Annotated in this window: 204 protein-coding genes, 7 pseudogenes and 2 other annotated features (1 of these 213 cut by a window edge); of the genes and pseudogenes, 43 read left to right on the top strand and 168 right to left on the bottom strand. The window is 47.9% G+C overall.

Annotated elements, in window-relative coordinates:
* Positions 1 to 965: the 3' end of a serine hydrolase domain-containing protein gene (locus BJP58_RS01040; protein ID WP_194542415.1), read on the top strand. It extends 1,081 nt beyond the left edge of the window; the window shows 965 of its 2,046 coding nt (coding positions 1,082-2,046); its start codon lies beyond the left edge, outside the window; its stop codon occupies positions 963 to 965.
* Between the two features lie 371 nt (positions 966 to 1,336).
* On the opposite strand, the gene BJP58_RS01035 is transcribed toward BJP58_RS01040, so the two are convergent.
* Entirely contained in the window at positions 1,337 to 2,302 is a 966-nt protein-coding gene (locus BJP58_RS01035; RefSeq protein WP_194542414.1) for a DUF4097 family beta strand repeat-containing protein, read from the bottom strand.
* Positions 2,303 to 2,500: 198 nt separating this feature from the next.
* Positions 2,501 to 3,316 (bottom strand): ZIP family metal transporter, encoded by an 816-nt coding sequence (locus BJP58_RS01030; protein ID WP_071221625.1) that lies wholly within the window; start codon positions 3,314 to 3,316, stop codon positions 2,501 to 2,503.
* A 332-nt stretch (positions 3,317 to 3,648) separates the two neighbouring features.
* Here BJP58_RS01030 and BJP58_RS01025 point away from each other — a divergent pair, with 332 nt between their 5' ends.
* Entirely contained in the window at positions 3,649 to 4,209 is a 561-nt protein-coding gene (locus tag BJP58_RS01025) for an NAD(P)H-dependent oxidoreductase (RefSeq protein ID WP_194542413.1), read from the top strand.
* A gap of 76 nt (positions 4,210 to 4,285) precedes the next feature.
* Here BJP58_RS01025 and BJP58_RS01020 read toward each other — a convergent pair whose 3' ends face one another.
* Together BJP58_RS01020 and BJP58_RS01015 are read right to left on the bottom strand one after the other, a co-directional pair.
* The gene (locus BJP58_RS01020) at positions 4,286 to 4,654 is read right to left on the bottom strand and encodes a winged helix-turn-helix transcriptional regulator (protein WP_194542412.1); all 369 of its coding nucleotides are present in this window, start codon (positions 4,652 to 4,654) and stop codon (positions 4,286 to 4,288) included.
* Positions 4,655 to 4,765: 111 nt separating this feature from the next.
* The gene (locus BJP58_RS01015) at positions 4,766 to 7,954 is read right to left on the bottom strand and encodes a bifunctional cytochrome P450/NADPH--P450 reductase (RefSeq protein WP_194542411.1); all 3,189 of its coding nucleotides are present in this window, start codon (positions 7,952 to 7,954) and stop codon (positions 4,766 to 4,768) included.
* Positions 7,955 to 8,343: 389 nt separating this feature from the next.
* On the opposite strand from BJP58_RS01015, the gene BJP58_RS01010 reads away from it, so the two are divergent.
* On the top strand, positions 8,344 to 8,835 hold the full coding sequence (locus BJP58_RS01010; RefSeq protein ID WP_194542410.1) for a DUF2798 domain-containing protein: 492 nt from the start codon (positions 8,344 to 8,346) through the stop codon (positions 8,833 to 8,835).
* A 117-nt stretch (positions 8,836 to 8,952) separates the two neighbouring features.
* Here BJP58_RS01010 and BJP58_RS01005 read toward each other — a convergent pair whose 3' ends face one another.
* Positions 8,953 to 10,080, bottom strand: a complete 1,128-nt coding sequence (locus tag BJP58_RS01005) for an NAD(P)/FAD-dependent oxidoreductase (RefSeq protein WP_194542409.1) — start codon at positions 10,078 to 10,080, stop codon at positions 8,953 to 8,955.
* A gap of 209 nt (positions 10,081 to 10,289) precedes the next feature.
* The gene (locus BJP58_RS01000) at positions 10,290 to 10,538 is read right to left on the bottom strand and encodes a VOC family protein (RefSeq protein ID WP_374198241.1); all 249 of its coding nucleotides are present in this window, start codon (positions 10,536 to 10,538) and stop codon (positions 10,290 to 10,292) included.
* Between the two features lie 279 nt (positions 10,539 to 10,817).
* Here BJP58_RS01000 and BJP58_RS00995 point away from each other — a divergent pair, with 279 nt between their 5' ends.
* The 7 genes and pseudogenes from BJP58_RS00995 to BJP58_RS00965 all read left to right on the top strand — a co-directional run bounded on the left by BJP58_RS00995 (position 10,818) and on the right by BJP58_RS00965 (position 19,386).
* Positions 10,818 to 12,278, top strand: coding sequence for an MDR family MFS transporter (locus tag BJP58_RS00995; protein ID WP_194542407.1), 1,461 nt, complete (start codon positions 10,818 to 10,820; stop codon positions 12,276 to 12,278).
* 52 nt (positions 12,279 to 12,330) lie between these two features.
* Positions 12,331 to 13,785, top strand: a complete 1,455-nt coding sequence (locus BJP58_RS00990; protein WP_194542406.1) for an alpha/beta hydrolase family protein — start codon at positions 12,331 to 12,333, stop codon at positions 13,783 to 13,785.
* A gap of 94 nt (positions 13,786 to 13,879) precedes the next feature.
* On the top strand, positions 13,880 to 14,767 hold the full coding sequence (locus tag BJP58_RS00985) for a TetR/AcrR family transcriptional regulator (protein ID WP_194542405.1): 888 nt from the start codon (positions 13,880 to 13,882) through the stop codon (positions 14,765 to 14,767).
* 452 nt (positions 14,768 to 15,219) lie between these two features.
* Positions 15,220 to 15,912 carry a DUF1796 family putative cysteine peptidase gene (locus BJP58_RS00980; protein ID WP_233354849.1) on the top strand — a complete coding sequence of 231 codons (693 nt, stop codon included), beginning with the start codon at positions 15,220 to 15,222 and terminating at the stop codon, positions 15,910 to 15,912.
* Positions 15,913 to 16,320: 408 nt separating this feature from the next.
* Positions 16,321 to 17,859 carry a right-handed parallel beta-helix repeat-containing protein gene (locus tag BJP58_RS00975; protein ID WP_194542403.1) on the top strand — a complete coding sequence of 513 codons (1,539 nt, stop codon included), beginning with the start codon at positions 16,321 to 16,323 and terminating at the stop codon, positions 17,857 to 17,859.
* Positions 17,860 to 18,342: 483 nt separating this feature from the next.
* Positions 18,343 to 18,740 (top strand): annotated as a pseudogene (mscL, locus tag BJP58_RS00970) (large conductance mechanosensitive channel protein MscL).
* A 193-nt stretch (positions 18,741 to 18,933) separates the two neighbouring features.
* A complete protein-coding gene (locus BJP58_RS00965; RefSeq protein ID WP_194542402.1) occupies positions 18,934 to 19,386 on the top strand; it encodes an OsmC family protein in 453 nt (150 codons plus the stop codon).
* A gap of 115 nt (positions 19,387 to 19,501) precedes the next feature.
* Here BJP58_RS00965 and BJP58_RS00960 read toward each other — a convergent pair whose 3' ends face one another.
* From BJP58_RS00960 to BJP58_RS00935, 6 genes and pseudogenes are all read right to left on the bottom strand, one after another.
* A complete protein-coding gene (locus BJP58_RS00960) occupies positions 19,502 to 20,299 on the bottom strand; it encodes a polysaccharide deacetylase family protein (protein ID WP_194542401.1) in 798 nt (265 codons plus the stop codon).
* A 90-nt stretch (positions 20,300 to 20,389) separates the two neighbouring features.
* Positions 20,390 to 20,938 carry a DinB family protein gene (locus BJP58_RS00955; protein WP_194542400.1) on the bottom strand — a complete coding sequence of 183 codons (549 nt, stop codon included), beginning with the start codon at positions 20,936 to 20,938 and terminating at the stop codon, positions 20,390 to 20,392.
* Positions 20,939 to 21,061: 123 nt separating this feature from the next.
* Positions 21,062 to 21,184 (bottom strand): annotated as a pseudogene (locus tag BJP58_RS00950) (IS200/IS605 family transposase); the annotation flags it as partial.
* Positions 21,185 to 21,261: 77 nt separating this feature from the next.
* Positions 21,262 to 21,726: a VOC family protein gene (locus BJP58_RS00945; RefSeq protein ID WP_194542399.1), complete on the bottom strand. Its 465-nt coding sequence runs from the start codon at positions 21,724 to 21,726 to the stop codon at positions 21,262 to 21,264.
* A 3-nt stretch (positions 21,727 to 21,729) separates the two neighbouring features.
* Positions 21,730 to 22,362 carry a nitroreductase family protein gene (locus BJP58_RS00940; protein ID WP_194542398.1) on the bottom strand — a complete coding sequence of 211 codons (633 nt, stop codon included), beginning with the start codon at positions 22,360 to 22,362 and terminating at the stop codon, positions 21,730 to 21,732.
* A 45-nt stretch (positions 22,363 to 22,407) separates the two neighbouring features.
* Positions 22,408 to 22,985, bottom strand: a pseudogene (locus tag BJP58_RS00935) (NAD(P)H oxidoreductase).
* 254 nt (positions 22,986 to 23,239) lie between these two features.
* On the opposite strand from BJP58_RS00935, the gene BJP58_RS00930 reads away from it, so the two are divergent.
* A complete protein-coding gene (locus BJP58_RS00930) occupies positions 23,240 to 23,830 on the top strand; it encodes a TetR/AcrR family transcriptional regulator (protein WP_194542397.1) in 591 nt (196 codons plus the stop codon).
* Here BJP58_RS00930 and BJP58_RS00925 read toward each other — a convergent pair.
* The 12 genes from BJP58_RS00925 to BJP58_RS00870 all read right to left on the bottom strand — a co-directional run bounded on the left by BJP58_RS00925 (position 23,820) and on the right by BJP58_RS00870 (position 37,122).
* Complete coding sequence (locus BJP58_RS00925) at positions 23,820 to 23,963, bottom strand: hypothetical protein (protein ID WP_194542396.1); 144 nt, start codon at positions 23,961 to 23,963, stop codon at positions 23,820 to 23,822. The genes BJP58_RS00930 and BJP58_RS00925 overlap by 11 nt on opposite strands.
* Positions 23,960 to 25,120, bottom strand: a complete 1,161-nt coding sequence (locus tag BJP58_RS00920; RefSeq protein WP_194542395.1) for an NAD(P)/FAD-dependent oxidoreductase — start codon at positions 25,118 to 25,120, stop codon at positions 23,960 to 23,962. The genes BJP58_RS00925 and BJP58_RS00920 overlap by 4 nt, the downstream gene beginning before the upstream one ends.
* A 58-nt stretch (positions 25,121 to 25,178) precedes the next feature.
* Positions 25,179 to 25,901, bottom strand: coding sequence for a methyltransferase domain-containing protein (locus BJP58_RS00915; protein WP_194542394.1), 723 nt, complete (start codon positions 25,899 to 25,901; stop codon positions 25,179 to 25,181).
* Entirely contained in the window at positions 25,888 to 27,045 is a 1,158-nt protein-coding gene (locus BJP58_RS00910) for a type III polyketide synthase (protein WP_194542393.1), read from the bottom strand. The genes BJP58_RS00915 and BJP58_RS00910 overlap by 14 nt, the downstream gene beginning before the upstream one ends.
* 263 nt (positions 27,046 to 27,308) lie before the next feature.
* On the bottom strand, positions 27,309 to 27,839 hold the full coding sequence (locus tag BJP58_RS00905) for a hypothetical protein (protein WP_233354848.1): 531 nt from the start codon (positions 27,837 to 27,839) through the stop codon (positions 27,309 to 27,311).
* 176 nt (positions 27,840 to 28,015) lie between these two features.
* Positions 28,016 to 29,302: a Gfo/Idh/MocA family protein gene (locus BJP58_RS00900; protein ID WP_194542392.1), complete on the bottom strand. Its 1,287-nt coding sequence runs from the start codon at positions 29,300 to 29,302 to the stop codon at positions 28,016 to 28,018.
* A gap of 27 nt (positions 29,303 to 29,329) precedes the next feature.
* Positions 29,330 to 30,217, bottom strand: a complete 888-nt coding sequence (locus BJP58_RS00895) for a carbohydrate ABC transporter permease (protein ID WP_194542391.1) — start codon at positions 30,215 to 30,217, stop codon at positions 29,330 to 29,332.
* A gap of 20 nt (positions 30,218 to 30,237) precedes the next feature.
* A complete protein-coding gene (locus tag BJP58_RS00890) occupies positions 30,238 to 31,128 on the bottom strand; it encodes an ABC transporter permease (RefSeq protein ID WP_071221825.1) in 891 nt (296 codons plus the stop codon).
* An 82-nt stretch (positions 31,129 to 31,210) separates the two neighbouring features.
* A complete protein-coding gene (locus tag BJP58_RS00885; RefSeq protein WP_194542390.1) occupies positions 31,211 to 32,935 on the bottom strand; it encodes an extracellular solute-binding protein in 1,725 nt (574 codons plus the stop codon).
* A gap of 120 nt (positions 32,936 to 33,055) precedes the next feature.
* On the bottom strand, positions 33,056 to 34,399 hold the full coding sequence (locus BJP58_RS00880) for a response regulator (protein ID WP_194542389.1): 1,344 nt from the start codon (positions 34,397 to 34,399) through the stop codon (positions 33,056 to 33,058).
* Positions 34,392 to 36,149, bottom strand: coding sequence for a sensor histidine kinase (locus BJP58_RS00875; RefSeq protein ID WP_194542388.1), 1,758 nt, complete (start codon positions 36,147 to 36,149; stop codon positions 34,392 to 34,394). The genes BJP58_RS00880 and BJP58_RS00875 overlap by 8 nt, the downstream gene beginning before the upstream one ends.
* A 190-nt stretch (positions 36,150 to 36,339) precedes the next feature.
* The gene (locus tag BJP58_RS00870) at positions 36,340 to 37,122 is read right to left on the bottom strand and encodes a phytanoyl-CoA dioxygenase family protein (RefSeq protein WP_194542387.1); all 783 of its coding nucleotides are present in this window, start codon (positions 37,120 to 37,122) and stop codon (positions 36,340 to 36,342) included.
* A 124-nt stretch (positions 37,123 to 37,246) separates the two neighbouring features.
* On the opposite strand from BJP58_RS00870, the gene BJP58_RS00865 reads away from it, so the two are divergent.
* On the top strand, positions 37,247 to 38,134 hold the full coding sequence (locus tag BJP58_RS00865) for an AraC family transcriptional regulator (protein WP_194542386.1): 888 nt from the start codon (positions 37,247 to 37,249) through the stop codon (positions 38,132 to 38,134).
* 79 nt (positions 38,135 to 38,213) lie between these two features.
* Here BJP58_RS00865 and BJP58_RS00860 read toward each other — a convergent pair whose 3' ends face one another.
* Positions 38,214 to 38,969, bottom strand: a complete 756-nt coding sequence (locus BJP58_RS00860) for a siderophore biosynthesis protein (RefSeq protein ID WP_194542385.1) — start codon at positions 38,967 to 38,969, stop codon at positions 38,214 to 38,216.
* A gap of 21 nt (positions 38,970 to 38,990) precedes the next feature.
* Positions 38,991 to 39,467: a hypothetical protein gene (locus tag BJP58_RS00855; protein WP_194542384.1), complete on the bottom strand. Its 477-nt coding sequence runs from the start codon at positions 39,465 to 39,467 to the stop codon at positions 38,991 to 38,993.
* 125 nt (positions 39,468 to 39,592) lie between these two features.
* Here BJP58_RS00855 and BJP58_RS00850 point away from each other — a divergent pair, with 125 nt between their 5' ends.
* On the top strand, positions 39,593 to 40,243 hold the full coding sequence (locus BJP58_RS00850) for a hypothetical protein (RefSeq protein ID WP_194542383.1): 651 nt from the start codon (positions 39,593 to 39,595) through the stop codon (positions 40,241 to 40,243).
* Between the two features lie 102 nt (positions 40,244 to 40,345).
* A complete protein-coding gene (locus BJP58_RS00845; RefSeq protein WP_194542382.1) occupies positions 40,346 to 40,831 on the top strand; it encodes a hypothetical protein in 486 nt (161 codons plus the stop codon).
* Between the two features lie 110 nt (positions 40,832 to 40,941).
* Here BJP58_RS00845 and BJP58_RS00840 read toward each other — a convergent pair whose 3' ends face one another.
* From BJP58_RS00840 to BJP58_RS00785, 12 genes and pseudogenes are all read right to left on the bottom strand, one after another.
* On the bottom strand, positions 40,942 to 41,391 hold the full coding sequence (locus tag BJP58_RS00840; RefSeq protein WP_194542381.1) for a DUF1569 domain-containing protein: 450 nt from the start codon (positions 41,389 to 41,391) through the stop codon (positions 40,942 to 40,944).
* Between the two features lie 92 nt (positions 41,392 to 41,483).
* A complete protein-coding gene (locus tag BJP58_RS00835; protein ID WP_233355099.1) occupies positions 41,484 to 41,747 on the bottom strand; it encodes a DUF4181 domain-containing protein in 264 nt (87 codons plus the stop codon).
* Between the two features lie 126 nt (positions 41,748 to 41,873).
* Positions 41,874 to 42,194 carry a hypothetical protein gene (locus tag BJP58_RS00830; protein WP_233354847.1) on the bottom strand — a complete coding sequence of 107 codons (321 nt, stop codon included), beginning with the start codon at positions 42,192 to 42,194 and terminating at the stop codon, positions 41,874 to 41,876.
* 378 nt (positions 42,195 to 42,572) lie between these two features.
* Positions 42,573 to 43,211 carry an RNA ligase family protein gene (locus BJP58_RS00825; protein WP_194542379.1) on the bottom strand — a complete coding sequence of 213 codons (639 nt, stop codon included), beginning with the start codon at positions 43,209 to 43,211 and terminating at the stop codon, positions 42,573 to 42,575.
* 14 nt (positions 43,212 to 43,225) lie between these two features.
* Entirely contained in the window at positions 43,226 to 44,185 is a 960-nt protein-coding gene (locus BJP58_RS00820) for an AAA family ATPase (RefSeq protein ID WP_194542378.1), read from the bottom strand.
* Positions 44,186 to 44,350: 165 nt separating this feature from the next.
* Positions 44,351 to 45,493, bottom strand: a complete 1,143-nt coding sequence (locus tag BJP58_RS00815; RefSeq protein WP_233354846.1) for a GntR family transcriptional regulator — start codon at positions 45,491 to 45,493, stop codon at positions 44,351 to 44,353.
* A 106-nt stretch (positions 45,494 to 45,599) separates the two neighbouring features.
* Positions 45,600 to 47,192, bottom strand: coding sequence for an ABC transporter substrate-binding protein (locus tag BJP58_RS00810; RefSeq protein WP_194542377.1), 1,593 nt, complete (start codon positions 47,190 to 47,192; stop codon positions 45,600 to 45,602).
* 63 nt (positions 47,193 to 47,255) lie between these two features.
* Positions 47,256 to 48,152 carry a carbohydrate ABC transporter permease gene (locus BJP58_RS00805; protein WP_194542376.1) on the bottom strand — a complete coding sequence of 299 codons (897 nt, stop codon included), beginning with the start codon at positions 48,150 to 48,152 and terminating at the stop codon, positions 47,256 to 47,258.
* Positions 48,153 to 48,189: 37 nt separating this feature from the next.
* On the bottom strand, positions 48,190 to 49,149 hold the full coding sequence (locus BJP58_RS00800; RefSeq protein WP_071221841.1) for an ABC transporter permease: 960 nt from the start codon (positions 49,147 to 49,149) through the stop codon (positions 48,190 to 48,192).
* Positions 49,150 to 49,559: 410 nt separating this feature from the next.
* Positions 49,560 to 52,802 (bottom strand): PQQ-binding-like beta-propeller repeat protein, encoded by a 3,243-nt coding sequence (locus BJP58_RS00795; protein ID WP_194542375.1) that lies wholly within the window; start codon positions 52,800 to 52,802, stop codon positions 49,560 to 49,562.
* 554 nt (positions 52,803 to 53,356) lie between these two features.
* A pseudogene (locus tag BJP58_RS00790) lies at positions 53,357 to 53,995 on the bottom strand (DMT family transporter); the annotation flags it as partial.
* An 87-nt stretch (positions 53,996 to 54,082) separates the two neighbouring features.
* Entirely contained in the window at positions 54,083 to 54,889 is an 807-nt protein-coding gene (locus BJP58_RS00785) for a helix-turn-helix domain-containing protein (protein WP_194542374.1), read from the bottom strand.
* Positions 54,890 to 55,031: 142 nt separating this feature from the next.
* Between BJP58_RS00785 and BJP58_RS00780 the strand changes: the two genes are divergently transcribed.
* Positions 55,032 to 55,838, top strand: a complete 807-nt coding sequence (locus BJP58_RS00780; RefSeq protein ID WP_194542373.1) for a phytanoyl-CoA dioxygenase family protein — start codon at positions 55,032 to 55,034, stop codon at positions 55,836 to 55,838.
* Between the two features lie 53 nt (positions 55,839 to 55,891).
* On the opposite strand, the gene BJP58_RS00775 is transcribed toward BJP58_RS00780, so the two are convergent.
* The 5 genes from BJP58_RS00775 to BJP58_RS00760 all read right to left on the bottom strand — a co-directional run bounded on the left by BJP58_RS00775 (position 55,892) and on the right by BJP58_RS00760 (position 59,096).
* Positions 55,892 to 56,431 carry a GrpB family protein gene (locus tag BJP58_RS00775; RefSeq protein ID WP_194542372.1) on the bottom strand — a complete coding sequence of 180 codons (540 nt, stop codon included), beginning with the start codon at positions 56,429 to 56,431 and terminating at the stop codon, positions 55,892 to 55,894.
* 185 nt (positions 56,432 to 56,616) lie between these two features.
* Positions 56,617 to 57,069, bottom strand: coding sequence for a zinc-binding dehydrogenase (locus tag BJP58_RS33410; protein WP_233354845.1), 453 nt, complete (start codon positions 57,067 to 57,069; stop codon positions 56,617 to 56,619).
* A complete protein-coding gene (locus BJP58_RS33405; RefSeq protein ID WP_233354844.1) occupies positions 57,053 to 57,412 on the bottom strand; it encodes an alcohol dehydrogenase catalytic domain-containing protein in 360 nt (119 codons plus the stop codon). Before BJP58_RS33405 ends, BJP58_RS33410 begins: the two co-directional genes overlap by 17 nt.
* Before the next feature lie 20 nt (positions 57,413 to 57,432).
* Positions 57,433 to 58,041, bottom strand: coding sequence for a TetR/AcrR family transcriptional regulator (locus tag BJP58_RS00765; protein WP_194542371.1), 609 nt, complete (start codon positions 58,039 to 58,041; stop codon positions 57,433 to 57,435).
* A 212-nt stretch (positions 58,042 to 58,253) separates the two neighbouring features.
* The gene (locus tag BJP58_RS00760; RefSeq protein ID WP_194542370.1) at positions 58,254 to 59,096 is read right to left on the bottom strand and encodes a hypothetical protein; all 843 of its coding nucleotides are present in this window, start codon (positions 59,094 to 59,096) and stop codon (positions 58,254 to 58,256) included.
* A gap of 92 nt (positions 59,097 to 59,188) precedes the next feature.
* On the opposite strand from BJP58_RS00760, the gene BJP58_RS00755 reads away from it, so the two are divergent.
* Complete coding sequence (locus BJP58_RS00755; RefSeq protein ID WP_194542369.1) at positions 59,189 to 59,536, top strand: hypothetical protein; 348 nt, start codon at positions 59,189 to 59,191, stop codon at positions 59,534 to 59,536.
* A gap of 194 nt (positions 59,537 to 59,730) precedes the next feature.
* Here the strand turns inward: BJP58_RS00755 and BJP58_RS00750 are convergent, their stop codons facing one another.
* From BJP58_RS00750 to BJP58_RS00665, 19 genes and pseudogenes are all read right to left on the bottom strand, one after another.
* Positions 59,731 to 60,855, bottom strand: coding sequence for a GerAB/ArcD/ProY family transporter (locus BJP58_RS00750; protein ID WP_194542368.1), 1,125 nt, complete (start codon positions 60,853 to 60,855; stop codon positions 59,731 to 59,733).
* 17 nt (positions 60,856 to 60,872) lie between these two features.
* Positions 60,873 to 61,112, bottom strand: a complete 240-nt coding sequence (locus tag BJP58_RS00745) for a hypothetical protein (protein ID WP_194542367.1) — start codon at positions 61,110 to 61,112, stop codon at positions 60,873 to 60,875.
* Between the two features lie 9 nt (positions 61,113 to 61,121).
* Complete coding sequence (locus tag BJP58_RS00740) at positions 61,122 to 62,330, bottom strand: Ger(x)C family spore germination protein (RefSeq protein WP_194544762.1); 1,209 nt, start codon at positions 62,328 to 62,330, stop codon at positions 61,122 to 61,124.
* Positions 62,331 to 62,365: 35 nt separating this feature from the next.
* A complete protein-coding gene (locus BJP58_RS00735) occupies positions 62,366 to 63,961 on the bottom strand; it encodes a spore germination protein (RefSeq protein ID WP_194542366.1) in 1,596 nt (531 codons plus the stop codon).
* Positions 63,962 to 64,236: 275 nt separating this feature from the next.
* The gene (locus BJP58_RS00730) at positions 64,237 to 64,752 is read right to left on the bottom strand and encodes a DUF3189 family protein (RefSeq protein WP_194544761.1); all 516 of its coding nucleotides are present in this window, start codon (positions 64,750 to 64,752) and stop codon (positions 64,237 to 64,239) included.
* A gap of 175 nt (positions 64,753 to 64,927) precedes the next feature.
* Positions 64,928 to 66,010, bottom strand: a complete 1,083-nt coding sequence (locus BJP58_RS00725) for a Gfo/Idh/MocA family protein (protein WP_194542365.1) — start codon at positions 66,008 to 66,010, stop codon at positions 64,928 to 64,930.
* A 317-nt stretch (positions 66,011 to 66,327) separates the two neighbouring features.
* Positions 66,328 to 67,305, bottom strand: coding sequence for an N-acetylglucosamine kinase (locus tag BJP58_RS00720; protein ID WP_194542364.1), 978 nt, complete (start codon positions 67,303 to 67,305; stop codon positions 66,328 to 66,330).
* 35 nt (positions 67,306 to 67,340) lie between these two features.
* The gene (locus BJP58_RS00715) at positions 67,341 to 68,123 is read right to left on the bottom strand and encodes an SDR family NAD(P)-dependent oxidoreductase (protein ID WP_194542363.1); all 783 of its coding nucleotides are present in this window, start codon (positions 68,121 to 68,123) and stop codon (positions 67,341 to 67,343) included.
* A 187-nt stretch (positions 68,124 to 68,310) separates the two neighbouring features.
* Positions 68,311 to 69,048 (bottom strand): trehalose operon repressor, encoded by a 738-nt coding sequence (treR, locus tag BJP58_RS00710; protein WP_194542362.1) that lies wholly within the window; start codon positions 69,046 to 69,048, stop codon positions 68,311 to 68,313.
* 62 nt (positions 69,049 to 69,110) lie between these two features.
* Positions 69,111 to 71,141 (bottom strand): PTS system trehalose-specific EIIBC component, encoded by a 2,031-nt coding sequence (gene treP, locus BJP58_RS00705; protein WP_194542361.1) that lies wholly within the window; start codon positions 71,139 to 71,141, stop codon positions 69,111 to 69,113.
* A gap of 25 nt (positions 71,142 to 71,166) precedes the next feature.
* Positions 71,167 to 72,882, bottom strand: a complete 1,716-nt coding sequence (treC, locus tag BJP58_RS00700; RefSeq protein ID WP_194542360.1) for an alpha,alpha-phosphotrehalase — start codon at positions 72,880 to 72,882, stop codon at positions 71,167 to 71,169.
* 292 nt (positions 72,883 to 73,174) lie between these two features.
* On the bottom strand, positions 73,175 to 74,656 hold the full coding sequence (locus BJP58_RS00695; protein ID WP_194542359.1) for an S-layer homology domain-containing protein: 1,482 nt from the start codon (positions 74,654 to 74,656) through the stop codon (positions 73,175 to 73,177).
* 132 nt (positions 74,657 to 74,788) lie between these two features.
* Entirely contained in the window at positions 74,789 to 75,484 is a 696-nt protein-coding gene (locus BJP58_RS00690; protein WP_194542358.1) for a response regulator transcription factor, read from the bottom strand.
* Between the two features lie 3 nt (positions 75,485 to 75,487).
* Positions 75,488 to 76,960, bottom strand: coding sequence for a sensor histidine kinase (locus BJP58_RS00685; protein WP_194542357.1), 1,473 nt, complete (start codon positions 76,958 to 76,960; stop codon positions 75,488 to 75,490).
* Between the two features lie 9 nt (positions 76,961 to 76,969).
* The gene (locus BJP58_RS00680) at positions 76,970 to 78,190 is read right to left on the bottom strand and encodes an amidohydrolase (RefSeq protein ID WP_194542356.1); all 1,221 of its coding nucleotides are present in this window, start codon (positions 78,188 to 78,190) and stop codon (positions 76,970 to 76,972) included.
* A 171-nt stretch (positions 78,191 to 78,361) separates the two neighbouring features.
* Positions 78,362 to 78,487 (bottom strand): annotated as a pseudogene (locus BJP58_RS33400) (SAM-dependent methyltransferase); the annotation flags it as partial.
* Positions 78,488 to 78,505: 18 nt separating this feature from the next.
* The gene (locus BJP58_RS00675; protein ID WP_194542355.1) at positions 78,506 to 79,102 is read right to left on the bottom strand and encodes a hypothetical protein; all 597 of its coding nucleotides are present in this window, start codon (positions 79,100 to 79,102) and stop codon (positions 78,506 to 78,508) included.
* 122 nt (positions 79,103 to 79,224) lie between these two features.
* Positions 79,225 to 80,199 carry a phosphotransferase enzyme family protein gene (locus tag BJP58_RS00670; RefSeq protein WP_194542354.1) on the bottom strand — a complete coding sequence of 325 codons (975 nt, stop codon included), beginning with the start codon at positions 80,197 to 80,199 and terminating at the stop codon, positions 79,225 to 79,227.
* 34 nt (positions 80,200 to 80,233) lie between these two features.
* Positions 80,234 to 80,797 (bottom strand): SMI1/KNR4 family protein, encoded by a 564-nt coding sequence (locus tag BJP58_RS00665; protein WP_194542353.1) that lies wholly within the window; start codon positions 80,795 to 80,797, stop codon positions 80,234 to 80,236.
* 175 nt (positions 80,798 to 80,972) lie between these two features.
* On the opposite strand from BJP58_RS00665, the gene BJP58_RS00660 reads away from it, so the two are divergent.
* On the top strand, positions 80,973 to 81,758 hold the full coding sequence (locus tag BJP58_RS00660) for a M15 family metallopeptidase (RefSeq protein WP_194542352.1): 786 nt from the start codon (positions 80,973 to 80,975) through the stop codon (positions 81,756 to 81,758).
* Between the two features lie 195 nt (positions 81,759 to 81,953).
* Positions 81,954 to 83,417 (top strand): 4-hydroxyphenylacetate 3-hydroxylase family protein, encoded by a 1,464-nt coding sequence (locus tag BJP58_RS00655; RefSeq protein WP_194542351.1) that lies wholly within the window; start codon positions 81,954 to 81,956, stop codon positions 83,415 to 83,417.
* Positions 83,418 to 83,498: 81 nt separating this feature from the next.
* On the opposite strand, the gene BJP58_RS00650 is transcribed toward BJP58_RS00655, so the two are convergent.
* Entirely contained in the window at positions 83,499 to 85,583 is a 2,085-nt protein-coding gene (locus BJP58_RS00650) for a DUF5054 domain-containing protein (RefSeq protein WP_194542350.1), read from the bottom strand.
* Between the two features lie 292 nt (positions 85,584 to 85,875).
* Between BJP58_RS00650 and BJP58_RS00645 the strand changes: the two genes are divergently transcribed.
* Both BJP58_RS00645 and BJP58_RS00640 read left to right on the top strand, forming a co-directional pair.
* Positions 85,876 to 86,748, top strand: a complete 873-nt coding sequence (locus tag BJP58_RS00645; protein WP_194542349.1) for a serine/threonine protein kinase — start codon at positions 85,876 to 85,878, stop codon at positions 86,746 to 86,748.
* A gap of 82 nt (positions 86,749 to 86,830) precedes the next feature.
* Entirely contained in the window at positions 86,831 to 87,040 is a 210-nt protein-coding gene (locus BJP58_RS00640; RefSeq protein ID WP_100539335.1) for a hypothetical protein, read from the top strand.
* Between the two features lie 100 nt (positions 87,041 to 87,140).
* Here BJP58_RS00640 and aac(2')-IIb read toward each other — a convergent pair whose 3' ends face one another.
* The 14 genes from aac(2')-IIb to BJP58_RS00570 form a co-directional block, all read right to left on the bottom strand.
* Entirely contained in the window at positions 87,141 to 87,863 is a 723-nt protein-coding gene (gene aac(2')-IIb / locus BJP58_RS00635) for a kasugamycin N-acetyltransferase AAC(2')-IIb (protein WP_233354843.1), read from the bottom strand.
* Between the two features lie 174 nt (positions 87,864 to 88,037).
* On the bottom strand, positions 88,038 to 89,414 hold the full coding sequence (gene nhaC, locus BJP58_RS00630) for a Na+/H+ antiporter NhaC (RefSeq protein WP_194542348.1): 1,377 nt from the start codon (positions 89,412 to 89,414) through the stop codon (positions 88,038 to 88,040).
* 230 nt (positions 89,415 to 89,644) lie between these two features.
* Positions 89,645 to 90,730, bottom strand: coding sequence for an aspartate-semialdehyde dehydrogenase (gene asd / locus BJP58_RS00625; protein ID WP_194542347.1), 1,086 nt, complete (start codon positions 90,728 to 90,730; stop codon positions 89,645 to 89,647).
* Between the two features lie 198 nt (positions 90,731 to 90,928).
* Positions 90,929 to 91,193, bottom strand: a binding site (T-box leader).
* Positions 91,194 to 91,305: 112 nt separating this feature from the next.
* Positions 91,306 to 91,809: a hypothetical protein gene (locus tag BJP58_RS00620; RefSeq protein WP_194542346.1), complete on the bottom strand. Its 504-nt coding sequence runs from the start codon at positions 91,807 to 91,809 to the stop codon at positions 91,306 to 91,308.
* A gap of 125 nt (positions 91,810 to 91,934) precedes the next feature.
* Complete coding sequence (locus BJP58_RS00615) at positions 91,935 to 92,585, bottom strand: phosphatase PAP2 family protein (RefSeq protein WP_194542345.1); 651 nt, start codon at positions 92,583 to 92,585, stop codon at positions 91,935 to 91,937.
* Between the two features lie 325 nt (positions 92,586 to 92,910).
* The gene (locus BJP58_RS00610) at positions 92,911 to 94,509 is read right to left on the bottom strand and encodes an amidohydrolase (RefSeq protein WP_194542344.1); all 1,599 of its coding nucleotides are present in this window, start codon (positions 94,507 to 94,509) and stop codon (positions 92,911 to 92,913) included.
* A 130-nt stretch (positions 94,510 to 94,639) separates the two neighbouring features.
* Positions 94,640 to 95,872: an RICIN domain-containing protein gene (locus BJP58_RS00605; protein WP_194544759.1), complete on the bottom strand. Its 1,233-nt coding sequence runs from the start codon at positions 95,870 to 95,872 to the stop codon at positions 94,640 to 94,642.
* Positions 95,873 to 96,308: 436 nt separating this feature from the next.
* Positions 96,309 to 96,737 (bottom strand): VOC family protein, encoded by a 429-nt coding sequence (locus BJP58_RS00600; protein WP_374198242.1) that lies wholly within the window; start codon positions 96,735 to 96,737, stop codon positions 96,309 to 96,311.
* Positions 96,738 to 96,830: 93 nt separating this feature from the next.
* Complete coding sequence (locus BJP58_RS00595; protein ID WP_194542342.1) at positions 96,831 to 98,168, bottom strand: AraC family transcriptional regulator; 1,338 nt, start codon at positions 98,166 to 98,168, stop codon at positions 96,831 to 96,833.
* A 124-nt stretch (positions 98,169 to 98,292) separates the two neighbouring features.
* Positions 98,293 to 98,697 carry an alpha/beta fold hydrolase gene (locus BJP58_RS00590; protein WP_194542341.1) on the bottom strand — a complete coding sequence of 135 codons (405 nt, stop codon included), beginning with the start codon at positions 98,695 to 98,697 and terminating at the stop codon, positions 98,293 to 98,295.
* A gap of 21 nt (positions 98,698 to 98,718) precedes the next feature.
* Entirely contained in the window at positions 98,719 to 101,103 is a 2,385-nt protein-coding gene (locus tag BJP58_RS00585) for a polyprenyl synthetase family protein (RefSeq protein WP_194542340.1), read from the bottom strand.
* A 93-nt stretch (positions 101,104 to 101,196) separates the two neighbouring features.
* Positions 101,197 to 101,982, bottom strand: a complete 786-nt coding sequence (locus BJP58_RS00580; protein WP_336245434.1) for an alpha/beta hydrolase — start codon at positions 101,980 to 101,982, stop codon at positions 101,197 to 101,199.
* Between the two features lie 122 nt (positions 101,983 to 102,104).
* Complete coding sequence (locus tag BJP58_RS00575; RefSeq protein WP_194542339.1) at positions 102,105 to 105,584, bottom strand: glycoside hydrolase family 2 TIM barrel-domain containing protein; 3,480 nt, start codon at positions 105,582 to 105,584, stop codon at positions 102,105 to 102,107.
* Between the two features lie 271 nt (positions 105,585 to 105,855).
* On the bottom strand, positions 105,856 to 106,269 hold the full coding sequence (locus BJP58_RS00570; protein ID WP_113058021.1) for a YugN-like family protein: 414 nt from the start codon (positions 106,267 to 106,269) through the stop codon (positions 105,856 to 105,858).
* Positions 106,270 to 106,762: 493 nt separating this feature from the next.
* Between BJP58_RS00570 and BJP58_RS00565 the strand changes: the two genes are divergently transcribed.
* Positions 106,763 to 108,553 carry a hypothetical protein gene (locus tag BJP58_RS00565; protein ID WP_194542338.1) on the top strand — a complete coding sequence of 597 codons (1,791 nt, stop codon included), beginning with the start codon at positions 106,763 to 106,765 and terminating at the stop codon, positions 108,551 to 108,553.
* Positions 108,554 to 108,734: 181 nt separating this feature from the next.
* On the opposite strand, the gene BJP58_RS00560 is transcribed toward BJP58_RS00565, so the two are convergent.
* From BJP58_RS00560 to BJP58_RS00530, 7 genes are all read right to left on the bottom strand, one after another.
* On the bottom strand, positions 108,735 to 109,085 hold the full coding sequence (locus BJP58_RS00560; protein WP_194542337.1) for a DUF2512 family protein: 351 nt from the start codon (positions 109,083 to 109,085) through the stop codon (positions 108,735 to 108,737).
* A 90-nt stretch (positions 109,086 to 109,175) separates the two neighbouring features.
* Positions 109,176 to 110,606, bottom strand: coding sequence for a sensor histidine kinase (locus BJP58_RS00555; RefSeq protein ID WP_194542336.1), 1,431 nt, complete (start codon positions 110,604 to 110,606; stop codon positions 109,176 to 109,178).
* A 3-nt stretch (positions 110,607 to 110,609) separates the two neighbouring features.
* Positions 110,610 to 111,317, bottom strand: a complete 708-nt coding sequence (locus BJP58_RS00550; RefSeq protein ID WP_199341195.1) for a response regulator transcription factor — start codon at positions 111,315 to 111,317, stop codon at positions 110,610 to 110,612.
* A gap of 91 nt (positions 111,318 to 111,408) precedes the next feature.
* Entirely contained in the window at positions 111,409 to 113,613 is a 2,205-nt protein-coding gene (locus BJP58_RS00545) for a M1 family metallopeptidase (RefSeq protein ID WP_194542334.1), read from the bottom strand.
* Between the two features lie 26 nt (positions 113,614 to 113,639).
* Positions 113,640 to 114,005 carry a YxeA family protein gene (locus BJP58_RS00540; RefSeq protein WP_194542333.1) on the bottom strand — a complete coding sequence of 122 codons (366 nt, stop codon included), beginning with the start codon at positions 114,003 to 114,005 and terminating at the stop codon, positions 113,640 to 113,642.
* Positions 114,006 to 114,027: 22 nt separating this feature from the next.
* Entirely contained in the window at positions 114,028 to 115,959 is a 1,932-nt protein-coding gene (locus BJP58_RS00535; protein ID WP_194544757.1) for an ABC transporter permease, read from the bottom strand.
* The gene (locus BJP58_RS00530) at positions 115,946 to 116,713 is read right to left on the bottom strand and encodes an ABC transporter ATP-binding protein (protein ID WP_194542332.1); all 768 of its coding nucleotides are present in this window, start codon (positions 116,711 to 116,713) and stop codon (positions 115,946 to 115,948) included. Before BJP58_RS00530 ends, BJP58_RS00535 begins: the two co-directional genes overlap by 14 nt.
* Positions 116,714 to 116,929: 216 nt before the next feature.
* Between BJP58_RS00530 and glsA the strand changes: the two genes are divergently transcribed.
* A complete protein-coding gene (gene glsA / locus BJP58_RS00525) occupies positions 116,930 to 117,871 on the top strand; it encodes a glutaminase A (protein ID WP_194542331.1) in 942 nt (313 codons plus the stop codon).
* Positions 117,872 to 117,996: 125 nt separating this feature from the next.
* Here glsA and BJP58_RS00520 read toward each other — a convergent pair whose 3' ends face one another.
* The 13 genes from BJP58_RS00520 to BJP58_RS00460 all read right to left on the bottom strand — a co-directional run bounded on the left by BJP58_RS00520 (position 117,997) and on the right by BJP58_RS00460 (position 135,884).
* A complete protein-coding gene (locus BJP58_RS00520; RefSeq protein WP_194542330.1) occupies positions 117,997 to 118,674 on the bottom strand; it encodes a serine/threonine protein kinase in 678 nt (225 codons plus the stop codon).
* Between the two features lie 151 nt (positions 118,675 to 118,825).
* Positions 118,826 to 122,554, bottom strand: coding sequence for a non-ribosomal peptide synthetase family protein (locus BJP58_RS00515; RefSeq protein WP_233354842.1), 3,729 nt, complete (start codon positions 122,552 to 122,554; stop codon positions 118,826 to 118,828).
* A 55-nt stretch (positions 122,555 to 122,609) separates the two neighbouring features.
* Positions 122,610 to 124,316, bottom strand: a complete 1,707-nt coding sequence (locus BJP58_RS00510; RefSeq protein WP_233354841.1) for a methyl-accepting chemotaxis protein — start codon at positions 124,314 to 124,316, stop codon at positions 122,610 to 122,612.
* Positions 124,317 to 124,880: 564 nt separating this feature from the next.
* Positions 124,881 to 125,213, bottom strand: coding sequence for a thioredoxin family protein (locus tag BJP58_RS00505; protein ID WP_194542327.1), 333 nt, complete (start codon positions 125,211 to 125,213; stop codon positions 124,881 to 124,883).
* A 38-nt stretch (positions 125,214 to 125,251) separates the two neighbouring features.
* Positions 125,252 to 125,590 (bottom strand): bacillithiol system redox-active protein YtxJ, encoded by a 339-nt coding sequence (ytxJ, locus tag BJP58_RS00500; protein WP_194542326.1) that lies wholly within the window; start codon positions 125,588 to 125,590, stop codon positions 125,252 to 125,254.
* Positions 125,591 to 125,842: 252 nt separating this feature from the next.
* Entirely contained in the window at positions 125,843 to 126,571 is a 729-nt protein-coding gene (locus tag BJP58_RS00495) for a class I SAM-dependent methyltransferase (RefSeq protein WP_194542325.1), read from the bottom strand.
* Positions 126,572 to 126,609: 38 nt separating this feature from the next.
* On the bottom strand, positions 126,610 to 127,497 hold the full coding sequence (locus BJP58_RS00490) for a YwqG family protein (protein WP_194542324.1): 888 nt from the start codon (positions 127,495 to 127,497) through the stop codon (positions 126,610 to 126,612).
* 166 nt (positions 127,498 to 127,663) lie between these two features.
* The gene (locus BJP58_RS00485; protein ID WP_194542323.1) at positions 127,664 to 128,803 is read right to left on the bottom strand and encodes a WD40 repeat domain-containing protein; all 1,140 of its coding nucleotides are present in this window, start codon (positions 128,801 to 128,803) and stop codon (positions 127,664 to 127,666) included.
* Positions 128,800 to 130,257 (bottom strand): sensor histidine kinase, encoded by a 1,458-nt coding sequence (locus BJP58_RS00480; protein ID WP_194542322.1) that lies wholly within the window; start codon positions 130,255 to 130,257, stop codon positions 128,800 to 128,802. The genes BJP58_RS00485 and BJP58_RS00480 overlap by 4 nt, the downstream gene beginning before the upstream one ends.
* A 3-nt stretch (positions 130,258 to 130,260) precedes the next feature.
* Entirely contained in the window at positions 130,261 to 130,959 is a 699-nt protein-coding gene (locus BJP58_RS00475) for a response regulator transcription factor (protein WP_194542321.1), read from the bottom strand.
* An 89-nt stretch (positions 130,960 to 131,048) separates the two neighbouring features.
* Positions 131,049 to 132,488, bottom strand: a complete 1,440-nt coding sequence (locus BJP58_RS00470; RefSeq protein ID WP_194542320.1) for an N-acetylmuramoyl-L-alanine amidase — start codon at positions 132,486 to 132,488, stop codon at positions 131,049 to 131,051.
* A gap of 328 nt (positions 132,489 to 132,816) precedes the next feature.
* Positions 132,817 to 135,105: a 5-methyltetrahydropteroyltriglutamate--homocysteine S-methyltransferase gene (gene metE / locus BJP58_RS00465; RefSeq protein WP_194542319.1), complete on the bottom strand. Its 2,289-nt coding sequence runs from the start codon at positions 135,103 to 135,105 to the stop codon at positions 132,817 to 132,819.
* Between the two features lie 200 nt (positions 135,106 to 135,305).
* Positions 135,306 to 135,884 (bottom strand): biliverdin-producing heme oxygenase, encoded by a 579-nt coding sequence (locus BJP58_RS00460; protein WP_194542318.1) that lies wholly within the window; start codon positions 135,882 to 135,884, stop codon positions 135,306 to 135,308.
* Positions 135,885 to 136,186: 302 nt separating this feature from the next.
* On the opposite strand from BJP58_RS00460, the gene BJP58_RS00455 reads away from it, so the two are divergent.
* Entirely contained in the window at positions 136,187 to 136,885 is a 699-nt protein-coding gene (locus tag BJP58_RS00455) for an aspartate/glutamate racemase family protein (protein WP_194542317.1), read from the top strand.
* 17 nt (positions 136,886 to 136,902) lie between these two features.
* Here BJP58_RS00455 and BJP58_RS00450 read toward each other — a convergent pair whose 3' ends face one another.
* From BJP58_RS00450 to BJP58_RS00355, 20 genes are all read right to left on the bottom strand, one after another.
* Positions 136,903 to 137,559 (bottom strand): GAP family protein, encoded by a 657-nt coding sequence (locus BJP58_RS00450; protein ID WP_194542316.1) that lies wholly within the window; start codon positions 137,557 to 137,559, stop codon positions 136,903 to 136,905.
* Positions 137,556 to 138,329, bottom strand: a complete 774-nt coding sequence (locus tag BJP58_RS00445) for a MerR family transcriptional regulator (RefSeq protein WP_194544756.1) — start codon at positions 138,327 to 138,329, stop codon at positions 137,556 to 137,558. The genes BJP58_RS00450 and BJP58_RS00445 overlap by 4 nt, the downstream gene beginning before the upstream one ends.
* A 160-nt stretch (positions 138,330 to 138,489) precedes the next feature.
* Positions 138,490 to 139,584, bottom strand: coding sequence for a GerAB/ArcD/ProY family transporter (locus BJP58_RS00440; protein ID WP_194542315.1), 1,095 nt, complete (start codon positions 139,582 to 139,584; stop codon positions 138,490 to 138,492).
* 21 nt (positions 139,585 to 139,605) lie between these two features.
* The gene (locus tag BJP58_RS00435; protein WP_194542314.1) at positions 139,606 to 139,827 is read right to left on the bottom strand and encodes a hypothetical protein; all 222 of its coding nucleotides are present in this window, start codon (positions 139,825 to 139,827) and stop codon (positions 139,606 to 139,608) included.
* The gene (locus BJP58_RS00430) at positions 139,824 to 141,032 is read right to left on the bottom strand and encodes a Ger(x)C family spore germination protein (RefSeq protein ID WP_194542313.1); all 1,209 of its coding nucleotides are present in this window, start codon (positions 141,030 to 141,032) and stop codon (positions 139,824 to 139,826) included. Before BJP58_RS00430 ends, BJP58_RS00435 begins: the two co-directional genes overlap by 4 nt.
* Positions 141,033 to 141,091: 59 nt before the next feature.
* A complete protein-coding gene (locus BJP58_RS00425) occupies positions 141,092 to 142,564 on the bottom strand; it encodes a spore germination protein (RefSeq protein ID WP_194542312.1) in 1,473 nt (490 codons plus the stop codon).
* A 222-nt stretch (positions 142,565 to 142,786) separates the two neighbouring features.
* Entirely contained in the window at positions 142,787 to 143,458 is a 672-nt protein-coding gene (locus tag BJP58_RS00420) for a bifunctional 2-keto-4-hydroxyglutarate aldolase/2-keto-3-deoxy-6-phosphogluconate aldolase (RefSeq protein ID WP_194542311.1), read from the bottom strand.
* A gap of 26 nt (positions 143,459 to 143,484) precedes the next feature.
* Positions 143,485 to 145,146 carry a hypothetical protein gene (locus BJP58_RS00415; RefSeq protein ID WP_194542310.1) on the bottom strand — a complete coding sequence of 554 codons (1,662 nt, stop codon included), beginning with the start codon at positions 145,144 to 145,146 and terminating at the stop codon, positions 143,485 to 143,487.
* A gap of 241 nt (positions 145,147 to 145,387) precedes the next feature.
* Entirely contained in the window at positions 145,388 to 147,247 is a 1,860-nt protein-coding gene (locus BJP58_RS00410) for a glycoside hydrolase family 35 protein (protein ID WP_194542309.1), read from the bottom strand.
* Between the two features lie 36 nt (positions 147,248 to 147,283).
* Positions 147,284 to 148,537, bottom strand: a complete 1,254-nt coding sequence (locus BJP58_RS00405) for an alpha-L-fucosidase (protein WP_194542308.1) — start codon at positions 148,535 to 148,537, stop codon at positions 147,284 to 147,286.
* A gap of 112 nt (positions 148,538 to 148,649) precedes the next feature.
* A complete protein-coding gene (locus BJP58_RS00400) occupies positions 148,650 to 150,032 on the bottom strand; it encodes an ABC transporter substrate-binding protein (RefSeq protein WP_194542307.1) in 1,383 nt (460 codons plus the stop codon).
* A gap of 150 nt (positions 150,033 to 150,182) precedes the next feature.
* Positions 150,183 to 151,019 carry a carbohydrate ABC transporter permease gene (locus BJP58_RS00395; RefSeq protein WP_442953960.1) on the bottom strand — a complete coding sequence of 279 codons (837 nt, stop codon included), beginning with the start codon at positions 151,017 to 151,019 and terminating at the stop codon, positions 150,183 to 150,185.
* Positions 151,020 to 151,037: 18 nt separating this feature from the next.
* On the bottom strand, positions 151,038 to 151,958 hold the full coding sequence (locus tag BJP58_RS00390; RefSeq protein ID WP_194542305.1) for a carbohydrate ABC transporter permease: 921 nt from the start codon (positions 151,956 to 151,958) through the stop codon (positions 151,038 to 151,040).
* A 304-nt stretch (positions 151,959 to 152,262) separates the two neighbouring features.
* On the bottom strand, positions 152,263 to 153,852 hold the full coding sequence (locus BJP58_RS00385) for a response regulator (protein ID WP_194542304.1): 1,590 nt from the start codon (positions 153,850 to 153,852) through the stop codon (positions 152,263 to 152,265).
* Positions 153,849 to 155,573, bottom strand: coding sequence for a cache domain-containing sensor histidine kinase (locus BJP58_RS00380; protein WP_194542303.1), 1,725 nt, complete (start codon positions 155,571 to 155,573; stop codon positions 153,849 to 153,851). The genes BJP58_RS00385 and BJP58_RS00380 overlap by 4 nt, the downstream gene beginning before the upstream one ends.
* 67 nt (positions 155,574 to 155,640) lie before the next feature.
* Positions 155,641 to 157,809, bottom strand: a complete 2,169-nt coding sequence (locus BJP58_RS00375) for an alginate lyase family protein (protein WP_194542302.1) — start codon at positions 157,807 to 157,809, stop codon at positions 155,641 to 155,643.
* Positions 157,799 to 158,920 carry a glycoside hydrolase family 88 protein gene (locus BJP58_RS00370; protein WP_194542301.1) on the bottom strand — a complete coding sequence of 374 codons (1,122 nt, stop codon included), beginning with the start codon at positions 158,918 to 158,920 and terminating at the stop codon, positions 157,799 to 157,801. The genes BJP58_RS00375 and BJP58_RS00370 overlap by 11 nt, the downstream gene beginning before the upstream one ends.
* A 221-nt stretch (positions 158,921 to 159,141) precedes the next feature.
* Positions 159,142 to 159,651, bottom strand: a complete 510-nt coding sequence (locus BJP58_RS00365; RefSeq protein ID WP_194542300.1) for a ClbS/DfsB family four-helix bundle protein — start codon at positions 159,649 to 159,651, stop codon at positions 159,142 to 159,144.
* Positions 159,652 to 159,757: 106 nt separating this feature from the next.
* Entirely contained in the window at positions 159,758 to 161,665 is a 1,908-nt protein-coding gene (gene thrS / locus BJP58_RS00360; protein WP_194542299.1) for a threonine--tRNA ligase, read from the bottom strand.
* A gap of 451 nt (positions 161,666 to 162,116) precedes the next feature.
* Positions 162,117 to 162,263 (bottom strand): hypothetical protein, encoded by a 147-nt coding sequence (locus tag BJP58_RS00355; protein ID WP_194542298.1) that lies wholly within the window; start codon positions 162,261 to 162,263, stop codon positions 162,117 to 162,119.
* 261 nt (positions 162,264 to 162,524) lie between these two features.
* Here BJP58_RS00355 and BJP58_RS00350 point away from each other — a divergent pair, with 261 nt between their 5' ends.
* Positions 162,525 to 163,217: a DUF421 domain-containing protein gene (locus tag BJP58_RS00350; protein WP_194542297.1), complete on the top strand. Its 693-nt coding sequence runs from the start codon at positions 162,525 to 162,527 to the stop codon at positions 163,215 to 163,217.
* Positions 163,218 to 163,285: 68 nt separating this feature from the next.
* Here the strand turns inward: BJP58_RS00350 and BJP58_RS00345 are convergent, their stop codons facing one another.
* Entirely contained in the window at positions 163,286 to 164,065 is a 780-nt protein-coding gene (locus tag BJP58_RS00345; RefSeq protein WP_194542296.1) for a GNAT family N-acetyltransferase, read from the bottom strand.
* A gap of 17 nt (positions 164,066 to 164,082) precedes the next feature.
* Positions 164,083 to 165,255 (bottom strand): GNAT family N-acetyltransferase, encoded by a 1,173-nt coding sequence (locus tag BJP58_RS00340; protein WP_194542295.1) that lies wholly within the window; start codon positions 165,253 to 165,255, stop codon positions 164,083 to 164,085.
* A gap of 315 nt (positions 165,256 to 165,570) precedes the next feature.
* Between BJP58_RS00340 and BJP58_RS00335 the strand changes: the two genes are divergently transcribed.
* Entirely contained in the window at positions 165,571 to 166,110 is a 540-nt protein-coding gene (locus tag BJP58_RS00335) for an NADPH-dependent FMN reductase (RefSeq protein ID WP_194542294.1), read from the top strand.
* 170 nt (positions 166,111 to 166,280) lie between these two features.
* Here the strand turns inward: BJP58_RS00335 and BJP58_RS00330 are convergent, their stop codons facing one another.
* Positions 166,281 to 166,970, bottom strand: coding sequence for an ArsR/SmtB family transcription factor (locus tag BJP58_RS00330; protein WP_194544755.1), 690 nt, complete (start codon positions 166,968 to 166,970; stop codon positions 166,281 to 166,283).
* 96 nt (positions 166,971 to 167,066) lie between these two features.
* On the opposite strand from BJP58_RS00330, the pseudogene BJP58_RS00325 reads away from it, so the two are divergent.
* Positions 167,067 to 167,686: pseudogene (locus BJP58_RS00325) on the top strand (flavin reductase family protein).
* 69 nt (positions 167,687 to 167,755) lie between these two features.
* Here the strand turns inward: BJP58_RS00325 and BJP58_RS00320 are convergent.
* The 3 genes from BJP58_RS00320 to BJP58_RS00310 form a co-directional block, all read right to left on the bottom strand.
* A complete protein-coding gene (locus BJP58_RS00320) occupies positions 167,756 to 168,955 on the bottom strand; it encodes a DUF4179 domain-containing protein (protein WP_194542293.1) in 1,200 nt (399 codons plus the stop codon).
* Positions 168,921 to 169,514 carry an RNA polymerase sigma factor gene (locus BJP58_RS00315; protein WP_194542292.1) on the bottom strand — a complete coding sequence of 198 codons (594 nt, stop codon included), beginning with the start codon at positions 169,512 to 169,514 and terminating at the stop codon, positions 168,921 to 168,923. Before BJP58_RS00315 ends, BJP58_RS00320 begins: the two co-directional genes overlap by 35 nt.
* A 157-nt stretch (positions 169,515 to 169,671) precedes the next feature.
* The gene (locus BJP58_RS00310; protein WP_194542291.1) at positions 169,672 to 170,541 is read right to left on the bottom strand and encodes a LysR family transcriptional regulator; all 870 of its coding nucleotides are present in this window, start codon (positions 170,539 to 170,541) and stop codon (positions 169,672 to 169,674) included.
* 126 nt (positions 170,542 to 170,667) lie between these two features.
* Between BJP58_RS00310 and BJP58_RS00305 the strand changes: the two genes are divergently transcribed.
* Both BJP58_RS00305 and BJP58_RS00300 read left to right on the top strand, forming a co-directional pair.
* Positions 170,668 to 171,582 carry a DMT family transporter gene (locus BJP58_RS00305; protein WP_194542290.1) on the top strand — a complete coding sequence of 305 codons (915 nt, stop codon included), beginning with the start codon at positions 170,668 to 170,670 and terminating at the stop codon, positions 171,580 to 171,582.
* 275 nt (positions 171,583 to 171,857) lie between these two features.
* Positions 171,858 to 172,688, top strand: a complete 831-nt coding sequence (locus BJP58_RS00300) for a TerC family protein (protein ID WP_194542289.1) — start codon at positions 171,858 to 171,860, stop codon at positions 172,686 to 172,688.
* 117 nt (positions 172,689 to 172,805) lie between these two features.
* On the opposite strand, the gene BJP58_RS00295 is transcribed toward BJP58_RS00300, so the two are convergent.
* The 3 genes from BJP58_RS00295 to BJP58_RS00285 form a co-directional block, all read right to left on the bottom strand.
* Positions 172,806 to 174,542, bottom strand: coding sequence for an ABC transporter ATP-binding protein (locus BJP58_RS00295; protein WP_194542288.1), 1,737 nt, complete (start codon positions 174,540 to 174,542; stop codon positions 172,806 to 172,808).
* A 238-nt stretch (positions 174,543 to 174,780) separates the two neighbouring features.
* Positions 174,781 to 175,692: an NAD(P)/FAD-dependent oxidoreductase gene (locus tag BJP58_RS00290; protein ID WP_194542287.1), complete on the bottom strand. Its 912-nt coding sequence runs from the start codon at positions 175,690 to 175,692 to the stop codon at positions 174,781 to 174,783.
* 193 nt (positions 175,693 to 175,885) lie between these two features.
* On the bottom strand, positions 175,886 to 176,869 hold the full coding sequence (locus tag BJP58_RS00285; protein WP_194542286.1) for a phosphotransferase family protein: 984 nt from the start codon (positions 176,867 to 176,869) through the stop codon (positions 175,886 to 175,888).
* A gap of 124 nt (positions 176,870 to 176,993) precedes the next feature.
* On the opposite strand from BJP58_RS00285, the gene BJP58_RS00280 reads away from it, so the two are divergent.
* The 4 genes from BJP58_RS00280 to BJP58_RS00265 all read left to right on the top strand — a co-directional run bounded on the left by BJP58_RS00280 (position 176,994) and on the right by BJP58_RS00265 (position 181,307).
* Entirely contained in the window at positions 176,994 to 177,734 is a 741-nt protein-coding gene (locus tag BJP58_RS00280; RefSeq protein WP_194542285.1) for a glycosyltransferase family 2 protein, read from the top strand.
* Positions 177,731 to 178,450 carry a glycosyltransferase family 2 protein gene (locus BJP58_RS00275; RefSeq protein WP_194542284.1) on the top strand — a complete coding sequence of 240 codons (720 nt, stop codon included), beginning with the start codon at positions 177,731 to 177,733 and terminating at the stop codon, positions 178,448 to 178,450. The genes BJP58_RS00280 and BJP58_RS00275 overlap by 4 nt, the downstream gene beginning before the upstream one ends.
* A gap of 364 nt (positions 178,451 to 178,814) precedes the next feature.
* The gene (locus BJP58_RS00270) at positions 178,815 to 180,074 is read left to right on the top strand and encodes a CYP152 family fatty-acid peroxygenase CypC (protein ID WP_194542283.1); all 1,260 of its coding nucleotides are present in this window, start codon (positions 178,815 to 178,817) and stop codon (positions 180,072 to 180,074) included.
* Between the two features lie 315 nt (positions 180,075 to 180,389).
* Positions 180,390 to 181,307 carry an aldo/keto reductase gene (locus tag BJP58_RS00265; RefSeq protein WP_194542282.1) on the top strand — a complete coding sequence of 306 codons (918 nt, stop codon included), beginning with the start codon at positions 180,390 to 180,392 and terminating at the stop codon, positions 181,305 to 181,307.
* A gap of 49 nt (positions 181,308 to 181,356) precedes the next feature.
* On the opposite strand, the gene BJP58_RS00260 is transcribed toward BJP58_RS00265, so the two are convergent.
* The 7 genes from BJP58_RS00260 to nirB form a co-directional block, all read right to left on the bottom strand.
* On the bottom strand, positions 181,357 to 182,688 hold the full coding sequence (locus BJP58_RS00260; RefSeq protein WP_194542281.1) for an MFS transporter: 1,332 nt from the start codon (positions 182,686 to 182,688) through the stop codon (positions 181,357 to 181,359).
* Positions 182,689 to 182,829: 141 nt separating this feature from the next.
* Complete coding sequence (locus BJP58_RS33830; protein ID WP_267907919.1) at positions 182,830 to 182,964, bottom strand: hypothetical protein; 135 nt, start codon at positions 182,962 to 182,964, stop codon at positions 182,830 to 182,832.
* Between the two features lie 108 nt (positions 182,965 to 183,072).
* On the bottom strand, positions 183,073 to 183,828 hold the full coding sequence (cobA, locus tag BJP58_RS00255; RefSeq protein WP_233354840.1) for a uroporphyrinogen-III C-methyltransferase: 756 nt from the start codon (positions 183,826 to 183,828) through the stop codon (positions 183,073 to 183,075).
* A gap of 8 nt (positions 183,829 to 183,836) precedes the next feature.
* Positions 183,837 to 184,319 (bottom strand): formate/nitrite transporter family protein, encoded by a 483-nt coding sequence (locus BJP58_RS34070; RefSeq protein WP_336245433.1) that lies wholly within the window; start codon positions 184,317 to 184,319, stop codon positions 183,837 to 183,839.
* Complete coding sequence (locus BJP58_RS34065) at positions 184,316 to 184,711, bottom strand: formate/nitrite transporter family protein (protein ID WP_336245432.1); 396 nt, start codon at positions 184,709 to 184,711, stop codon at positions 184,316 to 184,318. The genes BJP58_RS34070 and BJP58_RS34065 overlap by 4 nt, the downstream gene beginning before the upstream one ends.
* 81 nt (positions 184,712 to 184,792) lie before the next feature.
* Positions 184,793 to 185,113 (bottom strand): nitrite reductase small subunit NirD, encoded by a 321-nt coding sequence (nirD, locus tag BJP58_RS00245; protein WP_194542279.1) that lies wholly within the window; start codon positions 185,111 to 185,113, stop codon positions 184,793 to 184,795.
* A 13-nt stretch (positions 185,114 to 185,126) separates the two neighbouring features.
* Positions 185,127 to 187,559 (bottom strand): nitrite reductase large subunit NirB, encoded by a 2,433-nt coding sequence (gene nirB, locus BJP58_RS00240; protein WP_194542278.1) that lies wholly within the window; start codon positions 187,557 to 187,559, stop codon positions 185,127 to 185,129.
* Positions 187,560 to 187,911: 352 nt separating this feature from the next.
* Between nirB and BJP58_RS00235 the strand changes: the two genes are divergently transcribed.
* Both BJP58_RS00235 and BJP58_RS00230 read left to right on the top strand, forming a co-directional pair.
* Positions 187,912 to 188,535 carry an ANTAR domain-containing response regulator gene (locus BJP58_RS00235; RefSeq protein ID WP_194542277.1) on the top strand — a complete coding sequence of 208 codons (624 nt, stop codon included), beginning with the start codon at positions 187,912 to 187,914 and terminating at the stop codon, positions 188,533 to 188,535.
* A pseudogene (locus BJP58_RS00230) lies at positions 188,532 to 189,601 on the top strand (anthranilate phosphoribosyltransferase). Before BJP58_RS00235 ends, BJP58_RS00230 begins: the two are co-directional and overlap by 4 nt.
* 51 nt (positions 189,602 to 189,652) lie before the next feature.
* Here BJP58_RS00230 and BJP58_RS00225 read toward each other — a convergent pair.
* From BJP58_RS00225 to BJP58_RS00210, 4 genes are all read right to left on the bottom strand, one after another.
* Positions 189,653 to 189,766 carry a sporulation protein YjcZ gene (locus tag BJP58_RS00225; protein WP_194542276.1) on the bottom strand — a complete coding sequence of 38 codons (114 nt, stop codon included), beginning with the start codon at positions 189,764 to 189,766 and terminating at the stop codon, positions 189,653 to 189,655.
* 131 nt (positions 189,767 to 189,897) lie between these two features.
* Positions 189,898 to 190,689, bottom strand: coding sequence for a hypothetical protein (locus tag BJP58_RS00220; RefSeq protein WP_194542275.1), 792 nt, complete (start codon positions 190,687 to 190,689; stop codon positions 189,898 to 189,900).
* A gap of 117 nt (positions 190,690 to 190,806) precedes the next feature.
* Positions 190,807 to 191,772, bottom strand: a complete 966-nt coding sequence (locus BJP58_RS00215) for a superinfection exclusion B family protein (RefSeq protein ID WP_233354839.1) — start codon at positions 191,770 to 191,772, stop codon at positions 190,807 to 190,809.
* Positions 191,733 to 192,269, bottom strand: a complete 537-nt coding sequence (locus tag BJP58_RS00210) for an RNA polymerase sigma factor (RefSeq protein WP_233354838.1) — start codon at positions 192,267 to 192,269, stop codon at positions 191,733 to 191,735. The genes BJP58_RS00215 and BJP58_RS00210 overlap by 40 nt, the downstream gene beginning before the upstream one ends.
* A 379-nt stretch (positions 192,270 to 192,648) precedes the next feature.
* Here BJP58_RS00210 and BJP58_RS00205 point away from each other — a divergent pair, with 379 nt between their 5' ends.
* A complete protein-coding gene (locus BJP58_RS00205) occupies positions 192,649 to 193,086 on the top strand; it encodes an SgcJ/EcaC family oxidoreductase (RefSeq protein ID WP_194542273.1) in 438 nt (145 codons plus the stop codon).
* Between the two features lie 149 nt (positions 193,087 to 193,235).
* Here BJP58_RS00205 and BJP58_RS00200 read toward each other — a convergent pair whose 3' ends face one another.
* The 6 genes from BJP58_RS00200 to BJP58_RS00170 form a co-directional block, all read right to left on the bottom strand.
* Entirely contained in the window at positions 193,236 to 193,733 is a 498-nt protein-coding gene (locus tag BJP58_RS00200; RefSeq protein WP_194542272.1) for a hypothetical protein, read from the bottom strand.
* A 34-nt stretch (positions 193,734 to 193,767) separates the two neighbouring features.
* Positions 193,768 to 195,084, bottom strand: a complete 1,317-nt coding sequence (locus BJP58_RS33395) for a sigma-70 family RNA polymerase sigma factor (protein WP_233354837.1) — start codon at positions 195,082 to 195,084, stop codon at positions 193,768 to 193,770.
* Positions 195,085 to 195,233: 149 nt separating this feature from the next.
* Positions 195,234 to 195,494, bottom strand: a complete 261-nt coding sequence (locus BJP58_RS33390; RefSeq protein WP_233354836.1) for a hypothetical protein — start codon at positions 195,492 to 195,494, stop codon at positions 195,234 to 195,236.
* 190 nt (positions 195,495 to 195,684) lie between these two features.
* Positions 195,685 to 195,954 carry a hypothetical protein gene (locus tag BJP58_RS33385; RefSeq protein ID WP_233354835.1) on the bottom strand — a complete coding sequence of 90 codons (270 nt, stop codon included), beginning with the start codon at positions 195,952 to 195,954 and terminating at the stop codon, positions 195,685 to 195,687.
* A 173-nt stretch (positions 195,955 to 196,127) separates the two neighbouring features.
* The gene (locus tag BJP58_RS00175; protein WP_194542270.1) at positions 196,128 to 196,721 is read right to left on the bottom strand and encodes a DJ-1/PfpI family protein; all 594 of its coding nucleotides are present in this window, start codon (positions 196,719 to 196,721) and stop codon (positions 196,128 to 196,130) included.
* 183 nt (positions 196,722 to 196,904) lie between these two features.
* Positions 196,905 to 197,759: a manganese catalase family protein gene (locus BJP58_RS00170; protein ID WP_194544753.1), complete on the bottom strand. Its 855-nt coding sequence runs from the start codon at positions 197,757 to 197,759 to the stop codon at positions 196,905 to 196,907.
* Positions 197,760 to 197,946: 187 nt separating this feature from the next.
* On the opposite strand from BJP58_RS00170, the gene BJP58_RS00165 reads away from it, so the two are divergent.
* Entirely contained in the window at positions 197,947 to 198,459 is a 513-nt protein-coding gene (locus BJP58_RS00165) for a DUF3231 family protein (RefSeq protein ID WP_194542269.1), read from the top strand.
* Positions 198,460 to 198,551: 92 nt separating this feature from the next.
* Here BJP58_RS00165 and BJP58_RS00160 read toward each other — a convergent pair whose 3' ends face one another.
* Both BJP58_RS00160 and BJP58_RS00155 read right to left on the bottom strand, forming a co-directional pair.
* Complete coding sequence (locus BJP58_RS00160; protein ID WP_194542268.1) at positions 198,552 to 198,902, bottom strand: DUF2512 family protein; 351 nt, start codon at positions 198,900 to 198,902, stop codon at positions 198,552 to 198,554.
* Between the two features lie 45 nt (positions 198,903 to 198,947).
* Positions 198,948 to 199,952: a DMT family transporter gene (locus BJP58_RS00155; RefSeq protein WP_233354834.1), complete on the bottom strand. Its 1,005-nt coding sequence runs from the start codon at positions 199,950 to 199,952 to the stop codon at positions 198,948 to 198,950.
* 149 nt (positions 199,953 to 200,101) lie between these two features.
* On the opposite strand from BJP58_RS00155, the gene pdxR reads away from it, so the two are divergent.
* Positions 200,102 to 201,499 (top strand): MocR-like pyridoxine biosynthesis transcription factor PdxR, encoded by a 1,398-nt coding sequence (pdxR, locus tag BJP58_RS00150; RefSeq protein WP_194542266.1) that lies wholly within the window; start codon positions 200,102 to 200,104, stop codon positions 201,497 to 201,499.
* Positions 201,500 to 201,566: 67 nt separating this feature from the next.
* On the opposite strand, the gene BJP58_RS00145 is transcribed toward pdxR, so the two are convergent.
* On the bottom strand, positions 201,567 to 202,226 hold the full coding sequence (locus tag BJP58_RS00145) for an FMN-dependent NADH-azoreductase (RefSeq protein WP_194542265.1): 660 nt from the start codon (positions 202,224 to 202,226) through the stop codon (positions 201,567 to 201,569).
* Positions 202,227 to 202,366: 140 nt separating this feature from the next.
* On the opposite strand from BJP58_RS00145, the gene BJP58_RS00140 reads away from it, so the two are divergent.
* The 3 genes from BJP58_RS00140 to BJP58_RS00130 are packed head-to-tail and all read left to right on the top strand — an operon-like array spanning position 202,367 to position 205,872.
* Positions 202,367 to 203,701 (top strand): spore germination protein, encoded by a 1,335-nt coding sequence (locus BJP58_RS00140; protein WP_194542264.1) that lies wholly within the window; start codon positions 202,367 to 202,369, stop codon positions 203,699 to 203,701.
* On the top strand, positions 203,694 to 204,788 hold the full coding sequence (locus BJP58_RS00135) for a GerAB/ArcD/ProY family transporter (protein ID WP_194542263.1): 1,095 nt from the start codon (positions 203,694 to 203,696) through the stop codon (positions 204,786 to 204,788). Before BJP58_RS00140 ends, BJP58_RS00135 begins: the two co-directional genes overlap by 8 nt.
* Before the next feature lies 1 nt (position 204,789).
* Positions 204,790 to 205,872 (top strand): Ger(x)C family spore germination protein, encoded by a 1,083-nt coding sequence (locus BJP58_RS00130; RefSeq protein WP_194542262.1) that lies wholly within the window; start codon positions 204,790 to 204,792, stop codon positions 205,870 to 205,872.
* Between the two features lie 110 nt (positions 205,873 to 205,982).
* Here the strand turns inward: BJP58_RS00130 and BJP58_RS00125 are convergent, their stop codons facing one another.
* From BJP58_RS00125 to BJP58_RS00050, 16 genes are all read right to left on the bottom strand, one after another.
* Positions 205,983 to 206,129, bottom strand: coding sequence for a hypothetical protein (locus BJP58_RS00125; protein ID WP_233354833.1), 147 nt, complete (start codon positions 206,127 to 206,129; stop codon positions 205,983 to 205,985).
* A 13-nt stretch (positions 206,130 to 206,142) separates the two neighbouring features.
* Positions 206,143 to 206,448 carry a Dabb family protein gene (locus BJP58_RS00120; RefSeq protein ID WP_194542261.1) on the bottom strand — a complete coding sequence of 102 codons (306 nt, stop codon included), beginning with the start codon at positions 206,446 to 206,448 and terminating at the stop codon, positions 206,143 to 206,145.
* A gap of 206 nt (positions 206,449 to 206,654) precedes the next feature.
* Positions 206,655 to 208,259 (bottom strand): alkaline phosphatase family protein, encoded by a 1,605-nt coding sequence (locus BJP58_RS00115; protein WP_194542260.1) that lies wholly within the window; start codon positions 208,257 to 208,259, stop codon positions 206,655 to 206,657.
* Between the two features lie 129 nt (positions 208,260 to 208,388).
* A complete protein-coding gene (locus tag BJP58_RS00110; protein WP_194542259.1) occupies positions 208,389 to 209,600 on the bottom strand; it encodes a Bcr/CflA family efflux MFS transporter in 1,212 nt (403 codons plus the stop codon).
* Positions 209,601 to 209,735: 135 nt separating this feature from the next.
* The gene (locus tag BJP58_RS00105) at positions 209,736 to 210,953 is read right to left on the bottom strand and encodes an MFS transporter (protein ID WP_194542258.1); all 1,218 of its coding nucleotides are present in this window, start codon (positions 210,951 to 210,953) and stop codon (positions 209,736 to 209,738) included.
* A gap of 26 nt (positions 210,954 to 210,979) precedes the next feature.
* Positions 210,980 to 211,390, bottom strand: coding sequence for a hypothetical protein (locus tag BJP58_RS00100; RefSeq protein WP_194542257.1), 411 nt, complete (start codon positions 211,388 to 211,390; stop codon positions 210,980 to 210,982).
* 110 nt (positions 211,391 to 211,500) lie between these two features.
* Positions 211,501 to 214,008 (bottom strand): WG repeat-containing protein, encoded by a 2,508-nt coding sequence (locus tag BJP58_RS00095; protein WP_194542256.1) that lies wholly within the window; start codon positions 214,006 to 214,008, stop codon positions 211,501 to 211,503.
* Positions 214,009 to 214,183: 175 nt separating this feature from the next.
* Positions 214,184 to 214,645, bottom strand: coding sequence for a DUF2269 family protein (locus tag BJP58_RS00090; RefSeq protein WP_194542255.1), 462 nt, complete (start codon positions 214,643 to 214,645; stop codon positions 214,184 to 214,186).
* Positions 214,642 to 215,268, bottom strand: a complete 627-nt coding sequence (locus BJP58_RS00085; RefSeq protein WP_194542254.1) for a TetR/AcrR family transcriptional regulator — start codon at positions 215,266 to 215,268, stop codon at positions 214,642 to 214,644. Before BJP58_RS00085 ends, BJP58_RS00090 begins: the two co-directional genes overlap by 4 nt.
* 29 nt (positions 215,269 to 215,297) lie before the next feature.
* A complete protein-coding gene (locus tag BJP58_RS00080; protein ID WP_194542253.1) occupies positions 215,298 to 215,750 on the bottom strand; it encodes a DoxX family protein in 453 nt (150 codons plus the stop codon).
* A 194-nt stretch (positions 215,751 to 215,944) separates the two neighbouring features.
* The gene (locus BJP58_RS00075) at positions 215,945 to 217,192 is read right to left on the bottom strand and encodes an MDR family MFS transporter (protein WP_194542252.1); all 1,248 of its coding nucleotides are present in this window, start codon (positions 217,190 to 217,192) and stop codon (positions 215,945 to 215,947) included.
* A 272-nt stretch (positions 217,193 to 217,464) separates the two neighbouring features.
* Positions 217,465 to 217,869 carry an NUDIX hydrolase gene (locus BJP58_RS00070; RefSeq protein ID WP_194542251.1) on the bottom strand — a complete coding sequence of 135 codons (405 nt, stop codon included), beginning with the start codon at positions 217,867 to 217,869 and terminating at the stop codon, positions 217,465 to 217,467.
* Between the two features lie 33 nt (positions 217,870 to 217,902).
* Entirely contained in the window at positions 217,903 to 218,361 is a 459-nt protein-coding gene (locus BJP58_RS00065; RefSeq protein ID WP_194542250.1) for a DMT family transporter, read from the bottom strand.
* 40 nt (positions 218,362 to 218,401) lie between these two features.
* Positions 218,402 to 219,103 carry a Crp/Fnr family transcriptional regulator gene (locus BJP58_RS00060; protein ID WP_194542249.1) on the bottom strand — a complete coding sequence of 234 codons (702 nt, stop codon included), beginning with the start codon at positions 219,101 to 219,103 and terminating at the stop codon, positions 218,402 to 218,404.
* Positions 219,104 to 219,151: 48 nt separating this feature from the next.
* Positions 219,152 to 219,577, bottom strand: a complete 426-nt coding sequence (locus BJP58_RS00055; RefSeq protein ID WP_194542248.1) for a DMT family transporter — start codon at positions 219,575 to 219,577, stop codon at positions 219,152 to 219,154.
* A 216-nt stretch (positions 219,578 to 219,793) separates the two neighbouring features.
* Positions 219,794 to 220,714, bottom strand: coding sequence for a tetratricopeptide repeat protein (locus BJP58_RS00050; RefSeq protein WP_194542247.1), 921 nt, complete (start codon positions 220,712 to 220,714; stop codon positions 219,794 to 219,796).
* A gap of 219 nt (positions 220,715 to 220,933) precedes the next feature.
* Here BJP58_RS00050 and BJP58_RS00045 point away from each other — a divergent pair, with 219 nt between their 5' ends.
* Entirely contained in the window at positions 220,934 to 221,797 is an 864-nt protein-coding gene (locus BJP58_RS00045) for a pentapeptide repeat-containing protein (RefSeq protein WP_194544752.1), read from the top strand.
* Positions 221,798 to 221,943: 146 nt separating this feature from the next.
* Here the strand turns inward: BJP58_RS00045 and BJP58_RS00040 are convergent, their stop codons facing one another.
* The 4 genes from BJP58_RS00040 to BJP58_RS00025 form a co-directional block, all read right to left on the bottom strand.
* On the bottom strand, positions 221,944 to 223,626 hold the full coding sequence (locus BJP58_RS00040) for a glutamine--tRNA ligase/YqeY domain fusion protein (protein WP_194542246.1): 1,683 nt from the start codon (positions 223,624 to 223,626) through the stop codon (positions 221,944 to 221,946).
* A gap of 77 nt (positions 223,627 to 223,703) precedes the next feature.
* Positions 223,704 to 223,963: a binding site (T-box leader), on the bottom strand.
* A gap of 96 nt (positions 223,964 to 224,059) precedes the next feature.
* Entirely contained in the window at positions 224,060 to 224,548 is a 489-nt protein-coding gene (gene infC, locus BJP58_RS00035; protein WP_194542245.1) for a translation initiation factor IF-3, read from the bottom strand.
* Positions 224,549 to 224,581: 33 nt separating this feature from the next.
* Positions 224,582 to 225,325 carry a metallophosphoesterase family protein gene (locus tag BJP58_RS00030; RefSeq protein ID WP_336245473.1) on the bottom strand — a complete coding sequence of 248 codons (744 nt, stop codon included), beginning with the start codon at positions 225,323 to 225,325 and terminating at the stop codon, positions 224,582 to 224,584.
* A 28-nt stretch (positions 225,326 to 225,353) separates the two neighbouring features.
* Entirely contained in the window at positions 225,354 to 225,794 is a 441-nt protein-coding gene (locus BJP58_RS00025; protein WP_194542244.1) for a GNAT family N-acetyltransferase, read from the bottom strand.
* A 281-nt stretch (positions 225,795 to 226,075) separates the two neighbouring features.
* Between BJP58_RS00025 and BJP58_RS00020 the strand changes: the two genes are divergently transcribed.
* Positions 226,076 to 228,022 carry an elongation factor G gene (locus BJP58_RS00020; RefSeq protein ID WP_194542243.1) on the top strand — a complete coding sequence of 649 codons (1,947 nt, stop codon included), beginning with the start codon at positions 226,076 to 226,078 and terminating at the stop codon, positions 228,020 to 228,022.
* 185 nt (positions 228,023 to 228,207) lie between these two features.
* Here the strand turns inward: BJP58_RS00020 and BJP58_RS00015 are convergent, their stop codons facing one another.
* Positions 228,208 to 228,831: an MBL fold metallo-hydrolase gene (locus tag BJP58_RS00015; protein ID WP_194542242.1), complete on the bottom strand. Its 624-nt coding sequence runs from the start codon at positions 228,829 to 228,831 to the stop codon at positions 228,208 to 228,210.
* Between the two features lie 78 nt (positions 228,832 to 228,909).
* The gene (locus BJP58_RS00010; protein ID WP_194542241.1) at positions 228,910 to 229,467 is read right to left on the bottom strand and encodes a TetR/AcrR family transcriptional regulator; all 558 of its coding nucleotides are present in this window, start codon (positions 229,465 to 229,467) and stop codon (positions 228,910 to 228,912) included.
* 305 nt (positions 229,468 to 229,772) lie between these two features.
* On the opposite strand from BJP58_RS00010, the gene BJP58_RS00005 reads away from it, so the two are divergent.
* Positions 229,773 to 230,642 (top strand): cation diffusion facilitator family transporter, encoded by an 870-nt coding sequence (locus BJP58_RS00005; protein WP_194542240.1) that lies wholly within the window; start codon positions 229,773 to 229,775, stop codon positions 230,640 to 230,642.
* The last annotated feature ends 44 nt before the right edge of the window (positions 230,643 to 230,686 follow it).

Genomic DNA, 230,686 nt, shown 5'->3' with positions numbered 1-230,686 from the left:
ATTCCTGGCTTTGGCTCCTTCCCGACCAGAATGTCGGAGGCCTGATCGTTGTTAACAGTGACGCGAGCACATCGATCCGAGCCGAATTTTTCACCGCATTTATGGATCATTTTTATCCGAAGAAGCAGGTTCAGCCGAACGACTTCCCGCTTAATCAGGAGCAGCTCAAGAAATTCGAGGGCATGTTCAGAAGTTTGAGAACACCGATTATCGCCACACAGGTGAAGGCCGGCCAAGGTGAGTTGTTAGTCTCGGATGCATTGGGCGAACATAAACTCACGCCGGTCGGTCCGCTGCGATTCGTAGATGAGAACGGTACGCCTGCCGCCTTCAAGGAAGATGATAACGGCAATGTGGCGTATATGTATTATACGGCGATAGACAGCATGTCCGAAAAGCTCGCGGAGCCTGCTGCGTACAGCGACGTTCCGGAAGAGAATCCTTATGCCAAGGATATCTACTTCATGCAGTCCCTCAAGGCTTTTGACGAGAATGAGCAATCCACCTTCCGACCGAATGAACCGATTACGCGGGCAGAGTTTGTCAGTGTTATCAGCCGGCTGGCCGGGATGAAGCCTAGCGATAGCGCGAGTTCGTTTAAGGATATGCAAGGGCACCCTCTCGCTGGTTATGTGCAGAATGTCGCGGACATGGGAGGTGTCACCGGCACACCAGCCCAGAACTTTGAACCGGATCAGCCGATCACGCGCCAAGAGGCTGCTGCTATAATATGGCGTGTGGCCCAAAACGCGCTTGGCGCCAAGGCGGTTCCGGCCAAACTCAGCTCAAAACCGGCTGCATGGGCAGACGAAGCCGTACAGTTCATGGTCGGATCCGGGATGCATGGACCCGAGGTGACAACAGACGCAAACGGGGCCGCCGATTACCGGCCGTCCGACAAACTTCTGCGCAAGGAAGCTGCCGCCATCTATGCGAGACTGATTCAACAAGCCTTTGGTTTTTAATGAAAGAGACATCGAAGTTGGTCATACCCCTGCCAAGTTGACGCCAATAAAGTGACATCTGTAAGCTGCGACCGTTTCCCGGAACTCCAATGGGAAGCGGTCATTTAGCTTTTCTGAACAGTCTCCGTGAGTTTGCAGAGTTTACACTCCCCCGCACGAACGTAGATAATATCCCTGACCAGTTTTTTAGCGGCGTGTCCGACTGAAAGTTTCTTGTTAGCACGTCCTTTTTATTCCCATGAAAAAATCCCCTCAGCAGACAACATGTAAAGCCATCTTAACAGATGTCTCTTTTTCGTTGTCTGCCATGAGGGGAGAATATCAATTCGGGGTGTTTTCTCTTCAAATCGTCGATTCTATTGTGTTCAACTTTATTCCAGCTTGAAGTTTCCAGAGCCAGTGCGAACTTTCAGCGCTATGTCGCCATTGCCGAACGTCCCCTTCAGCCTGCCTTCGTCTTCGTCTTTTACCTCATACTGTATTCCGTCCCACTCGATTTTTCCTTCACCGGAGCTTCCTTGAAAATCAACTTCCAGGGAGGAAGGCTCTTGAGCCAAATCGATGTTTACGTTCCCGCTTCCGGCTCGGAGGTCGGTATTATGGATCAACCGCTCCGATTCCAGGTGTATGTTTCCAGAACCTGTCGTTCCTTGTACGGCCGACTCCCCGTCTTTCAGTTCAACATCGCCGCTTCCAGTCTGAAAGTTCAGCGTTGTGGCATGGTAGCGTTCCGCCTCTATAGTGCCGGATCCGGATTCCAACATAAAGGATTCGGCTTCAATCTCCATTGCCTCAATATCACCACTGCCGGTATACACCGTAAGTGAACCTGCATTTACTTCCTGAATATTGATATTCCCGCTGCCTGCCTTAACGGTGACAGCATCTCCACGCATATTTCCGATCTCGATATCGCCGCTTCCACTTTCAATTTGGGCCGCTGTCCATTGCTTTTCCGGTATTTCCACGGATAAAACGATATCCATAATATTCACACCAAACTCAATACCGTCAGGAACATCAACCCCGATTTCCAGCGTATCTCCGTTCGGCTCGACCTTCAATTTCACTTGGTCTGCATTTTTCGTGCTTACCTTTCCGTTCAACCGAACTTTAATCTCGTCTGCATTTCCTTTTGTGATTTCAATGTCGGAGCTTCCAGTTTGAATGGACAAATCCCGGTAATCATCAGCGGCGAATGTTTTCTCATCATTAATTTTCTTGGTCTTAAAGGAAAATCCGAATTGAACATCCGAAAAAATGTTCCTCGGGTTCATCGTAAAGAGCAACAGCAGTACGCCGGCCACTACGATCAATATACCTGTTTTCTTTTGCATAATGTGTTCCCATTCCTTCCGTCGTCCCTTTTTGTCTCTCTTCTGCCAAATCCTGAAGTCCTATTCAGTATAGCATCCATTTAGAGACTTGAGCATTGGTCCCGCGAATGAGACGAGAACCTCGACTTTAGTCCAGTATAGCTTAGCCGGGGTGAACGACAAAACAGCCAGTCCGCACCCGGCTGGCTGTTCTCGTCGCTATCCCAACGCCACATCAAGAATCATCATCAATACGAAACCGAACATTAAACTCATGGAAGCCAAATCCTTATTCCCTTTTTCTTGCGAACTTGGAATAACCTCTTCGGCTACAACGAAAATCATCGCACCGGCCGCGAAACTCAATGCGTAAGGGAGCATGGGTTCAATAAAGGCGACGGCTACCGCGCCGATTACCGCGGCAATGGGTTCCACCATACCCGAGAACTGTCCATAGAAGAAGCTTTTTCTCTGGGACATTCCGTCACCTCGTAAGGGCATGGAAACTGCAACGCCCTCCGGGAAGTTTTGAATACCGATGCCCAAGGCCAGCGTCAAAGCCCCTACCAGCGATGCTTCAGTCCCTCCATTGGCAAGCGCACCGAATGCGATCCCGACCGCTAACCCTTCCGGAATGTTGTGGAGGGTAATAGCGAGGACCAGCAGAGTACTCCGTTTTCTCACTTTGGGGTTATATCCTTCCGCTCCTCCAATCGGAGAATTGGGATGAAGATGGGGTAATACCTTATCGATTCCCCATATAAAAACTCCACCTAATAAAAATCCGAAGGCCGCCGGAAACCAGTTTCCAATCGCATTGCCTTCCGACATCTCGATGGCTGGAGCCAATAAGGACCAGTAACTGGCCGCAATCATGACACCGCCGGCAAAACCCAACATACTATCCAGCAGACGCTGGTTCAATGTTTTTGTAAAAAAAACAAGAGCCGCCCCTAACGCCGTCATTCCCCAAGTAAACAAGGTGGCTAGTAATGCTTGGATAATGGGATTGAATTTCATAAAAAAATCTACCATTAAACAAGAACTCCTTTATGAAAATAATATGATACCAGATAATATCTCCGAATATAGACCTTACATACATTTAACGGTTATTCAGAGGGTGATCTAGAAATTATGTACCCGTGAGAGTTCATTCTAATGCAGCCAGTGCAAATTATTATATATCATAATATGCGATGATGGTTGTCTTTTATTTTTCTGAAAACTCTACAATTTACAATCAACGATATCCTCCGCCAACACTCACCTTTTGGTAAGTACCTGTACTAAAAGTGCATACTTACATAATTGCAGTGCGCGCTTTATACTCAAGAATATCAATCATACTCAAGGAGGATACATCATTGAAAACACTTGTTATCGTTACACACCCAAACCTGGAAACATCCGTCATTAATAAGCGGTGGGTAGAAGAACTCCGACAATACCCGGAAAAATATACCGTACACGAATTGCATAGGGTTTATCCCGACGGAAACATTGATGTGCAACAAGAACAACAGCTTATTGAATCGCATAGCCATCTTGTTTTGCAGTTTCCGATCTATTGGTTTAATTGCCCGCCACTCCTCAAGAAATGGCTTGACGATGTTTTTGCTTATGGTTGGGCTTACGGTTCAAGAGGCGATAAATTAAAGAATCGGAAAGTGGCTTTAGCTGTATCCGCCGGCATCAAGAAAGAAGATTATCGGGAAGACGGAAGGTATCGCTACACGCTTGCCCAGATCCTAACTCCTTTTGAAACGACCTTCCTGTACTGCGACGCAGATTATCGTTCGTTCTTTGCCTACTATGGGCAAGAGGCTGCTCCTGGAGGCAACACGCCTGACATGGACCTATCGCCTCCTGATAACGCACTGGATATAAGTGCACGAGACTATTTGAAGTTCATAGACAACATGTGATAAATAAACCGAATGAAGCCGTTAAAAAAGAAGTATTTCCTTGTTCAGGAAATACTTCTTTGAATATAACAAAACCTCATGCTTCCAGTTGCACAGCTTCCAGAGCCGGCACACTGTTTTTCTCTCCCCACTCGCACATCATATGTAACACAGGAATGAGGGATAGTCCGCGTTCCGACAAGGTGTATTCGACTTTTGGAGGGACCTGGGGATATTCCGTGCGAACGATTAGCTCATCGGCCTCCAGCTCCTTTAACATGATGCTTAGCGTTTTAAAGGATATAGAACCAATGCTTCGCTTCAGCTCATTATGCCGCATCACCTTATTTTCAGACAGCCAGTACAAGATGATCATTTTATATTTACCGCCGATCAAGGATAACGTATAACCAAAGCCGGTGTCTTGAGGTTTCACGCCAGTCGGAACACAGGTTTCTTCGTGCATAAGTCACACTCTCCTTCGAATCTCTTCCATTACTCATGTACTGATCATCTTAACATAAAAACAGTACTGGATCGAAAGGAGATCTGTAGAACAAATTCGCTGGAATGACCCTCATCCTGCCCAGACGTCTTTTACATATTGTCCCGACGCCTCCAGCCCGGATAGCCAGGCGGCAGCCTCTTCTGCACTAACGCCATGTCTTTCCCGATAGGAAAGCATTAGTGTTTGCTCTACCTCCGGGGCCATCCGGGAACCGTCACCGCAAATGTACATTCGTGCTCCTGCCTCAAGCAGTGACAGCAATAACGCTCCGTCTTGTGTCATTAAATGCTGGACGTAGCATTTATCTACACCGTCTATCCTTGAAAAGGCTGTATGCAAGGTGACCAAGCCTTCTCTCTCCGCCTGCTCAAACTCCTCGCGGTAAAGATAGTCTTGCTCCGGATTCCGACAGCCGAAGTACAGATGCGCAGCACCCAGCTCCTGCCCAGCCTCCCGAAGCGCTTGTCTTGCCTGGATGAACCCCCTGAACGGAGCCACGCCCGTGCCTGGACCGATCATAATCATTGGCGTTGCCGGATCCTCAGGCAGCGCAAAGCCCGACTCCGGAGAACGAATGAACATCAGAACCTCTGCGCCCGTCTCCATCTGTTCCAAATAGTTGGAAGCCACGCCCCGGTATTCCCCTTGACCGCTCCAAGCACTGCCCCGAACGACACTGACCGTGATGCTTGCCGTATTCGGGCTAACCTTCGGGGAGCTGGCAATCGAATAATATCTCGGCTTCAATGGCGGCAGGAGCTCAAGAAACCGTTCAAACGGCAGCTCACAGGCTTCATACCGCTCCAGCAGGTCGAGCATGGTGATCCGTTTGGCCCGCACTTCAGCCTGATAGGTCGCTTCCGCAAGCAGTTCTTGAAGCTCTTTGGCATGCGGCGGGCATACCGTGTAAGCGGCCATCTCCCGAATCTGTGCTCTTGTGGCCGGCTCCTGCAGCTCCACGCTGCGGAACAGCAGGTCGTCCAGATGGACAGGAATGCCTGTCGGCAAATGCGCACCGCTTCTTCCTTCAGCAGACAAGATAAGATGTGCACTCGCGTCCAGTTTGAATCTTCGGAGCACTCGCTGAACCAGCGTCACCGGATTGACCGGAAGCACCCCCAGATGATCTCCTTCACGATAATCCGTTCCCGCGGGAAGCGAGATTTCGATATGCTGCGTGATCCTTCCACTATCCGCATGCTGCAGATTGCGGGTATGAGCAACGTGCCCGGTTACAGCCTGGTAGGTTTCAGCCAGAGGCACGGCGGCCGCTCCCTGCACGAACTGGACGGACAGGGCACTGCGCTTCGCCACATTGACGGACGTAAGAGGGAGTCCTAGCGATTGCATCAGATCCGGCCATAAATGCTCCGTCCATTCGTCGACTTCACGCTCAAAGTCTCCGCTGGCATCACTCTCACCACGCGTAAGCAGTCGCTTCGCCCCTTTGATTGCAAGCTGATCGTCTATCAAGCGCGGAATCCGCTGATAGGTGCTTGCCCAGTTGTGGTCTCCGCAGCCGAATACCGCATATCGCACACCCTCAATTTCTGATACATCGGCATCCTCCAGCCATTCCATAAATGCTTTGGCATTGGAAGGGGGCTGCCCGTTGTACGAGGCGGTTACAATGATGACGGCGCCTTCCTTCGGAAGCCTTCCGGCATAATCGTCCAGTGTGCCCACCTGGCTGTCGAACCCTTGGTGCTTCGCAGCATCCGCCACCTCTCGGGCAATTCCCTCTGCCGTGCCCAGATTGGACCCGTATAACGCGAGGAGCGGCGTATGATGAGCATTAGTCCCGGTTGTATCGGACAACGTGGCATATTCCCGCTTCTCCGAATCGTTTGCCCCCGTCTTGCCTCCTGCCGGAACCAACAGTGCAGCCCCGTCCTGACGGCTTCGAACTTGAATATGGAACTCTTCCGGCTTCAAAGTGAGTGTTTCCTTAACCTTTAACTCATAAGACTGGTTATCGATCAATTCAAAATATTTGAGCACCAGGCCAAGCACCAAGGTTGCCTCCTGCAGCGCAAACTGCTGCCCGATGCATGCGCGTTGTCCGTTGCCAAATGGTTTATACGCGTCATGCGGTACCTTGCTGGGATCTTCGAAGCGCTCCGGTCTGAACGTCTCCACGTCGTCTCCCCACACGCGGGAGTCCCTGTGCAGTCCCGGAATCAGGACCGTTACGCTGTCCCCCTTCTGAATCGGATAGGTTCCTCCGATTGCCGTATCTTCCTTCGCATATAACGAGAAGGCAGGCGCCGTTGGCCATAAACGCAGCGACTCGCTAAGAACCATGCGGACGTATTTGAGCTCCCGCACCTGGTTGTAAGTCGGCACGGGATCTTTCAGAATGCGGTCCACTTCGCTTACCGCTTTATGCAATTTATCCGGATTTTTCAGCAAATAATAAATAGCAAAGGCCAGCAATCCGCTTGTCGTCTCATGCCCCGCGATAAGAAAGGTAATCATCTGATAACGAATATTCTCTTGATCCAGGCGCTCGCCTGTGTCTGGATCGACGCCTTCCAGCATATGCGCGAGCAAATCCCCTTCTTCACCGCCATACTTCTTGCGATCTTGTATGAGCTCATCAACTAGCGAGAACATGTTCTGGACATCTTCCTGAAACTGCCGCTTCTTTTTAATCATAAACATGTCCTGTATGCCGAGACGGTGCAGCTGATTCATGCCTTCATCAAGGGCCCGCACCATGCTGTCGATAAACGGGTGATTGTCTTCCCGGTAGAAGCTGTTAAAGCGATAATTAAAACCACACAGGCCGATGGTATCCAGCGTCAGACGAGTCATGTCGGCAGGAACGTCCACAGATTCGTCAGGGTTGAGCCTAGCCCATTTCTGGATGAGCTGCATCGCGATATCAACCATTTTGGTATGGTAGCCTTGCATCGCACGCTGGCTAAAGCTGGAGAGCAGGATGTTATGTGCCTTTTTCCAGTTGGGCTCGTGTGTAGCGCTCGTAAACAATCCATCACCTGCAAAAGGACGGACATTCTGAAGCGGCGCCCAGATTCGTTTATCAAAACGCTTCTCATCACACGCGTCCTTGACATATTCGTGGCCGGAGACGTACAGCTCCCTGCGTCCACCCGGATATTGAAATTGAAATATCGGCCCAAGTTCCGAGGCGACCTTCACAAGCGATTGGACCGGAGCAGCGGAATCCAGCAGCGGCAGATTGCCGAGCGGTCCGTAAGTTTTAGGTTGAGGTACTTGCTTCATATGCGACATTGATCTCCCTCCATGATCCATAGTTTCTTTAGTATGCGTCCCTTTGACCGGACGGGTGAAATCGCATCCAATACTCATTGACCAATATCGTAATGCGGTCATTTTGCGATAAAAAAGGAGGATTGACGGCGGCTTCGTTAGTTTCCACTTCGCTTGGCTGTCTTATCCTAGCCTTTACCCTATCACGATATGAAGGTCACGCATATCAGCCGTAGGTCCTTTAGGACTATAAAACCAAATAAAGGATCTCCCACCCTGAAATGCAATGAAATTAGTCATTGTTGTACTTTGCAAAGGAATGTTTTCAGAAAATGTTCACAGAATTTTCACTTACGAGAGACTTTCTCCAATCTCTATAATGACAAAGGTAACTAGAAAGGATGATGAAATTGCCAGCAACAAAAAAAGAAAATTTTTATTTTGGTTTGATGATGTGTCTGGGGATGGTTATCATGATGACCTCCTACAATTTGTTCACAAACGGATTAATTGGGAACATATCGTTTATGGCCATACTCCTGCAATTGGTGTTGGGCTTCGTGATTGCCTTCTTATTGGAATCGTTTGTTGTCGGACCCATAGCAAAGAAAATTGTTTTTTCCTTATTGCGTAATAAATCCAGTAAAATCCTTATGATTGTGATGATGGCATTTTGTATGGTGATCGGCATGGTTACTTTTATGTCCATGTACGGGCTAGCTTCCTCCTATTATGCAAACCGGCTTGGAGGGGAATCACTGCTTGGAAGCTACTTCTCCATTTTCATTAAAAATTTCGTATTTGCGCTGCCGCTTCAACTTCTCATTGTAGGCCCGACCGTTCGCTTCCTGTTTGGCAGGTTGAAAGCAAAACGCGTGAACGAATCATTATCTGCCGTATAATCGATTGGAATACAATCTCTCTCAACAACAAAAGCCGCGATATTCGCGGCTTTCTTTATAGTGACTGAAGATGCCGCTCACCAATTGCATGCTCAGAATCGATTTAGCCGGCATGCTTCAACGCTCTTCGATCGCTGTACGAATATCATAAGCATCGATGTCGATATCCAGTGGTATTCCAAGAGCCAATTTCGCTAATTGACTACCGATAAAGGGGCCCATCGTCAATCCGGACGCGCCCAGTCCGTTTGCGGTTATAAGGCCTTCCCAGCCAGGGACAGCACCTATAACCGGAAGAAATCCGGGGGTAAACGGACGAAATCCGACACGGACCTCTTGAAACGTGCTGTCAGCTAGTCCCGGCGCCAAGGCCAATCCTTTATTCAGGATTTCCTGCATGCCGCCGGCTGTTATTCTCGTATCGTAGCCTTTGACTTCATTTTCGTGAGTCGCTCCGATCACAATCTTCTGGTTATCAAAAGAGAGTAAATATTGATCCGATGGCGGCATGACGACCGGCCAGGTGCCTGTATCTTGCCGGTCAGTCGCCTGCACATGCATGATTTGCGCTTTTTGAAAACGAACCTGAAAGTGAATGCCTAGTGGCTGAAGCAATTGATTAGCCCATGCACCAGCACAAACAATGACTTCATCTGCCTCAAATCTCCTTGCTCCGACAGCGGCTCCGGTTACGCGATTAGCTTGATATAACAATGCGGCATCCCCGTTTATAAGCTTGGCCCCGTTCCTCTGAGCGGACCGGATCAGCGCATCGCGCAGTGCACGACCATCGACATGGGCGGCGCCGCTAATGTGAACGGAATGATAGCCATCTCGAAGCAATGGGAAACGCTCATGGGTTTCTTCCTCATTCAGCCGGGTTATCTCACCGATTTCCGGAGCATCCGCTTTTCTGTTATGAGCCCGTTCCTCCATCTTGCGGATTTTATCCAAATCCTCGTGAATGCTAAGGGCCCCGACTTGTGCGTAGCCCGTTTCTGTCTCACCTTCGCTGATGAGTTCTCTCACTAAATCAGGGTAATAACGCGCGCCGGCCTTGGCTAATTGGTACCAAGCCTGATTCCGTCTTTGCGATAACCAGGGGCAGATGATGCCTGCCGCGGCATCCGTAGCCTGTCCTTTATCATGGCGGTCTATAATAAGCACTTCTGCTCCCATTTTGGCTAACTGATAAGCAGTCGATGCCCCAAGTATTCCCGATCCAATGACGATCACGTTCTTCATGCATGACATTCCCTTCCTTAAATCACTGTATCCATTATAGCGAATGCAGGGAAAAAGTATAACGCACATCATTTCAGCGGTCTAAATCAGGGGGCTAAAGCTTGTCAGCGGGAGCATTTCTTCCCTATAAAAGAACATGCAAAAAAAGCCGCCAAATAGGCGACTTCACATCCATGTGATCTATGGTTGTTCTTGCGGACCGGTTATTATTATTTTTCCATGACAGCAAAATAGTTTTCTTCATAGTCTGCAAAGTTGAACACTCTACCGGAAGGCATATTCACCACTTCGCCGACCGTGATATTGTGGTTGGTTAGATGGCTGTGCAGCGCATCGAAATCGTCCGTGATAAACATTAAAGAAGGTGTGCCCAAATGTAATCCTGGCGACATTTTGTACACCATAATTTGACCAACTTTGCTAATCATCGATTGGTACACTCCCTCGTATAAGTAAATTAAATGTCAAAAGCAGATTGCTTCCAAGACTTCCTTTTCTCTTCAAATCATAGCATGCCAGATGTACGTATATTTCTTATCAATTGCGAATTTGTTTTTGTATCGGAATATCCAAGTTAAAGGGTTTGCTTACACCTTCAAGGATAACGGTCGCATTGAGCTTGGGTGCCCGTTTGACACAAATTACGTTCATCGTTACTATTATAATGACCCAATGGTTTTTTCAAAAACTAAATAGTACAAATCTCGAAATTTTTAAAAGAAAGTAGGTTCACCATCATGTCAGATCCATCTGCAATTATTCGTAACACCTCAGAAGAAAGAGCTTTTGCAATTAAAGACATCCTTGCGCCATTGCTTGCCGTCATCATCGGCACCTTCATGGTCCTGTTGGACAGCACGGTTGTCAATGTCGCCGTACCTACGCTGGTTCAATATTTTGATAGCCCCCTGCAAACCATTCAATGGTCGATCGCCGCATACACGCTTGCATTGTCCGCAGTCATCCCTCTCGCGGGATGGCTGTCGGATAAATTTCAGCCCAAACGGGTGTTTCTCTTATCGATCGGAATGTTTACGATAGGATCCGTGTTATGTGCTTTTGCCCAGACAGCCGAGCAGCTCATCGCCTTTCGGGTTATTCAAGGCATGGGTGGCGGCATGGTATCGCCGATCGGGATGGCCATGGTATACCGTTTGGCACCTCCGGACAAAAGAGGTTCTATCATAGGAATGTTTGGAATTCCATTACTGCTTGCCCCAGCGCTCGGTCCCGTATTGTCCGGATGGCTGATTGAGTTTGTCAGCTGGCAATGGATCTTTCTGATCAATCTCCCCATTGGCATGATCGGACTATTCGTGGGCATCAAACATCTGCCTTCCTTTTCAGAAAAGGAAGCTCCGTCTCTGGACATTGTCGGCATGCTTCTTGGACCCGCAGCTTTTGCCATGATTACTTATGGAGTCAGTGAGGGAGGGGTAAGCTGGACTTCCGCCAAGACTTTATCCGGTCTTATCATTGGTGGGTTAGCACTTGTTCTTTTCATATGGTCTTGCTTTAGACAAGAACAGCCTTTGCTTGAGCTGCGTGCGTTCAGATCGGCTGATTTTACACGTGGCATCATCATCTCCTGGATCATGCAGGCAGCGATGTTCGGCTCCGTGCTACTATTCCCGCTGCTTCTTCAGCAGATTAGAGGTTTCACTCCGCTGACAACCGGGCTCATTCTGCTGCCGCAGGCAGTCGGTTCCATGATCTTTATGCCTCTGGCAGGAAAGCTTTTTGATAAGGTGGGCGCACGTCCCCCGCTTGTAGCCGGAATGACGCTGATGACAGCTGCGTTGTTCACGATGTCCTTTGTTCGAACCGATACCCCTTTACTACTCATCATGATCGTATTGTTCTTCATGGGCTCCGGCATGGGGTTATCGATGATGTCCTTGAATACGCATGTATTAAATGCAACCCCTAAGCACCTTGTAAGCCGGGTTACTCCGCTCACAAGTGCATCACAGCAGGTCATCGCCTCGTTTGCCGTAGCCGGCTTCACGGGATATTTATCTTCCCGGATGACATCAAGCCTGCCGAGTAACCCTGTTGGAGCCAACCCTATGGAGTCCCATGCTGCATCCTTTGCGGACACCTTTTTCCTGGCTGCCTGCATTGCTTGTGTAGGACTGGTTCTCAGCTTGTTTCTTAGAAAACCCAAACAAATAACCGAGGAATCTTCGTTCCATTGAACAGCAGACATCGAATAAACCACAATAACCGTTACACATAGGAGGAGCTTACTTGAGATTCGGAGAAATGGTTATCATACTATTCATTATCGCTTTGGCTATAGCTACGATTTGGGGACCAAAATCGAAGAAAAGCCGGCTGATCTACTCGTTAATAGCGCTATATATCGTTACGGTTGTGCAGATCATCGTTGAGGATTGCCGGTGGCAAATGATTCCTTGTTACGCGGCTTCCGTTATCCTGACGGTTGTCATCATTTTTAGAAAACCCGAAAAGAAACCGTCCAGTAAGAAGAGCAGGAGAAGATGGTTAGCCTGGTTATGGACCACGGTATTGTTCCTATACGCATCAGTCATGGTCGCACTGCCTCTCCTGCTCCCTGTATTCGCATTTCATCAACCTCAGGGACCCTATCCTGTGGGAACTGCGGTATACCACTTTATTGACAATGACCGGCCCGATGAGTACTCTGCCGATCCGAAGGATCACCGTGAGCTGATGGTACAGTTATGGTATCCTTCCGAGCCCGAAACGGGGGAAGAAGCCGAACCCTATATCCGCAATGTAACAGCGATTACACAAGGTCTCGAACAGGCCTTGTCCTTCCCAGCCTGGACGTTAAGCCATCTGGGTCTCGTGGAGACCCATGCCTACAGCAATGCCCCGCTGTCCTCCATGGAGCAGGAATATCCGATCTTGATTTTTTCACATGGCATGACGGGTTTCCGCAACCAGAATACCTTCCAGATCGAAGAGCTGGCCAGCCATGGATATATCGTGGTTGGAATCGACCATGCCTATGATGCGGCTGCAACCGTATTCCCGGACGGCCGGGAGGTTTTGATCAACAAGCACCAGCTTTCAGGTTTTGAAGCGCTTGACGAGCACATGACATTATGGACTCAGGATGTATCTTTTATTTTGAATCGGCTGGAACAATTGAATAGACAGGATGAACAGGACCGTTTTACCGGTCGTTTTGATCTGGAACGAATCGGCATGTTCGGTCATTCTTACGGCGGTGCGACTGCAGCCCAGATGCTGCTGAAGGATTCTCGTATCCAGGCTGCGATCAATATGGATGGGACCTTATATGGAGAACCTATGCCGAGCACGGGACTTAATAAGCCATATCTACAGATGAATGGTGAGAAGAGTATCGACAAGTCGATATTCGATAACTCGCTGGATCAAGCTATGGCGCAAAGCGGCCATACACGGGAGTATTACGAAGATTTTTGGGAGGAGACGGTAAGGCGTCGCATGAATGCTCTGCAGGGAGGCGGATACACGATGACGATTCCACATACTTCCCATATGAGTTATACGGATTTTCATCTGTTCTCTCCGCTGCTGCCTAACCCGGGAGAGGATCCAGAATCGGTTCATCACATCATAAACGAGGTAAGCGTTGCTTTCTTTGACCAGCATCTCAAGGGAATACGGCATAACGCCATGGATGAACTATCGAAGGAATATCCGGATATCGAGCTCGTTCAAGATTGAGGCATCTTTCTTGTGCCTGTGGATTAGCTCTGCAAAAAACGATATGATAGTGATCGAATCCGGTATATTTGTACATCGTTAAGGGGGCCGCGCTATGAGTTTGTTAAAAGAAAAAATATTGCAATCGGCTATTCGTTCCTTTGCCGAAAAAGGATACCAAGCGACTTCGATTCAAGATATCGCGGATGATTGCAGCATTGCTAAAGGCTCAATCTATAAATACTATGGTTCCAAAGAAGAGCTATACATCCGTATTCTGGAGAAACGACAGCAGGATATGATTGATGCCGTAGAACAGATCCGCAAAAAAGGGTTATCCCGCAGGGAAACATTTCTTGAAGAGATCGCTTATCAGTTCGATTTTTTCATCGAGCATGGATATTACATATCGCGTGATCATAACGAGCTCCCGCCGGCGAACAGTGACAAGATCGGTACCGTCATCCATCAGCTTCAATTGAATATGTTTCGTTATTACCAGGATATTTTACTCCGTCATTACGGGGATTCGATAGAGGAATGGAAATGGGATGCTACAGCCGTCTTTAACGGATTGATCCGCGAGTATACCTTTCATGTCTTGTTTGGATTCAAACCGCTCATTCAAAAGGAATTGGCTGTTTTCATTGCTGAGCGAATGGATGATCTCATGCTGGGATTGGAACAAGGTGCTCCCCGTCCCCTGCTCACCGATGAACTCATGAAGGAATATTCGATGGTTGATTTAGAGGCACTTACTCATACGCAAGAAATACGAAGAACGGCGTTGATGGATACGATTGAGTCGATTATCCCGGATATGTCCATCACGAACTCCAGAAAAAAAGACTTGTCTGAGGTAGCCGCGATGCTGCGGGAAGAGTTCACCGCTGAACGTCCACGTTCCTTTCTAATCCAAGCGCTGCTTAAGGATCTGTCTTCGGAGAATGAGCTGACTTTCTACACCAATCAACTGCAGCAGTTGATTCTAGAAAGTAATTGAGAGGATAACCAAGGAAGCCCTAGCCCTCTCTGTCTCTTCACATTGGAATCTGTCCGTGGAATCATTCAAAGAAAAGAAGCTGCTTGCTTTGCGGCTTCTTTTCTTTAGGTACGTATGTTGTTACATGTGTTCGACCTTCGCTTGATCCCCAATTCAATGCATCTCCCCGCATTCTGCTTGTTCTAACTCCAGTTCCCTGCACGTCCCCATCAGCATAATGCTTGTAATTGCAAATAAAATGATCATCACATTTCTCATCATATATCACCTTCTTATATGTTCATTAACCCCAGTCTAAACCATAATGAAAGATTCACTTATCGATTAACCTTTCTACAAGCTTACATTTTTGTAAGACACTCCGATCAAAACAAACAGTTCCCTACCTATAAATGTCCATACGTCCCGAAAAGAGGCTGAATACGATAATCATAGACGTATATGAGAGAGTGGTGACAAATGTGAAGCTGGTAGATGTGAAAGGCGCCTATGATGTGATCATCAGCTTGGGCAGCTGGTGCGGGCCATCGATCAATTTGCGGCAGCGTCAACTAAGACGCTTTTCTTTCCCGCTTGATTGGATGATAACGAACTCCATTTCGGATGTAACCCGGTTATTGAGCAACCGCTTCATCGGATTTATGGAACTTGAGCATATGCGGAAGATTGAAGGTACTTCAGCTCTTTTGGAGGATGGAATCGCCACGCCTGCTGAAGGGAGACCGTACCATGATGCTCATTTCATACTGGATACGCAATATGATATGATCTCCGTACATGACTTCCCGATTTGGCCCAATCAAGATTGGACGCAATCGTATGCTTCTTATAAAGAGAAGATAAATCTTCGCATTCACAGATTCTATGAAGTTCTAAACAACAGCCGATCCGTTTTGTTTATCAGGTGGGGGGAAGTGAATGCCCCGGAGGCTGCTCTGCTTCATGCCGTCTTATCCTCGTTCGTAGCCGGTACGTGTAATATACTTTTTCTACGAACCATGCATGATATTCAAAATGTGCAAGAATTGGATTGGGGGATCGAAGGCGTTTGCACCCTCCAGGTTCCCATCGACCGTCCTAATGATGAATCCATTTGGAATCACGCGATGGAAGGGCTTTATTTGACCGGCTACTGGAAGGACTAAGTAAACTGTAAGAGCTGCTGTTGGATATGACAACGAAACGCAAAAAAGCTGCCGTTAGTAAGCGGACAGCTTTTTTTGCTATTTTGGCTGTAGTGTTATGACAGAAGAATAGCTATTGAACGTGAAATGATTGTTTGTTGTTGCACTGTGACAATTGAGCTGATTAAAATACGGGCAGATCAAACGAGAATGCTAAAGGTAACATACGATCCTTGTAAGAATATAATATGAATATAGCCGTGCAAGAAGGTGTTCCCTTGTTCTAGTTTATTTTAAGTTTATTCAAATGAAACTAAGTGTATTAGCTTAAATACTCACGGCAGATGGGACCAACTTAATGTTGAAGGTCATGGGGTAGTGACTGATTAGTTTATCATAGAAGAAGGCATTCATTGAGGAGTGAAAAGTATGAAAGAAGATAACCCCTCCCCCCCTCCTTTAATTGAACACATTAAAGGACAAGTCAAAGACCTCGCAACAAACGTAAGGAGCGATGCTTCTGACTCCCTAACACACATTGATAACTCTATTGGTACAGGTAAAGAAATAATAATTCCAGAAGGTACATTTGTTATTAACAACGAAATAATAATTTCTCATCCAGTAATAGTTCGTGGACAAAAAGGCAATAAAATTGTCAATACAAATCAGAATGCAAATGGTGATGTGAAAATCAATTCTAATGATGTTACTATAGAAAGCATTAATCTTAGTGGAGGCTCAAATATACAGGGAATCTACATGAAGTCTATAAAAGGACTTAAGATCCAGCACAATAAGATTTCAACTAAAAAGAATGGACTACACATCGATTCATCTACAGTAGAAGATATCGATATATTTCACAATGATATTTCATCACAAGGTTTTGGAATTCTTACCAATCATAACTCTAGAAACGGAAAAAATCTAAATATAGCATTCAACAAGATATACTCAGCAACTGCGGATGCAATCGAACTAAACAACCCAACTTCTCTAAGCGAGTCGGAATCCGATTCATTCAAACAAGTGAAAATTATTGGGAACACACTTGTCGCTGACACTATTGGAAGTGGCCCAACAGCAGGTTTTGCCATTGGAATTGCTAATACAAGAGACGTAGTAGTTATTGGAAATATAACTGAAATCTCACGTAGAGAAGCACTCCATATCGAAGACAATCAAGAAAATGTTATTGTAATGGGAAATGTTTTTAATGGATGCTTTGGTGACGGTTCAAGGATATTGCCAATGACAGGTGCTCGATTGCCCATGGTTACAAACAACTTTTTCATTAAGCACGAAATGACAAAAACAGGTATAGGGTTATGGAGAGTATATGATAAAAACGGATGTTTGGATGTTAATGTCTCGAATAATTACTTTAAAGGTTTTAATATTGGATTGTGGTTAGATGGAAGTTCCTTTGCACAAGTAGAAGGAACAGTAATTGAAGACTGCAATGTTGCCATCAAAACTGGTGTTTCAACAAAAATTGTAGGCACCGTGATATCAAAAAATACACCTATTCTAATTCAAGGCTCATCAGGTAGTGTCATAGATGGTATTGTTTCGCTTTCAAAGCCTACTAAAGTTATAGAATTCATTGGAGCTACAGGTCAAACTGGAACTACCTTAAAAAGCCTAAGAGCCGTTACTGAGACAATAACCTCAAATCCAACTGCCTCTAACATCATTGAATTATTTCCTGTTGGAGATCTAATGAAGGGCAGACTACAAGTTACGAATGATGGTTCGAACAATCTAATGTTTGATTGCGATCTTTTATGGGACGGAAATGACCTAAAAATAACAAATATGATTCAAAAGGCTTCAGGAATCTTTGGTTCTACCATCAAGATACTGATCTCGAATAATCATGTTGCATTCTCTGTATATACAGCAAGCTCACAGTCCTTTATTTTCTCCTATACATTTGAGGGGACTTATTATAAAGAAACTTAGCCCCCCCGCCATCCAATCTTAATAGTCCACAGAAAAGACCGCATCAATATTGGTGCGGTCTTTTCTGTGAACCAAGAAACTACATGCTCTCAATGCCGAGTTGGCTCTCGTCAAGAAATCGAACGATTGAGCAAATCATCATCCCACCTAAACGCTTTGAATGAACTTTCCCCCACTTTCAATAATAGAGTCAGTGTGGTGAAATTCCTTTAGCAAGTTCATCTGCAATGTCGCTGTTCGTCCAGGAACAATAAGTGCACTTCTTATTGTTTAGGAGAGGAAATCGAAATCGTAGTAAATTCATAGCTACGAAAGAGCTTGCATGGATATAACCTCTTCTGAACCATACTTGAAGTTGGCGATATCCATTAAAAAAATACGACTTAACGATCTTGCGCATTCCACTAGTTGCTGATAGGATATTTCGAGTGGTAGATTAATGGCCGCCCCACACATTTTGGATTGAAAAGCAGGTGACGTATTATGAATTTATTAAAAGAATTTAAAACCTTTGCGCTTAAAGGTAACGTACTGGATTTAGCCATTGGGGTTATCATTGGTGCTGCTTTTGGCAAAATCGTATCTTCCTTGGTGAGTGATATCATTATGCCGGTTATTGGATTGATTCTTGGGGAGTGGATCTATCAGGACTAAAGGCGACAATCGGGGATGCAACCCTAACGTATGGAGTATTTCTTCAAACGGTCGTGGACTTCCTGATCGTCTCCTTCTCGATCTTCATGTTCATCCGTACACTTAACCGCTTCAAACGCAAGGAAGAAACGAAGGCGGAAGAGCCGCCGACTCCATCGAAGGAAGAACTGTTGTTGACAGAAATTCGCGATTTGCTGAAACAACAAAATAAGGCTTCCGAAAAATAATATGGAACTGATCTGGAGAGTGTGTTTTCGATACGAGAACACACTCTCTTTATCGTTTTATTCATATTTTATTGACAGATCATGTTAATTGAAATTATATTCCTTACTAAACCAAGTAAAGTAGTATGCATTTAAACGTAGAGACAGATCACCCACACGATTGGGCCTGTCCAGGAAAAGGGAGATCTGCTATATGCCAAGTGTCCAAACGTTCAAAGCAACTGCCCATTTGCAAGAAGGGGTCACGGTTATTACTAATGTAAGGCAGTTCGAATTCGTCATCGATGAGCCGAAAAGCCTTGGAGGTACGGATACCGGAATGAACCCCGTTGAAGCTCTGCTGGCCTCCCTGGGGGCATGCCAATCGATGGTGGCCCGTGTATATGCGCCAAAATTCGATGTTATCTTCAGGGTTGACGTAGAAGGAGATCTTGACCTGGACGGATTCTTTAACCGCTCTGACGTACGCCCAGGGTACTCTGATATTCGATACACCTTCTACATCAAAACCCCTTCGTCCGCCGATAAGGTTGAACAATTCGTTGAATTCCTGGAGCGTAAGTGCCCTGTAGGCGATACAATAGCGGCGCCGGTAAATTTGAAGTTAAATCGTATCGTCATCGAGAACGAAGTGATAAACTCTTAATTAATCTACATATTAAGGGCTGCCAGGTTGCAATAAGCAAAGTAGCAGCCCTTCATTTTACATCGTATTTCGAATCCCTCTTCTATGATATGCGGGTCGAGATCATGCGCACAGACTATAGCCGAGTGATTTGGCCCCCCTGTAGTTCTAGCGATTCGCCATCTACACTAATCCACACGGATTCGGCACTTGGGTTATGGATCATGCGGCAATCCGCCGAGAAACGAAGTTTACTCAAGGCATTGCAGTAAGCATATATCTCAGCATTCGTGGCATACCAGATATCATCACGTCCACCGATTATCTCCCCGAAGCGATCTACGAGATTCCAGTTGTGATCATTCTCAAACTCATAACTGTGTCCCCATACATATAGGATGGCCATCTTAGAATACATCTGCTGCATATGTACAAACTTCTCCGCATACTCCACCATTTCCTTATGGTGACAAGTCGGATGCCAACGAAGCCAATCATCCGGCTTATGAAATGCGCCATGACTGTTTACCGTCCGAGCATACTCAATACCGACACTCTTAAGTAGACCGACTACTTGATCATTATAGGTGCCGAAGGGATAGCTGATTCCCTTTACAGGGTAATGAACCAGAGCTTCCAGCGCTTTCCGGTCTTCCATAACCTGTTCAATCACTTGTTCCGGCGGCGTTTGTTCCAGGAAAGGATGATCCACGGTATGCGCAGATACCTCATGCCCCGAGTACAATGAATCCACTTCCGAGGCATCGATATACCCTTTCTTACCGAGCGTGCCGCTGTTCAAATGAAACGTGCCTCGAATTCCGTAATCGTTCAGCTTCTTGACCAATCTGCGATCATATTCGCGGCCATCATCAAAGCTGAGGGTCAAGGCTTTTCTGGTGCCATTCGGAAAACGATCATACTGTATACGCATTCAAGAACCTCCTATATCTAGTTAAGACGTCGATCCATTCCTCAAAGATCTGATCTCATTATACGATGTTGGCCCCCATGGATCCATGTATTATTGCTTGTGAACAGCATAAAGGAAACGGCAATAACCGATCTCGGCCGTATTTTTCATCAGTTCTAGATTTAGCCAGGCCGCCAATTCATGGAAAGGCTTATTCGTGAAAGGCCACAAAGTCCGTTCCGTTGAAAGGAACGAATCATCCGTCAAAGCTGAAATTTGACGTTTCCACTCGCAGCTCATTTCATGTATTTGATCTCTGGTCTCTTGGATGTTGCCCAGAGAAAGGATGTCTTCACGGACCAATGTCCAGTTGCCGAACGAATGATTCAGTACCATCGACCACCAGTATGTGATATGCCATGTCAGCCAAGAAATACTCGGCGGGCCAATTCCATACTCCTCGGATTCAGGCCATTCCGCCAGCCATATTCCAGATTCACGATAAACATGGAGCCCCTTGGAAGCCGGTCGCCAATGAAATTCCTCATCTTGAAGCCCCGTAAGATGCAAGTTGAGCATCTGCCAAGCGATTTGGAACTGAAAATCAAGAGTACTTCGAATAACACCCGTCGGGTTAGATGAATATTGTCCATCCTGCATACCATCCCCTCCATTCAATAATTAACGCAAACAATATTAGAATTTATCTATATAATTTGTAAACATAATAAAATAACGTTTGTATAGTGTCAACAAATCGTTCATACATAGACACAATATCCGTGGATCTTCGTACTTCTTTACACTCAGTTTATCAACCGCTTGGTCATGTGCTTTTTGTTCACGAATACATTTAGCGACTTTTGCTTCATTTAAGCCTACCGTGCTAACGTAGTATCCCTCCGCCTAGAATTTTTCCAGTTTGTCACAACAGAAAAAGCCGCATTCCATGCGGCTTTCAAAGTTGCTGCATTTACAGCAATTTAACGTTTCTCCTGTTCAAGCAACTCAATTAGCAGTTTCAATTGAGGAACCGTATCCATGTAGGCATAAGCGTAATCTGCCCCGGCATTTTCCCCTTTTTGCTGGATGGGGATTTGGTTGCGCTGCAGTATGCTGATTTTCTCCTTCATGCCATTTACATGAAAAGCGATATGATGAAAGCCTTCACCGTTCCGATCCAAACTTTCTCGCCATGTGCTCGGATGATGGTCCGGTTGGATCAACTCCAGCTGGATCGATCCCAGTTTGAAAAAAGATAGCTTTGCTCGCGCTTCCGTGGGCATGCCATTATACTCGGTTTTTTCGATATCGAATATATCCGACCAGAACCACCCGGGATTCTCTATGCCGAAGAAATCGGCATATGCCTGACTCGTTGCTTCAATGTCATTAACAACCAAGCCGATTTGAGCGATGACGTTAGTGTCTAAAATGTTCTTATCCATGTATCAAAACCGTTCACGGATAACTAACTGATCCAAGGGGAAGCGATTCGTTTGATGCGCCGGTTGTTCAGCATAACCTAAAGTTAACATTAACACCGGAATATAACGATCAGGAATATTTAATTCTTTCCTTAAAGCTTCTGCATCATATCCTCCCATTGGGCCTGAATCAATTCCATGCGCCTTAGCGGCTAACATAAGCTGCATTGCTGCAAAGGCTGCATTTCGAATAGCATCATGTGTCCCGGCATGTTCGTTGCTTTCGTAATAACTATCTATAGAGCTGACGATTTGATTTTTAACTTCCTCTGTCATGAAGCCTGCACGAACTGTTTCCCCATATACGATCTCAGCATTTTCATTCGCTTTCGTGTCACCGAGTACAATAATTACTGCCGAAGCGTCAACAACTTGTTGCTGATTATATGCGATAGGCAGTATACGACTTTTGTTTTCCGGATCCTGGATGGTAAGAAACTTCCAATGCTGAAGATTCCATGCTGAAGGAGCGGTGGCCGCTGCTTCTAAAATCTGATTCAGCGTCTCTTGAGGAATATCGACCCCTTGTTGATATTTACGAATACTGCTGCGTTGTTTCATAACATGGATAACATTGTTTTCTGCTACTGTCGTCATATTAATTACACCTCTTTTTAATGTTTGATAAACCGATTTTATCTTTCATTGATGTCCAAAGTTCCGGCCAAGCTCATAAGCTTGACTCAGCAACTTATGGTGATGTTCCGGGTTTGAATCCAAGGTATTGTACAAAATTTCTACTTTGGAGTTGGATATTCCCGCATAGTTGGAAGTTCCGATGTTCAGATGGTTAGCGAACAATGTGTCATACTCTCTCTTCTCAAAATGCTCTGCCGGGGCGCCAGCCAGACCAATCCATAACACCCGTTTATGATGTAGCTTACTTGAACCGTACGCGCGAAAGCATTATTCCATACGCGATCGATATACCCTTTTAGAATAGCTGGTACACAGTACCACCAAATCGAGATACATAAGCAAGATGCATCATGCTACTTCATCCGTTCCATTTCAGTTTCTACTTCCGACGAATAGACTTTATGGTCAGCAGACCAATCGAGCTCATCAGCCTCCCATAATACGGGGTTAAAATGGATGCGGTGTAAATCCAAAACTTCCGTTTTATGCCCTGAATCTGTAAGACCCTGTACAAAGTTCTCAGAAACCGCAAAGGTTAAAGATTTCGTTCTCGGATGGCTTACGACGGTTAGTATCTTCAAACGGGATTCAACCTCCTTTCTCTCGTAATTGTCATAATGACTGCAGCGCCGCTTACATTGGTTTGGACCTCGGCAACAAGCCTTCAGTCTATCCACCATAATGGAACAAAGTGGAAATCGCGGCTACTGACCAAATGTTAAATTATAACTTTACAAGTGTCAAGTAGAACTTGATAAAATTTCAGTTGAACTTGACTCCTGTTCATTTAGAATGTATCATTCATATTAACTAGCATGGGAACGGAGGTACTACAATGGGGGAAATTCGAAATGCCGAACGTACACGAAAGAATATTCTTGAGGCCGCAAGAAAAGAGTTTTTCGATAAGGGATATACAGGTGCGCGGATAGAAGTCATTGCAAAAAACGCTGATGTAAAAAAGCAACTGATTTATCATTATTTTAAGGGAAAAGAAGAACTATTAGTGGCTGTTCTAGATCAATTGAAAGTCGATACGCCGGATTGGGCTATCTTCCCTCCTAATCCAGTGGATATTGCGGAGCATCGGTTCCGAATTTTCAGTCAAACTAGAATGGATTTCTTAAGGTTCACCGCTTGGGAAGCTCTTGAAACACAGCCGCAACAAGCTGCAAGAAAACAAAGAAGAGAAGAAACTCTTCAATCCTACGTGGAAGATATCAAATTGAAGCAAGAAGCAGGTCTTATATCAGAGGATTTAGACCCCGAATTGCTAACGTTGGCAATCTCTGCTTTGACTACTTACCCACTTGTCTATGGGGATGTTACCAAGATGATAACGGGCCTCGAACCCGGCGACCCGCAGTTTCAAGAGAAATGGGCGAAGTTTCTCACAAAAATTAGTGAGCTAATATTTAGAAAATAAAAAAAGCAACCGATCCTTCTGATCGACTGCCTGCTTGTTCATATTTGTTAACGGATCTCATCGATTTCATCGAATAATGTACCTTAACGTTCTTCATGATCGTTGTATTCTGAAGCACCGTCTGTCGTCTCATCCATCCATCCATTCATACCCTATGCCCGTTTCGGATAACCGGGTAGCTTTTACGATATAGGACGCCAATCCTGGAATCATCCGGGCGATGCCTGGATAGAAGCGGTTGGTTTTGGCAAAAGCAAGGTTCTGAATTCTCCTTGCCCTTCTGAGAAGCTCCTTAAACGTACGATTAGCTTCAAGCGTATATTGGTCTCGCCATTGTTCGAAGTTTATTTCCCCATGTAAATATTTGTGTGTCCAGTCGGAGCATAGCCATGATGATCGCAGAGCAACCGACATCCCGTCTCCGCACAACGGCGGAAGCATCAACAACGCATCGCCGATATGCGGATATTCCGACCATGGATGCGGCGTATTGGATAAATGAAGCGGGGCAATCGATACCTGGGTTCCCGAAACAGGCTCCCCTTCAGCCATTCGTTCGGCTAACCTTCTGTTCGTACGTGAAGCGGCCCGTAGAATTTCCGGCACCGATTTGCCGCTGCCCTGCACTGATTTCAGGGTCAGCAACGCGGCTACATTGACCATCCCCTTTTCAATCGGCGAAATTCCGACATAACCCCCCTCGCAAAAATACAGCTCAACCCGAGCAGGGATCGTAATGCCGCTATAATGCGATTTTACACCAACATACACGGTGTCATCCCGATACGCCTCGGCAGATGCAACGCTACGTGGTCTTTTTGTACCGTACGCACCAATAACGGCCCTTGCCTCATATCGAACGGCCTCATTCCCTTGCCTTGCATCGACTTCATACCGATGATTATCCAGCTTCTGAATGTTGGTTACGGTTGTTCCCGTGACAATGTCCGCGCCCGCGCTCACTGCATTCTCATGCAGCAGGCGATCCAGTTCATAGCGGCTGATTCCGGTTGCTTGCCCCGGTAACGGAGCGTTAATCTCACCGCCGTGCGGCATTACGATTTTGGCGTGGTCCATGGAACTAGGCTCAACCGTTTCACGTAATTGGACCCCTAGATAGTCCAGCATCTCTTTGGTTTCTGGGGACATGAATTCACCACAGGTTTTATGGCGCGGAAAGGATTGCCGGTCCAGCAATATCGTACGATGTCCTTGTTTAGCAAGCTGTAGTGCACAGCTAGTGCCGGCTACTCCCGCTCCAATGACGATGACATCCGCTTGCTTTGACATATATGAACACCTGCCTCATAGCTTGCATGAAGAACATTCATTGCTAACGAGTAGAGGACTAGCAAGTCCCCTGTTTCGGGATAACAACGGAATAACGGAACATCGACTTCCATTTATAGGTCATGGTGTCGTGATTGAGCTGCTTTTTCAACTCTCTCCAATCCTTCCCTTTAAATCCCTTAGCAACCGATAACGGACCATCATGGCGGATATAACGATTGCGGGAAATGATACGCGTCGTAAGCCAGACTGCCGTATAAGGTACCGGATGCCGATGAATATCATTGATCACGACCCCGTAAATAGAAGCTCTGAGCATATGCATCACCATCTCCACCAGCTGCTTACCCTGGAAATGATGGATGAACTGGGAACCTGTCACAATATCAGCCGATGCATCAGGTAAATCTCTAACATCGGCGCGCCGAACTTGAATCCTCGGTTCGTTCGTAAACAAGCGCTTAGCCTCATCGCATGCTTCTTTTGTCATATCGACCAAGGTGATATTCAGCTTGATGCCCCTTTGATCCGACCATTGCAGCAGCTTCTGGTTTACATCGCCTGAACCTGCTCCTACGTCCATGATGCTAAGGGTACTCGGGCAGCCAATCGATTTCCAAAGCTTCTCCACGCCATCTAAGGTAGGACCAGGCGCTGCGAAGATTCGATTCAGTCGCCTTAAGTGCTTCAGCGCTTCGATCAACTCTTCCCCTCCCATGGAAAAGTCATCCATAAGCTCCTCTTCCTGCGCCCGGATGGATAATGTTCTAAAGAAGGACATGGTCCAGATCCTTGACCGATGACGTATATGCCTTCATGTAGGTAAATCGCATAAGCTCCGCGGTCAGGCCTGGGCCGAAGGCCATGGCTACCCCGTCGGTGGAAGTTTTGTTCAGCTCTTGCATCTCCTTACGCATCGCACTCAGCACAAACATAATGGTCACGGAGGAGAGATTCCCCGCTGTTCTTAAAATGTCCCTGCTGTACTTGGTTTGTTCATCGGTCAGGCCCATGACTTCTTGGACAGAATCCACGATGCCCCTTCCGCCAGGATGGATGGCCCACAATTCCGGGAGCTTATCTCCTTTCAGCAGAACACGTATTTCTTCCTCCAGGTGAGTACCGAGCAGCTTGGGAATACGCGGCGATAAAAAAAGATCAAAGCCTGTATTGCCTACCTCCCACGTCATATCCTCCGTTGAATCCGGGAGCACGACCGAATAACCCGAGCCGAGCTCCAAATAATGTTGATGATCCGTTTCCGGGTGACCGATAACACAAGAGGAGGCACCATCACCGAAAAACGAAGCAGCAAAAAGCGCTTCCCTCTCCTTGACCGGCTGAAAATGAAGGGTGCAAAGCTCCACGCACACAATCAGAACCTGTGAAGCCGGCGCTCCTCTGACAACATCCCTTGCCATTTGAATCGCTTTAAGGCCCGCAGCACATCCCTGAAATATCAACGGCAGACGATTGACGCGCGGAGAAAGCCCCAAATGGCGAATCAACAGCACATCCATGCCCGGCTGGTATTGGCCCGTGCAGCTGACCGTAATGAGATGCGTGATTCGATCCGGTGAGATACCGGCATCTTTCATTGCCTTCTCGGCTGCTTCTATGCCAAGCGGGAGGGCTTCCCGCTTGTATGTATCCATTCGTTCCTCGGTAGTCGGGATGTCCGATTCGTCATGGGAAGGCAGATAGCGGCATTCTTCCGATGAACCAAGGTAATTGGATTCACAAGTATAACGAGTTTCGACACCACAGGATCGAAATACTCTTCGAGCAAAGCGGGCCAGGTCGGGTTGATCCTGCAGCGTAGAAGCAATTAAATCCGCAATATCCGACTGTGCCACCGAATGTACCGGCAATGCAGTGCCCATCCCGAGTATCCCAACATCGGATATACCGTTTGAATGTTTCATGCTAACCTCCTGTATCGTCTTGGAATAAAACATGATTACCCGTACCTGGGCATTTTGAATTCGTTCAAAGACATACTCTTGAGATTAGGATAACCCGAGCATAGCAAATTATATCCAATTCAAGCCAAACGCTTTATACGCATGACCAAGTCGCAAAAAAAAAAAAAAAAACACGGTTTTCGTGGTTTCCTTAGCTACATATGATGGTTACGCTTTGTAAAAGAAAACGCGATTGGCTGGTGATCCTGAACGCGGATCCTGCGTTAAGACTCGTCCAACTGACTTCCTGGAAGCTCAGCATTGACAAGAAGCACCCATTGGTTTACTTCATCGTAACCGGATACCTCGGCAATGACCCGATAACGAGGGTACATCCATTCAGCAGGGGAGCGTGACTCCAGAGCGCACGTGTCAGTCAAGCCTACGGCCCGCGGTTCCAACAAGTTAATCAATGTGCCTTGCGGAAAAAAGGCCTCGATGAACCCTTCCACTTTAGCGCCGACTGGAAATAAACGTTGGGTCTGATGCCAGTCCTCCATGCCGGCTTGCAGCTGTTCCAACCAAAGCTCCTCGAATGCAGCTTGACTGAGTTCTGAATAATAGGGTTCCTCTGGATTAAGAGGATGCTCCGCCAGCATGAAATGAGAGGATTCGTGCTTCCGGTTGGATGTAATGCAGCTGCCATCCTCATAAAGAACGATCTGCCTATATGCCGTGCCGTTGTTATCAATTTCAAAATACCAGGTTCCCATCCCCGGCTCCTGAATATCTTTTAGATATCGTATAATCGTCATCTCCTAACAGTTAAAGCAAACCTTCAAGAAATTCGGCTGAATTTCTAGGTTTATTTTAACATAGCCAGCCACTCGGGAACGGCGACTTGCTCAGATAAATCAGATATATCTCTTACCTTTCTAGAATACAAAACAAACCCGATTGCAGCAGCAACCAGGCTTGAGTATCTACATATTTAGTTCCCGGACTTCGTGCTCATTGATGGGCTAAACTGCTGCTCAATTTCCGTTAGGGAGATGACCTTTCCATCCACTCTCGACTGCTCAGCCGCAAACGCCATGAGATGACTTTGAACGGAACGGCTTGCCGAAGTCAGCCCTTGATCGTTTCCCCCTGACTGCACCAGTCTCAGAAAATCCTTGATCAGGCCCATATCACCGCCGCCGTGTCCGACATGCCCGCCTCTATCCTCAAAAGATATTCGCTCGATCTTGCCGCTGCCGAAGTGAATGATCTCGATCTCATTCTTCTCCATGGCGCCGCGGATTTCCCCGCGGGTTCCCATCAGCTTGATCGTGCGGCTGACATCTCGCGTAAACGCACTCATCGTAAATGCAGCCGTCACGGTGTTGGCAAATTCCAGATTGACGACCTGATGGTCCACAACGTTATTATCGCAATGGTATACGCAGCGGCCATATGGCCCCTCCAGCAACGCCTTGTAACGGGCATCATAACTCATATCATCACTGATCGCCGACGTTGGCCAATTCGTATCCTCTGTCAAATATAGATCAGGCGCATAATAGAAACACTGATCCGAGACCGGGCATCCATCCAGACAGCGCTTGGGTGCGCCTTCCGGTGCCTGCGCTGCCGTAAAATGACTCAGTGAGCCAAAAGAGGATACACGAAGGCAATCCGAGTCGGCAAGCCAAAGCAAAATGTCGAGATCATGACAGGATTTGGCGAGAATCATAGGGCTGGAATCTTCCTTACGACGCCAATTCCCCCGGACAAAGCTGTGCGCCTGATGCCAATAGCCCACGTTCTCGTTATGCTGGATCGACATCAATTGGCCAATGGTCTCACCCTCCAGCAGTTCCTTTAAAGTTGTGAAAAACGGCGTATATCGCAGCACGTGACAGATAGAAAACACCAGCCCGGCCTGCGAAGCCATCTCGCCCATCCGGATGCACTCCTCGGGATCTGGAGACATCGGCTTTTCCAGCAGCACATGGTAACCGGCCTCCAGCGCCCGCATCGTCGGCTCGAAATGCTGCTTATCCTGGGTGCATATCAATACCGCGTCTGCAAGCTTGGGCCCTGCAAAGAAATCATTCCAATTCTCGAAGCAGGCCGAATCTTCAAGGCCATGCCTAGCTTTAAACTGTTCCCTCCGCTGCTGATTCGGTTCCGCGACGGCAACCACCTCAAGCTCATGGGGATGGAGCAGGGCATATTCCATATAATTGATGCCTCGCAGCCCTGCTCCGATGAGGGCAACCTTAACTTTATTCATCCGATTCTTCTCCTTTTTTGCAAGCACTTATTCTTTAACGCTGCCAACCGTCATCCCTTTAACGAAATACTTCTGCAGGAACGGATAGACGACCATGATCGGCAGCGCTCCCATGAATATTTGGGCAGTCCGGAGCGTTTTCTCGCTCAAATTCTCCATCGCCTTGATCTGCTCGATCGATATCGAGGTCATTTGGGAGTTGATTGACATAATGAGCGTGGATAAATAGGTTTGCAGCGGATATTTATCCGGTGAATTCAAATATAGAATTCCATCAAACCAGGCATTCCAGTGTCCCACGATGGTAAACAAGCCGATCGTTGCAATAGACGGCAGGGAAACCGGCAGGTAGATACGCCATAATATTCTCCAGTGTCCGGCGCCGTCAATCGTTGCAGCCTCTTCCAGCTCCTTCGGGATCGTTCTGAAGAAGTTCAACATGAGGACCATGTTCCAAACATTGAGCGCCCCAGGAAGAATCAGCGCCCATACGGAGTCAATCAAGCCGGTATTCTTTACGATCATATAAGTGGGAATCAAGCCCCCGCCGAAAAACATCGTAATGGCAAAAAACCACACGTACGGCGTTCGGAACTTAAATTGATAATTGGATTTCGATAAGGGGTATGCGGTTATGAATACCAAAAACATATTCACCGCCGTTCCTAATACAACCCGTGTAAGCGAAACCTGAAACGATCGAAAAAACTCCACCTTTTCACCCAAATACCGGTAAGCATCCAGGTTGAAGCCGACGGGCCAGAGCCTCACTTCTCCCGCCATCGCCGCCGTATTCGAGCTTAACGAAATCGAGAGCAAATGAATGAACGGAATGATGCCGAGCAAGGTGATTGCGGATAGAACCAGCGTATTCAAGATTACAAACAGCCTTCTGCTGATCGTTGGTTTGTGCATTTTCCTACCTCCACTCCAGCCTAAAAGATCCGATAATTGTTATATTTATAAGCCGCATAGTACGTCACAGCCACGAGTGCCAGGGAGATGACGGATTTAAAGAAGCCGACTGCGGCGGCAGGTCCGAATTGCTGACTGAACATTCCGAGTCTATAGACGAAGGTATCGATAATATCCGCACCTTCATAAACCGTCGGGTTGTACATAATCAAAATCTGTTCGAAACCGGCATTGAGAATTCCGCCAAGACTTAATACACCCAGCAGGATGAGAATCGGTGCCATGCCGGGAAGCGTAATATGAATCATCTGTTTCCATCTTCCCGCTCCGTCTACTTCTGCAGCTTCATACAATGTTGCATGGATTCCTGTTATGGCTGCGAGCATAACAATCATGTTATAGCCCATTCCTTTCCATACGTCCGAACCGATAATGATCCCACGGAACCAGTGGTTATCCAGCATAAACATGATCGGTTCCATATCGAGCGCACCCAGCAAGCCGTTTACCGGACCATTCAAGGAGAACAATTCTATGATGACGCCTCCAAGCACCGTCCAGGACAGAAAGAATGGCAGGAAGATCGCGGATTGGATAAAGCGCGAGAACCATCTTCGGGTAACTTCGTTGAGAAGCAGTGCCAGGATCAGAGGCACCAGTAAAAACAAAATCATTTTAAATACGGAAATGACAATGGTGTTCCACAGTACCTGCTTGAAATCGGGCAGTTCAAATACATATCGAAAATTATCAAAGCCAACGAAATCCGAGTGGAAGAACCCGGCCAGCGGCTCAAACTGTTGAAAAGCCATCACGAGACCGGCCATAGGCCCATAAGCATAAATTAACGTGACGATAACTCCAGGCAGCAACATCAAATGCAGCAGATATTCTTTTTTCAGCGTTCTCACAGATGAACCTCCCCGTCCATTTAAAACGGGAGGAATCTGCCAACTTCATAAAGGCTTATCCTCCCGTTCTGCCATTCAAAGATTATTTGGCACTCTGCTGGCCGTACCAATCGTTGACCTCTTGCGTAATCTGATCGCCGCCAAGCGACTTCCAGCTCTGAACGAATTTATCAAATTCGTCCAGCGAAGCACCCATAACGATCTTGGTGAAGGTTTCCTGCATCAGTTTATCGAGCTGGGATCCCTTCTCCACCTGCGTTGCTGTAGGAAGGCCGTAGAATTCATTGTTCACATAAGCCTCATTTTCTTTGATTTGACGCGTCATTCCCCAGCCGCCGTCTTTCGCCGCCCGACTGAAATACTGGCCCCAATTCACGCCTTTCGAGGCATCTGCGGTATTACCGGCAAGGTAATCCTTTGTTGCTTTGAAGACGTCGGCCACATTTTTGTAGTTCTCGTCATCCAGCGTGATTTCCGATTGGTTCGCGTCAAGCGCTTTGTTTACTTCCGTATAGATCGTATCGATTTGGGCCGGATTATAAATCCGTGGGTTGAACCAATTGTATACATATCCTTTTTCCGCTTTATTCTGATCCATGTACTTTTTGTTGCCCATCTCGATGTAGAAGTTGATCATCTTAATGGCAGCTTCCGGATTCTTCATTTTTTTGTTCACGACCACGAGCTTGTTGCTGCGAATTTTGGGCACCATCGACTTCCCGGGTCCATCCAGCCCGGGAATTTGAAGGGCAATCCATTCTGCCTTAGGATCTTTATCGACATTGAGATTCAATGGCCAGTTCGGATACCACCATTCGCCGTAGGAAATGCCGACCTTGCCTGCGGTAATATCTTCAACGGACTTGTTCTCGTCCTTCAAGGCAAATTCCTTATCCAGAATTCCTTCCTTGTACCAGGACTGAAGCTTGCCCAGGGCGGTCTTTACTTCCGGCTGAATGAGTCCAGGTATAAGCTTGCCGCTGTCGTCCTTAATCCAGGCCGACTGATTGTCCCCGATGGACGGATAAGCGCCAAATCCATTGAAGAAACCTCTCAGGTCAAAGCCCCAGAAGAACAGATTCTTCTGCATCGCGATACCGTACGTGTCACTTTTACCGTTTTGGTCCGGATCCTGCTGCACAAAAGCCCTTGCAACCTGTTCCAGCTCATCCATGGTTTGCGGCGACTGCAAATTCAGGTTGTCGAGCCAGTCCTTCCGGATCCAGAGCAGCTGGGTAGACAGGAAAGGATCCTCAAATCCGGGAATCGCGAGCAGCTTGCCTTCCGACGTAAACGTCTTCATCGCAAATCCGCCGTCAGACTCCATGTACTTTTTCAGTGCTGGTGAAGCAAAGTCGTTGTAAGCTTGGGTAAGATCGGCAAGCATCCCCTGCTTCTTCAGCTTCTCGAAGTTCTTCTGGTCCAGTTCCATCACATCCGGCAGATCCGCCGAAGCCATGGCTAATGAAAACTTCTGTTCAAACTGGCTGGAAGGCACCGTCCATTTGTACTGAACCTCAATGTTCAGCATATCTTTGAGATCTTTGAAGTAAGCATTCTGTTCAGGTGTAATCCCTTGCGGCGTCCGCGGATCCTCCGGCGGATTGTAGCCGAGCACTTGCGTGACCGTGACCGTTTCAGGATATTTGCCTAGAGGGTCGGGCGGTGCTGTATTGGTTTTTGCACCCTCTGTAGAGGTTTTGACCGGCGTCCCTTCAGATTCTTTTACCTGATTCGAGCATGCAGCCATTACCGAAAGCGTCATCGTGCTAATCAACATCATCTTCGCTAGTTTGATCCATCTCATGATTGCTTTCCCCCTTTATCTGGCGTAATCTTGAAATCCGTGCTGCCTACGTCTCATTATAGATTCCGGCCGAAAGCGCTATCAATTTTAAGTTTTTTACATCTCTTTCACTTTTTTTACTTATTGGGTATTTCGGTATTCCTGAGGGGAAACCCCCATCTTTTTCTTGAAAAATGTCGTGAAATAAGAAGCAGATTCGAATCCGAGCCGAGTGGCAATCTCCTGCAGTTTCATATTCGTATGCAGCATCAGATGGAGCGCTCCCTCCAGCTTCTTCGACTGGATATACTCCAGCAGGTTCTGCCCTGTCAGCTGCTTGTAGTAGCGAGACAGATAGGACGGGTTAAAATGGACTTCCTCCGCAATCGCGGTCAAGGAGACGTCCCCGGATAAATGCTCCAAAATATAGTTATGGATCTGGTCGATCACATCGAATTTCATATCATCCTGCTTGAACCGGTCGTAATCTCGCCCGTTATCTTCAAGCTCTTTAGCCTTTTCAATGTCCACAATGACCATATTTTGACCAAGCGCAGCCCTGCACTGCAGCATGGATTGTATAACATCAAGCTGCTGCCCCGAGGTATCCCACTTATGTAGCAGATTGCCGGATATCCCGAAAGAAACATGAACACCGAGCAGTTCCTCGCATTCATTTTGAACCAGCTCCAGGATGCCCTTCATATAGGATATAAACCTGTGCCAATGCAGCTCATACTCCGGCTCATCCCCGCGAAAACGATTCCGAAGCTCCGCATCCGGCTGCAGCAGCCATACCTGTAAGGCATCGTCCAGAACAGCATGCTCACATGTAAATGAGGAGGGCAAATCGTTGATAAACGTCATCTGAACAGCTTGCGCCACATCCTTTGTTTTCGTCTCCGCTGCGCCCCTGATCCTTCCCATGATAAAGAATGCCGGCTGGTCTACATCAATGCGGAACTCCACTTCTTCATAGCGAGGCTCGGACAATAAACGATGAACAGGTTCTCCTTTCAATACCTTACGTATCAGCTCCCGTTTCAGCAGAGGCTCGGCGATTTGAAAATGCACTTTTGCCTTTTCCGCCTGGATTCTGCGACGATTCTCCTCATCAAGCTTTGAGGAGGCCTCTTGAACAGCTTGAAAAATCGGATCGATTCCTTCGGTTTTCAGGATGTAATTATCCACGTTTTTTCGCAGTGCTTCATGTACATAATCAAATTCACTGTAACCGGTCAAGAAAATGATTCGGCAATGCGGCCAATAGTATGTAATTTCATCTATCAGTTGAAGCCCGTTCTTATGGGGCATTCGTATATCGCTGACGAGAATGTCCAGCTTCACTCTCATGGCAATCTCCAGCGCTTCCTTGGCGGAATAAGCTTTGCATACATCCAGTTCCAATTGTGCATGCTCCTGAAATAGCTGAACCAAGCCGTTAACGATGACAGGTTCGTCGTCTACGATCAACAGTCTATACATGATGATGCCCCTCCTCTATCCCATCGATGATCATGATCAGATCCACCTTTAAGCCGCCATAGGCGCTGCGCGAGATGAATAATCCACTGCCTGGCCCGTATTTAAGCTGAAGCCGGTTGTTCACGTTGACCAAACCTGTTTTTTCAATATGCTTCGAATCCATCGCAAGCTTATCCTGCAAACGCTGCAGCATGTCATTCGTTAGCAACTTCCCGTTATCCTCCACCGTCACGCGCAATTGTCCTTCCCGGTAATCGCTGCTGATGTACAATTTCCCCTCCTCCATGCCGTCTTCGAACGCATGCTCAAACGCATTTTCTACAATAGGCTGTATGATGAGTCTCGGAACGGTAATGAACGGAGGGATGCCCGAAATTTCTCTATGCTCATATGTTATCCGGTTCGAGAAGCGGATGCCTTGAATCTCGCAGTAATCGAGAGCATGCTTGTATTCCGTATAGAAAGGAACCTCGTCGGAGCCGCTTCTCGTGATGTATTGATAGTAGCTTCCGAGCTTTTGCGAGAGCTCCGCTGCGCTGTCCGAGTCTCCAACCTTGCACATCATATAAATATTGAAGAAGCTGTTATATAGAAAATGCGGATTGATCTGGGACTGCAGCTGTTTCAGCTGCGAGTGCTGCAGTGCTAATTTTTGCTCATAGTTTTCCTCAATCGAATGTTTGAGCTTATGCGCCATCCTGTTGAACCCGTTAAATACGTAATGAAACTCATCTTTGCTTCTGGAATCGATCATGATGTTCAAATTATCGGTTTCGATCATATGAAAGGCTTTGACAAGCTTGGACAGAGGCCTGTGGATCATCAGATTAACCGAGAACGAATAGAGCACCATGACGGTCACCGCTAGAATAAACAACGTATAAAACCATGTAATGAATTGGCTTAAAGGCCGCGTGATTTCATTTTGGTTCACATACATGACCAGGGACAGATGCAGCGCGCTAACTTCATTCTGGATGATAAAATAGTCTACGCCATCCAGTTCCCCCGTCCCCGATACACTTTGTTCCGGGCTGGGATTGTCCAGGATATGACTCAAAATCTCGGATGACTCATCATCCCGCGAAGCTGTCGTTAATATGGTCCCCCCTTCTTTACTCCCGAGTAATACTTCGGATTCCGGATACAGCTTGGCAATTTCGCTTAAAGCCCCCAGCAGCTTGGATCTGGAAATTTCGATGTAGGACCAGATGCCGCCGTTGTTTTCGGTCTCAATCAGAAAAATCCGGTCACCGCTGCGGTAAAAAGAAGGCTTGGGCATAACCGACATCATGGAAGATATCCGTTCCATTTCCTTATTGGGCGTGTTGGTTACGCCCGTTGTGGTGGAGATCGTTTTCCCGATATCTTTTACGTAAACACCGGCGCTTACAATGTACTCGCTGGAGACCATGAGGGTTGCAAGCCGATCCCTGACCTGGTCAATAAGCTCCACCTCTTCATAGTCTTCCAGCATGCTGCCCCGAAAGCTCAGCTTCTGCAGATCCTTGTCATTTAACAGCTGCAGCTGTAAATTCCGGATAAAATACATCTCTTTATCGAGCTGTTTGGAATAGAAGGATGCGCCCGCCGTCGCGGAGTTCAAGAGGGACTCCTTCGTAACGGACATCCCCTTATAATTCAACCAAATATTCATCGAGATGAGAGGAAGTAATAATAGAATAAAAACGATGACGATTTTCTGATATACAAACCATTTCGATGCTTTGCCCGGAGCCTGAAGTTTCATGCGTTCCCCCCATTTTGTATCAACCGATCTATTATCATCTAGTATAGGGGGGCTGGCTGACATTACAACGAAATATTTTTACATGTTAGTTGTGAACATGAACAGCCATGAATTTCAGGCATAGAAAAAAGCCCCGCAGGGGGCTTTAAGCTGCTTTAAATTCAGCAAAGGGATCAGCACTATGATGTGGTCACTTCGAACCGATGATTTCATATTTTGGCTTCACGTTGTTGAAATCCGGATTGGTTCCGCTTACCATTAGGCCCATTCCCCAATCGAAGTGAACATCCGCTGTAGGGACATCCGCTGCATCACGATATTGGTATAGGATGTTTCTCCGCGTTCGATCGCTCCGGTTCACGTCCGAGCCATGAATGGTCAAGTAATTAAAGAAGAGCACATCGCCCGCCTTGGCTGGGCACGGGGTTCCCGAAGATAATGGATACTCCTTGTGGTTCAAATAGTAAGCGCCGATATGCGGCAAAACGCCCTGTTTATGGGACCCCGGCACAACGCATAGGCAGCCGTTCTCCATATCGGCATCGTCGAGATGAACGCTGGCTGCTAACATGGTGTGATCGCGATGTGGGAAATACGGATAGTCTTGATGCATGGGAAACGCGGCCCCGTTAGCAGGAGGCTTCACCAGCATTTTCGAGTGATGCAGCTGCACATTCGGTCCGATGATTCCGTTCAAAACTTCTGTCATACGGGGATGGATTGCCGCTCGCATGAACGCGGCATCATGATAGTGCACATCGTGAAAACCTTTCAGGACCAGCTTCTTAAGCTGCTCAGGCGGCAGGAAGTCACCTTGCCAGGCATGGTTTTGATCCGATTTGGCGCGTGCCGCCCTCTGGATGATCCCATCAACTGCCGCTCTCATATCCTCAACTTCCTGTTGATTATAAACGCCCCGGACCAGCAGGTACCCATTCTCTTTGTAAAATTGCACATCCTTCTCGTCAATCATCACCATGCACCCTCTCGATATTTTATGGAATATCTAGTTTAATTATAGTAAGGGCAAGCGAAATCGTATTTGCACGGGGATGACGACGTTTTGCAAAATTACGCCAAAGGAGCTGTAAACTGCCTTGTATCATTGGAGCCAAAGCGAGGAACGCCTTAATCGTTATGCGGGACGGCTTGAGGGTGAAAGCCTCTCATTTCTTGTCCATTACTGGGGGACCGTCCGGCATTTGACGGCCAATTCCATACATCGGCATTCATTCTATGAGATATGTTATGTGGACGGCGGGACCGGTGTATATACGGACGAAAATCAGACTTATCCCTTATATGAAGGGGTAGCTTTCTGTACACGCCCAGGTCGGTTACATCAGATTAAAGACGTTCACGATCTGAATCTGTTGTTCGTTGCGTTCGAAGCGATAGAGAAACCGTCAGCTCCCGATGTATCGGTGAAATACATGGAAGCGCTTGATCGATGTGCTGTTTGGACCGAGCATGCGGGCGAATCACCCGCCACCCAAATATGGAAATCCATGCTGATCCGGTCGGAATCCGATGACTCGCTGCCTGCATCGCTTCTGCCCAAGCTGGCGCATGTACTCCTGCAATCCTTTCCTGGACTGCTCGGGGCTTCCGGCAGCTTCGAAAGCGCTCCACTCCTATCATCCGCGCTACAACTCATTCAAAAGGCAAAGTTGTACATAAGAGACAATCTCAGCGGGCCTGTGTCACTACCCGAAGTGGCGGCTTACCTGAATGTGTCCGAGCGGCAATTATCCCGATTGTTTGCGGAGAGCATTCATGAATCCTTTACCACTATGGTTCGCACCGAACGAATCCGGGCAGCCGAGTTAATGCTCCAGCACACCCAAGATCCCATCAAGGTGATTGCAGAGCGAACCGGGTTCTCATCCGTTCATTACTTCACAAGACTGTTCACCAAGTTCAAGGGCATCCCCCCTGCCGCTTATCGAGCGAAATGGGCCTTAGAGGCGGATCAACAAGAATGATCTCGCAGCCCTCCATTCACGAGGCTGCTTGTATTTCTAACCTGGACATTCGTCATCATTGCCTAGGTTAAGTCGCAGTTCAAGTATATTCCAAGCAAATGACTGCCTTGCACAGTTCCTTTGAGTAGAATAGATATAACGCATCAGCCCCGTAGGCCTGAAAGAAATATCCCGTTAACCGACCTATATATGTAAATGTCTCTCCCTCCGGCGTACGAGGCACATGGAGCAGATTGGTCTGCTCAAACCTGAGCCAATCTTCCAGCGACTCGCCCTCCTCCTGCAGATCCCGCTGGGCTTCTTCCGACATAAATCCGATGTCATCCAGGAGTCCGTTGATCTCAGGAAAGCTCAATCCCCAGCCCTTCTCCAGCTTTTCCTGGTATTCACTTTTCAGCTCATCCGACGATCCGGCAGCGCGACCGAACGACGAGTATGGGAAGATATGTCCCTTCTCTTCATAGAATTGCTTGCGAGCCATGAAGTCCCGCTCATTGTCGGCATAGGCTTCTATCAGTGTTTCATGATCGGGTTCCTGCTCGAGCAAGAAGTAGTTCCAACCGGTCTCGAAGCGATATTTACCATCCACCACATCAAAACCAAACATATCCTCCTTCGTGTACGCCGTGTGTTCGGAGGCCGTCTCTTCACCGACACTGCCTTCGTGAATTTCTTTAACGGATACAAAGTGCAGCCACTGATCCTCCTCGGGAAAGAGACATTTCAGGTTCAGGGAGAGAATCGGGAGAAAATGCTGCCGGTACCGCTCTATATCGCCATCAAAAACATCCTCATAAGCTGGAAAAGGACGAATATGCGATTTTGATATATTCATAATTGCTCACTCCTTAGGCTTTTATGAATCCATGAGATTCACAAATCGTTTCATCTTCTGCTCAAAAACTGTATCATAGCGGAATTGCCGTGGGTATCGATCTTCGCGCAGCAGTTCGTACAATACCGATTGTCCTTCCTGATAGCGGACCGCAAACTCACATTCATCATAAAATTTGCGGGATAGCCGGCGAATCTCGTTATCCCCACTATGGCTCCGCCAACCCAATTGAATCATATCCAGCTGATCCAGCGGATCGCGATACGTGTCCAGCACGATGCAGGAAACCGAATCCTCCACCTCACGGAATACCAGAACATGTCCGCTGTTCACGGGACTATCGAAGTACCGTTCATATATATTTCTTACGGGAACGGTTATGTCAAGCCGATCCATCACCGCTTTGAAGTTCGGGTGTACCTTATACTCGTCAGAGCGTTCATCCGGATACCATACGAGCTCGGAAATCGACGCTGTTATTTTGAATTCATATTTCATCTCTCGTTGCCCCCTCATACGGGATATTCTACCATGTTTCATTCCTGAGTTTGTATTCCCCACGCTTAACCCACGGTGACTTGGCGTGTTATAATTCGATTAATATGCTGGAAGGGATGAAATAAATGCTGGAACTGGAAGCCGCTTTAACGAGATTCATAGAACAACAGGACTTATATAATCGGGATTTCGGGCTCTTCACCGATCATGAAATACGACAGCGGTCCGAGGTCCGGATGCCACCCGTGGATGAACGTATCACGCTGTCCCCTGAGCTGACCTATCTATATAGCCATTATGAGATGATTGACGCTATGGCCGAAGGAACCCATAAAATGAAAAACGCGGCGGTTGAGATCGGAGAATCGGCGGTTATCTACTTTGTTTCTCCTGAGCATCTGGCCCGGCAGCAATTGGGTTATCGCTGGATTAGCGACGGTGGTGAAATCGTGGAATCGAGCACTTGGCTAGCCCATCACCTCGTCATTGCCAATGTGAATGATGATCCGCTGATTGTAGACGTCCAAGCCAGTGGTTCGCCCGTATATGCCGCATTCGAAGGTGGCGAGCCAAAGCTGATCGCGAATTCGCTTGCGGATTGCTTTCACGCGCTGTCCATTCTCATTCAAGGTGCTCTTCATTTCCAAGGTGAAACCAGCGACGAAGAAACCTATGAGACCAAACCGGATTTTCTCGCCCATGTGATGCCATCACTGACTGATCTTTTGGGAAGCGAGCAAATGGATGCCCTGCTGGAATATTTATCGCTTCAGTAAAGATGTCTGATCGTTTAATCTAACCGTACCATTACAAGGTATATGTAATCGAAAGGTGCGATGATTCAATGTTCATAAGAGATAATAAATAAGGAGATTCGCATGACAGGAACTTTAACTTTAATCCGTTATAACGGAACCGAAAAACACGCTTTGGCCGGATCCAAAGCCTATGCAACCCGCAGCCAAGTCAATGAACGGCCGCAAATCATGCTCTGGTTCGAGACAGAGACGGAACCCGAGCCGCTCCAGTCTTTACCGGACTCGGATGAATTATTGAACAATCCGGATGCGGAGCTTACGATTTATCTGGATACGTTAAAACTCGATGTCTTTGCTCCGCTGGAATTTACGATTGCCCAGGGTTATAACGAGAACTCCAGAAGCCTGGATGCAAGGCTGTATTATTTTGAACACCAAGAGGTAAATGATAACCGGGGACGCATTGAGTATCGAGGAAATAGCGTATTTTACGTATATTGGACGGGGACGACGATGGACGTCAACTATTATGACGGCAGTAAGCCGAATACCCGATTGGAGCTGGAAGGCGAGTTTACTATGGAGAAATACGAGGATTGGTTATAAAGAAAAATAGATAATATGCAGCAAAACCCTTCAACCCCGTAGAGCCAACCTTCGTTGGGATGGCTCTACGGGGGGATATAAGCATCCATACTGCACAGGTTTCTTGAGCCTTAAACACCAAACTGTTTCAAGTGATGGTCCAGATGCTTGTATAATCCCCTCCCCCATTGCTCCGGAGTCAATTTACCGAAGAATGCATGAGGATGCGTGGTACATTTCTCAGGTCCGTTCTTTTGGAATGCTACTATTTTTTCTTTCAATTGTTCTTTTTCCGTTTCAAATTCCCTTGGATCCGCAATCAAAATATCCGGAATCGTAGACATATTGCGGGGTAACGGTTTTTCATTATAAAACACAGGCTTCGCAAGATTCCCGACCAACCTGCCTAACCAACCTCTTGGCGGGTTTGTGATGCCCATGGCGATATCTTGGAACGCGGAGCAGTGAGACAGCATGTGGGCAGCATCCATTTTTCCCCATAACGGTTGTGATTGATCGCTTAATGTGTCGATTCGGTTTAAGATTTGAGTCATATCTACATGATTGAACATATTATTCATGTTAGCCTCTCCCCATAATGTAATCCATGTCTAAACACCTGATTACATTATAGCTGACCCATCTCCGGGACATTTCTTTTTGATTGCTTTTTTTAATATTTTAATAAGAGAATGAATATCATCAATCCTGTGAAGAAAAGCGAAACTGAAGCCAATAGGATTGAAACTTGATGGTGCCTGCTTTCACGCATGTATTTCCACTCCATATATCCGCGAAAGCAGAAGATTACGGATAATAAGAACGGCCATATGGGATTGGGTCTGCTCCTATCCATCGTCCATATAAGGATGAGTATCGGAATTAATAAAGCCCATGAGCCCAGAAGATACCATTTATGCACCGGTGTATCACGCATCTCTTCCTCGCCGACGTCGATGATCTTCCTTAAGACCCATTGACCAACACAAATAACAAGGAGAATAAATGAGTATAACCCCTCCATTATCATCCTCCTTTAAGTGGAATAATAAGTAAGTTCTTCCTACAGCCATCTCATAAAAAAACCTTTAGACACCTTCACCTGTCTTTCGCGTGCCCAAAACTCCAGCTGCCTGATTCCCTCCGTCTGCTCCTCCGCGAACGTAAAACATAACTTTAGAGGTACGATTGCACGCCCTTTCAGTTTAATCCCGACCACCGGTTTCCTGTCATGGTTGATCAGCAAACATTTCACAGCTACAACGTTAATTACTGTACCGTTTATGACGATTCCGTCTTGAGTTATTTCCAACATGCCTGGTTTCATCAGATAGGTTCGATATACGGAGATGAGGAATACGGCGGAACAAAAAACTAACCACACCAAGCAGGCATAATAAAAGAAGTCCCTTTCTTCATGGCCTCTTATTATATTTCCAAGAAGAATAGCGATTAAAATCAACATCGATATCATCAATCTGATCCCTGAAGGAGCAGAAACTCGAAACATCTTCATATTCATCTTTACACTCCTATCATGAAATAATGATGGTCTGTATTCTGATCCATATGTATAGGTTCATTATACTTGAACTAACAAAATGTGGTGACCCTATGTACAAACAACAATAAAAAAAGCCCCGATTTAAGCGGCAGCTCCTGTCTTTATCCATTTACATTATCTCATATAAAAAGCAATCTGGAATTACATGATCAGCACCTCATTTTCTAATATTTAATGTTTATTACACTCACCCATCGTCTATTCCGCAGTTGCCAATTGATTCGGTTCGATCGGTTTGCTTAGCCAATGTTCGTCGGTTTGTACGTGATTCTTGCGAACGAACTTGGCAACGCTGCGCTTAAAGTCGTCATATGCAAATGCGGAAGCCAGCCGAACCACATAACCTTCCTGCTCCCCGCCGCAGTCTGACTGCTTCGTATAACAAGCCTTGGCAGCATCCTCGTCCCAGATTCCCCGGTACAAGACAGGAACCGTGACCAGCCCCAGACGTTCCGCCCATTCCTCCGTCTCATCCCATGACAGGCACACATTCAACTCATTCCATACGGAGAACAGCATGAAGTAGGACGGCAGCGCCGAATACAAAAGCGAATGCTTGGCATATACGTTTTCCCCGCAGAGACGATAACCCTCCGGAATCATATACTTGATGCCCCCATGCAGCGTCTTCACATAATGACGGGAAGGATGATCCTTGCTGTCCAGCGATCTCGCATGAATGAAACCGGGGTACATCGTGGTGTTCTCCCCGTCCATTTTCTCGGTAATGACGACCTCCTGTCCCGTAAAATGGTCCGTGTTTCGTAAAATCTTATCGTCATCCGTATACCCTCTGGACCAAGGCAAATGCATCGTTTTGGGATACTTTATTTTCATCGTTGTTCACCTCCTTATTTGCCGAAGGTATCGGCTTCTGCAAAGAAATACAGCTCAGCCAGCCTATCTTCGCCTAACAAATGATAGATTTTGGATGCCCCTGCATCCCCTCCATGCAAAATTTCCATATGAAAGCTCACAAGTTGAACGACGTGCTGAATGAATGCATCATCATACCCAAGGTCCTTCAATGTATGGCAGGCAATGCTTGCCGATACGTGCTCGTGCCCATAATAGGAATAGTACCCTCTTGCTTGCTTCCATACTTTGCAGAACGGCTTGCCCGCGTCATGGAACAGCGCTGCTAATTGCATAGCCAGCAGATGCTCGCCTTCATAGAAAGCATTGATATATTCCAGCACGGCATACGTATGCTCCGACAACGTTTTGGAATGATGCGGATTCTCCTGATCATATCCCAGCATCACATTGAAATAGGGAGATTGGGACAAGTAGAGAAATAACTCATCATGACCCGCTCTGCGTGTTAACAGCACTTCCAGTTCTTCTCTTGTAAGCTGCGTTTCGCCGTGCTCATGAACGAGATGCAGATCACTGAATCCTTCTCTCATGACAGGAAATTCAAGGTTCTTGGCATATTTCGTCATGATCTTCTCGTCGAGCCGGCGTTTTCGTCCCTTGACTCTTTCCAAAGCCACTTCATAAGGGGTTGTGCAGATATGGCATTCCACCGATCGTTCGCCAAATCGCTTCAGGAACTTCTGTCTCCGCTCCCGGCTGACATTGGTGGCATCAAAAACGACATTTCGTCCGGACGCAAGCGCCTGTTCGATCTCGGCGAAAGCTGCATCAAATACCAGATACGTATTTTTCTGTTTGGATTCGCTGCCGAACAATCTTTCACGGATCGAGTCCGTCGCAACGATGACGGCCCGCTCGCTTTTGCATAATTGTTTGGCATAATAGCTTTTTCCGCTGCCGGGTATCCCCACCAGCATATGAATGGTACACATGTTGTTCACCTCCTCCATGCCTCTAAATAATGTACCATCCTTGCGGAGTGATTGAGTAAGTAGAGAATTTTTATACTCAACTTTTACATACCTATAAAAAGGCTGATTGCAACAGGAAGAAGCCCTGCCCGGCAATCAGCCTTCATATCATCCTTTCTATCCTATCTACTTCGTGACTTTCCCTCTCGGAGCTGCTGCGGTTGTATCACGCTCCACCAGCTTGACGGGGATCAGTGTCCGGTCCGGTGTCTGTTTCCCTCTCTCGAGCCAGTTTACAACATGTTCGGCAGCTTGGCGTCCAATCTCGTAAAAATTCTGCTCAACGGTGGTCAGCGGAATCATGACATGCTCTGTGACAGGATTATTATCAAAGCCTATGATCGAAATATCCTCCGGAATACGGATCCCTCGTTCCAAACAGCGGTTCAGCAGGTTGGCGGCGATCAGATCATTCTCCGTCTGAACAGCCGTTACCCCTTCCGTCCGGTAAGAGTCCAGCAGCTCATTATAAAATCGTTCAAAGCCAACCTTCTCTCGATAATCCTTCATATTCAGCCTGATATAACGGCTATCCACAGGAAGTCCATGGTCCTTCAGCGCTTGGCAGTATCCGAAATACCGGTTGCGCACCGAAGAGGTTGATTCAATGCTGACTGCTGTAAGAAACGCGATCTTTCGATGACCGAGCTCAATCAGCCTGGATACGGCTTGATAGGATCCACTGAAATTGTCAGAAACCACCGCCCCAAGCGGCAGACTGTCAAAATATTTATCGATCGTCACGATCGGATAATCCTCAAGGCAAAGTCGATGCAGAATGTCGTAATTCGTCTGATCGTTCCGCGGATACAATATAATGGCCGCAATGCCCTTTCGGGTCAGCATTTCCAGCAGATCGCGTTCTTTCTGGGAGTCGTAGTCGCTTTGGTGAATACTCAAATAGTAACCGTTCGCGTTGAGCCAGTCCGAAGCTCCGCGAATATATCCCATCGTGCCGCGATCGTCTTCGGAAGGCAGGATCAGCGATATCATTTTATCCATTCCAACCGACCGCTGCTCTTGCCCACGTTGCCGGGGTTTAACAAAGCTGCCGCTTCCTTTGACACGGTAGATAAACCCGTCCCGCTCCAGCTCCTCAAGCGCTCTTCTTGTTGTAATACGGCTCACGCCGAAGGTGGAGCTTAGCTCGGACTCCGTAGGAAGCTGGGCTTCAGGAGCATAGTGGCCTGAAGAAATTTGTGATTTCAGCTCATCCATCATCACGCGATACAGCGGTGGTTTATTGTCTTTGGTCAACTTGGTTCTCATCCCATCTATATCTATTTTCCAGTGTAAATCTTGTCGTACTAAAATTATAGCGTTTGCATCATTGGCATGTAAACCGCTCCTATCTTCCTACTTCGAGTCATTTCGATTACTTTACATTTGTATAACGTTCATACTGCGCTCGTTTGATATCCAAGTAGCTCTGGGCTCCCATTTTGTCCAGAGTCTTTACGTAGTTATCCCAGTCCGTGTCCAGGCTGGCTTTCCCCGTCACAAACTTCACCCGCATCTCCTCAATGTATTTATTAATATCGGTCAGGATCGCGCTCGTTTGATTGGCTTCCTCATCCGTAGGAACAAAATCTGGCCAAAGCTCTTTAGGCGCCAACTGATTCAGCTCAGCCGGATCCGCCTTAATCTCGTCGGCTACCGTCGTCCCACGTGCCGCCATCCGCAAATCGTCGTCTGGCTCAACATATGGATAATAAGCACCATACACATTATCAACATATTGGAAAGCGCCCAGCTGCACGCCGCCCTTGTAATTTAGAATCTCGTCCTTGTATTTCGGTTTGCCGTCAACCATATCATAGGTTTCGCCCTCAAGTCCAAAGGTGGCAAAGTTAATCCCTTCCTCCCCATAGAAATAATCGATCCACTTGATGGTTTCAACCGGATATTTGTTTTTGTTGGTGATGACAAAGCCGAAGATCCCTTTGGCAGGCGGCCCCAGCACCCCGGCGACTTTATCCCCGTTCGGCCCCTCGAGGGCATGAATGCCTACATAGTTCTCGGCTGCATCCTTACCTATATATCCCGGTCCTTCCCATACAAACGAACCGATCAGATTGTTGGAGCCGTCCGTAGACCACTTCGCATAATCATAGCCTGTCGTAAAATTTTGCTGGGCCAGTGACCCGTCCTTGTACAAATCGCTCATGTAACGGAGCAGCTCTCTGTACTTCGGATCATTAAACGTTGTCTTAACCTGTCCGTCCGCGTCCTTATATAGATATTGACCGAATGCCTTGGCACCGCCTTCCCCCATGCCGAAGCTGCCGGCCAGAAAGCTCTCCAGGAAAGTCCAGTACTGCGATTCAAGCACCCACCCGAGACGGGAGCTGTCCTTCTCCCGAACCTTCATGAGCGCTTGTCGGAACTCCTCGGTCGTCTTGGGCACTTCAAGCCCTGCTTCATCCAGCCAATCCTTATTGATATACAGGCGAACGGAATTGAACGCTTTAGAGAAATCGACGTAAGGCAGGGCATAAATATGCCCGTCCGACATCGTGATGGCTCCCTTAATGTCCGGATTATCCTTCAGGAGTTTGTTCAAATTCGGAGCATGCTGCTCAATCAGGTCCTCGAGCGGAACAAATAAGCCCTGTTTGCCGTATTTCATCAGCTCGTCGGTACCGAAAGCAATGCGATAGAATGCATCCGGCAGGTCGTTGGAGCCAAGCATGACATTTTTTCGTTCGTTGACGGCGGAACCCGCCAGCTCCTCAAATTCGACTTGAATGCCGGACATTTCTTCGTATTTTTGCCACATCCATAATTGATCGGCCGGAGGATGCACATCGGTATACCCGCGCTTAACAATCCTTAGCTTGATGTTCCCGGGATCTCCGTCCGTTCCGGCCGGTTCCGGCTCCGCCTTCCCCCCTGAACCGCCGCAGGCGGAAATCGTCAACGAAAATGACATCGTTATGGCAAGCAGAAGTTTCATTCCTTTTCTCATATCCATATCCCCTCTTTTCATGATTATGAGTTCCAAGCGGTAATAACCACTCTCAGCATCGGCTTACCCTTTGATAGCTCCCACCATGATGCCTTTCTCAAAGAAACGCGACAGCAGCGGATACAACAGGAGCAGCGGCAGCGCGGATAATACAACGATCGCATATTTCAAGCCTTCCTTGACCATCATCTGATCCGCATATTCGGCACCGACCGATATTCCGGCCATTTCCTTGAAGTCGTTCTGAACCAGTATTTCTCTTAAAATCAGCTGCAGCGGGAATTTACTACGATCCGTCAAATAAATCATAGCGTCAAAATATGAGTTCCAATGGCCGACCCCGTAGAACAGGATCATTACGGCAATGATCGGCATCGACAAAGGCAGCACAATTCGATACAGCATATGAAAATCATTGCAGCCGTCGACGTAGGCGCTCTCTTCGAGCTCCACCGGAATCCGGGTCTGGAAGTAGGTTCGCATAATAATCATGTTGTAGGCGCTGATCGCACCAGGCAGTACCAAGGCCCACATCGTGTTCAGAAGTCCGAGCTCCTTGTTTACCAAATAAAGAGGGATCAGCCCGCCGCCGAAAAACATGGTGAAAGCAAACAGCAGCGTAAACAGTCCCTTGCCGTAAAAACGCTTTCTGGAGAGCGGATAAGCGCCAAATACCGTCATCATAATATTGATCGCCGTCCCTATGAATGTATACAGAAGCGTATTGGCATACCCTCTCCAGATCTCGCTGTTCTCGAACACTTTGGCATAACTGTCAAGATTGAAGCCTGCCGGGAACAGCAGCAGCGGCTTGTCCCAAATTTGGCGCGGATCGGAAAATGAAGCAAACAAGACAAAGAGAAGCGGGTACAAAATGACGATGATTACCAGAATGGACAGCACTAGAATGATGATATCGGCCAGCTTTTCTCCAGGCGTTCGTTTGATGTTCAGCAGCACTTCTTACATTCCCTCCTTAATCCTGCATCGACGACCTCTACCATAAGCTGGTCTCCCCCGCTTTGCGTGCAACCGCATTAACGATAATCAGGATGATAAAATTGATCACATTGTTGAACAGGCCGACTGCCGCCGAAAAACTGTATTGGGTGTTAAGCAGTCCGCTCTTGTACATGTAAGTGGAGATCACCTCGGAGGTTTCCAGGTTCATCGCGTTTTGCATCAACAGAATTTTCTCGAAGCCGACACTCATGATGCCGCCGGCGCTCAAGATGGACAGGATCACGATGGTCGGAACGATGCCGGGAATCGTGATATGCCAAATTCGCCGAAATTTGCTGGCCCCGTCCATATAAGCCGCCTCATACAGGTCAGGCGAGATGCCCGAGATGGCAGCGCTGTAGATGAGCGAAGACCAGCCAACTCCTTGCCATACGCCCGACCAGACGTATAGATGCCAGAATTTCGATGGCTCTGCCAGATAATCGACCGGTTCCCTCCCCAAGGAAACAAGGATGGAGTTGAAGACGCCATTCGTCGGCGAGATAAAGAAGAACAGAATACCGACCGCGACCACAACCGAAATGAAGTGCGGTGCGTAGGAGATGCTTTGGGCGAATGAGCGGAATTTACGATTTCGAATCTCGTTGAACAAAAGCGCAAGCAAGATCGGAGCGGGAATGCCAACCAACAGACCGTATAAACTGATCCCGATGGTATTCTTCAGAATCGTCCAAAAATAATAAGCGTCAAATAACCGCTCGAAGTGCTCGAACCCGACCCATGGACTGTTCCAAATGCCAAGGCCAGGCATAAAATCCTTGAAGGCGATCTGAACGCCGTACATCGGCCAATAATGCCAGATCAAAAAATAAAGCACCGCCGGCGAGATAATGATATACAACCCGATATTTCGCTTGAGCTGCCTTTTAACATGCGTCCATTTGTTGGACTTTGGAGCGGGCTGTGGGGATGCCGAGTTTAATCGGGCGTCCATGCTTTGTCATGACCTCCTTTTTCTCGATCAAAATAGTAAGTAAATATTAGCCACGGTGGTCGACTAATATCGGCTTCCGTTGGCAATGCATCACCTCCTTTTCGTAACTTACTTGTACTAACAATTTTGAATGTATTGATTATTTGTTATAACACATTCTAGTTAGCATTCAATTTCCAGTCAATATGACATCGAAAAATTGCTACTTTAGAAGTATAAATTGCACTTTTGTTATGACAAATTTCGACGGTACAGCCATTGTTAATGATGAGAAACAATCCATTCCATGCGTTTGGTTGACAACAAAAAAAGCCGCGTAATTCACGCGGCTGTTCCTACTATATGGACGACGATACGACGATATGGAAAAAAAGTGTCGTGTTTTTAAAATGGCTGAAGCTTTCGTCTGCTTACAGGTAACCTGCCAGTTTGGCAAGTATTTCTGCTTGTTCGCCCGTCAATATTTTGCCGGATTGTGCACTAACTTGATTGGAAAAGGCGTTCAGCATGCCTTCCTTGGCAGAGGTGTTACCTCTATTCTCGGCCTCTTTGGCATGGAGGAGTTTACTTGACAGCGATTGTGCGAGTCCTGGATCGCTCGCGGCGAAATGCGCTGCAAGCGCGGACAAGCTGTCATACGTTACAATCACCTCGAAACGAAAGACCGCTTCCGTTTTATTTCCCGCCAGATCGATTGCCTTGACGGAGATATCGTGGGATCCAGGCTCGAAGAAATAGGCAGGACGTTCAATAAGTGAATGAGAACAAGGATTGTCAGCTAACCCAGACAGACTGTCGACGGCGCTGCACGAAACGTATACAGAATCGGTTACGGTGTACGTACGCTCACCGGTGAATTCAACGACAGGTGCCGTCTTGTCGATCTGCACCTTCAGCGTCCCCGGAACCTCAGGCACGCCTGAGAAGTTAGTGGCGGAATAGGTGACCGTCGTGACGCCTTCCTTCGTGATTTCAAGCTGGGCCGTATTCCCTTTTATTGTAGTCTTCTCTATTGGCTGTGCCCCTTCCGCAGCGTATGCAATGGAGTACGCGCGGTCGGCAGAGATGGACAAGGACACATCGGAATTCACCCAGCCGTTCTCGTTGGGAGAAGGCGATAGACTAACCGTGGAGACGGGCGGCACACTGTCTTTTACCGTTACAAAGAAATCGTCATAATAGGCTGTTGCCACATTGTATCTGGAAGTTACCGCTATCAGTTTTGCATAAGCCGCATTAGCTGGAGCCTTCCCTCTTAGCGTCACTTTCTGCCATTGGGCCAATCGCGATTCATCCAAATGGGTTTCCAAGGTGGAGATGGTCGCGTTATTGCTATCAAAGAATCGGAACATAAAGCCAGGCTGACCGGATTCAATATAGAGATTCATGCCCGCCGTATATTCCTCTCCCGGAATGACGGGAATCGGATCACTCTGAACGGCAACAGATGCCGTTCTCAGCGTGTCCGTAATCTTCAGGCTGTGCGTTCCCGTGAAACTGCGTTCTGTGCTGCGATCATAGCGGTAACCGTTGCCTGGAGCGAATAACGGGCCCCAACCCTTCAACTCCTCTTCGAAGCCGGGATTGGTGACGGGAACAGCCGTATGCGGCGGTTCCTCCACGACCTCACCGTCAACTTCCATCCGATACAGGATCGTATTGGTTTGCATGTCCGTGAAATACAGATTCCCGTCCGCATGTAGATCGAATCGGGAGGTGTCGGCCAATGTCCGATGTTCCAGCGTTTCAGGGTCAATGACCGTCAGTTTGTTGTTAAACAGCACATAGAGCAGTCCATCCTCCGACCAGCGGAGCGGGTGATGCGCCCATTGGCTGAAATTCAAGCTTGGATACACTTTTTTACTCTTCACGACTTGATACGTATCGGGATCGATCGCAAAAATATACTCATAGGATGCCCCCCAGATCAATCCGTCCGGACCGGCCGAAAGATCTCCGATGAATATCGGTTTGTCCAGTCCGGGAACCCGAAGGGGAAACTCGGCGATTTTTTGCTGCGTCTCCTCATCCCAGACAAAAATCTTCGCTTCCGCTTCCGTCGGCTCAGAGCCCAGTCCGCCTCGAATCGTGGTGGAACCGAACACCTTGCCGTCATGTACCGTCGTGCTGAGCACGCTCTGATTCTGGACGACGTTGCGATGAACGTTGATTTCTCCGGTGACGGTATCATAAACGGTCAATGAGCCGCCCAGCGTGCCGTAGCCGGATATCGTCGAAATGTACAGCTTGCCTTTGGAACTGGAGATATCCACCAGCCTCTCCTGATCGTTGCCCAGAACGGCCAGTCTCTTCGGATTGTTCATTCCAGGCTCCGTTGATAAATCGAACTCATACAGTCCGCCCTCCGGGTACACGCCCATATAGACTTTATTGCCCACGGCATGGACGCTATCGGCTTGGCCGATGCTGAACGGCGTTGCGGTGTTATCCGTCAGATCGACGAGCGAGGATCGCGCCTGCGAGCCGGTGGTAATCAGCTCCGTATCGGATACGCTTTTCAACCGGTTGACAACCCCGGGGAGACCCGGAATAACAGGCGGCAACAGGTGCACTTGCTTCGTTTCAATATTCATGATCGTAACGCCGCCGTCATAACGGACGGTTACCAGATTTTTGCCCGGATATTCCGGATTATGGGGAAATTCAACCCAATCTACTCCCCGAAATCCGCTGTTGTACTCCATTCCGGTTAACTCGACCTCATGCGTGGCAAGATTAAACGTTTTCAGCTTCTTGTCGGACATATAATACAGTTTTCCGTCATGCGAGTCCGTTGCGTGCAGCCCCGTTACGTTCTCCAGTACAACATCCAGCCAGCTTTCCGTCTGCGTATCGTAGATATACGCCTCTCCAGGAATGCCGCTTCCGTCCGTATATCTGGCAAACAAATAACGGTTATCAATCGTGCTCAGGTCATACACGGTGTCTTCTTTAACCGGCAGGGAAGCTGCGATATTCGTTTTCTCACCTGTCGTTAGATTCACGCGTACGATCTGCTTATGCGCGGTACCTGCATATATATTGCCGCCCTGGTAAGCTATGGAGCGTACATATTCCTGGTCAAGCGACCCGATGACGCGGCCATAATCTTTGGTTTGCTTTGTAGCCGGGTCATACTGATACACTTTGCCGCCGGGATAGGTTCCGACATATACGCGGCCCTGTTCATCCGTGGTGATGCTGTTCGGAACCGACTGGCCGTCGAACTGTGCAACTTGCACAGGGACATGAGTAACCGGCGAGTAACTCCACAGCTTTGCTCCGCCACCGTCAGCCGCAAGGAACAATGTTCCGTCCGGTGCCGTTGTATGTGCCCATGAGCTTTCGGAGGGTCCGATTGGAATGCTCCGCAGCAGTTTATAATCCTCCAGATCAATGACATTAAGATGCCCCGGCTTTCCTTTACTGGTCGCGTAAAGCACGTTGCGGCCCTCTTCCTTACCAGTTGTACCGTTGAACACAGCCACCGTATAGTTGTTAGGGACCAGAATTTCTTCCGGTGTTCCATATGTTTTTTGGGCCAGCCTGCTCTCCCCGGAAGCAGCTGCGACACCGCTGCCTCCCGAGCATGCCAATATAAAACAAATTGCAAGCATCAAGACCTGGTACTTGCCACCCTTTCTAAATCTCATAAATAACCTCCTTAGAATCAATCGTTGTCTTCCCGAAAGACCACTGCGCATGCATGCGGGTATCGAACGGGCGTTAGTCTCGGTTTTTGTATACGGACCCTCCTTTTTCGATGCATTGACAAGCCCTTGTTAAGTAGAATCCAGAACTTGGACCCGGGTCGTCTGGCCCGTATATTAGGCAAATAGCAAGATGGTGTCAATCGATATTTATTTTGCTTTATTACATTTATCTCGTTATGGGTCAAAGTGGATTTTGCAAAGGTGGTAGAATAATCGCAAAATCTTCATCGAAAATTTAAAGCTTAGAACCCAACAGAAAAACAACTAAACCCGACGGTTATCAAGAAAAAAGCCGCAATTTAAGCGGCCTGGAGCAAAATATAAATTCGTATCACACGCGGCATCCTTCCTTTTTAGGAAGCTCTTTAGGAAATTCTTCATTTTCGTTTATATCGAAATCCCTTAATTACATGAATGCTTCAGCTAAGTTACAACGGGGGGATAAAAAAACAAAAGACTGCCTCTTTAGCAGTCCTTCTTGGTGCTATTGAATGTTACTTAGGTACAGCAGCAACTCTTTCTTGTTGTGTTCGTCCGCCATGATTGGTGATAAACACCCCGGTTAAAATGAGAATTAGGCCGAGGATCAGGCTCCATCCAATCGGTTCATCCAGCAGTGTATATCCCCAGATCATCGCCGTTGCAGGCACGAGATAAGTGACGGATGTCGCGAACTCGGGGCTCCCTTTCAAGACCATATAATTGAACAGAATATAGGCCACGCCAGAGCCGAAGATGCCGAGGCCAACAAGAGAACCTATATTGGAAGGCTCCGCGATTCTGGCAAGCTCAACCTTTTCCGTTGTAAGAGCGATTAATCCACTCCCTGCCATTGCCCCAAGCAATGTCGCGAACGTTAACTGATACAAACTCAGTCCGCCCAATAAACGTTTGGATAACTGCGAACCAACGGCATAACACAAAGTAGCACCAATCATTGTCGCAAACCCAATGAAATCGACGGTAATAAATGATCCAGGTCGAATACCGAGCAGAATAATCAGTCCGACAAGCGCGACGCCCATGCCCATCCATTGAATCCGCCTAAACACGGAGCCGAAGAACAGCAACCCAACGATCATGGTCCAGATCGGCGTCGTTGCATTCAATACCGAAGCCATGCTGCTGGCCAGTGGAGGTTGTACAGCGTGATTCTATACAGCGCTCTTGCAGGCAGCTTCCATTGGTATGATTCATGAATAACGTAAGCCTGGCAGCCTTCATGTAGGCTTGCACGCCTGGCGGTACTGCCTCGGTGAAACCCCGTACTGTTTGCGAAACTGATCGGCAAAATGATTGTAACTGTTAAACCCGACATCCTGCGCGGCTTCGTTCGCCGTACGGCCGGAATGGGTCATCAATAAGGCGGCATGGCGAACCCTCATCTGATTCAGATGCTCTACGATGGTGTACCCCGTTTCTTGCTTGAACAAGTGGGCCAGCCTTGACCCCGATATTCCGATCTCTCGCGATATCGCGTCAATTCGAATATCTTCTTTTAACGATCGGGACAGCAAACCAAGGGTCTGCTCGACTCTGGGATCGAGTCTTTTGCTTATCCGCTGCGCAAGCAGGAGCAAAATTTCACGCAACGAATTCTCACACAGCGCCTCCCATAGGTCCAAACGATCCAGTGAATCTTGAAGTACATTCCGAAATGCTTGCTCGACTCGCCCTCGGACACGTTCATCGGGCAGCGTTTCGACTAGAAACTCCTCATAACGCAGCATCCTGTTTTCTGGAAGTCCGGGATAATGGATCCATAGGAAGTTCCAGCGTTTCCCCTTCACAGTTCCGTATTCATGCGCGATATTGGCGCGCAGTAGGCCAAGCTGCCCGGGTCCGCAGCGCTTCTCTCCGGCAGGCGTACGGACATAGCCCTCTCCATGCAGCGTATATACAAGCAGCCAGTCCTTCATGCCATGAGGGCGACGTAAGCGATAAGCATCGTCTTGATCGAAATGGTCGCCGAATATGGTGCCGGTACTTTCTAAGGGTTTCACCTGCCTGCCCGCCGGCGTTCGCATGAACCTCTCCTCCTTTTGTACCTGTAATAACAGAATAGCAGAATCCCGGTATTAATAAGCAGAAAACTGACTTCCTCTCAAGTTAAGCAGGCGATATTCTATTGTCAATAGGAAAAACAATAAACGTACAGGAGGCATTCCCATGCAAAAGCAGCCAAGAGTATTGACTCAAGAACAGTTGCAATTGTTCGAAACGGAAGGTTATTTAATCGTAAAAGGGCTCTTCCGCCAGGAGGAGGTGTCGGAAATCGAAGCAACGTTTGAGGAGATCAGCCATACTACCGTTCCTGGCCACTTTGAGCCGGTGTTGGATGAGGAAGTTGTCGAACCGCTGAAGCGTTATCCCCGTGTGATGCATCCGCACCGCTTTAATCCGACCGCGATGAAATATATGCTGCACAAGCCTGTTATGGATGTACTGGCCGATTTGTATGGCGAGCCGGCACTCGCGGCTCAAAGCATGTTCTATTACAAACCCCCGGGTTCCCGCGGACAAGCGCTGCACCAGGACAACTTTTACCTGCAGGTCGAGCCGGGTAACTGTATCGCGGCGTGGACCGCAATCGATGCGTCTAATGAAGAGAACGGCGGGTTGCTCGTCGTTCCGAAAACAAGTGATTATGCTCTGGTGTGCCCGGAGGAAGCCGACTCGAACGAGTCGTTCACCACCCATTTCGTAAAGCCGCCCAAGGATAGCAAGGCCCTCCCGGCGATCATGGACAAAGGCGATGTGCTGTTCTTTAACGGCAACCTGATCCACGGCTCCTACCGTAACAAATCCAACCGTTTTCGCCGAGCCTTCATCTGCCACTACGCCAACGCCTCGGCTGCCAAGATCGGTGCTTTCTATCGGCCATTATTCCGGGAGGACGGGACGGAAGTCAATCTCGACATCAATCCGAATGGCGGTCCGTGCGGCGTCGAATTTGATACGGCATATCCCCATTAAATTTCATGCGACCAGCGTATACCTTGATAGCGCTGGTCGTGCTGTTTTTAATCTTAATCTTCCCACACATTCTGCAGCGGAAGGCCCAGCTCGCTTCGGGCCGCATCCACAACCATCTGAATAAAAGCGGTTTTCTCCTTCGTATAGGCTTCCATGGAACTTGCGTTTAGGGCAGCCGCCCTTTTTACTGCGCCGTACTGCGTGACAAGCTCCGGATGAATACGCAAATAATCTCGCAGCAAAATTTCATTTCTCGTATGGAACAACGCATCATACATCATAAGGTGAACATTATGAGTCCACTTTCCTTCCGTACGCTTGGCAAATAAATATCTCCCCTGCATTCCGGTTGGAATATGCGTATAGCTAGCCGGATCAAACCTTGATTCATAATAGGCGACCGGCCGGAGCGGCGTCAAACCGACAAAGATGTCGATCACCGGCTTGGATGCCTGCCCGGGAATCGCGGTACTCCCCACATGCTCGATGGCTGCCGCTTCGGCACCAAGTCCCGAAAGAAGCGCTTCTTTTTCGGATTCAAAAGCTTCCGCCCAGCTCTGGTCATATTCTACAATGGTGATGGTATCCTCCATCACGCTCACCTCGCTTTGCTTTTATTAACCTAAGAGTGGTTTATGAAATTATGTAAGAATTAATTATATATAAAAAAATGCCTTTGATGAAGACTGAGTGGATAATAATTCCACCTCCCATTAAATTCGGCGTAAGGTACAGTATAGAAAAGCCCTACCATAGAGATCTTGGTAGGGCTGATTCATTAGGACAAGTGCATATCAACTAAAATTTTGCATTGTTTTCGATCATTGGCCAATGTTTCAAAGCCTTTCTCGACAATATCGCCGAGCGGTATGAGGCTTGTGATGACCTTGTTCCCATCAATGATACCTCCGGCGAGCAATCGAATCACCTCGGGGAACAGGTTTGCGTAAGCGTAAGAACCGGTAATTTTGGCTTCGGTCTTTACAAAGCTGTTCGGGCTAAAGGTGACCGGCTGTTCCCACAAACTCACAACCTTGAATTCCCCGCCTTTTCTCACCGCACTTACGCCGCTCAAGAATGTAGCCTGCACACCCGCCGCATCAAAGGCTACGTCCACTCCTCCGTCCGTCAGCTCCTTGATTCGTGCAACTGCATCGACTTCAACCGGGTTAAGTACGTGGGTTGCACCTAGCTCCAGCGCCTTCTCCCGGCGGTCATCGGATACTTCCACGACGATGATTTCGCTTGCTCCCGCCGCTGTTCGAGCACAGATTCACCATTCCTCTTCGGCAATTGGAGCAATGGCCGCAAGCGATGAGTGGTTCAACGGCCACCTGATCACCGGGCTCCACAGTGGTTACGCCTTCTCCTACTTCAACGACCGTACCGGAGAATTCATGTCCGAGAACCGGCTGCGTGCGGATTGGAAATGTACCCGCTACATATTCATGCATGTCGCTTCCGCATATGCCTGCATAATCCACTTTGAGGAGTATCTTTCCCGCTTCAAGAGGAGGAATGGCCGTTTCTTCAACCCTGATGTCTTTAGTTCCGTATATTTTCGCTGCTCTCATGATGTTATCCCCTTTGCTGTTCACGATGAATGCAAACCGTTCAAGACAAGACGAATAATATGCTCAGCTGCCTGCGCGGCGTTGTCCTCCGCAGGGGGCAAATCGCCGAACACTGGCTCGAGGAACGGGTTCTGTCTGGAAAAGATAACGACCCCCATCACAAAATGGACGGCGTACACAATCGATTCGAACTGAAACACGCCTTGGCTCTTCCCTGCTTCCAGTATGGCTCTTAGATGTACCCAAGAAGGATAATAGGCATTCGAAAGCATCTTGAGCCGGGGACTTTGCATCATCATTTCCTGCTGCAGGATATGAATCAACTCTTCGTTATCGTAACGGTATGCAACAAAACCACGGATAAACGCTTCAAGCGCGTTGATTGGCTCCGCCAAGTTGAAGGACAGCTTCGCAAAATGTTCATTAAGCGGTTCGAACAAAGCATAGAGCAGCTTGTCCTTTCCTCCGAAATGGTAGGATACCAGCGCTAATGCAACGCCTGCTTCGTCGCAAATTTCCCTGACGCTGGTGCCTTCAAAACCTTTTCCGGCAAACAGCTTCTTCGCTGCCTCTAAAATCTTCTGCTTTACGTCCTTTTCCTGATTTTGTACCTGTTCTTCGTTTACCATTCGATATCCATTACCTGTCTACATGTATTTGCTATTCCAATTATTCGTTAAGTTGATTCTTTGATTTGAACGTTCGTTTTGAACAATTGTTCAAGCAGCTGCGAATTCATTTTACTCCTCGTTTTTATTCATGTCAAATGTGTCTGCACCCTTGGATCAAGAGCCGCGGTCTTCCCCGCAGCCATGATCCTCGCCTCCGTATGCAGTTCATACTATCTCGCTCTTCTAGTCTTTAACCATGGAGTGATTCGCCTGGTTCTTCCGATCATTTTAGGGAGCAGCATCAATGCGACGATACAAGAAATGATTAAATACACGGACTGGACTCCTTTCTCTTCCGACACCATCTGTTCCACACTCGTACCGATCAGCAGAACAGGATGTTTCGTATCGTCCCCCGGTAAGGGAAAGGCTTCCAACTGGCCTTTGTTAGCCCGGCCAATTACCGTCACCCAATCCCCGGGGGAGACGGCATAATAACCGTAAGCCGTACCCTTGGGACTTTCCATCAGCAGCGGTCGGGATGAATTTCCTTGGTAAATCAGGGAGACATGTTTCGGGTCAACCGTCGCAAAATTCAGCGGAAGCCAGTCCGTGTAAAACCTGAACCGTTCCGCCTGAACCGTTACTCCGTTAAGCTCTGAACTTCCCCATGATTGGTGGCTTCCGTTATCATCCAGCTTGTAATCGCAACCACCCTTGCCGCATTCCCAGCGGAACGGCTCTTTCTGGAGCAGAGCATAAAGATCCTGGAGCTTGCCTTCATCCGTATATGCCGCTTCTCCCCCAGCCTGACCTTCGAGACGTACATAGCCAGTCATTTCGGATGTCAAATGATGGACCGGCTGAGCTTTGTTTATAATGGTCGTGAGCCGGGCGGAATTCCAATACATTAGAAGCGATCCAAGCAGGATAATCCATCCGATCGCTTCCATAATCCGAAACCAGAACCGATCGAAGCGGGTGTCTTCGGATCGTTTACGTTGTTTTCTCGCTTTCTGCTTATATGTATGGATACCTGTACGACTGGGTTTATTTTTGCGTTGCTTGACCACGGGTTTTATCTCCTCCTCCCGTTAACGATGTCAGAGATGACAATTATCATATACGACTGCCAGGTACGCAGGGTTTCAGTCGGTTTCAGACAATGGATAGGATCAATACGGACCCTTCTACTCTTGTTCGCGACTGGATTGGCAACTATGTAGCGGAGCATCGAAGAACGGATGAAGATTCTGCTGCCGAGCTATATTTGGCAGGATACCAATTGCAGCAAGCATTGGGAGGAAGGGAACATGTCAACAAGGAATTCGCTAAACAATTGCAAGAGCATTCCTTGACGAACCAGAAGGAGTTTACGCAGTTGATCTTGACGACCTATATGGATCTCGACCTTACGATTCCTTCGTGTTTATCCAAGACTTATAGAGGCTACGCTTATTCTCAAATGTTTTTGTTGGGCTTGATCGGTGATAAACCTAAGAATTTGACATAAATCACAATCGCCGTTATTCCTTAATAATGTCAGAGTGACTTCATCTATTAGTGCGCAATAGATAAACTTCCCTTTCCTGCCGGCTCAACATAAAAAAACCGTCTACAAGTAGACGGATCGCACAAGCTAAGCTATTTCCATTTCAATAGCGATTTCTGTGGATTATCAATTAACCCACTTTGTCCTCCAACCGTTTAGGCGGATTTCGAGGACTTTTTGTTTTTTTTGGAACCAATTTTACGCAATCCGTGCATGCCGAACAACAAAAGCGGGAGTATAAATCCGATGGTAATCGTATACGGAATCCAGGTCTTAGTATCCCATACCAACTTGAATGGAACATTGGGATAGATGAAGACGGAAACCGCGGCCAGAATCCAACCGAGCGGAACGACCAGAGGCTGATAGTTTTTAATATTAAATATTTGGCTTACCCCAATCGCTATGGCATAGAAAAACAAGGAAATTCGATAAAATAAAGTGATAAACCACATCACGGCCATGACCGCCTCAATCCGCTGAAGAAAATTGCCGATATTGATTTTTTTTGCCAGCATATAACTTGGATACAGGTTTCTTGCTGTTATGTCTGGACCCAGTACCAAGATCGTTAAGGCAATAATCGTAAACAACACCATCGCTCCGAATAAACTGCCGATATAAACGGCTTTGTATGTTTCTGACGGTCGGTTGACGGCCCCCGGGTAGATGATCATCAACACGACATTCGGCAGAAAAGTAATGCTAACGAAAGAGACGGCGGCTGGAAAGAAGGGGTTAATCCCCGATTCCAAAATCGGCATAGCATTCTCCCATTTAATCTCTGACAATAATAATAAACTCATGGATAGAAACAGAAGAAGAAACCATGGAAAGAGCATTTCCGCTGAACGAGCCAGCACCTCAAGGCCTAAACGCACCCCAAGCACAACCAGGGCCCCAAATAGGAAGATGATCGCCTGAATCGGAGTTTCCGGCAGCATCTGGATCGTCATGAAAATACCGATCTCATGTAACACCGTAGCGGGACCGCCTAGGAACAACGTAAGCAGGAAGAGAAGGTTTATCGTTTTGCCGATCCATTTTCCAAAAAGCTTCTCGGACAACTGCATTAAATTCGTTTCCGGATATTTTTTGAACAATTGCAGCTGCAGCGCCAGAATGATGAATCCGAGGCCGGTACCGACCAAGCAGGCAATCCATGCATCTTGCTTAGCAATGGAAGCCATACTCGAAGGAACGATAAGAATAGCGCTTCCGATCGTATACAAGGCAGTTAATATGCTGACCTGACGCAGTGAAATTTTGACTACGGGCATCTTTCCCGCTCCTTTTCTTATTGGATCAAACCGATGGCAGTAAGCCAATCACTGAGCGGCTTGAATACGACCGTGATCATAGCCAAGGGAGTTGGGATATCTTTCATGACCGTTTGAGCCACGCTGATTCCCATGCCAATGAGCATGAATACCGCGAACCCCCAGATTTCCCTGTATTCTTTTTCCCGGAGCATCCTCGGCAGCTCCAGCCAGGTTAAGATCCCGGCTGAAGCCGCTATAATCGCGAAGTTGAGCATGAAATCGCCTCATTCCTTGATATCATTTAGAAATGAATCGTTGGTAGTTCCTGTACGCCGGATTTTATAATCCACCTGGATATGGGTCTCGAGATTCGGAAAATATCGGTCTTCCCACTCGTCCTTCATCCCTTTCCACGCCTTCGGGTGCGCACGGCGAAAAGCTTCCCCGAAGCCGAAGATGTCCACTTTATGCTCCGTTTGTACTTTAGCGATAACCGCCTCTAAGCTTTGGGTAAGTCTTTCTTCCATTTGGACTTCGAGGTCTCTTAAGGTATCAGGGTGAGACAGATCCAAGCCGCCGCACTCTACAGAGCCGATATTTCCCTCCATATTAATACGGATATCCATTTGAGGACGGGATTGGACCATTCTTCCCTTCAGCTTCGTTTCGGACCTAAGCGTCTCCACAATAACCTTGCCATCGTTCCGCCGGCAAGGTATGAAATCTACAGAGCTTTTCACGTGCCCCGTAATAAGTCGATACCCTCTGCTATCCTTCTCGTTTAACCACCCAATCTGCTTGTCCCTTTTGAAAACGGCAAGCCCCGAATATTTCAATTGGCTTGGCGTATTAATATTTTCTACATTCTTCTTCGTTTTTCCGATGTCCCGATTCCCAGTTATGATCAATCCTGTAAGCACGGGGTGTTTGCCGCTGCTGGTCATATCGCTTATCAATTCATCCAGTGTTACAGCCATGCTGGGTGACCATACCTTCTCGGAGATTTGCAGCGATTCGTAAAGTTTATTTGCAGGGATGGTTTCCAGGGACGTCATGATTTTCAACGTTTCCTCCGCCGTTGCTCCTTTGGTCACAACCAAGTAGAAATCGGGTCTAAATTCATGATCCCTGGATAGCAAGTCCAGAACTTTGGCAATCCCTTCCTTTGCCATTGCCTCATCCATAAGAAACATCCGTAAATGGGAAAAATAAATTTTCCGCGGACTGATCTGTGTCATCCTCCGCGAGGCTTCAAAAATAGTGTCCCCTTCTGCCGTATACAATGTAGCAGGCGCTTGGGGACCTCCACTTCTTTTGGCGGTGAGCTGCCCGGGATTGGCAACCTGGACAGTTAAACGATAGCGGCCTTCCTCCCAGTCCACCCCAGCGGCTACCGCTATGGCCAGATCGTTCAATTCCCTGCGATTCCAGCAACCGCTTAGAAGAAGCATGATGACAATATGCAGGAGAATCAACACCGTGATCCGTTTCATCCATTTCACTCACTTTCCCGCTGGTCTGCAATAATCTATTCCCGCGATTTTTGGGGTGGTGTGCTTTTTCTGCGCTTTTGGTTGTTCTGATTCATCAGTCGGGGGCGACTCAGCAGCATCCAATGCGGGAGCCGCAATATCGTATCTTTTTGCCCCTCCGGAATTAACGGCGCGAAAGGTGACATGTACGGAACGCCGAACGAGCGTAGGCTGCACAAATGGAGAATTAGGGCGATGATCCCCACTAAGATGCCGAACAGGCCAAAGGATCCGGCAAGAGCCATTAACGGAAACCGGAGCATCCGAAAAGCAATGGACATATTAAAGGATGGAACGACGAAGCTTGAAATTGCCGTGATCGCAACCACGATGACCATGGCGGGCGAAATGATCCCCGCTTCAACAGCGGCTTGCCCAATCACCAATGTGCCTACGATGGAAATCGCCGATCCGATATTTTTGGGCAGCCGCACGCCTGCCTCCCGAAGGATCTCGAAGGTAACCTCCATAAGGACCGCCTCGACAAAGGCAGGAAACGGGATCTGCTCACGCTGCCCAGCCAGTCCGAACAGGAGCCTTGTCGGCAGCATTTCGTGATGAAAGGTGGTTATGGCAACATAGAGGGAAGGTCCAAGCAAAGAAATAAATATGCTCAGGTAGCGCAGCAAGCGCAGGAAAGAGCTGATATCCGCGCGCTGATAGTAATCCTCCGCAGCATGCAAGAAAGAGACAAAGAGAGCCGGAACAATCAGAACAAACGGAGTCCCGTCCACGATAATCGCAATTTTTCCTTCCAGCAGCTCGGACGCAACCACATCCGGACGTTCGGTATTATAAACGGTAGGAAAAGGAGTTAACGTCTTATCCTGGATCAACTCCTCGATATAGCCGCTCTCCAAGATGCTGTCCACATCGATTCGTCCAAGCCGGGTCCGGACTTCCCCGACAATTTTTTCGTTTGCAATGCCATTAATGTACATCATGGCGACATCCGTCTGCGTCACTCGACCGATCTGTTGCGTTTCCATCCACAGTTGAGGATCCTTGATTTTCCGGCGAATCAAGGCTGTATTCGTACGCAGCGACTCCGAAAAGGACTCGCGCGGGCCGCGGACGACATTCTCCGCCGATGTTTCCATGACCCCGCGGTCCTTCCAACCGCGTGTACCTGCCGCGATGCCTCGATTCAATCCATCTACCAGAAAAATGGTGTCTCCCGACAATAAGGAATGGAACAACTTTTTATAATCGGTAATAGACTGAATCTCATTATTGACGAGGGAAATTTGTTCTAATATCTTTTGCCCGTCGAATGGTTTCGAATGTTCCGAATCTTCCCTGACCCGGGATTTCGCAATATCTGCTACAACCATCATGATGGATTCCGAGATGATCTTTTGATCCGCCAAACCGTCCGTATAAACGATAGCGATATAGTGTATCTCCTCTTCATCCAGCGGAATTTCCCTGATCACGATATCGGTGCTGTTGCCAAGGGCTGCTCTGATATGGTTTAGATTGCTTTGTATATCCGGGCTTAAGGCATCGGGATCTGTAATCGATGTGTTAGCCGGTAGGGTATCTTTGATGCGGTTATTGATGGGATGGCCGGTTCTTCTTCGATACCGCATGGGAACATCCTCCCTCTCTCAGATGCTATTCCCCCATTATTACCGAAGAAAACCAGCTGTAAACTGTCTGATGCACATTGCTGTGTACCAAGCAGGCCAAGGGAATTTTCGATAACATCCACTCTCACAGGATGACGCGGCTGAACGAAAATTGAGTGATTTTGTATCATACGATTCAGCTCTATAACAGAAACGCTGAGGCATATTTGGGCTAATAAAAAAGAAGATACACCTGTGGAATCCCGGATTATCTTCTCAGTGCGGATATCAAATAGCTATGCGGAGAAATTTTTGTTCTCCATAACGATTACAGACTCTGTTCCAGACCTCGAGGCTGCGGTTTGTTTGGTATGTAGAACCAGTTCACGGATGTTGCTGCAGCACCGCTTCGCCCCTGCGATTAATAATGGATCGCCTATAAAACTCAATTTTAATCTTTTAGTTAAAAATCCCCCAATTGTCATGACCAATGGAACGGTAGGCGAAGTATTGGAATATACAATCGGCTCTGAGTTCTGATATTTGTCTTGAAGGATAAGGCTCAAATTTTTTAGAGCTGGAATGACAACTTTGGATGAGCCCCTTCCAAGTGTGTATACCGGATTCCCGTTCTCATCCAGCCCGTGGAAAACGAGTTTGCCCATGTCGGAAGTATTGAGTTTATTGAAATAGTCAACCGCCAGAATCTCGTCTGTAGTAAGCTGCCGATGCGTGGGTAATTTATTTAGATGATACGCGGCTGCCAACGAGGTTGTATGGGTTCCACCGTAATCATTATAAATAAATATCATTTCATATAACCCTGCCTTCATGATGTAATGAGCTTATTATGCCCCATTAATCTATACTATATCCCATTCCTCCCCATCACCTATCCACAGTTTTGCTAGATTCAATATGATCGACATAAAAAAAGCCCTGAACATCAGGGCTTTTGCATGATTAAATCATCATATAAATCTAAACTTAGTCCAGGTAAACGGCTTTGCCGAGTTTTGCGGATTCGTAGAGAGCTTCCAAAATTCGAGATACGACATAAGCTTGTTCCGGGGTTACGACAGGATCCTTATCCTGATCGATCGCCTCGATCCATCTTCTCATCTCAACATCCGGAGCCTGCTCCTTCTTCCCGTCATAGAACGCCACTCCGCCGGAATTCAATTCGATCTCGTTGGTGTACAGACGACTGAATTTCTCGCCGTTGATGCGAAGACCGTTCTTCATGTCGGCTCCGCCTTCCGAACCGCTCAGCGTACATTTAGCTTCATCGATATCCAGCGTATTGAGCGCCCAGCTGGATTCCAGCATGATGGTCGCGCCATTCTCCATTACAATCATACCGAATGCGGAATCCTCAACGGTGAATTTTTCCGGATCCCATGGCCCCCAAGCATTTGCCGCGTTCTCCTTGCTAGACAATTCATGGTAAGTGGTACCGAGGACGATCTTCGGTTTGTAATTATCCATCATCCAGAGGGTCAAATCGAGAGCATGCGTACCGATATCGATAAGCGGCCCGCCGCCTTGTTTTTCCTCATCCAAAAACACGCCCCAAGTTGGAACCGCTCTTCTCCGTACGGCATGAGCCTTGGCAAAATAAATATTTCCGAGCTCACCGGCTTCGCATACTTGTTTCAGGTAAAGACTGTCTTCACGGAATCGGTTATTGTATCCGATCGTCAATTTCTTGCCTGTGCGCTCTGCGGTTTCCATCATCCGCTTGGCATCCGCAGCGGTTTTTGCCATCGGTTTCTCGCACATTACATGCTTACCTGCTTCAAGGGACGCAATGGAAATTTCAGCATGCGAGTCATTAGGCGTCAGAACATGAATGATATCGATGCTTTGATCCTGCAGCAGCTCTTTATAGTCGCTATACACTTTAGCTTCCTCAATCCCGTACTTGCTAGCAGCAGCTTCTGCCCGATCAAGGACGATATCACAGAATGCCACAAGCTCCACGTTGTTCAATCTGCTTAAACTCGGCAGATGCTTCCCGTTTGCGATACCGCCACAGCCGATAATTCCAATTCGATACACCTTAGACATGAATCATCACCATCACTTTTCATTAATTTTTAATCACTTCAAATATAAAGTCCTGCCTATCCATAACGCCTTAAAGAGCAGGCGGGCTTTTATGTATGTAATTCTGCCACAACATCTCTTCGGTCTCCGGATATGAACTTAGCTGCCATGACATCCACATATAAGGTATCACATCTCACTCGTTTTTTTAGTCCAACTATGCGACAAATCATATATAAAATTACGACATCCTTATGAGAAGAACATCATTAGGCAAATGGGGCTCTTACTACATATGATCCTCAGTTTACATAATATAAATTATGAAAAAATGAATTCTACCATGTAGCATGAGGGTGCCTGCGCATGGATTCAACCCTTTGGGAATCCACCTGCAGACCCAAACTGCGAAATGCCATAAGCACGGCGCCGGCAGCCGCCGATAATTGAGGGTTCTGAAATTCATATTGCTTGTTGATGCCAGATTGCAAGCTGTTTATCAGCTTAGATTTCATATAAGCGCAGTTTACGACACTCCCGATGCCGGTTACCGATACATGATCCGACTTAAAAAATGAACCTATAATCTCAACACCTACCATGATTTGTTTCATGCCTTCATCGCATACGCTCCGAGCTAATGGGCTTCCAGCTTCAGCTGCTGTCGTGATAAGTGGAGCCATCTCCCCGAACTTCTTGTCCCGCTCTTGTGGATCTTCTATAAAGCCCGATAACGCCAACATTCGAAGCTGGTCCCTATTTTCGACTCCCCAATAGGTTTGGATTTGACGGACCAACGATTCATCGGATGGATGAATATTCCCGGCCAACATCTGATACACAGCATCATAAGATAGAAATCTCGCTGCGCTGGCGGCGTAATGGTGAAAATCCACATTTTTGATAGGAATCTCTCGCTCGGTTATTCCCAGAATCATGGATCCCGTCCCCGACACAACAACGATTCCTGGATTCCCCATGAATGCACCTGTGTGCGCGACAACAGAATCGTTCACGTACCATTTCGGGCAACCGAGTCCTTCGATCGCGGTTAAACGAGTTACCCACTCCATGTCTTGATCCGACTCGTAACCCGCTATTCCCGCATACAGACCCTTGACTTGATCCAATCTGCAGCCTGCCATGGTAAGTGCCATGCGTATGGTTTGCTGAACATTCTTATGTGCATTCCTGTCTTTATGTATCGAGGAGGCTCCACCAACGGCATAGGAGAGAATATTTCCATACAAATCGCTGACCATGACGCGTGTTTGCGATCCACCTCCATCGATTCCGATCACGACCTCATGCTTCACATCCAAGACCTCCCGCGTTCTTAATTGCTAACGGCTTACAAAGACGGAGCTGAACCCCCGTCAATATTGATGGAAGTGCCTGTAACATAGGAAGCAGCATCGGATGCCATAAATACGATAACCTTTGCCGCTTCTTCCGTGTTTCCAATACGTCCGAGCGGAATGTTATGGCGCGGGTCCCGGGCATACTGTTCCCAAGCGAGTTCCGGTGATTCACGTTTCCAACGCGCTTCAAGCTGTGCACTGCGTATCGTTCCGATGCATACGGTGTTTACCCGGATCTGGTCTTTCGCCAAATCGTGACTCATGGCCTTGGTCATGGCTTGCCCTGCAGCGCGGCTGACGCTGCTTGGCATGGATGAGGCCGGCGGCGTTTTGGCCCAGGATGTCGTGACATTAATAATCGCACCCCCGCCGGACTCTCTCATATGAGGGACAGCTGCACGGGCAAATCGAATCGCGCCAAACAGCTTGAGATCCAGATCCGATGCCCATTGTTCGTCGTCGATCAGCTCAAATGGCCTGGCAGCGGCGGTTCCGGCGTTGTTCACCAGAATATCAAGCTGTCCATAATGCTGCACGGTATCGTTCACCGCTCGTATGCAATCCTCAGGTTTCGTAACATCCGCTGCGATGGTTAGCGTTTCGATATCCGCTGCTTGTCGGATATGGTCTGCCGCAGCTTTTAACTGCGCCTCATCCCGTGCACAAATCGCAACCTTGGCCCCTTCCAACGCAAAAGTAACCGCGGTTTCAAGGCCTATCCCTCTGCTTCCTCCGGTGATTAACACGACTTTTCCTGTCAGTCCCAAGTCCATGTTCTATCGGCTCCTTTACCTTGATTATCGGACAATCCCTACTAGATAGCTTCAACATCAAGAAGGAAATTCCCTCTTTCACTCCATCTATTCTCCGGCACATCGCCCCGTTAACCAAATCCCCGGTAAGCCTGTGTCAAGACAACATAAAAAAGCCGCGATGAAATTCGCGGCTGCATAATCACTTCTATTGCTCTCCAAAATCATGATTGGTTTCTCTTCTTGCAAAATCAACGAACTGAAATTTATCCAATCGATGCCTCGATTCCGTATACTGGAAGAGCGTGGTATCTTCCAGATGAACGTAGCCCCGGACTACGACGACATGAGTATCGTTTCCAAGATCCATATAGGACTGGTCCATCGTAGTAACTCGTTCAACGGAGATCATTTTTTTCGAGTAGCTGATTTTCAAATGGAGCTCCTGCTCCAGGTATTGATAGATAGAATCGCCGGTAATATCTCTCGTTAGACCCGTTACGATGTCGGCAAGCAAATAATCGATATCAAGAATGATGCGCTCACCTTCGATTTCCCTGGCACGGATGACCCTCCATACAAGCCGATCCGGACGAATTTGAAGCTCCCTTGCAATTCCGTCTCCGGCCGGAACACAATCCGTCTCATATACAATCGTTCGGCTCTTTCGGCCTAGCCGTTCCGCTAGCTCTTTATAACTGACGAGCCCCGTTACCGGGAAGTTCATTCTGCCTGTATCCAGCACAAAAGAACCTTTGCCTTTTACCTTGTGAATATAACCGTTTTGAGCCAGCAAATTGAGTCCCTTGCGTACCGTTTCCCTAGTGATTTGATAGGTTGCCGCAAGCTCGTTTTCCGAGGGCAGCTTGCTGCCGGGCTGCAGAGTGCCGGTTTCGATTTTGTCGGCATAATCTTTGTATAGCGTCCAATAAATGTTGTTCGTCATCCTTTATCACCATCAGTTATTGTACCATTTTCCAGCGGCTATTACATGCTGCATCGGAACTGTCAGCTTCCATTACCGAGAGTCACCTGAAGCACTCGCGTATCGCCTGGAAACGCTTCGCTTTCAAACTCCGTAACCTTCTGAATATGTTCCTGCCCATCTGGAATAATGACCGGCGTAATGACGGGTAAACCGGCTTTCTGAATCCGATCCATATCGAATTCAAGCAGCAGCTGCCCTTTGCTTATCTCCGCACCTGTTTCCACGTGAGCCGTGAATCCCTCTCCCTTCAAGGAGACCGTGTTGATACCGACGTGAATCAGGATCTGAACTCCGTTCGTATCCGTCAAAATAATGGCATGTTTGCTCTTCTTAATCAGATGCGCGACTTGTCCGTCAAATGGAGCATACACTTTTCCTTCGGACGGGAGGATGGCAATGCCCTGTCCCATCTGTTTATCCGCGAAGGCAAGATCCGGCACCTCAGACAGGGGAACCACTTTCCCTTTGATCGGTGCCATGATATCGACCACGGCTTCTTGAGCCGCTTCCATAGTTGGACTATTCGCCGATTCATACGAGTCGAACGACTCGGACTGAAAACTGCCGTTCAATGCTGCTGGAACAGCTTGTTCTGTTGCATCCGAGCCAGCAGGATTCCCTTCCGTTGTACGTCGAGACTGCTTGGACAACTGGTAACGCCCGAACAGCAATGTCCCTGTGAACGGAATGACCAATACAATCGCCATGCCGAGGAAGAAGACGCCCCACTGGTTAGGGAATATCGATAGGAATCCCGGAATCCCGCCCACGCCGATCGATGAAGCCAGAACGTTGTTCACAGCCAGCAGCACACCGGCTATTCCGGATCCGATCATGCCGAAAATAAACGGATATTTATGACGAACGTTGACCCCGAAGATGGCCGGCTCTGTGACCCCCAAGAAAGCGGAGATGGAAGAGGTAACGGCAAGTCCTTTCGCCTTCTGTTCCTTCATGATAAACATCATGGCCAGCGCTGCGGCACCTTGCGCAATATTAGACAATGCCAGCATCGGCCACAAGAACGTTCCGCCTTCACTGCCGATGAGCTGAATGTCCACTGCAAGGAAGGTATGATGCATCCCCGTGATGACAAGGAGCGCGTACAGTCCGCCGTAGATCAGGCCGCCGAGAGCGGCAAAGGAATCAAAAATGCTGACAAGACCTGAAGTGAGGACGTTGCCGATGGCAAACGTGATCGGTCCCACCAGAACAAACGCGAGGAAACCGGTCACCAACAGGGCCACGGGGGCCACAACAAGCAGCTTAATGGAGTCATGGACGCGTTTGTTCAGGAACTTCTCGATTTTGGCCAAAATATAAGCTGAGACTAGAACCGGCAGCACTTGGCCTTGATAACCGATCTTCTCCACTTCAAAGCCGAACAGGTTCCAGACGGGAACCGTACCCTCCAGCTTGGCATCGGCATACTGGTAAGCGCTGAGCAGATCCGGATTTACCAAGATCAGACCCAGTACAATCCCGAGCAGCGGGTTGCCTCCGAACTGTCTTACCGCCGACCATCCGATCAGAACGGGAAGGAAAGTAAAGGCAGTGCTTGCAATCAGATTAATAATCGAGGCTACGTCCGCCCACTCGGGATGGACCTGAATCAACGATTGTCCTTCATAGAAGATACCCGGTCCCGTAAGCAGATTGTTGATACCAAGCAGCAAACCTGCCATGACGATGGCCGGCAGAATCGGAATGAATATATCCGCAAGCGTCTTGATCGCCCGCTGCAGCGGATTTTGCTTCTTGCTCGCAATGTTCTTCACTTCATCCTTCGAAACTCTCGCTCCGCCGGTGATATCCATCATTTCATTGTAAACCTGGTCGACAAGACCCGGTCCGATCACGACCTGAAACTGTCCCTGGGACGAGAACTGCCCTTTCACCAGATCGTTCGCTTCAAGGGCTTGGGAGTCCACCTTGCTGTCGTCCACAAGGGCAAATCTTAATCGGGTTACGCAATGCGTAGCGGCTTCGATATTGTCTTTTCCGCCGACTGCCTCGACAATGCGCTCCACGTTTTTGCGATCAATGGCCATAGCTCTACGCTCCTGACATTATGAATTAGTTGTTATGAATAAGCCACATATAGGATGCATACGGTCGAAGTGCAATGGTTGGAGTAAGGACTTGTTCTTCCATTGTGTTGCCGATTAACAGTTGAACCGATCGACTTTCGTTCAGCTTGTCTATCATCGTCTTCGGAAGCTCGAACGAAACGTCGTGGTCGCTGAAATTGGAAATGACAACAAGCGTCTGTTCCTCGTTCGTTCTGGCATACGCATAAATTTCGGGATGACCTTCATCCAGACGAACATATTCACCGTCCGTAATAACCGGAAGGTTCTTTCGCAATTGAATCAGCTTCCGGTAATGATGATAGATCGATTGCGGATTCTCCACTTCGGATTGCGCATTGATCAGCGGATACCGCTCATCGATCTTGATCCAAGGCGTCCCCGTCGTAAATCCGGCTTGGTCACCGTCATTCCAGAGCATAGGCAATCTGGAGTTGTCGCGCGAGCGCACTTTGACGATGTGGGCAGCCTCCTCCGGCGTTTTACCCTGCTCCTGGAGAATGGTGTACATGTTTAATGATTCAATATCCCGAAACTCGGAGATATCATTCCATTTCGGATCGGGCATGCCGATTTCTTCGCCTTGATACACATATGGGGTGCCTTGTAACCCGTGAAGCGTTGTGGCCAGCATCTTTGCACTTTCCGTGCGGTATTTGCCATCATTGGTGAACCGGGTCAGCGCTCGCGGCTGATCATGGTTGTTCCAGAAGAGGGCATTCCAGCCACCGCCCTTCTGCATGCCGATTTGCCAATCGGAGAGCACTCTTTTCAGCTCCTCAAAATCATAAGGCTTGAGCTCCCATTTTTGCCCGTTGGGATAGTCTACCTTCAAGTGGTGGAAGTTGAACGTCATGGAGAATTCATTCTCCTCCGGGTTCGAGTATCGAATGCAATGCTCCAAGATTGTGGAGGACATCTCTCCCACCGTGACGAGATTGTAAGGCTTGAACACTTTTTCGTTCAATTCCTTAATGTATTCGTGCACTCGGGGGCCGTCCGTATAAAACCTGCGTCCGTCGCCCGGCGCCACGGATCCGTCGTCATCGGGAAAACTGGGATCCTTCGATATGAGATTGATGACATCCATCCGGAATCCGCTGACTCCCTTTTCCGCCCAATAGGTGAGGATATCCACAACCTCCGCACGGACCTTCTCGTTCTCCCAGTTCAAGTCTGCCTGCGTTTTGTCAAACAATGTCAAGTAATATTGCCCTGATCCCTCGTCATACTGCCAAGCTGGCCCTCCGAACTTGGATTGCCAGTTATTCGGCGGGCCGCCGTCTTCTGCCGGATCCCGCCAGATGTAATAGTCGCGATACGGGTTATCGCGTGAGGAAACCGCTTCTTTAAACCATCGATGCTCGGTCGATGAATGATTCACGACGATGTCGATCATCAGATGCATGTCTCGCTTTTTTAATTCGGCCACAAGCTTATCGAAATCGTCCATCATCCCGTATGCAGGATCTATGCTGCAATAATCCGCTACGTCGTAACCGTTATCATTTTGCGGAGAAACATACACCGGCTGGAGCCACACAATGTCGATGCCAAGTCCTTTTATATAATCCAGCTTCTCCATGAGCCCGCGTATATCGCCGGTACCTAGGCCGGTCGTATCGTTGAAGCTCTTCGGATATACTTGATAAACCGTCGAAGTTCTCCACCAGTCTTGAGACTGGGTTTCTGGGTTCAACATGAAACTTCGTCCTCCTCGTCATCTTGTATATACAGGTTGCATATAGGGAAATCATATACATGTATATACAGGTTGTCAACCGTTTAACATTTAATACCCACTTCCCGGACGTTTCGACTACAGAACTAACAATTTAATTGGAATTTTTTTCTGATTTTGTGGAATGAATTGCTAACCCCGAATGTCCCAAATGATAAAATGGTTTCTATACAAATGTAATAAACCCCATATGAAAAGAACGAGCTCTTGAGCTCATCCTTATCATATGGGGTATTCATGTTCCCACAGTTTATTAATTCACGGTCAGAACCGCCGTTGTTTCGCCTGCCCATTTGCCGACCGGTTTAATCGTATAGGTCGTTCCTGGCTTCAGTTTGCCCTCCTGATTAAGATCGAACACGCCTACTGCACCTTTGCGGCTTGAATATTTATAGGTTGCCATAAGCTTGCCGCCCTCTGTGTCAATCAATTCGATGCTCCGACCGGAGAACAGCTCATCTTCAGGGTCCTCGGATAATGTAATGGAAACGGAGCTGTCACCGATCGCCTCGGCTCCGATGATATCCAGCGGTTCGAAACTCTCCGCAACGAAAGTCGGGTTCGCAATCTGTGCCCAATCCGAGGTAACGGTATAGGTAACACCCGGCGTCAGCGTCTGGCCTTCAGGCAAACGGAATTTCGGTTCTTGTTTGCCATCCGTGGACTGGGTGAAGGGTACGTATTTGGCCACGATAGGTTGTCCGCCTGCAGGCGTAATCATGACTTCTCTGCCCTGCCCAGACGAGATGATCTGATAGACTTTTCCATCCGCGCTGTTGTTCTCATCCAACACGAATGCATTGGTTCCGCGGCCCCCGCTATAAGCGGAAATAACATAACCGTAGTCAACGACGCCGTTCGCTTTGAGTGCCTCCAACTCAAACGTATCCTGAGCCACTTGTCTAACCTCTGTCATGTCCAACTTCGTGCTATTACCTGTAAATGCACCTGCTGTTTTCCCTTTATAGGTAAACGTATACGATGTACCCGGTTTTTGAACGGAGGTTGGGACGATGTAAGTGGATATGGAGCCCGTCTTTAAACGCGGCATGTTGGTGAGTTCTAGTCCATTGTCAAATTTAAAATCTTCTTTGGCTTTGGCAAACGCCTCATTGTCTGTGGTCAATGGAGCATCAAAAGTGACGATCAGGGTTATCGCATTCAGTGCGCGGACACTGGTGATTTTGGCTTTTTCTGACGGAATCGCCTCATGGGCATTGCTGATCAAGTAGGCAGCTTGACCACGAGTGGTTTGGCCTTCCTCGGAATAAAAACGCTTTGCCCAGTAATCCACGGACTTGGCATCGCGTTTCAAAGCCTTAGACACCATTTGTACCAGCTCGGCGTGGGCAACGGTTCCTCGCGGGTCAAAACGGCCGTCAGGTGCCTGCATAATATCTTGCGCCACCAGCTCGGATGCGTACCGCTCATACCACGCGTTTGGATTCACATCCGTGAAGCTTGGCTCTGTCTCCCCTCTGCCTTCAAGACCAAACGCAAGTACAAGCATTTTCGCCAGCTCTGCCCGCGTGATCGGACTGGTTATCCCCATCGAGCCATCCTGGTAACCCTGCATCACGCGAAGCTGGGACAATACTTGAGTGGCTTGCTCTATATCTTGGACAGCCAGCGGAGCTCCCGCAGCCTCGACTTGCAGAACATGCAACGGCAGCGAAGCCGTTCCCAGAGCAGCTGCCACTATCATGGCCGCCAGTTTATTAGAATATGTTTTCATTGGTAAACCCTCCCTGAATCGTTGAAATATGAGCCTTGATTGTCATATCTCCATGATAGAGGAGAGTCCTAAACTCCCAAGAAAGCCGGGATTAAGCGTTTCGAAAACTTTTATTAACAATTTCTAAATTATTTAAACCGAAAAGCGGTAGCCAGCCCCCCAGACCGTTTCAATGTACTGCGGATTGGATGGATCCAGCTCCATCTTTTCGCGCAGCTTACGGACATGGACGGTTACGGTTGCAATATCCCCGCTGGAATCCATGCCCCATATCCGTTCAAACAGTTCCGTTTTGTTAAACACCCGGTTCGGATGACTAGCCAGAAATTCCAGCAAGTTAAACTCCCTGGTTGTGAACGCGACCTCCTGATTGCGTACGAACACTCTTCGCGCCGATTTATCGATAACCAAACCGCGAATATGAATTTCTGAGCTTGGATTTGGGCTTTGCTTGCCCATAAGCCTCACATATCTCATCAAATGGGCTTTGGCTCTTGCGACTAATTCGCTCGGGCTGAACGGCTTGGTAATGTAATCGTCGGCACCGAGATTGAAGGCACGGATTTTATCGATCTCTTCATTCTTGGCGGATACGATCAGAATCGGTACCTCCTTGTTCTTCCTGATGCGGCTGCATAATTCAAAGCCGTTCATACCGGGCAGCTGAAGGTCCACAATGATAAGGCTGTAGTCCTCATGAAGGGCAAGCTTCATACCCTCATTGCCTGTATGGCATAGATCAACCATAAATCCGTTCAACTCGAAATAATCCCGCTCCAACTGAGCGATGGTTGTCTCGTCTTCAATGATGAGAATACGTGCCGTCATGGATTAAAGTGCCTCCTTCATATTCGCTCGTTTGAGGGTAAAGTTCAGGCTGGTGCCGACGCCCAGTTCGCTCTCCGCCCAGATGGTACCCCCGTGTCCCTCGATGATCTGGCTGGCAATGGCAAGCCCCAGGCCGCTGCCGCCTGTTGCAGAATTGCGGGATGGCTCCGCACGATAAAATCTTTCGAATATATGAGGAATCGCTTCCGGATCGATACCCATGCCATTATCCCGTATTTCTACCGTTACCCATTCCGGAGACAGCCGGATCGAGACACCTATGTTTTTTTGCTTCTTGTCCATGAAGTTCTGGGCATTTCCAATGATGTTGAGCACGGTTCGCTTTAATTTTTCCAGGTCGGCAATGACCTCGACAGGATCACCGGGGCGTTCCTTCCACTCCAGCAAAATGTCCTTCTCCTCCAACACGTAGCGCTGCTCATCGATGCAATCGTCTATAAAACCGATGATATCGACATGCTCATACATGAACGGAACCTGCTTTAAATCTAGCTTGGAATAGAGGAACAACTCATCCACAAGCCTATCCAGATCAATGGTTTTCGTGTAAATGATGTTCACGTATTTATCCATTTTCTCCGGCGTATCCGCAACACCGTCGCGTATGCCCTCGATATACCCTTTAATATTCGTTATGGGAGTGCGCAAGTCATGAGAGATATTGGAGATCAGTTCTTTCCGATTCTCTTCATCCTGAAGCCGCAGTTGAATCGATTCATGCAGACGCTTCCGCATATTCTCAAACGTCTCATTTAACTGACCGATTTCGTCCTTGGAATGCAAATCCAGAGAAAACTGGAGATTTCCCTCCCTAATGTGTTCCGCCGAATGTCGGAGCAAATCAAGCGGTTTGACCACGCTGCGAGTGATCCAACGATATAACAATACGTTCGCAACAACAACGATGCCTACGAGACTCAAGACAAGTATGGGCAGCAGCTTGCGAGTGACTTCGCCGAATGGACTTCGCTCGCGAATCACGTACACGCTCCCTTTGGCCCCGTCCGAATACCGGAAATCATATTTGGCATATGCATAGAACCGTTCACCGATGTTAAGGGTATTGCGGATCTGATTGTTGTTCAGGTCATATGGAGGCAGATTCGCTTCCAGTTCAGGCTGGTTCATCGTGTTGGACACAAAGACCTGGTCGTTTTCTCTGCGGACGTACAGTCCTGCTCGTACGGTTCTCAGCTTAAAATCGTATTCCGTCAGAAGCTCTTTGTTCTGCAGCTCATCCGGCTCGTTCTTGGAAAGATATTTTAATTCGAGGAAAATAGACTCCTCTTGTTCCGTGAGCGGGTTAATCTGGTAGTGCACTTTATAAAAATCCCGAACACCGTGAACATCGCCGGTAGCCGCAATGGTAAACAAACTGGCAGTCAAGACAAAGACCAGCAGGCTAATGACCAGCATCCCGGTATAGGACAGCAGCAACTTAATCCGAATGGACATAAAATTCGCCTAAAGCGAACCGGAAACGATGTGTCCCTGAAACATCGTCGCCACGCGTTTGGATCTTCTCGCAACGGCTTCAGCAGAACAAGAAGCTTCGACCACTACGATGCTGGCGACGTCTCCGACCTGCGGCCACACCTGCTCCCCATCATGATTCAGCGGTGTAATGCCACCGGTAATATATTGAAGCGTTTGCGCTAGAGCGCGTTCATCCACCCATCTGGATATTTCGGCCAGTCGGCCGGCGCGCTCCAGCACATCCCCATTTCCGAAGGGAGACCACACATCAAAAATGTTGTCGCATCCGACGGCCACTTCTACACCTCGCTCGTGCAGCAAACCAACCGGCGGAAAGTTCCGGCCAATGGGCACACTCGTAATAACGGCGACCCCCGCATCAGCGAGCAAGTCCCCCATTTCCTGTGCTTGGGATGATGGAATATCGCCCAGTCCGAAGGCATGGCTGATCGCCACCTTGCCCTGCAGACCCGCCTCGATGGTCAGCTGTGCTAACCGCTTCATGGTGAAGGTTCCCAGATGATGGGCATCATGCAGATGCAGATCAATGCCTGCATTGGCTTCCACGGCGAGCTCCACCATTTCCTGCAAGGAAGCTTCGATATCGCCATCCACCGTCGCCGGATCAACTCCGCCGACCAGGCTTGCTCCTCTGCGAAGTGCTTGTCTTACTAACTCCGTTGATTTCGAGCGCAGCAAACCATGCTGCGGAAAAGCTACGATCTCATAAGATAACTTTCCTTCAAACGAGCGTAGTGCCTGTTGTACCGCTTCTAAATTGTCTAATCCGGCTTCCGGATAAATATCGACATGCGTTCGGACATGTGTCACCCCGGACTCCAGGTACATTTCAAGCAGCCGTTCCGCACGTTCCTGCGTTAAGGTATCCAGCGAAGGAAGCGTCGCTTTCTCGATTGCCAAACGTTCGAAAATACTGGAAACCGGCGTAACGGAACGCCATCGGTCACCAAGCAGCGTTTTATCCAAATGGCAGTGCTTTTCGATAAAGGATGGCAGAAGCAATAAACCCTTCACATCGTGCTGCGGCCACTCGTCTGTTATCGTTGTGTCCGAAGCTACAATTTTCGCGATTTTCCCATCTTCTATGAATATATGGCGAATCTCCGTCTTTGTTCCCGTAATAACGCCATCTTGAACTTCATAACCGCTTTCTAACCGGGCATTGGTTAGCCAAAATGCTGTACTCATATATCTATCATTCCTCTCTCCACTTACCAGATATACGATCATGCTATCACAGGAAAAATGATATGGATAATATTTAAAAAATAGGATTTACTTAAGTTTTACATATACATAAAAAGAAAAGCCACCCGCTTGGATGACTCTTCTGATGAAGCCTTGGAAATGGCTATGCTGTTAAGCCTTTATGGCTCTTGTCGCAATAAAACTGTTCGCATAACGGTCCAACAATTTCTCGCCTCCGAAGGAATCCTCGTATAACCCGGCAATCATAAATCCGGATTGGATCTGACCTCCAATTTGCTGTTAGAATCATAGGCTCTATTCTATATTCATGGACCTTTGGTTCAGCCAGGCCTGAAACTGCTCCGGCGTGCTTACGTTTTCTTCCAGGACCGCTGTATAAATATCAAAGCTTCGCACGGTTTTGCCATATTCAGCACGGCTTGCCCAGTTATTTTTGATTCTCAAAATAGCTTCCTGGCGTTCCCGAGTCAGCAGATCAGGCATCGTTATGATATGTTTCAAGTCGGGTTGTCTCTCCGGTTCATCCACGAACCATATGTCCATCTTCCACTCCTTCCCTTGCTGAGACTTATACTTTAGGCCAATGTACAATCCATCGGGATAAGCGGGATCCGTATTGTAAACTCCGGTATCATTGATGAACTTCAGTTCCCGCACACCAGCACGTAGCATGAGTTCCGATGCGATTTGTGCTATTAATTGTTGATTCAGCCGAGAACATTTTACCGTCATGTCCAGGTCTCTCCATACCATCAACCCGAGGGCTGAGCTGCCGACACGCACCGGTTCGCCTGCTTGACTTAATAACTCATGAAGTCGAAGTTCATCTGCTACCTCAGAAGCCTCATCCTGGAGAGCTTTTTGTTGCAGCAGAAGTTTGCTTTCTGCCATACGCTGTTCACCTCTAATCCTTAAGTTGTATATCTCATATCGTATCACCCGATTAGCGTGCTGACCAAGGGATCGAATGCTTATAATGATCTTTCACGGATATCGTCCGAGCCGACATCGATTTATACGGAATAAAATATGCGTTCACCCGCTAAATAAGGCGTACAGTAATCGGCGCACAGCTTCGGCATTCGTTCACGCATCCATGCATGCACCGATTCATTCTCCATCTGAAAGACATAGTATCCGATAATGGCCAGCAGCATGAAACCTTCTAACAGAACAAGCTTATCTTCTCCCGTGTGATCATGGCCATAATACCCTTTCAGGAATATATCCCGAAGCTCTGAAGGAACCATCATGGCACCCATTGCAACATCCGTGTAATCATATCCTGGTCCGAAAAAACCAAAATCGATAAAACACAGTTCTCCATCCGAGGTCATGATGATATTCCCCAAGCTTAAATCACCGTGGATAAGCCCCCAAGCCTCAACGTTCCTATTGTCCTCAAGGCGCGCGTTAATCAACGATATGGTTTCTTCAATAATGGAAACATCGGTGGAAGTAAACAAATCTTTCGCTAATCCTTGCTGTATAACCTCGATCATATATTGATTGTAGGCAATCCCCTGACTCGGACGCTTGTCCAGGCCCTCCGGCTCGTATTGGCTATAGAATTTGTGCAGCTCTGCAATGCGAGCCCCCAGCTTCTCGACCAATACCGGGTCGCTTACGTCATCCTTATGCAAGTCTCTTCCTTCCAGCCAGGTAAGCACGGAGCTGTTCCAACGCTTCCCCTCGTGTTCGATGACCGTGATCAGCTCACCTTCCCGATTACGCACAGGCCTTTGGACAAGCAGATGATTTCGGTCTGACAAGTGCTCCAGCATTTGCAGCTCACCCATTAGACCTTCGTAAGTATGCTGCTGACCTGCCATGCCGTCTTTGAACGGTTGATGAATGCGCAGCAGATATGTACTTCCGTCATGGCCTTTTACCTTGTAGGTTCGATTTTCATTATGCCGAATAAACGCAATCTCCGCTTCACGGATATCGTATTCATTCAAAATTTCCTGCAGCTGTTCATTTCGCATGTGACGATTCTCCTTATAGACAAAGATAAACGTTTCAACCTTCCAGGAACGTATGGTCGAAATACGCCTTGAAATCCGGATATAAAAATATCAGCGACTCTTTAAGCTTGGCATGATCCGTTCGTTCCTCATCCAGATCAAACAAGATTTCATGTTCGATCTCATAGATCGCTCCGTAACCCTCGCCTGCGTCCTCTCTTAGATCGATACACCATATCTTTCCGTACTCTTCGTCCCATGTAAAAGGAAGGTATCCCAGCCGGCACAACAAGGGATTGTACATGTGCCTGACATTATCCAGCGGCTCGTCAACTGCTTGTTCAGGTATGACGTCAAAGTAATGATGATACGTGGAGATGAATGCTTTATACCACTCCGGAAATGTCAATCCATATTCTTCTTCCATCGCCCCAAGATGATCCTCACTCACAACGGAAGGAACCAATTTCCATATGGACCACTCCTCATCGTTATCGACGACTTTCATCTCTGCAGGAACGTCGGGACGCATCCACCTGCAGAATCCCTCCTCCGTCACTTGACTATATTTAGCGTAATAGGTCTCAAACCCTTGTTTAATATAATCGCGTATTTCCATCTAAAACGTCTCCTTATGTAGAAATTTGTTACGATTTCATATCACTATAATCTATTTTTGGGTTATTATTAGATTCGATCTATTCTATTTTGTTTACAATTCAGAAACAAGTCAGAGATTCTACCGATATAACTCTCTTATATACTCAGAGACAGCTAACGAGGAGGGACATCATATGCACAAAAAAATAGTAAAATCCATCATACCCACAGTCATCATCGGTTCCGTTGTCACAAGCCTGGCCTTATCCAGTTTTCTAAGCAGCACCGGCATTGGCAAGGCGGAAGCTGCCGCTGCAGCTTCTTCCAGCTTATCATTTACTGCGTTTTTGGAAAACAACGCTCCTAACCGGACTATAAAAACGGTTCGTGGTTTAAATACGGTCACCAATCTATCAAGTACCGTTGTACTCGTCAACAAGCAAAGAAATCTACCATCGAGTTATGTGCCTCAAGATTTGGTCATACCCCGTATTCCGTTCAGCTTCTCAGGACCCAGTCCTAAGAAACAGATGAAACGAGTAGCGGCAACTGCGCTCGAAAAATTGTTTGCGGCTGCCAAGAAAGACGGGATCGATCTCAAAGCCGTGTCAGGCTTCCGATCCTATGCCACACAGAAGGCCATATTCGAACGCAACGCCCGTAATAAGGGCGAAGCCGTCGCTAATAAAACAAGCGCTCGTCCTGGACAAAGCGAGCATCAGACCGGGCTGAGCATGGATATATCCAGCGCTTCCGTAGGATATGCATTGGAGCAAAGCTTCGGAAATACCAAAGAAGGCAAATGGCTGAAAGCCAATGCACCGAAGTACGGATTTATCATTCGTTACGGAAAAGGCAAGGAGAAATTAACCGGCTATTCTTATGAGCCCTGGCATGTCCGTTACGTGGGCGTCTATATTGCAGGAGAAATCACGAGGCAAAACCTGACGCTTGAGCAGTATCTGGGTCAATCCCATTAATCGAAAAATCAAGAAATGGACCATAGCGGGTCCGTTTTTTTTGCCTTTGTCACTTCCCGATTTCAACTCTTGAGGTACATCCGCATATTTTTCGTCGGTTCCGACGGACAATGTACTCCGCGTGGACGAAGCACGTACATTATCAGCAGTAGACAGGTTCGTTAGCTTATGATTTTTACAAATGGGGTGAACAACGTGCCTATTAAATCGGGAAAGCAGTATATCGAACGGATTGACCGGCAGAATATCAACATTTGGTATAAAGGTGAGCCTATCAAGGGACCTTTATCCGAGCATTCTGCATTTCAAGGTCTTATTCAAACCCAGGCCGATCTATACGATATGCAATGTGACGCAAGATATATGGAACAATTGACTTACCCCTCACCCGATACGGGAGAACGGGTAGGCTTGTCTTTTCTCCCGCCAAAGAATGCTGAGGATTTGCAGAAACGCCGAATCATGATGGAGTTATGGGCGAGGCGGCATCACGGCTTTTTAGGGCGCGCTCCCGACTATATGAACACCGCGATCATGTCCTTATATACCGCTGCCGATATTCTGGAGGAACATCATCCGAAATACGCGGAGAATCTCAGGAACTATTATAAGTACTGTCGTGATCACGATATTACATTATCTCACGCCTTCATCCAGCCCTATGCATGTAAAATGTCCGGTCAGCAGGATGCTGCTGAAGACGCTATCGCGGCTAAAGTTGAAGAGATGAATCATGAAGGAATGATTATAAGCGGGGCCTTCTTGATGGCAACACAAGGGGCTACTTGCGAAGAAATGCTGGTATTCCCGACCCCTTCGCCAACGATGTCCCAGGATGTAAATCCTTCTGCGTTTGCATTTGCGGTTCCCAACGATTTACCGGGAATGACTTTTATATGCCGTGAAAGCTACGGTGCCACTTCTTCCTATGATTATCCCCTGAGCGCCAGATACGAAGAGATGGATACACTCGTCATCTTCGACCGCGTGCTGGTCCCTCATGATCGAATATTTTACTATGGGGACGAGACTTACGCCGGACGTTTATTCGGCGAAAGTCACTTTCATACGCATATCGCCCATCAAATGGCCGTCCGTTTTATCGTAAAAACCGAATTCATGCTCGGCTTGCTGGAATCCTTGGCAGATGAACAGAACATTGGACTCGAGCCCCATATGGTCTCGAATGTTTCGAAAGTGATTACATTTTTGGAAACCTTCAAGGCATTAAGACTGGCCTCCGAACAGGGCGCCAGCCATGATAAATTCGGATATCTCGTACCAGCTGCCAGTCCTCTTATCGCATCCAGCATCCTCTTCCCCAAATTCTATCCCGAGATGGTAGAGATGATTCAACTGCTAGGCTCCAGCGGCCTGATTATGATCCCTTCCGAATTGGATTTTCGATCGGAGTCAGGCCCCTACCTTAATCAATATTTAAAAGGGGCAACGACGGATGCTCGGGATCGCATCGCATTGTTCAGGCTTGCATGGGAGCTTGGTGCAAGCTCGTTCGGTGGTCGCCAAACCCAGTTTGAACGATTCTTCTTCGGAAATGCGCAGACGGCTGCCTATCGGATGTATAACCATTTTGAACAGCATGAGCAGCTTCGGAACAGGATCAGCGATTTTCTTTCCCAAGAGAAACCTTCTTCATAGCTTGACCGGGGGATGATCCAACAATAAAAAAGATGCGAGTTATAAACTCACATCTTTCGGTTTGTTTCATGATCAGATGACTCACGAATGAGAGTGCAGGCTCAATCTGAACCGATAGTTCATATCATCCTCGAACCACATCATGAAATTCGTACCCCATACGTTGTTATGCAGATTGAAATGAAATCCTCCGGTCAATGAAGCATACGTATTGTCAAATTGCAGCAGCCGCGGTTCTCCCGGACAAACAAGCGGCGCGTCCAAGGTTTCAATAGCCGCCGTTCCGTCCGCCCCCTCATAATATAGGCCCGTGTTGATTCCATGCATGTTCCGGTTGCCGTCCTTTACGACGAATAACGGAGATATGCGTTGACCGAGCTTATCCATCTTCCAGGCGTTAGGATTATCCACAAGAGGCGCAAACGAAAACCAGCTTGCTTCCGGAAGACGGCATGCTGGTTTGCCCCTCCAGCTTAGACTTACCTCAATGACGGGCTCATTCGCATGGAACATATAGATCGCGTTCAGTATGCGTGGAGCTCCATACTGTTTGCCGAGATTCTCAGGCAGCTTCAGTTCGGCAGTTACGAGATCATAATCGGCGTACCTCTCCAGATGCAGGGTCCGCAAGGATGCCGTATACTGCCGATGCTCCGGCCGCGGTTTGACATATTCAATGCCCGGCTTGCCGAAATCGTTGTCCGCCCAGCCATGATGAATATCCAGATTGGTCATGTATTCCTTGAAGAAACGGTCGTAGTTTTCTTTGCTGAAGGTTTCATACCTATAAGTGCCAAGTCTCTGATGCTCGTTCGCCCATTCCTTCCCGGATCGATCCATCAATCGGTTGATCGATCCGTCGGCAGCAAAGCTTACCTGAAACTGCCCTAATTCGTAATGCTCGTTCGTTTCAATCGTCTGCTTATACTGCAGCGGCTCCGAGTCTTGGACGGTATCATGCTGACTCATCCGATCCAGCTCCATTCTCGCTTCAGCTGCCAGCGCTTTCGGCAGCGACTGAACGGCCTCTTCAAGATAATCCCGCTGCTCCTGCCAAGAGCTCTCGTAATGGCTGTATGACCTGATATCATTCGCCTGCTGGCACAGGTAATCGTATTTTCTCCGTTTATTGTCTTCTACGATATCCCGTGCTCTTGCAGCGGCTAAATCCGAGGAGGAATAATTAACATAATCGACGAGATAGACCGAATTGTTCAACCCCCAGGTATGCTCGGGGATCAACATCAGACGGTTGCAGAATCGAGCGTACGCCTCGCTGTCCTTATCCAATTGACCGGATTCGATCCAGCGATCCCGAAGCCTTAGCAATTCACGGTAGCGAGCGATTTTCCAAGGATCCGAGGCAATCCCGTGTATCCACGAATCCCCAATTTCTTCACTCACGACAGGCAATCGATCTTTGACGGTACGCAGTCGCTGGGCAAATGCATCAAGTGTCGAGGCCATGATTTCCGCCCCTGGATAATCCTGCTCCAACTGTTCAAACAATGCACGGATCTCCTCTAGCGTGGATGGACCATGGTTATCATGGGTATGGGCAAAATACAAGGCATCTTCCAGCCCTTCCATGTGAAACGGTTTACCGTAACTATCCGCATAATGGACGATGATCTCCGAGCCATCGGAAGCGCGCCATACAAATACTTCCGGCACCTTGGGATTCTTGGATACCATATTAACGCCCAAATGCAAATATTGTATGCCGTGTTCTGCCAGCAGTGGGACCATGGCAAGCGTATGGCCCGGAACATCCGTCATTTTAGCGGCGATCGTGGACTTTCCGTACTTTCGATCCAAGTCGTCCGAAATGGACATTCCGAATTCGAATAACCGGGCATCCATGATTTCCGTATGTGTTGTAAACGGCAGCCCGTGCCAAGCAATGCGCCCCTCCTCAATGGCTTTTTCCATGCGCGCCCGCATCTCAGGAGAAGACGTTTGCAGATATTCATGGATTAACCACGAGCCGGTCGTCCATATGAATTTTGCGTTCCCCTCTTCGTTAGCCAACTGTTCGGACAGCTCCAAGGCCTGGGGGATGAAATGCTCCATATACCGCTCGATTACGTTCTTTCCCAAATCGGTAAACCCGATGTCCAGATGGGTCTTAAATACGACATGAACTCTTTTGATTGATGCTGTCATGCTTCACTGCCCCTTTCCACCATAAATGGCTAACCACGAACTTTGAGCCCAATTTTACAAGAGTGCAACGAACAAGTCTTTGCATGAAAGGGTCATGCTTTTGCAAAATAAGGACACCTGATCATAAATCAGATTGGAGACCAGACATACAAAAAACCTCCAATCGAATGAATCTCGACTGAGCCCCGGCAGTTAGCTGAACTATCTTTAGTTAAACTTATCATGTACGATAAATAGGAATAGCACTTGCTCCGGAAGATCAAACGGACCCAAGGGAGAGATTGGAATCGATATGCGCTTATTCTCATACTTAAGCTCCTTTATAAACGCTTGGCGGGATTACCCGGCTGAACAAAATACGGTACTGGGGAATCGTTACACTGTTCAACAGAGGATTGGGGAAGGAAGTTACGGCATCATCTATAAATGCAGGGATCAACAGAGCGGAAACGTGGTGGCTGTTAAACAGTCGAGACCCAGCAAAGGCGATTACGCCAAAGAATTGCTGAACCGTGAGGCAGCGATATTACGTTCTCTCCAACATCCGCAAATTCCGGCATACCGGGATTTTTTCACAGACAACCGCCATACTTATCTGGTCATGTCTTATATGAACGGTGATACACTTGAAGATTTAATATTCGAACAAGACATGAAATACGGAGAAGTCGAATGCATCGAGATCACGCTGCAGCTTCTGAAGCTGGTCCGATACATACACGACCAAGGCTATGTTCATCTTGATCTGCGGATTCCGAACGTACTGTTTAAGGATGGCAGGATCCAACTTATTGATTTCGGACTCGCGAGAAGGATTGGTGAGCCCCCTCCGCTCCAAGTACCAGTACGGAAAAAGTTCAAGGCAGACAGCTCGGCGTCCTCTGTTCAATATAAGGACTCGAAGGAAAGCGAGGATCTCCGGGACATCGGTCACTTTATGCTGTTCATGCTCTATTCCACCTACGAACCGGATCACAACAACCGGGGTGCAACCGTGGAGCGAAGCTGGCAGGAAGAACTTCATCTCTCGATTGAACTGCAGAACATGATTAGACGCTTGATGCAATTGAGTGAACCTTACTCAAGTTCTTTGCAGTTCATGCACGAGCTGCAGTCGCTCGCTAATGCAAGAGACTACCCCTCTGATAAGAAGGGCAGCCTTTAATTTGATTATGGGGTTTCATTTATGTTACGATCCGATTAAATTATATGGAATGATGACGAACAAGAAAGGAGGATGTTTTCGCATGTTAAGAAAGATCATGAATAAGCTTCTCCACTCTACATCCCATAGTCATGGCCGTAAGCGTTACAGCAGTTCCGCGAAGAATTATGGAAGAAAATACAGCAGCAGTCATGGCTATTCGCGTCGTAAAGGTTCCTCATCCGATTACAAACACAGGCATGGCAACCAAGGTCATGGCTATTATAAGAACAGAAGAGGCAGCTCGAGCTAATCATTTCACATCATCATGGAGTACTTCACTTCATCCCTCAACTTTATTGAGGGATTTCTTTATGGCTTCATACAGTAAGGAGTCTACGCTGCCCAGCATGTCATCTGATCGTGAAGTTAACCCCGTAATAGGACAACCCTAATTTATTTGCCACTCTCCGGGAAGAGCTATTTTCCCATAAAGTACTGTACAACGCCAGCGCGCCCATCTTTTGCACCTCTATGGCCCATCCGGCAACAACAGCAGCCGCATAACCTCTTCCACGACATTCCTCTAACGTTTCAAGCCCAGCTTCGTGAGCTCGTTCTGTAATCCGAACGCTGCGGCAAACCGATACCACCCTATTCTCATGAATGAGCGCAACACAAGGCTGGTCATAATCGATTTCCGTGGTCAGCCATTCAAAACCGGCGAGCGAATATTCGCGAATATTTCCCGGGGTGATCCTTACCGTCTGATTGACCTGCGTTGTTTGATCAGGTATCCAATAACAAGGTCCGCTCGAATAGTGCTCAGTGCGAAGGAGGTTCATATAAGCTGCAAAATGTTTAGGCCTCGTCTGAACCTCTTCAGTTACGATCGGCTCATCTTCAACCAAAGCCCTCAATTGCCCGGCAATTCCTGCGGGAACATCATGACGAAACCTGCAGATCGAAGAGCCGTCTATCGTTCGACCCATGAAAAATCTCGGGGCAAGCTCCTCTCCCGGCCAAGGCTCGTTGATGGTGCGAATTAGCATATCCCCGTCATGCGTAAACATCGCCTGAACATGCAATTCCATCAGCGCCGCAGCGGTTAGCTCGTTATCTTTCCTATGGTTCATGCTAATATCCCCTCCCGGTAAGAATGAATGCGCGAAGTTGGCTGCACATCACTTTCCATCATATCAGTTGTATCGAAGAACAGGCTGGGTCTAAATCGCTTTAATCAAAAAGACCCTGTCTCCCCTATCCGGGAGGCAAGGTCAAACAGAGGATCCATGTTTATTCGGTTATCCTTAGATCTTCCTGCCCAGCGAGTTCCGCTGTAATCGCGGTATCAAGGCATAGGCAAATGTAAAGAGCGGGCTTAACCACAAGAAAGTTGCATACGGCGCATATTCAATGACCGGAATTCCAAGCGTAGCAGCGAAGAAGGCACCGCTTACCCCCCATGGAATCAGCGGGTTAACAAGCGTACCGCAATCCTCCAATGTACGGGACAACGTCTTCGCCGGAAGATCTCGGCGGACATATTCCTCCTTGAACATTTGACCAGGCAAAAGGATCGATAAATACTGCTCACCTGTCATGCCATTGACCGCAATCGCAGACGCCCCGGTCATCAGAACGATACTGCTCTTCCGCTTCAGCGGCTGCATGACTTTGCGGAAGAAGGCTTCAATGACGCCGCAATGCTGAAGCAGCCCTCCCAAGGATAACGCAATCAATATCAGCGATACGGACCCCATCATCGATTGCAATCCGCCGCGGTTGACAATGGAAGCAACGGTCTCGTTGGCGATCGTGCTCTTGTAACCGCTCTGCATGACGCTGAACCAGACATCGACTGCCGTCTGCTGTTGAACGAAGGCCGTTACGATGAGTCCGGTAACAATGCCGACAATGATCGTAGGGAGGATCGGAATCCGCTTGACGGAACAGGCAATGACCGCAATCGGCGATAGCAACGTTAGCCAATGAATATGGAATCCGTCATTCAGCGCAGCCTTGATTTGAATTATCGATGTTAAATCCAGGCTATTCGCCGTTGGTGCCAGCAGGAAAAAGATCGTTGTCACGATCAGGGCCGGCACCGTAGTGTACATCATGTTGCCAATGTGGGTGAACAAGGATATGCCGGCGACCGCCGGAGCAAAGTTCGTTGTGTCGGACAGCGGCGACATTTTATCCCCAAAGCAAGCTCCGCAGATCACCGCTCCTGCTGCCAGTGCCGGAGAAATCCCGGTCGTTACAGCAATCCCCATGAAGGCAACGCCAACCGTACTGACCGTCGTGAAAGAGCTCCCGGTAAACATCGACACCACGATGGTCACGTATAACGCACTCACGGCAAAATAATGCGGTTCAATATAATCCATTCCATAGTATAAAATGGTCGGGACGGTGCCGCTCATCATCCATACCGCAATCAGAATGCCGATGAGCGAAAGGATGAGAATCGGCATAATCGCCGTTTGAATGCCTTGAATGATTGCGGATTCCAGATGCTTCCAGGAAAACCCGAACAACCGCAGCAAGGAGGCGATACCCACGGTTGTTGCCAGAAGCGGTATATGCGGCTCTGCCTTAAGAAGAAAGATAGAGACAAACAGTACTGCCAGTATAAACACAATAAGAATGATGCTTTTTGAGAAACTGAGATGTCGTTCCATGGTGCTAAGACTCCTTAAACTTGGTCATGACAGGGCTTCTTCCCGTCCACTTGACTATCTAGATGAACTTTTTTGCTTTTATGCTTTTCGGCTTCTTTGCTTTTTTGCATTGAAGCGCGAATTACACTATATACGATAAACACGAACTTCGTCAATGTACGAACCATGAACAATGACCACAAAAAGGCGACTGCATCAAGCAGTCGCCTTTTTCTTAATGAGTATAGTTATTATTTCGCTTGAATGTAACCTTCGGCTTTCAGCAGTTCAGCGATCAGAACAGCTCCGCCAGCCGCGCCGCGCAGCGTATTATGCGAGAGTCCTACGAATTTGTAATCGTAGAGGGAATCCTCACGCAATCTGCCCACCGATACGCCCATGCCGCGCTCGATGTCACGGTCCAGTTTCGTCTGCGGGCGATTCTCTTCCTCGAAATACGTAATGAACTGCTTCGGCGCACTTGGAAGATTCAGCTCTTGCGGTCTTCCCTTAAACTGCTGCCAGCGGTCCAGAATTTCATCCTTCGAAGGCTTGTTCTCGAACGATGCAAATACGGTAGCTAAGTGACCATCGGTTACGGGTACGCGAATGCATTGCGTCGTAATCAATGGCGATTGGGCTTTCACGATCTCACCGTTCACGACGCTGCCCCATATGCGCAGCGGCTCCTGCTCGCTCTTCTCTTCCTCCCCGCCGATATACGGTATCACATTGTCCAGCATATCCGGCCAATCGGTGAAGTTCTTACCGGCACCGGAAATCGCCTGATAGGTGGAGGCAACAACCTGGGTGGGTTTGTAATCAAGCAAAGCGTGAAGCGCCGGTACATAACTCTGAATGGAGCAATTCGGCTTCACGGCAATGAAACCGGTTGTCGTTCCCAGACGTTTGCGCTGCGCGGCAATCACGTCAATATGACCCGGATTAATTTCCGGAATGACCATTGGAACGTCAGGCGTCCAGCGATGGGCGGAATTGTTGGAAATGACGGGCGTCCCCGTTTTGGCATAAGCTTCTTCCAATGCCTGTATCTCATTCTTCTTCATATCAACCGCGCAAAGTACAAAATCAACCTCTTCCGCTACCTGTTCCACTTGTGAAGCATCCTGCACAAAGATGCCTTTCACCTGCTCGGGAATTGGCGTGGCAAGCTTCCAGCGGCCCTGAACCGACTCTTCATACGTTTTGCCGGCTGAGTTTTTGCTGGCAGAAATGGAAGTGACTTCGAACCATGGATGCCCATCCAGCAGTTGCATAAAACGTTGACCGACCATACCCGTTCCACCGACAATACCGACTTTAAGTTTTTCAGACATTCGTTACTCATATCCTTTCAATAGTGGCGTCATGTTTCCCATACATCGACTTTGATCTACCGTACGGACAAAAGCATGCAGTAAATGAGCTTCTTCTAGATAACTATTCAATCCGGCGTGATTCGTGTAGGTACCCTACCTTGAACCATCATATTTCTTTTGATATAACAAAAAAATCCCACCCCCAAGACCATAAGTCTTAGGGACGAGATTGTTATACTCGCGGTACCACCCCAAATTTGCCAATATGTCACCATATTCGCCTCATCGAGTACGGCATTACACGGTAATGCAGATACTCTAGCTCTATAACAGGAGCTCCTGGCACACCATCCGCCTCTCAATGAGGGTTCCATGTGCTGCTCTGAGTCTTTTTTCAATAAAGAACGCTTTGCCCCTTTTCAGCTGCCGGAGCTCTCTGTACAAGAATTCGTTTATTTACTCGTCTCTTCATCGCATTTGTTATGATTATTATATATAAAACCATTTCGGCGGTAAACCTTATTTATTAAATTTTCGGAAAACTCGGCTGATTTCATGAGCTGTTCCATCGATGCACACCTGTCGGAACCATTTTATGGCTGAAGTCGCAGTGCCTCCAGTTCCATTTCCCGGCGGATCGCCATTTCCATCCTCGTTCTTAATACTATGTATTGATTCACCATCGGGTGATCGTATCCCAAAACATGTTGGATCCGGCCTATCATGGAATCATCTTCATACTCGTTGCTCCATTGAAACAACTGCGCGTAGAGATCGGAGAACCGCTCATTATTCGTCGCAGCAAAACGGGGAGGATGAAGATCATCAATCAGCTTCACTTCCATCAAATCATGCAGCACCTGCAGGCTGTGAACAATTAACGCCTCTACCTCTAACGTCTCACCTTTATGTAAATCCAGCCGCATGATATCCTTCATATCGAAATAAGGCTCCTCTGCAAACAGTCGGAATAAGGCGGCTGCGTCATTCCGGTCACCATACAGGGAAGTGATCCGGCAGTATGATGCCAGAATCGTTCCATCCATCCTGGGATTGTTCTTGAAATCTCTGATGAGCTTTTCGGTGTTCCGAATCATTCTTATGGCTTCTCCTGTAACATGATGATGACATTTTTTCCTATAAACGCGGCTTTTATCGTTCGATTTCGTACACAATGCTTGCAAGTTAAACGGCTTTCGGTCTATCCGGACTTTCATTGCTCCTACATATTCTCCCCGTGGACGATAACTCCCCGGTTTTTAGCACGGTGTCCTATAGATAATTTCCCTACCCCAAACCACAAAATCTCAACTAGTGCGATGGCACCCGCCACGTCCAGCAGGACATGCTGTTTCACGAATAGCGTGGACACAATGATCGACCAAGCAAAGATATGCACCGCCACCCGATCTTTATTCGTAAAGCCTGCACTAGCTGCTGCCCCTTTTATCATCAAGTAGCTGGTCAGAACATGGATGCTTGGGAAACAGTTGTACGGATTGTCGGTGCTGTACACCAGATTTACCAACCGGTCAAGAACCCCTGTGCCTACAAGCAGCGGCCGCTCTACCGTCGTCTGGAACAAGAAAAAGATAATGTAACACGCGATGAGTCCAATACACTGGGTCAACAGTGTTCGATAATATACATTTCGGTCTCTGGAACAGAACAGAAACAGCATAATAATGATAAAAGGGTACCATACCAGATACGGTATAATGAATATCGGTACAAACGGAATTGCAGAGTCAAGATCCGTCATTAAGCTTTTTACCGGCGTATGTGCATGGTTCAATATCCCATAAAAAATGTTAAGCACAGGAATGGCCAGGATCCATAACAGCGGGAGATATGTCTTCCATTTTAAGTTCATTGGCTTCCTCCCTTCTTCGACTCTTCAGTCTCTTTAAATATATGAAACAACGACGCAATTGCGCCTGTTTTTCACACTAACCAACGATGTAGCCGTTATATCCCATGGTTTGAATGTTTATCCGGATAACCCACATGTTCTCTAATCTCCACTAAGGTTTTGCTTAAGATCATCCCCTCATGCTGTACGACGATTTTGCCGGCAACTTCACAATATACCATGTCGTCAAGTAAGGCTCAAGTCGATAACCCATCTCTGTGTCATTAAAAATCATCCATAAATACAAATCGAGCAAGTCCTTTGCTGGACTGCTCGATTGGATAAGTTACTGCGTATAACCGATTTCCCCGTTCACAATCGTCATTCTGATCTTCGTCTTCAGCAGTTCATCCGGATCCATAGCATCATGCAAGCAACGATCCACAACGGTAAAATCAGCATATTTCCCTATTGCTATCGTTCCCCGCTGCCCTGATTCTCCGGCCGCCTTGGCACCACCGATCGTAAACAATTCAATCGCTTCCGTTAAGCTCAGCTTTTCCTCCGGCATATATCCATCATGTCTCTCATCCGGCTTCCGTCTCGTCATTGCAGCATGAATCCCGAGCAGCGGGCTTAGCGGCTCTATGGGAGCATCGCTTCCTCCGGAACAAGGCAGTCCGGAGCGCAGCCACTTCTTCCACGCATACAAATAGCTTGTCCGATCAGGGCCCACACGCTCCAACACCCAAGGGAAATCGCTGGCTACAAACCGGGGCTGCAGGTCAACGGCCAGATTCAGCTTACTCATTCGCTTCACCGTATCCGGGTGTACAATTTGGGCATGGATAAATCGGTCCGGAAGTTTCGAATCCCGACTTAATGGATAAAGTTCAAGCACATCCGTCATCAACGCTGCCGCGCCGTCCCCAATCGCATGAAAAGCAACGGGAAAGCCCAGATGACGCGCTCTGCCAACGATTTCCCTTAGCTCCTCTAAAGTATGCATAGCCAGCCCCCTAGTATGAGGCGCATCATGGTAGGGATCCTTCAGCAGCGCCGTTCTTCCGCCAACCGCCCCGTCCGCGAATAATTTGACGGCCCCAATACGGTTCCAATCGTTGCCGCTGCCCGGCTTAAGGCCCAGCTCTTTCATTTCATCAAGATAACCATGAAACATCAGCTGATGGGTACGAAAGTGCAGTCCCTCCTCTCTTAGCTCTCTATGAATCCGCTGCATTGCTTCCACACTTCCAAGCAAGCGGAGATCCTCCGTATGAGCTGCCGTAAGGCCTAAACGCAGCGCATCACGGCACGCCTCCAGCATCGCTAATTTCAGGCTGGCGGGATCAGGCTCCGGCTGCACCATGGCAAAAGGTATCGATGCATTCTCGTAAATGCGGCCGTTTAACCGGCCATCGGCATCCCGGCCGAAAGCGCCGGACTCCGGATCTGGCGTGTCTGATGTAACACCCGCTCTTCGGAAGGCTTCCGAATTACCCAGGTAAGCATGGAAGCAGGTCCTGGTTAGATAGACTGGATGTTCCGTTGTCATGTCGTCGAGTTCCTGCATGCTCGGAATCTGACGGTCTGGAAAGTTATGTTCATTCCAGTTCAACCCCATGATCCACTCGCCAGGCTGCGTAACCGCGACCCTTTCCCTAAGCATAGCCAGCATCTCTTCCTTAGAGGTCGCCTCAGTGAAATCAAGCATGCCAAGCTTCAGTCCATGCATACCGAGATGCATATGCGCATCGACCAGGCCAGGTAAAACGAAGGCGCCATCCCAATCCACCGTTCGATACTTCCGATCCGCCAGCTGAAGTCGCAGGTCGGCTGCGCTTCCAATAGCACGAATGATTCCGTCTTCCACAAATATCGAATCCGCTGTTGAAGCGCTATGGGGTAAAAAGAGATTTCCGTTCGTAAAAAGAACTGGTTGCATGTTTCCTGATTCCTCCGGATTTTTCCATCCATTATACCAAACGGGCATGCAGCTCGTCAGCCGGAACAGGAATAAGCCAACCTTCTTCATAACCAAACAAGCAGCCCCTTACGGAGCTGCTTGTCCAAGTTTAGTTAATTTTGGTGAACATCCATTTCTGCGCATCCGTACCATTATCCGTCCACTGCTGGACAACCGCCCCATCTGCTGTGGACGCACTGGCTACATCGACTGCCAGTCCGCTTACTTTGGACACAAGTTTGTAATAGCCTCCGCCAACATCAACGATTCTCCATCGCTGCGCATTCGATCCATTATCGTCCCATTGCTGCAGCTGAACGCCGGTGGCTGTGGACGAATTCGGCACATCAAGAACCTTTCCGCTGTGCACGGCTGTGAGCTTGTAGTACCCGTCTCCGGTGCTTTCTACCCTGAATCTTTGATTATTGGCAACGTAGTTGGTCCACTGCTGAATCTTGGCTCCCCTTGCCATGGAGACATCCACAACATCCATCACTTTGCCGCTCGCCTTGGAAGCGATCGTGTAAATCCCATCACTGATCACGTTCGATGCACCACTGTCTTGATACACGCGTACATAATCCACCAGCATCTGCGATGGGAACGGCGTGGAATTGTTCGGACTTCCAGGCCAATTTCCGCCGACTGCCAAATTCAATAATAGAAAGAACGGGCGCTGGAATTCCTCGGTATTGCCGGTTCCATTCTCAATATAGAATTCATTGAACTGCTGACCGTCTACAAACCAACGAATATATTTGGAATCCCACTCTATGCTGTAGACATGGAACTGGGAGAAATCCAAATTGCCGGATACTCGTCCATATTCGGCATGCCCTCCTGCATCCCAGTGTACGGTACCATTCACGTAAGGATTATGGTTTACCCGTTCCATAATGTCAATTTCTCCGCTTTTCGGCCAGCCGATCGAACTGATATTGCTTCCCAGCATCCAGAACGCCGGCCATAGACCTTGACCCGATGGCAGCTTGATCCGCGCCTCTACTTTCCCGTAAGTAAAGCTCTTCAAATCCTGGGTTTTGATCCGGGCAGAAGTGTAATTCATCCCGCCGTAGGATTCCTTCTGCGCTGTAATAACAAGGTTACCGCCAGTTACCTGAACATTCTGTGCCCGGTCGGTATAATACTGCAGCTCATTGTTTCCCCATCCGCCGCTGCCGGTACCGATTTCCGGTGTCCAATTGGCTCTGTTGAGCGAGGTCCCATTGAACTCGTCACTCCATACCAAATTCCAGTTCGGTGCGGCATTGACTTTGTTGACAGGCATTAGAACGACCAGAAGACTGAACAGTATAACGACACTTATTCCTTTTCTTAGCATCATGTTCCCTCCTAATTATGATCGAATTAAAGGCTTCATGGATACCTGTGCACCTCATAGCTGTTCTTCTAGCGAACCGTCTACTAAGCTTCGTGTCACCTCTCTTTCTCGTTCTCTATGATTTGCCATGCAACCAATCTATGATGGTAAATCCACTTGTTGTTCGAGGACATTACGTAAAATAATGCGCTTACATTTCCATTATAGGTTCATTATATACCACTATCAACCTCAATTTATATTTTTTTACATTTATATCAGTACTCCATAGTTCCTATCCTATCAAAAAAGCCGGTGCAAGCCCCGGCCTAGAGTCCCTTCAATATCTACCTTTTACTACCACCAATGTTTTTTTCAGTGAATGGAACATTCCCAAGCTCGACGTACCCTTTTTACGTAAATCGCAATCTTATCTATGGTTTCAAAATCGGGTTACTTATTCACGACATATCATAAGTTTGTTTCCATCGGGATCCTTTATGACGAACCAATGATGATGTTCAATTTCCGTCACGAGCTCTACTCCGAGCTTTTTCATGTAAGCTAACGATCCTTCCAGATCTTCTGTCAGCAGCATGAACGCAGGAGTATCGATAGATGGGGCTCCCCCCGGCTGATCTCCTCCCCACTTCGGCATGGTATCCAGAATCACGCCCGTTCCTTCCATGGGCAAAGGGCATAAATGACCATTCATCACCTGGCAATCATCTTCCGCTATTCCGAGTACACGGCAGTACCAGCTGCGCGACCTTTCGATATCCCGAACCGGGATGAATATGCTGCCCACTTTGTTCTTAATCGGACTTACCTCTGCATAGTTGAGATTATCACGCACTTCGCTCATATTTTTGCCTCCATGTATCATTTTTAACACGCGTGGTGTCGTAAACGGACGATACCCCTCCGGCTGCACTCTTTCGATAGGCAATCGGCCCATGAACTCCCTCCATTCTTATGCTCATGACATGATTTGAACAGGAACATAACACTTCACTCTGATCATCCCGAGATCCGCCTCTTCTTTAGGCAAATAACTCGCATACCAAAAGCGTCCTGGATCCGGCCTATACTCGGTTGACATATCGAGCCATCGATCCACTCTTTCAAGTACACCTGTCATCGTGCCAGCGGCACCTGACTCCAGACAAGCATACATTCCGCCTTCCAGCTCAACTTGTAGATCTGCTTCTTCACAGGAAGGAAGAAAATCCTCAGGAGGAGCTATATAAACCTCATAAACAGAGCCTTCATCCAGCAGTCCACCGTCACAGTGCATGAATATGCGGATTCGCGAATCTTCCATCAATCCATTACGGCATAACCAGGCAATGGAAGCTTCATCCGCTTGTTTGACGCAATTTATACCCGTCCTTCGAAAGCGCATCACCTTAAGCGAAGACAACTGCACGATTTCAATAGGTTTCACCAGCTTGCTTCGTTCCACCGGAAGATAAAGCTTCATCCGAACAATTTGATCCCGGTTCAGCGCATATTCTTCAATGAACTCATGCTTTCCTTGCTCAAACACACTGCGGGGCAGCCACTCGGAGAACAAACGGTTCCAGGTGTTTTGAATACTGTCTTCCGCTACCGACGGCGTTCGGGCCACTGCATACAATCCACCCGCAAGCGTCAGGGAATAAAGTTCCGAATGCTTCATCATCTCGGCTTGCTCCATCGTGCCTACAGCCAGCAGTTGATAACCGAAGGGCTTGGTTTCACCTTCCATGTCCACGTTCCAACCGAAGAGCCTCAGCCCATTGAGATCGATACGGTGTGATGACAACCGTTCGCGAAAATGATCGATCGCAGCGGTCTCTATACCCTCCTCATACTCGGAAACGAAGAGATGGCCGATCCCTTGCTGAGGATTCAGACGGATGACCCTTACTTCAGGAAATCGTTCTGATAAGGCCCGTTCTTCCAAATAGCTTACATGCTCTTTCAGATTCATCCGTTCGAAGCTGTAAACCACCTGAGATCTTCGATATTGTCCTGGAGTCTGTCCCGTGAGTCTCTTGAAGGTTTTAATGAATGTCGGATACGACTCAAATCCGCAGCGGTACCCGATATCGATGGTCGGCAAGTCGCTATTTCGCAAGCAGTTGGCGGCTTCGTTGATTCTGCGTTTACGTATGTATTCTTTAATGGGGTGTCCCGTCAGGCTATGAAACAAACGGTATAAATTGGGCAGCGACATGGCCGCCACGTCGGCAATCCCCTCAAGTGTCAGTGATTCCGTCAGATGATCCTCGATATAATCAATGGCGCGTTGAACGATTTCACCGCTCTGCATTTCAAATCCTGTTGCCCCCTATCAAGTTGGATTGGCTATGAGGTCATCATACCAAATTCCTTGCAGCAAGAACTGTACTTTTTTATCAAAAAAACAATCTCGCTTTTATTCTTCTCCACTTTAACTACTTGTAAAGAAAGCTTGAGAGTAATGGCAGCAACCATTCCGGATCCGGCATATGATCTTGGCCCTCTAGAATCGTTTTTTTGGCGTTTGGAATAGCTCGGCTTAGCTGCTTCCCAACCTCCAGCATGGATTCAGGACTTTGTTCGCCAACCACGATACTAACCGGCGTGCTCAGACGGGGCGTTCTTTCAATCGGCGACAGGTCGCTGGCTAAAAGCGTATCATAGGGCTTATTGTATCTATAGGGAATACGCTGTGTTTCTTCTGAATTGCTGCTTTTGCACAATATCATCCTTGTAACACGCATGCAGCAAGCATGGCTTAAACCAATGCCATAACCAAAAAAAGTGCTGGCATTCACGCCAACACTTCCTCTCGGGATATTTTTCTCATGATTGAACATTAACAATTTAATAGAAGCAATTTAACGATCTCGATTTACCATGTAATTTAATAAATGCTTGAGAAACGCCGAATTGCGCGGCATCTCCTGCAGCGCCTCCATAGCCAGGCAATAATGCTCCCACATTTCCCGACTGGCGCCTTCCTGACCCAAAATGCTCACAAAGGTCGATGTATTATTCTCCGCATCCTGTCCTCCGGGTTTCCCGAGCTGCTCCATATCGCCCTGCACATCAAGCAAATCATCCTGAATCTGAAAGGCAATGCCCGCATGGTAGGCGAATTTCTTCAATGTCGCAATTTCGGTCTCCTTCACCTGAGCGAGGATGGCAGGCATGACGAGAGATGCCTCGAAGGCAATGCCCGTCTTGTAATAACATACCGTATTCAGCTCCTCCAAAGACAATGCCTTCCCTTTTGAATTCAAATCCATCGCCTGGCCCGAACACATATCTCCCGCTCGCTGAGACGAATATTGAATCAGCTTTAATACCGTCTGGGGATCAAACCCATCAAGGGACGATTGTTCTTCGATAGCCTTCTGAATCAGGAACAAACCGGTGATTTCCGCCGTGGCGCTATCATGAACCCGATGCAGGGTCGGTCGTCCTCTACGGGTAGAGGCGTTATCCTGAGACGGCAAATCATCGAATATTAAGGAAGCGGTGTGCATGTATTCAAGCGACCTTAGCAGCGGCACGATGGCGGAAGCTTGCAAACCGTATTCGTTGACCGCCATAACCCAAGTCAAGATAGGTCTTAGACGTTTGCCGTCCCCATCGAGCGTATAATTGGCGGCGTCAATCAGCGACTCTTTCATGGGTGGAATGCCAAGGGGCTTTGCGATTTGCAAGCTGTTGTTAATCTCATTTCGAACGGTTTTAATGGTATCGATAAAATAATCCTTTTCCTTCCGCTCGTTTCGGAGCACCGTAACCATCTGGTCCCGCAGCAACTTATCGAAGAAATCCACCTGATCGGCTGTTCGAACCATTTGCTGGACAAGCCGATTGAATTCCGGGTTACCGGATGCAAAAATATCCATGATTTCGTTATATTTCTCAGCACCGACCCGTTCCTTACAACGCTTCAGGCCGTTAATGGCCCGGTCCAGCATCACCTCTCGCGTCTTGGCGTCCGAATGATACACCCCATGAATCAGATGGGAAATAACCGCCCAGTACATTTCAAAAGGATTGATAAGATCCGTACGCTGACCGCGATATTTTAAATAGTACGTATACGGGGTTACCGCCCCGTCTTCCATATCCTGAAACATATCGGCAAAATCATCGGCCAGCTGGTTGTAGATACCGTAGAAGAAGGTCCGGTCCTCAAAGCCTTCATCCGCCGAAGCGCTGATAACGGAACGGACGATCAAGCGGGAGGACGATGATTTCAGGATGATTGGCAGATATAATTCCTCGTTACTGTAATTGGGATTGCCCAGATCCTTAATGCGGTCAATATGCTGGGAATGAAAAAACACATTAGACTGCTCGAAAAAAGCATGCTGCGTTTCCGGGCGTTGGTGTCCCTGAATATACTCAAATGCATCCCGAAGTTCCTTATGAACGAATTGAACGAGATCCATGTTCTTCCCGCTCCACTGCCCAAGCTCCGGTACCGTTCCAGTAAGGAGCGCCTGACGTATCATCTGGGAGTACTGTTCCTTCTCTTGAGCGTTAAGTACCCTTGAATCGAGCAGATCGTCTATAAAAGGATAGGTCAACCCATAGGAATATCCCAGCCGGATAGCATCATCAAGGCGGGCTGAGCGCTCCGCAGGCGATGTCTCGACATTCATATCCTCGATGACGTGCATAACAACGCCTACGATAATTTTAATCAATTTGCGTTGAGCTTGGTCCGCATCCATCTCCTCCGGGATATGGGTCGCCACGAGCTTCAGTTTGTTAATGACCCAAATCACGGCATTCTCGATGCCTTCCTTCTGGGCCCATCGGTACAGCCCGGCCAAACTCATGTAATCCGGCGTACCTCCACCGTTCCTATTGTTCGAGCGAAGCAGAAGTTTCTTGGTATCTTGGGCAACGCGCCGAATTCGGGCCTTCGTGTCAGGCGAATTCAGGTCCATCCCCAGGTCTCTCATATAAATATAGGAAATGCTTCGATCCAAGTAATTATCCAATTCACCTGTATAATGAAGCCAGCCGATATATTTATGATAATCCCGGCTATCCGGTTTCTTCTTTCCGCGCGATAAAAAAGACAGCCATGAAGGACGATGAATATGCTTCCTTTTCCATATTAGAATGTCCTCTGTCAGGATCGGCACATAACTCTTTTCCTTAACCTGTACATAAAGTGATGCAAAATACTGAGCTGCCTTCTGCTCAGCCCGCCGATATCCCGTATCGGCATAGTCTGTATACGCCACATTCATATGATGGAATCCCTCAACTTCTTTAAGTGTTTAACATGTACCCATGTTTATAACCTATATACGTAGAAGTTTCAATCGGGTTACATTTCAGTTTCAGCGTTGAAACGAATCGAGTCCCTGGATCCAGAGGTCCATGGCTTCCGTCACTTCGATCAACTGCTCTGCTGGGGTTAAGGAAGCTTCGTTGTCTCCCTTTTGGAAACCGTAAGAACCGAATTGTCCGTGATTGCCGCCCGCAATATCCACGTATGTCGTATCGTTCGGCAGGTTCTTTCTTGCAGCTTCCCACTCGGTTCGATCAAGAACGCCATCCTGCGTACCGGTGATTTGAAGCGCGGACATATTCAACCCGTTTAGCTTGCCTCCATCATCCGCGTAGGATGCCATGAAGTAAACCCCATCAATGACATCCGCATGTTCAGCAGCATATCTCGTAGCAAAAACCCCGCCTAAGGAATGCCCGCCAATGACATAACGTCTGTCTTGATGCTCCGATATGAAGGAATCCGCTTTATTCTGTCCGAAGAAGGCGAGATTCAAAGGCATGGATGCAATATATACGCGGTGCCCCTTCTCCGCCATTCTCTTGGCAAAAGGCGCATAACTTTCAGGCTCCACCAATCCACCCGGATAAAAAATAATGTCAGGCTGGGTCATCTCCCCGCCCACCGGCTCGAAACGATAGCCGTCCTTGAGGTGTTCGACAACTACTTTCGTATCACTTTGAAACACCGCTTTCGCTTCATCGAGCGGTTTGTAAGTAAGAGAATCCAGTAGAACACTAGCTGCTATGGTAATAATGACTAATATAGACAGGGTCCATATGACAATCCTGCGCCCTCTTTTACTCCTCGGGTTATTGGTTTGCTTCATTTCCATCACGGTCCCTTCCATCCAGGTATGTCGATCATTTAATTATACCGCAGGGTTAATTAAAATCCTATCGATCCGTTCAGATGGACCTTACCTCAATTCCTAACAAAAGAAGGCTGCCGATTGGATCAGCAGCCTTGAGTCACCCCTTGTATTATGAAACCGGATCGTACAAACCGGAACCAGCCAAAATCAAACTGGCTTCCCGGCAGGAAGATGAACGTCACCTTCTGTTTGCCGTTCACATGCTCCAGATCGAACACTTGCTCTTCGTATCCATCAGTTTGCGTAAATTCAACAAGCTGATTGCTTTCTCCCGCCGAATTGGCAAACCGGATATGAATCGTGTTTTTATCTATGGCCGAGCGCCCGTACACAATCAGTTTTGAAGTGCCTGCTTCTGAGAAATCCATTAGGTCAAACTCGAGGGAAACATTATTTCCTATACCTTCAACAGCCTTGTCATCCATAATCGTAAAGCTATCTCCGTAGATTCGATCACCATCTGCGGCATAATGCTGCTCGAAGGCCCGATTCCCCGCTTGAAAATAAAACCCTTTGATGTGCACCTTCTGGCGCAGGACAAAGCATATTGACGTGATGCCGCGCAGCTTCTTGGATAGCCGGTAGGTTTCTTCCTGATACACGTTCCACTTGGACTCTTTCTGATAAGTGCAGTCGGCCAGCAAGGAGCTGCCCTCCTCACCAGGCATGCCTTCCCAGATTTGCAGCGAGTACGCTTCGCTTGAGAGTGCAAATATCGGAATGGTGATCGTATCGGAGCCATGGGGACCGAAATCGATGTCCCGAAATCCGACTTGCGTCTCGCCGTCTCTGCTCGTAGCTACGCCTCTTTCGTTCCCGTTTCCCACATCACCTTGACTGTAATCATACAGTCCTGCGGAGATGAAGGAGTATGCGTCTTTGTAGGCCGCACCCAAACCGTCAACTTGAAATTCAAGCTGGGAGATGAGCTTGGTTTTATCCGTCCCGTTCCGACTCGTACATCTCAAACGAAACTCACCGTCGCCAAGAGCAGTTACGATGGCTTCATGGCCATCCGCTTCCACGCTGGCGATATTGGATTCAATGCCGGCATCATTCACGACAGCCCATTCAACCTCTTGATAAGAGGTCTCCGGTGGATGTAACAGTGCACGCACCACCATTTCCCGATTGGACGGATGAAATGATTGACCTCCTTCGCTGATCAGTTCAATCTTGCGAAGCGGAAGCTCGAGCATGTTCCCCGTGAGGCACGGCCCCTCTTCGTTATTCATGCTTGCCGATATGCCCTTTGTCAATTCATCCTGCGCAGGGATGGATGTCAGATGTAGGCATCGGCTCTCCAAACCATTGGAAGACACTTCGATTCGAATTGGGCCAGGCTCCAATGTGGCTCCGATGATTGCCATCAGCTTGCCGCTGAACAATCTTCGGCTCCGGCCTTTGTACGGATCGTAATCCGTGCTGTCTCCGTTATCGAGTCCAAGCAACCGCCCGGCACCCGTCACATGCACCTCTACCCGGTTATTCGCGTTCTCGACGGAATGGCCGTCCTCATCCTCCATCGCAATTTCCAGGAAGATGAGGTCTGTTCCATCGGCTGTTAATTCTTCTTTATCCGGGCACAAAACAATACGCTTGGCATCGCCAAAAGAGGTTCTTGTATCCTCAGCCACGATACGGCCAGCTTCGTCATAAGCGATCGCTTTCAATTCGCCTTTTGCATAAGGAATCTTCCACCAACCCACCAGCTGTCTTCCGTGTGCATGGTCAATATCATGCGTACCGATGGTTTCCCCATTCAGCTGCAGCTCGACGCTTGGCGCATTGGAACAGATGCGAACATCGATCATTTGGCCGTCGTTGAAATCCCAGTATGGCAGCAGATGCACCATGGGTTTCGTTTTGTAATCCGTCCAGGCTGCTTGATAGATATAATAAGAATCTTTCTTGAAGGTTGCCGTATCGATCTGTCCGAAATAAGAGTTTTTGGTATGATACGGCGTAGGTTCTCCAATATAATCGAATCCGGTCCATATAAACTGTCCCAGCGAGAAGGGCATATCTCGCTCTGCCAGAATGCAGGCCTCCGCCGATTTCGCCCCCCAACTGGTCGAGCTGTTTCCAAGGGAGGAACACTGCTCGTCGTCATCGGCCAGAATGGACTTTTCAAACGGGAAATGATAGATGCCTCGGCTTTGTACGACCGATGCGGTCTCGCTGCCATAGATGATCCAATCCGGATGTGCCTGATGATGCTTCTCGTAATACTTCTCGGCATAGTTATAACCTGCCACCTTTACGATATCGGCACATAACTGAGCGTTATCCCAAGGCATATAATTCGACCCGATGGTAACGCTTGCATTTTGCTTGGGATCGTATCTTTGGACCTCCGCCATCAGCATTCTTGTTATTTCCTGCCCCCTCTCATCCGCATGGGTATCATATATTTCATTCCCGATGCTCCACATGATAAGGGACGGATGGTTCCGATCCCGTTTGACCCAGCTCTTCACGTCGCGCTGAACCCAATCCGGGAAAAATCTTGCATAATCATAAGGGGTTTTCGGTCTTTCCCACATATCAAAGGCTTCCGATACGATCAGCAGCCCCATTTCATCCGCAAGATCCATCCATTCCTTCGCAGGCATATTGTGAGCGGTGCGGATCGCATTAACCCCCATGTCTTTCAGAATAGCAAACCTTCTGGCTAAGGCCGTTTTGTTAAACGCTGCACCCAGAGCTCCGAGATCATGATGCTCGCATACGCCGTTCAATTTCAGTTTGCGGCCGTTCAGAAGGAACCCCTGATTCGAATCAAGCTGAATATGGCGGAATCCCACGTTGTGCGATACCGATTCTACCATTTCATCGTACTGGTCAGTCGGAAGATCCATTCCAGTCACCCGCATCTCGGTAACCAACTGATACAGATGAGGTTCATCAGGGCTCCAGAGCCATGGACGCTCAACAGCTATCGTTTGTGTATTCGTTAAATTGCCAGTGCTGCTAGCGTTGACGCAATTGGACACCTCTGCGATCCTCTGACCATCCTTCAGGAGCGTATGGTTGATGACCACATCATCTACGATATTCATTTCTGTGTCGACTTCGACCAACCATTCATTTTCCTGACATTTTGTTGATATATAAATGCCGTCTGTTGCGATATGGTTCGCTTCCCTTATCTTTAACCACACATTACGATAGATGCCCGCTCCCGAATACCACCGGCTGTTCGGACTTTGAAACACAACCTTCACAACGATGTCATTCTCCCCTTCTGCCAGGAAATCCGTGATTTCGTGTTCGAAGGAGGAATAGCCATACTTCCATTCACCCACGCAATGACCATTGACATAGACGGAAGAATCCATATACACCCCGTCAAAACACAGCAGAACCTGAGCTCCATCGCCATTCCACGTCCATTGCTTCCGGTACCAGCCTATGCTGTTTTCATATAAATTCTCCGTGTTATAAATAAGCCAATCATGGGGAATATCCACGGGTTGGAATTTCAGATTCGCCGAATCCGTATGATCAAGACTGCTTTTTGCAAATGTCCATCCATCATTAAATAATGTTTTTTTGTTCATGGGTGGGTATCACCTTCTTCATTTATTTAATTGATCCAAGTTGGCACATATTGAAGCCAGTTTCTCCAACTATATCAGGATGTTTTAACATTGAGCCCGCTTTTACGAAAATACTTAATTTTTCAAAGGATATTCTTTAATCCCCTATTCTGTTCACTCATACAAAAAAGGAGCCCTTTGACCGCAGCAAACGTCAGAGCTCCTTGCTTATTATGATGTAACTATAAAAAAAGAGATCAAGCAAACTTGATCTCCTCGTTAGCGCCGAGTATCAGTGCAAGTACCCTGTCTCCACTTCATCCAAGACTTTTCGTGCTTGTTCAATCCACATCTCGTCCACCGATGCGTCAGGGTCGATCGGAGCCTGGAATTGATCAAAGAGTGCTCCTAATAAACGAGGTGCTGCATGCTTGTCGGTTCCCGTATTGTATATATGTCTAAATACGAATGGACGGCCGAGCTTTATCGTAGCATGACAACCGCCGCATTCGCCATCCAGGCTGCCTTTGGTGACCAGAAAAGGGATCCGAAGCCACACCATCCGCTCCTGATCCAAGCGCCTGTCCAGATAACCATGCTTATAATCCCAATTGCCGGCTAACGTAAACTCATGTTTACATAGATAGGTGTCTATATTCACAAAACGGTCTTCGATATTCTCCAATCTCGATTCCAAATTAATCATGTGCGCCCACCCTTATGTTTTTAGTCCTAGGATGGACTTGAATGCCAAACGGTATACGGGAATGCTTTTCGAAATCAACATTACGATTCATTTCCATATGATAAAATCTTACTTACCACCTCTACTAGGTGCTCCTCTCCCTTAAATTACTAGCCGCTATGATGAAAGCATTAGAATCTCCTTCATAACCCATAAATTTAATGATGCTCTTCATTATAAACAGTGACACTAGGCCATATAGAAGCCAAAAACACAACTTTCTTCCTGAGTAGTTAGCCTTAATCTTGTTTAAATTCATATAATTTATATAATTTAGTTATATTTTTCCAAATATATCATAGTTCCTTTTAAACCGATCATTTGTTCGATCTATTGCTTGCCACCTGTCCCGTAAGAACAAGGTCTCATCTTTTTTTGAGGCATCAATGCTATAATAACCCCGTTTACTAAATAGAGAATACGTGGAGTTCTCGTAGAGAAACGGAGGGAAAACATGAAAGTAAAAGGTTACCCGATGCTTGCCGGCCTGTTGGCTGTCATGCTTCTGGTGGGGCTTCAAACCCCGGCTTATGGAGAAAATGCTACAACAAAAGCAACTTGGATCTGGCAGACGGATCTGATTCAGGATGGCGGCGAAGAACTGCTTGATTTTTCCCGGGAAGAAGGAATTAATCTAATCTTCCTACAGATTGATCGTCAAATGCCGTTCGAAGTTTACGAGGCATTTATACAGCGTGCGCATGAGAATCAAATTGCTGTGCATGCTTTAGGAGGAGATCCAAGATGGGCCCTCACCGAACATCGGGAGGATATGCTCGGACTCGCCGATTGGGTGATCAACTATAACGGCAAGGTTTCGGCCGGCGCCCGATTTGACGGCATTCATCTTGATATAGAGCCGTATGTACTTGCCCAGTGGGAGGATGAGCAGGACATAATCATCAGCACCTGGGAACAAAATCTTATGGTGTTCCTGAATCAAGTATCCGGGAGCGACCTGGAGCTCGGAATTGACATCCCCTTCTGGTTTGATCAATACACTCTGAGTAATGGAACCAGTCTGAATGAATGGCTGATCGGTACATTTGACCATGTTACCGTTATGGCCTATCGGAACGAAGTAGAATCCGAGCATGGCATTCTGAACCTGACGCGAGATGAGCTTGAGCTTGCCAACAGGCTTGGCAAGCAGATTCTTATCGGGGTTAACACGAAGGAAATGCCGGGTGAGCCTCACACCAGCTTTTATGGACATGGTAAGGAAAGAATGAACGCCAAATTGGAACATCTGTCCAGCGCGCTCGGTTCATATGCTTCCTTTGCCGGGATCGCTATCCACGATATTCGCAACTGGCAAAACATGTCTAATGATGGGAGCGTGCCGCCAGACGATAAGGACCCTACTTCCCCATCACCGGCCCCCGATCCGAATCCTGAACCGGGAGAAGGCGATCGCGTGCCCAATGCTGATCCCGTTACACGGGACTCTATCGTAAGAGGCACATATATATGGGAAGCCCATGAAGTAATTCAAAACAGTCAGGAAATTCTTGATTTTGCGAAAGAGAAAAACTTGAACTGGCTCTATGTAAGGCTGGACCTGGAGCAACCGTACAGTTCGTACTCGTCGTTTGTTAAACAAGCGGCTGCAGCCGGAATCGAGGTCCATGCCATGGGTGGCCATCCGATATGGGCACTTGAGGAGAACCGGCCCAGAATGATGCGATTGGTCAATTATGTGAAGAACTACAATCGCGCTGTGGAAGGCAATGAGCGCTTTCATGGCATTCATTTGGACATTGAGCCTTATGTGCTGCCTGCATGGAGGGAAAATTCGCAGCAGGTTATTTCCGAATGGACCGCGAATCTGGATGCCTTTGTTACGGAATTGAAAAAAGATTCCAATCTGGAAGCAAGCATGGATATGGCCGTGTGGCTGGATAAATACAAAGTTCCCGGACAAGATATGTCACTCAGCAAGTGGATGATCAACCGAATGGACCATGTTTCTCTCATGGCCTTCCGGGATGCAGCGGAAGGATCGAACGGGATTGTCGCCGTAGCTAAGGAAGAGATCGCATTTGCCGATGAGCTGGGCAAACCGATCAAGATTTCCGTAGAAATCAAAGCCAGCCATGAAGGCGATCATATTACCTTCTATGAAGAAGGAGCAGCTTACATGGAGGAAGAGCTTGCCAAGCTGCCTGATTTACTGAAGGATTCACCTTCCTTTACCGGTAGCGTGGTGCATGCGTATGCTTACTGGAAAAATGCCAAGCCTTAAGAGGTAAAAAATAAAAATAACCCCATCGCTCTCGAATGAGCAATGGGGTTATTTTATTCTTCGGGCTCGCTTTACGATATGCTCGGTAGACTCATAGAATAGACATATAGGCAAACAAAAAAGCCTGATATCTCAGGCTTTATCGTATACGCACATTTATCGATATGAGGTTTTGCCGTGGTTACGAGGCCCGCCGTCTCTTTTCAAACAAATGCTCGCCCCTGAGCCACATATGATACAAATACTCAAAGCTTCCTGCAAGTACTGCAATCAGCAGGACCTCCGAGAAATCGATAGTCCAGTTTGCAACTCCACCGATGACCCACAGCATCACAAATACTAAGCCGGCATCCGCAATCGTTGCCATCATATTGCTGGTTCGGGGCAGAATATATAAATCCCCCACCAAATAAGCGACGATGCCAATGCCTAATGCCGTCAAGACAGCGCCTGTGAACGAAGCATCGGTAAGTGCAACCAGCAGTGCCGTAATCAAGACTCCATGCACCAACAACTTAACAAGCAGTTTCATAAGCGATACACTCCTTTTGCGGTAGTGTATCCCTTTTGCGTATTTTTACTCCTGCCCATGGTCCCTAATATCCTCGGAAAACCATCACTCCTATTGGGCGCTGTTCCGTTCCAGTTTGATTTCAAGAACCGTGCCTTGGCCAACCGTGCTATGAACTTGAATATTCCCTCCATGCGCAATCACAATGTCATGCGTAATCGCCATGCCAAGACCTGATCCCTTATGGAGTTCTCCCGTATTGGTCCCACGGTAGTAGCGATCGAAGATTCTTCCAAGCTCCTCCTGCTTAATGCCCTTTCCATTGTCCTCTATACGGATCAGGATATGCTCATCATACTTCTCAACCTGGACCTTGATCGAAATATCCTCACGGTTATGAACAATTGCATTATAGATCAGATTGCTGATCGCTCGGCGTATCAGAATATCGTCAACCTCGATTTTAATAACCTCATGACTGCTGCTAAAATCAATGTCCCGGTTGGCATACCTGGGGTCATTGAGAGTATCGATGACGACATTGCGTACCAGGCTTACGATGTTTACATTTTTCTTCTTCAACGTCAGCTCTTTATTCCTCAAGCGGGTCGACAGATTCAAGTCCTCAATCACGTCTCGCAAATATTTGGACTTTCCTTCGATGATCCCGGCGTAATCCCGTATTTCATCCATGGAGAACTGATATTCCGTGTCCTTGATCATCTCCGCATAGCCTTGAATCGAAGCAAGAGGCGTTTTGATGTCATGCGAGATATTTCCGATCCACTCTTCCTTCATTGCATCCAATTTCTTTCTTTCCTTCTCGCTTGATTTCAGCTCTTGCGACAAAAGATTGATATTGGCGAACACGTCCTTATAAATCCCCTCAGGTTGATGATAGACGTTATAATCACGACCAGCTAAACGCTTAATGCTGTCGATTAAGATAAACATGGGTTTGGTCAGCCGCTTGCTGAAGATATAAGCGATGCATAAGGCAATCAATCCATCAATAATGATGATGGAAACACTAAAGACCTTAAACATCTGAGCAAAGTTCCGGGAATCGAAGGTTAACACTTGCCGCTCCAGGTATGGAGTCGTAAATCCAACCAAGTAACTGTAACGATGCTCGAAACCCTTTTTTTCGCCAACGAAAACGGTGGACAGCACTTCCTTCTCGACATACTTATAAATTTGCACGATATCGACGGGGGCGTACTTCGTTTTGGCCTCCTCCGGAGCAAGATAGCGGTAGATTTCCCCGCCATCCTCATCCAGAATTTGAACCCACGCTTGATTCTTCTCCAGAATCTCCTTGCCCTTCTCGCTTATCAAAGCACCCGATTCCGTTATTACGATATGTTCCTGGAAGGATCGGGATATCGATTCCGCTGAGGTTTGCCTATTTAAGATTGGAAGATCCTCATTCACCGATTGTAGAATGAATAAGCCGATAATCACCACAATATTCATAATAATAACGATGACAACGATAAGAACCACGGAGACCAAATACCTGCCGGTCAGCTTCCACTTCATCCCTTATTCATCCTCTACGACAAGCTTATACCCAAGGCCTTTTACCGTGAGCAGATACCGGGGATTGGAAGGGTCCTCTTCTATTTTCTCCCGCAGCCTCCGGATGTGAACCATCACGGTATTATCAAAACCGAAGAATTCCTCACCCCAGACCTGATCATATAAACTTTCCTTACTAATGATCTGGCCCGGATGCTTAAGCAGCAGCGTGAGCAGTCCCAGCTCTTTCGGTTTTAGTGGAATGACTTTGCCGTCCTTCTTCAGCTCTATCTTCTCTTCATCTAATTCAAAGGGGCCTTTCTTTATCACGCGATTCGGTTTGTCCACTTGCTCCGTAACATCCGGTCTCCGAAACCGGGCTTTGATCCGGTAAGCCACTTCCTTCGGACTAAATGGCTTGGTAATGTAATCGTCGCCGCCGATGGCGAATCCCAGGATTTTATCAATTTCTTCCGTCTTGGCCGATAAGAAGAATATCGGAACATTGGAGACGCTGCGAATTTTCTTGCATACTTCGTATCCTTCTCCGTCCGGGAGCATGATATCCAGAATAACAAGATCAGGCTGCCATTTCTGGAATTCAACCCATGCTGCTTCCGCTGATCCCGCAGTATACACCTGATCGATGCCTTCCTTGATCAGTACGGTTTGAAGAAGCCTGACAATATCCGTCTCATCATCAACGACAAGTACCTTTTGATCAAATGCCAATTCGTTCACCCCCTGCTATAACCAACATTTTTCCCACCAGCCAGGCTGCTATTCAACAGAGCATGGCTCGGGAAGGAGACAAACATCAAGCTTACTCCTCCGCAAAAAACTTCGATAGCGGATTCCCCTCCAGTTTATCTAACACCATCTTGCCATTCTTGTCCAACACATAGTAGTGATAAAAAGCGCTCGTGAATCCTAGAGATTCCTGCATTTTTGCCATGTACGTCTCCAAGGCTGCGTCTGTTACATGATCTCCATTCCAGAAATAGTGCAGCATTAGGCGATTATGATTGAATGGATGCTTGATCGCATACGCTCCGGAAGCACCTGGTTGATTCATGGTATCCTTCCAGGCAAAGCCCATTTTGTTGGCCCGCTCGATGATACCGGATTTCAGCGCCTGGATCACCCCATTCGATTTACCGTTGCCAATCACGATCAGATTGCTTGTCCCCAGTTCTTTCTTTAATTTCTTTTTCAATACCTGGCGGTCCCGAATAACGTCATATTTCACTCCGCTGATATCAAAGAGCATCGTGAGCTGGTTCACCATGGCTTCTTGCTGCTTGCGTGCTGGACTGCTTACTTGATCACTCAGAACGATCGATAACGGCTCTCCCTGGAGAGCCTTCTCCATGATGCGGCTCATCGTTTCGTAGGGCAAGTCTGGAATTTGGTTTAAGGATGTTTGATACAGCAATTGAAACTGGTCATGCATATAAGCTGTTTTCTCTTCTTCTGACAGTTGGTATTCAGGCTTAAGTACAAAGCCCGGTTCGTATAGAGCCGTGGCCATTTCGTTACGGGCCTCTTCTCCCAGCACGTCTTCGATTGTTTGGAGGAGTCCCTCAATCGTGGCATTTTTGTGAACATAGCGTTTGAAATATTCCCTCATAAACTGATCGAACTTTTCTTCGCCAACAGACCGGTACAATTGGTAAATCGCTTGGCGACCTTTATCGTAATAAACCGGGCTAGCCATATCCCCCACCTCGTCATTGCTCGACGCAATGGCAAGTTCCAGCGGGGAATCGTCAAATTGAATGGATCTAAAGCCGTTCAGCTTTTCCCCCTGCTTCTCGGCAAAATACACCTTGGAAAAATCGGCAAAACCTTCGTCCAGGAAAGATTCGTTCTCCGAATCGTTCCCGATCAGAGCATGGAACCACTGATGTGCAATTTCATGAACGAATACCGTGTCCTGCGCGGGATCGGCCTGGCTGTCAACCTGTCCCATCTGAATGACCCGTGAATATTCGATAGCCACGCCCTCCACGTAAGACTCGACGATTCGGAATTCCGGATAAGGATAAGCGCCGTATTTATCACCAAAAAATTCTATCGCTTTAAATGCCTGATCGATATACCGATCAATAACCTGTTTCTTTCCGGGTTCGTTATCAAAATAAAAATATTCGATCGTCAAGCCGTCGCGGGTAACACTGTCCACTTTGAAATTGGGACTGGCAAAAAATACGAATTCCCTTGTATTGTTGGAAACAGCGGAAACAACCTTACGGCCAGGTTCCACGTCATTCCGTGTCGTTATCGTGCCTGGCATCGCCACCTGATAATCGTCGGGAACGTTGAACTCTACTTCATAGTCTGCGGAAGTATAATAATCGGTTTCGAACGTTGGACTGTAAGGGGTTGTGTTCCATTGATGCTTCTCTTCATCATAGACCGACATGACCGGAAACCAGTGAGCGCCATTCACAATATCCTGGTAATACGATAAGCGCTGCGAACCATACGGAATGTTCAGAGAGAAGTCCATATGTACCGTTATTGTTGCTCCCGGTTGTAAGGGCTCCTTCAATTGAATAATCAAAGCCTGATCTTTGTTGTGAAACTCGAGAGCTTGGCTGTTAGCGTTCACTCCTTGAATATCAATACCTCCGAGAAAATCTTCGGGCTTCTTCTCCGGATGGTTCTTGCTGATTTCTTCGTTCGATCGTTTAAACATGGACGTCTGCGTCGATTTCGAACGGTTGGCATCGGCAAAGGTATGGAATACCAGCTGATTCAACGTATCCTGACTCGTGTTACGATAGGTAACCATGCTGCTTCCCTGCATCGTCATGTTCTTCTCGTTCAGTCTCGCCTGAATATGATATTGAATCGGCGCATGCGCTTCAACGCTCGCAGAGACTTGTGAAATTGTAGTCGGGGAAACGGCTTTTGCCACTGCATGACCCGCGCTGATGAGCGGGCATGCAGTCAATGTCAAAACAAGTGAGCTAATGATAGCCTTCTTCGATAGGCTCGTCGTTTTTTCTTTTAGATGAGTCACGTTATTCTCTCCCTCTGATATCGTCCTTATTTTTCTAACGTTTCAAGCTTCATCTTGGCTTTTTCCGGAATTTCGTTTGCCTGTACCTCTTGATAGGAACTGACTCCCTTTTCTTTAACATATAAACGCAAGTACGCTTCCTTTCGCAGCTCTTTATTTGCCCTAAAGGTTAACGTCTTCGCGCTCCCTTCTTTGTCGAACCCCTCCAGGTTGTACTCGTAGTAGATGTATTTCTCTCCGTTATCCGCTTTGTCTTCCACTCGGTTTCCATCTTGGATTTGCACATAATATGATTCTGTTCCGAGGCGATTGATGTTTACATTTTGAATGAATACAACAAATCCAATGAGGATGGCGACAAGAATGCCGCCGAAGATCAACGTTTTTTTCATGACTGTACTCCTTTATGATTGGTTATTTTGTTTTGGTTACGATTTTATAGTAGGACCTAACGGTAACAACGTAATAGATCAAATAAACACAGGTATAAACGGCCATACAGATCACGACCGGAATCACAAGATTCATATGCAGAAGCTTAGACAACGCAGATAGTGCGACAGCGCAGTGTGCAATGCCTGCAGCGAGCGGCAAAGCAAAGATGAACAGCACTTGCTGGGCAATGCTCTTTTTAACCTCACGCCGATTTACCCCGATTTTGTATAATATCTGATATCTTGCTTTGTCCGAATTGGCCTCTGTCAATTGCTTGAAATAAATGATGCTGCCTGTAGCCGTAAGGAACACAAGTCCCAGGAATCCTCCCATAAAAATCAACAGGCCTGACGATTCCATACCTCTCGCATAATTATGATAATAGCTGGCGAATGAGGCGCTTTCCGGTAAGATGCCTTCTAGATCCTCCGTTAACTGCTTCGCTTTATCTTGATTCGAAATGCCATAAGCCTCCAGCAAAATCGTGTTGTTCTGTTTCTGCAATTGCGTATACAGTTCGTCGCTTACGACCACTGTAGAATAGACGGTCCCCATATTCAGCACGCTGAATTTCTTCAATTCCTTAAAGGTAATTTGCTGCTCCTGCTTGTCCGGGTTAAGCGTGACCGTAGAACCCACATACGTCGGTGAAATTCCTTCGTAATAGGCCGGGTCCAAGGCAACGGCCTCTTCTCCGCTTAAAATAAGGGTATCTTTGCGGCCCTGCACCTTCGCCAGCTCGTTAAAATCATGCTCGGAGATGATGCTGTATGTTTGGGTATCATGCGAAAAAACATCGTTCAGCCCTCTGACATCAGCATCCACTTCAAGGACAGGGACGGACACATGATATAACAGCTCATGATGCGCAGCTGAGTCGATCCGCTCGTCTGCGCGTTTGGTCACGCTGCTGTCATGGGAGATCCACATCATGCTATTCGGGTTCGCTTGCTGGGCGCTGCTTGCATTGCTGTAATAAAAGCTGTAAGCCGTCCCAACAGCGGTAAGTGTTGTCGCGCTAAGTACGGCAATGATGGTGAGCGTTCGCGCGTTGCCTTTGATTCGATATAGAAGCTGTGAGACACCAATCATGTTCATCCCGTTCCAGAATCTGTTCTTGTTGTTTCTGGACAATTTCAACAACGTAACGGTCAGGGTACTGAACAGCAGATACGTTCCGATAATCACGGTCATCAGGATGACAAGCGGCGTTAACATGAATCCCATCGCCGCCCAAGCCTTGGATTCCAGCAGATTTTGCAGAGCAAGCCAATATCCGGTGCCTATGAGCACCAGAGACAATATAGCGGTGAGCCATGAGGCCTTCGGTTTCCGTTCTCCCTCCTGATCCGCATGAAACAATTCAATCAATTTGAACCGGTAGATCAATCGGTAACCCTGCAGCGATGTGATAAGCGTAATAATCATAAATACGATGGTGGTATTGATGATGGCCGCAGGCGATATCGAGAAATTCGACACCGCATCATATCCCATAACCTTCATTAACAGGGATACAAAGAATCTCGTCAGCACGGAGCCTAGAACCATCCCGGCTAGTAGAGCCAGCACACCCATCAGAAAGTTTTCATAAAATAACATCCGGCCGATTTGTTTCTTCCGAACACCGAGCAATGAATACAATCCGACTTCTTTCTTGCGCTTGCGGGTAAAGAAGGAATTGGAATACCAAATGAATATAGCCACGAAGATGATCAGCACGACGGCGGCACCGCTAAAGGCTGAACTTATTTTTGTCGATCCCTCCGTTGCGGACTGAATGGCAGTATCATATTTTAATGAAACAAAAGTAAAGTAAATGACGATACTAAAAATCATCGAAGCAAAGTACAAAAAGTAATTGGTGAAATTTTTACGGATATTTTTCCTGGCTATGCTAAACAGTGTCATCATGCTCACCCCCAAGTGCAGCCAGTACCTCCAGAATCTGTTCAAAAAACACCTTGCGAAGTTGGTCTTCTCTATGAAGCTCCTGGTAAAGCTGTCCGTCTTTTATAAAAATGACACGTTTGCAGTAGCTCGCAGCATAAGCATCGTGAGTGACCATCATGATGGTGGAACGATCGATCTCATTTAGTTTCTTTAAGCTTTGCAGCAGGCTGGTTGCCGACTTGGAATCCAGCGCCCCTGTCGGTTCATCCGCCAATATGAGGCTTGGATTGGCCACAATGGCGCGCGAGGCCGCGGTACGCTGCTTCTGACCACCTGAGATGTGATAAGGATATTTGTTCAAGATATCGCGAATGCCGAACGTATCAGCAATCGCGTTAACCCGTTTCTCAATCTCGTCTGCAGGCACCTTGGACAACGCCAGTGGAAGCAAAATATTTTCTTTGACCGTGAGTGTGTCCAGTAGGTTGTAGTCCTGAAATATAAAGCCGAGCTGATTCCGGCGAAAATCCGATAGCTGCTCCTCGTTCATCGACACGATATGCTGTCCGGCAATGGTAATATCGCCTGCCGTCGGTGCATCAATCGTCGAGAAAATATTCAGCAGCGTGGATTTGCCTGCCCCGGATGGTCCCATGATGCCGACAAACTCGCCTTCCTGAATTTCAAGATTGATATCGTGCAATGCCGTATATTGATTCCCTTGATTACCGAATGTTTTTTCTACATGTTTTGCTTGTAATATGGTTGTCATATGGCGTTCCCCTTCAAGTTGTCGTTAGTTAAGCACAGATGTAATTATAAAAGGCGAACCTTACACGATTTTTATACGAACCTTACATAAAGCTTAACAAACTTGTTCAGTACACGAACACGAGCATGCTTACTCAGAACAAAACAAAAACCCGCAGCATGGACACGGCCATGGCGGGCTTATAAGGTGTTTAACACCAAGAAAGGGGTTTGACAGATGAGGCCAACCGAAATCGAAGCCATCCGACAGCAGCTTCCCGGCTGGCTGGAAGCCAGCTTGCCATGTGTCAGCAGAGGCAGAGTCGCCGCCTACATCCCCGAGCTGTCGAAAGCTCCGCATGCTGCTCTGGGCATCACCCTTCTGAACACCATGGGTGAATCCGTCACAGCCGGGGACTGCGGGCTGCGCTTTACGATGCAGAGCATCTCCAAAGTGTTTACGTTAATATTAGCCCTGATGGACAATGGAGAGGATGCCGTCTTCAGCAAGGTTGGCATGGAGCCGACCGGAGACAACTTCAATTCCATGCTGAAGCTGGAGTTAGTAAGGCCCGGCATTCCCTTCAATCCGATGATTAACGCAGGCGCGATTACCGTTTCTTCCTTAATTCACGGAGGCAGCCCGAGCGAGAAATCCGACCGAATTCTTCAGTTTCTTCAAGAGCTATCCGGCAACGCTGGCTTGGAATATGACTTGGGCGTTTACCGTTCAGAATCGGAAACCGGGAATCTGAATCGTTCCATAGCATTCTTTTTGAAGGAAAACGGGGTTCTATGCGGAGATGTTGAAGAGGTGTTAGAGGTGTATTTTCGGCACTGCTCAATCGCTGTGAATTGCGCCGATCTAGCCAGAATGGCATTAGTGCTGGCTTGCAGCGGTACGGATCCGCTTACCGGCAACACGCTCATACCTAGAAGGTATGTTCAAATCGCCAGGACGTTTATGACGACGTGCGGCATGTACAACGCATCAGGAGAATTCGCTATTCAGGTAGGGTTGCCCGCCAAGAGCGGCGTTTCAGGGGGCATTTTAACTTTTGTGCCCGGACGTTATGGAATCGGTGTGCTGGGCCCAGCACTGAATGACAAGGGCAACAGCTATGCCGGCGTGCATTTGCTGCAGACCATATCCCAAGAGATGAACTGGAGTATCTTCTAATAACCAAAATCCCCCTGGAACCGTTACAGCTTCAGGGGGATTGAATCCGCTATATGTTCTGATGATAGCACTTCGTTTGCTAAGCGGGGAATGCTCCTACCCCGTTTGGAATAGTTCCGGTTATCCTATTTTCTGAAGAACAGTCGTCCAATCCGGTCTGCAAATTCCTGCATATTCACACTGGATGGGTCTAAACGGTAATATCCGTTCTTCACGGCCTCCAATACCCAGAGCGGTAACTTCTTGCCCTCAAGGAGCGGATATACGTTGTCGTAAGCCCACACGAGATGCTCCCATCGCTTGTCGTTTCCCTCCTGAATATACTCCGATACATCGAGTACCTTCCCTCTCCCTTCCTGCAGCAGTACATTCTTCAAATGAATATCCCGCGGGTTTAAGCCCTTGCTGCGCACAAAGGAGCGTGCTGCTTCAACATCATCGATGACCTGCCTCGGAACGGGCATACCATAGAGCAGACAGTCGTACAGAGTGAATCCGGATTCATGGCTGATCGCCACGTAACGCTCACCTGCTCCATAAAATACAGGAAAATAGGGGCTGCCTACCAACTCTTGATAGACCTTAATCTCCGCTTCCTTCTTAGGCTGCGCCTCCGCAGCATACAGTTTAAACGCATAAGCCGGCAAAGGTTCGTATACGAATACTGCAGCATCCGTACCGATTCCGATGCAGCGCAGGTCATCCGATTCGCCTTCAATCGTTACAGGGTCGTTCTCTCCATTCTTGAAAACATCCATGCAAACCAGTGCGGTTTCTGCCTGCTTCCAATGTTCGTGATTCATGGGCCACCTCATTTGGTGTTACTGGACTTAAATCAGTATGATCGTACCACACTCCCGCCACAAAAAAAATATTTGCATGCTGTGCCTGATCCTGACCACAAAAAAAACCGCGAGAGCTTCTCGCGGTTTCATGCTTGCTGCCTGCCTGTGATTACTCCGGCTTCACGAAATATCCAATACCAGCGGCATATTCAATCATTTTTTCGAATAACAGCTTGTCCGGTAAAGCGCATTTTACCCCTGTGTGCTTGAGGAATTCCGAGGTTTGCGGACAAGTATACCGGTAGATGGAATTCTTGGCTCCGTCGCCTTCGAATTGCGCCATCGCCAGCTCAAGGCCTTCCTTATCCTTCGGCTGCTGAGGATCCAATAACCATGCTTCGTATTCCTTCCAGTCCATCACCGAAATGTCATATCCAAAGGCTTTGAAATGCTCCACCATCTCCTCATAAGGAATGGCAACCGGGTTGCAGATATGGAACACCCGCCCGACCGTTTCCTGCTGAAGCAGCAGTGCGGTAATGGCTTCCCCGGCATAGTTAATCGGCGTAATATCTACTTCCCATCTCACACCGGGCGCTTTCTTCAACAGCAGCATCGCTTTCAGCATGCGGTAAAACGCGTTGTTATCGATGTTTTTCTGGAAAATTCCATTCTCCGAGTTACAGGACAAATTCCCCACGCGATAAACCGATGATGGAATGCCTCGATCTGCACCGGCTTTAATGACCAGCTTCTCTGCCTCCAGCTTGCTGTTCGTATAGACATTCTCAATGGACGACTCTTCATATCCCGTTCCGGCAACGATGGCATCCCACTGACCGCCCAGTGCCAAATCTTCAGGGATCCCAAGCGTAGAAATAAAGTGAAAGCGGATATGCGGTCTTCTCTGAGCCAAAGTCAACAAACGGTCCGTACTCTCCACATTGACTCTAGCAAAATAGTCGGAATCGCCAAAGTGCTTCACTTCGGCTCCGCAATGAATGATGGAATCGATGCGTGCTTCAATCATGGCAAGGTCTTCAGCTCCGAGCCCGAGATATTCCTGCTCCAAGTCGCCCTGAATCGCAATCACCCTTTTGTCCATTCGAGACTTGACCTCTTCGCCAAAATATCCGGTCATGATCTGCTCAAGGCGGGCATAGGGTTCCATCTGCTTTGTTGGTCGAACCAGACAGTATACGGTAGCGGTCGATTGTTTGAGCAGTTCATACAGCAGATGTGACCCCAAATATCCCGTGGCGCCTGTCAGCAAAATATGCTGCTGGTGATAGATGGGTTGTTCCGAACCATCGTTGATCGGGAAAGAGATCGGATACTCAGCCAAATCCTGAATAGGAAGATCCCTATCTTCTAATTGATCGGCTGGGATGGTTACTTGCCCCATTTCCTCTACTCGCTCCGCTAATTTTGCAATCGTCGGATACACAAAGAAATCATTGATCTTCAACTGTGGATACTGCGGCTTAAGGAGCACCAGAATCTCCAGTATTTTCAGAGAATACCCGCCGATATCAAAGAAATCGTCGTGGATGCCGATCTTGGTTTGTCCAAGTGCTTGTTCCCAAGCCGCAGCAACATCCCGCTGAATATCGTTAACCGGTGCCTCGTAGTGGGAGTCATCCTCTTCCATCTCCATCGACAATTCGTACATTGCCAGCTTCTTACGGTCGATCTTACCGGTCGGGGATAGCGGCATTTCTTCCACGAAACACATGTATTTAGGAACCATGTAACCAGGTACTTTCTGACTTAAAAATTGCACCAAATCCTTAGCAGAAGCTGCTTGTCCATTATGGGTTGTATAGAATGCCGCTAGCATTTTGGTTCCGTCCTCGTCCATTCTCGGAATAACCGCGATATCCTTTACTTGTTCATGCTTCGCCAGATTGTCTTCGATCTCCCCAATCTCGATCCGGAAGCCTCTGATCTTCACCTGTGAATCTTTACGTCCCCGGTATTCCACTTGTCCGTTCGGCAGCAGACGAACCAAGTCTCCGGAACGGTAGTATTGTTTTCCGGATTCCGGTGTTATCGGATCCAGAATGAAGGCTTCTTTTGTTTTCTCAGGCTGATTCAGATAGCCTTTGGCTACGCCGACCGAGCAGATCAGCAGCTCTCCGGTTACGCAAGTTGGACATAACTCATTATGTTCATTCACAATATATAATTCATAGTTGGCAAAAGGCGTTCCGATATACACGGTGGCCAGATCGTCCGGAACCGGATAATCCACGACATGCCCTGTTGCTACAACCGTCGTTTCCGTTGGGCCGTATAGATTCACGATTGGAATCTGCAGCTTTTTCTGGAACATCCGAACGGTTTCTCCGGCCAGCGCTTCCCCTCCGACGACGATCGTCTTGATATTCCGGTATTTATGTGTGTCTTCCACAGGCAAATACGCTGCCAATTGATTAAAAAACACCGTAGGCAATATGGCGACACGAGTTGCCTTGGTTTCTGCTACGGCCTCCGTAAAGGCATCTATGGAGAAACGCTGTTCATCGGTAAGAAGATGCAGTCGTGAACCGCAAGCCAACGATCCGAATATATCGTATACGGAAGCATCAAAGCTGAATGTGGAATATTGAAGAATGATATCCTGTTCACTCATCTGTAAATTCTCTTGATTGGCCAGTGCCAAGTTCACGACGCCTTGATGAGCGATTAAGGCCCCTTTCGGTTTGCCCGTCGAACCGGAGGTATAGATGATATATGCCAAATCATCGCCTTCAACGCGGACGCCACAGGCTTCCTCCGAGTACGAAAGGAATTGTTCATCCAGACAGAAGTACTCTGGCTTCGGTTGAAAACCAGCCAGGAGTCCATCCAGCTTGGCTGTGAAGTCCTGATGCGTCAGAATGATCGCCGATTCGGTATCCTCGATAATATAAGCATTTCTTTCATCTGGATGTGATGGATCCAGCGGGATATAGGCTCCGCCGGCCTTGAGCACACCGAGCATACTGACAATTGTATCCAGGCCCCTCTTCATAAATATCGAGACGAATTGGCCTTTACGCAGTCCCTTGTCTATAAGCATATGTGAAACTTGGTTTGACAACCGGTCAAGCTGCTCATAAGATACTTGCTCATGACCTGTCGATAGCGCGATTCGCTTAGGAAATCTCTCCACAATGGAAGCAAGCATCGACACAATGGTAGGATCCTTCGGGAGCTCTTTCTTCGTGTCATTGAGTATCGAGTACGCGTTCTTATCCTCTTCTGTCAGCATAGGCAAACGGCTAACCGGAACATCCATATGTTCAAGAGCCGCATTTGCAAGCTGTTCAAAATGCCTGCTAAATTTTTCGATCGTTTCTTCTCGATACAATGGTCGTGCATAGGATACATAGAGCGTCCATTCGTCCTTCTTCTCCTCCTGAACCATCCAGTTCAGCCAGCTGGAGCTATAAGCATAACCATTCCCATTATGGCCATAGATCGTTTGGAGCGGGAGCGGCTGACCGGTGAATCCTTCTATATCCTCAAGCGAATAGCTGCTTACTTCTATGTGCTCCATTTTGGCGGAAATGTGCTCATAGATCTGTGCGAATGAATCGCTGCCGCTTAAGTTAACTCTCAACGGAAGGAGATTGCCCTTCTCATTGTTCACGCCGATCAGTAAATCGGTATCGTGAGTCATTCGGTATAGAAACACCACATAGCTTGTGAGCATCCACGCCTTCAAGTCATATGAATCGCGGAACCGCTTGATTTTACCGGTTTCGATATGAAGCTTCAACGTCGTGCGATCAAGCTCTTGCTGCTGAAGATGCGCTGGACCATCGGTGTACAGATAGAATCCCGGTAAAGGTAGCTGCAGTTCATTCAACCAATATTCTTTGCCTTGTTCGATCATCAATGTTGTATTCAAAGGTTTCAGCTCCATCTTTTTTTCTCTACTGTTTTTGTTCTCGCAGTACTACACACTACACACGCAATTTGTTTACAAGCGCCTCCAGCTCAGCGGAAACCTGGTTGATCTGTTCTGCAGATTCAAAAATTTTGGTGAAGGAAGCCTGCTGTTCCTGGGCACTGATCCGGATCTCACCCGATACGGACGAGTTTCTCTCTGCAAGCTCTGCCAATTGTTTAATCGCTGCGGTAATCTGTTCGGTCTCGGCAACCATTTGCTGCGTAGCTGCAGACACCTCTTGAATTTGACTCGTCACCGTATCGGTTGCCACCAGCATGCCTTTAAACAGCTCTCCCGTTTCTTTGACAACTTCAATTCCCTTAGCGACGTTGTGTTCACCTTCGCTGATGGCTTCTACCGCAGATGCCGTTTCATCCTGAATGTATCGAACCAATTCAATGATTTGGTCCGCCGATTTTCTGGATTCCTCCGAAAGTTTCTTCACTTCACTGGCGACGACAGCAAACCCGCGGCCCTCTTCGCCGGCTCTTGCCGCCTCGATTCCGGCATTGAGTGATAACAGATTCGTCTGAGAAGCAATTTCGGTAATAACCTGCACGATCTGACCAATCTCATGTGAACGGTTCTGCAGCTTCTCGATGATATGCACCGAGTTTTTGACCGAATGATCGATGGAATTCATCTGCTCGATAACCTGCTCCACATTGTGGTTACCACGTTCCGATTGCTCCTTCATCTGTACGGATATCTCGGAAAGATCCGATGTATTGCCGGCAATCGTTGATACGCCGGATGAGATTTCCTCAAGCGAAACCACGCTTTCGGTAATGGAAGTGCTCTGCAAAGCAACGCGTTCCGACATTTCCTCCATATTTCTAGTAATAGCTGAAGATTTGTTATTATTGACTTCCACAGCGGAGAAGAGGAATTTAGACTGCTCTGCAGACTGCTCCGATACCGTTTTGATCGTTGTGACAAGTTCATTAATATGATTGACGGTTGTATTGAACTTGGCATTGACCTGGCCCAGCTCATCTTCGCCAGCTTTTAATTGGACGGTGAAGTCACCTTTGCTCAGCTTGTCCAGCGCCCCCATTAATGCTTGAATCGGTGCGAATGTCCGTCTAATCGTGAAGTATTGCAATGCTAATACGATCAGCAAGGTAATCAGCAGCGCAAAAACCGTATTGGTGATCAATTCCTGTTTCCCGGAAGCGATTAAGCTTGCATCCACGTCGATCCCCATGTAAGCAAAAATCTCCCCGCTGGCATCCTGGAAAGGATGCAGCACGGTGATCCAGGTACCATAATTGTCTGTATAGGCTTTGGTGTAGACGATTTTTTTCGTTTTCAGCATCTCTCTTACGGCATCGGCGTGGATATCCGGCTGTTCGTATAAGTCGCCCAGATTCAAGTCTTCTTCGGCAAACATATCGAGCACTGCCGTCGGCATGGCAATAATCGAGGTCTGGTTGCCACCCTCGAGCTCCGGTCCAAAAATATAGCCCTGTGCAATATTGGGATGCGTTAAGGATAGATCATCAAACGTCTTGGTAAGTTTTTTTTGGATATCCGCATTGCGATCGGTTGCGCCTTTCACCGCTTGTGCATCTTCCACCGATACCGACTTAACCAAGGTATCCATAATTTTCCCCGAATCGGACTGCAGCTGCTTCGTCAGCACGTTGTCCTGGATATAAAAGCTTGCGCCAATCACGATGGCCCCGGTAATAATGATATAGAGGCTCGTCCACATCATGTTTTTTGTAACAATGCTCAGATTTTTAAAACGCATTCCTTTTGATAACGATTTTGGCTCACTCACTTGGTGTCTCTCCTTTGATATCTCTTATGTATCTTCCATTTAAAATAGGGAATTCTTTCGCGAACCTGTCGCATCACCTACTTTCCTGGAAACATTGAATATTTCCGGAATTTTCATGAATACATTACATTTTTCAAAAATGTTCATCTTGAATGAACCGCTTTCCCCCTCCATCATTCTTCTGACATAGGTTCATTTCACATAAAGCTCTTGTTATGTGAAATTCCAGTTCAATAGATCCATATTCACGTTATGATTCCATAAACATTACATCTTTTGTACTATTAATAAATCGGCATTCCCCCTTATATTTTTAATACTTTAGTAATATTTGAATGCAAATTAGTCCTGGTTTTCGACAATTGCTTGAATTTTTTATGACGGCTATTGCCTTAAAGTTCCGTTTCTCAGCTTGTTTTGAAACGCAAAAAGACGACATTCCTTAAGTCTTGTGACGTAGGAATATCGCCTTTTGGTTCATTGCTTTTTCCCTGACAACTAGCTAAAGAGCTCCATCAAGTTTTTTAATTTCTTTTCTAACGCGCCAAACTGTACAAAACGATCCTCTCTCAGATGCTCTTTTCCCTCTACGAATAAGAGGAGTACCGGTGCGGTAAATATCAAATATCTCGAGGCGATTTCACCGACGGCTTCGCCTTGGATATGTCCCAATGAGATGCGAGGGAACTGCTCCAACAACTCTCTAAGTTTGGGTAAGATCGCGTGGCATACGCTGCAATCTTGTCTGGATACATATACAAAACTGAAGGTGTGATCTTGAATAAACCGCTCGATGGCCTCTATCGATCTTAGTTCTTCCAGTTCTTTCATCTATTACACCATCTTTCAAGCGCGACAAAGGATTATGTTCAGTCCAGAACCGCGGTGATATGCGCAGACGTAACCGCCCAGTGTGAGGCCGTCCAATATTTCGCTTGGTCCTTCACATAGATAATTTGCGGCGATTCATGCTTTACGTTCAAATCCTCGGCAATTTTATTGGAAACCGGCCGGGACTCAATGACTTTAACCAGCGTGTAATCCACATCGCCGTTTGGCGTCTTATTCAAGTAAGATTCAAACTCCGAAAGAGCATTGGAGCTAACCGGGCATGTCGTGCTATGCTTCAAAATAACTTGGCCGCGCTCGGAGGATTTTTCCAGAATCGCATTCCATTCTTCTATTGTCGTAATTTCATTCCATTGCATGTAATTTTCTCCCCTTGGATGTGATGTAATGCATTGCATTGCTTCTATTATACAACCAATCGCTATGATACACATAGGCTGTATCATCCATCTTTCATGTGCAGACCGTCGGATGGCGATCATCCTCCCCCATCGATATCCTTTAAATCTTGTATGGGCTGGAGGAAAATCATATCCGCTCCCGTCACGTACTTCGAGCACAAAAAGAACCGCGATGGACGCGGCTCCCCTTTTGAATATGTATGTACGAAGTTATGATTTTAGTGCTTTCACTATCAAAAAATGAGGGTTCATCATCAGGCGATCATACCATTTGGCCATCCATTCCTTAGCTTCCGGGTTGTCTTTATCCGCTAAACTGGGCTGCGGCTCGATGAGCTGATCGATTCGAAACCGTGAGGAAGTTACGTTGATGATTTCCTGAATCGGTCTTCTATAAAAGGAGACTTCGACGGGTCCGGACTCCGGTTTGTTCCAAACCTCCGTCAATAACTCACGGGCAAAGTAATCTTGGCGATCAAAATGTTTAACATCCATAAAGGGATGATGAACGGAGTAAATCAAACTGCCGCCAGGTTTCAGCACGCGTTGAAATTCGCGAAAGGTCGGCGCCCAATCCTCGATGTAGTGAAGCGTCAATGAACTTACGATCAGATCAAAAGCCTCATCTTCAAAGGGCAGATCCTCGGTTATGTCGCATGCGAATACCGTCGCTTCATTGCCGACTCGCCTCTTACAGGCTTCTATCATCGCCGGACTCAGATCAACCGCTGTGACCCGGGCCCTTCGTTTAAGAAATTGCTCCGTATACCACCCCGCGGCAAAACCAGCATCAAGGACGGTCATTTGCTCCATGTTTGCCGGCAACAAATGGATCATGGCCGGCCTTTCATAATACGCATTATGTCCGCTCTGCGAATCCACATGCCGCTCGTAGTCTCCGGCCAGCTTATCATATGCTTTAATGACCTTCTCCTTCATGGTTCATACCTCCTCCAAGTACATAATGATCCCAATATTCAGCTTGAGTATAGCGAACAATACGTGCGCTCGAAATTTCCGGCCAGCAAGTCCTCTTTTCGTATGTAAAATTGCAGTTCACCGGCATCCCACCAGCAAAACCCTACATCGTCGTCCGAATCGATCGCCAGCAGCAGCAGTGTATCCCGAATTTCCTGCTGGGCTTGCGCCGCGTTGCCGCCGCAATGATCAGTGATCTGCTGCATAGCCGCCTCCATGGAGTAATTGTACTCGGATCCGGTTAGCAGCATTAAAGCAGCCTCATGCTCACAATCTCCGTGCTGGGTAGAGGGATAGCCAAAGATCATTGCAATGTCGTCAGATTCCAGTCCAGTCAATTGATGACACAGGTCCTCATAAGATTCAAAATCGTGCTCCTCATCCTCGACGATTTCGTCATCCACATATGCGTAATTAGGAGGCTCAAGCGTAGCTCTGGCTTCAATACGGTGGCCGGTGAACTCTTCTTCTAACGTGGTTTCCTCAGGAGCCTGGCGTCGAACCGCTGCCGCCGTCTGATCCTCCGTCAGATACAGAACCCGATGTTCAATATTATAGGCAGGCTCATCAACGCCAATGAAGAAATACAGCATTCCGCTCAGGGGAAGCGAAGCGGTGGCATCATGAGCTGCCACATCCCTCAACTGCAGCTGTGCCAAAAACGTCATCGGTGTTCCATCCGAAGTCAGTGGCCATTCAATTTCCTCGGGAAGATCCGGATCTCCGCCAATCCGTGAATGGCACGGCCTGGCATAGTCCTCCACTCCTTTTTTGGATAGCCGTATGCCTTGGCGCATATGTTCGATTAAATAGTCAGCTGCATGCTCAAATTGGTGTTCCTTGATGATGCTTTGCATCTTAATCAAGTTGCGTTCGTTCAACTGCATGTCTTGCCCCTCTTCTATTCAAAGTTTAGATAATAATCATAACAAAAAACGGGGTTTTGCACGATTCCCTACTCATCCTTAAAGAGAAAAAGCGGCAAATCGAACGCCTATCGTTCAATCTACCGCATCGCGAAGAATAAATAGGTGGTCGACGATACCTCAGCCTTTACTTGAATTCGATTATAAATGGCTGATGTTCTGTCGGTTCGATCGCAACAGGCCCCTGCTCTTTGGCATAATTTTTGCGGCCGTTCACGAGAAGCCGGCGATGGTCCGGACTCCAATACATCTTAGAAGAGATGACCCCATGATAGATGGGTTCCGCGCTCAGTATATTCTTCCCTTGAAGCTTACCTGCATAAATTGTATTCTCCCCGTTCTGGGAATAGGCTACATATTTGCGATCCTTCGAGAACTCATAGCTATCCACCTTCTCCAGCAGAATGGACAGCTCATGATTTCTGCGGTCATATACGTACAGGGTTCCCTCCGTTCCTAAGAATACGAATTGATCATCGTTCAACCATGCAGCTTGGTCTGTGCCGATATCATGCTCATACTGAACATCAATCGCATTGCCGTTGACGGCTCCCATTGCAATTCGACGACCGTGACCGTATTCGTCCAGAACGATGAGCGCCATCTTCCCGTCATCCGAGACGATCACCTTGAAGGGAAGGGCTTCCGTTTCAAGACCCTTCAGCCGATAAACACGTGCCGATTCCGATTCCGTATCAAAAATCCCGATGCTGGACTGCCTTTTGTTTGATTCCATCACCATATAGCTTACAAAACGGCTGTTGCCGGACCAAGTCGGTTCCTCAAACCATAGCTCCTGATTGGCATCTGTCGTAGCTTCGAGGCTTTCCACCTCCCCGCCCGGATATGCTATCAATTGCAGAAAAACGCCCTCCTCCGTCTTGGCAATTCCCGAAACATATTTTCCATTGGGGGACAATTGATAGGAAAGCTTATTCATTTCAATCTCTAATGTATGGTCAACTCGCTCGTATGGGGATGAAAAACGCTGCAAGCTCAATTTCGCCGCGTCCACTGCTTCGGTTTCATAAAAAAGACCGACTACCGACTTGGATGCTGACCAGCCGAGCCATTCAACTGGATCCTTGGATTCTGGCATTCGATAAATCGTCTTCACTTGGAAAGGCCGGCTTCCCTCGTCCACGGCTTGATCCGATTCCGCGCTGGGGATAATGACGGTCTCTGATTGCAGTCCGCTTGCACAGCCGGTCAGTAAAATCAAGGCAAGAGCATAACATAATTTAAAACGTTTATATCGATATCTCATTGGACAGCCCCCGCCTTTACATAAGGAATTTCAACATTGACGACAGTATGAAACTTCTCGCTGACGATACGGATGGTTCCGCCGTGATCATCGACGATGGATTTAACGATACTGAGGCCCAGTCCCACACTGCCTTCTTCCTTCTGCTTCTGGCTCACCGAGTAGAACGGCTGGAAGACGTTTGCGAGCTCGTGTTCCGGTATGGGCTCTCCGGGATTATCGAAGGTATAACGAACGCTTCCGTCCACACGCTCAGCCTTGACGGTAATTTCCGATTGGGCGGCACTATATTTGATGGCATTATCCAGAAGATTGATAAAGAGCTGGCGCAGCCGATCAGGCTGGCCAAGCACGAAGGAACCTTCCTCTGCTTCGCAAACGATGCTCTTTTTATAGCGCTTGGCCCGGAACGACATGGAGTCAACTACATCGCGCAGAATTTTTCCCGAATCCACAAGCTCTACATCCTCTTCTCCAGCGTTGTGCTGCGATACTTCCAACAGCCTTAGCACCATGCCATGCAGACGTCGACTCTCTTCAACGATGTGATTCATGCCCTTATCGAAGAACTCCCGATCGTCATCCCCTTTCTCCCGAATGATCTCGGCATAACCCAGAATGGAGGTGAGCGGCGTTTTGAGTTCATGGGTCACATTGTCAAAAAAACGTTTCTCCTGCGCATTTAGCTCCTTCAAGCGATCCCGGTCACGCTCAATCGTGGATATCTGGCTGCCGATCCGGTCGATCATGTCATTGAAATTCAGAGCCAGTTTGCCAATTTCATCTCTTCGCCGGAATCGGATTCGAACATCCAGGTTCCCGTTCTTTACTTCAGTGGAAGCGCGGGTAAGCTTCACTAGCGGTATGGTGATATTCCTGGACAGCAGGTACGAGAACAGGAACGCTGCCCCGAAGATGGCAAGCGCAATGTAGAAAATAATGTCCATGATCCGGCCGCTTTGTTCGTAGAGCAGGGTAAAATCCTTGGTAAACCTCAATATGCCCACCTTGACTCCATCGATGATAACCGGATATGAATAGAGAACGGTTCCGCTGTTTCGACCATAGGTGATGGTATAGGCCGTCTTTCCCTCGATCGCTTGGCGAAGATCCGCATCCGAGGGTCCCGAGAATCTTCTCTCGTCCGATGAGAACAATAACTTGCCGTCGACGGTGTACGCGCTGACATGGCTAGAAGTAGCATGCTTCAAATCATTCACCATTTCCTCGGCCATCTGCCCGAAATAAAGCTTATTGTTCGTAAAATGATTGATAAGGAAAGCTTGCCTTACATATACATTGCTGTTGTTTTTAAGTCCAACCAGATCGGAAGTTACGATCTTCTGATTGCTTGTCCGAATGATCTCCTTGACAGTTTGATTGAGTACGAGGAACGACAGACTGAATATCACAAAAAAACCAACAATAAACTTGGCTCTGATGGTCCGGATCATCTCTTATTCCGCCTGCTTCTCGAATTTATAGCCGATGCCGAATACGGTTGTGATCAAATCGCCGGCATCCAGTTTTTTGCGGAGCCTCTGAATATGCGTATCCACCGTCCGCGTATCCCCCATGAAATCATAACCCCAGACTAAATCCAGCAGTTCCGAGCGAGTATAAATCTTCCCCCGGTGACCGTACATGGTCATGAGCAGGTCGAATTCCTTCGGCGTAAGATCAACCGGTCTTCCGTCTTTCTTGACCAGTCGCTCTTCCATTACGATTTCGATAGCCCTAAAGCGGATCACGGCTTCCGGCATTCCTCCCCTATCCCCTTGGTTCGCCTGATCCAGCCGTCGGAGGATCGTGCGAATTCGGGCGACCACCTCCCTCAGATCGAAGGGCTTCGTAATGTAGTCATCGGCACCAAATTCTAGCCCAAGCACTTTATCCGTGATGTCGGATTTTGCCGTAATCATGAATATGGGGATGTTATAGTCCGTTGTTACTTTTTTGCATATATCGAGCCCGCTTTGGTCGGGCAGCATCCAATCCAGAAGGAGCAGATCGGGATGAAATGCCGCAAGCTCCCTAAAGCCTGCGGCACCGCTGGCCGCGGTACGGGTTTCAAAACCTTCCATCGCGAGGCCATAGGCCAGCAGATCGGCGATCGGCTCCTCATCTTCGATAATGAGAATTTTTGTTTTTTTCATGAAGTCTCCATTCCTAATTCACGAGCTATTTGATGATTCGATTTTAGCATATCCCCACAGTTATGATAACCTGATCACCTACAAGCATATTATGTCTGTGATTCAGGCAAATGCAGCAGATCCGGTACGGTGACAAAAGAATATCCTTGATTCTTCAAATCAGGTATTAACAGTGTTAGTGCCTCAATGGTGTTGGCAAGATGATTCTTACCATTTGCGGAATGCTGAAGAATGATGCCTCCTGGCTTCAACTGCTCGCGGATGATTCCCATGATCTCCTGAGCAGGCACACCTGACCAATCCATCGTATCTACAGACCAGTTCACAATGGCTAGATCCTTACTCTGGATGGCTTTCTCCATGTCCTCATCCAATGCACCATACGGCGGCCTGAATAAGGATGGTCGATAACCAATGATGTCGTTCAGTTCCTCCTGTGTATCCATGACCTGCTTCATCGCTTCGTCCATGGATAACTCCTTGAAGTTGGGATGTGACCAGGAATGATTCCCTATGGCATGGCCTTCCTCAACAATTCGCCGGGCAATCTCAGGATGAGCCTCAGCCCGATCTCCCAGCAAGAAAAAGGTAGCTTTAATCTCGTTTTCCTTTAAAATATCCAGAATCTTGGGTGTTACTATGGCATCCGGGCCATCATCAAACGTTAAAGCAACCTGTTTGCCGTCTTTCGCTGAACCATTAAAATACACCTTCTTCTCCATGGACCGAATTCCGCTTTGAGTGGTATCGGGCGATCTTTTTTCATCTAAATCATCCGTTTCTTGGTGTTCAAGCGAGAGCTCCTGCGATCCCAAAAAATATGATCTGAGTCCATCGACTATTGCCAGCGCGGCAAGGTCTTGTCCTTCATCGCTCAGCAGGAAATCCTCATCCTCCGCATTGGTAAGATATCCAACTTCAACAAGCACTGCGGGCATCTTGGGTGTACCTAGCACTTTTAGTTGTTCTTCCTTTACGCCGCGATCACGGAGTCCAATTCCCTGCGCCAAATGCGTTTGAACAGCTTGGGCCAATGGAATGCTGTCCTGGTTTCGGTATAAGGTTTCTGTTCCTGATACCATAGGATCCGTATAGGTGTTGCCATGGATGGAGATGAAGGCATCCGCATTCCCATCATTCGCGATCGCTCCCCGCTCCTCCAATTCTATGAATTGGTCATCCGTTCGTGTCAAGAGAGGCTCAAACATAGGATCCTCCTCAAGAAGGGCAGCAACCCGTCCGGCAAGGGACAGATTGAACGCCTTCTCATATGCGCCGCTGACTCCTGTAGCTCCAGGATCCTTTCCCCCGTGGCCTGGATCGATGACGATCCGAAATGTTTCTTGATGATTGGGCACGGCAGGAAGCGTCTTATAGTTATCTGCAACTCTAGCAGATGATGCCGGCATGAACTCTACCGTTGATGAACCGACGTGCCATGCCAATTTGAAGCCGACGATAAGCAGGATTGCAATAAATAGAATATAAAAGACTCTGGTAAGTTTCTTTCTTTTCTTGTGATAGATCATGGTTCCTCCTTCTTGGTGATCGTGCTAGATACGATTCCATAAGAAGAATATAATCGCCGGATGTGACAACGATTTTACCAAGATGTCAACAACTTGTGTCCAACGTTACTCTATGCTAATGACAGGAGTTTCATAGACATATAGACGTCCCTCGGATCCTGTTCTAGAAGCAAATCTTTCAAATAGCTGCATTCTATACCTTACCTTTACGCTTTATGATAGATATCGATCGGCTAGATTAGTAAAAAAAGAAGCAGGCTGCCAATGCAGCTTGCTTCTATCTTAACGTTACGATTCATTAACCAGCCTACCCTAGCCAAATTGACAGTTACACGTTCAGCGAATAGGACGAGCGAGCGATCTCCGTGGCTTGAACCATGTTACGAAGGGATGCAACCGTTTCTTCCTTACCGCGTGTTTTGAGGCCGCAGTCCGGATTGATCCAGAACAGCTTCGGATCCAGGACCCGCAGTGCACGCTCGATCATGCTTGTCATCTCTTCCACTCGAGGGACCCGCGGACTGTGGATATCATACACGCCTAGTCCGATCCCTAATCTGTACGTATTGACCTCGAAGCTATGAATCAGCTCGCCATGACTGCGCGAAGTTTCAATCGAGATGACATCGGCATCCATCGCCTCGATCGAATCGATCATGTCATGGAACTCGCAGTAACACATATGCGTATGAATTTGCGTAGTCGGCTGAACCGTGCATGTGGTCATGCGGAAGGCTTTAACAGCCCAAGCGAGATACTCCGCTTGATCTTCCTCCTTAAGCGGCAACCCTTCGCGCACCGCTGGCTCATCCACCTGAATCATCCCGATGCCCGCCTGCTCCAGCGCCTCTACTTCCTGTCTTAGGGCATAAGCCAGTTGATAGGCAATTTGTTCCCGCGAGATATCTTCGCGAACGAACGACCAGTTCATAATCGTAATCGGGCCGGTTAGCATCCCTTTCACGGGCCGGTCCGTCTTCGATTGTGCATATTTCGTTTCCTCCACCGTCATCGGTTGCTCGAATGCCACATCCCCGAAGATCACAGGCGGTTTTACGCAGCGTGAGCCGTAGGACTGAACCCATCCAAACTGAGTGAAGGCAAAACCTCCAAGCTTCTCTCCGAAGAATTCAACCATATCCGTTCTTTCGAACTCCCCATGCACAAGCACATCAAGGCCAATCTCTTCCTGCAGCTTGATCCAAACATCGATTTGCTCTTGAATGAAGCGCTCATACTGCTCATGGCTCCACTCTCCCTTACGCCACGCCTGACGTGCCTTGCGCACCTCGGCTGATTGCGGGAAGCTGCCGATTGTCGTGGTCGGAAAAATCGGCAGCTGCCATTTGTTCTGTTGAGCGACATGACGCTCCGCAAACGGCAGACTGCGAACCGGATTCTGTGAACTAATCTCGGCAACTGCCTGCTGAATGTCATGGCGATTCCGCTCTCCGGATTGTTTCAGCGCCTGAAGCGCAGCATCGCATGCTTCCAGTTCCTTAGTGATTCGGGCTGCTCCTGTGGAGATTGCTTTTGTCAAAAGAACCAGTTCATTCAGCTTCTCGTCTGCAAAGGCGAGCGCTCCTTTCAATTCTGGCTGCAATTTCGTTTCGCTGCTCACCGTCACCGGAACATGCAGCAAGCTGCACGAAGATTGAACAATCAGGCGTTCAGGGGCTACGTATTTCGTCAGCTCTTCCAATTGTGACAGCTTCTCGCGAAGAGACGCCTTCCAAATACCCCGTCCGTCGATTATGCCGGCACCCAGCACCTTATTCGCAGGAAACCCTGACTGTTTAATGGCTTGCATATTGCCTTGGTATCCGTGCAACAGGTCAAGACCGATGCCGCTAACCGGAAGCTGGATTATATCCTGATAGTTTTCAACGGATTCAAAATAGGTTTGCAGCATGATGTTCAAACCCGGTGCCGAAGCCGCAAACGTTTCATAGACGCGGGTTAACCGCTTAAGATCGGCATCGCTTAATTTTGTAACGAGTATCGGCTCATCGATCTGTACCCATTGAACGCCTTCTTGGACAAGCTCCTGAAGAATTTGTACGTAGAGCGGTAACAATTTTTCCAGCCAAGCATCCGTCTCCGACGACTGATACCCTTTGGACAACTTCAGGAAGGTGAGCGGTCCGACAATAACCGGCTTGCCTTCTATTCCAAGTTTCTCCTTGGCCTCCCGATAAGCTGCCAACGGTCTGTTCTCCGTCAGAACCGGAGCAGCCCCATCCAATTCAGGCACGATATAGTGATAATTGGTATTAAACCACTTGGTCATTTCACTTGCCGTAGCATCCTTCGTTCCGCGTGCAATGCCATAATATACAGACAATGGCACAACGCCGCCCTCATAAGAGAAGCGTTTCGGTACGATGCCAAACATCGTCGCCGTATCCAGAACATGATCATAATAACTAAAATCATTAACCGCAATAAGATCGATCCCGCTCTCCTGCTGCTTCCGTAAATGATTCAACCGAATCTCCTGCAGCTGCCCGTGAAACTCCGATTCTTCCAGCTTGCCTGCCCAGAATGCTTCCAAGGCTTTCTTCCATTCCCGATCAGCGCCAATACGCGGATATCCCAGTACACTGCTTTTTGCCATCTATGTAACACTCCTATACAAATTGTTACAAGAAAGATATCATGTATTGATCGGTATAGTGTAACTCATATAAGCTATATCTAGTTATAGCCTATGGCTATAGCAAGATTGGTATGCGTGTAATGCTTGTTTCGCTTCAATGCAAAAAAACCGCAGAACGCGGTTTTTCATCAAGGTGTCTCTATGGTTTCCTAATATGCCTATTCTCTGATCCAAGCATCCAGCAAACGAAAAGTTTCTTTAGCCGAATCTATAATCTCATCAGGATCCTCCGCGGCATTGAGCAGCGCTTCCCGGATTTCGATCCATCTTGGCTTGGTCTCTTGACCATATGCATAGAAATAACGTAGACCCGACTCCGGACTCAGCGGCAAGAACTTCATCAATTGTTTCGTAATGACTTGGCCACCAAGTGTGGATCCCTCAATAACATACAGATATCCCAATATTCGTGCTTGGCTGCTCAGCTCTGGCAATCGGCTGCACAGTGGCAATTGTGCAATCTCATCAGGAGTCATTCCTAGATGAATAAGATCTTCTTCCAATAGGTTCGATTTCGTTCGGATTTCCAGATCCAAACCAAGATGGTTCACGGCACCCTCTGCCATCAGTTGCTCTTCGGCCGGTTTAATAAATCCGTAAAATTTCGCTAAATAAGACCGATATTGATCTATGTTCAAGGTCTGATCGAAGGCAGCTTTGGCGTATGGATTCTGTTCGATTCGTTCATGCTGGGTTGCCGTCTCTTCTCTTATCCGTTCTAAAATCCGCATGCTCATGGATAACCCCCTCAATGTCTCAGGCTGTAATGCAAGGACAAGCACATCTGTAACAAACCGCTACAATTAGGTATCGGTCAGTCGATGAACCATGCGATTAATATATCATAACGAGAATACGATGAATACATAGCAGGCTCAAAGGTGCCCGATATCATTCCCTTAAGAGAACAAATTCAATCATCTCTTCAGTGCATTACCTCGGTTATGAATACCTTGTAACGGATACAGAGATAGCATTTGTTTTGCATGTATGAAACACTCTATAATAAGTTTACTTCGGACTGTAAAGGAGCTTATCTATGAAGACAATTGGACTAATCGGGGGAATGAGCTGGGAATCCTCCATTGAATACTACAGAATGATAAATGAGCAGGTGAGAAGCCAATTGGGTGGCCTCCACTCGGCCAAATGCCTTATGTACAGCGTGAACTTCGAAGAGATTGAACACTATCAATCCGAGGGGAATTGGAAAAAAGCCGGTGAAACATTAGGTGAAGTTGCACTTTCATTAGAAAAGGGCGGCGCCGATTTTATTGTGATATGCTCCAACACGATGCACATGGTACTAGATTATATAGAAGAAAGAATAAGAATTCCTGTGCTGCACATTGCCGATGCTACGGCAAATCAAATCCATGAACATGGGATTCGTACAGTAGGCTTGCTTGGAACCAAATATACCATGGAGCAGAATTTTTATAAGCAACGAATAGAATCTAGTGGTATTCAAGTGCTCATCCCCAATGAACAAGATCGTGAGATCGTAAATAAAGTGATATACGAGGAATTATGTCTCGGTAACATCCAATCGGATTCAAAAGCCCACTATAAAGAAGTTATTGAACGGCTGATTCAAGATGGTGCCGAAGGAATTATTCTGGGATGTACGGAGATCGGATTATTAGTAAAACCCGAGGATTCCAATATTCCACTCTTTGATACAACCTCCATACATGCCAGTGAAGCTGTTCATAAATCATTGGAAGCAGACTCTTAATTCATAATTGGATATCGTTACAAGTTATCTATGCTGTTCAGCACCAGAATCAGCCCAGCAATACACAATACCCATGACAGAATCGATCCGGAGCTCTGCGCGATTGTCAGGCGCAGCTTCTCGAGCGGACGCTGCATCATGCGGCCGAATACGAGGTGTAATCCAAGCAATAGGATTGGAGGCAGCACCATCACGATATTGTATGCAGCCAGGATGGGCATCCATTGAACCGTTGTTAACTGAGCCGTAGTCATCAGCCCGATAGCCGCAAAGTACGGAAGGGCTGTTGCTACCTCCAGCAAGGACGTCGTGAATCCAAGTCCGATCATGGCTCCGAAGCTTTTGGATCTTGGACGGCGCGGCTCGGATGTTTTTTTCGTGGGGATCAAGAAACTGGCGACAAACAGGACACCGCCGACAACGGTCATGATCCAGCTTACCGTTCGATTTTGAAAAATGCCGGTTACGGATTGCAAAACGGCATCCAAACCCAGCATAAGCGCAGCGCCTACCAGGAAGTAGAAGCCTCCCACTGTTAATAAATAAATGAATAAACGGGGGATTAACCGATCCCGTTCGGTCAAGAGCAAATACACTGTTACGCCAAGCGTAGCTGGACTCAGCATGTCCAAGAGGGATAAGGCTCCAATGGAGAGCAGCAGTTCCAACGTCAAGATGTCTCCCCCTCTTCTACTTGTTCTTTGTCCTTGCGTAATGCATAAATTTCGAATGCCTGTTCCATGAACTGAAGAAGGGCATCCTCGATGGGATATAATCCCATCTGCTCGGACTGCGCCGGTGATTTACGGATCTCCCACAGCTTATCGATGAAGGGATCTTCATCTTCAAATACCTCAAGTCGTTTCTCATCCATCCGTCGGACAATTCGCTGCACATCCGGTGAATCGGGACCGTCCTGCATCCGCCTTTTGAGCTGCCCCAACAGAGCGATCCACTCGAGAGAGTCGGGATCCGTGCTGTTCATATTAGGGAGTAGACTTAACAACTCTACTTCGCGCTTCTCAAACATCTGCTGCCTTATCGAGTGCTTTAACGATGGGTCTCTTCCGGAGAGGTGAATCAATTTCTGAATGACGTCCCAGCTTGTCTCACCTTCCATCGCAATGCTGTGAAGCACGGCTCGCAGCGCCGATTCCATCTGGTTCAGCTTTTTTTGTTCGTTCATTACAATGTCCAACTGATTTATCAGGCTGGTGGACCAGTTCCATTCCGGGTTGGAAATCATATCCGATATTTCTTGCAAACTAAAGCCCAGCCTCTTCAGAAACTGGATTTGCTGCAGCTTCTTTAATTCCTCTTCACTGTATATACGATGCTTGCCCGGTGTTTTGGCGGCAGGAATCAGCAGGCCAATCTGGTCATAATAGCGCAGCGTTCTTACCGTAATCCCCGTCTGCTTGGATAAATCTTGAATGGGAATCAACTTCATCACCAGCTTTCCTAAAGTCTCGATAACTTCACTATACAGGATGACGCTACGTCACTTTCAAGCTTTTTTACGAAAAATATGACCATTGTAGTTTGATGCAGCCGGCACAAAAAATGCCCGAGTTATCGGGCTTTGTTCTAATGCAGAATGGAATTCACTTCAGCTTGATGATTTTTGTTCTGGTTAAGCCAATCAGATAGAGTCCGATGGGAATCACCAGCAAATGGAGGAGCGCATAGCTTGACCACACGTTCTGAATGATATCGGCAACATAGATGGTGTTGATGTATGTATTCCAGGCCACGATCACAAACAGCACGGACAATGGATAGATTAACGGATTTTGTTCCTTTAGTCCGAACACGGTCTTCATGCCTTGAAGAATCGAAAGATACAAGAGAGAGATCTTGATAAAAAAAGTCAGGATCCAAAGTGTAATCAATATGCCTTCCACACGTTGGAAAAAGTTTCCTAAGTTGATCGTCTTCGCAAGTGCAAATGCCGGAAACGTGCTATTCTCCGTCTGCTCAATGCCCAAAACCAGCACGCTGAGCAGGACGGTAATGCCGAGCACGATCCCGCCTGCAGCGGCTCCCCACATCAATGCCTTCCCCGCTTTCCTCTCCCCCTTAACCAGGGGCAAAAAGGTCATCAGCACAATCAGTTCCTGAAACATGGAGGAATGGAATCCGGCCTTGGCAACTGGCATCCAGCCCTCCTCAAGCATAGGCTTGATATGGTTCCAATCGATCTGGGGAATCAGCGAGAGGACAAGGACCAAGAACAGAAATACAATCCACGGAAACATCAATTCACTGACACGGGCCAAAAGAATGATGCCCATCCTGGCGCACATGACGGCCGCTATCAAGAATAAGATTTGGATAGCCTCGATCGGCGTCTCCGGCATCATCTCGCTGCTCAGGAAAAAACCCAAGTTGCCAAGCAATGTGCCCGTAAGAATCAAAAAATAAAAAAGGTAGAGCAGCGAGAGAATCTTTCCCAGCAGCTTCCCCAAAACCTTCTCATGGATCTCAAAGATCGTTTGGCCAGGATAGACACGCGCGATGGCTAAGTACAGCACAACCATAAGGAGATTAATGAGGATACTGAAGAGGGAAGCCATCCACGCATCTTCCCGTGCGGTATGCGCTAATCCGGTGGGGGTTACCAGGATCGAGGTTCCGATGGTCAAGCCAAAGGCCAGTATAAAAAATTGCCGTGCGGCGATATCTTTGTATTTAATCACGTACAACCATACCCTTCTTCGTTATGAGATCAACCTGTTCAGCGGTTGCATCAAAACGCCGATCCAGTCCAGCGGCCTTAAATAAGGTACCTCCATCATATCCCCGATCAAGGCCAGCAAGGTCACTCCCCATACCGCATAGAACACAACCAAGTCCCTGAGGGAGCGAAGCTTCAGCAGTTGCCGGGTTTCCGTAACGAGCACGATGGACAGGAACAATATGAATAACCAATGCCAATTCACGGCTCATCCACCTTTTGGTTTATGGGTTGTATGATGGATCCGATCCGCCGGATCGCTACATCTGCATCCACGCGGATATTCATCGTTTTAAAGCTTTCTCCCCAATGATCCCGGTATTTTTTCCAAACATCCGGATATTTTCGGTGCAGGACCTCACCGAATCCAAAAACATCGGATCCATAACGCTGCTGCACCAGCCCGATATGCTTCGAGATATTGGTGTTATATTTATCTTCGATATCCTTCTCTAATTCGTCGATGACGGCAGGTCGACTGATATCAATCGGACATTGAACGGCGTTCACATCCGCTTCGATCTCCAATTCGGCTGAAAATTCAGGGATCCCCTTCGAATTGAGCGTAACATCAAGCGATGTGTCTGCCCGGTTCACCCCAAACCCGACGATGCCTCCGTCCGGACATGAAATATATCCCGCCGTGTTGTCGACTCTATTCAAGACATAATTGACGGCCTTGCTAGGCGGTTCCCCCAGCCATCCCACTAACCGGTCCTCTTTAAACACGCCTAATCCCGTATGTTGAAGCAGCGTTGAAGGACTGATTTGCTTCACATTCTCCAGAGACTGTGCTTCTGCTAAACTGCCGTTTAACTGGACTCCGGATAATACAGGGTCTGAGCCGCTTCGCTTTAACTCCGTCACAAACTGCTGCAATGTAACTTTACCCGTCGCTGCCCATTTTTTCTGCGATATCAGAATCGAGGAATAGAGCGAATTTGCCGGAACATACTCGAATGGCGTAACGACCTCCAGGATGTCAGAGGCTTTCCCGTTTTTGGCAACGAGCATGAAGAAATCCGTTCGAAGCTGATGGTTCCGGGAGATATAATCGAGCACGTCGCTGACCCCTAGCCGGGCCAAATCTTCCCCAAATACCAACACCCGGACATGGGACAGATACGGCATCCGAGGTGCCATGCTCAGCATGCGCTGAAGGGCATCGGGGATGGTTTTACCCACTGACTTGTAGGTTACGACCGGAAGACTCCCCATGGATCCGCCTTTTTTGGACCCCGTCTCACTGGAATTGAGCACTTGAGCTGAAACGGCGTACCCATTCTCGTGGGTATCGATTCCAAGTGCCATGACGACGGCAAGCTCATTCAGTTCTTTTTTGCTCCAGCATCCAGGCGTTATGGCTAAATTGACTATAAGCAGGACTGTAAGTACTTTTCTTTCCCACATCCATAACCAGTCCCATCTGTCTAAAATAAAGAATTCGAGTCATGACGTAAAAAGACGGCTCATGTCTTGGATTTGGACAAGTATTTCTTCATACTGTGGCGTGACAATCGCAACAATGCATCCTTCTGGCTCCGCCAGCGTATAGGTGCAAAAGAAGACATATAAGGAACCCCCATGGACTGCAGACTGCACAGGTGGAGGCCAATCATAATCATTCCGATTATCATTCCATACAATCCGAATGACGCTGCTATTCCCATTAGCCCAAATCTCAATATCCGGACCGAGATCCCAATATTAAAAGCCGGAAGGGCAAAATTGGCAATCGCCGTCATGGATACAACGATCACCATCGCGGCCGATACAAGACCCGCTTCGACGGCGGCCTGTCCAATAACCAAAGTGCCAACGATGGAAACGGATTGGCCGATCGATTTAGGCAATCGAATCCCGGCCTCGCGCAAAATTTCAAACGTGATTTCCATAATCAACGCCTCAATAAATGCGGGGAATGGCACCCCTTCGCGTTGACCGATCAAACTTGTCAGCAAGTTGGTCGGAAGCATTTCCTGATGAAACGTAGTGATCGCAATATATAATGAGGGGGTAAGAAGCGCTATTCCGAAGCATAAGTATCGAAGTAGTCGAACCAAGCTGGCAAAATCCCAGCGTTGGTAATAGTCCTCGCTCGATTGAAACAGTTGTACGAACAGTGCCGGAACCACCAATACAAACGGCGTACCTTCCACAAAAATAGCAACTCGCCCTTCCAGTACTGCAGAAGCAATAACATCGGGCCGCTCTGAATTATATACCGTCGGAAAAGGACTGTATCGATGGTCCTGTATCATCTCTTCGATATAATTGCTCTCCAGGACGCTGTCCAGCTTGATTGCATTCAGTCTTCTGCGCAGCTCATTGAGTACATCGACATCACATAAACCGTCCATGTACATCACGGCCAATTGCGTATTGGTGTGCTCGCCTACAGTTCTTTCTTCAATGCGCAGCTTAGGGCTCTGAATTCTCCGTCGGACTAAGGCCGTATTCTCGCGGAGGGATTCAGTAAAACCTTCCCTCGGACCTCTTACCACGGATTGAGAAGTCGCGTCTTCAACTGCGCGCTGCTTCAGTGTTTCAGTACCCACATAGAGCGAGGTGGATGTTCCATCCATGAAGACGATCGTATTCCCGGACAACAGTTTCTTTTCAACCTCTTGATAGGTTCGGGCTTCCCCCACTTTCCCCATCGTTATCGTCAGTTCCTTCAGCATTCTCATACGTTCTTCCGGGGTTTGATAGGGGAATTCAATGAATAGCGGTAAATCCTTATGAATTGCTTCTATTAAAAGATGAGGATCTCCCATCCCTTCAATGTAAACCATCACCGTAGGGATAGCCCCCACAATTAACTCTCTGTATATGATATCTCCGCTCTGCCCGAATCGACTCTTCATATTTTCGATAAATTGCGCGATGGAAACCGGCAATTTTTCTTGTGAAACATGATTGCGTGTGGTGTTCTCCGTCATGTAAACGACTCCTCGTTTTTCCCTCATGGTCAGCTTTGCCTTACAAGGAATTCAATTACCTTCATTTATCTTTTCCTCTACTGTTCCCGCAGTTGGATATTATATACTTTTTGAGACAGGTCCTTGAAGTGAATTCGTTCAAAATAAAACGCCTCTTGAAGACTCAGGGAGTCAACAACAGGCGTTATCTGATTTAATTTTCCTACCAGTTCCAAAGTATAGTTACTGTGTCAGCCCTTTAGCCTGCAGATACGCTTTCTTGTATTCGGCTGCTTTATGGGCGATCAAGCTGTAATCCTGCCGCTTCAAAGCTTCGCTTGTCAGATCCGATCCAATACCGACGGCTATAGCCCCCGCCTTGATCCATTCGCCAAGATTATCAAGCGAGACACCACCGGTCGGCATGATATTCGCCTGCGGCAGCGGGCCTTTGATCGCCTTGATCATCGACGGATCGTACAGATTGCCAGGGAACAGCTTGACAATGTCCGCCCCCAGTTCCAGTGCTTCCTGGATTTCCTTGATCGTCATCACGCCCGGCATGACCGGAATCCGATAGCGGTTGCAAAGAACGACGGTTTCCCTGCTCAGGCACGGCCCAACAACAAACTCGGCGCCGCTCAATATCGCAGCACGCGCTGTTTCCGGATCTAGCACTGTACCTACCCCGATGATGGCATAGGATGAAGGGTCTTCGGCGTTCCAGGAATATTTGCGCGACAACGTTTCAATGGCCCGGAGCGCAAACGGTACGGTCATCGTCACCTCGATCACTTTAATGCCGCCGGCAATCGCCTGTTCGGCCATCTCCACAACCTGCTCCGGCGTTTCGCCGCGCAGGACCGCGACCACGCCTTCTTCTGCTATTTTTTGAATCAACTGCAATTTCTTCATCTTAACTCCTCTTTTCTATTCGATAACTACACAGAATATGATTCAAACGTATATTCCGCTCCGTTTATCGTTCTCGCGGAGCTGCCTGAAGCCATAACCTTCAGATGCATTCGATCCTCGGTCATCCACCCTGTATACGCAACCTCAAATCCGCCGTCAGTCTTGAATTCCGGCCTGTGCCCGGACATTTGCCGTGCGAACGCCGCCAGTTGTCCGATCCCTCTGTTCTCCGCTTCCCGAACGGTCACCGCTTCTACGGTGAGAGCCATTCGAGGGCCATTGCAGACGGCCAGATGATATCCGGACTGCTCCCTAATGTTATAAGCGGTCCCGGGGCTCAAATGTATGGCAAAATAAACCTCATCTACCTTGCCGTACAAAGCTTCCGCTTCATACAGCCATTCTCCTTCCGGTAGAACGCCGACAACTTCACCGCCACCATCACCTGCTGGTTCAGGCAGCGGATACAGCGCAAGCACCACATTTTTGTGGTACAGCACCTCCATCCACTCACTCTGGTGGCGGGGATCGTTTCCTGAGGGATCATATCCCTCTCCCGGGTGAAAAAAATACAGTTGATTTGCCTTGCCGCCAGTGCGGACAGGAAGGCTGAACATCCAGCGCAGCTGCTCGTTGTCGAACTCACGAACCCGCTCCCACAATCCGCCCGCCGCAAAATGTTCCGTCACATAAGCGTAGGAGTGCAGCTGCCGCATCTCGCCGTCAACCGATTTCATCAGAGCCTTGCGCACTTCGGTCGCTTCGCTTCGATCCAGGGCTAGACGACGATCAGCTTCCGGAGCTTCGTGGAATAGAAAACCGGCGTACTCCGTGCGCGGCATCTCCTCCGGAAGGCTGAAATCACCGAACTGGACATAATCGTGAAGCACATTGGCATCCCTCGGTGCATCATGCGGCCATCCTCTGGAGTGGGCTCCTACCCACGCCCCTTTCAAATAATAGGACGTGCGCAGGCTCCACAGCTCATCCAGAAGTTCATGAAGCTCCCGCTTTAATTCCGGTTCCTCCATTAGTTCCAACGCGCAGGTGAACGCCTGTGTCCAATGCCAGAACCACGGCAAGCAGCCGTATTCTGCCATGCCTTCCCGCCGGAGCAAGCACAGGGTATCCCGAAGACTTTGTTTTCCGTCCTCCAGAAGTTCCTTATCATTGAACCGATGGCCGAATATTAGCTTGGCTGCCGTATATTTAGCCTCATGATGATTGCACACGGTGAGCGGCTTGCGAAAAAATCCTCCGTGGTAGATATGTTCCAGTCCAGCCTCAAACTCAGCCGCCAAGCTCTCGCTCATCTCAGTTTCAAACTTGCGATAGAAAAAAACCATCAAGCTCCCCATTAATTCAACCGGCAGCGCATGTGGACTCGCCTCTTCCGGCTTCGGTCCCAGGTTCAGCGGCCAATGACCGTACATCGGACTCTTCGCGTCCTTGTTCTGCAATCGCAGCACACGACCCAGAACCTCCTCTGCCAGCCGTTTACCCTCCTGCCGGTTAAACTTCGGATCAATCTCAAGGTCTAGCGAAGCCGCAAACAGATAAGAGGCATAGTAGAAGTTATCACGCACATCCCCATGGAACCACAATCCGCTGGGTAATAGAGGCTGCCCCCATGCTTGTTCCGCAACGTTCCGAACAATCCGGTTCATTCTCTCTTTATAATCGTTCATTTGTTCTCCTTTCCCAATCCGATGATAAAGCTGCTTCCCAACATAATGAAAATAATAAACGAACTCAAATAAACCCGTTTCGAACCCATATAAACATTAAAAACCGAAATGAACAAAAAGGGAAGCTATTTTTCAGAACCCATGCCATCATTTATCTTGTTTGCAGTAAAAACCCGACCAGAGGGATTTTCTGGCCGGGCATGTTGTACACGATGAACTGTATGATCCGTGTCGTTATGGACTATTTGTCCTCCCCATCCTGTACGAAATTGAGCACAGATTCATCCACTGCCGAGGTCTGTCCAAGGTCCGGTTGATCTGACAGCTCAACTTCGCAAGATTCGGGACCGCCTTGCAGTTCAAAAAGAACTAGCTCGTTCCCCCCTTTACGCAATAAAGGGCCGGGAATATACAAGGCCTTCTGCGGCCCCGCGCTCCAGTATCGACCGAGATTAAAGCCATTGATCCAGGCGACACCTTTGGTCCAGCCATCAAAGCGAAGAAACGTGTCTCCGATATCCTCCACCTGAAAGCTGCCGCGGTAAAATCGGGGCAGGCCCGCGTGTTCCGACTCCAGCATGGACAGCTCTACTTGCTCCGCCCACCCTTCATCCGTAACCGGTGTATAAGAGAGAGAAGACAGCATTTCTGGCTCCAGCGGCAGGGTTCGGATCGTCCAGTCGTACAGGAACTGGTTATCGATTCTCACGCCTTCCGTGATTCCCTTGGAATCGCGGATTAGCGGCCCGTAATTGATCCGGCCCATGTTCTCGACAAGAATATCCAGCCTCGCTCCGCCTGCGGGTACGGTAATATCGAGAGGCTCTGATTTCCATCGTTCGATAATGCCAAGCGGCCGACCGTCAAGAAATACCTGCGCGCGATCACGAACCTCCTGAATATGCAGCTGCTGTCCTTGCCGCGGTCCCTGAATAAATGTGCTGTACAATATAAAGCCATAGGACTGTCCGAATTTTTCCATCGGCTGGGTGCATACACTTTTTATCGGTTCTGAGAGATGCTCTAGATTGGCATCCGCAAACAGACCGGCCATTTCAGACAACGCGACCTTTCCGTAGGCTGCCTTTGGAATGGGATCCGGGAAGGCACACCCCGGCTTAAAACCATGCTTGTCGAGCACCAACCGCACCGCCTCATATTTCTCCGTCTGATCCCCCCATTCCGTCAAAGGGGCATCATAATCATAACTTGTCGTTGTTGGCTCATATGCATGGATGTGATTCGCTCCACTGTAAAAGCCAAAGTTGGTTCCGCCATGAAACATATACATATTAATCGAGGAACCCTTCTCAAGCATTTCATCCAGTACGCCGGCGACATCGGCCGCATCCCGCACATGATGGTCCTCCATCCAGTGATCGAACCAGCCGTTCCAGAATTCCATGACCATCAGCGGCTCTTCCGTACGATATTCCCGGTATTTGCGGAAGGATTCTTCTACCCGGGAACCGAAATTCACCGTTGCGTGCACATCGCCAAGCGTCCCGCCCAGCAGCATTTCGTCGGTTGGCCCATCCGAAGTAAAGAGAAGCACATCAACACCTCGCCGAACCAGTCCTGCGCGCAAATATTCCAGATAAGCGTGGTCGTTGCCGTAACTGCCGTATTCATTCTCGACCTGAACCGCCAGAATCGGCCCTCCGTGTGTGGACAGCAGCGGAACCAGTCTCGGGATCAACTCGTCGTAATAATGATCCACCTTGCTTAAATAGAGCGGGTCACTGCAACGTAGCCGGATTTCTCCATAACCTAGCAGCCAACCCGGCAAACCTCCAAATTCCCATTCCGCACAGATGAACGGGCTCGGTCTGACAATGACATGCAGGCCCAGTTTCCCGGCTATTTCGATAAACGATACAATATCAGCCATACCGCTAAAGTGAAATTCCCCTTCTTTGGGTTCATGCACATTCCATGCGATATACGTTTCAACGGTGTTAAAGCCGCAGGCTTGTAATTTTAATAGCCTGTCCTCCCAATATTCAGGAACGACACGGAAATAGTGAATCGCTCCCGATATGATCCGGTACGGCTGCCCGCCCAGCAAGTACTGCCCGTTCTTCCAAGTGAGCACTCCCATTACAGTTCTCCTCCACACCTATATAAAATCCAACGTTTATTCCCCGCAGCGATAAACCGCCATGCTTTTGATTTTCGGACTTGCTGCCGATTTCAGTACACGCAAACGTACCTTGTCGGGAGACACTGGAGCGAACGCATCGATTTTCTTGTGGCCGATCGCGCTGCCGCGTGTAAGCTCGAGCCACGCTCCATCAATGAAGGCTTCCAGCACATATTGACTCACCCGTTCCCCGAAAGCAATGTCCTCCATAACAACGACATGATCGATCACGCATGTTCGGGGAAGGTATAATTCAACGACCTCTTCCGATCCCGAGCTTTCGGCCAGGGCATGACCAAACCTGCGCTTGATCTCTTTGCCAAATGCCAGAAGCCGCTTTACATCGGCTTCCGGAAGCAGCCCGCGCTGGTCTGGTGCGACGTTGAGCAGCAAGGTCGCACCATGCCCGACCGACCGATAATAGATTTCCATTAACTGATCCACGGACAACAGCAAGTGTTCTTCATCCGGATGCCAGAACCAGCGGTCTTTGCGGATGGGGACATCGCATTCCGCGGGCACCCAGCCCGGCGTCTCCGGCAGCCACTTCAACGATTCTTCGCTGAACATGCTGCCCCGCGAAGAATCGGCCGTGTTCCAGCAAGGATACGGAGCCACGCCATCCTCATTGCCGACCCAACGGATCGTGGGCGCGCCCATATTAAACACCATGGCACCGGGCTGATACCTTTTAACAAGATCCATGATACGGGGCCAGTCATATTCGCGGCCTTCCGACCCAGCGCCGTCAAACCAAATTTCCACAAGCGGACCATAGCCCGTTAAGAGCTCCTCCAATTGTCCGCAATAAAAGTCATCATACTGTTGCGGGTCGGCATAACACGGCTCGTGCCTGTCCCAGGGAGATACATAAATACCGAAGCCGATGCCCTCTTCCCGGCAAGCATCCGCGCACTCTTTTACGACATCGCCCCGACCCTCCTTCCACGGAGTCGAGGCTACGGAATAATCCGTTGTCGCCGTCGGCCACAGGCAAAAACCGTCGTGGTGCTTGGCCGTCAATATGAAATAACGGAATCCGGCTTCCTTCGCGGATCGGACCCACTGTTTAGCATCCAGGCCGTCCGGATTAAACAAAGACGGAGCATCCTTGCCTTCCCCCCATTCCTGGTCGCAGAACGTATTGATTCCGAAATGGCAGAACATCCCGAGCTCCATGTCCTGCCAGGCTAGCTGCTCCAGCGAAGGAACAACAAGCTGGTCCTTAAGCTTTCTTGATATGGACATAATTTCCCCTCCAACGCTCACCAGTCGTAAAAAAAGGGCTTTGGGGAAGCCCGTTCATTGGCCCCCGAAACCCGTTTCCTACCAGGATTCTCATACCTCGTGCATTGCCCCGTTACTTGACAACGCCTTTTTCGTTAATCACTTTTGTAGCCTCATCGACCATCCATTGTTGAACCTCATCAATCGGTTCGTTGCTAAGCATGAATTTCGCAAAGCCGTCATTAATGATCTTGGTCAATTCCGAAGTATCCGTCATCATGACTTTGGCTGCATCAAGATACTGGATTTCATCGCTAAACAGCGTATATTTCAACGACTCCATATCGTACTTATCCTCTTTACCGGCAACCAGCTTTGTCAACAATTCTTCGTTATTCGCTTTCTTGTAGCCAGAGAACTCAAGTCTGTTGTCCGAATCGGCTGTTGTCATGAATCTCATAAGCTTGAAGGATGCTTCCTTGTTGGTGGAATTGGCACCCAGTGCCAGCATATTGCCGCTGGTGAAGTATTTTCCTTCATACTCTTTAGGTTCCGATCCTGCAGGAGGCACAGGTACAGGAGCGAAAGCGGTTTTAAAATCATGCGGATATTGCTCGGTATTGCCTGGATCCGCTACCGTAAAGTTACCTGTAAGAATCATAGCAGCTTCTTCATTAAAAAATTCAGTACGGTAGTTCAGCTTCGCGGCAAGCACGTCACTGTAAGGTTTGGCCGACTTGTCCGTCTCCTCCATATCTTTGCGGAGCTGGAAGAAGTATTTGTAGGTCGGATCTGCCAAAATGGTTGTCCCGTCCTCATATACGAACGGATCTTTCATCATGGTTTGCGCAGGAGCGTTCATATATAGCTCCCATGTATGGAAGTAAGAACCGTAACGCTTGTCAACCCCTTCGCCCTTGGTCAGCTTTTTGGAATAGTCGCGGTAATCATCCCACGTCCAGCCGAATTTCGGAACCTCAAGTCCCGCTTCATCCAGGGCATCCTTGTTGAGCATCACATAGTTGGTACTCTTGGTGTACTGCATGCCATAATACTTGTCTTCTAGCTTGGCATTAACAAAGTATTCGTCTTCCGGAACGAGACTTTCCTGCTCATAGAACTCGTTCAGGGGAGCAAGGGCTCCACGTGAGGCCCGTTCGAGGACTCCGCCCAAGCTTGGGAATTGAATAACATCGATCGCTTCACCGGATGAGATCAGGAAATCCAACTTTTTCAACATTTCCACGGAGTCGCCGGGAACCAGAACCACATGCTCGACCTTGATATTCGGATTCTGATCCATAAATTCCTGGAGCATGGCGTCCGTACCCGCTTGTTGGGCTTCGTTATCCCAGTTGTAGTACTTGACGGTAACCTGCTTGTCCGTCTGACCGCTTCCGCCGTTGCTGCCGGCACCCGTTTCCGACCCGGATTTCCCGCAGCCGCTTAATACCAGGGTGCTCGCCAGGATCGTGCTAAGAATGACGGATAATCTGTGTTTGCTTTTTTTCTTCATCTTACTTCCCCCTGCACAGATAAATTAGTTGTGGTGTTGTTTTCATGTTCATTATAGGCACCAGCATGGCGGATCAAGTGCACAATTTTGAGGTTCTAGGATTACTTTTTTGACTTTTCGAACTTCTGAATTTTGACTTTAGACTTCGCATCAACCTTTTACCCCGCCCAAAGCAATGCCGTTTATAACCTGCTTTTGCAATGCGATGAACACAATGACCAGCGGAATGATCGCCGAGACTGACGCCATCATCATAATGGCATAGTTGTTGGTGTAGTCATCGCGGAACAGCGTCATCCCCAGCGGAATCGTGTATAAGTCCTTGTCCAGCAAAAAGATGAGCGGATTCTGGTAATCGTTCCAGGTCCATATGAATTTAATAATGGCCACCGTAGCAAGCACAGGCTTGCACAGCGGAACCATAATGGAAGCAAATGTCCGCAGATGACCCGCTCCGTCAATTCTGGCCGCTTCCAAGTATTCATCGCTGATCCCGTTCATAAATTGACGCAGCAGAAACGTAAAGTAAATGGAGAACATGCTCATAAAGATGATGGCCTCATGCGTATTGTAGAGTCCAAACCAGCGAATGAGCAGAAACCGCGGAGTGAGCGTCGCCTGATCCGGAATGATCATGAACGAGAGCAAGGCCATAAAAACCAGATTTCGTCCCTTGAATCGAATTTTCGTTAGCGCATACCCTGCCATGGATGAGATAATCAGGGTGATTAGGGTCGTAATAATCGCTATTTTAAAAGAATTAAAATAGAAATCATAGAAGGGAACTCTTCCCATCCAGACCATCTTGAAATTGTACGCCAGATTCACCTTTTCCGGTATCCATTGAATCGGGAATCGCATAACATCCTTCTCATATTTAAAAGCCGCAGAAATCATCCAGATGAGCGGTACGAGAAACACAATGGACAATGCTCCCATGATAAAGGTGACTACCACTTTGGACAGGTTTTTTCGAAGAAGCTGCATGTACATTCCTCTCCCTCCTTATTCTTCATTTCTCATTTTCCAGGTGAGCGCGGTAATCAGACCGATAATCGCGAACAGCAGCCAGGAAATGGCCGAAGCATATCCCATATTGTAATATTGAAAGCCTTCCTCATAGATGCGGAATACAAGCACGGTAGAAGAATTGTTCGGGCCGCCTTCCGTTAAAAAGGCGATGATGTCAAACACTTTAAACGAGCCAATCAACATCGTAATTAACAGGAAGAAGGTTGTCGGACGAAGCATCGGAACCGTAATCGCAAAAAACTTTTTAATTGCACTGGCACCGTCAATATCCGCCGCTTCATAAATTTCATTCGAAATGTTCGTAAGCCCGGCCATATAAATAATGATCGTGTAGCCCAGGCCCGCCCAGGAACTGATGATCGAAATCGCCAAGAGCGACGTTTTCGGATCGACCAGCCATTTCGGCGGATTGTTGATCCCCAGATCCATTAGAAACTGGTTGATCGGTCCCAGCGATGGGTGGAATAATGCGCTCCACACCGCAGCAACTGCGATAATCGAAGAGATATAAGGAATGAAGAACGCGACTTTAAAATAACTCTTGAAGAACACGCTGTTGTGAATCAAAACCGAAAGCACCAGAGCGATGGCAATCGGGATCGGCACCGTAAGAACCATATAGATCAAATTGTTTTTTATCGCTTGAATAATGGTCGGATCATGGAACATCTTGATGTAGTTATCCAATCCGGTAAACTCGATCCCTTGGACACCTGACAGCATATCCCAATCGGATAAACTTAAATACAAAGAAAATCCAAGAGCAAACACGTTTAATAGCAGCATCCCGACGATTTCCGGGGCCAGAAACAGCCACCCGATCAAAGCCTCTTTCCGCTTGGGAGTCCAAAACTTCCGTCGGCTCTTGGGCACTGGTTGTTGTACAGCCTCCATCTAGCATCACCTCAACAATTTGTAAGTTGTCATTATAGTAATACATCCGGTATCGGCAAGAAGGAGGGATTATGACCAGCCATGTGCAAGATTTTGACCTAAAGTAGCCCCACAAAGTGGAGCCTAAACTTCGATGCTTATTCCAAATACTTTGCGGGGACCCCAACACAAAAAAGCCCCACAAAGTGGAGCCTAAACTTCGATGCTTATTCCAAATACTTTGCGGGGACCCCAACACAAAAAGCCCCACAAAGTGGAGCCTAAGCTTCGATGCTTATAAGTGAATGAAGTGGTAGCGGTCCGCTTATTTTCGTGCGGTGTACTTCGCTTTGTATTCGCTGGGTGTGGTCCCCACGTATTTTTTAAACACTTTTGAAAAATACGTCCGATCCGAATAACCTAATCCCATAGCTAAGGACTCCAGATTTTGTCCGGACATTCTGAGCATTTTGGTAGCCATCTTCATTTTGTATTGATGCACGTAATCCGTAAAGGTCAACCCCGTCATCCGTTTGAAATAGCGCGAAAAATAGCTCGGATTCAAAAACAGATAGCGTGCCATGTCGATCGACGTAATGTTATCGTCAAGATGCTGATCGATATATTGCTGGATCACCTGCAGCTTCGGCTCATTCGTGGAGCTTCCCACTCCCGCTTGCCGGGTTCCGATAATCTGGGTCAGCTTTCTCTCCACCAGTTCCATTATATCTTCCAAGGTGCGAGCTAAAGCAAGATAGGCAAACAAATCCTCATCGAATTTGAGACTGGAGAACATCAGCTCGATACCTCGCAGCATGGAGGAAAGATCCCTGACAAAGTCGGCCGGATCAATTGACAGCTCTTTCGCGGTGCCTGCGATTTTGTGCAGGGTCGTGCGGATACCGTCGAGATCCTGCTTGATGAGTTTCCTTTCCAGCTCCGAAACGTAGCTATCTAGAAATCCCTGAGGCGCGGTTTGAAACCACCGCGACCTTATTTGAGAAACTTCGGATATCGTATAGTCGGAAGTTTCGTAAAACTCGCATTTGTCATGAAGAATTTCCTGATAAATGGAGCCAATCGAACTTAATTCCATTTTGTCCGTAACCGCGATTACGTTCGGTTGAATTTTGAGAAAATGGACGCACTGATAACGCAGCCGCTGCACATAATTATGGAGATGCAAGCTGGCATTCTGTGCGAGGTTCACCCTAAAGTTATGCAGAATCACAATGTTCCCCTGCTCCATGAACGGCGTGATCCCTTCATACGATTCGGACAACTCCATCGCGATATTGTATACAGCGTATAAAATCAGCGGAAATTCCGAATGTCTGAAACGCTTGTCAAAGCTGGAGAGCTGAATGCTGACCAGCCCCAGCATAAACCACGGATACGTCCAGGAGATGCCGATCTGAGCCGCATAAGCCAAAGTGGCTTCGGACGGAGAGCCATTGATCACCTTTTGCAGCAAATCCTGCCGAAAGAGCTGACTATTGTAACTCGCTGCCTCGCGATTAATCAGACCAGCCCGCGTCTTTAACAAGTGCACGGACTTGCCGAGACTCTGTTCCAGCTGCTCTGCCGTAAGCTGATCTTTGATCAAATAGTCATCCGCCTGCAGTTTTACGGCCTGCTGGGCATAATGAAAATCCTCATGACACGTCAGGAAGATAATCCGAACCTCCGGCTTCATGCGAATAAAATGGTCCGCCAGCTCCATGCCGTTTTTCTGTGGCAGTCCGATATCCGTAATGACAATGTCCGGCCTGACTTCCTCAAACATATGCATCGCTTTCGCGCTGGAATACGTGCTGCCGGCAATCTGCAGATTGTTTGCCTCCCAGTCAATCATCTGTTGCAGTACCTTGAGCATAGGAACATCATCGTCTATGAGCAATACTCTGTACATCATTCTTCCTCTCCCTCCGGTAAAAAACCATGATGATGACTTTGGGGCAAGTACAGCGAAACTGACATTCCCCCCTGCGGAAGGTTGGCGAGTGTCAAACTCGCTTCCTGTCCGAAGGTCAATCGGAGTCTTTGGATCACGTTCATTAGACCGACCCTCTCATAAGCTCCATCCTGCTCGCCGCTTGGTCTACCAAGTCTACGGTTTAGACATTGGAGCATGTCTTCATCGGCCCCGAAGCCATTGTTGATAATCTCGATTCTGATTCCGTCCGGGTTGCTTCGGGAACGGATCTCAATGCGTGGAGTTTGATGATCGACAAGCCCGTGGACGATGGCATTCTCAACGATGGGTTGCAAAATAAGTTTCGGCAAGATGAGTCCCTCGGTTTCCGGATCCAGATCAACCTCTAAATGAAGCGGGATTTCATTGCGGATTTTCATAATGTCAACGTAGTGGCCCAGCAGCTTGCATTCCTCGCGTAAGGTGGCCGGCTCATTGACCTTGAGATAGGCTCGGAGCAAACTCATCAGGGAATCAATAATTCCACTGTGAAGCGTATCCTTCGTCAAGATCAGGCTGCATTTGATCGAATTCAGCGTGTTAATCAAAAAATGAGGGCGAATTTGCATAAACAAGGCCTCGAGCTCCATCACTCGCTTCTGCTCCTGCTCCTGTTCGATATCATGGATCAGCCGCTGCAATTGATCGAGCATCGTATTCAGCGTCTGCCCCAATTCGGCGATATCATCCTTGCCCTTGACCTCCAGTCTGACATCCAGGTTTCCCATTCCGAACTGGCGTACGACCCGCTGCAGCTTGAGAATCGGACTGTGCAGCCTTTTAGCAATCAGGATGGACATTCCGGAGAACACGAGAAACAGCAGCAGAACCCCGGCAAGACCGGTATAAAAAGTCCGGGAGATTTGCCCCGACCACTCTTTCTCCGAGGCCTCGTAACCCAGCTTCCAGTTCGATTTCAATATGGTTCTGTCCGTTCGGACACTGCCCTTGGTCTCCGTATGATGCGGGATCAACCCGGAATTGCCTGCGATGAATTCCCCGTTTGCATCAAAGAGCGCCACCTTGCCGAAGTCGATCGTACCCAGCAGCTTGTTGAAGTACGAATCGGAAATGGCACTAAGCAATACGGACACTTGCCTTTTCTCTCGGCTGTCATAGATCACCCTGGCAATATAATAACTCTTGCCTTTCCCTGACGAGTCGCCGCCGGCCATCCCAAGCCATTGCAGGGATTCCGGTTTACTGAGATCGACGCGCTCCATCAGTTTGTCGAGGCTTTCGTTAATGGCGGTCAAATCCTCCGTGCCGGATGAGATGACAAAATGCTCACGGTTGACCAAGTACATGCGTACGTTGTTATTCAGCGGCTTGGAATTAATCAGGGAAAATACGTCCTGAATTTGTCTGAAATGTACATAATCCTGATAAGTAGCCAGCCGTTTGGTGTCTGCGAATGACTTCAGGATATTGCGAACATTCGTATCGTTCACGATAAAATGGGAAGCAAACGTGACATCGTCAATCGTCTTGCTCAGCTCATCCGTCATGACGTTCAGGACATTCTCGTTGCTGAGCTGCAGCTTCTCTACCATCGTATCCCGAATCAGAACAAACGAAATGATAGAAACCGCGATCAGCGGAATAAAGATCAGCAAAAGAAACGACAGCTGGATGCGTTTGTAGTAGGTGAATTTGAACATATTCTCTGCGCCTCTCTTATGCTCTTGTCCTCTTTATTCTATCAGTCCTCTGTGCTGGAAGCATTCATTAAATGATGACGGTTGCTTGCTTTTTTCCGCCTTGAAGGGTCATCAGCACAACCTCCCCGAAGATCTGCATGCCCTCCACCACATAAGAATCATAATGGCCGGACGGCGCACGGTGACTAACAACGAGTATAAACTCCTCTTCCATTCCCGGGAGCTGAACACCGCATGCCTCCGCTTGCCCGTCATGAACCCGCTCACCCGTATGACGGTAAATCGGGACCTTACGAACTCGCGGAGAAGCCGTTTCGCCTGGACGATGAGGATACAGCACCTGCATGATGCTGATCAATCCTTTTCCCGTCCGGGAGTAAGTCACATTCGCATTCGGTTCCAACAGGTTATACTCGCGGGATATTACACCCTCGCCAATTTCTCCGCGCAGACCGTCTGTGCGTACGGGGATAATCGATAGATTCGCCTCCCCGGGGGTGTTAGTACGGCATATCAATGACTCCGCTTCGATCCCGACTTCTCCTGGCGGGTGCGGAAAATGAAAATGCTGGGTAAAGGTATGCTGCTCAAGGCACACCAAGCTGTCGATCAGCAGCCAAAAATAAGGCTTAACAAAAATGATCCTTCTCCGCGGATACAACGGTTCATTCCCATAGAGATAGCCGTCATGCGCCCCCTCGACATAGTCAAACTCCGGCCTGCTGACCCATTTGCAGCCTAGCGGCGCGGCAATCCGGTCGAAAGACCAGGTGTCCTTGATTCCGGTAAACCCGATTCCGTCGACAACCGTTGTGTTATGGGCTGAGCTCTCCTTTAATGCTTTTCTCAGCGGTGTATGGTCGCTATAGTTATACCTTCCAAGATCCGTGAGCAGATCACGGCCGTAGGCATGAAGATCCACGTGCAGCATATCGGCGTGACCGTGGCCTCCGCCAAGCGGGCCGCAGTGAAAATAAAGGTACAATGCATCTTCGTCCCAACCCGTTCGCATCGTATAATGACCGGAATGGGTTAAAGCCCGGCTCTGACATGGCGGCTCCGCTGGAACCATAGCTTTGTACTCCCGGATTCCGTCTATGCCGAACAGCCAGGCATTATCATAATCCGGTCGAGCATGGCCGCCATATCTCAGAACGGAATCCCCAAATAACCACGCGGCATAGGTCAGAATACCACGAATATCGCTATCGTCGCTGTCTCCCAGCATCGGCTGTCTGTGATTCGGCTTCGCCCAGTATAGAGAGGCTTCGGCCATCTCGCGGACCGTACGCCGAAATGGACCGTCGAGCTCCAACCCGTTGAGATTGGCGAGGTGAATGCAGTCAAGATAACAAGCCAGCACCTCATGATGGTATGTAGGCGATTGCTCCCAATGAATGCCATCCGCCATAATCTGAAGCCTCGCCGTCTCCTTCAGTCTCTCTTCTCCCATTTCCCGCCACCGTGCTGACTTGCTGAACTCGGGGAAGAACAGTGCAATATGGTATAAGCCGCAGGTTTCCAGTACTCCCCAGTTGCTGATATGCTTCCAGCTGGTGAAGGAAGCAGCCAAATACTCCCCGTGCTCGTGAAGCGAAATCAGCGTTTTACCGAGCAATGACGGAGTCAGGGAAGGGCTACCGATCACGTATCGAAGTGCCTTGATCCAGTTCACGCTGCGCAGACCCGCCTCGATCGGACGCCATGTCAACGTATCCGTCGTTGGTTCTCCAGGGACAGGATTCCGATCGATCCAGTCTTCAAGCTGCTGGCTAAACACCGCTGCATACTTCTCATCGCCTGTCATCACATACGCTTGTCCCAGCGCCACCAAATAGCGGTGGCGATTCAGCATATAAGCCCATTCCACGTCTTGATCGGGAATATGGCACCAGTCAATATCACCGTCAAATGTAACGGGAATCACGCTCTGTTCCATATCCCATGGAAAGCGGAACAGGAACGTCTGCTGCACCACCTCATCCGCCGTCTTCATGACGGTTTCCAGTTCATCTGCACAGAATTGCTTCACATAATCCGAAATTTTCTGCTGATCCTCACTGCTCATCCACCATCCGGGTGTGTTCCGACAGGAGAAATGTTTATGCAGTTTACACAGCATATCGCGCCGATGGCCTTGATCATCTGCATCCTGCATGGAACGCATACCGGGATCCTCCAGATTCAAAAGAGCCCATACGGCATTCACCGAAGCTTCCGTGGCATCAGCGTTCATACCAGTACCCCTTGCTCCCGGTCTCCATCCGAATCAAAGCTTCCAGGTAAAAATAATCCCCCCAGATCATGAAATCATCCGGTGACAATCCGCCGCGTACATGATAAGAGCCATGCTGCAGCAGACCCTCCGCCTCCTTGCCGATCGTAGAGTAATTTCGTACCAGCGAGGTCATGGAAGCCTCCAGGCTTTGCTCAAAGTCGGTTCTTTCCGGATCCTCCTCATCCAAATGTCCAATCAGTTCCAGCAAGCCTGCTGCCACAATGGCGGAGGCAGAGCTGTCGCGGTAAGTATCAGCGCTTACGGGGGCGTTAAAGTCCCAAAAGGCGACATGATCCTCCGGTAAGTGCTTCAGGAAATACTTCGCCATTCGTTTGGAGGTTTCCAGGTATACACGATCTCCTGTATATTGGTAAGCCAGTGCGAAGCCGTACACCCCCCACGCTTGTCCCCGCGTCCAGGTCGAGCCGTTCGTAAAGCCCTGATGCGTGGCACCGCCGATCGGCTCCCCCGTACGCGGATCGAAGAAAAAGGTGTGGTATGAGCTGTCGTCTCCCCGCACCAGATAACGCCGTGTCTTCTCCGCCTGCATGATTGCGATGTCCCTATATACGGGATTTCCGGTTTGCTGCCCGGCCCAGAACAGGAGCGGCAGATTCATCAAACAATCGATAATGATGCGACCGCCCTCCTGTTGATCTCCTTCAGAACCCCACGCTTGAATATATCCACCGCCTGGACGCCAGCGTTTCAGCAGCAAGTCCGCAGCCTCAAGCGTCAATTGGCGGGCACTCTCGTTCTTCTCAACGATCCACTCCGCTTTGGAGGACAAGGAATACAGAAATCCGATATCGTGATGATCAAGCACCTTTTTTCCTGCATAACGGCGGCGAAAATCTTCAACCGTTCGTTTTGCCGCCAATCTAAAAGCTTCGTCGCCCGTATATTCATAACATAGCCAGAGAAGTCCGCTCCAGAAACCGTTCGTCCAGTCGTCATTGTCATTCAGCAAATAAGCGCCGTCCCTGCTGACGTGGGGAAATCTTGTCCCGAAGGTATCCATGTTCTTCCTGATTTTCTCTACAGCATCTTTAATCGCACTGCTCCACATAACGTCGTGCTCCCTTCACAAATCCATCATGATTACGATCCATGATAAGGAGAGTCACCCGGTTCTTGTAGAGCCGATTTTTGCTTTGATGTGCAATATTTTGACTTTTGCTCCCCTAAGGTGGTAATTAAGGAATAAACCCGTCCTTTTTCGTTCGAATTCAACGAAAAAAAAACGATTCGAGGTAACCTCGAATCGTTTTGTCTGCCGAGTAATATGGGCTAGCCGGCATGCTTTTTCCACTTTCGGATTTTGGTTCTGAAGCTTTTGAACGGCGCGACGGAATTGATGTGCAGCCATTTCCACATCGGCCAGTTGGCACTGGTAACCGTCCACTTGCGAACGCCTGAATGAAACAACTCTTCCTCACGTAAGCCGTTGATCCATTCACACCATTCATTTGTCCTCTGCTTTAACAACGAACGTAATTCTTCCAAAGAATATCCATCATACGTATGATAGAATTGCTGATACAACGCCCCCAACTGATTCCATTTTAAGTCAGGGGTTGGCGTCGTAACTTCTTTACCCGCAAGTTCATCCCTCTCCCAGCTCATCACCAGCGTTAGCCATCCCAGCTGATAGGCAATCATCTCTTGGGGGGTTCTATCGACTTCGCCAATACGAAGATTCCTTTCATCCTCTGGTACCTCATCAAATTCTTGGTCAAAAAGGCTATACGTTCGTTGAATTTCAGCGATGAACGCTTCTTTGCTCTGGTATGTTTGCAAGGTACTCTCTCCTTCATCATTTACATTCATCATTTAAAGACGAACATCCAAATGATACCATGACCAAGGATCATGCACGGTGATGAATATCATCGATGGGCCGTTCTTATCCCCTGGACTCAATCTCTTTCCGAAGCCTTGCGATCACTTCATCTAGGGCACTCTCCCCAAGTTCCCCCTCGCCCCGTTTACGGACGGATACGTGATCGGAGTTCATTTCCTTCTCGCCAAGAACAAGCGTGTACGGCGTTTTCAGCAGACCCGCTTCGCGGATTTTATAACCCAGCTTTTCATTTCTTACATCGACGTTCACCCGTATGCCGGCAGTTTCCAGACGCTTCTTCACCTTTAACGAGTAATCGATATAATGGTCGGATACCGGTATAATCATAACCTGTACGGGAGCCAGCCACATCGGGAAAGCCCCGCCGTAATGCTCTGTAAGAATCCCGATAAATCGCTCGATGGATCCAAATACCGCCCGGTGAATAACAACCGGCCGATGCTTCTGGTTATCTTCTCCGATATACGAAAGATCGAATTTTTCAGGGAATTGGAAATCCAGTTGAATGGTGCCGCATTGCCAGCTTCGCTTTAAGGAATCCAAGATATGAAAATCGATTTTCGGACCATAAAACGCGCCATCCCTTTCATTAATCCGGTACGGCAGCCCCAGTTGATCCAGCACCTGCTTCAGGGAGGACTCCGCCTGCTCCCACAATTCCTCAGAGCCCATGGAATCTTCCGGTCTTGTCGATAACTCGATTGTATAATCAAAGCCGAACACTTGATAAACCTGGCTGATAAAATCGATAACCTGCTTGATTTCTTCCTGGATCTGATCAGGTCTTACAAAAATATGCGCATCATCCTGACAAAACGTGCGCACCCGCATCATACCGTTCAGTGCCCCTGAGAATTCATGGCGGTGCACCTGGCCAAATTCGGAAATGCGAATGGGCAGCTCTCGGTAGGAATGCAGCGAGTTTTTGTAGACTAACATATGCCCTGGACAATTCATCGGCTTCAGCGCATACTCCGTCTCGTCCACTTGCGTGAAATACATATTGTCTTTGTAGTGATCCCAATGACCGGACATTTCCCACAGCCGCTTGTTCATCATCAGCGGCGTGCGCACTTCATCATAATCGCGATGGAACTGAAGTCCTCTTGCAAATTGCTCTAGCTCATTGCGGATGATCATCCCGTTCGGCAAAAAGAAAGGCATGCCCGGTGCTTCCTCCGAGAACATAAAGAGCCCGAGCTCTTTACCCAGCTTCCGATGATCCCGTTTCTTGGCCTCTTCAAGCAGCAACAGATGCTCCTCGAGCTGCGACTTCTTGGGAAACGCCGTTCCATATATTCTTTGCAGCATTTTATTGTCCGAGTTCCCCCGCCAATAAGCGCCCGCCACACTCATTAATTTGAATGCCTTGATTCTGCCCGTTGAAGGAAGATGCGGCCCCCTGCACAAATCAACGAACTCTCCCTGCTCATACACCGAAATGACCTCGTCCGCCGGTAATTCGCGGATCAGCTCCATCTTGTACGGGTCATCTTGGAAAATATGTTCGGCCTCCTGACGACCCACCTCCTTGCGAATAATCGGCAGGTCTTCCTGAACGATCTTCTGCATTTCCCGCTCAATGGCAATCAAGTCTTCAGACGTAATTGAGTGCCCCAAATCCATATCATAATAAAAACCATCCTCAATGACAGGTCCTACCCCCAAATGGACGGACTGGCTGCCATACAACCGTTTAACGGCCTGGGCCATCAGATGAGCCGCGCTGTGCCGATACACGTACAGTCCATCCTCTGAATCCAGCGTTATGATGCTTACTTCCGCATCCTCACACAGCTTATGATCCAAATCCACGAGTTTCCCATTCACTTTGGCTGCAACGGCTTGTTTCTTCAGACCTGAATGGATGGATTCCGCGATTTGATCCATCGTCGTTTGTGCGGGATACTCCTTTTTACTTCCGTCTGGCAGCGTTACTACGATTGACATTGTTATCCCTCCATCAAATTTAGATTGAACGCAAAAAAGCACTCGATCCCGAAGGGACGAGTGCGTTCAGCTCGTGGTTCCACCCTAATTTGATCCAGACTTACAGCGGCTAAATCGCAGCATGCTCATCGGATCCTCATTCAGACATCCGGTAACGGGGATGATTCGGTGTTTTCTAGTTCCATATCTCGATAGTCGAACGACCGATTAGGGTTCAAAAACACAGCTACAAAGGGGTAATTCAAGAAGCAATCACGGAGGAAGCTTTCACCAATCACTTCCCTCTCTGGGCAGGTCGTTTCAAGAATCATGTCTTTGATCGTTGCTGATAGTAAAGTACTATAAGTCAGTTTTTTCTAATTGTCAAACCCAATCCGAATGATAGCTCCATGTTAATTTGGATAACTTCCACTCCCCTCTAATACAACCTATGTAAATATCTCTATCATGGTTACTTTTCTTCATGGTTCCATGAGATTTTAATCAAATATCCAACGCCTAAACCGACCAGAACTCCTGGAAACGCGCTGTCCAGCGCTAAACCGATACCCGCTCCAATGATGACGCAAGCGTAAATAATGACATCTCCCTTGTTCATTCCGACCATCTCCTTCTGTATGTATTTATGACATAGATCGTAATTTTTCATCACAACATACATCTTACAAGATGACGTAGCGTCGTTTTCAAGTGGTTGATTTAAAAAGAGTAAAGTTTTAGGGGATCAAGGAGAGCTTTTCGGAAATTCTCAAGTAATCGTCAACCCTCGAAATGGGAGGTTAAATCTCCCTTGTTTCTCCTTGAAGCCAAAATGTTTAATATCTTACCATATGACATGAACGCTGAAGGAGGGTTGTCCATGGATATGTTTATAGATATAGGGATTAAACTAATCGTCAGCTTTTTCGGGTTATGGATCATCACATTTGTTACGGGGAGAAAAACCATCAGCCAGCTTACACCGCTTGACTTCTTGTCCTCCCTAATTCTGAGTGAAATCGTCGGGGCAAGCCTCTATGATGATAAGGTAAACCTATATCATTTGGTATTCGCTCTTGCGCTTTGGACAACGATGTCTTACCTCTTCGAGAAGGCAACCACCCACTTTGTTAAGTTCGGATATTTAACGGAAGGCCGGGCGGTACTCCTGATCGATAACGGAAAGCTCAACCAAAAATTGTTGAACAAATACGATATGGAATATAAACAGCTGTTATCCATGCTGAGACGGCAAAGCATTTTCTCGTTAACTGAAGTCAAATACGCCATACTGGAAACGGACGGATCGCTTTCCGTCATGCGTAAACCCGAGTACGAGCCGCCCACAGCCCAGGATATGGGCGTAGCAGCCAAGCCGGACACCTTTACGGTAACGGTTATTGACAAGGGAAAGCTGCTCGAGGAATCGATGCTGGGCAAACCCATTGAACAGGGCGAGATCCAAGCGAAAGCTCGGGAACAAGGTTTTGACTCCCTGGAAGATATCGCATACGCGGAATACGGAGATGACGGGAAGCTTTATGTTTATTCCAAGCGTGAGGTTCAGGGCTGAACCTGTACCCTCCGATGAAAAAACGAAAGAAGCCTGATAAATCAGGCTTCTTTCCCCCTTGCTCCTAACTATAGACCGAATTCAACGATGTACTGTTTGCACACCGTAACATATCCCAGAGACTGATATAAACGTACCGCGCTTAGGTTATCCTCCAGCACATTCAGATACACATGGGGAGTGATGGCACGCCCCTTACGGGTCAATTCCGCGCACACCTTTTTGCCGTACCCTTGTCTCCTCCACGCAGCATCCGTGCCGATATTCCCAAGCTCCACATAATCATCGCTATAAATATGGTATCCGCCGACAGCGATGAGCTCCTGATTCTGAACAATCCCATAAAACGGATGATGAAGCTCTTCCCTTGCAAAAGCCATTGAATGGAACTCAGCCATTTTTGACTCGATCATATCAAAGTACGATGGGCCTAAACGAAACACCTCGTTATCCCCTACAGGCAAATCTTCAAGATGCCGATGCTTCATGAGAAGGATGCCAACGGGAGGTTTCTTCACATCAATCTCAGGATTTAGAACCTCCCATTCATCCTCACTCACGATAAAGCTCCCTAATGCCCCATCCGGTAATTTCAAATCTTGTATCATTCGGGTCAGCACGGACCGAAAACGAAACGATGTCTGAAGGGGATAAACCGAAAAGGCGTAGAAAGGAAGACCCTTCAGGAAAGCCGCAACACCCAGCAGCTCTCCATGTTCAGAGAACTGCCCATAGTGAACGGCATGATTCTTCCGAAATGTAAGATAGGAATAGTATAAGAAATGCTGCTCTCTGTTGATCGTTTCCAAGAGACGCCCCAGTTCTTCAGGCAAAAGTCTGCGAATCACCTAGTCTTCTCCCTTTCTCAAAAGAAATCCATGAGATAGGTTTGACCGGCGGGGATCATCGTTTCCAGTTGTTTTACAGCCTTTGGATTCCCAGATAGCCGGTGAATGGCATGCAGCGCCTGTGGTCTTTTATATCCCGTAAACAGAGCAGACAACGTCTGAATATCGGTGGTCAGATCAGCCTGCTCCCCTTGATCGGTCGGAAGCTCCGACAGCTCCGCTTTCCCCTCTTGATTAACGGACAACCTCCATCTGCCCGCATTCCAAGGCGCAGCGGAATCTTCCACCTCTAAGGTCATTACGGCTTCCTGATGAGCCTCAAAAGCGTACTGCTCCACAAAGGATTTCAAATCTACGATTCGGGCCATGAAGTAAGGGACCACTTCCTGGGTAACGCGTGGATCCGGCAGCATGAATGGCAGCTGATCATCCCCAGGTACCATTGTCATTGTAACCTGCTCAATCCTGGAATCATGGTTTCCAAAAAAGGTCCAGAGTGCGCTTCGTGCTTCTTCGTTCAGGTACACAAATTCGTCGCACACAAGATCTTTGTCTTTGAGTTCATATAACGCGTAGCCCGTCGGTTTTCCCTCCGCTGAATAATAAACAACGCTGTGATTGTCGCCTTGCAGCACGGATCTTGTCCACCATGCTTCATCACGCACAAGAGTCCCGTTATAGCGGCTGGCATAGGCTTGATACATGCCGTCCAGTGTTGGAATATCGGTTACGCCTCTTACAATGCGGCCAGGCACTTCCACCTTACGCGGGAATTTAGATACCGGAATGGTGTACTTTTTGTATTCCGCGTAAAGTTCCCAGCCAAATTTACGATAGAACGGGATCGAAAACGGATGCAGGAAGGAAAGGGTCTGGCCTTTGCTCTTCATCTCTTGCAATGCATGCTTGAGCAAGGTGGATACATGTCCCTGTCTGCGGTTCTCGGGCCATGTTGCCACACCGGCAATACCGCCCATTTCGAATTTGTTTCCATGCACATAAACTTGCAGCGGGATGATGGTCAGTTTCGCTTGCAGCTCTTCTCCATCAAATATCCCCCAGAAGCGTTCAGGTTTAAAATGTTTTTGATTGGATTCTCGCTGCTCCGGTGTTAGCGTATATTGAAAGGCATATTCGGATAATTTGGTGCTGATCTCAAACTCGTCGGATCTTAATTGTCTAAGTTCCATACTTGCTTCACCTCTCCAATCTGTATATGTACTTTTGTTGCTGAATTACCGCTTATCCCGCTTCAGAAATATTGTTTCAGGACATATGATCAGTATAACATTACTGCTGTCTATGCGGTACAAAACACCGTCCGTTGTCAGGAACATATCCAGGCGCATTGGGACCGTAATGGGACAAAAAATATTGGAATAATTTTCACAAACTTTTTGTAAGCTACTTGACAAAGTTAACCCCCTGAGATTATGATTAGCTCATGCAAAATAACAAATACATCACGGTAAAAATAAATTTCAAATAATCAGGAGGTAACAACAATGTCCAAATTGAATATCGGTATCATTCTAGGCAGCACACGTCAAGGCCGTTTAAGCCCGCAAGTAGGTGAATGGGTTAAACGTATCGCTGATGAACGCGGAGATGCAAACTACGAAATCGTTGATATCGCTGATTACAAGCTGCCGCTTTTGGGCGAAGCTGATGCTACAGAGCAAGCTACCGCTTGGAACAACAAGCTGAACAGTCTTGACGGCTTTGTATTCATCGTACAAGAATACAACCACAGTATTTCTGGGGCTTTGAAAAATGCACTCGATTTTGCTCGTGAGCCATGGAACAACAAAGCTGCAGGTATCGTGAGTTACGGTTCGGTTGGCGGCGCTCGTGCTGCCGAACATCTGCGTGGAATTCTGGGCGAATTGTCCGTAGCGGATGTTCGTGTACACCCAGCGCTTTCGTTATTCACTGATTTCGAGAATGGCTCTGTATTCAAACCGGCTGATCTGCATCTCGTCAACCTGAATGGCATGCTTGACCAAGTGCTTGCATGGAGCGGAGCTTTAAAAACACTGCGCTAATCTCTAATTCAAGGACTGCCTTTCTTCATCTTCCGATGAGGCGAGGGCAGTCCTTTTTATTTTTCTGCATTCATTTTTCTGCATCCATATTTCTGCATCCATATTTCTGCATCCATAAGTATATCTGCATCGTCTACCTTCACCATTAGTCCTATACCGTAGCCCCGTTCCTACTCCACGTCAATATGGAATATTTCCTGCAATCCCTTCTTGCCTTCTGGCGTGATTTTTATGGCTCTTGTGCTTGGAACGCGTTGTATCCAATGTAACTCGAGCAACCTTTCTAGCAGGGCATGTCCCAAGGCCCCGGCTAGGTGATGGCGTCTTTCACTCCAATCCAGGCATCGATGTGTGAAAGAGCGGCGTTTGCGCTTAACACGGCCCAGATCGACCTGAAATGCCTTGAAAAAGTCCTCTCCTTTTTCTGTAACGGTATAATGATCTTCCACTTCGGATAGGACCCCTGCGCTGAGCAGTGAATTCGTCAATTGGATTCCCAATTTCCCCGCAAGATGATCGTAGCAAGTCCTTGCCTGACGTAAGGCTTCATTCTCCGCAGCTTGGTTTAATGATCTTATTTCGACAGGAGGCGTTATCGATAGAAGTGTCTCCATGATCTGGGCAACCTCCTGATTCTGTATCCCATAATAACGATGTCTTCCCTGCTGCTCAACGGTGACCAGATTCGCCGCTACCATTTTCGATAAATGGAAGCTTGCCGTTTGCGGTTTGATGTTTGCCATGTACGCCAGCTCGCTTGCCGGATGATATCGCCCATCCAATAAGACGGTTAGAATAGCCGCTCTAGAAGCATCGCTTACGAGTGAGGCTACTTGTGCTATGTTCGAATTCGCATTCATCTCGATCCCTCCGATGTAATCCATATTTCGATGAGCATCGAACCTTTTCTATTTTACAATGATTTGGGATAAAACAGTTAATGGGAGGAACATTTTATGAAGGAAATGAAAGGCATGATCAACTCGGACATCATTAAACCGAAAATTCTGTACTATGGAACCCCGGTAATTTTACTCAATACGCTAAATGAAGACGATACCGTAAATATAAGTCCCATATCCTCTTCATGGGCGCTCGGAGATTACATTGTTTTAGGAATCGGACTTGGCGGTAAAGCGATGGAGAATTTGGAAAGGCATCCGGAATGTGTCATCAACCTTCCAGACCCTTCCTTATGGGAAAATGTTGAACAATTAGCCCCTCATACAGGAAAATATCCGGTTCCTGATGGTAAGGCAAAGAACGGTTTTACATATGAAAAAGATAAATACGCGATTAGCGGTTTAACTCCAGCGGATTCTGTCGCGGTAAAGCCTACTCGCATCATGGAGTGCCCCATTCAAATTGAGGCCGCAGTAAAAAACATTCAATGCCTAACTATTCTTCCATGTTTGCCATTGTCGAAACACAGGCGATCCATGTACACGCCCATCGAAACATCATGTGGAATGAGCATCACATTGATCCTGCCAAATGGAGCCCGATCATATATAATTTCCGGCATTATTATGGCCTTGGCACCCCGTTAGGCAAAACATTTCGAGCCGAAACATAAGCCAGAATGATGAAGAATGAGAGAGAGGCCCGCAGCTTATGCGGGCCTCTCTTATACTTACGCTCGTTGTTACGGTTGAACCGGAATGGTCATTTCCAGTTCCGTCAGATATGTTTTATCTCCGATGCTGTCCTTTCCTTGACCAACTACGCTCCAATCCTTGTTGTTTACGGTCAGAGTAAACGGTTTAATCGTGATGGATTTCGGAGTTCCGTTTACAGGACTGTACAATTCGTCGATATGATATTCAGTCTTGGGCTTGCTGTTAAAGTAACCAAACATCCGAGGATTCAGCACATTCCCTTGATCATCCACAAGTTCGTAATATACCATGCTGGCGCTGTAATCGCCTGTTTGCTCTGCAGAAGCAGGCACCTCGCCTTTACTATCCAGAACCAGGCGGGTCGATACCGGTGAAATATCCAATTGCTTCACGGTATAACTGAATTGTCCATCCGATTTTGTAGCCTGGTCCGGCTTCACGACAACCGATTTATTAGTGACATTCACAGGGACCTTGAACTCGAAGGTTTCATTCACTTGGGTTACGTTGGCCTGAATGGTCAGCTCGAATTGATCAGGCAGATTCAGATCCTTGGAAAGCTCAACGATGTAGGCATTGTCCTGTTGCGGGTAATCTCCAAATGTCCCTTCGCCCATCACTACTTCTTGTCCGTCCACCAGAATTCGCGGCGTTTCAATATAGCCTTTTTCCTGATCCTTCTTAGCTACTGTCCTCGACTTAATATACTCGCTATCTGGATTACCGATGAATTTAGCATCTTCGCTTATATACGGAGAAGCTGTACTCGGTAAATCCACTCCCTCGCGTTCGAGTATAAAGGACAGCCGAGTTCCATCGTATAGAAGGTTAGCTATCTTCAAAGTCACGCCATCGTGAGTCACGCTCAAGTTCGGTTCGGATAGAATCCCTTGCTTTATAGCGGTATGAACTGCTTCTTCGCTGGTTCCTTTGAATAGCACGCCGATCACTGGGATTTGCTTCAGGTTTGCCGCCATGACCGGCGATACAAATCCTGACCCGATTACGCTTCCTCCCAGCACAGCAGCTGCGGATGCAACGAGTATCGTTCTTTTTAAAACATTCGGTTGCCGTTTGGATGATGTTCTTGTCCTTGTCATTTCACGTTCTCCAATCCTGTTCATAATTTGATAGCTCAAGCTATTCTTCTGTAAGGATGATTCTCGAATCATTTCTTCAAGTACATTCATTTCAGCGAATTCCGTTTGTTTCGGCGATTGTCCCACGTGCTACCTCTCCTTTTTTGCTTATTCGGTCCATCAGTTTACGTCGTAACCGTTCATACTTCTTTCGTATCGTTGCCGATTTGAGTCCCATGATGTCGCTGATTTCCTCAAAGGTATACTGTTCAACCGCCTTCAACAGCAAAATGTGTCGTTCTTCTGCTGTCAGGTAGGTTAACAGCTCGTACACAACCGGCTCGTGCTGAGATATCTGCATATCCGGCTGCTGTTCCTTGCAATGCTCGATCAGGTTAAGAAAACGGCTCTGCTTCTTTTTGATATTGATCAAATGATGATAGGCCATTTTATACAACCAGGCGGAGAAAGACACTTGTCTCTTGTACTGATGAAGATGTTCATAGGCACGAATAAAAATTTCTTGTACCGCATCTTCAGTCTCCGTATGATTTTTCAGAATATAGTAGCAGTACGTGTACATCTGCCGCTCAAACTGGAGGATGATCGCTTGGTATGCGTGTTTATCTCCTGATTTGACTTGTTCTACAACCGCTTCAATGGCTTCTCTTCTTCCTTCCGCTTCCCCGGGGATGGTTGGCTGCAAGTGAGCTCACCTCCTTCTTTGTTTACCTATATAACAATCCCAACAAGTGATTTTGTGACACCCATTATTTTATGTAGTGAAGTTCATGAACGAAGCTCCTGCCGTGTGATAGCGTCTGTATGCCGGGTATGAGTCTCATTTAGCGCCCTTATAGCAGCTACAGCTTGGGGTAACTCTTAACATAATCCAAGAATCGCTTCGTAGCGGGAGATATCTCCCGCATGGAATTTACGGCAATGCCAAGCGATCTGAAGCTCTTCTCCTTCAATTCGATCAGCCGTATATTCCGTTGCTGCCCTCGCAGCACAAGTTCTGGAAGAATGCTGATGCCGAGACCCTTCTCCACCATGGCCATAATGGCATAATCATCACCAAGTGTATATTTGATATCCGGCTTGATCCGGGCTTTCTCCAGCATCCGGTTCACATCATAATCGGAACCTTTGCTTGGCATAATAAACGGTTCATTCTCAATCTGGGACAATGTAATAGAGTCCTCAGAACTAAGCGGATGTTCCATGGGCAGCAATACAAGCATCGGGTCTTGATGCAGGGGAATCGCATCGAATGTATCCGACGTTGGAAGTGACAGGAACCCGCAATCGATCTTGCCCTCAGCGATCCAATCCTCGATTTCCCGGTAATCTCCTTCGACCAAACGAATCTCGATATGGGGATAATCCCGCTGAAAGTCCTGAATAATGCCCGGCAGCCAGTGAACACCGACACTGGTGAAGGTACCGATGTGAATGGTTCCCAGCTCGATTCCATGAATGGAAGCCACCTGCTGTTCCAAATGTTCGTTCCATTTCAATATTTCCCGTATCGTCTTCAGAATCTCTTCGCCATTGGTTGTCAGCTTCGCTCCTGAACGATTCCGAATAAGCAACGAGAAACCAAACTCATCTTCCAGGCTGCTGATCATATGGCTGACACCGGACTGCGTAAAACCCATCACTTCAGCGGCTTGGGTCAAACTTCCGAGCTCGACGACCTTCAATAGAACTTTGAATTTATTTATGCTCAAGGGAATTCCTCCTGCTCATTTATACATGAATTTTACTCATGTTTATCATTAGAAACATTCGTTTTACTTGTCTATTGTACGTGAGTATACTGATTCTGTTCAATCACTTGAAGGAGGAAATAGAACTTGAAACCGCTGAAGGCCGATCTTATGATTTTATTCATCACCATTTGTTGGGGCTCGTCCTATCTTTTTATGAAAATGGGACTGGATTCGCTAGGGGAGTTTAATTTGATAGCCCTACGCTTTGGATTGGCCTTTATACTTGCAGGCTTGATTTTTCTCCCCCGCTTGCGCCAGGTTAACGTAAAGACGATTCGATATGCCATGCTCCTAGGCTTTATATTATTTATCATGTTCACCGCGCTTACCTTCGGTCTCAAGACCACGACAACATCCAATGCCGGATTTCTGGTCAGTCTAACGGTGGTGTTTGTCCCCTTATTACATACGTTTCTATTTAAGAAAAAAATAGAGAACAAAGCGGTTGTCAGTATTGTGCTGGCCTTAACGGGCATTTCACTGTTAACCATCCAGCTTCCTTTTACATTTAAGATCGGTGATCTGTTCTGCATCGCGGCCGCATTATGTTATGCGCTTCATATCAATATGGTAAGCACTGCCGCGCAGAAGGTCGATACGCTAAGCCTTGGCATCCTGCAACTTGGATTCACCGGATTGTACGCGTTCATCTCGTCTCTGCTCTTTGAAGCTCCGGTATGGCCAAGTACGACCCACTCGTGGGTGGCCGTCCTTGTTCTTAGCGTGGTGTGCACCGCGGTCGGGTTCATCTTTCAGACAATTGCCCAACAATATACGACGGCTACCCGGACGGGACTTGTATTTTCTCTGGAGCCTGTATTCGCGGCGCTGGTTGGATTCTGGTTTGCTCACGAGGTCCTGAATTCCAATCAATATTTGGGTGCTGCCCTAGTATTTCTTAGCGTTGTTATATCGAGCGTTAATGTAAATGTGAGGAGACGCTCCACAATCAAGAATAGCCCCGTTCCAATGGAGACGTATTCTGCTGAATTCAAGTAAAAAAAAGCTTGACTAATCCCCCAAAAATATATATCTTTATATCACGGCTTAACTGATAACGATATCAGTTATGCAGGAACGTGATTAAAGGGGAGTAGCTGACACAACAAAGTCGTCATTCCGGGAAATTTCCCCGGCTTTGTTGGCAACGATACGTTGTTTGCGAGACCTTTACCACACACTCTGTGGTGAAGGTCTCTTTTTGATTATGAGGGGCCTTCACCTGCCGGTGGAGGTCCTTTTCTTTTGTGCCTTCAATTAAACAACTAGGAGGAATGGGTATGGAGCTTTTATTGGAGTATGGGTGGGTACTGTTGGTGCTCATCGCACTGGAAGGGTTGCTCGCAGCAGATAATGCGCTGGTCCTTGCCATTATGGTAAAGCATTTACCTGAGGAGCAGCGTAAAAAAGCTTTATTTTACGGATTGCTCGGAGCGTTTGTATTCCGCATCGGATCGCTGTTCTTAATCTCGTTTCTGGTTGACGTATGGCAGGTGCAAGCCATTGGCGCACTCTATCTTCTCTACATTTCGATCAATCACACATTGAAACATGTGATCAAGGGCAAGAAACCGACGGAAGACGCCAAGCCTCTACCGGACAAACCCAAGAAGCAATCCGGCTTCTGGATGACCGTCTTCAAAGTCGAGGTTGCAGACATCGCGTTTGCGGTAGACTCGATACTCGCAGCCGTAGCACTGGCTGTGGCACTGCCTCCAAGCGGTCTGGCGAACATCGGCGGCCTGGATGGAGGTCAATTCATCGTCATCTTCCTGGGAGGATTCATTGGTCTGATCATCATGCGTTTTGCGGCATCCTACTTCGTGAAGCTGCTGCAGCAGCGCCCTGGGCTTGAAGTGGCGGCATTCCTCATTGTCGGTTGGGTAGGGGTCAAACTTGCCGTCATTACCCTTGCGCATCCCGATGTTGCCCTCATCGACCATCACTTCCCTGAGAGCTCGATTTGGAAGGCATCCTTCTATATTGTTCTTGTGCTGATTGCCGTTATCGGATGGTTTAGTTCTTCGAAGGGGAAAGTCCAAGACGAGGACAATGCAATCAAGGAAGTGGAAGACCAGCAGCCTGGAAAAACGCTTCAAGGTTAAATTCCGATTTTCGATTGGAACAGGACAACGTAACAAACGCAATCAATAGATTGATCCAACAATAGGAAAAGGCGATTTGCTGACGGTGCATAAACCGTTCGCAAATCGCCTTTCCTCTTATATGGTTAATTGCATATTGTATAAATTCGCATACGCGCCTTGACGGGCAATTAAATCATCATGCGTGCCCTGTTCCTCAATTCCATCCTCGGATAACACGACGATTCGCTGCGCATTCCGTACCGTAGTCAGGCGATGCGCGATGACAAGCGTTGTGCGATTATTGCTCAACCGTTCCAGCGATTCCTGGACGGCTCTCTCGCTTTCATTATCCAGGGAGCTGGTCGCTTCATCAAATATAAGGATCGGCGGATTCTTCAGGAACACACGTGCAATGCTGAGCCGCTGCTTCTGTCCTCCGGACAGCTTGACGCCGCGCTGCCCGATATCCGTATCGTAACCTTCCGGCAGTGCCATGATGAAATCATGGGCATTCGCTCTTTTCGCAGCTTCGATGATTTCCTCCTCGCTGGCCTCCATTTTGCCATACCGGATGTTATCGAAGACGGTTCCCGCAAACAAATATACATCCTGCTGAACAATCCCAATATGTCTTCTTAACGAGTGCTGCGTGATATCCCGGATATCGCGTCCATCCAGCATGATGCGTCCTTCACTTACTTCATAGAAACGCGGAATCAACGAGCACAACGTCGTCTTGCCAACGCCGGAGGGACCTACCAATGCCACATACTCGCCAGGCTTGATGTCCAGCGATACCTGTTTCAGCACATATCCGTAGTTATCTTTATATCTGAAGCTGACGTTCTGAAATGTGATATTCCCCTGAACCTGCGTGATCACCGCAGCATCAACGGAATCCTCAATATCCGGCTCTACCTCCAGAATCTCCATGAACCGGTCGAATCCCGTGATACCCTCCTGGTACAGTCTGGCGAAATTAACGAGTCTCTGGATCGGTTCGATCAGAATGCCAATACACAAGAAAAAAGTCAGCAAATCCGCCAGTTCCAGCGAGGCATCCACGATGGCGGCTCCGCCAAACACAATGACCGTTATGGTAATGAGCTGGGTAAACCCAACCAGCCCTTCGTGAAAGTAGGTTTCACTCTTATACCCTTCCCTTCTGCTGTCAACGAATCGCCCGTTAGCGTAGGCGAACTTTTTCCTCTCTACGTGTTCGTTTGTAAACGACTTCACCACGCGGATACCCGATAGAGAATCCTCCACCTGCGCGTTGATATCCCCGATTCGGTCCTTGCTAACACGCAGCGCCAAATTCATCTTCTTATTAAAATAAAAAGCAAACACGGCCATGACCGGCAGAAAGAGAAACACGATCAGGGTCAGCTTCACGTCAATATACATTAAGATAATGAATGCACCCAGGAACTTCAGAACGGAAATGACAATATCTTCGGGTCCATGGTGATACAACTCGGTTAACGACAGAATGTCATTGGTAGTGCGTGTCATGAGCTGCCCTGTTTTGTTCTCATCGTAGAAACCAAACGACAGCTTCTGAAGATGATCAAACAGCTCCCGTCTCATGTCACTCTCCATATAAGCCCCCATCATATGTCCTTTATAGGAGATGAACATGTCGCAGAAGGTGTGGATGAGGACCATGGCCAGCATGATTGCACCAACCGCATAGATTTGGTTCAGTGGATTCGGGGAATTCCCTTCCAACACGTTGATGGTGATATACCGTATACATAGAGGAAGCATTAGCGTAATAGCCGAGACAACAAAAGCGCATGCCAAGTCTGCAAATAATAATCCCAGATACGGTTTATAATAGGACAAAAATTTCTTGGTTCGTGAATTCAAATCAATCTCCTCCATAATGTCGGAGGGTTAGATGTTCTTATCCCTCCAAACTTGATTCATGGTGTAGTCCATCGTTTTTCTCATCCCAAACACCCTTCCTTTTACTTGATGATTCCATCATACCCAAAACGTCACGACCGCGGAGTGTAAGAATCATTTATACTCAAAAAATCCCCTAAGGGCATAAAAAAAGCAAGCTTGGTTCATAACCAAGCTTGCTTTTTCGCATATTCATGCTTTACCGATTCCAACGTTCGTTAAGCAGCTCACCATTGATGGCAGCCGCTGACATGGCTCCCATCGAAGCGGCGGCTATGGCCTGATACATTTCCGTGGCTGCATCACCGGCACTGTAGACGCCAGGCACGCTCGTTTTACCGAAGGCGTCAATGACCACGCTTCCGGCTTCATTGATATCACATCCGATGGCGGCCGGCAATACTGAGCCGGAGACCAGTTTAGGCGCGAAAAAGATGCCCGTGCAAGGAATGATCTCTCCATCCTCCAGCACGACTTCCCGGACCATACCCTCGTTCGATTCAATGCGATGAATCGGGGAGCTGAATACGGGGATTTCATGCTCCTTCAACTCTTGGCGCTGTTCATCCGTCAGTTCATCCGGTCCGTTCGTACAAATCGTATAACGATCACTCCAACCTGCAATGACTTTGGCAAAGTGCACGGCCCCCGCCCCCTTGGCAATGACAACAAGCGGCTGATCCCGCAGTTCCCATCCATCGCAATATGGACAGACGAAAGCACTCTTGCCATATACGTCCGCCAAACCGTTAATATCCAAGGGGCTATCTTTCTTGCCAACGGCAAAAAGCAGCTTTTTACTGCGGTAGATCGTCCCTTCTCCCGTTGTGATCCGAAAATCACCGTCCACGCCTGCAACGGCGGCAGCCGTACCCTCTACGAAACGGACAGAAGGATACGCGCTAATCTGTTCCCTTGCAATGCGGCGAAATTCCGATGGGCTGACACCGTCTCGGGTAAGAAAACCATGAGTCTCACGGGTAACCTTATTTCGCGGCTTCCCTTCGTCAATCAACACCACATCTTTTCTCGCTCTTCCCAATACCAGCGCAGCATTCAAGCCTGCCGGACCTCCGCCAACAATAAGGACATCATGCAATTGCTCCGTCATCTATACCATCACCCTTCTGGATCTTTAATGTCCATAATAATAAAATAAGAAATCCTGACCTCTGGAAAATTCACCACGCTCAAGGAAGATTGCCACGGACAAATATTATTATAGACTTGTGATATCTATTATAGATAAACAAAGTCCATATTGCAACTCGATTTGTTATTTTGATATACGAATCAAATAAAGCTCAGCCATTCGTAACCTGAACGGTTTCTGCAACCAAACGCTGAAGATCACGCATTCGAGTTGGCGTAGCTAAGTTGGAATGAGTTAACATATCGCACAAGGCAACAAGATCTTCAAGCTTGGATAGGATTCTCCAATGATCATTCAGAACCGCTCCTTCCTCACGATATGCTCGAACGAAGTTCTTTTCAAATACAGATCCGTCGGGTTCGTATCGAAGCATATTGGCTATATCTACGTATCTGTTCCATGAAAAAGCTTCCTCCCAATCAAGCACTGCGGAAACCGCACATCCTTCTGGACCATGCTGCATTAATATATTTAAGCCATTATAGTCCGAGTGAACAAGCACGGGCGTCTCTTCAATCTCTGACAATAAATGACTGTATGTTTGACTGAAGGACCACACCGATTGAGCTAGCTCTTCCCCAAGCCATTGGCCGCATGGATCCTGAAAGAGGCTTTGTTCAATAAATGCGAGGAAGCGTTCCCCGTCCATCCTGATCGGATCCTGGACTTCCATGTCACCGCTGAAGAAACCGGATTCCGTAAATGTGTACTCGTGAATGTTGGCGAGAATGCGTCCGGCGGAGGCTGCAGCTGCGATGAGATCCTGCTCGCTTCCGCCCAGCATCACGTCACGTAGAAGATCGCCTGCCTTCCACTCCATTAGCGCCCAAGGCTTATCGAATACCCTGCAGCTCGTATCCGCATAGATATAATCGGCAACAGGTACGGTTTGACGAACCCTTTGAATGATAGCCAGTTCTTTTTCCGCAATCTCCAGGCCTTTCCTGAACAAACGCAGCACGTAAGGTTCTGCACTGCCTTCCAGACGAATTTTGTAGTTGGTATTGCTAAGTCCGGTACCGATCCGTTCAGCGGCTACTACTTTTTCACGGGGAAATACGGGTGTAATCATGTCATGAATTTGTGTGATGTCTAGTTGCATCGGCGGCACTGTGCGTTCCCATCCCTCTTTCATCTCGATGCCCTCCTATTATTAATTTTTTTGAGTTGACCATGCAGTAATGCCGTTACCACTATTTATAGTTTACATATTCTAATGTGATATAGGAATTATCTTCATAGATAAGGAGAGTGATGTAATGGCAGCAAGCTTTAACCATTCATCTAAAGCACAAGGCGTATCCGTTATTACCTGCACCAATCGCCCCAATTATATTAAAAACCTGTTCCATAATTTCACCAGACAATCTCACCCAAAAAAAGAGCTTATTATCGTTATCAACGATAGTTCAATCGCACTCTCTCCTTACCAACAGCTGGCCAATAAGCATCGAAACATACAAATTTATCGCATGCCCGAACATGTCACTCTAGGTGCGTGTCTAAATTACGCCGTTAGCAAAACGAGATACGGCATCATTGCCAAATTCGATGACGACGACTATTACGCCCCTCATTACTTGTCGGACTGCCTGAAGTCATTAAGAAGATCGAATGCTGATATTATAGGAAAACTCGCACATTATATGTATTTAAAAGGCTCCAAAACTCTAATTCTACGTTTTCCTAACGATGAAAATCGCCCCGTAACCCAACTGCCGGGTGCTACGCTCATGTTTAAAAAGAACGTCCTTAACCAAGTGCGATTTCCGAATCGAAACATCGGTGAAGACGATCTTTTTTGCATGAGAAGCAAGCGTAAGGGCTACAGGATCTATTCCGGTGATAAGTATAATTTTGCAGCAGTACGAAGGAAGAATTCATCAAGCCATACCTGGGTGATCAGCGATAAAGAACTTACCGACAAGCACCCTAAAGTTCCGAATGTAAAAGACTACAAAACATTCGTTCAGAGGAAATCCGGAGGCGACCGAACTTGACGAGAACGTCATTATCTCCCTCACAGCCTGCTGTTTCGATCATCACCTGTACCAAAAGACCGGAATGCCTGCACAATCTGCTAGAAAATTACGCCAGACAGAATTACAGGCACAAAGAGTTAATCATCATATTAAATCATGGCAGCCTGAAACTATCGGAAGTTCAACAGGCAGCCAAGCCATATCGTAACGTGAGAATATATAGGAAGCCTGCTGAATTATCGCTCGGCAGCTGCCTCAATTTTGGTGTAAAGGTCGCTAAACACAGCATCATTGCCAAATTTGACGACGATGATTATTACGCTCGCGATTATCTGAAGGATAGCGTCGATCTCATGATCAAGACTCGTGCTGATATTGTAGGAAAAAGGGCTCACTTCATGCAGCTTGCCGGTCAAAAGGATCTTCTGTACCGTTACCCCAACATGGCCAATCGATGGGCCCCCCTTGTTCAAGGGGCGACCATTTTGGTTAAACGGCACGTATTCGATCAAGTATCGTTTCCGAACCAAAATCGGAGCGAGTGCGTCAAATTTTGTGCTGATTGTATAACTCGTAACTTTAAAATATACTCTGGTAGTCCCTACCATTTCATAGCGAACCGAAGACGGAACTCCAAGAATCACACCTGGATCGTAAGTGACAAGAATCTATTAACTCAACATGTAAAAAAGCTGAAAGTAGACAACGCTAAGAATTTCGTAAGCAAAGGTTAGACCCAGCATTCCTATTTAATATACCGAAGCTGAAGAATGGTGACTCGAGCCTTCCCATAGAAACGGAGAGCTCGAGTCATTCATACATATCCAGTAAACGAGGTGTAATCAAGCATGCAGGCCACGCCGAATAAAGGGTTAACATCCGCAGTCACCAAATAAATACAAGCACCTTAACGAACCCGCCCCGCTACGACTATCTGGAGGATATCCGGTCGTTTGGCGATCAGGTACTGGCGTGTTGTCTTTTGACATTGTGGTAAAAGCTTGATTTGTTCAGATCGGATGAGAACGGGTATTTAAGAAGTATTGTGTTGGAAGCACGTTTTCATCTCTAATCTTGAACAATCAGGAGGCAATCACTATGGAAAATATCAAACCGATGCCCAAGGAAGAGGGGCTCGATCACAGCTTAAATGTGCTGCGCGAAGGTTATTTGTTCATTACCAACAGAACGATCGGCTTTCAATCTGATCTCTTCGAGACGCGTCTATTGGGGGAACGCGCCATCTGCATGCGCGGAGAAGATGCGGCCAGACTATTTTACGATCAGGCGAAGTTTGTTCGTAGCGGTGCAGCCCCGAAACGCGTGCTCAAGACCCTGTTCGGTGAAGACGGAGTCCAGACGCTGGATGACGAAGAGCATCATCATCGCAAAGCGATGTTTATGTCCTTGATGTCCAGAGAAGCTCTTGGCTGCATGAGGGAAATCACCCATAAACATTGGGAGCTTGCCGTGTGTCGATGGGAGTCCAGGGATAAAGTCGAGATCTATAAAGAGGCTCAGGAAATTCTGTGCCGAGTGGCCTGTGAATGGGCGGCTGTGCCGCTTCCCGAAGCGGAAGTGAAAGAGAAAACGGGCTGGCTAGCTGACATGATTGAGGCTACGGCAGCCTTTGGTATCAAGCACAGGAAAGGAAGAAATGCCCGGGCTAAAGCGGAAAAATGGATACAGCATCTCGTAGTTGAGGTACGCAGTGGAGCAATAGACCCGCAACAGGGCAGCACCCTGCATACAATATCCTGGCATCGCGATCTTAGGGGCGAGCTCCTGGACAAGAAAACCGCAGCGGTAGAGATTCTGAACATTCTTCGCCCCATCGTAGCGGTCGCCATTTACGTGTGCTTTACTGCCTTAGCTGTCATTCAGCAGCCCGAAGAGCGTGACAAATTGATAACGTCTGACGAGAAGCAACTCAAGAAATTTGTCCAGGAAGTCCGGCGATTCTATCCCTTCTTCCCCTTTGCGCCTGCCCGTGCACGGAAGGATTTCACCTGGAACGGATATGCATTTGACAAAGGCGTGCTCACGATCCTCGATTTATACGGAACGAATCATCATCCCGGTCTGTGGGATCAGCCGGAGCTGTTCAAGCCGGATCGTTTCGACGATTGGAACGGCAGCCCCTTTAGCTTTATCCCTCAAGGAGGCGGAGACCATCATACGGGACACCGCTGTGCCGGGGAGTGGATTACGCTTGAGATCATGAAGGAAAGTCTCGACTTTCTCGCAAACAAGATGAGTTATGAAGTGCCTGTGCAGGACGTAAGCTTCAGCTTTCACGATATGCCGTCCCTTCCTCACAGCCGTATCGTCATTCGGAAAGTCAAACCGCTGCATTAAAACGGCAAGGTTATGCGGTAGTCAGGTGGCAAGTGATTCAATACGCCTGACCCGGCTGCCGCAGCTTTTATATCGCAATGGTATAGATCCCCTTTATCAAATTTTCACAAACCTTTTCCCTTGCTCCATGATTCCCAAGCTCTCTTCGCAAATTTAAGCTTGTACACCTTGCCATCTGCATGTCACAATAAACTAGAGACTGTCAGCATGGACCTATGCATCTATGTAGTTTCGCTTACAAGTTCTCAGCTGCCCCTGCAACTACAGCGAGGTGGTCGCACAATCAACCTATTTTTGAATTGGAGGACCGTAATCATGAAAACGATGAAGCTTGGAAGCAGTTCACTGGAAGTACCTGTTGTAGCCGTGGGTTGCATGCGTATAAATTCGCTGGAAAAAGCGGAAGCCGAGCGTTTCGTGTTATCCGCACTGGAAGAAGGCGCTAACTTCTTCGACCATGCCGACATATACGGCGGCGGAGCTTGCGAGGAAATTTTCGCAGACGCGATACATATGAATGCACAAGTCCGCGAGAAGATCATTCTGCAATCCAAATGCGGGATTCGCCAGGGCATGTTCGATTTTTCCAAAGAGCATATCTTGAATTCCGTTGATGGGATCCTGAAAAGACTCAAAACCGAGTATCTCGATGTACTCCTTCTGCACCGTCCGGATGCGCTGGTTGAGCCTGAAGAGGTGGCTGAGGCATTCGATAAACTCGAAAGCTCCGGTAAAGTGCGTCATTTCGGCGTATCCAACCAGAATCCGATGCAGATCCAGCTGCTGAAAAAAGCAGTGAAGCAGCCGCTCGTGGCCAACCAGCTGCAGCTTAGCATCACGAACACCACCATGATTCAAAGCGGGATCAACGTCAATATGGAGAATGAGGCCGCAGTTAACCGTGATGGCAGCGTACTCGATTTCTGCCGACTTCACGATATTACGATTCAGCCTTGGTCTCCTTTCCAATACGGGTTCTTTGAAGGCGTATTCCTTGGTAGCGACAAGTTCCCTGAGCTTAATGAGAAGATCGACGAGATTGCGGAAAAATACAACATAACCAACACTACGATTGCCATCGCATGGCTTCTTCGTCACCCTGCACACATGCAGCCGATCATCGGGACGATGAATATCAGTCGCTTGCATGACTGTATTAAAGCCGGCGATGTAACGCTCACCCGCGAAGAATGGTATGCCATTTACCGTGCGGCGGGCAACATCCTTCCTTAAGGCCACTTCAAAACAGCCTCCTATCGTCTATGATAGGAGGCTGTTTTCATTATATTGCCGCGTTTTTTGAAGATGATGATGGTTTGCGCTTGTTCACCGCGCTTAGACAAATAGGGATCATCACCAGTGACAGTAAACCTCCAGCAATGGAAAGCGTACCGTAACTGGTATTGGCAACCACCATACCGGATAAAGCGCCGCCCGATGCTCCCGCCAAAGCAATCAAGACATCCACTGTTCCCTGCGTTCTGGCGCGGGCGGATGGATGGGTTGCATCGATGATGAGCGCCGTTCCGCTGATAAATCCAAGGTTCCAGCCCAGCCCCAGCAGAGCCAGCGCCGTTATGATCAGCGCCATGGATTCGGCGGGAGCCGCAGCAGCTAGAATCCCGGAGCTCAAGAGCACGACGCCCGAAGCGATGGACATGCTGATGCGGCCGATTTTATCCACAAGAAAACCTGTGATTAACGAGGGCAGGTACATCGCTCCGATATGAATGCCAATCACCAAACCTACTGCTCCTAGATCATGTCCGTGATGTTTCATATGGACAGGCGTCATGGTCATGATTGAGACCATGACCACCTGAGTCAATATCATCACGCAGGCTCCAACCATGATCCCCCGTTTGTTTCGTTGTGATCCGTTCACCGTGCCGGCAGAAGAATCACCGGAAATTTTCATTTTAACTTCCTCAATTGCTTGGGCTATCGCATAAGGATCCGGGCGCAGGAATAATAGCAGGATCAGTCCTGCCACAATAAAAGCCACCGCCGCCAAAATAAACGGTCCGGCCAAGGCAGGAATCCCGAAGGATTCGGCAACGTTCCCCATAACCTCCACCAGATTCGGACCCGCAACGGCACCGAAGGTGGTGGAAACCATCGCCATGCTGACCGCTCCTGCACGCTGGGAAGGTTTAGCCAAATCCGTACCTGCATAACGAGCCTGCATATTCGTTGCGGTACCTGCACCGTATATCAACAACGAAGCGAATAACAGATAAATATTGTCATAAACGGCAGCCAATATGACTCCGATCGCGGCAATTCCACCCGCCAGGAATCCGGCTGCCAAACCCGGCCCTCTTCCATATCGCTGGGTAAGCCGTCCAATATACCAGGCACCCAGTGCAGAACCGACCGTTATAAGAGCAGCAGGGATTCCTGCAAAGCTGTCCGTCTTGAGCATATCCTGTGCCAGAAGCGCACCGACCGTCAATCCTGCGGCCAGACCAGCCCCACCGAATATTTGCGAGAGGATCACAACGATGAGGGTCTTCTTATACAGCTTGTTCTGCAAGTCGGGCGAATCGATGTAAGATTGAATATGGGATTGCCGCTTCGTGTTGGTTTCGGCAATATCATGATCATGGGACATGGACATTCTCCTTTCATGTGCTACCAAACAGAATACCATAAACCTTCCTACGATAAGAGGAAAATTTCATTTGTCTGTCCATATAGAATCTGCCAACCAACGTGCAATCTGCCGTGCGGTAACCGAAACAAGAACGTATTATCAGGGCTTCGCAATGCTCCGCCCCGTCTGTCTCCCCGTGAACATGCAGCCTCCCAGAAACGTTCCCTCCAATGCGCGGTATCCGTGAACGCCTCCCCCTCGAATCCCGCGGCGTATAACACTTTCCGCTTTCATATAGTGTATGCCTTCCCTGTGCTGCAAACCTGTTTCACATCAAAAAAAGTGAACCCCATGTGGATAAGGGTTCACTCCTATTGTCAGCGTATTTGCGTTTCGTTCCTATTATCCTGTTCGTTCCTCCGCCTCCGAAGCCAGTTTCAGGAGCTGATCCCTCACTCGCACAACTTCGCCAATGATCAGAAGCGCCGGATTCTTCACGTTCATAAGAAGAGCGATCTTGTGGATGGTTCCGAGCGTTCCCGTTATGGTTCGCTCCTCTGCCCGAGTCCCTTGTTCAACGATAGCTACGGGAGTCGACGACGGCTTGCCATGAGCGAGCATCTCCTTGCAGATATCGTTCATTCTGCTAACGCCCATGTATACCACTAGCGTATCCACACTGTGAGTCAGCAAGTCCCACCTGACGCCCCGCTCATTTCCATGGCAGCTCGTTCCGCTGACAAAAGCTACCGAAGTGCTGGCTCCACGGTGGGTCAGAGGTATCCTAGTGGAGGAGGCTGCGCCCAAAGCCGAGGTAATGCCGGGCACGATCTCGAAGGGAATGCCTCGTGCAGCCAATTCGCACGCCTCTTCGCCGCCTCGTCCGAAGATCAGCGGATCACCTCCCTTGAGCCGGACGACATCATGACCTGCAAGGGCAAAGTCTATCATGTTCTCGTTAATCCTCTCCTGCGGAACGGAATGGCTGCCGGGTGCCTTACCGCAGTATACGAGCAAAGCATCCTTCTTCGCGTAACTCAACAGCTCATCGTTCACCAGTCGATCGTACATAATGACGTCCGCTTCCTGAATACGCCGAAGGGCTTTCAGCGTGATCAGCTCCGGATCTCCCGGACCTGCGCCAACAATATACACCATGCCCGCCCTCATCGTCTTTTATCGACCGGAACCGCTGTCGCCTCCATAACTCTGAGTCCATGATGGACCTTTCCAATCGGGTTAACCTCGCTGCGGTTTCCGAATCCGAAATGGGATAAGTACAACATCGCCCCGGTAAATACCGCTCCGCCAATAAAATTACCTATTAATACGGGAATTTGGTTCCAGAGCCACCAATCGGCCAAGCTGACATCCGCCCCGAGCATCATGCCCGCCGGTATCACAAACATATTTACCACGGCATGCTCGAAGCCTTGACCGAAAAAGACCAGGATGGGCAGCCACATCGCAACGATTTTCCCTATCGTTGAACTTGACGTAAACGCCATGACAACGCCTAGCGTCACCATCCAGTTGCAGAGCATAGCTTTGATCACCACCAGCAGCATGCCGCTCACGCCCAGTGCCTTATAACCGAGTGTCTTTGTTTCACTGGTGTCGATGATCATCTGAACAAGCGGATGACTCATATCCGTCCCCATCCTGGTCGCGGTAAGTGTATAGAGCCCCCATAAATCAGACAGCCTATCACATGTCCGAGAATGACCCATCCGTAATTCGCAACCATAGAGGAACCTGAAGCCTTCTTTTGCAGGACGGCTAATGGTAAGAGTGCAAAGCTTCCAGTTACCAGCTCTAAGCCCAGCAGTACAATCATCACAAAGCCAACCGGAAACAGGAGCGCGCCTACCATCGGGATATTCGTTTGGTCCGAAGCGGTAAAAGCTAGCGTGGTGGCGCACGCCAGGATGGCGCCCGATAACATGCCGCGGATGAGCATCTGCGAAGTCTTCAGCCGGGCTTTCGCGGCTCCGGCCTCGATCAAGTCATCCATTACCTGATTCGGTTTCACATAATCCATATCGTGCACCCCCTCTAATGAATCAATCACTCACCTATTGAAATGCCTCTGAAATTACAGCAATTCGGTAACTGGTTCGCGTCAAGCCGTAAGATCCTGCAGGTAAATCGCGCCGCTTACCGGATCAACTTCAACCTGATAGGTGTTAACATTTCCCGTATCCGGCTCTTGAACCCGCCCGCTGCATAGATCGATCTTCCAATCATGCAGCGGACAATGCACCTGCTTCCCGCACACCATTCCCTCCGAAAGCTTTCCTCCTTTATGCGGGCACTTGTTCTCCACAGCCAGAATATCCCCATCCGATAAACGGAACAGCGCGATTTCCGTTCCGCCGACCTCAATGGTCCTTGAGCCCTTATGATCAATTTCGTTTACATATCCTACATGAAGCTTCGTCATCCTTGGATTCCCCCTATTTCGTCACTGGTTCAGCATCAGGCAAAGGCACGAAGTTTTTACGAAGTCCGCTGTCCGCCGTAATTTCCTTCCATGGATCCTGCTGCTTGCTTAAAGCCAGCTTTATTCTCGAGAAGAGCGCGACGCGGTCCTCTTTCTTCTCTAATGCCTTTTTCACATGATCCAGGCCTACTCGCTCGATCCAAACCGATGTACGCTCATTCCACTGCGCGTTTTCCCGATAGTATTGGATAAATGCCCCGGCCCATTCGAGCACCTCATCTTCCGTCTTCACGATGCACAATAACTCCGTAGCCCGAACATGAACGCCTCCATTGCCGCCGACGTGCAGTTCCCATCCACCATCAATCGCTACGACTCCAAAATCCTTGATGGTCGCTTCTGCGCAATTTCTAGGACATCCGGAAACCGCAAGTTTCACTTTGGCTGGGGTGCTCAGCCGCTCAAACTCTTTCTCCAAGCGTACGCCCATGCCTATGGAATCCTGGGTGCCGAATCGGCAAAACGTGGACCCCACGCAAGTTTTAACCGTACGGAGCGCTTTACCGTAAGCATACCCGGAAGGCATATCGAGCTCCTCCCACATCTTCGGCAGATCCTCCTTCTTGACGCCAAGCAGGTCGATCCGCTGTCCGCCTGTAATCTTTACCATCGGCACATCGAATTTTTCCGCAATCTCCGCGATTTTCTTTAGCTCCGAAGGCGACGTCACCCCGCCATATATTCTGGGAACGACGGAATACGTGCCGTCCTTCTGAATGTTGGCATGATAACGCTCGTTCGTGAAGCGGGATTCCTTCTCATCGACGTAGGTTTCCGGAAACAGCATGCCCAGATAGTAGTTCAACGATGGCCGGCATTTAGAACATCCCTCCGGATTCTCCCATCCCAGCACATTCATCACTTCTTTGACGGTTCCAAGTCCAAGACGGGTAATTTCTGCGATAATTTCATCCCGTCCTAGCGAAGTACACCCGCATATCCCTTCTTTTACGGGTTCCCCTGCTGCATCTCCGGCGTATAACTGAACCAGTCCCTCAACAAGAGGTTTGCAGCCGCCGCAGGATCCCGATGCTTTTGTACAAGCTTTAACGGAAGCAACGGTGTTGCAATTTTTCGTGAGAATGGCATCTTTTATCGTTTCTTTCGACACACCGTTACAACCGCAAATGATCTCATCATCCGCTAGCTGAGCCAGCCGCTGTTCCGCCGATACTGCACCGGCGTTACCCGTAAAGCCTAACAGAAGCTCCTTCTCCCGGCCCTTGATGGATTCGCCGCTTTTCATGAGCGAGAACAGCTTTGGCCCGTCTCCCGTATCGCCGAACATAACAGCTCCGATGAGCTGGTCATCGCGGATGACAATTTTTTTATATACACCTTCAACTTCGTCCTGGTACCGCATCGACCTGGATCCTTCCGGGTCTGCAAAATGACCTGCCGAGAATACATCTACACCGGAGATCTTCAATTTAGTAGATAGTACGGACCCGCCATAACCACTTGTCTCCACACCTGCCAGATGCTTGGCGAGCACGGCTCCCTGCTCGTAGAGCGGAGCGACAAGCCCATACGCAATCCCACGATGCTCGGCGCATTCACCGACCGCGTAGATCCCCGGGATGCTCGTCTCCATATAGTCGTTCACGATAATTCCCCGGTTGACTTCAATTCCCGCGGATTGTGCCAGCATGACGTTGGGCTTGATCCCGACAGCCATGACAACCAGATCCGTTTCAACGCGCGTCCCATCCGTGAAGCGGAGCTCCTTGACCCGCTTTCGGCCCATAATGGCCTCTGAATTTTTACTAAGCAGGAACTTCATGCCTTGGGCTTCCAATTCCAGCTGCAGCATTTTCGCAGCGGTCTCATCTAATTGCCGTTCCATGATATAGGGACTAAGGTGAACCACTGAAACATCCATCCCGAGATGGAGCAGTCCTCTTGCTGCTTCAAGACCAAGCAATCCTCCGCCGATGACCACGGCTTTCTTATATTTTTTGGAAGTCTCCACCATAATCTCGCAATCCTTAATATCCCGGAAGGCAATAACTCCCTCCTTGTCTGCGCCAGGCAGAGGAAGCATAAACGGATTCGAACCGGTTGCGATGATCAATGAATCATACTCGGCCGCAGCTCCTTGATCGGAGTACACTTTACGGTTCTTGGTATCGATCCGGGTTACGGTGTGGCCGCTATATAGATGGATGTTATTCTCTTTGTACCAATCCCAATCGTTGATTATAATTTCCTGCATGTCGGCTCCGCCTGCAAGAACGGAAGACAGCATAATCCGGTTGTAATTCGGATGCGGCTCAGATCCGAATATCGTGATTTCATACGCCTCAGGCGTAAGCTTAATCAAATGCTCGATTGCCCGTACCCCTGCCATACCATTCCCGATCATTACTAACTTCTTTTTTGTCATGGTTTGCGCTCCCCTCCGTCTAACACCTTTGAATATACTTGTTGATTCATCAGAAGCCTTACAGAAACCAAAATAGCCTGCATTCGCTCCAGTAGAGTAGGCATACTCTTACCGGAACGAAAGCAGGCTTCTTTGCCGCTAATGGGATACACCGTTGTATCCGAAATTTAAAGTTCTTGAGGGAAATATACAATACCCTCGTGCCAACTGTCAACATATTTGACATGAAAAGAAGAAAATTAATTAAATATCGACATCCACCTGTGATATATGTTATATAATTTAACATAATATCTATTTTTACTGACAGCTTATATCTGACGGATATCATTTATGAAAGGAGCGTCAATCCATGCGTTCATTGCTGGTTATCCACCATCCGGTCCCTGCTTCAGAGCGAAGTGACACAGATGCCAGGGCGCTTCTTCCGGAGTTTATCCTTCGTTCTTATGGATACAAGGTCCTCCTTGCCCGAAGTGAGAAGCAAGCGCTGGCTGGAATCGTGGAAGCAGACGGAACGGTTCTCCACCTCCCGGTTGCCGCAATCAAATCGTGGTCCAATACCCTTGAACAACAAAAGCGCGTTCCGGTTCTGTGGTGGTGCAGCGATCATGCCGCTTCGCAATCTCTCGAAGCATGTGAGGATGATGTTATCATTGATGGACTTTTATTTCCCGCCATGAAGGAGCATGAGCTGCATTGGACGCTGCATTTTAGCTCCAAGCATTTTTACGAACGAGAGCAGTGGCATAACGAAAGAACGCAGCTCCTTGCTCGCATTGAAGAGCGTAAATGGATTGATATGGCCAAAGGCATTCTATGCAAGATGAAAAATATTTCGGAATCCGAAGCATACGATGTCCTGCGCAAACAGGCGATGAATGAAAGAAAAAGAATGGTGGATGTCGCAACCTCGATCGTCAAGTTGTATCAATTGCTGCAGGAGACCGGTTCAGGAGGTGCAAAAAAATCATGATCCACTTATTAAAAGAAGTCGGCCGCGGCAAGCGGGGCGCGCGTGACCTAACTTACGAGGAAGCGCTGCAGGCTGCAGAATCGATTCTCGGATTGCAGGCAACCCCTGCTCAGATCGGTGCCTTTTTCATTGCGGAACGCATCAAAATGGAAAGCGTGGAAGAATTGGAGGCATTTGTGCAGGTTTGCCGTGAATATGCGGACCGTTCGTTTGTACATGAGGGTGTAGACTGTGCAGGACCTTATGATGGCAGAAAGTCCTCTTTTTTCTCTACGTTAGCCACCGCGTTTGTACTGGCTGCTGCTGATCTGCCTGTCACTCTGCATGGAACCGCATCACTGCCCCGAAGTGGGGGATCACATTATCAGATATACTCGCGGAGAAGGGGATATCCGGATCGTTACTGGCAAAAGAATCATGCATCCGTGCAGCCCATCAATCTGGCGTATTATATGTACATGCTGAGGAATGGTGTCCCCCGCTTAAGAATCTTCGCCCGATCCGGGAGGAGCTCGGTATGCGGACCGTGCTCAATACGGCCGAAAAGTTTGTGGATTACGCCCATTCCCCTTTCCTAACTTTCGGCGTATACCATAACACGGTCTTTGACCGTTTAAGCCGACTGATCCTAAAACTCGGTTATCGGAAAGCGATCATCATTCAGGGAAGTGAAGGCTCCGATGAACTGTTCATTCACCGGCCCACGCGGACTTACCGGGTTGAGAACGGTGAAGCCAGCCTCCATATCATCGATCCGGAAACTTACGGACTTGATACGCCCGTTCCGGACATAAGCTGGACACCCGCCGAACAGGCTGATGTTACAGAACAGGTTCTGCAGGGCAAAGCGGACATCGCTTTTATGTACCAGGTTCTGCTGAATGGAGCTGTACGTTTACAGTTGGCGGATAAGGTCAGATCCGTTGAGGAAGGGATCTATACTTGCAAGGCACTGCTGGATTCGGGTAAACCGTGGGAGTTATACGACAAATGGTTGTCCCTGCTTTTAGAGCCTGTCCCACATGATGGTTGGACCTCGCCAATCGTCAGACAGGTTTCTCATTAATACAGAAGAAACCCGCACCGGGCAAGCGGTGCGGGTTTCATTTAATACCTATTAAACTCCAAATCCAAATCCGAATGCAGAAACGATGATGACCAAGAGAATGAAGAGTACCAGTACTGCTCCAACGGAACCATATCCTCCGCCATATCCACCAACTTCACCCATTGTTCTAACCTCCTTTACTTTTCCGAACACAACATCCTATGCTCGATATTTCAAAGAGCTTAGACTATAGAGAAATAAAATAAAAACAGACTGGCGTTGAGTCAATATGAATATGGACTCTTAAGAATAACTTATTTCGCAATCATTTTCTTGGCATAGTTCAGCACATCCGATTTGGCGCTCTCCGCCCAAATGCTATACCGGATCTGCTGCTCTTCATCCACCCAATCCAGGTGATCCCTTCCCTTGGAATCGGCTGTGTAGACACATTCCACTCCGTTAATGACGATGGTTTCCTTCTTCTCGTTCGGTTTCTTCTGCGGCACAGGCGTTCCACCCATTGGCTGTTCAGGGACAATATAACTCGCAACGACTTGAAGCTTTACGTTTCCTTTATCAAAATTCATAACCGCCGCGGACGCTTCATTCGACTTCATGATGTCGGAATATACGAATTTCTCGCCGTTTGCTGCCTTCGCTTTTAATTCCTGCTCAATTTCTTTGTACAAGCTAGACGTTCTTTCAGGACTCTTTAAGTATAAAATCGCGTTCTGGTATGAATAACTCTTCGGCAAGTCAGCAGGCTTGGTAAGCGTAGGAGCGTTCAATGCCTTTGCCTTCGCCACATAGTCCGCATACTTGGTATGAACAAAGCCTATAGACGTAAAGTAAAATCCATCTAACCGGTTATATTCCTGGTCCGCAACATAATACGCAACCATCTGCCCTGCTTTAAGTTTGTTACTGAGCTCCTTGATACGATCATCATACGATACGGATGTCTTCTCCGGTATAGCAGTAGAAGCCGCTGCCTTCGTCTGCGGAACAGACATGCTTGCAGTGCTTGCTGCATAACCATTCGCGGAACCGATCATCATCGTTGCTGCGAGAAATAAAGCGACCTTCATCTTGTTTTTCATCATGGTAAAATTCGTGCTCCTTTCGGCGGTAAGGCCTTTTAAAATAGTGTTGAATTTCATCTCATATAACACCTTGCCGACAACAAAAGGGACATTTTGTAAAAAATAATGGAAAAGCGTTTATTCCGAAACAAGACCGGCTGCAATCTTCGCAAACTCATCCTTGGATAGCGGATCCTTTGGATCATCCGTAATTATATATAGCACCTCTTCACTGTCGCTTAACCAAGTCAAGCTGCGCGTTTCATTTGTCTGATCGGCAGAAAAAATCATTTCTTTCCCATTTACCGTCAGTTTTACGGCTTGATTTGTGAGCACTCCAGCTTTTGGGCCCTTCTCTCGTGCAAAAGCTAAAATCCTGATCCGATTATCGCCTTTACGATATTCCATTCCTGTAGAGGCAATCTTGGACCAAGGAACAATTTTATAGTACAGTCCCTGTTCTTCATCCGACTTCTCCGCCTGCTCTTTAAGTTCATTTAGAAGACTTTCGTACCCCGGTGTTCCCCACACGGGTTCGTTTCTAATTTGAATCCGTCCAAAATCAAATCGGTACCCTTCGGGTACATAATCAGGTTTCCGAAGTAGGGGCGCATCCTTCTCCTCAATTTCTTTTGCGAGTTCTTGATAATTCGGATGCTTTGTCGCCATATAAAAATAGTTCAGTGGATATTTTTTGGTAGATGAAGTCAGATGCTGATCCTTGATATAATATACAGCCTGTTCTCCGGGCTTTAACCTCTTGCTCAGCTCTTCTTCCGTCTCTTTTTTACGTTTGGAATTATATTCCGACTCGGAGTATTTCCATGGCTTTATGGTAGACAGAATAACTTTGCCTTCCTTGTTCTTGATCTGAATCAGGTATTGGCTTGCATAAACGCTAATAGACGAAAGAATCAAAATCGCAGTAAGCATCGCAATAATCAAGGTTTTCTTACGATTTCCGGCATTTCTTCCTTGTTTCTTCTGGTGAATTTGACGCACCCTGTGCATGATGGCGGGGGTCACGTCCACCTCTTCTTCCACGGAGTGCAGTTCCATGCCTCTCAGAATTCGATCTTGCTCCGGCTGTCCCGAATCTCGCATAACTCCGTCCCCTCCTTCTCCTGAATCAGCTTGATGACTTTCTGTTTCATCCGAGCATACTTTTTCTTCACTGCACTGAGATTCTTATCCAGAATCTGCGCAATCTCCGTGAATGGCTTATCTTCGAACACCCGCAGCACGAGCAGATTTCGCTCTTCAACCGAAAGCTTGGTCATGGCATATTCCAGCGGTTCGCTGAACCACCTGCGCTCCAGCATCTGCTCCACGCTATCAGCATAACCTGCCGGTTTGATGAGTCGGTTCACTCGCATACGAACTTGTCTCTTGCGAAGCAGATTAAGACAATGATGATAGGCAATCTTGTATAACCATGATGTGAACGATACCTTCGCTTGATAGGTATGAAGCTTGGTGAACGCCTTGATGAAGATATCCTGGACGGCATCCTGCGCGTCCTGCTTGCAGCCGAGCATCCGGCAGCAATATATGTAGATCTGTTTTTTATACGTATCGACGATAGGCTCGAAACTATCCACCTCACCGGCCTTAACGCGCCTCACGCACTCCTCTATCGAATCCAATTCGAAGACGCACCTCCGCGTAAATCTTATTTACGTTTGTATAACACCTCTTCTGCCAAAAAAGGGACACCTGTAACATAAATAAAAAAACAACCCATACCCCAAGTATGAATTGTTTTGATGTAATGTCGATCTTTTCTTGTATCAATAACGAGGTCTTCGAACGTCTGGATGATCCCCTTCTCGCTTATATACCTGAAGGCATATGCTCCTGCCATAAAATATATTTTTAATTATATATCTTATCATCTAAGATGAAATCACAGAAATCAATGGTTAAGGCCGAAGAGGTATCGGCCCATAATGCAGTAAAAATAAAAGGAGGTTATTCGCAATGTCCAACATCCAGGAAAATCACAAGGTATTAGAGGAGCAGGAAGGTCGCTTCATTAGACAAACGATTGCCGATTTGGAATCGGCATTTAATCAACATGATGCCGATGCCTTGGACCGTCACTTTACCCAAGACTCCACCTGGGTCAATGTGATGGGGGAGATGCTCTCAGGCTGGGAGCAAATAAATAACGCACATAAAGTTGTTTTAAAAGGGCCGCTTCTTCATTCATACGCAAAGTATTTCGTTGAGAAACTTGTATTCTTACGCCAGGATGTGGCCATCGCGCATATACGACAGTATCCGGCTACATCGAAGGGGGAACTCATCGAAGACGGGCAAGGTAGCTTGGCAATCTATGTGATGGTCAAGGATCAAGACACATGGCTCCTTGCTGCGGGTCAGAATACTTTAATCCAGTCGCACCGTAAAGGATAACCACAATAAGCTTGAGTCTATCAACCATGCAGCTTAAACAACATTTCCCATATTAAAACCCAGGTTCCCGATGATAGGATCGGGAACCTGGGTTCATTTAGTCCATCTATTGGTTCATACGGTTTTGAACGGTTAAACCGTGCAATTTCTTAACTCCGTGGAGATCGTTTTTTTCCGGCGATAAGCAGTCCACCCGCAATAATGACAACCGCCGCGCCGACCCAGATCCATGGACTCGGACCCGCTTCTTCCGCTGCAACCACATCGGCTTCAGCCGCATTCGCTCCATAGAGAATCGCTTGCTCTCCTTCCACCACCTGAACGATATCACGTCCAAACTTCGCATAAAGGAATTCTGCATGCTGTTCATTGTATGGTGTAATGCCAACCTCAACCTTATCACCGACCACCCCCGTGTGAGTCACAGTAAAACCCTGTGCGGAAAGCTCTTCTTGACCTGCACCGGCAACATATTCGTCAATCTCCGCTTGTTTGTTAGTCAGACGATCTTCCGCCGCGGAAGCCAAGTGCGAGGATGTTGATACCGCGCTATCCGGCGCAGCCAAGGCAGAACCGGCCCCAACTACGAGCAAAGCGCTCCCCAACAGCAGTATCTTGCCCCAATGCTTCATATTTATCTTTTTCATATCTCATTACCTCCTGATTTTTCTGTATGATCGATTATGGATCTGGATTCATAACCGGTTCCATGGACCGGGCAATTTGAAGGGCTTCCTCTTGACTCACAAGACCTGAGATCATAAAGTGAATATGATCTGTGTACCAATGGAGCTGAACATTAGGAACCATCCCTCCGTTGTCTTGAATCGGCTCGCCTCTGATCAAATAGCCTTCGACACCGTTCAAGTCCACTTTTTCATCGAAATACTGGGGCATATTCACTTTGTCATCTTTGTTTACAAACAGACCGAATGAACGGTCGCCTGCTGTGTAACTGATTACCGCTTCCGTAGCTGCCTCTTCTTTCGGACCTGTTACCGAAATTTGATGAAGGGAGAAGCCCTCCGGAAGATAGGACGGAATACGAAGCTTATCACCAAAGGCTTGCCTTGCCTCATCATAGCTGCCGAGAATTCGTAGTTCGTTATTCGAAATACCCGGCGGATTCTCGATCGGGGCATCAGGACCAGGATCTTTTAGGAGCGCAGGTGGCTCCTGCACAGGAGGCGCTCCCGGAGTTTTAATGAAGTTAGGCTCAGCGAAAATGAGGAGTAATCCGATGAGCGCAGCAGCGACTGCTGCTCCGGCGAACCATGGATACCGTCTTTTTTTCGTTCTTCGCTCCTGATTCTCCAGCTGCTTTCGTTCTCGTTCTGCAAGCTGCTTTACCTTCTCTTGCATATCCGTATCGAAGTGAAGGGTTCCTAACAGGAGGTCATCCGCTTCGTTTTTTATAAGGTCCCGAAGTTGGTCGTCCTGGAATGTCATTGTGCGAGTCCCTCCTTTGCCAGGTATTCGCCAAGAAGCTCTCTTGCCCGGTGAAGCCTTCGGGCGAACGGTCCCTTCCGGTGCTCCGGTAGCTTCCGCGATTTCACGAGTTCCCAGGTCAAGATAGTAATACAAGTAAATAACCTCATGATAATGAACCGGCAGTTCGGCAATATATTTAAGAATAGTTGTTTGATCTAGGCGCTCCATGGCTTCCTCCTCCACACTGCGGAGTGCGGAGCTTTCCAGCAGCAGCGGGTCCGTCGGTTGCTCTTGTGTCATTTTTAAACCCAGTTTATCCCGGCATGCATTAATTGCAATCTTCGTCAGCCACGTCTTCACACTGCTCTCCCCCCGGAATGATGTCCAATGGCGAAAAGCCCGCAGGAAAACCTCCTGGCTAACGTCCTCCGCTAAATGTCGATCACCTAGGTAGAAGTAGGCTGTACGCAGTATGGAAGTGCCATACTCCATCATGAATTGCTCCAGCGCCAGGGAGGGCTCAGACGGAAATCTTGATTTGTCGTTAGGGCCGGCCGGCCTTGCCATCTGTTGACCACCTCCATACCCTTTAGACGGCTAAACTCTCCATTCCGCTACATCAATGGCAAAATAAAAGTTTAAAAGCTGAAGAATGCCTGACAAGGTAACAAAAAAACAACCGATCGTAATCGACCGGTTGGACTTTCCCTCAAACTTTACTTCAATGATGCCAGCGATGAGTCAAACTGGAAGATCAGCTTCTCATTGTCGTCCCTCGCAGCCACAAATTCCTGCACGCGTGAGTCCGAAACATAGTTGCTCATCGTCTTTCTCCAGAATGCCTGCGCCCGCGTATTGCGATCCATGGCATTCGTCTGGACTTCCCAGCTGCCGGCATGCTTGCGGAACACTTGTGATGCAGCATTCTCCGCAACATGTTTGCCTCGAAAGGGCTTCAAAACTAAAAACTCATTCATGTAAAATTCACTGCCATATGTATATGGCGGGGTTGCTACCAGAGCAAATCCTGCCGGGATGCCATCCACTCGAATGCCATCCCCATATCCCTGATAAATCATGCAAATACAGCGGATATATATTATTAATGATAAATTTGGTGGAAGAATCGGTTAACTCCACGGTAACTTTCATATGCTCTCCTCCGTTCTAGACATAACCCAAACTCTTGAAATACTGCATTTTGCGATCTATAAAACCTTCATCATAGTCGGCAATGCCTGCAAACTCCGAATCTTGAAAACATAATCCAAAAAGCCAAAGCTGCCGAATGGCAACAAAAAACGGGACAGCGGCAAGATCATTTTCGCTGAGGGATCTAATAATTTTCACAACGCTGCCGATATCATAATGATGTTGGATATGTAACCCTACCGCTTGCTTGGATAGAAGCGAGTAGGTGACAGGAAATAAACTCAAATCATATCCCTCCTTGCACTCAAGGGTATCATCCTCAACCAACGCTTACATATAGGCTGTATGATTATAATTATTTTTTATATAAACCGCGGTACGTCGTCATCACAAAAAAAAAGCAATAAGCTCTGTCTTCTTCCGACAGGCTTACTGCTTAAAATCCATTTCGTCTCTAATCATGATTTCTTTGTAAATCCCATAAGCTCTTTCACATGCATTGTATTTTCCAAGGATGTCAGCTTTTCCAGTAAAGTGAATGCCACTTCAAAAGCCGTTGCCGGGTTGCATGAGGTGATCAGGTTTCCATCCACAACGATCTGCTCATCCACGACATGGGCACCGAATTCCCGCAGCTGCGATTTTCGGACGCTGGTCGGGTGATCATACGTCGTGGCTTTTCGTCCCTCCAGCACGCCGGCTTTGCCAAGCGTAAGAGCTGCAACGCAGATTGTGGCAATCCACTTGCCCTGCTCATGAAATTCCCGAATGATCTTGGAGAACCTGGAGTCGTATCCATCGTTATAAAAGCCCGCTTCCTCGAACCCGCCAGGAATCGCCAGAGCATCGTAATCCTCCACCTTCACCGAGTCCAGCGTGACCTCGGGAATGACGGTAAAATTCCACGTGCATTTCAATCTGTCATGCAGTCCCGCGGTCACTACCTGGGTTGTCCCGTCTCCCTCCAGGTTGTTCCACCCCAGTACATCCGTAAATACACTCGCTTCCACAGCTTCAAATCCATCCGCCAACAGCAAAAGCACTTTTTTCAAAAGCCATCCTCCCCCGTCCTTGTCACTCTATATGATCTTAAAGATATCCCGATCTTTCGGATTGTGTTCTATCTTACTATACTTATCTCTAAATTCAAAAGATAAATAAATAAAAACAAACAAAAAAAGCAGTCCGATGACTGCCTCTTTTGGTTCAATAGCCTGCATATCCAAACAGATGAATTACTGATTTAAATCGTATAACCCAGGTGCATGCTCGTTGGCCAGCTCAGGCATCACAGGTAACGGGAACCCCTCCGGAGGTTGAACCACTTGCAGTTCCCCGCCATTTCTGCTTGGGGTTTGACCGCTAAAGATTTCGCCGATTCGTGTATCATCCAGCCTGAAGTTGAATTGTGCGTTATGGAAGCCCATATCTACGTATTTTTGACACTCCGGATATTTATGGATGTCATAATTCGGAACGGGGAATATTTTACCCCATTCAACGCCCAGCGTCTCCAGCGCTTTGGCAAACGCATTTTGATGCGCGTTATCCCGTACAATCAGGAAAGCCAACGTTTCACGGAAGGTTTTGTTTGTGCTCATCTCATAGATTCGCGTTTTTTGGAGCACTCCCGTTGATTCGAGCACGACATTATCAAGTAAATTACTAACCAAATTTCCGTGATCGTACACGTAATTACCCTGCCATGGGTTTCCTGCGGCATCAACAGGCAAAGAACTTTGGGCCCCCATAATGAAGTGATGCGGATTCGCATGCTTAATCGCTTCATTCAGCGGAGCACCGTCCGCTCCGGCATTACCTGCGCCTTCTGCGCCCGCGCCTGTCAGCAGCTGGTTTATTGTATGTTGAACCAACTCAACATGGCTTATCTCCTCCAAGAAAACGCCACGGATCAAGTCACGGTATTGAGTTGCGTTCCCTCTGAAATTATTGCTTTGGAAAAAGAACTGCATCAACGTCCGCATTTCGCCGAATCGGCCGCCTAACGTTTCCTGCAGCACTTTTGCAGCTGCTGGATCGGGTTTATCCGGAACGATCAGATTGATCAGATCCTCTTTGTAAAAATACATGTAACGTCCTCCCGCTTCCTCAATATTGTCACGAATCCAGTTTGCGTTAATGTCCCATTTCCCATGCATCCGCACCTTCAGACAATGATTTCCTCGAAAAATGCCTGTACCTGCTTCGAAAGAATTAAAAGATACTCTCCTGCACATAATGACTCTGTTTGTATTAAACACAAAAGGAGAGAACAACTTGGGAATTCTAAGCGGCAATCCTAAAAATGAGCCTATGCATTATGGTGAAATCTTCAGTGTATGGGAAACGTCCATGATGGCAAAAGGCATGGTTTCCTGCTACGAGGCTTATATGAGTCACGCAGGCGATAAAGATCTCAAAAATATGCTAAAAGATCTGCTGGATCAAGCAAAACTTGAGATTAAAGAATGTGATGAACTGCTTACAGATAACGGAATCGCCCCTGCACCGGGACTTCCCGAAAGACCCCCGGCCAAACTTGAGGATATTCCAGTAGGTGCAAGATTCACAGATCCTGAAATTGCAGCCAAAATCGCTGCTGATACATCACTCGGACTCGTATCATGCAGTAAAACCATGGGGATGTCCATCCGGGAGGATATTGGAGCCTTATTCGCTAAATATCATCTCACCAAGACGGCGCTGGGTGTGCGGATCCTCCAGATGAATAAGGAAAAAGGCTGGCTCATTCCTCCTCCTCTTCAAATCAAGAGACCTGAAGAAAAATAGCCCAAAGCACAAAAACACGCTGATCTCCGATGAGGTCAGCGTGTTTTTTCTTTGTTTAAAATTTGTTAATCACAGATTGACCTTGCCGAAACTCAAGCCCGTTGTTTTTGAACAGGCTCGTGGTCCCGAAGGAGCCACATGTGGTAGAAATATTCAAAGATACCGGCTAACACCGTAATCAGCAAGATCTCCGGTAAGGTCAAGGTCCAGTTCGCCGATTCGCTGATAATCCACAGCATGACGAATACCAGTCCCGCATCTCCAATGGTAGCCATCATGTTATTCGTCCTCGGCAAAATTAAAAGATCACCCACCAGATAAGCAACAATCCCGATACCCAAAGCAGCAATAACCGCTGATGCAAACGTAGCATTCGATAGACCGACTAGGATTGCCGTAATCATAACACCATGCACCAGAAGCTTAACTAGTAATTTCTCCATTCGGATCACTCTCCTTATCCTTAATGTTATCCCTCTTATCATTTATTACCCAATTTTATCTGTTCTACGTTTCCCTCCGTCTGGATCCATGCGTTCATTTCGAACTCCAGATATCATTCCATGGTCAGAGACAGGCTGCATGGACAATTTACCGGTTTGTGCTTGATTTCTCCCAATCAGAATCATACCTATAATGACCAGGAGTCCCCCGCACCACTGCTCCCAGCCGGCCGATTCCTTTAATAGGATGACCGAGAGCATTAAAGCGGTGAATGGCATCATCCCCGAAAAAGCTGCGGCCGTTGAAGCCTGGCACCGCTTGATGCCGGCATACCAACAAATAAAAGCCAGCGCCGTTACAATAGGTCCATACCATACCAGAGCCAACCACTCCTTTAGCCCGATCGCTGATAGTGAAGCTGCGGGGTTCTCAAACCATGAAGGAACCAGGCAGAGCATGAGGGCAAGTGCAGAGACCAATGTCGTTTGGACTATAGGATGAATATTCTCATCGTATGTCTTGTTTTGCTTGACTGAACTGATCCGAGACAGGATGTTAAAGTAAGATTCACTCGCTGCTGCGCAGAGGACTAGCGCGTTACCCCGTATATGATGAAGGGAAAATGAAACATCCGATGAAAATAACCCCTGGATCACGATAACGCCTCCCACCGTACTTAGAACACCTACTAGCTTGGTGCGGTTCATCGATTCTTTCAGCAGCATGCCGGCCAGAATAACGGTAAAGGCAGGCGTGGCACCCGTTAAGATTCCGGCTTCAGCAGAACTTGTATGTTGTAGGCCGTACAGTAAAAACATCCGAAACAGAAACATTCCAAATAACGCCTGGAAGAATAGAATCCTCCACTCTCTTATCGATAAACGACGGACCGTCTTCATCAGGTTCCTCAGGCACAGCGGCAGCAAACACAGAAGCGCAAAGAACAAGCTGACTGCGGTAATGGTGAAAACCCCTAATCTTTCGTTCAAAAACCAACCGGTAATAACCGAAGTGCCCGCAAGTGAAAATGCGCCCAACAGATACAACATCCCTTTCCAACGCTCCAAACAATCACATCCCCCAACCATCCTAGGACTAATAGACATTGATATATGCTACAATCATAGAGTGTGAACTGGTATGGAAAAAGTGCCAGTTAAACTAGAATTTATACAGACCAGTTGGAGGTCATGCCCTAATGTGGGGAATTGAACTGATACGGAGCAGCGAAATTCCGCTGAAACGCCAGATTTATCTTGCCGTCCGGGACCAGATTATTAACGGGAAACTCAAGGAAGGCGAAGCACTGCCATCTACTCGTGTTTTGGCAAATGTGCTGCATGTTTCACGAAACACCGTAAATGAAGCTATTGAGATGCTGCTCGTCGAAGGCTTTGTCGTAAGCCGCCAGGGAGCACCGACCCGGATTGCCGAAGGTTTGTCTCTGGAGGTGCCTCCAGTCGAAGAACCGCCGAAGCGAGTAGAGAGTCCCCTATCTTTTTTAGTTGATTTCCGGACGGGCCAGCCGGAATTAAGGCAATTTCCACGGTATCTGTGGCAGCAGATCTCGCAGAAAACTTTAAGCGAGATGCCTCATGATCTGCTAGGTTATACGGGCCCCCAAGGTTTGCCGCGACTGCGCATGGAAATCGTTTCATGGCTTTACAGGAGCAAAGGGCTCTCCGTAGATCCTGAAGACGTCTTTATAACGGCAGGAGCTACCCATGCACTGCACGTCATTGCTGACTTGTTGTATGAGGATGGAATGGAAATTATGGTTGAAGACCCCTGCAACATCGAGATGCTGCAGACATTTATTAATAAGGGCTACAACGTCCAGCCTATTTCAGTGGATGAACATGGAATACAGCCAGACAAGCTGAAAGGAAAATCATCTTCACCCGTCTATATCACGCCTTCGCATCAATTTCCTCTAGGCGGAATCCTGCCCGCTGACCGACGTGCCGCGTTAATCCGTTTCGCACGAGAGAACCAAAGCTATATTATCGAGGATGATTATGACAGCGAATTCCGGTATTATGGTGATCCGGTATCGCCGTTATATGCCATGGACTCAGAGCGGGTAATCTATATCGGTACTTTTAGTAAAGTACTCTTTCCTGCTCTTCGAATTGGTTATGCGATACTTCCACCTAAGCTTCAGCAACGCTGGCGTTTTCTCCGCACTTATACGGATGTCCAGAATCCGCCGTTTGAGCAAGCAACACTGGCTGAGTTTTTACATACTCGAAAATTCGACAGACATATTAGGAAAATGCGGAGGTTATATGGTGAGCGTAGAGAGGTGCTTCTATCATCACTTAAAGAGTGTTTCGGGGAGGCCTGGCACCCCTGGGGAGATGCGGCAGGACTGCATCTTGCCGTTGAGTTTCCCGGAATTCATTTTGATGAGTCGTTCAGAGAAAAAAGCCGGTTAAACAGAATACGCATTACGCCTGTGGAGCATCACAGTATTCAGAAGGGCATGCATGTAAACAAGCTGCTTTTGGGTTACGGTCATCTGAACCCTGATGAGATCCGCATAAACATGGCGTCATTGCTCACCTATTTGAAGGAGCAGGGCCACTATGAATGAACGAAGGAAAGGCTGCCGGGTTGGCAGCCTTGTTTAATTGATATACAGAGCAGAACTCTATCTTCCCTTACTTACTTGATGTCTCAATTTTCTTACCTGCAAGACGTTTCGCAGCTTCTTCGGCTTCCTTATAAGCCTGTTCTAGAATTTGATCCCTATCGAAAAATGCATTTCCTTGAGCCCGGATGATCTGATAATCCATAACCCCCATAAAGTTAAACATGGATTTTAGGTATTTATGCGAATATTCCACCTCGGTATACCAATCATTATTTGTATAAATGGCGTCACTCGCCTGAATGACCAGCAGACTGCGGCCATCGGTTAGCAAACCTTCCGAACCCTTCTCCGTATATTGGAACGTCTCTCGTGCAATGAGGATGTTATCGATATAATCCTTAAGCTTCGAAGGAACGTTGAAATTGTGCATCGGCAAGACGATGACATATTTCCGTGCCGCCTTAAATTGCTGTAGAATGGCGGACGTGCGGACCGTTAGCTGTTGTTCCTCTTCGCTAAGCAGCTCCCCTCTTCCCTGTTTGCTCCGTAGCTCTAGAATCATATGATCTATGGCAGGTATAGAATCACGGTATAAATCGATTTGTTCTATTGCTCCTACTGGGCTCCATTTCGTGTACGCCTCCAAAAAATGCTGAAGCACCTGCAGGCTGACCGATGTCGCTGACTCCACCCTCGGATGTGCGTTGATGATGAGCATGTTCTCCATCGTATATCTCTCCTTTTTCGTCTATTTCATAATGTAGACAAATAAGGCACGCCAAGTGTGACATCAATTAAGCTTTTTTGCATAAATCAATGGCTGTAATGGAAATGATATCTAATATACCGGCGCGTGGGAGTGAATATATGGATCTCAAAGAAAGCCTTGCTGAGTATTTCAAAGCGAATGCTGATTATTTCAATGTAGAAATTCGATTGCAGCAGTATCAAGTTCAAGTGATTGGTTTAGATTCGTTAGTTGATCTGCCCCAGAGTATCGCATCCCTTCAAACTCAAACCTCAAATCTGGTCAAAACCTCCCTGCCGCCCGCTAAGCTTCTTAAAATTTTGGGCGAGCTTGTAGAACCTAATCTGGCATCGATTATACCTGACATCATGAAGGGCCACCTGATCCTGCTGGAGCCTCTGTCAGGGACATGCTGTGCCGTTCTTCCGATATCGAAAAATGTCACCCGCTCGGTCTCAGCGCCTGAAACGGAAAGTACGGTATACGGCTCCAGCAGCTCTTTTCTGGAGGATATCCATACGAATATCGGCATCCTCCGAAAACACTGCACCGGATCCAGCCTTCAGGTAGAAGCGTACACGGCAGGGTCAAGTCACCCCAAGTCGTTAATGCTAATTTATCAAGAGGACAGGATCAAACCCCAGTTACTGCAATCCATTCAAGCGAAGATCAGAGCAGGATTACACCAGGATGTTCAACATATCCAACAGCTTGAGAACATGCTGGGATTAAACAAGTGGTCGTTCGTAACCAACTTCAACATGACGGAATTACCGCAAAATGCAGCTCACGCCCTTCAACAAGGTAAAGTGGTATTTATGATTGACCGTCATCCTTTTGCAATCATTTTACCCAGTCTCGTCATGGATATGTTCTGCATGAAGGACGATCATAATTACCCTCGCACCTTCATGTACCTTATCCGTCTTTTGCGAATTGTGGGCGTCTTGATCGCAACGATTATTCCTGGGTTATATGTGGCCTTAGTGTCCATTAATCCTGAAGTACTGCGGCTTCAGCTGGCCTTGTCGATTGCTAACAGCCGGCAGGACGTACCTTATCCCGCCTTTGTCGAAACGCTGCTGCTCCTCATCGTTCTAGAGCTCATTCTTGAAGCAAGTGTTCGACTTCCAAAAAGCGTGGGACCCACGATTACGATGGTTGGCGGTATTATACTGGGCCAGGCAGCCGTGTCCGCTAAACTTGTCAGCAACCTTCTGATTATCGTGCTGGCGGGTACCACGATCGCTTCTTCTACTGTAGTGGGGTTTCAGAACGCTGTATCTGTTCGCGTGTTCAAATACCTGCTGATCATTTTATCCGCCATCTATGGGATGTTGGGGCTCCTTGCTGGAATCGTGGTCATCTGTGCCTATATGGGTCATCAAAAAAGCATGGGCATTCCTTACTTGTCATTTCCAACATTAAATCAGAAGGATGATCGCAATGGATAAGAGTGGTTATCAAGCAGCCATCGTGTATGTGGTTTGTCATATGGGTCTTATCTTTTTTCTCTATCCTTCCGATTTGTTTTCAGCCATGGACATGGGGCATTGGATCGGAATTTCCATAAGCTATGCACTGCATGCGATAGCCCTCTACATGTATGTCAAAGGACTGCAATGGGCCGCGCATCGGAATGTCGTGGATATTTTCGGGAGCGTCGGCAAATTTCTTCCGTGGCTACTCCTGCTGCCTGCCTTGCTCTACTTCGGCGTAGCCATTATCATAACGATCCGAGCTTATTCCGAGATGCTCACCTTAGTATTCTTATCGAGCACGCCGCTGTGGGCGATCCAGTTGTTACTGATATCCATTGCTTTCCTCATGGCTTGGCAAGGAATGAGCAGCATGGCCCGAACCAGTGTCCTGCTGGTTATCCTGTTCACAATCCCCATCCTTTTTGTTCTCTGCTTTAGCTTTCAAAATGTGGATTGGTATTACTTGCTGCCGATCATTGACCCTGGTCAATCGTTCCATTTTCTTGCGAAACCTGATTTTCTGGTCAGTTTATTCGTATATGCGGGCGGCTTCTTTTTCCTGGGGCTGTTGCCGCCCTCTATACAGATCAGCACCAAAAAAATGATGCTAGGCTGTCTCTTGCTGTTTCCCATGTTCTTATTGTCCGTATATTTGCCGCTTCTGACCTTTGGTCACGCAACCGCCGAATTATATGAATTCCCCATGCTAATGACGATAGACACCGTGAACATTACATGGCTTTTATTTGATCGGGTCACAATCTTCTTTTTATTGAGTTTGATGGCTTTTGCATTTCTGTACCTGGGTGTGACGTTATGGGTTCTCGTCACGCTTGCGAAGCGGGCCGTCCCGTTCATTCCTCAAAACGTTCTCCTGATTGCGCTGACCATCGGATTGTTTGCCATATCCATCGCCATCCCCAACTGGGACTACCTTAAGACGCTGCAAGGGTGGATAATTCCACTGAGGCTGTATATGTTCCTGGTGATTCCGCTGATCACGTTTATCATCGGTTGGCGGCACAAGCATAAAGCGAACCGTACGACGGAGGTAACTTAATATGGACAAGCTTGCCACCATCCGAATTACCTTTAAATTCGTTCTCCTGCTGGTTGCGATGGTTCCCTTCGTAACCGGTTGCTGGGATATCAAAGACATTAACCATCGCTCGCTTCCGGTCATTATGGGCATTTCGTTAACCGAGGAGAATCAATACAAGGTGTTTCTGGATATTCCGGCAACCAATGAAACGAGCACCGTAAATATCGTTTCGGAAACGGGTGACACCATCAATAAAATTATTGATCATATTAGCATGAATATGGAGACTCAGGTCGATTTGCTGCATTTGAAAATCGTCATCGTGGATAAAAATTTTGCCCGTAACGGCATGGAAGACATTATCTCCGCGTTTAATCGTTCCAGAGACATCTCCTCCAAAACGCTATTTGCCATCAGTGATCAAGGGCTGGATCAATTCTTTTCGGATATGGCAGCCAAATCGGAGCACAGCGGCAATATCATTTATGATTTTTTTGAAGAAAACGCCGGCTGGAACCCTCAATTGGCGGATACCCGGATATGGCAAATGTTTCGCAGCATTCATTCCTATACGCATGATGTCATCGTCCCGATCATACGTTCAGGAAGATCCACAAGTATCGAATGCATGGGTTCGGCCATCATCAAGAATGGCAGAATGACGGGTCAAATCGGATCCGATGAAACGTTAGTAGCCAATGCCTTTTATGGAAAAAGCGCATTCGGCAAGGTGGAGATTATGGACAGCACCACCGTACAAATCATTAGCAACAGGCTTACCCATCACAGCTGGATGAAGAATGATAAGCCTTACCTCCGCAGCCATCTCAGGCTGAAGGTCACCATTCTAGATTCCAGGGGGCATCTAACGGAAGAACAAATTAAGGAGAGGCTGGAGGCGCTGTTGACCTCTCGTCTGGATCAAATGTTCAAGAAAACGCAAAAAGAACAAGCCGATATCTTTGCCTTGGGCCAATATTTCAGAAATCACCTGAATCGTGAACAGCTGCGGGATTGGAGAACCACTTACTACCCGAATCTGGATTTCAAACTGCATGTAACAACCATCATTGAGAATCGGGGTAATCTGAAGAACCTATAAATTCAGGATAACGGATTAGACTGCATCAATATTCATCAAAAAAAACTGCACCTCCCATTGTTAGATCATGTCTAACAGTGGGAGGTGCAGTTCAACCGGCGATCCATAGGTTACGTGATATGCCCTAGGATTTCACCCAAAGCATCAAGCAGCGCTTGATTTTCTTCCGCGGTTCCTACCGAAATCCGAATATGCTCAGGCAGTCCCCAACCTTTGGCGTAGCGGACGATGATCCCCCGCTCCAGCAGCTTATTCATGTGAATTCATCTTCTACACTTCGCTGTAATCGATCTCCAAAAACTGTTCGACTTCCTTCTTCCAGCGGTTCTCGACGAAGTCCACATGCTGCGGGTGCACATTATAGGCATCATAATCGGCTTCGTTCTCAAACACCATCGAGAAGCCGAAATCATATGTATTTTTAGGACTGATTTGCTTGAATATCTTAAAGTCTTGAACCGTTGGAATCGTGCTGAGGGCAGATCGTCCATCCTCCAGGAAACGCTGCTCCTCCGCTGAGCCTTTCTCATGTTTAAGCGAAAAAATAACGGAATGAATGATTCGGTTGGTCGTCATGTTCGTACAGCTCCTTTATTAAAATTCTTATAAGGTTGAGATCATCTTGTACAGCTAAGAGTTACATCATATTATAACGGCAAAATTCAAATAAATCGCTATAAAAAAGGCACCCTTTTCCATAAAATCGGAAAAAGGTGCCTAATATCAAGCAAACTACACTACACCGGCCAAGTCGTAGAACATGATGGTATAGCCTCTGCAAATTATTTTGTCTTCTTAACGTGATTTGTCAGCAGATCAAGTAAATAGGCTTTTAGATCAACCATTCGTAGATGCTCAGGCTTTTCGTCAGTTCCAACAATGATAAGCGGGACAAGCGACTCGGTTCGACGGAGCGAGCCATGACCCCCGCCCCCCTCATGTGTTGGTGAACTTCGGTCTGCCAATTCGTATCCCGGTTTAGCCGTCACGACCAAAAATTTACCTTTATGAGAATTCAGCGAACCGGACAACCTCTCCAGCACATCGGGATATTGTCCGTAATCCAAGGTTCGATGATCGGCATTTAATGTAAGGTCCAGCACCTCGGCATCCTGCTTCACGGTCCACGTTTGTTTATAGCGATCGATCAGGTTACCTTTCGCCTTATATCGGAGTTCTTTCAAAGTGGACCCTTGAAGGACATGCATCCATTCGTTTTCTTTCCAAGCAACAAAGTCGATACGGTCATCCTTGCTCAGGATTTCCGCCAAGCTTCGCAGGGAACGATTGGGTTTGAAATTATATACATAAGCCATCGTTTCATTGACTGCAAGGGCGACCTCGGTTTCAGCTTCTACCTCTTCGCCCGGCTTTAGAACGGAGATGCCTCTCAACATAGCTGGCATATCAATCACGGAACGCTGATTTGCTGGAAGAAGCTGTGTCATTCCGCTGTCCCCGGCGATGACGAAAATAGCTTCATTTAACGCTTTTTCCCGCGAACCGAAGGAATTCAATACGGATTGGAGCTGCTGATCCAGCTCTTTGACTCCTTCAAGCGAAGACGGACCCTTCTTGTGAAGCTCCTGGTCCATATCCGGTAAATAAACATACAAAAAATCCGGCAGCTTGTTCGCTTGAATTAAATAGTTCAAAGCTTCTATTGCATACTTATTGTTTAGCCCCATCCGGTCGGTGAGATGATCAGGCAAATTCTCCGCACCTTCTAAGGGATTAGACAAGGCTCCCAAAGTTAGAAAATCCGGCCCCTTGACTTTTATTTTTTTCTGCAGTGTTGTCGGACCTTGAATCCAATCCGGTATCGTCAGCGTATGCTCGGTCGCTCCCCGATATATCAAGCCGTTAATCGATCCTGATTTCAAGCCAGCACGGGCTAAATCTTCATAGATCGTTCGTGAATTCGAGTTTAAATGTTTCCCGTTCAAATGGATTAATGCATCGGTCAGGACCGGATTGATGCCTTGTCTGAGGATTTCCATCGGTCCGGTACCGTAGTTGATCATTTTTTTATCGTCGGAAGAATACCATAGGAGACCCGGTATACCATGGTCATTCGGATTTTTCCCGGTTAACATCGTGCTGTCAATCGTAACGGACATCGTAGGAAATGAGCTAACCATATCCTTATGGTATTGTCCATGTTCAATCAAATACTGTATGGTGGGCAGCTGTTTTTGTGAAATGCCCTTATCGATCGCCTGTGCCATGAGTGAGTCGACCATCAGGAATATGACTTTCTTATGTGTGGCCCCTTGTTCGGATTTAACCCGCAGCAAATCCTGTTCGGCAGGTTTTTGATGCTGGCAGCCCACAATCGTGATCAATACAAGCGACAGCATTATGGTTATAATTCTCTTTATCTGCATTTCCATTCACCACCTTAGTACATTTTGTCACGGAGATGGGAATGTCATTCGAGGGATATTTTGCATATTTCTTTATGCCTGTTTGTCCTAAAAAAGAGAGGGCTTGTCGCCCTCTCACCAATCACAAAATCAGCTTTCCACTGGACTCCCCTGTGGTTTCGTCAATTTGAAGAATGATGCCGCGCCCAACACGGAAGTGAAGAACAATATGGCCCCCATCGGCACAGCTGTGGATTCGTCAATACCGACCAGCGGTGACAAAATCGAACCAAGCATCAAGGGCAGCAAACCAATGACAGCACTTGCGCTTCCTGCCCGATGACCTTGTTTCTCCATGGCCAGCGTAAATGTGCTGGTAGCCACCATGCCGATTGTAACCATATACATAAAGATCAAGATGACAATGATCGCGAGAGGCCCTCTGAGCATCGTCATGATCAGGAGCAGGAAGGTTGCACTTACGGAGACGATGACCCCGATTCGAAGCAAATTCCGCTCATGGATGATGCCGCCAAAACGACCAATAATAAAGCTCCCCGAAATAATGGCGATTCCATTGATTCCGAACAGCACGCTAAATACCTGCGGTGACACACCGTAAATTCCTTGGTATACAAACGGCGTCCCCGAAACGTAAGCAAAGCTCCCTCCGTGAATAAAGCCCACTGTCAACGCATATCCGATAAAGGATCGATCTTTGAACAAGCTTCCCATCGTACGCACGGAATGGGTAAGGGAGCTTGGCGTTCTTCTCTCCCGCGGCAAGGTTTCCTTCAACCGAAAAGCGACGATCAATACGATGACTGCACCGAACAAGCTTAAAAAATAAAAGATCGAATGCCAACTTGCACCCGGCATAAGCAAAATGGCTCCACCGGACATCGGTGCAACCATAGGGGCAACCGCATTAATGACGGATAATAAGGCAAAAAACTTCGTAAGCTCGCGACCGCTGAACACATCCCTTACTACGGCGCGCGAGATGACAAGGCCGGCAGCTGCCGTAAATCCCTGCAAGAATCTGGCGATGATAAGGGTCGTAATATCGGGTGCCAATGCACAGAATAAGGAAGAAAGAGCAAACAAGGCAAGCGATATGAGCAGCGGTCTTCTTCTTCCTTGCGCATCGCTGATCGGTCCCACAATGATTTGGCCAGCCGCAAGGCCGATCAGACAGGATGTCAAGCTAAGCTGTACGAGCGACGCCCGCGCGCTTAAATCATCGGCAATGTCGGGAAAGCTCGGCAAATACATATCGATATTGAACGGTCCTAATATGCCAAGCAAGCTGAGGAGCAAGGCTAATCCGAGGCGTTCTTTTCCTGTCGGGTTATGAAGCATATGTGTCAAACACCTCTACTCTACTATTTTTTTGTATTCCTATAATGTATCAGGTTTGTCCAAAATAGAATAGTGCGCCCGCAAGGTTTATACGGTATACGTATAATTCCGGACAAAAGAAGAGCCCGGTTCTAATCAAACCGCGCTCTTCCCGTTTTTATAAAGGATACGGTTAACTTTCTCGGAGCTCAGCAGCATCATCACGGCAAACAATAGAATGACGACAGGGAACAAACCTATCGATATTTGAGCCGCAACGATGCCAAACAACGGAGGCAGTATCGTGGTGCCCGTATAAGCTACAGCCATCTGATAGCCCATAATTCTGGATGAGTGGGCTCTGCCGAAGCGGGCCGGCGTTTCATGCAGCAAACAAGGAAATATAGGCGCAAGCCCGAGTCCGATGACAACCAAACCGATTAGGGACAAATAGGGATGCAGCGGCAGCAATAACAGGATGGCCCCTGCAATGGCTGTCATCTGCCCGGCCCGGATAAGCGTGAGGTTGTTGAACTTCAGCGTTACGAATCCTGTAATAAATCGGCCGACCGTGATGCCTCCATAATACATGGAAACCCACACTGCTGCTGTTTCTAACGGTAAACCTCTGGTCCCGACCAGAAAGCTCGCTCCCCATAAACCGACGGTCATTTCCGCTCCGCAGTAAAACAAGAAGGCCATCAAAGTAAACTTAACCCCTTTCATTTGAAGCGGGTTTCCTTGTTTGCGTGCGGCAGCCTCATCACCGCTCGTTGATTCGTTTCTCGTATGAAGTTCCTCCATGCCTTGGGGCTGATGTTTGCCCGCCACGATCCTCCAAAGCGGAAGCGTGAGCAGCAGGATGAAGACCAGCACGAATTGCAGCATCGATACGGTATAATATCCGTCTCTCCATGCATCGTTGGTCCCCATCGAATAAGACATGATGATGGGTCCTAACGTTGCGCCTACGCCCCAGAAACAGTGCAGCCAGCTCATATGATGGGCCTTATAATGGTTCGCCACGTAGTTGTTCAACCCCGAATCGACTGCCCCTGCACCTAATCCAAGCGGAATCGCCAGCAAAATCAGCCAGAACAGCGATGGCGCAAACGAAAATCCGAGGAGCGCGCTCGCCGTCAACAAACAGCTGACAAACGTAACGATACCCGTTCCGAAGCGTTCAATCAAACTTCCGCTGACCAAGCTGGATACAATGGTGCCTCCGGTTACGACCATGGATAGCAGCCCTGCGGATTCGAAGGCTGCGCCGATCTCCGGCTGCATGGCCGGCCAGGCGACCCCAAGCAAGGAATCGGGAAGCCCTAAACTAATAAAGGCCAAATAAATAATAAGAAGAAAAAAAGTTACCACAAATTAAGGTCCTTTCTACGACGTGATCATTCAGATAATGGGATTGTATAGGAAGTGATCTCCTTAATTTTGGCAGCTTTACCGCTGCTAAACCGGTACACGTTACAAAATGCCAGGCGCTTCCGGTCATCGAATACAAGGATCCCTTCCGCTGCGCCGGTACTGCCATGTGTAATCAGATGATGAATATGCAGTTCGACTGTCTTGCCATACTTCACCTGACATAACGATTCAATCACTTGTTCCTTCCCTTGAACGATTCTTTCCCCAACGTAATTCAGCTGAATCCCATCCGTGAAATTCTCATTCATAAATTGTGCGTCCATGCCAGCCATAGCGATGTGGAGTTTCTTAAGCAGCTCCTTCTTCGGTGCGTTCCCGCAATCCTCAGCGCATGTGATAACGAAATCTTTTTTGCCTGTGACACTATCTGCCATAACCAAACCTCCAAGCCCAGCTTCGTATGTAAGGGGAGTTTTCATCTATTCTAATCCTTGTTCGGAAATATGGAAAGGTTAGGTATGGCTTTTATTCCCAAAATGAAAGCTCAGGAATGAAACGCACTCCAAAATTCACTCTCCGTATTGATCATGTCCTTGATCTCAGCGAAAGGAATTGTGAATGTCGGAAAACCCGCTGCGTAAGGAGCGATCTCATACGGTGCAAACACCAGATGCAACGCGTCCTCGGTTACATAGAAGGGCTGGTTTGCTGCAATTCCCTTGTAGCTATCAGGGAATACGTACGAATACTGCGGATCCTCTTGTATCTGCTTGCCAACGATACGGCTGAGCTCCTTCACATAATCGATGCCAGGCTTAAACAAGTCCTTCAATTCATACATCCTGCCGTTCTCCAGGTTGATCACAGCGTAAACTTTGGTTGGCATGCCATGTGCGGCACCGAAGGGATAGTTATAGCCGTTCAATTCTAGTTCGAGGAGCTTCTGCTTGTAGAAAATGACGTCAAAATCACCTGTATACGTGTAATCAAGCTGTTGATTCTCAGGAATGAATTTCACCTGTGACATTTCTTTAAGCTTCGTATTCAGCGTTTGCTGAGCTGCCTGATCCCTCATACCTTCGATCTGTGGATAGTAGACCAAGTAATCCGGATTGGGTTTGTACTTTTCTTCCATTACCTTATAAGGTGGTTGCAGCGGAATCACCGTGTTCTGCTTCCAGATGACGTGACCCGACCGGTCTACGTAAGACAGCCGCTGATCGACCAATGCCTTAATTAGCCCGCCTGGTTCGAGCGTGAGCGAACCGCTGCCGTTCACTTGAGGATACCCCGGCGCCGGTCTGCCGGTTCGATCAATAAAATACGTCTGCTGTGCATCATAAACAGATGCCAATCCGTGCTTGTATTCCGATACTTCACGGTATACAAAATCGGATAACCTCTTTCCATCCCAATCCGCAATGGCATAGATCGAACCGATATACGGCTGTGCAGGATCGATCGCACGTCCAAGCGCAAACCGGTCTCCATTCAAATCCCGAATATCGTTATATTCCGGTTGGATGACCCACTCGCCCTGTTTATTAATGACGCCATACTTCGACTTGTAATCTTCAGCCGTGTTGACGATGGCTCTGTCATGATGAAAAGGAAATGCCGAAGTATAGGTCGGCGGAATGACGATGTTCCCCTGCTCGTCGATATAGCCGTATTTGCCAGTGCTATCCTTCTGATAAGCAAGCAAGCCATCGCCGGGCGGTCCGACGTAGACGAATGGATAATTGGCCAATCGGCGGCCATGGAGATCAACGAGCGCGTAATGACGGTCTTGGATTTTCACAACAGCTTTGCCATCGACAAAATCATTCGCTTCCTCATATTGCGCCGGGATTACCTCTTGGCCTGCGGAATCTAAATAGCCGTATCTGCTGTTCGCGCCATCGCCACTGCCATTATCGGTTACATAATAAACCGCTCTTCCTTCTTTAAGTTCTGCGATATACGGATAACCTCGTCGTGTCAGAACTACTCCTTGTTCGTTAATCATCTTAAAACCTTGTTCATCGATCACGGTCGCTCGATGCTCCGAGAACGGGCTGATGAACTGATATATAGGCTTCACTACAAAACGGTCAGACCTGTCGATGAGGCCATACTTCCCCTTCACGCCTACGATCGCGAGACCATTGTCCTGAAAATCCTGTGCATCATCGTACTTCGGCTCAATGACCATATTTCCGCTGCGATCAATGTATCCCCATTTCGTTCCGTTCGTCGTTTTCACGGATGCCGGAAATAACCCGACATGCTGCTGAGACTGCCCTCTGCTTGCCAGCATCTCCTTGATCCGTTTCTCAAGTTCAAGCAGCGTTTCGCGCGCCGGGTAAGGTTCTGCGAACGTAAGTGCTTTGCGGACCGACACAAGGGCTGCTTCCGGCATTCCGGCCCGATACTGTGCCTCCGCCAGGTAATACCAATAATATGAGTAATCCGGATGTTCTTGCGTCAGTCTCTCGTAGTACCTAACAACGACAGGATAATAATAGGGGTATACATCCGGTGCAGTGACTAAGGCCCCTTGGCTCCACCTGACGACCTCGACTCGATAAGCTTCGCCTGTATCGTGAATCCAAAGCGCAATTTCAGCCTGACCATCCGGACCCGAAGCACCTGGCATGTCGGCAATTTCGATATAACTGTAATATATATCGGCAGGTGCGATATCTTGGAGGCCCTCTGGTGTCCAAGCGTATATCGACAATTTTGACCAGATGGAACCGAGCTGCCATCCCACGATCAATTGATTCATATGAGGGTTCAACACCGGGGCCGCGGTCAATAAATGAACCGCATATCCCTGCCCCAAGACATTGGCTACGACCTCATATCCGCCGTTGCGGTACTGCAGCACAAATAAATATAGTGCTTCATTGAATCGGGACACACCAGCAATCTCCAGTATGTGATCTCCCGTTACGTCGGCTGCGATAACCGCAGGATGTTCTATAGGTTTATCGATTCGTACAAGTTCAGCACCGCTTGGCAGATAAGCCTTAGCGATTTGTGCCAAATGCTGATCATTAACGGACATTTGGGCATCCTCCCTTATTCAGAGCTTTCTCGCCTAACTGTATGCAGAGGATGGTCAAATATGCACCTGCAGGCAGGTTGAAATGGCACGTCTCACCCCTGTGTTCCATTGTCGGATGAACGCAAGTTAAAAAACCGACCTGATCACGTTAGGCAATCAGATCGTTCTCTTCACTTCAAAATGGTTTGCTGACCATGAAGTATAAAATAACAATGGGCAGCAGGGTGGCTATTGTCCCGCCTAAAGCCCAATACGTCGAAGCTCTTTTATAACCGGCTGAAATGACCCCATCCCTAATGGATTGCATGCTATGCCGAATCATTCCTTTTTGCAGCGGAATCAAAAAACCTGCCCACAGGATCCCCGTAACGCCAAACAGAATCAATGAGGCCATCAGCCAGTTCATTCCGCCCATTGCATATCCGGCTTGAACAGCCATCATAACGCCTGAGACGATAATTAGCAGCAAACCTGGCAGGGTAAATACCATATCGGCTAACATAACATTCTTAACCGTATTATGGACTTCGGCCGGATCCCCTTTCAGGTCAGCTCTTATTTTCCAGAATGCCGCCGTAATGATATTACCGAGAAATAATACGCATCCGGCGATGTGCAGAAATAACCACAGCGTCATAAGCCATCCTTCCCCTCTTTCCGGTGCCCGGGCCGGAGAATATCGATGATGAATTCGGCATAATCCTTCGTGCTGAATGCATGACTATTTACACCGATAAGCCCCCGCATCCGCAGTCCGAACGACAACAGCTCGAACAGCTCGGCGGTGCGTTCCGCATCGATGGATTCCGGTATAACCCCTGCTTCCTGGCCTGTGACAATCCATAGCTTCGAAGTGGCTGTCGCTTCCCTATAGAAGCCAGCCACAATGTCGGCGATTTCGGGCTGATCGCTTTTGCCAATCAGGTACATGAAGATCAGGTTGCTGACATCATCACGACTTTCCAGTCTCGACATGCTGTTGGTAATGGTATTCATCGGTCCGTCAAACTGTTTGATATCCCCTTGCTTGTTCACTTCGCTCATGAACTGCTCGTTCTGCTCGGCAAGCTTAGCCCGTAATACGTGCACAAACAACTCATCCTTACTTGAAACATAATGAAATATGGCGCCTTTAGACAAACCGGAACGCTTCATGATGTCATTAAGGGTGGTTTGGCTGCAGCCTTGCTCCCTAATCAGGTCTTCCGTGGCTTCAAGCAGTATTCGCTTGGTTTGCTCTCGCCTTTCTTCCTGCTTCACTTATTAATTCCTCCTTGATGATAAGTTGATTACCCTTGAGGTGGAAGCCAGCCCGCCATGAGAACCGCTGCCAGAAACACGATTTGGAGAAACGTTCTCGGTACGATTGGAGTGACCGGCTTACCGCCAAGTGACAAATGGTGATTTGCTGCGTATACATTGGCGGGAAACATGGCGATCAGCATCAGCGCCAGACCGGCAGAGGCCCATGCTGTTGTAGCCGGAATAAGGATGAGCATCGCGCCTGCAAGCTCCAGCACACCGGTGATGGTAACCATGAGCGCAGCCTTCGGTATTCCTGGCGGGATCATGGCGATTAAATCGGGTCTTCGTTTTCCCCAGTGGGCAGAAGCCGTTAGCAGTAACAGGACCGCAACCGCAAATCTGAGTGAGATGACCCAGTCATTCATATACTCCCAGCCTGCAAAGCCGAGCGTCCGAAACAAAAGAAGCGAAACCAACATGGCTATAAACGGAATCATGACCTTCACCAACCCTCCGTATATTTGTAGCTTTATTATATATACCGACCAGCGGTTTGTAAATATGAATTTCAAATTTATTCCTTTAAAGACTTCAGTCACGTTCAGCGTCGAATAAAAAAGAAAGCAAGCCTGCGGCTGCGTTCCAACCGGGCTTGCTCTCATTTCTACTCTCTTATCATAGGTCTGGCCTATTATGCTGCGTCTTTTTTTTCTTCATACATTCGAAATAGCAGGATATACAGCACCACACTGATTAATGCCGATAGCAAGATAATGCTGAATATACCCATAGGCTGCAGCCAAGAGGACAGAAAGACCGTCACTGGTGCCAGAAATCTTCCGATCGTAAACTGTAAGCTGTCAGCTCCCATATACTGTCCTCTTGCATGCTCCGGAGCATAACGGCTGATAAAGCTTTGCGTCACGGGGGAACGGACCATTTCGCCGAAAGTGAAAATAATGGTTACAAAGAATAGGAACCAGATGTTTGTGTTCAGCCCGAGTGCAAAAGTGCCTACTCCGGATAACAGGGAAGACAGTACGAATACGTCACGCTCCTTCCAATCCCGAAACCACTTGGTGACCGGGAGAATAAAGAGAACGAACAAGAGCCCGTTAAGCCCCAGCACCCACCCTAATATCTCCGTGCTCGAAAGCATAAGCGAATGCCCATTCCAGGAGAACAGCGCCTGGGATGGTACATAATCGATCACATATACAGCCAAATACAGATCCAGCTGCATGATGGCCACAAGAGCAAAAATCCCCGCCAGTATGTACACCAAAAACACCTTATCTCGAAAAATGACGCCATATCCCTTCCACTGTTCCTTGAATACCTGAAGAATCGAACCTGTCGGCTTCGTGCGTTTTGCAGGCGCCGGCAGGGTTTCCTGAACGATGAAGTAAATGGCGATAAAATAGATCAGTAAGACGAAGGAACAAGACCACAGAAGCTCTTGCCGATACTGAAAAAAGAAAATGGCCCCAAGCGCCGGACCAAGCACGGCTCCCAAGTTGTTCGCCGTCATGAACGTTGCAAATACCTGCCGGCGTTCTTCAACCGGAACCAGATCGGCTACCATCGCGGAGCTGGCAGGCCTATAGATGGCGCCCCCGAATCCGATGCCGATAAATGCGGCATAATCGATCCAGTGCGAAGGCGACAGCGCGAACAGCGCAAACATGACCGTCTGCAGCGAGGCGCCAAGCAGCATGATGGGGCGGCGTCCCAGCCGATCGGCTAATGCGCCGCCGAGCAAGCTGCCGATGATGCTGAATATCGGCGGAACCGTCATGAGGATTCCCGCGATATGATTGCCTAAAGCCGCTCCGAAATAAACCGTTATGAAGGGAAAGTACATCCAAAACAGCATATTGAACAGCGCTTCACCCAATAATCGAACCTTTAAGTTGTTATCCCATAATCGAATTTGCACAGGACTCCCTCTTTCTATCCGAACAGCACAAGTAAAAAATGCGATATACCACGTCCCCCGGCCGGGTATTACAAACTATAAAACATTTCCCTGGCAAAATATAGACTTATATTAAGCGCTGAGCTATACTAATAATATGAAAGCCGAATATCGTCCGATTTAATTTAGATGACCCACAAAACGAACATTTGTTCCATATATGACAAGACGCTCCCGCGGGAGCGTCTTTTTTGATGCATGGAGCTGGATGCAGGCTGCTTCTCCAACGGGACTTAATCAGCCAGCTTCTTCAATTCATGCAGATGATCGAAGATCATCTGGCAGACCTCAGAGACCCGCTCCCGATCCTTGTACGTTAGCCAAGCCAATTCATCAATTTCCGAAGCCGGGCTTAACTCTCCTTCATACTCCGCCGTGTAACAGGACATCGTTACTCGAACGCCCTCCGATTTGCCGTGAGCGCCAGCGCGGAAGCTGCCAGCATGCGCCGCGGTCTCCGGATTGATACGAACGGACAGTTCCTCCTGGATTTCCCGCACCAGCGTGTCGATATCGGATTCCCCAGGTTCTCGCTTTCCTCCCGGCAAGTAGTACGTATCCTTTCCTTTGGAACGAGCGCCCAATATGCGTCCTTCCGCGATGTGGATCCAGGCGATTTTGTCAATCTCCGTTATCATATGGATTCCTCCTCTCATCAGATAAGCTTAACGCTAAGCCGTCTCTTGTTGTTCCCGTTTCCCGCCTAATTTAAATACCAGAATCCCGCCAACAATAACAAGAACACCGATCAGCTGATTCATGGTAAACGGAACCTTCTCTAACCCTAACCATCCCAGGGAGTCCCACAACAACGCAAAACCGAGCTGCGAGGTCATGACAATCGAAATGGCGAATGTGGCACCGAGCAGCCTTGTCGCCTGCACCAGGCAAATCACCACGCCGACCCCAATCAACCCGCTAATCCAGTACCAAGGCTCCATGTTATGTAGGGAGAACGTCCCTTTGCCTTCTACAACAAGACTCATGCCAAACGAAGCCACGAAGCCCATGCCTAACACCAACGTCGTTGTAGACCAGGAGCCTGTTTTCTCATTCACTCTGTTATTGAAAATATTCTGCAAACTAACCAATGAACCCGCGATTAGTGCCAATACCAATCCTGCTATCATGTTCCATCTCCTCACTTCATTGATTCATCCTCACCAAGCGTCATTCTTCGTAGATGTTGCCTCCCGCTACACTCGTCAACGCTTCCCGATCTTTAATCAGAATGAACCCCTTGCGGCGCTCGATCAGCCCTTCTTGACTGAACTTCAGAATCACCCGGTTTAAATGCCGGTAGCTGGTGCCGAGCAGATTCGCGATATCCGTCAGATTGTAAGCGGCCGGATCGTTGGCAGCGAACGTGCCTGACTCTTCGTCAGATACGGATAATAGATAGCTGGCCAGTCGCACCTCAACCGGATGCAGCAAATTAAAACTCAAGAAATTGGATTTAATATAAAACTTCCGCGTAATGATCCGCAGCAAAAATTGCAGCAGCGGCGGATGCTCCTGTCCGTATTTGCGAAGCCAGCGATAATGCACGCCGATCATATACACAGATGATATGGCCTGTACCGTATTGATCAACGGATTGCCTTGAATGTATTCAATATCTCCGATCACCTCAAGCGGTGTTTTAAAAGATAGAACAAGCGCCTTGCCTTCTGCGGAGGTCGTGAAGATTTTAATCTTCCCTTGAACCAGGATATACAGCATCTCGGCCGGCTCGCCTTGCGTGCAGACGATGTCGCCCTGATCGAAGTGATATAACACCAGATATGGCATTAAATCATCGTGAAATACGGACTGGATCTGGTTGCTCAGCAAAAAATGCTGCATGAGCTCCGCATTATGAATTTCCTTCACGTCTCTCTCTCCTTTCCCGAACATTTCAATGGATCACTTGCTTCCATATCATAATTTGATTATCACGACACCGGCGATCATCATCCCAATCCCGATGAAGTGAGGCAAGCTCATTCTCTTCTTCACCACGCCGAACCATCCGTTGCTGTCAATCAGGAACGTTAAGAATAACTGGGCAATCAACAATGCGGATATCGTTAATGTGACACCGATATTCTGAATCGCTGTCACCTCACTGAATATAATGGGTGCCCCCAAGGCTCCCCCGATTAGATAGAGCGGCTTCACTTGTCCAAATCCTTGTCTGCTTCCGTCCCGGACGAACAGCAAAATGACCAAAGCCATAATAAATCCGGTCAACTGCGTAACGGTGGCAGCCTGCCATGTGCCCATATCCTGGCTAATCCGGGCATTGGCCACCCCCTGCAGCGTAATGCAGGCACCGCCAATGAATGCAAATAAGATTCCTCTCACGATACATACTCCTTTTTCTATAGGTCTGTATACTATTAAAAGTGAATTCCCCAAACTCGGGAAAGGACATATGTCCTGAAATGAAGGGAATTCCAAATAAAGCGATGCCCAAAGACACGAATTTCATTATATACTATCGGTCGGCTTGGCATGTAACATACAAAAAAGCTGCCGGATTTCCCTTGGCAGCTTAACGGATTGCCACGATGCAGTGACTTATACATATTCAGGATGCCCATGCCTTTTGCAGCCGAACCAATAACAAGCGGTCAGTATGGATGGACGATGATCCATGACGGGATTTACTCCTTCTGTGAAACGAGAATTGATCGTTTGGTAATTTTCAATATCGTCCAAGGCGAAGCGGATGCTTGCCTGGTTTTCCTCATCAAACTCATCTTCTTCCGGATCATGCTGAATATCGGCAATCCATGCCCTGTTTTCTTGTACTGCCTCAGCTGCGATTTCTTCTGCTCTTTGATTCTGTTCAGTACGAATCAGCGAATAGATAAACCGATTCACCCAACGAGGATCCTTCGCGAATTCGCGCCAGCCTTTCTCGTAAAAGGTAACGGCAGAATGGTATTGCCCCATCTCCAGATACAATTCCGCGATCTCGACATCTCCGATATAGTCGTCTGTCTCGCTCATCAATTTCTCGATCATCGCAAGCGCTTCGTCATATCGTTTCGTTTCAACTAAACAGGCCGCATATTCATATTTCGTATACTCGTTCTCGCCTACAGCTACAGATTGTCCAAAGTAGGAGACGGCCAATTCTACGTTCTCCAGCCGGTAGGCTGCCACGGCTGCATTATGCATAGCTACAGGCGTTGGATGAACACGAACTGCGCGTTCTAACGCCACAAGCGCCTCTTCCCACTGTTCAAGATTCAGGTACGCTTCTCCTAGCAATTGGTAAGGAAAATGAGAGCGAGGCTGAAGCTCGATGCACTCCTTCAAAAGCTCAATCGCTAGATCCTCGGCCGCTTCCCAGCAGCCCTGATCGTCCGGTATTCCCTCGTGAACATAGAAAAACGCCAAGTTATGAAGAGATTGAACATCTCTCGACTCCCTGACAGCCTGTTGAAACAGTAACAATGCACGCTCGTAATCATTCGATTCAATTGCCTCCAAGGCAAGTTAGTTTGTTGTCATGCTATTCCCCTTTATCTATTCGTTCAAATGCTTAAGGTGCATTATAGCATCCGGGGCTTCTGATTTTAATCCCTTCACCAGGTATAAAACCGTTTAAACCAACATTTCATCTATGACTCTATGATCATTTTGTTTTAAAATATAAATAGATGTCACATTATTGACGTAACACCGACTGGAAGGAGCTCCTCTAACATGATGCCAGACAAACAAGAGCAAGGTCCCGATGAACAGGGTGGATTACAATTACAAGCGGATTGCGAACGCTGCTTTGGATTATGCTGCGTCGCTTTACCTTTCGCCGCCTCCACGGATTTTGCCATAGACAAAGACAGCGGAACCCCTTGTCACCATCTGCAATCCGATTTCCGCTGCGGTGTGCACAGCAGCTTGAGGCAGCGAGGTATGAGAGGCTGCACCGTATACGACTGCTTCGGAGCGGGACAAATGGTTTCACAGGTTACCTATAACGGACACGACTGGCGGCAGGCCCCTGGGACGGCAAAAGAAATGTATGACGTATTCCCGATCATGCGGCAGCTTCACGAGCTGTTATGGTATTTGAACGAAGCCCTGACTTTGCAACCGGCTCAAGTCATTCATACCGACTTGAGATTGTCGCTGGAAGAGACACGACGGATGACTCAGCTTCCTCCCGAATCCCTGTTAAGATTGGATGTGGCAGCTCATCGGGCAGACGTGAATCAGCTGCTTCTTCGGACCAGTGAGCTTGTGCGGGATGATGCGCGCAAGAAGCATAAGGGACCGCCCGTGCGTCAAAAGATCGGGGGCCGCGGTGCTGATCTGATGGGAGCTAAACTTAAAGGAGCAGACCTAAGATACGCCAATCTGAGAGGAGCTTATCTTATTGCCTCGGACCTCAGAGGAGCCGATCTGCGGGCTGCCGACCTGATCGGTGCCGATTTCAGGGACGCAGACCTGAGAGGAGCCAATCTGGCGAACAGCCTTTTCCTTACTCAATTCCAGGTTAACGCGGCAAAAGGGGACGCCAATACCAAACTGCCTCCATCCTTATCTCGACCGGACCATTGGACGCGTTAACGCTGAATATATCGGGTAGAACAGCTGAAGATTTACTACCAACACCAAAAAGCCGGCAGCTAACTTGCAGCCGGCTTTTTGGTAATGGCCGAATCGCCTACACTTAACGCCTGTAAACGCTTCAGTTATGGAATTGTATTTTAATTTCACATAGGCTTCTTCCATGAATCCTTCAAAGGAACGATACGGTTAAACACCAGTCTCCGTTCGGTCGTATATTTGGAATCCACGCAGAAATAGCCGTGTCTGATGAATTGGTACGTTCGGTTTTGGGTCGCCTCCTGCATGGAAGGCTCCAATATAGCATTTTCGATGCGAATCAACGATGCGGGATTCATTAGCTCCTCCCATATGTTCCCCGATTCAGATAACTCGGCAGATTCCTTCAGCAGCTTATCATACAAGTGAAGTTCCGCCGGGATCCCGTGCTTCGCAGACACCCAATGCAGCGTTGCTTTCACCTTCCGCTCATTAAATCCGCTCCCGCTCTTCGTTAATGGATCATACGTGCAGTGGATCTCCATGATGTCCCCCGTGTCTGGAGCTTTCACGACATGTTCGCATTTGATGAAGTAGGCTCCTTTCAAACGCACTTCCTTGCCAGGAGATAACCGGTGAAATCCAGGAACGGGCTCCTCCATAAAGTCCTCACGCTCGATGTACAACTCCCGTGAAAAAGGAACCTCCCGCTCACCCAACGTATCATCATTTTCATGATTCGGTATAGCAAGCATCTCGGTGCAATCTTCTGAAAGATTCGTGATGATCACCTTCAGCGGCTTCATGACAGCCATTGCGTTATAACACCGTTCCTTCAAGTCTTGACGGATATAATGATCGAGCATGCCTGAATCCACCAGACTGTTGCCGCGAAACACCCCGAGTTCGCCCAGAAAACGCCGAATGCCCTCAGGTGTCACGCCTCGCCGCCGTAATCCTTTCAACGTTGGCAGTCTAGGGTCATCCCATCCGTCGACAAAGCCCCCCTCTACCAATTCCCTCAGGTATCGCTTGCTCGTAACGTATCCCGAGATATTCAATCTTCCGAATTCCCGCTGTTTCGGCGGCTCGGTTACTTCCAGCTCCGTAAGTACCCACTCGTATAGCGGTCGATGATCTTTAAATTCGGCTGAGCATAGCGAATGGGTAATTCCTTCGATCCAGTCCTGGATCGGATGGGCGAAATCGTACATCGGATACACACACCAAGTTGTTCCGGTCCGATAATGCTTCGCATGAATGATACGATACAGGACGGGATCTCTCAGGTTCATGTTGGGGGACGACATATCGATTTTGGCTCGGAGTACTTTTTCCGACGTATGGAATGCTCCCGCGATCATTTGCTCAAATAATGCCATATTCTCCTCAATGCTGCGCTCCCGAAACGGGCTGTTGATGCCGGCTTCGGTCAGCGTCCCCCTGTATTCCGTCATTTGTTCGGGCGAGAGATCGCAGACATAAGCCTTCCCTTTGGCAATGAGTTTCTTGGCCGCTTCAGCGATTTGATCCGCATAATCCGACCCGAAATATACACTCGGCTTAAGTCCAAGCCACTCGATATCCTCCTGAATCGCATGCACATATTTGATATCTTCCTTCAGTGGATTCGTATCGTCGAACCGAAGATTGAATGTTCCATGAAACCGGCTGGCGATGGAGTGATTAATGTAAATCGCATAGGCGCTGCCGATGTGCAGATAGCCGTTGGGCTCCGGCGGAAATCGCGTAGCCACCGGCCTGTGATACACGCTGTTCTCTACATCCTCCTTGATCATCTTGGTCAAGAAATCCACCGTTTCTTCTCCTTTGTTTTTGTCGTCGCTCATACCTGACTCCTCCTTACGTTGTTGGATCTGCCGTAATTCCATGAAAAACAAAAAAATCCCGTCTCCAAGACATAAGTCTTGGGGACGAGATTGGTTTCGCGGTGCCACCCCTATTCGCCGATATCTCACGATATCAGGCCTTATCAGGTACGGCCATCACGCGATCGCTTATACCCTAGCTCTGTAACAGGAGCTCCTGTCGCACCATCCCTTATCCATAAGTTCCGATGCGCCGCTCAGAGGCTTGGTTCAATGAATGGCATCCAACTCCTTTTCAGCTTACCGGAGCTCTCTGTAGGGATTCCTGTTCATCTACTCTTCTCTTCATGGCGTTTACAATTTGATCCATAGTATCATCAAAAAAATAAAAAGTAAACCGTAAAACGTCGACTGCAATGAAACGCCGATGCAATGAAAAATTTGTCCCGTTCTGTTAGATAGGCAGCAGCTTCACCGTAGCCTGCTTGCCGCTGACTTGTATACCCGTCTCCTTCTTGCCTACCTCAGCCAGATCCTGCACGAGTCGCTCCAGCAGTTTGCGGGCGGCTTCGCCCTCCCTGCCTTGAATGCGAATAACGGGCTGGACAGCTTTGCCCGCTGCCAGCAGCTTATGCATTTGCGACAGCTTGGTGTCATAATCATGCTCTTCGATATGGACGGACAAGCGGAATTCCTTTACTTTCATCGGACCGGCTGAAGCTTGCTGGCCCTTCTTCTCTTTCACAGCCTCCTGCTTCGCCTGCCCCCGGCTTACGAGTTTGCATGGCGGGGGACTGCTGAATAGGGAGGTACACACCAAATCGGCTTTGTGACTTTTCGCCAGCACAAGTGCCTCATCCCTGGAGACGACTCCCAGATCTTCGCCGTTTAAGCCGGTCAGCTCTACTTCGCGTGCTTTTATCTTTTCATTCATCATTAACATGGATAGATCCTCCTATTAAAAGTAGGTGTTCGTTCATTGCTCTGCCTTTGCGTTCACATCATGGTGCATGAACCGAACAGAATGGGTTCGGTATTCCTGCTCTTCCGTGATTTCCAGACAGTTCAGCTGTTTACCGTACACGCACGCTCCATCAATACCGATTTTGTCCCCTTCTCCACAGAACCAGATCTGCTCCGAGTCGTGCAGGTTGACCGCTGGCGTATGCCCGAACACCACGGTTTTGTTGATGCCTGTAGGATAATTGAAGAATGGTTCCCGTATCCAGATGAAATCATCCTGAGGCTGCAACTTCCAGTCTTCAACACCCGGATTGATCCCTGCATGCACGAATATGTGAGTGTCTGTTTCATAGAAGAGAGCCAGCGTATCAAGAAAGGATAGATGATGCTCATACCCCTTCTTAATATAGGCTTTTCCTTCGTTATATCTGGCACGATCCATTTCACCCTCAAAAAAATCGGCGCCGCAGTAGCTTTCAATCGTATGTCGAGCTCCATTGCGAATCCAGCGCGAGTTCGCTTCATCCGTATCAAGCAAAATGGCATCCAGCATCATCTGGTCATGATTTCCGCGAAGAGTGATGGCACCTTCATCCCGCAGTTTCATCACTTGTTCAATGACTTCCCTGCTTTTGAATCCGCGATCCACATAATCCCCGAGCAAGATCAGCTTGTCCTTAGCGGGATTGTACTGCACATCATACAGTAACTGATTGAACTCATCGTAGCAGCCATGAATGTCGCTAATCGCTAATATTCGAATTGCCGTTCCCTCCCTACGCTAATCATATAAAACGATATTTAGCCATCACATCTCCCCATGGAGCAATCCCGGCTTCTTTAAACCCGATTTGGGAATATAGCCTTTTTGCATGTACATTCTCGGATTTATAACAGAGCATAACATCGTTTGTTGTATCCGGCGAGTTCCGAATCTCCTCGAGAACCAAACGAATCGCAGGTTTGGCATAATGTAGTCCCTGAAACTTGCCGTCGATCATAAACCGGTAGATCCAGAAGTTATCATCGTGCGGGTGCAGGCCATACATCACAAATCCGATCATCTCTTCATCATGGTAGATCGCACGCGTTTTGAAGCCCTCCATGAATTGAGCTTCCGCTATCGAGTATAGATTGGGGGCAATCCACTTCTCCTGTTCAGGTCTTGGTTTAAGACGGATGCAATCCTCCCAATTGTCCTTATCTATGGCATGAAGTGTTATCAAATGCAAGACTCCTTCATATATGGTGTATGCCTTTATCCTAATCCAATGCCGACCATTTTTCACGGTATTAAATATGTAAATTCAAATAAGACGCTGCACGTTGCCATATTTAGAGCAAGATAATGAACGATTATAAGTATTTATTACATATTCCGATCATCTCTCAATGGATAAACTAGAAGTAACTTTATTTTACACGGAGGCGATATACATGCGGCAATTGAACCATAACTTCCAACCGAAAGGACAACTAACTATGAAACGAATGAGGGTTATGATATATGAAGAACATATTGAATATTGGAGTTTTGGCCCATGTTGATGCCGGTAAAACCACACTAACGGAGCAAATCCTGTTCAGATCCGGCATTATTGATCAAGCGGGTTCCGTTGACCAAGGCAATACCATCACGGATTCGCTGGAGATTGAGCGAAGACGGGGCATCACGATAAAATCCGCTGCCGTATCCTTCATGCTGGGCGATCTAAAAATCAATCTGATCGATACGCCGGGACATGCCGATTTCATCTCGGAGGTCGAGCATTCACTGAGTGTGCTGGATGGCGTCATTCTGGTGATTTCCGCGGTTGAGGGCGTACAGGCTCAGACGCGGGTGCTCATGCAGACGCTGAAAGAACAACGGATTCCCACCCTTCTATTCATGAACAAGATCGATCGAATGGGCGCGAATTACCACAATGTCTATACCATGATACGAAATCTGCTGGATGAACATATTTGCGAGATGAGCTCTGTATCTCATGAGGGCAGCGCAACCGTTCGGGTAGACATCGCCGATCCCCATAACGCCGGATGGGTCGAAATGTTGGCACTGACCAATGACGATCTGCTGAACGACTATGCCCAGGATATTCCCATATCACGCGAGCGGCTGCAGGAAGAATTACGCAGGCAAACCCAGCAAGGTAAAGCTTACCCTCTATTTGCAGGATCAGCAGCCAAAGGGATCGGCATCGAGCCGCTGCTTCAAGCGCTTGGTGAGTTGTTCCCCGTTAATGACGCCTCGGAGCTTCAGCATGAATCGTTATCCGGCCTGGTGTTCAAAGTGATCAAACTTCCGAACGGAGAACGGAACGTATACCTCCGGCTGTTCGCCGGCAGTATCCAGGCGCGAGACGAGATTACGGTGATAATGCAGAACGGAAACATCAACATGTTCAAGGTAAAACACCTCCATGCTCTGCACCATGGCAAATCCATGCCGGTGAATCAGATCGATGCCGGAGACATTGCGATTCTCATGACCGATGAACTCAAGGTGGGCGACGTCATCGGTGCTGTTTCCGACAGGATGAAGAGGGTCCACTTTCAGAAGCCGCCGATTCAAGTCCAGGTTTCGGCCAAGAATCCCGCGGAGGAGCATCAACTACACACGGCCTTATGCGATCTCACCGAAGAGGATCCATTCCTGCAATATATCCAGGATATGAAAACCAAAGAAAACATCATCCACGTATTCGGTAAAGTCCAGCAGGAAATTCTGCTGGAAACGATCCAGCAGCAATATGGCATCGAAGCTGCATTTTCTGCTCCGCGGGTCATTTGTATCGAGAAGCCGGTTGCGACCGGAGAGGCTGTTGAATTTATTGGCGAATGTCCTTTTTATGCAACGGTTGGCTTACGGGTTGAGCCTGGCGAGAGAGGAACCGGAATTCAGTATCGTCTGGAAGTGGAACTGGGCTCTCTCCCCTTAGCCTTTCAGAAAGCGATTAAAGACACGGTGATTGAGGTGCTCCAGGAAGGTTTGTATGGATGGACCGTGACCGATATTATCGTGACGCTGACGCATACCGGTTACGCAAGTCCGGTGTCGACGGCAAAGGATTTTCGCAGCCTGACCCCACTCGTCCTCATGTCTGCGCTGGGCAAAGCCGGAACGGAAGTATACGAGCCTATCAATGTCATCCAATTCATTCTGCCGGAAACCAGTTTAAGCAAAGTGTTATCCAAGTTGGCAGCGCTAGAGGGGACCTATCAGGAACCAACATTCCACAACCATGCTGTCCACGTTCATGGTACCATCCCCGTGCGGACAACCGACTTGCTGAAAGCCGAAGTCCATTCCCTGACAAGCGGTGAGGGCATGCTCTCCGTTAAACCAGGAGGCTACGTGAAGGTGCAAGCCACCGTCCCTGTGAACAAACGGCGACAAGTCAACCCGCTGAACCGCGGTGAATATATGCTTTATTTGAACAAGATCATGTAAAGAACGTACGTGTCAATCCATAGCGGTGTCGAGAGATGATCTCGCCCGCTATTTTTTTGTTCGATCCGTTTTCCTTCTAAAGGATAGTCTCTGGCATTCAATGCTTCCGAACTGGAGGTATATACCGGGGATAAGGGCTGTAAAGCCGTTATCATGTGGTTGTTTACAGTGTAAGCAATCAAAGACTACCGACTGCCATGACCTTTACGAAGCAGCTTGGGATATTGCGATGACGCATGTTTAACAACACCGCAATGGGCGCAAGCCGTAAGCTTAGGGTCCAGTCGTTCAAGAATCCTCCCGCTCCGAAGTGACTCTTCCATATCAGGCGTAAATTTCGCAATGGGTCTGCGGAGTTTGCCGAAGAATGCTGTGAACAGATCGCCTGCGAGAAGAATTTTGTCGTCAGGATGATAGAATACCACATGCCCCGGACTATGTCCCGGTGTATGATAAGGGATTAACCCGCCATACGCATTGTCCAAATCCAGGGATTTGGTTGGATTAGAGGAGATATCAGATATCCGGTCCGCTTCTAATGGGTGTACTACTATCGGAACCTGCAAGGTCCGAGTCAGGTTCGGCAGCATCCCCACATGGTCCCCATGACTGTGCGTAAGCAGCACCTGTACTAAGGGCTTATTCTTGAAGCGGACGTTTAACGCTTGATACAACGAATTCCACATGGACGGTATCCCTGCGTCAACCAGCGTTAATCCGTCTCGATCTTCAACGATCCATACCATGACAGGCAATGGCCAATATACATATCCGCCCCACACGTGACGTGTCAGCTGCTTCCATCGCATTCCAACCATCTCCTTACAAAAGTTATAATATGCGCTCGCACTTTTATATACCAATTGGTATATAATGATCAAAAAAAATTACCTCAATACACCCAAAGTAACTTCTATACTGTGTTTCAAAACAACCGGGGCGGGTTCTATTTTTATGACCACGTAAAGTCCAACCAATGCCAGCATTAGAAAGTGTGCCGTGGAATGAACGTCGATGGTCTGCGCAATGTCTCCCGCTTCCTTTCCTTCGGTCAACGCGTTTTCCAGAAACTGTGATACCTTGTCCTGATACTCACGGCCTTTTAACGCGATTTGCTCATCATGTGCGGCAAGCTCCGTCATTGTGTTTACGAACAAGCAACCGCGCTTTATTCCACGGTCATCGACCGGTTCAACAATATCTCGAAATAATGCCTCAATCCCCTTGTACCCCGATCCATTAGCAGCAAGAATAGACTCGAGTTTCCGAAGAAACTGGTCCATATAAATGTCCAATACCTTCATAAATAACGCACGTTTATCTCCAAAAGCCATGTATAGGCTCGGCCGGCTAATCTCCATCCTGGTCGTTAAATCTGTAATGGAGGTCGCTTCGTAACCCTTTTCCCAAAATAACTCCAACGCATTGTTCAATGCTTTCTGCATATCGAATTCCCGCGGACGCGCCAACCACTCTCACCTCAGTTATGTACCAACTAGTATATAATCAATGTTACCCTCCTTGGATATTGATGTCAAGCGTCATGCTTAATGCTATCATCCATCCAGTATTCAGTTTTATATGCCAAGACCTTAGCCTCGAACTATCTTTCTTAGTCCAGTGCAACTCTTTTTGCCCCTTGTCACTTATTAAGTGATAGGAAAAAACGTTGCTCTAGACCCACCCCAACTCGGCTTGGTAATATAGTCAGGTACTATTTTTTGGGGCGTGTGGAAGGAGTCGGCTAGATTTGGAACAACAACGTTATCATGATTTAAAATTGGGTGAAAAAGGTGCCATCATCAGTATCATTGCTTATATCTGTTTATCTGCAATCAAATTATTGATAGGTTACACCGCGAACTCCGAGGCTCTGCGGGCGGACGGATTAAATAATGCTACAGATATCGTGGCGTCCATTGCTGTATTGATCGGACTGCGTTTATCGCAAAAACCTGCGGATCGGGATCATCCATACGGCCACTGGAAAGCGGAAACGGTAGCCTCCTTGATCGCCTCTTTTATTATGATGGCCGTCGGGATCCAAGTCCTGTTCGGGGCCGTTTCTTCCATGTTTGAAGGCAACCATGAATCGCCTGATCTTCTATCCGCGTGGACCGGTATTGGCTGCGCCATCGTGATGTTCTTGGTCTACCGCTACAACAAACGCCTGGCTACCAAAATAAACAGTCAAGCCGTTATGGCAGCGGCCAAGGACAATCTTTCGGATGCCTGGGTCAGCATCGGCACGGTCGTTGGTATCATCGGCGCCCAATTTCATCTGCCATGGCTCGATCCGCTGACCGCCGTATTGGTAGGCTTCCTGATATGTAAAACCGCTTGGGATATATTCCGGGATGCCTCACATCATTTAACCGATGGCTTTGATGAGAACATTGTCAAAAGTTACAAAGAAACCGTAAAGCAAGTGGTTGGCGTTAAGGGAGTCAAGGACATCCGGGCAAGAAATTACGGCAGCAACACGGTTGTTGACATCGTCATCCTGGTCAGGTCGAATCTGGATATCCGGGTCGCCCATGATATTTCAGACCAGGTGGAACATGAATTAAAAGAAACACACGGCGTTTATGACGTACATGTTCATATAGAACCGAATTAAGCCCCCACCATTACCAAGTTTCATAACTCATGAAGAAGGTCCGG

Source organism: Paenibacillus sp. JZ16 (assembly GCF_015326965.1).
GTDB lineage: Bacteria > Bacillota > Bacilli > Paenibacillales > Paenibacillaceae > Paenibacillus_AQ.
Note: the sequence above shows the minus strand (reverse complement) of the source record. Positions and strands in the feature narration are given on the sequence as shown.

Excerpts from the sequence above, each read along its gene's own strand:
- BJP58_RS00395 (WP_442953960.1), bottom strand. The coding sequence starts at position 151,019 with ATGCAGCTTCTTCGAAAAAACCTGTCCAAAGTGGTAGTCACCTTTATC.
- BJP58_RS00585 (WP_194542340.1), bottom strand. The coding sequence starts at position 101,103 with ATGAATGTGGCGTATACAGACTATGCCGATACGGGATATCGGCGGGCT.
- BJP58_RS00495 (WP_194542325.1), bottom strand. The coding sequence starts at position 126,571 with ATGAAGGAGAAGGTCATTAAAGCATATGATAAGCTGGCCGGAGACTAC.
- BJP58_RS33395 (WP_233354837.1), bottom strand. The coding sequence starts at position 195,084 with ATGGCAAGGCCGGCCGGCCCTAACGACAAATCAAGATTTCCGTCTGAG.
- BJP58_RS00905 (WP_233354848.1), bottom strand. The coding sequence starts at position 27,839 with ATGACGATTATACGATATCTAAAAGATATTCAGGAGCCGGGGATGGGA.
- BJP58_RS00260 (WP_194542281.1), bottom strand. The coding sequence starts at position 182,688 with ATGTCCCATGATCATGATATTGCCGAAACCAACACGAAGCGGCAATCC.
- BJP58_RS00045 (WP_194544752.1), top strand. The coding sequence starts at position 220,934 with ATGCCAGACAAACAAGAGCAAGGTCCCGATGAACAGGGTGGATTACAA.
- BJP58_RS00620 (WP_194542346.1), bottom strand. The coding sequence starts at position 91,809 with ATGATTCGGAACACCGAAAAGCTCATCAGAGATTTCAAGAACAATCCC.
- BJP58_RS00095 (WP_194542256.1), bottom strand. The coding sequence starts at position 214,008 with ATGTCCGTTAATGATCAGCATTTGGCACAAATCGCTAAGGCTTATCTG.
- BJP58_RS00020 (WP_194542243.1), top strand. The coding sequence starts at position 226,076 with ATGAAGAACATATTGAATATTGGAGTTTTGGCCCATGTTGATGCCGGT.
- BJP58_RS00820 (WP_194542378.1), bottom strand. The coding sequence starts at position 44,185 with ATGTGTACCATTCATATGCTGGTGGGGATACCCGGCAGCGGAAAAAGC.
- BJP58_RS00335 (WP_194542294.1), top strand. The coding sequence starts at position 165,571 with ATGTCCAAATTGAATATCGGTATCATTCTAGGCAGCACACGTCAAGGC.
- BJP58_RS00560 (WP_194542337.1), bottom strand. The coding sequence starts at position 109,085 with ATGAAACTGCTTGTTAAGTTGTTGGTGCATGGAGTCTTGATTACGGCA.
- BJP58_RS00590 (WP_194542341.1), bottom strand. The coding sequence starts at position 98,697 with ATGTTCAATCATGAGAAAAATATCCCGAGAGGAAGTGTTGGCGTGAAT.
- BJP58_RS00920 (WP_194542395.1), bottom strand. The coding sequence starts at position 25,120 with ATGTCAAAGCAAGCGGATGTCATCGTCATTGGAGCGGGAGTAGCCGGC.
- BJP58_RS00490 (WP_194542324.1), bottom strand. The coding sequence starts at position 127,497 with ATGCAGTTGAACGAACGCAACTTGATTAAGATGCAAAGCATCATCAAG.
- BJP58_RS00795 (WP_194542375.1), bottom strand. The coding sequence starts at position 52,802 with ATGAGATTTAGAAAGGGTGGCAAGTACCAGGTCTTGATGCTTGCAATT.
- BJP58_RS00430 (WP_194542313.1), bottom strand. The coding sequence starts at position 141,032 with ATGTGGGAAAGAAAAGTACTTACAGTCCTGCTTATAGTCAATTTAGCC.
- BJP58_RS00530 (WP_194542332.1), bottom strand. The coding sequence starts at position 116,713 with ATGACAACCATATTACAAGCAAAACATGTAGAAAAAACATTCGGTAAT.
- BJP58_RS00810 (WP_194542377.1), bottom strand. The coding sequence starts at position 47,192 with ATGAGAAAAGGAATGAAACTTCTGCTTGCCATAACGATGTCATTTTCG.
- BJP58_RS00750 (WP_194542368.1), bottom strand. The coding sequence starts at position 60,855 with ATGCCCGTAGTCAAAATTTCACTGCGTCAGGTCAGCATATTAACTGCC.
- BJP58_RS00520 (WP_194542330.1), bottom strand. The coding sequence starts at position 118,674 with ATGAATCACGAACATTGGAAGCAGGCAGAAACCGCACTGGTTTGCATG.
- BJP58_RS00280 (WP_194542285.1), top strand. The coding sequence starts at position 176,994 with ATGGCAGCAAGCTTTAACCATTCATCTAAAGCACAAGGCGTATCCGTT.
- pdxR (WP_194542266.1), top strand. The coding sequence starts at position 200,102 with ATGTGGGGAATTGAACTGATACGGAGCAGCGAAATTCCGCTGAAACGC.
- BJP58_RS00405 (WP_194542308.1), bottom strand. The coding sequence starts at position 148,537 with ATGTCCATATCAAGAAAGCTTAAGGACCAGCTTGTTGTTCCTTCGCTG.
- ytxJ (WP_194542326.1), bottom strand. The coding sequence starts at position 125,590 with ATGCAATGGAATGAAATTACGACAATAGAAGAATGGAATGCGATTCTG.
- BJP58_RS00975 (WP_194542403.1), top strand. The coding sequence starts at position 16,321 with ATGAAAGAAGATAACCCCTCCCCCCCTCCTTTAATTGAACACATTAAA.
- BJP58_RS00965 (WP_194542402.1), top strand. The coding sequence starts at position 18,934 with ATGCCAAGTGTCCAAACGTTCAAAGCAACTGCCCATTTGCAAGAAGGG.
- BJP58_RS00930 (WP_194542397.1), top strand. The coding sequence starts at position 23,240 with ATGGGGGAAATTCGAAATGCCGAACGTACACGAAAGAATATTCTTGAG.
- BJP58_RS00225 (WP_194542276.1), bottom strand. The coding sequence starts at position 189,766 with ATGGGTGAAGTTGGTGGATATGGCGGAGGATATGGTTCCGTTGGAGCA.
- BJP58_RS00960 (WP_194542401.1), bottom strand. The coding sequence starts at position 20,299 with ATGCGTATACAGTATGATCGTTTTCCGAATGGCACCAGAAAAGCCTTG.
- BJP58_RS00535 (WP_194544757.1), bottom strand. The coding sequence starts at position 115,959 with ATGACACTGTTTAGCATAGCCAGGAAAAATATCCGTAAAAATTTCACC.
- treC (WP_194542360.1), bottom strand. The coding sequence starts at position 72,882 with ATGTTGAACCCAGAAACCCAGTCTCAAGACTGGTGGAGAACTTCGACG.
- BJP58_RS00715 (WP_194542363.1), bottom strand. The coding sequence starts at position 68,123 with ATGGACTTGGGACTGACAGGAAAAGTCGTGTTAATCACCGGAGGAAGC.
- BJP58_RS00355 (WP_194542298.1), bottom strand. The coding sequence starts at position 162,263 with ATGAACAAGGGAGATGTCATTATTTACGCTTGCGTCATCATTGGAGCG.
- BJP58_RS00600 (WP_374198242.1), bottom strand. The coding sequence starts at position 96,737 with ATGATACATGGAGGCAAAAATATGAGCGAAGTGCGTGATAATCTCAAC.
- BJP58_RS00170 (WP_194544753.1), bottom strand. The coding sequence starts at position 197,759 with ATGTATTTTTACAAAGAGGATCTGATCAATCTGATCGTTCCGGATAAA.
- BJP58_RS00460 (WP_194542318.1), bottom strand. The coding sequence starts at position 135,884 with ATGAGCATGCGGATTTTAGAACGGATAAGAGAAGAGACGGCAACCCAG.
- BJP58_RS34065 (WP_336245432.1), bottom strand. The coding sequence starts at position 184,711 with ATGGATTATGTGAAACCGAATCAGGTAATGGATGACTTGATCGAGGCC.
- BJP58_RS00390 (WP_194542305.1), bottom strand. The coding sequence starts at position 151,958 with ATGGAGGCTGTACAACAACCAGTGCCCAAGAGCCGACGGAAGTTTTGG.
- BJP58_RS00925 (WP_194542396.1), bottom strand. The coding sequence starts at position 23,963 with ATGAGACGACAGACGGTGCTTCAGAATACAACGATCATGAAGAACGTT.
- BJP58_RS00740 (WP_194544762.1), bottom strand. The coding sequence starts at position 62,330 with ATGAAACGGATCACGGTGTTGATTCTCCTGCATATTGTCATCATGCTT.
- BJP58_RS00350 (WP_194542297.1), top strand. The coding sequence starts at position 162,525 with ATGGATATGTTTATAGATATAGGGATTAAACTAATCGTCAGCTTTTTC.
- BJP58_RS33830 (WP_267907919.1), bottom strand. The coding sequence starts at position 182,964 with ATGAAAGCGGAAAGTGTTATACGCCGCGGGATTCGAGGGGGAGGCGTT.
- BJP58_RS00945 (WP_194542399.1), bottom strand. The coding sequence starts at position 21,726 with ATGGATAAGAACATTTTAGACACTAACGTCATCGCTCAAATCGGCTTG.
- BJP58_RS00370 (WP_194542301.1), bottom strand. The coding sequence starts at position 158,920 with ATGTGGAGCAGTGCGATTAAAGATGCTGTAGAGAAAATCAGGAAGAAC.
- BJP58_RS00330 (WP_194544755.1), bottom strand. The coding sequence starts at position 166,970 with ATGAATGCGAATTCGAACATAGCACAAGTAGCCTCACTCGTAAGCGAT.
- BJP58_RS00015 (WP_194542242.1), bottom strand. The coding sequence starts at position 228,831 with ATGCGATGGAAGCAGCTGACACGTCACGTGTGGGGCGGATATGTATAT.
- treR (WP_194542362.1), bottom strand. The coding sequence starts at position 69,048 with ATGACGAACAACATTTATTGGACGCTATACAAAGATTATGCCGACAAA.
- BJP58_RS00290 (WP_194542287.1), bottom strand. The coding sequence starts at position 175,692 with ATGACGGAGCAATTGCATGATGTCCTTATTGTTGGCGGAGGTCCGGCA.
- BJP58_RS00540 (WP_194542333.1), bottom strand. The coding sequence starts at position 114,005 with ATGAAAAAAACGTTGATCTTCGGCGGCATTCTTGTCGCCATCCTCATT.
- BJP58_RS00205 (WP_194542273.1), top strand. The coding sequence starts at position 192,649 with ATGTCCAACATCCAGGAAAATCACAAGGTATTAGAGGAGCAGGAAGGT.
- nirB (WP_194542278.1), bottom strand. The coding sequence starts at position 187,559 with ATGACAAAAAAGAAGTTAGTAATGATCGGGAATGGTATGGCAGGGGTA.
- BJP58_RS00880 (WP_194542389.1), bottom strand. The coding sequence starts at position 34,399 with ATGTATAGACTGTTGATCGTAGACGACGAACCTGTCATCGTTAACGGC.
- BJP58_RS00420 (WP_194542311.1), bottom strand. The coding sequence starts at position 143,458 with ATGAAGAAATTGCAGTTGATTCAAAAAATAGCAGAAGAAGGCGTGGTC.
- asd (WP_194542347.1), bottom strand. The coding sequence starts at position 90,730 with ATGTCTGAAAAACTTAAAGTCGGTATTGTCGGTGGAACGGGTATGGTC.
- BJP58_RS00130 (WP_194542262.1), top strand. The coding sequence starts at position 204,790 with ATGGACAAGCTTGCCACCATCCGAATTACCTTTAAATTCGTTCTCCTG.
- BJP58_RS00915 (WP_194542394.1), bottom strand. The coding sequence starts at position 25,901 with ATGTCCTTCTTTAGAACATTATCCATCCGGGCGCAGGAAGAGGAGCTT.
- BJP58_RS00080 (WP_194542253.1), bottom strand. The coding sequence starts at position 215,750 with ATGATTCCGTTTATAGCCATGTTGGTTTCGCTTCTTTTGTTTCGGACG.
- BJP58_RS00115 (WP_194542260.1), bottom strand. The coding sequence starts at position 208,259 with ATGCAGATAAAGAGAATTATAACCATAATGCTGTCGCTTGTATTGATC.
- BJP58_RS00145 (WP_194542265.1), bottom strand. The coding sequence starts at position 202,226 with ATGGAGAACATGCTCATCATCAACGCACATCCGAGGGTGGAGTCAGCG.
- BJP58_RS00665 (WP_194542353.1), bottom strand. The coding sequence starts at position 80,797 with ATGGAAATACGCGATTATATTAAACAAGGGTTTGAGACCTATTACGCT.
- BJP58_RS00775 (WP_194542372.1), bottom strand. The coding sequence starts at position 56,431 with ATGGAGGATACCATCACCATTGTAGAATATGACCAGAGCTGGGCGGAA.
- BJP58_RS00695 (WP_194542359.1), bottom strand. The coding sequence starts at position 74,656 with ATGAAAACATATTCTAATAAACTGGCGGCCATGATAGTGGCAGCTGCT.
- BJP58_RS00555 (WP_194542336.1), bottom strand. The coding sequence starts at position 110,606 with ATGAAGTGGAAGCTGACCGGCAGGTATTTGGTCTCCGTGGTTCTTATC.
- BJP58_RS00845 (WP_194542382.1), top strand. The coding sequence starts at position 40,346 with ATGACAGGAACTTTAACTTTAATCCGTTATAACGGAACCGAAAAACAC.
- BJP58_RS00685 (WP_194542357.1), bottom strand. The coding sequence starts at position 76,960 with ATGTCCATTCGGATTAAGTTGCTGCTGTCCTATACCGGGATGCTGGTC.
- metE (WP_194542319.1), bottom strand. The coding sequence starts at position 135,105 with ATGGCAAAAAGCAGTGTACTGGGATATCCGCGTATTGGCGCTGATCGG.
- BJP58_RS00645 (WP_194542349.1), top strand. The coding sequence starts at position 85,876 with ATGCGCTTATTCTCATACTTAAGCTCCTTTATAAACGCTTGGCGGGAT.
- BJP58_RS00090 (WP_194542255.1), bottom strand. The coding sequence starts at position 214,645 with ATGACGCTGTGGTTATTTCTGCACATCGCCGGATGCGTATTATTTCTC.
- BJP58_RS00040 (WP_194542246.1), bottom strand. The coding sequence starts at position 223,626 with ATGAGCGACGACAAAAACAAAGGAGAAGAAACGGTGGATTTCTTGACC.
- BJP58_RS00615 (WP_194542345.1), bottom strand. The coding sequence starts at position 92,585 with ATGAACTTAAAATGGAAGACATATCTCCCGCTGTTATGGATCCTGGCC.
- nhaC (WP_194542348.1), bottom strand. The coding sequence starts at position 89,414 with ATGGAACGACATCTCAGTTTCTCAAAAAGCATCATTCTTATTGTGTTT.
- BJP58_RS00885 (WP_194542390.1), bottom strand. The coding sequence starts at position 32,935 with ATGAGATGGATCAAACTAGCGAAGATGATGTTGATTAGCACGATGACG.
- BJP58_RS33405 (WP_233354844.1), bottom strand. The coding sequence starts at position 57,412 with ATGAGAGCAGCGAAAATATACGGAACTAAAGACATCAGGGTTGAAGAA.
- BJP58_RS00895 (WP_194542391.1), bottom strand. The coding sequence starts at position 30,217 with ATGCACAAACCAACGATCAGCAGAAGGCTGTTTGTAATCTTGAATACG.
- BJP58_RS00215 (WP_233354839.1), bottom strand. The coding sequence starts at position 191,772 with ATGCGAGATTCGGGACAGCCGGAGCAAGATCGAATTCTGAGAGGCATG.
- BJP58_RS00675 (WP_194542355.1), bottom strand. The coding sequence starts at position 79,102 with ATGGCAGAAAGCAAACTTCTGCTGCAACAAAAAGCTCTCCAGGATGAG.
- BJP58_RS00200 (WP_194542272.1), bottom strand. The coding sequence starts at position 193,733 with ATGAAAAAGATAAATATGAAGCATTGGGGCAAGATACTGCTGTTGGGG.
- BJP58_RS00385 (WP_194542304.1), bottom strand. The coding sequence starts at position 153,852 with ATGATGTACAGAGTATTGCTCATAGACGATGATGTTCCTATGCTCAAG.
- BJP58_RS00140 (WP_194542264.1), top strand. The coding sequence starts at position 202,367 with ATGGATCTCAAAGAAAGCCTTGCTGAGTATTTCAAAGCGAATGCTGAT.
- BJP58_RS00110 (WP_194542259.1), bottom strand. The coding sequence starts at position 209,600 with ATGCTTCATAACCCGACAGGAAAAGAACGCCTCGGATTAGCCTTGCTC.
- BJP58_RS00235 (WP_194542277.1), top strand. The coding sequence starts at position 187,912 with ATGCGTTCATTGCTGGTTATCCACCATCCGGTCCCTGCTTCAGAGCGA.
- glsA (WP_194542331.1), top strand. The coding sequence starts at position 116,930 with ATGAGGCCAACCGAAATCGAAGCCATCCGACAGCAGCTTCCCGGCTGG.
- BJP58_RS00580 (WP_336245434.1), bottom strand. The coding sequence starts at position 101,982 with ATGGAAATGAAGCAAACCAATAACCCGAGGAGTAAAAGAGGGCGCAGG.
- BJP58_RS00900 (WP_194542392.1), bottom strand. The coding sequence starts at position 29,302 with ATGAATAAAGTTAAGGTTGCCCTCATCGGAGCAGGGCTGCGAGGCATC.
- BJP58_RS00610 (WP_194542344.1), bottom strand. The coding sequence starts at position 94,509 with ATGCAACCAGTTCTTTTTACGAACGGAAATCTCTTTTTACCCCATAGC.
- BJP58_RS00120 (WP_194542261.1), bottom strand. The coding sequence starts at position 206,448 with ATGACGACCAACCGAATCATTCATTCCGTTATTTTTTCGCTTAAACAT.
- treP (WP_194542361.1), bottom strand. The coding sequence starts at position 71,141 with ATGGCCATTGATCGCAAAAACGTGGAGCGCATTGTCGAGGCAGTCGGC.
- BJP58_RS00730 (WP_194544761.1), bottom strand. The coding sequence starts at position 64,752 with ATGATATTTATTTATAATGATTACGGTGGAACCCATACAACCTCGTTG.
- BJP58_RS00735 (WP_194542366.1), bottom strand. The coding sequence starts at position 63,961 with ATGCGGTATCGAAGAAGAACCGGCCATCCCATCAATAACCGCATCAAA.
- BJP58_RS00815 (WP_233354846.1), bottom strand. The coding sequence starts at position 45,493 with ATGAGAACCAAGTTGACCAAAGACAATAAACCACCGCTGTATCGCGTG.
- BJP58_RS00995 (WP_194542407.1), top strand. The coding sequence starts at position 10,818 with ATGTCAGATCCATCTGCAATTATTCGTAACACCTCAGAAGAAAGAGCT.
- BJP58_RS00270 (WP_194542283.1), top strand. The coding sequence starts at position 178,815 with ATGGAAAATATCAAACCGATGCCCAAGGAAGAGGGGCTCGATCACAGC.
- BJP58_RS00125 (WP_233354833.1), bottom strand. The coding sequence starts at position 206,129 with ATGAATAAGCTGCTGGAGCGGGGGATCATCGTCCGCTACGCCAAAGGT.
- BJP58_RS00010 (WP_194542241.1), bottom strand. The coding sequence starts at position 229,467 with ATGCAGAAAGCATTGAACAATGCGTTGGAGTTATTTTGGGAAAAGGGT.
- BJP58_RS01035 (WP_194542414.1), bottom strand. The coding sequence starts at position 2,302 with ATGCAAAAGAAAACAGGTATATTGATCGTAGTGGCCGGCGTACTGCTG.
- BJP58_RS00575 (WP_194542339.1), bottom strand. The coding sequence starts at position 105,584 with ATGAACAAAAAAACATTATTTAATGATGGATGGACATTTGCAAAAAGC.
- BJP58_RS33390 (WP_233354836.1), bottom strand. The coding sequence starts at position 195,494 with ATGAATGAGTTTTTAGTTTTGAAGCCCTTTCGAGGCAAACATGTTGCG.
- BJP58_RS00800 (WP_071221841.1), bottom strand. The coding sequence starts at position 49,149 with ATGGACGCCCGATTAAACTCGGCATCCCCACAGCCCGCTCCAAAGTCC.
- BJP58_RS00155 (WP_233354834.1), bottom strand. The coding sequence starts at position 199,952 with ATGTTGTATCTGTTGGGCGCATTTTCACTTGCGGGCACTTCGGTTATT.
- BJP58_RS00670 (WP_194542354.1), bottom strand. The coding sequence starts at position 80,199 with ATGCGAAATGAACAGCTGCAGGAAATTTTGAATGAATACGATATCCGT.
- nirD (WP_194542279.1), bottom strand. The coding sequence starts at position 185,113 with ATGACGAAGCTTCATGTAGGATATGTAAACGAAATTGATCATAAGGGC.
- BJP58_RS00070 (WP_194542251.1), bottom strand. The coding sequence starts at position 217,869 with ATGATAACGGAGATTGACAAAATCGCCTGGATCCACATCGCGGAAGGA.
- BJP58_RS00785 (WP_194542374.1), bottom strand. The coding sequence starts at position 54,889 with ATGCGAACGCCGGCGGGCAGGCAGGTGAAACCCTTAGAAAGTACCGGC.
- BJP58_RS01005 (WP_194542409.1), bottom strand. The coding sequence starts at position 10,080 with ATGAAGAACGTGATCGTCATTGGATCGGGAATACTTGGGGCATCGACT.
- BJP58_RS00570 (WP_113058021.1), bottom strand. The coding sequence starts at position 106,269 with ATGATTAATTTGGAATCGAGATTGGAGAATATCGAAGACCGTTTTGTG.
- BJP58_RS00660 (WP_194542352.1), top strand. The coding sequence starts at position 80,973 with ATGCACAAAAAAATAGTAAAATCCATCATACCCACAGTCATCATCGGT.
- BJP58_RS00065 (WP_194542250.1), bottom strand. The coding sequence starts at position 218,361 with ATGATAGCAGGATTGGTATTGGCACTAATCGCGGGTTCATTGGTTAGT.
- BJP58_RS00565 (WP_194542338.1), top strand. The coding sequence starts at position 106,763 with ATGAAAGTAAAAGGTTACCCGATGCTTGCCGGCCTGTTGGCTGTCATG.
- BJP58_RS00680 (WP_194542356.1), bottom strand. The coding sequence starts at position 78,190 with ATGAGTACAGCATTTTGGCTAACCAATGCCCGGTTAGAAAGCGGTTAT.
- BJP58_RS00160 (WP_194542268.1), bottom strand. The coding sequence starts at position 198,902 with ATGGAGAAATTACTAGTTAAGCTTCTGGTGCATGGTGTTATGATTACG.
- BJP58_RS00505 (WP_194542327.1), bottom strand. The coding sequence starts at position 125,213 with ATGAAAGAACTGGAAGAACTAAGATCGATAGAGGCCATCGAGCGGTTT.
- BJP58_RS00650 (WP_194542350.1), bottom strand. The coding sequence starts at position 85,583 with ATGACAGCATCAATCAAAAGAGTTCATGTCGTATTTAAGACCCATCTG.
- BJP58_RS00470 (WP_194542320.1), bottom strand. The coding sequence starts at position 132,488 with ATGATCTATCACAAGAAAAGAAAGAAACTTACCAGAGTCTTTTATATT.
- BJP58_RS00755 (WP_194542369.1), top strand. The coding sequence starts at position 59,189 with ATGGATAGGATCAATACGGACCCTTCTACTCTTGTTCGCGACTGGATT.
- thrS (WP_194542299.1), bottom strand. The coding sequence starts at position 161,665 with ATGTCAATCGTAGTAACGCTGCCAGACGGAAGTAAAAAGGAGTATCCC.
- BJP58_RS00875 (WP_194542388.1), bottom strand. The coding sequence starts at position 36,149 with ATGAAACTTCAGGCTCCGGGCAAAGCATCGAAATGGTTTGTATATCAG.
- BJP58_RS00780 (WP_194542373.1), top strand. The coding sequence starts at position 55,032 with ATGCAAAAGCAGCCAAGAGTATTGACTCAAGAACAGTTGCAATTGTTC.
- BJP58_RS00340 (WP_194542295.1), bottom strand. The coding sequence starts at position 165,255 with ATGGAACTTAGACAATTAAGATCCGACGAGTTTGAGATCAGCACCAAA.
- BJP58_RS00475 (WP_194542321.1), bottom strand. The coding sequence starts at position 130,959 with ATGAAAAAAACAAAAATTCTCATTATCGAAGATGAGGAGCCGATCGCC.
- infC (WP_194542245.1), bottom strand. The coding sequence starts at position 224,548 with ATGTTAATGATGAATGAAAAGATAAAAGCACGCGAAGTAGAGCTGACC.
- BJP58_RS00595 (WP_194542342.1), bottom strand. The coding sequence starts at position 98,168 with ATGCAGAGCGGTGAAATCGTTCAACGCGCCATTGATTATATCGAGGAT.
- BJP58_RS00510 (WP_233354841.1), bottom strand. The coding sequence starts at position 124,316 with ATGATGTGGACGAGCCTCTATATCATTATTACCGGGGCCATCGTGATT.
- BJP58_RS00835 (WP_233355099.1), bottom strand. The coding sequence starts at position 41,747 with ATGCGTGATACACCGGTGCATAAATGGTATCTTCTGGGCTCATGGGCT.
- BJP58_RS00855 (WP_194542384.1), bottom strand. The coding sequence starts at position 39,467 with ATGAAATATGAATTCAAAATAACAGCGTCGATTTCCGAGCTCGTATGG.
- BJP58_RS00910 (WP_194542393.1), bottom strand. The coding sequence starts at position 27,045 with ATGAAACATTCAAACGGTATATCCGATGTTGGGATACTCGGGATGGGC.
- BJP58_RS00860 (WP_194542385.1), bottom strand. The coding sequence starts at position 38,969 with ATGAATATATCAAAATCGCATATTCGTCCTTTTCCAGCTTATGAGGAT.
- BJP58_RS01030 (WP_071221625.1), bottom strand. The coding sequence starts at position 3,316 with ATGGTAGATTTTTTTATGAAATTCAATCCCATTATCCAAGCATTACTA.
- BJP58_RS00455 (WP_194542317.1), top strand. The coding sequence starts at position 136,187 with ATGAAGACAATTGGACTAATCGGGGGAATGAGCTGGGAATCCTCCATT.
- BJP58_RS00415 (WP_194542310.1), bottom strand. The coding sequence starts at position 145,146 with ATGAACGATTATAAAGAGAGAATGAACCGGATTGTTCGGAACGTTGCG.
- BJP58_RS00840 (WP_194542381.1), bottom strand. The coding sequence starts at position 41,391 with ATGAATAATATGTTCAATCATGTAGATATGACTCAAATCTTAAACCGA.
- BJP58_RS00870 (WP_194542387.1), bottom strand. The coding sequence starts at position 37,122 with ATGATTGACGAGAAGGATGTGCAATTTTACAAAGAGAATGGGTACCTG.
- BJP58_RS00380 (WP_194542303.1), bottom strand. The coding sequence starts at position 155,573 with ATGTTCAAATTCACCTACTACAAACGCATCCAGCTGTCGTTTCTTTTG.
- BJP58_RS34070 (WP_336245433.1), bottom strand. The coding sequence starts at position 184,319 with ATGAGTCATCCGCTTGTTCAGATGATCATCGACACCAGTGAAACAAAG.
- BJP58_RS00745 (WP_194542367.1), bottom strand. The coding sequence starts at position 61,112 with ATGCTCAACTTCGCGATTATAGCGGCTTCAGCCGGGATCTTAACCTGG.
- BJP58_RS01020 (WP_194542412.1), bottom strand. The coding sequence starts at position 4,654 with ATGCACGAAGAAACCTGTGTTCCGACTGGCGTGAAACCTCAAGACACC.
- BJP58_RS00640 (WP_100539335.1), top strand. The coding sequence starts at position 86,831 with ATGTTAAGAAAGATCATGAATAAGCTTCTCCACTCTACATCCCATAGT.
- BJP58_RS00410 (WP_194542309.1), bottom strand. The coding sequence starts at position 147,247 with ATGGGAGTGCTCACTTGGAAGAACGGGCAGTACTTGCTGGGCGGGCAG.
- BJP58_RS00605 (WP_194544759.1), bottom strand. The coding sequence starts at position 95,872 with ATGCTAAGAAAAGGAATAAGTGTCGTTATACTGTTCAGTCTTCTGGTC.
- BJP58_RS00400 (WP_194542307.1), bottom strand. The coding sequence starts at position 150,032 with ATGAAGAAAAAAAGCAAACACAGATTATCCGTCATTCTTAGCACGATC.
- BJP58_RS00300 (WP_194542289.1), top strand. The coding sequence starts at position 171,858 with ATGGGTATGGAGCTTTTATTGGAGTATGGGTGGGTACTGTTGGTGCTC.
- BJP58_RS00265 (WP_194542282.1), top strand. The coding sequence starts at position 180,390 with ATGAAAACGATGAAGCTTGGAAGCAGTTCACTGGAAGTACCTGTTGTA.
- BJP58_RS00690 (WP_194542358.1), bottom strand. The coding sequence starts at position 75,484 with ATGACGGCACGTATTCTCATCATTGAAGACGAGACAACCATCGCTCAG.
- BJP58_RS00285 (WP_194542286.1), bottom strand. The coding sequence starts at position 176,869 with ATGAAAGAGGGATGGGAACGCACAGTGCCGCCGATGCAACTAGACATC.
- BJP58_RS00850 (WP_194542383.1), top strand. The coding sequence starts at position 39,593 with ATGCTGGAACTGGAAGCCGCTTTAACGAGATTCATAGAACAACAGGAC.
- BJP58_RS00725 (WP_194542365.1), bottom strand. The coding sequence starts at position 66,010 with ATGTCTAAGGTGTATCGAATTGGAATTATCGGCTGTGGCGGTATCGCA.
- BJP58_RS00100 (WP_194542257.1), bottom strand. The coding sequence starts at position 211,390 with ATGGCAGATAGTGTCACAGGCAAAAAAGATTTCGTTATCACATGCGCT.
- BJP58_RS00135 (WP_194542263.1), top strand. The coding sequence starts at position 203,694 with ATGGATAAGAGTGGTTATCAAGCAGCCATCGTGTATGTGGTTTGTCAT.
- BJP58_RS00985 (WP_194542405.1), top strand. The coding sequence starts at position 13,880 with ATGAGTTTGTTAAAAGAAAAAATATTGCAATCGGCTATTCGTTCCTTT.
- BJP58_RS00480 (WP_194542322.1), bottom strand. The coding sequence starts at position 130,257 with ATGATCCGGACCATCAGAGCCAAGTTTATTGTTGGTTTTTTTGTGATA.
- BJP58_RS01015 (WP_194542411.1), bottom strand. The coding sequence starts at position 7,954 with ATGTCGCATATGAAGCAAGTACCTCAACCTAAAACTTACGGACCGCTC.
- BJP58_RS00825 (WP_194542379.1), bottom strand. The coding sequence starts at position 43,211 with ATGAAAATAAAGTATCCCAAAACGATGCATTTGCCTTGGTCCAGAGGG.
- BJP58_RS00955 (WP_194542400.1), bottom strand. The coding sequence starts at position 20,938 with ATGCAGGATGGACAATATTCATCTAACCCGACGGGTGTTATTCGAAGT.
- BJP58_RS00765 (WP_194542371.1), bottom strand. The coding sequence starts at position 58,041 with ATGGTAAACGAAGAACAGGTACAAAATCAGGAAAAGGACGTAAAGCAG.
- BJP58_RS00485 (WP_194542323.1), bottom strand. The coding sequence starts at position 128,803 with ATGAGATATCGATATAAACGTTTTAAATTATGTTATGCTCTTGCCTTG.
- BJP58_RS00425 (WP_194542312.1), bottom strand. The coding sequence starts at position 142,564 with ATGACGGAGAACACCACACGCAATCATGTTTCACAAGAAAAATTGCCG.
- BJP58_RS00940 (WP_194542398.1), bottom strand. The coding sequence starts at position 22,362 with ATGACGACAGTAGCAGAAAACAATGTTATCCATGTTATGAAACAACGC.
- BJP58_RS00220 (WP_194542275.1), bottom strand. The coding sequence starts at position 190,689 with ATGATGAAAAACAAGATGAAGGTCGCTTTATTTCTCGCAGCAACGATG.
- BJP58_RS00375 (WP_194542302.1), bottom strand. The coding sequence starts at position 157,809 with ATGAACGCTGATGCCACGGAAGCTTCGGTGAATGCCGTATGGGCTCTT.
- cobA (WP_233354840.1), bottom strand. The coding sequence starts at position 183,828 with ATGGTGTATATTGTTGGCGCAGGTCCGGGAGATCCGGAGCTGATCACG.